Here is a 224,598-nt window from a genome sequence, read left to right on the forward strand (position 1 = left end):
GCGCCCCTGACAGGTGGTGTGCGAACAGCGTCTGCATGATGAGGCGCACCTGTAAGGTCTGCCGTTGGCCATCACTTGAGAGGTTATTACGCTGCGTCTGCTTGATTGACACATCCCCGCCTATCAACACATGAGGAATATTTATTATGTTGATTGATTCTGGAAAGAATATTTTATTTGTGGCCTCCGCCGCATGCCTCATGGCCCTGAGCACACCCGCGATGGCGCTGGGCATTGTCAGCCGCTCATGTCTGGCGGCAGGAGCACAAGAATCGATATCTGTGGATTGGGGATTCAAGCAGTACGTGCTGTGGACCGCATCCCAGCACTACAGGAATGGCACCCTGCTGCATACCATCAACACGGCTGGCACCGGGCCGGTCCAGGCCGGATGGCAAAATACATGGCGCTCATATGCCGGGCACCTGGGCAGCGAATTCTGGTATGGAACCGTGATTGGACACCACTGGCGCAATGACAGCGGCTTTATCTCGTTCTTGGGAAACTCGACAGCAACGGACTGCAATCTTGGTCAATGGGGTGGCTCCTGAAAACAACGCCAGCGAGCCCATTCAAAACCCTCAGCAATTGAGATGGAGAACCATTTTATGTACAGCGCCAAAAAACTGTCAGCGATTCTTTGCATGGGATTTGCCCTGCCAGTCTTTGCCCAGCATCAGGATGCCACGTCGCCTTTGGCGGGCTCAGCGGGCTCGGCAGGCCTCAGCATAGGCAAGGCGAAGGTCGTCAGCGTGGAACAGCTTGACCCGGCGGCGCGCGGCGTGGCCGAAAAGGACCTGGCCCTGCAGGCCAGATTCGCTGCCGGTGGCGGAGTTGAAACCGTACCGGACGACGCCGCCTATATCAAGACGCATTATGCGAGCCGAGCTGTCTACTGGGCTGAATCAAAGATCCGGAAAAATCTCAAGAGCGACTGGACGGATGTTTCAAGATCAGAGCTGCAAGGCTATAAGTACGAGGCCTTCGTCCCGGAAGGCCCGAGCAAGACCGGGCCATGGAGCAGCTATACGCGCGTGTTCAAGCGCCCGGATGGCGTGCTGGTGATGCTGCATGAATGGGACTATGCACTCGATGGCGGGGGCGTGATGATTGTCAAGGAGCTGATGAATGAACATGTTCACCAGTACCTTGCCCGCAGCATTGTTCGAAAGACAAAATCGGGGCAATATATTTCTGAATTGACCTGGGCCTCGGACAGGAAATACTACACGCTGACGGTCTGGGACAAGCTCAATCCCTCTGGCGGCGGTCAGTACGATAAGTCCTGGCTGGTCACGCTGGCCGAGAGAATCACCCAGGCTCACTGAGCCTGGAAACCGTCGTCAATGGAACTGGACCGAGGCCTCAATCCGGTGGACTGAGGCCGTTCCCGCCACGCTCGCACGGTCACAGGCCGGCCAGGCGCGCCTTGCGCTGCGCCGTGTAGTCCCACCAGGGCCGCGGTTCCTCGCCGTCCATGAAGCGGGTGACGGAGATGAAGACGTCGATCACGCAGGGGTCGTGCCGCTGGCCGGTGCGCTGGCACAGGGCCGTGTAGAGCTGGTAGGGATCGCGACCCTTGAGCTGCGCAGGCTGCAGGATGTCCAGCAGGCGCAGATCGGCGGCCATGGCCGGCCCGATATTGGGCAGGTCGGTGAGCTGGCGCAGGCGTTGGCGGTCGACTTTGGCGGGGTTCATGGGAGGGGTCAGACGAGGGTGTCGGGGTCGCCCCACAGGGCTTTCTGGTAGGCCTTGATGCGCGGCGCCAGCAGATCGGCGCGGGCCAGGCTGTCCGCGGGCCAGAAGCGGGTGCGGTCGTAGTACTCCGGCACGGCCACCGCGCCGGGTGGCAGGGTGAACCAGGGCTGCTTGCTGCTGGTGAAGATGTGGATGTCCGGCGGCAGCAGGTCGGGGTCGTCCAGGGTCCCCACGCGCAGGAACTTCACCAGGGGGCCGGACCCGGCGTAATGGCTCCAGACGGCCACGCGGCAGCGCGGGCAGCGGGCGATCTGCTGCCCGGCGCCGCTTTCCGAGGGCGTGGCCACGAGCTCGGGCTCCAGTCCCAGGCACTCGACGCGTTCGGTCTCGAACAGGGCATTGAGCGCAAAGGCGCTCCCGCTTTCGCGCTGGCACCAGCGGCAATGGCAGCAGTGCACGAACAGCGGGGCGCCGAGCACGCGGTAGCGCACCGCGCGGCAGTCGCAGCCGCCCTCGATGGGATAGGCAGGAGAGGAATTCACGGCGTTTGCTCGCTCCAGTGAAAGGGCCGCGGGCCTAGGGCTGGGTGGGCCAGTGCCGCTCGAAGACGGCGCGCACGGCGGGATGCTGCTCGATGCGCTGCAGCTGCGCCAGGAAGCCCGGCCGCTCCTTCGCCAGGCAGGGGCGGGTGCCCGACCAGCGGGACACCACGGTGGCCAGCAGCGCCAGGGCGTCCGGGCGCTGCAGCGGGCTGGCGTCCGGCGCCGGCAGCAGGGCGCCGAAGGTGTCGGCGAACAGGCACCAGTGCGCATGCAGGCGCTCGCGGGTGCCGGTGCGCAGGCGTTCGCAGCTGGCTTCATCCGGCTCATGCAGCCAGCGCTCGGGGTAGTCGCTGATGCTGATGGCGGCATAGCAGTTGGCCGCGATGTAGACCAGGCCGCGGATCGCCTGCGCGCGCGCCGCAGGCTCCGCCGGCAGCAGGCCGGAGGCCGGATGACTCAGGCCCAGGTGGATCAGGATGGCCGCGCTTTCGCTGAGCACGCCGCCGTCGGGCAGGACCAGGGTGGGGATCTGCTGCAGCGGGTTCACACGGGTCAGTGCCTCCAGCTCGGACTTCGGGTCCCAGGATGCGGCCTGGCGCTGCTCGAAGGGCAGCCCGGCCAGCGCGAGGGCGCATTCGATGGCCGCGGAACCGGAGCCGGGGTAGCCGAAAAGAACGTGCACGGCATGCATGGACTCTCCTTGAATGGGTCGCTCAGGCGCTCAGACGCCGCCGCCCTGCTCCCAGCCCTCGTCCGGGTGCCGGGAGCGGCTGGCGGGCGCCTCCTGGCCGTCGACGGGGGCCTCCCGTGGCAGCTCGATGACGAAGCGGGTGCCCTCGCCCATCACGCTCTGCACCCGGATGCTGCCGCCCAGCAGCGTGTGGACAATGTTGTAGCAGATGTGCAGCCCCAGCCCCGAACCGCCCTGGCCCAGCCGGGTGGTGAAGAAGGGCTCGAAGATGCGGCGCAGGTGCTCGGGCGGGATGCCGGCGCCGTTGTCCGAGAACTCGATCAGCACGCGGTCCGCGCCCTGGGCCTGGGTCAGCAGGCGCATGTGGCCGCCCTTGCGGCCCTCGAAGCCGTGCAGCATGGCATTGAGCACCAGGTTGCTGACGACCTGCCCCAGCGGCCCGGGGTAGCTGTCCATGTCCAGCCCGGGCAGCAGCTGCAGGCTGATCTCGTGCTCCTCGCGGCGGATGCGGCTGGACAGCGTCATCACCACCTCCTCGACGGTCTGGGCCAGGTCGAAGCGGCGGCGCTGGTCCGAGGTCTGGTCCACCGCCAGCTGCTTGAAGCTGGCGATCAGGTTGGCGGCCTGGTCCAGGCTGCGCATCAGCAGCAGGGTCGAGGCCTCGCTGCCCTCGCAGAAGGCCTGCAGCTCGCTGCGCCGCAGGCCGCCGCCCTCGACCCGCCGCAGGAAGTCCCTGCTGGCATCGCGCAGGGTGCTGGCCATCAGCAGGCTGTTGCCGATGGGGGTGTTGAGCTCGTGGGCCACGCCGGCCACCAGGGAGCCCAGGGCGGCCAGCTTCTCCTGCTCCACCAGGCGGTCCTGCGCCAGCTGCAGGCGGCGGTAGGCCTCGGCGTTGTCGTAGGCCACCGCCGCGTAGGCGCCCAGGGTGCGCAGGATGTCCAGGTCGGCCAGCCCGAAGGCCTTGGGCCTTTCGCTGAGCACCGCGATCACGCCCATCACCCGGCCCTTGAGCCGCATGGGCACGTAGAGGCCGGAGCGTGCCTGGCTCACCGGCCGCCCGTCGGCCAGGCGCGTGTCCTCCTGGCCGCTGATCTGGCGCACATGGCTGTCCAGGCGGCGGATGTCCTGGGGGAACTCGTCGATCATCAGCTCGCGGGCCTCCAGCACGCACTGGGTGGAGGGCTGGTCCAGTGCGGAGAGGCTGCGCTGGTAGGGCATGAAGGGCTGGCCGTCCTGCATGACGAAGTCGAAGTCGATCACGCCGGCGTCCCAGTTCACCCGGCCCACGCCGAACACGCTGGCGTTCATCAGCTCGCTGACGTGGGCATAGAGCGTCTGCTGGATGACGGGCAGCTCGCGGGTGGCGGTGATGTCGCGGCCGATCTCGCTGAGCAGGGTGATGCTGCGCCGCGCCTTCTCGGCCGCCTCGCGCTGGGCCTCGGCCTGCTGCTTCTCGACCTGCAGCTGGCGGCCCTGCTCCACCACCTCCTGAGTGCGCTGCGCCACCTTGGCCTCCAGGCTCAGCCGGGCGGCGTGCAGCTTGGCCGTGCGCCATCGGTAGGTCCAGGCCATCAGCGCCAGCAGGCCCAGCAGCAGGGAGAGGCGCCACCACCAGGTGCGCCAGAAGGGAGGCATCACCTCGATCTCGATCAGGGTCTGCGAGGGGCTCCAGACCCCGTCCGGATTGGCCGCGCGCGCCAGCAGCCGGTAGCGGCCGGGATCGAGATTGGTGTAGGTGGCGATGGCCTGCTCGCCCCGGCCCTGGATCCAGTCGCGGTCGAAGCCCTCCAGGAACCAGGCATAGCGGTTGCGCCGCGGATCAGCGAAATGCAGGGCCGCGAGCTCGAAGCTGACCATGGCCTCCTCATGGCCCAGGCGCATGTGGCGGGCCGCATGCAGCGGCCCGTCGATGCCCACGTCATGCAGGCTGAGGCTGGCGCTGGAGCCCACCTGCTGCGCGCTCACGGCCGCCCCGGTGCCGCCGGCGGCATGGGTGGTGGGCAGCAGGCTCTGGTTGTAGAGCCGCAGGTCCGACAGCACCACGCCGGGTGCCTGCGGGTTGTCGCGCAGCTGGGCGGGATGGAAGCGGATCACGCCCGTGCTGCCGAAGAAGAGGCTGCCATCGGGCCCGCGCGCCGCCGCGCCGAAGTTGACGCCGCCGCCGAAGCGCGAGCGGCCGGGGTAGCGGCGGGCGCGCTGCTGGTCCGGCAGCAGCTGCACCAGGCCGTCGTCCGCGCCCAGCCAGATCTCGCCGTCCAGGCTGTCCTGCATGGCGTCGTAGGAGCCCGGGCCCAGGCCCGGCGTGGCGGACCAGTCCCGCAGGCGCCAGCCGCCGGCATCCTGGCGCAGCTCGTGCACGCCCTGGTTGCTGGCCAGCCAGATGCGGCCCCGCACGTCCTGGCGCAGGGCGTGCACGGCCAGCTTCTGCGGCTGGCTCAGGGCCGCGTCGGGCGCGAGCGGGAATTCGAAGTCGTCGGTCTCGGGGCGGTACAGGTAGAGCCCGCCCTTGGTGCCGATCCACAGCCGCCCCTCGCGGTCCTCCAGCAGGCAGTCGATGGTGTCGTGCTGCAGGGCCTGGGCCACGCCGGGGCGGGCGGTGTAGCGGTGGGCGCGCAGCTCGCCGGGCTCGATGCGGTAGAGCCCCGCGGCGCTGCTGGCCCAGAGCCGGCCCTGGCGGTCCTGCACCAGGGCGCTGATGGACGCGGCGGCCGGCGAGCTGGCATCCAGCGCCACGACCTGGCTGCGCCGCGTGCGGGTGTCGTAGCGCATCAGGCCGCCATCGCCGCCGGCCCACAGCAGACCCTCGCGGTCGCGCAGCAGGGTCTTGATGTTGCGCAGGGGCAGCTGGGCCGGCGGGATGCGCTCCACGTCGCCGCTGGCCAGGTGCAGGCGGTTGAGGCCGCCGCCGTAGATGCCCACCCAGACATGCTCGGCGTCGTCCGGCGCGAAGGCCATGGGCGAATCGCCGCTGAGGCTGCGTTCGTCGCCCGGCACATGGTGGTAACGCAGGAAGCCGCCCGAGCGAAGGTCGGCCAGGCTCACGCCCTTGCCCCAGCTGCCCACCCACAGCACCCCGTCGCGGTCGATCATCAGCGAGGCCACGCTGTCCGAGGCCAGGCTGTCGGGCACGGCGGGCTGGTGGCGGTAGCGGCGCAGGCCCTGGCCGTCGTCCCGCCACTGGAAGAGGCCCTGGTGGTCGCCCATGCCGATCCAGACGCCGCCCTCGCGGTCCTGCGCAAGGGCGAAGACGGTGCTGCGCGGCAGGTCCAGCGCGGAGAGGCGGGCATCGGGCCGGGCGGTGCTGCCGTCCGGGTCCAGGGCCCAGACCTGGAGGCCGCCGCTGAGGCCCACCCAGAGGCGCCCGCCCTGGTCCACCAGCAGGCTGCGGGGCAGCAGCTCCGAGGCCGGCCGGCCCTGCGCCATGGGATGCGAGCCCAGCTGCAGGCGCTGGCGCAGCTGGCCCTGGGCATCCACATGCAGCAGCCAGTCTTCCTGGGCGAACCAGACGCCGCCCTGGCCATCCCCCAGGAATGCACGCACCCGGCCCGCGGGCAGGGTCAGCTCCGCGGGCGGCTCCCAGCGGCTGAACTGCTCGCTCTGCCGGTCCAGCAGGTAGAGACCGCCGGCCAGGGCCGTCCAGAGCTGCGTGCCGGTGCGCGGCGCGAAGCCCAGCACGCGGCGCTGCTGCAGGGCCAGGCCGGGCGGCAGCGCCAGGCGGTGGATCTTCTCGGTGGCCAGGGCCAGGCGGTCCACGCCGTCGCTGGTGCCGACCCACAGGCTGCCCTGGCCGTCGTCCAGCAGGGCATGGACGAAGGGATGGCTGAGGGTGTCCGGCTGCTCGGGGCGGGCCGCGAAGGCCTGGACGTGCCGGCCGTCGAAGCGGGCCAGGCCGTTGGTGGTGCCCAGCCAGACGAAGCCGCGACGGTCCTGGAAGCTGACCACGATCGCGTCGCTGGGCAGGCCGCTGCCGGAGTTGAGCGCGGTGAAGGGCAGCGCCTGCAGGGAGGCCGCACACACGAGGGCGGGCAGCAGGGCGGCTGCCAGCCCGATCAGGGCGATCCGGGCCCCGGTCCTCTGCACAAGCCCAAGCCAAGACACCACAAGCCGACCCCTGCTGCGAGCAGCCCCCAGGGTAACGAATGCCCGCCTCGCTGACCAGCCGGCACAACACCGCCCCCATCGAATCGGTGGGCAGGCCTGCGACGCGAACCGCGCGGTGTGCGGGCTCAGGGGCTGACCCAGTCTTGCGCCTGCCCGGCCGTCATGCCCTGGTGATGGCTCAGGTGGACCTGGCCCTGGAACCAGCGCTCCCAGCCGGCGGCGCGCAGGCGGTCCAGCACGGGGCCCTTGAGCTCGCTGAGATCCAGGCGCAGGCCCTGGCGCCGCAGGCTCTCGTGCAGTTCACGCAGGGCCTCCAGGCCGCTGTAGTCGATGCCGTTGACGGGCGACATCTGCAGCACCACGCGCCGCGTGCCCGGATGCTGCGCGAGCTGGGCCTGGACCACGTCGGCCAGGCTGCGGGCGTTGGTGAAGAGCAGGCTCTCGTCGATGCGCAGGCCCATCACCTCGGGCAGGATCTCGACCTCGTGGCGGTCGACATTGCGGTAGTGCTCGGTGCCGGGCACGCGGCCCACCAGCGCCACATGCGGGCGCGCCGTGCGCTGCAGCAGCAGGGCGATGGAACCGAGCACGCCCAGGCCCAGGGCCGCGGCCACACTGACGTTGAGCACCAGCAGGGTCACGGCCAGCATCAGCAGGCCTTCGGCGCGCGCATAGCGCCAGGCCTCGAGATAGGGCCGCCACTGCAGGCCGGACAGCACCGCCACGAGGATGGTGGCCGCCAGCACGCTGCGCGGCAGCCAGGCCAGCGCGGGCGCCAGGCTCAGGGCCGCGGCGCCCATCAGCAGGGCGGCCATCACGCTGCTCATGCGGCTGCGGCTGCCGGCGTCGTACAGCAGGGCGCTGCGCGAGAAGCTGCCCGCCACCGGCATGCCCGCGCTGAAGGCGGCGGCGAGGTTGGCGCCGGCCAGGCCCATCAGCTCCCGCCGCGGGTCCACACGCTCGCCGCGCCGGCGCGCCAGCGCCTCGGCCACGACCAGGCTGCTGACGTAGGCGATCAGCGCGATCAGCAGCGCGCCCGGCAGCAGGGCCAGCCACAGGGCGGGGTCCAGCGGCGGCCATTGCAGACGGGGGTGCAGGGCGGGCAACGCGCCCACCAGCGGCACGCCCAGGCCCTGCGCCTGCACCGCCCAGGCCATGCCCAGCGTCAGCAGCAGGACGACCAGCGGCGCCAGCCGGGCCCAGAGCCCGCCCAGCAGGCGCCGGCCCAGCAGCAGCAGGGCCACCGCCGCCAGGCCGAAGCCCAGCGTGGGCGCATGCCAGCGCCAGCCGCTGCCCGCCGCGCTGGCGAGCAGCGCCGGCAGCTCGGAACCCTGGGCGGGGCTGCCCAGCAGGGCCGGCAGCTGGCTCAGCGCGATGGCCAGGGTGGCGCCCGTCTCGAAGCCGTGCAGCACCGGCACGCTCATCAGCGCGGCCAGCGCGTCCAGTCGCAGGGCGGCGGCCGCGGCCATCAGCAGGGCCGATTCGGCGGCCAGCACCAGGGCCGCCTGGCTGGCGCTGTAGCCCGCCGGTGCGGCGGCCGTGGCCTGCGCCACCATCAGCGCGACGATGGCCACCGGGCCCACGCCCAGGTAGGGGCTGGAGCCCAGCAGGGCATAGGCCAGCAGGGGCAGCAGGCTGGCGTAGATGCCCACCTCGGCGGGCAGGCCGGCCAGCAGGGCGTAGGCCAGGCTCTGCGGGATCAGCAGCACGCTGACCACGGCGGCGGCGACCAGGTCCTCCTGCCAGGGGCCGCGGGCGTAGGCGCGCAGGGCTTGCAGCGGCTTCACAGCGCGTTGAAGGGGATCTTCAGGTAATGGACGCCGTTGGACTCGGCCGCGGGCAGCTGGCCGGCGCGCACATTGACCTGCACCGAAGGCAGCAGCAGCAGGGGCATGGCCAGCGTGCGGTCACGGGCCTGGCGCAGGGTGACGAAGTCGGCCTCGCTGACGCCCGCGTGCAGGTGCACATTGCGCGCGCGCTGCTCGTCCACGGTGCTGATCCAGCAGGGCGGGCGGCCGTTGGGCGGGTAGTCGTGACACAGGTGCAGGCGGGTATGGCCGGGCAGGCCCAGCAGGCGCTGCACGGAGCGGTACAGCGTGGCCGCATCGCCGCCGGGGAAGTCGCAGCGGGCGCTGCCGTAGTCGGGCATGAAGAGGGTGTCGCCGATGAAGACGTCGTCCCCCACGCGGTAGCTGATGCAGGCCGGCGTGTGGCCCGGCGTGTGCAGCACCTCGACCTCCAGGCCGCCGATGGCGAAGCGCTGGCCGTCCTCGAAGAGCTGGTCGAAGGGGCTGCCGTCCACGGGGATGCCGGGGTCGTTGAACAGGCGGCGGAAGACCTGCTGGACCTCGGTGATGCGCGCCCCGATGCCGATGCGCCCGCCCAGGCGCTGCTGCAGCCAGGGCGCGGCGCTGAGGTGGTCGGCGTGGCAGTGGGTCTCCAGCAGCCAGTCCACCGTCAGCTGCTGCTCGTGCACCCAGGCGGCGATGAGCTCGGCGCTGAGCGTGCCGCTGCGGCCGGACTTGGGGTCGTAGTCCAGTACCGGGTCGATGATGGCGCAGCGCCGGCTGTGCGGATCGGCCACGACATGGCTCACCGTGTGGGTGGCCGCGTCGAAGAATGCGTGGATCTGGGCCTGGATCGGTGGGTGAGGCATGACGACTCCTGCGGGGCCCGGGCAGTATAGGTGGGGGGCCCCCGTGGAGGCCGCCTCCACGGCTCAGGGCGTCGTGGGGCCCAGCACCTGCAGCAGCTGCACGCGGGAGGAGATGCAGGCGGCGTCGAAGTCGGCCTGGATCTGGGTCAGGGCCTCGGTGTCGTGGGCGTCGATGGTGGCAATGCCGATGGCACGGTTGCGGCCCTGGGCCTTGGCGGTGTAGAGCACCATGTCGGCCCAGTTGACCGCCTGCTCCCAGTGCAGGGACAGGCCCGTGGGCGGCAGCGGGAAGTGCGCGAAGCCGACCGAGACCGTCACGTGCAGCGGGCCGTCGGGCGTCTGCACGGCCTCACCACCCACGGCGAAGAGGATGCGCTCGGCCATCTGCTGCAGCTGGGCCGGCGGCACGCCGGGGATGAAGACCAGGAACTCCTCGCCGCCCCAGCGCACCACGAGATCCTCCTCGCGCACGGCCTGGCTGATGCGGCGCGAGACCTCGCAGATGACGGCGTCGCCCGCCGAGTGACCGTGCTCGTCGTTGACGTGCTTGAAGTGGTCGATGTCCACCATCAGCAGCGCGCCGTTGAAGGTGTTGGCGGCATGCTGCTCCATCACCGCCATGAAGTGGCGGCGGTTGGCGAGGTTGGTCAGGGGGTCGCGCTCGCTCTGGGCGCGCAGCAGGGCCTCGTTGGCCTTGAGCTGGCGATTGGCCAGGCGCACCTTCTTCAGCATCACCACCAGCAGCGGCAGCAGCAGCGCGGTCAGCAAGGCCAGGGCCATGCCCACGCGCTGGGCCAGCACGCTGTTGGAGACCTGGCGGGCCTTGAGCTCGCCATCGCGCTGCAGCAGGGTCAGCTCGGCGCTCTTGCGGTCGCTGTCGTAGCGCAGCCTGAGCTCGTCCAGCTGGGCCTTGCGCGACGCTTCCTGTACCTGAAGGCTCTGCTCGCGCTCGGCGATCAGGGCCTTGAGGGCCTCGGCCCACTGGCCGCTCTCGGCCCAGGCATCGGCGAGCTCTTCCAGCTCATGGCTGCGCTCGGCCGCGCCGACGAGCTCCGGGCGCATCGCGTCCAGGCGGCGCCGCTCCTGGCGTGCGGCATCGAACTGGTGCAGCTGGATCAGGGCCAGGCTCATGTTGTGGCGCACGATGCGCTCCATGCGGCGGTCCTGGAATTCCTCCAGGGCCGGCAGGGCCAGGCGGGCCGTGGCCAGGGCGCGCTCGGGCTGCTTGGCGCTCAGGTAGAAGTCAGCAAGATTGCTGCGCACCACGGCCTCGACCCGGCGGGCGCCTGCGCTGTGCGCCAGGCTCAAGGCCTCCTCCAGCGCGCGCAGCTGGCCGCTGCGGTCCTTGCGCGCGACGGCGATGCCGCCCTCGTAGACCTTGATGCGGGCCAGGGTCGGCTGGTCGCCCTGCGCAGCCTGCAAGGCCTGCGCCAGATGCTGGCGGCCGGCCTCGACCTGGTCCTGCTCGTGCTCGGCCACGGCCAGGCGGCCCAGGCTCAGGGCCAGCAGTCCCGGCAGCTTGAGCTGGCGGGCCAGTGCGACATGGCGCTCGAGCACCGTGATGGCGCTGGCGCCGGCCCCGGTGGCTTCCTGGCTCAGGGCCAGCAGACGCAGGCCCAGCCAGGTGGCGGTGGCATCGCAGCCGGCCTCCACGCTCTCCCTGAGCTCAGCCTCCTGCCGGTCCCACAGGCAGGGCGGATGCAGCAGCTCCAGCCCCTTGCGGGCCAGCTCGCTGGCGGCTTGCGGATGGTCCTGGCGCTCGGCCACCATGGCGCGGATCAGCTGGGCATGGCCGGGGAAGTCCTGGTCCAGCTGGCGTGCCAGGGTCTCGGCCTCGGCGGCGCCCTGGCCCGAGGTCAGGGCGGCCGCCAGTGCGAGGGTCAGCTCCGCCTGCAGGGGAGCATCCCCCGCGGACTGGGCCAGCTGCACCATGGGCCGCAGTGAGCGGGCGGCCTCCACCGGGCGGTCGTAGGCCAGCAGGGTGAGCACCAGGGCCTCGCGGCGCAGCTCGGCCCGGCTGGAGGCGGCGGCGCCTGCGGGCGCGGGGGCGGCCAAGGGGCCGGTCACGGGAGCGAGCGCGGGGCCGGGTGCCGGGCCGGGCGCCGCGCTGGCGGTGCCGGCGGCCAGGGCCAGCAGCAGGGGCAGCAGGCGCTTCATGTGCGGGGCTCCGTCCATTGGGCCGGGCCGGCCTGCGTCGAAAGCCGGACCTTGCCGTCGTGCCAGGCGGCTTCCATCTGCTCGGCCAGGTGCAGCAGGCCCTCGCCGTCGCTGGCATCGGCCCATTGCAGGCCGTAGGCCTTGTTGCGGCCGTGGGCCTTGGCCATGTACATGAGGGTGTCGACCATGTCGATGGCGCGCTCCCAGTGCAGGGACACGCCGTGCGGCTCGATGGGCAGGCTGGCGAAGCCGATGGAGGCCGTCACCGGCACCGTGTGGCGTTCGTGGGTCACGGGCTGGCCGCCGATGGCCTCCAGCAGGCGCTGGCCCAGGTGCTGGGCGAAGACGGGGTCGCAGGACTTGATCACGATGAGGAACTCCTCGCCGCCCCAGCGCACCACGAGGTCGTCCTCGCGCAGGGCCTGGCGCAGGCGGCGGGAGACCTCCACCAGCACGGTGTCGCCCGCGGCGTGGCCGTATTGGTCGTTGATGCGCTTGAAGTGGTCGATGTCGATCAGGAAGACGCTGCCGCGCAGCAGGTCCTGTTCCTCGCGCTGGCGGATGGCTGCCTGGAAGTGGCGGCGGTTGGCCAGGCCGGTGAGCGGGTCGCGCTCGCTCTGCACCTTGAGCCGCTCGTTGGTGCTCTGCAGGGCCAGATTGGTCCGGCGCACGCGGCGGTAGGCCATCAGCAGCAGCGCGCCGGCGGCCAGCACGCAGCCGCCCATCAGCAGCCACAGGCGGAACTCCAGCTGGCTGGCGCGCAGCTGCTCGTTCTTGAGGCTCATGTCGCGGTTGAGCAGCTCGAACTCGCGGCTGCGGCGGTCCGCCTCCAGGGCCTCCTGCGCTTCCAGGACGGTCTTGCGGAGGTCGTCGCGGTAGAGCTGGCGGCGGAACTGGCGCTCCTTCAGGTAGGCCTGGACGGCCTCCTGCGTCAGGCCCACGTCCTGCAGCGCGCGGCCGTACTCCTCGTAGAGCGCGTCCAGCCCGGTCGCGGAGCCGGCGTCGGTGACCAGCTTGAAGCCGGCCTCGACCTCCTGCCGGCCCTGCGCCACCTGCCCCGTGTGCATCAGCGCGATGCCCAGGTTGTGGCGGGCCAGCGATTCGGAGAACACGTCCTTGCGCTTCTGCGCCAGGCGGATGGCCTCGGTGGTCAGGGCGATGGCGCCGTTCCATTCGCGCTTGCGCAGGAAGTCGTCGGCCCGGTTGGCCAGGGCGTTGGAGATCAGGTCCTCGAGGCCGGTCTCGCGCGCGGCGTCCAGGGCCGCCTGCGAGCTGCGCTCGGTGATGGCGCGGTCGCGGTCCTGGAACATGGAGCCGCGGTTGACCTCGATGAAGTAGCGCAGCAGCGGGTTCTTGTCATTGAGGGCGAGCTGCTCGGCCTCCTCCTGCGCCTTCACGGCCTGCTCGAACTGCTGGGCGGCCGCATAGGTGCCGGCCAGCTGCAGCCGGGCAAAGACGCGGCGCGAGGGCGAGGCGGCGGGCCCGTCGGACAGCTCCAGGGCCCGGTGGGCGGCGCGCAGGGCGCGGTCGAATTCGCCCTGATCGGTGAACAGGCCTGCCTGCATGGCGTAGAGCGTCAGCAGCAGGCGGGGGGGCTGGCCGGTCTCGTCCAGCTTGTCCAGGACCGACAGGATCTTCTTGAGCTTCTGGCCCTGGCCCGACAGCGCCGCGCGGCGCGCCTCGATCACGGCCAGGGTCAGGCGCACCGTGGTGTCGATGCGTGCGTCCTCGCGGCCCGGCCACTGCTCCAGCTGCTGGCGCAGTTCCTCGTAGCGCTCGGCTTCGTCGACCCGCGCCACGACCACCGCGCGCAGGCCCAGCACTTCCAGGCGGGCGGGGCTGCCTGGCGGCAGCTTGGCGGCCATCTCGCGGAGCTCGTCGTCCGTCTGGCGCGGATGCATGCGGATGGTGAGCTCCATCTCGTCCAGCTTGGCCAGCAGTTCGGGCGAGGGCGCCTGCGCCAGGGGGGCGCTGCTGCCCTCGGGCTGGCAGGCGGCCAGGCCGAGCACGAGCAGGCCCATCGCCAGGCCAAGGCGCCAGCGCGGGGGGACGGGGCGTGAGCAGGTTCTCATCGACGGGGCGTTGAGCCGATTTGACGCTGAGAGCGGAGCTTCGACGAGGGCCGGCATCGCGTTTTAGTCAAAAAAATACGCAGATATCGACGATCAATGGCGCGGACCACGGGGCGCCAGCAGCAGGTTCAGCAGCAGTGCGCCGAAGGTGGCGGTCCCGATGCCGCCCAGCGCGAAGCCGCCCAGGCGCAGGGTGTAGTCCCCGGTGCCGATGATCAGGGTGATGGCCGCCAGCATCAGGTTGCGGTGCTGGCTGAAGTCCACCCGGTTGTCGACCCAGATCTTGGCGCCGGCCACGGCGATGAGCCCGAAGACCACGATGCTGACCCCGCCCATCACCGGCAGCGGAATGGTCTGGATCAGGGCGCCGAACTTGGGCGAGAAGCCCAGCATGACGGCCAGCAGCCCTGCCACCACGAAGACGGCGGTGGAGTAGATGCGGTTGGCGGCCATCACGCCGATGTTCTCGGCGTAGGTGGTGACGCCCGTGCCGCCGGCGGCGCCGCTGAGCATCGTGGCCAGGCCGTCGCCCATGAAGGCCCGGCCCATGTCGCGGTCGATGTCGCGCCCGGTCATCGCGGCCACGGCCTTGAGGTGGCCCAGGTTCTCGGCCACCAGGATCAGGGCCACCGGCGCGATCAGCAGCATCGCCCCGGTCTCGAAGCGCGGGCTGGCGAAGTGCGGCAGGCCGAACCACGCGGCCTGTGCCACGCCGCTGAAGTCCATGGGCTTGCCCAGCCCGAGGCCGTTGGTGAGCACGGCATACAGCACGCTGGCGATCAGCAGGCCCGCCAGGATCAGCAGGCGCTGCAGCAGGCCGCGGCTGCGCACGGCCACCAGGGCCACGCTGAGGAAGGTCAGGCCCTGGACCCAGGCGTCGAAGGGCGTGGGCGCCATGTTCTTGATGGGCACGCTGGCCAGGTTCAGGCCGATCACGGCGACGATCGCGCCGGTCACCACCGGCGGCATCAGGCGCTCGATCCAGCCCGTGCCCAGCCATTGCACCAGGGCGCCGATCAGGAAATAGAGCGCGCCGCAGGCCACGATGCCGCCCAGGGCCAGACCGATCTGCGCATTGGGACCGCTGCCGCCATAGCCGGTGGCGCTGATCACCACGCCGATGAAGGCGAAGCTGGAGCCCAGGAAGCTGGGCACGCGGCCGCCCACCATGAAGAAGAACAGCAGGGTGCCGATGCCGCTCATCAGGATGGCGACATTGGGGTCGAAGCCCATGAGCAGGGGCGCCAGCACGGTGGCGCCGAACATGGCCACCACATGCTGCAGGCCCAGGGCGACGGTCTGCGGCCAGGCCAGGCGTTCATCCGGGGCGACGGCCTGCCCGTCCAGGGCGGCGACCTGACGCCATTGGGGGATCCAGCTCACAGCGCGCTCCTCTCAGGCTGCTTTTGACTTCTGAAGCTCGGAATTTCCCGGCCCCTTGACTCAGGGGAGCGTGGCTTCCGGCACCTGTGCGCGCAGTGTAGTGAGCGGGGGAGCGGCCCCGGCTCGGGCTATATCCCTATATAGGGCGACCCCCGTCGCGGAAAGTTGCACATTTTGTAACGATTTGCCTGATTTGCGGACGTACCCATGCCGGGGATATATCGCCGGAGCCTCCATGAAGGGCCGCCGGGGTCAGGTCTTGTCGCCCCGGGGTCAGGTCTCCTGAGACGGCCGGCGTGGTGCCCGGGGCAGTGACCGACGCGGCTTCAGGCCGCCTCGGCCAGCCAGGCCGCCACCTGGCGCTGCACGGCCGCGTCGTCCAGCAGGCGGCGGTGGCCCAGGCCCTCGGTCAGCCGCAGCGTTGCATGGGGCAGGGCCGCGGCCAGGGCCTCGCTGTAGGCGGCCGGCACGGCGCGGTCCTGGCGGTCGTGCACCAGCAGCACGGGCAGCGCCAGATGCCGGCCCAGCCAGGCGGGCTCGAAGCCGGCCAGCCCCGGGCGGGCGCGCGCCTCCAGGGCCTGGCGCAGGCGCTCCCGCACGGCCGATCCCAGGCCGAAGCTGGCCACGAAGCCCTCCAGCAGGTGCCGCGGCGGGGCGGAGCAGGCCAGCAGGGCCAGGCGTTGCGTGGGCAGGCCGCGGGCCACGCCATGGGCGGCGGCCAGGGCGCCGATGGAATGGGCCGCGATGCCCACCCAGGGCCCCTGCTCGACCGTGAGCACCTGCAGGGCGCGCTGCCACTGGGCGATGTCGGTGCGCCAGCCGCTGCTGCGGCCGTGGGCGGGCCAGTCCAGCACATGCGGCGACAAGCCCGCGTCCCAGCAGGCCTGGGCCAGGCCGCGCAGCTGCGCCGCCTGGCCGCTCCAGCCGTGCAGCAGCAGCACGCGCGGGCGCTCGGCGCCGTCCGGCCGGTGCCACAGCTGCAGGCGGCGGGTCTCGAAGGGCAGGGTCAGGCCTTGCCAGGGGGCCATCGAGGGCCGGCGCTGCAGCAGGCGCGGCGGCAGGGGCGTGTCGAAGAGGCGCAGGGCCAGCCGCGCCGCCTGCGCGGGGGCGTGGCGCTGCAGCAGGTCCAGGCCGGCGCGCAGCCCCTGGAGCAGGCGGCCCTGGGCGTAGAAGCGGTCGACGGCGGGGCGGGTCGGCGCGGAGGGATGGGGCGGGTGGGGTTGCGGGATCTGACTCATGGGCTCACCCCAGAAAGAAGTCGCGGTTGTGGGAGGGGATGGCGCGCCACAGGCGCTGCAGACCTTGCCAGCCGCGCCACACAAGGCCGGCCAGCCCGCACAGGGCCAGGATCATGAGGGGGCTGAACATGGTGAGGGCCTTTCGATGCATTTCGCACGATCGTGCGAAGTTGGGTGAAATGAAGCGCTCCGTGAAGGAGCGAGGACGGGTCAGGGCGGGGTCGGACGCAGGCCCTGCATGAGGCGTTGGTAGGCGGTCCAGCCGCGCTCGGCGGCCAGCGGGTCGCGCAGGAAGCGGGTCTCCCGCACGACGGCGGTGAAGACGGCGTCGAGGTCGAAGACCAGCTGGTCGGGGTCCAGGTCCGCCTGCAGGTGGCCGCATTCGATGGCTTGCAGCACGCTGCGCCGGAGCACCTGACGCCAGCGTTTGACGCCGCTGAGCAGCATGTCGCGCAGCGGGCCCTCGCGGTCGTCGAATTCGAAGGCGCCTGCGGCGTAGAGGCAGCTGCCGCGGTGGCCGGCCTGGCAGGCGCGGGCCAGCCAGGCGCGCATGATGGCGTCCAGGCGCGGCAGGCCGCGGGGCTCGCGCAGGGCGGGCACGAGGATGTCCTGCTGGAAGCGGCGGTCGAATTCGTCCAGCACGGCTTTCTGCAGGGCCTCTCGCGAGCCGATGCGCGAGAACACGCCGCTCTTGGACAGGTTCAGGCGCTTGGCGATCTCGCCGATGGACAGGCTCTCCAGCCCCTCCAGCGCGGCCATCTCCAGCGCCATGTCCACGATGGCGGTCTGGGTCAGCTCGCTGCGTTCGGTCTTGGCTTCCATGATTGCGAATTTAGCACGACCGTGCGAACTTGCAAGCCACCCTGGCCGCAGCGAGGTTTTGCGACACTGGGCGCCTCTCCGTCCACCCCTGCCCTGCCATGCGTCTCCTGGCCGCCGCCGACTACCAGCCCGCCGTGCAAGCCCTGTTCGAGCGCTGCGCTGCCGCCCTGCAGGCCCTGCTGCCGGACGCGCAGGTGGAGCATGTGGGCGCCTCCTCCCTTCCCGGCGCCTGCTCCAAGGGGGACCTGGACATCTGCGTGCTCGTGGCCCCCGAGGCCCACCCGCAGGTCGTGGCGCGGCTGTGCGCCCAGGGTTTCGAGATCAAGGCCGACACCCTGCGCACGCCCGAGCTGTGCATGCTGCTGGCGCCGCCGGACTGGGCGCAGGGGCAAGACCTGGCCCTGCAGATCGTGGCGCGGGGCTCGCCCTTCGAGGACTTCCTGCGCTTTCGCGACGCCCTGCGCCGCGAACCGGCCCTCGTGGCCGCCTACGACGCCGTCAAGCGGGCGCACGCGGACCAGGGCGAGGACGCTTATCGCGCGGCGAAGGCCCGATTCATTGAATCCGTGCTGGCGCGGCCGGGCGACTGCCTATAGTGCGCCCCGCGCCGGTCGTTCGGCGGGATGGATGCCATGAGTGAAGTACAAGCGGTGGAGCCGCGCCAGGACTGGGCGGCCTTCGAGAAGCATGCCGGCGGCGTGGTGCTGGCCCTGCGCGAGCTGGGCCGTGCCGTGGCCGCCTCGGGCCTGGACCCGCGGCTTTGCGAGTTGCTCAAGGTGCGCGTCTCGCAGCTCAATGGCTGCGCCTTCTGCCTGCAGTACCACCTGAACGTGGGCCGCCAGCTGGGCCTGGGCGCCCTGCAGCTGGACCAGCTGGCCTGCTGGCGGGACTCCCCGGCCTTCGCCCCTCGCGAGCGGGCCGCCCTGGCCTGGGCCGAGGCGCTGACGCTGCAGGCTGCGCATCCGGATACCGAGGCGGTCTATGCCGCGCTGCAGTCGCAGTTCAGCCCGGCCGAGATCGCCAATGTGACCGCCGCCATCGGCCACATCAATGCCTGGAACCGCATCGCCGGGGGCTTGCGCTTCACGCCACCGGCGCCCTGAGCCACCCGCTGCGACTTCAGGCGGGTGGCGTCGGTGGTGCGCCCTCGATGTCCACGAACTCCCACCAGTGCAGCCAGAACAGCGGCCGGCGGTAGCCCTGCACCCAGGGCTGGGCGAGGTCGGTGACATAGCGGTGCCCGCGGTACTTGTAGGGCATGTAGGCCGTGGCCAGGCGCTTGCTCTCCTTGAACAGGGCCTGGCGCTGCGGGCCGTCGGGCAGGCCGCCGGCCTGGTCGAAGAGCCGGTCCATGGCCTCCAGGCGGAAGCGTGCGAAGTTGGAGGCGCCGATGTGCCCGCTGTGGAAGCTGGCCAGCGCGTCCTGTGCATCGGGCTTGGCGGCCGAGAGGGCCAGGCTCCAGATCATGTAGTGGCCGGCGCGCAGGGCCTTGAAGTTCTCGGGCCACTTGCCGGTGCGGAACTGCACGCGCAGGCCCACGGCGGCGAGGTTCTTCTGCCAGAGCTCGTCGATCTGGCGCTGGAAGCCGTCGGGCGTGGTGAGGCTTTCCAGCACCAGCTGGCGGCCGTCGGGGTCCTCGCGCCAGCCGTCGCCGTCGCGGTCGCGGTAGCCGTAGAGGTCCAGCAGGGCCTTGGCGCGGGCGGGGTCGAAGTCGCCCATCTCGCTCTTGTAGTTCGCGTCGTAGGCCGTGGTGTGCGGGATGTAGGGCGACTGCGCGGGGATGGCCTGGCCGCGGCGCGCCAGGCTGATCTCTCGCTGGCAGTCCGTGGCCAGGGCGATGGCGCGGCGCAGCGCCACGCGGGCCGGGGTGTAGCCGCCCACCACCGGGTCGTCCATGTTGAAGACGGTGAACAGTACGTCCGCCAGCAGGGCACGGTAGGCCTGGATGCCCTGGCGCGCGAGGTTGGGTGCGAGCTTGCCCTGGGGCAGGGCCTGCTGGATGAAGTCCTCCGGCGTGCGCTCCAGGAAGTCGAACTGGCGGTTGAGGAAGGACAGCCAGCGCGGCTGGTTCTCCTCGATGATGGCCACCTGCACCTGGTCGATCATGGGCAGGCGCCGGCCCTTGTAGCGGGCGAGCAAGGCCTGACCCTCCTTGTCGTCCGGCGCCGGCTGGGCGTCGTAGTAGCGCTCGCGGTAGTCCGGGTTGCGGTCCAGGGTGATCAGGGAGCTGCGCCGCCAGGCGCCCAGCACGAAGGGGCCGGTGCCCACCGGGTGCTCCATGGCCTGGCCGGGGTAGGCCTCGATGACCTCGCGGGCCACGGCGCCGTAGGTGTCGATCTGCGCGAAGACCTCCATCAGACGCGGCCGCGTCTCCTTCAGGCGGATCTGCAGGGTGTAGCGGTCCAGGGCGCGCAGGCCCTCGATGGGTTTGTCGTAGTCGAAGGGGGACTTGCTCTTGAGCAGGGCGGCGCGGTACTCGGCCAGGCCCAGGATGCCCAGCTCATCCACTTCGGACCACGACGGCGAGGCCACCTCCGGGTCGGCGAAGCGCTTCCAGCTGTAGACGAAGTCCTCGGCCACCAGCTCGCGGCGCTGGCCCTTGAAGGCGGGGTCGGCCGAGAAGTAGATGCCGGGGCGCACCCGCATGGTCCAGACCCGGAAGTCCTCGCTGACCTCGGGCATGCCCTCGGCCACCAGGGGCTTGAGCCGGGCGGGGCGGGCCAGGTGGTCGTAGGTGTAGAGGCCCTCGAAGATGTGGGCGGTGATGATGCGGGAATAGATGTCGCTGATGCGCGCCGGGTCGAAGCCGGTCTCGGCGATGCGGAAGGCGTAGCGCAGGACCTTGGCCGGCCCGCTGCCGGGCCGGGCCGCCTGGGCTGGCAGGCCCAGGCCGCTCAGGCCGGCCAGGGCCAGGAGTTCTCGGCGGGAGGGTCCGCCCGCTGGGGCGCGGAATGTCATGGGCTCAGTGTCGCGGAAGGCCTGGCTCCGAAGAGCACGTATTCACCCCTAGAGCCCCCCTGTGGGCGGGGCCGGGGTCTGCGGGTTGTCACGGGGGCGTGGGGCTGTTGCGGGGCGGCTCAGGGGCCGGCTCAGGGGCGGGCACGGCTCTGCTGCTCGACGTCGATGTCCACGAAGGCCCAGAAGTCGCGCATGTAGATGTTGCGGTCGTAGCCGATCACCCAGGGCTGGGCCATGTCGGTGTAGATGCGGTGCACCTCGGCCTTGAAGGGCATGTAGGCCACCAGCAGGCGCTGGGCCTCGGTCATCAGGGCCTGGCGCTCCGGGCCGTTGGGCAGGCGCTTCTGACGGGCATAGATCTTGTTGTACGCCGGCAGGTCGAAGCGCGACTTGTTCGCCTGACCCTTGTTGGGCCCGTAGCCCAGGCCCAGGAAGGCGTCGCCATCCGGTGCCGTGGCGCTCCAGCCCACGCCCCACATCTGCAGCCTGCCGGCATTGGCGGCCTTGAGGTTCTCCGGCCACTTGCCGAAGCGGAACTTGAGGCGCACCTGGATGGCGTCCAGCGCCTTCTGCCACAGCTCGGCCAGGGCGCGCTTCTCGCCGTCGGGCTCGGTGGTGTACTCGATGACCAGGGGCGAGCCGTCGGGCTGCTCGCGCCAGCCGTCGCCGTCCTTGTCCACGTAGCCGTAGAGGTCCAGCAGGGCGCGGGCGCGGCCGACGTTGTGCTGGCTCATCTCGGAGCGGAAGGCCGGGTCGTAGCCGAAGGTGCCGGGCGGGATGGGCCCCTGGGCGGGAATGGCCTGGCCGCGGCGGGGCAGGCGGATCACCTTGTCCAGGTCCACAGCCAGGGAGATGGCACGGCGCAGGGCCACCTTCTCGGGCGTGTAGCCGCCCACCACCGGGTCCTCCATGTTGAAGTAGGACAGGTACAGGTCCGCCCGCGCATAGCGCACCGCCTGCATGCCCCGCTTCGCCAGGTCGGGGGCGAGCTTGTTCTGGGGCATGTACAGCGGCAGGAACTCCTGCGGCACATCGTCCACCAGGTCGAACTCATTGCGCAGGAACGACAGCCAGCGCGGCTGGTTCTCCTCGATGACGGCAATCTCCACGCGGTCCACCATGGGCAGCTTGCGGCCCTTGAGGCGGGCGGCGGCCTCGACCATGCGGGTGTCCGCGGGGTCAGGTGTTTCCTCGTAGAACACGTCCCGGAAGTTGGGGTTCTTCTCGAGCACGATCAGGGAGCTGCGCCGCCACTCGGCCAGGCGCCAGGGGCCGGTGCCCACCGGGTGCTCCATGGTCTTGCCGGGATAGGCCTCGATCACCTCGCGGGCCACGGCGCCGAGCATGGCGTCGGCGAAGTTGTTGATGAAGCGCGGGTCCCCCAGCTCGGTGCGGACCTGGAAGGTGTAGCGGTCCAGCAGCTTGAGCGCGGGCACCTCGCGGTCGTAGTCGAAGGGCTTCTTGTTCTTGAGGGCGTCCTGGCGCAGCTCGGAGAGGCCCGGCAGCAGGGCGTTCTCCAGGATGTAGAGGTTGCTGCTCTTGTTGACCGGGTCGTAGTGGCGCTTGATCGAGTAGATGTAGTCGGCCGCGGTCAGCTCGCGCCTGCGGCCCTTGAAGGCGGGGTCGTCCGCGAAGTAGATGCCAGGCTTGATGCGGAAGGTGAGGGTCTTGAAGTCCTCGCTGATCTCCGGCAGCGCCTGGGCGGTGGAGGGCTTCAGGCGAACCGGGCGGGCCAGGTAGTCGAAGCGCAGCGGGGCGTCGAAGATGCCGGCGGTGATGGTGCGCGAGTAGAGATCGGAGACCTGGGCCGGGTCAAAGCCGGTCTCGGCCACGCGGATGGCGTAGCGCAGGACCTTCTTCGGGGCGGCCTCGGTGGCCGCGGCCTCGGCAGGCTTGGCGGGCGTGGCGGGCGACGCCGCCGGCTGGGCCATCACCGGCGCCAGCGGGCCCAGGGCGCCCATCAGGAGAGCAACAACAACTACAGCGCGCATTCTTGGCATCCCTCGAGAACCGGCGTGCGGGGCATGGCGAGCCCGGCACGGGCTGGCGATTGTGACCCGGAAACGCCGGGCAAAGCCCTGGAATTCCCCTAGGAGAAATCCGGCATCGCCTCCGCATAAACCGGCATGGGCAGGGGGCTGGGCCTGCACTAGACTGCGCCCGAAGTCCGAGCGGCCAGCGCCCGCCGCCGGGTCCCCTTCTGAGCCCTGGCCGCCGCCGGGGCTGGCAGTCCGATTTGGAGACCGACAGCCATGACGGCCTATCTCTTGCGGCGCCTGTGGCAAATGATCCCCACCCTGCTGGGGGTCGTGCTGCTGGTGTTCTTCCTGTTCCGCTGGTTCGGCGGCGACCCTGCCGAGATCCTGGGCGGCCAGAACGCGTCCGCCGAGCAGATCCAGGCCATCCGCGAACAGCTGGGCCTGAACCGGCCGGTATGGGAGCAGCTGCTGATCTTCCTGAAGCAGATCGTCACCTTCAACTGGGGCCACAGCTGGGCCACCAACGAGTCCGTGGCCACGCTCTTCGCCACCCGCATGCCGGCCACGCTGACGGTGATGCTGCCCATCCTGTGCCTGGAGGTGCTGCTGGCCATCCCCTTCGCGCTGGCCGTGTCCGCCGTGCGCGGCTCGCTGACCGACCGCGCGGTGATGGTGCTCAGCACGGTGGCGGTGTCCATCTCGCTGCTGGTCTACGTGATCGTGGGCCAGTACTTCTTCGCCTTCCGCCTGGGCCTGTTCCCGGTGCAGGGCTGGAGCAACAGCACCTGGACCAACCTCACCACCTACGCGCCCCTGCCCGTGATGGTGGCCGTGGCGGTGGCACTGGCGCCCTACACGCGGCTGTACCGCAGCTTCTTCCTGGACGAGATCGGCCATGACTACGTGCGCACCGCCCGCGCCAAGGGCCTGCCCGAGCGCCGCATCCTGCTCAAGCACGTGCTGCGCAATGCCATGATCCCCATCCTCACCAACATCTCCGTGGCCCTGCCCGGCGTGTTCGTGGGCTCCTTCCTGCTGGAAGTCTTCTTCTCCATCCCCGGCCTGGGCCGTGAGCTGCTGCTGGCCGTCAACCGCAGCGACTTCCCCGTCATCCAGGCCTTTGCCATCTACCTGGCCATGCTGACCATGGTGATCAACCTCCTCACCGACCTGCTCTACAAGTGGGTCGATCCGCGGGTGGTCCTCAAATGAGCGCCACCCTGACTTCCGCACCGGCCGCGACCGGCGCCGACTCGCGCGACTCGCAGGGCGTCTGGGCCGCGGCCTGGCAGCGCATGCGCGGTGACCGTCTGGGCATGGCCTGCCTGTGGGTGGTGGCTGTCTTCCTGGGCCTGGTACTGGCCACGGGCCTGGGCCTGATCGCCTCGGGCTGGCAGAAGGAGATCGGGGTGCCCAATGCGCCCCCCGGCTTCATGGGCCCGGCGCCGGCCGAGTCCAGCCAGGCCGCGCAGGGGCCCAAGGGCCCCAACGTGGACCTCTCCGACATCGACCCCCTGGCCCCGCGCTACGCCGAGTGGGACGCCAAGGCCAGCAGCTTCAAGACCGAGGACCTGGTCAAGCAGGAGACCCTGCCCTTCGGCGCCGACCGCCTGGGCCGCGACGTGCTCTCCAAGGTGATGAAGGGCGCCGAGGTGTCCATCATGGTGGGCGTGCTGGCGGCCCTCGTCGCCACGCTGATCGGCACCGTGCTGGGGGCCCTGTCCGGCTTTTTCGGCCGGCGCGTGGGCGACTTCCTCGAGTGGGTCTACAACGTCTTCACCGCGGTGCCGGACATCCTGCTGATCTTCGCCTTCGCGGCCATCTTCGGCCGCGGCGTGCTGCCGGTGGTGATGATCCTGGGCCTGGCGGGCTGGACCGGCGTCTACCGGCTGGTGCGGGCCGAGTTCATCAAGCATTCCAGCCGCGAGTACGTGCGCGCCGCCGAGGCCATCGGCGCCTCGCAGGGCTCGCGCATGTTCCGCCACATCCTGCCCAACGTGTCCCATGTGACGCTGGTGCAGCTGTCCCTGCTGGTGGTGCGCTTCATCAAGAGCGAGGTGATCCTGTCCTACCTGGGCCTGGGCGTCAGCGTGGACCAGGTCTCCTGGGGCACCATGCTGGCCGAGGCCCAGAGCGAGCTGATCCTGGGCTACTGGTGGCAGCTCACCGCGGTGGCCGTGTGCATGGCGGTGTTCGTGACGGCGTTTGCGCTGTTCACCGATGCGCTGCGCGACGCGCTGGACCCGAAACTCCGTGGTCTCGAGTGATGACCCACCCACCCCCTACGCGCTCCGCGCGCCCCCTCGAAGGGGGCCAGCCCGCAGGCCCGGCAAAGCCGGATCCTCGGGCTGCACTCGGTCAAGTCCGATGGTGTCAGGGCCGCAACGAATGCGAGATGACATGCTGTTGAGTATCCAAGACCTCCACGTCGCCTTCCGCATGGGCAAAGTGCGCGGCGAGGTGCAGCGCCAGCAGGCGGTGAAGGGCATCAGCTTCGACGTGCCGGAGAACAGCACCGTGGCCCTGGTGGGCGAGTCGGGCTCGGGCAAGAGCGTCACGGCCATGTCCATCCTGAACCTGCTGCCGGACAACGCCGAGCGCAGCGGCCGCATCCTCTTCCAGGGCCGCGACCTGCTGCAGAGCGCGCCGCGCGAGCTGCAGGCCCTGCGCGGCCGCGAGATCGCCTGCGTGTTCCAGGACCCCATGAGCTCGCTCAACCCGGTCTTCACCGTGGGCGACCAGATCATGGAGCCGCTGATGCTGCATCTGGGCATGAGCCGCAAGCAGGCCCTGGCCCGCGCCGAGGAGCTGCTCAACGAGGTGGGCATCCCCGACCCCAAGCGCCGCCTGGGCAGCTATCCGCACGAGATGTCCGGCGGGCAGCAGCAGCGGGTGATGATCGCCCTGGCCCTGTCCTGCGGCCCCAAGCTGCTGATCGCCGACGAGCCCACCACCGCGCTGGACGTCACCATCCAGCGCCAGGTGATGGAGCTGCTGGCGAAGCTGAAGGAGGCTCACCGCATGAGCCTGCTCTTCATCTCGCACGACCTGGGCGTGGTCGGCGAGATCGCGGACCACGTGGTGGTGATGCGCCACGGCCAGATCCGCGAGCAGGCGCCGGTGGCGCAGATCTTCCAGTCTCCGCAGGATGCCTACACCCGCGCCCTGCTGGCCTGCCGCCCCTCGCTGCAGGACAACCCGGCCCGGCTGACGGTGATCGACGACCACATCGCCGGCCGCGCGGCACGGCAGGCCGTGAGCACCAAGGACCCGGACGCCCCGGTGATCCTGGAGGCGCGCGGCCTGCGCAAGAGCTTCTTCTTCCGCGAGGGCCTGTTCGGCCGCAAGGAGTTCCAGGCCGTCAAGGACGTCAGCTTCCGCCTGCGCAAGGGCCACACCCTGGGCGTGGTGGGCGAGTCCGGCTCGGGCAAGACCACCATGGGCCTGACCCTGCTGCGCCTGCACGAACCCACCGGCGGCGAGGTGCTGTTCGAGGGCCGCGACCTGCTCAAGATGGGCGCATCCGACTGGCAGCAGATGCGCCGCCGCATCCAGGTCGTCTTCCAGAATCCCTATGCCTCGCTGAACCCGCGCTTCACCATCGCCCAGACCCTGGTGGAGCCCATGGAGATCCACGACATCGGCGCGGACCACGAGGAGCGCCTGGAGATTGCCGCCGGCCTGCTCAAGAAGGTGGGCCTGGACGAATCGGCCCTGCCCAAGTACCCGCACGAGTTCTCCGGCGGCCAGCGCCAGCGCATCGCCATCGCGCGCTGCCTGACGCTCAAGCCCGAGGTGCTGGTGCTGGACGAGGCCGTGTCGGCGCTGGACGTGTCCGTGCAGGCCCAGGTGCTGAACCTGCTGAAGGACCTGCAGGACGAGTTCGGCCTCAGCTACATCTTCATCAGCCACGACCTGGCCGTGGTGCGCTTCATCTCGGACGAGGTGCTGGTGATGCAGCACGGGGACGTCGTCGAGCAGGCCGAGACCTCCCAGCTGCTGGCCGCGCCGAAGCAGGACTACACGAGGCGGCTGCTGGGCGCGGTGCCCCGCGGCTACCAGGGCGCCGGGCAGAGCGCCTGAGCCGGCCCGCACAGCGGTCTGTCCTTCGCCTGTGGCAGTTCGTCGCTTGGGCGATGAGACCCGGGCTTGCCGGCCCTACAGTCGCGTCCATTCCAAACGAACTCCCCGGAGGATCCCCATGAAGCGCATCGCCACCCTGGCCGCCGTCACTGTCGCCGCCCTGCTCTGCACCGCCTGCGTCATCGCCCCCAACGGCGAGCGCGTCATCAGCGACCGCGATGCGCTGACCCAGATGAGCGAGCAGGCCATCAAGACCTGCGGTGCCGGCAACGTCAAGGACGTGACGCACAAGAGCTTCACCTGCAAGTGAAGGGCCGTCACGAGCCAGGCCTATGATCGGCGCATGCAAAGCCATGTGAACGCCAACGGCCTGCGCATCGCCGTCGACGACCAGGGGCCCCGCGGGGCCCCTGCGCTCTTGATGATCATGGGACTGGGGATGCAGCTGATCGCCTGGCCCCAGGGCCTGGTCGAGGCCCTCACCGCGCGCGACCTGCGCGTGGTCCGCTTCGACAACCGCGACATCGGCCTCAGCCAGCACCTGGACCACCTGGGCCTGCCGCATGTCGGCTGGGCGTCCTTCAAGCACCTGCTGCACCTGCCCGTGCGCAGCCCCTACAGCCTCGCCGACATGGCCCGCGACGCCCTGGGCGTGCTGGACGCCCTGGATCTGCCCCGCGCCCATGTCTGGGGCGCCTCCATGGGCGGCATGATCGCCCAGCACCTGGTGGACCAGGCGCCGCAGCGCGTGCAAAGCCTGACCCTCATGATGACCACGGCCGGTGCCCGCCACCTGCCCGGCCCCACCTGGCCGGTGCGCCAGGCCCTGCTGGCCCGCCCGCCCCGGCGCGACGAGGCCACGCTGCAGGCGCATTTCGCGGCCCTGTACCGCCTGATCGGCAGCCCGGCCTACCCGCCGGCCGCCGGCTGGCTGGAGGCGCGCGTGCTCGAGGCCCTGCGCCGCAGCGACCATCCCCAGGGCATGCTGCGCCAGCTGATGGCCGTGGTGGCCGACGAGGACCGCACGCCGCTCGTGACCCGCGTCCAGGCGCCGGCCCTGGTGATCCACGGCGAGGCGGACCCCCTGGTGCCCGTGGCCGCCGGCCGCCACCTGGCCCGCCACCTGCGCCACGTCGAGACCGACTTCATCCCCGGCATGGGCCACGATCTGCCCGAGCCCCTGTGGCCGCGCTTCGCGGACCGGGTCGCCGCGCTGGTCCACGGCGCCGGCGCAGCATGAGTGTCGAAGCCGCCGGGCTGCGGACCGCCTGGCTGGCCACCTGCGCGGAGCTGTCGATCAGGCAAGACCTGACCCTCTTCGAGGACCTGCTGGCAGCCTGGAACCAGCCCTGGCGTCACTACCACGCCGGCCAGCACCTGCACGAGTGTCTGGCCGCCCTGGCGCAATGGCGTCAGCTCGCCCGCGAGCCCGGGCTGCTGGCCCTGGCCCTGTGGTTCCACGACGTCGTCTACGAGCCGCGAGCGCCTGACAACGAGGCCCGCAGCGCCGACTGGGCCCGCGCCGCCCTGCCCGCCCTGGGCCTGCCGGTGCCGGCCTGCGAGCGCGTGGCGCGGCTGGTGCTGGCCACGCGGGACCATGTGGCCAGTGATGCCGACATGGGCCTGCTGCTGGACCTGGACCTCGCCATCCTGGCCGCGCCCGCCGCGCGCTTTGCGCAATACGAAAGCCAGATCCGCGCCGAGTACGCCTTCGTGCCCGAGCCGGACTTCCGGGCGGGCCGGCGCCGCATCCTGCAGGGCTTCCTGGCGCGCGAGCGGCTCTTCGTCACCGAGGCCCTGCACGCGGCCTGGGACGCGGCGGCCCGCGCCAATCTGCGCCAGGCCTGCGAGGCGTTGGCCCAGTCCTAGAGCTGGGCCGCCACCACCCGCCCGCCGCGCAGCTGCACCCGTGCCTCGCCGAAGCGCGCCAGGTCCTCGGGGTCGTGGGTGATCATCAGCAGGGGGATCTGCACGCGGCCCAGCAGGCGCTCCAGCTCCTCGCGCAGGCGTTCGCGCAGCTCGGGGTCGAGCGCCGCGAAGGGCTCGTCCAGCAGCAGGGCGCGGGGCTCGGTGATCAGGGCGCGGGCCAGGGCCGTGCGCTGGCGCTGACCGCCGGAGAGCTGGTGCGGCAGCTGCGAGGCCACGCCGTCCAGCTCCATCAGGGCCAGCCAGTGGGCCAGCTTCTCGTTCATCACGCTGCGCGGCGGGTTGCGCCAGCCGCGCTGCAGGCCGAAGGCCACGTTCTGGCGCACGTTCAGCTGCGGGAAGAGCGCGTAGTCCTGGAACAGATAGCCCAGGCGCCGCTCGCGGCTGGGGCGGTCCAGGCGGGTGGCGCTGTCGAACAGCGGCTCGCCGGCCACGCAGATCCGACCCTCGTCAGGCTTCAGCAGGCCGGCCACGGCCTGCAGGGTGAGGCTCTTGCCGGCGCCCGAGGGGCCGTGGATCACCAGGCAGCGCGCCGAAGTGCTCAGGTCGAGCTCCAGGGCAAAACCTGACCCCGCCGCGCCGGGCGCGGGCGGCAGCTGCTTGCGCAGGCGGATCTCGAAGCTCATGGGGACTCCCGTCGCACGGCGTGCAGTCCCGCCAGGCGGGAAGCAAGCCCTTCGGGCGAGCGTGCGGGCTTCATGCCCGCTCCCGGCTCGGCGGCGCCAGGCGGCTGGCGGCCACCAGCACGGCCACGCAGCTCAGCGAGGTGATCCAGACCAGCAGCTGCGCCGTGTCATCCTGGCCGGCCTGCACGGCCTCGTAGATGGCGATGGAGAGGGTCTGCGTCTGCCCCGGAATGCTGCCCGCCACCATCAGCGTGGCGCCGAACTCGCCCAGGGCGCGGGCAAAGGCCAGCAGCAGGCCGGCCAGGAGGCCGCGCCAGGCCAGGGGCAGGCTCACGCGGCAGAACACCGCCCACTCGCTGAGGCCCAGCACGCGCCCGGCCTGCTCCAGCTGCGGGTCGACCTGCTCGAAGGCGCTGCGCGCGGCCTTGAGCACCAGCGGAAAGGCCACCAGGGCCGCGGCAAGGGTGGCGCCCTGCCAGGTGAAGATCAGGCGGATGCCGAAGGTCTCGAACAGCCAGGCGCCCAACCAGCCCTTGCGGCCCACCAGCACCAGCAGGTAGTAGCCCAGCACCGTGGGCGGCAGGACCAGGGGCAGGGTCAGGATGGCATCCAGCAGCTCGCGGCCTGGGAAACGCCAGCGCGCCAGGGCATAGCCCAGGGCCGTGCCCAGCAGCAGATCCAGGCCGCTGGCCCACAGCGCCACCTTCAGCGACAGGCCCAGCGCGATCAGGGCGTCAGGCATGCGCAGGCGGCAGCGGGCCGTTCGGAAGGGCGGTCATGGGGCAGGGCGTTCCGGCAGGGCGGGAGGCGTGGGGACGGTACGCAATATACCTTCCTGCATAACGAACGCCAGCGGGCGGATCAGGCCAGCAGCTTCAGCAGGCGCTGGATGTCCGGCTTGCAGGCCGCCTGCGCCTGGGTCTCGATGCCGCGGTAGAGGTCCAGCAGCTGCCGGCCGCTGGGGCTCAGCTCGCTGCCACCGCCCTGCGACCCACCGGCCGCGCTGATCACCGCGGGCTCCTTCAGCGAGCGGTTCAGCTCGTCGATCAGGGCCCAGGCGCGCCGGTAGGACATGCCCAGGGCCTTGGCCGCGGCGGTGATGGAGCGGGTCTCGTCCAGGGCCTCCAGCAGGGCGATCTTGCCAGGGCCGATGGCGATGGTGTCGTCCACCGTCACCCGCATGCGCAGGCGCAGCTGGGGTTTGGCGCTCATTTCAGGGCTTGCCGGCGAGCTTGTGCAGCGTGAGCACGGCTTCGTAGTCCGCCGGACTGGGCGGCTTGCGGGTGTTGGGGCGGGGCTCCAGGCTCTTGAGCTGCAGGCTGTAGCCGCCGGCCTTGGCCGGCTCGGCGGCGGGCCAGCTCAGGGTCAGGACTTGCCCGGCGCCCTCGCTGGGCTGCACCCAGAACAGGGCCTGCGCCGTGCCGGCAGTGATGCACTGCACATTGACCGGGCAGCGCTGGTCGCGGTAGCCGATGAACTGGACCTGCAGGCTGCCCGCGGCATCGCCGCCAGCGGCCTGGAACTTGAGGCGCAGGGTCTCCTCGGCCGGCGCGGCCAGCGCGGAGGCGGCAGCCAGGGATAGGGCGGCCAGGGCGGCCAGACGTGAAGGCAGGGCAGTCATCCGGGCATCCTTTCAACGGAGATGGGCGCATTCTGGCACCGTGGCGCGCGGCCGCCTGCGGGCAGACCCGCCCCCAGGCTAAGCTGCAGGGTCCGCGACTCTTGAACTCCAGGACGCCCCATGGATCCCAGTGCCCAGTCCGCCCAGGTCTTTGACCAGCTGGCGGAGCTGTACCAGAGCAAGTACATGGACCTCGATCTGTACGACGAGAGCTATGCCCTGCTGGCCGCCCCGCTGCCGCCGCATGCGCGCGTGCTCGATGCCGCCTGCGGCCCCGGCACCGTGGCGCGCCGCCTGCTGACCTGGCGGCCGGACCTGCAGCTGCTGGGCGTGGACCTGGCGCCGCGCATGGTCGAGCTGGCCCGCGCCGCCGTGCCGGCCGCGCGCTTCGAGGTGGGCGACTGCCGCCAGCTGCCGGGCGAGGACGGCCGCTGGGATGCCATCGTCTGCGCCTTCGGCCTGCCCTATCTGGACCCGACGGAAGCCCAGGCCTTCATCGCCCGGGCCGCGCGCCTGCTGGCGCCGGGCGGCCTGCTCTACCTCAGCACCCAGGGCGGCCGCCCCGAGGATTCCGGCCCGCAGCGCAGCAGCCGCGGTGACGTGGTGCACGTGTGCTTCCATGCGATGGAGGGGCCGGGCAGCGTGGGCGCCTGGCTGACCGAGGCCGGCCTGCAGCGGCAGTCGCAGGCCCTGCTGCCCTGCCCGGCGAATGCGTCGGTGCAGACGGCGGACTGGTACTGCATCGCCCGCAAGCCATGAGCTTCCATGTCTACATCGCCCATGCCGGCTTCAAGGACAGCCCGGTAGACCGTGAGCAGTGGCTGGCCGCGGCCCGTGGCCGGCCGGAACTGGTGCCCCTGGGCACGCCGGAGGCGGCCTGCTTTGCGCTGGCCTCCGACAGCGCCCAGCGCCTCTCGCTCGACCCGCACGGGCTCGTTCACACGCAGAACCCCTCGCGAGAGCTGGTCGTGGTGATGTTCGAGTTGGCCGAGGTGCTCGGGGCGGGGGTGTACAGCGAGAAGCTCAAGCGCTACAGCTCCCCGCAGGATTGGGAAGCGCGGACGCGCAGCCATCGGGCGCAGCACCAGCGCCATCGGGCCCAGCTTCAGCGCGCGCGTCGCAGGACGCAGCTCCTGTGGGCCGCCGGGGCCCTGGGCGTGCTGCTGGTGTGCTGGCTTCTGCCGGGCTAGGGCCCCGGCGCGCCGCAGGCGGCGGCCGGGGCCGTGTCGCCGCCTCAGCAGGCGCGGCGACGCAGGGGCCTCAAGGCCAGTAGACGGTCACGTCCGCGATGGCCGCACCGCTGTTGTCAATGCCGCCGACGAGGAACACCGCGCCGGTGTTGGCCAGCGTGGCCACGGCCCAGGCGCGCTCCTTGCGCAGAGTGGCCACGGTCCGGAAGGTGCCGCGGACGGGGTCGTAGCGCTCGATGGAGGGGATGATGGTGTCCGCGCTGAGGCCGCCCAGCACCAGCGCGCCGCCGTCGTACAGGGCCGTGGCGGCCTCGTAGTCACGGGCCTTCAGAGGGCCGGGCAGCGCCTTGAAGGTCTTGGTGACGGGATCGAAGAGATCAGCGCCCTGGTTGCTGAGGACCAGCACGCGGCGGGAGCTCAGCTTGAGGGCCTGCGGCGTCTCGTTCTTGAAGTTCAGCGGGGACTCCAGCTGCGTGAAGGTGTTCGCCACCGGGTCGTACAGCTCGGCCGAGTTGGGGGCGCGGGCGGTCTGCCAATCGGTGCCGCCGACGATCAGGACCTGGCCGGAGTCCAGCAGCGTGGCGGCGTGATTCGTGCGCGGCGCGACCAGGCGCTGCGGTGTGAGGCTCTCGAACTTGCCGGTGGCGGGGTCGAAGACCTCGGCGGAGAAGGAGACCGTGCCCTGCCGCAGGCCCTGCCCGCCGGTGATCAGCACCTTGCCGTTCTTCAGCAGCGTGGCCGTGTGGCTGGAGCGCTCCAGCGTCATCGGCGTGGCTGCCAGCTGGAAGGTCTTGGTGCGGGGATCGAAGAGCTCGGCCGAGCTCAGCGCCAGCACGCGGCCGTCGCCCAGGTCGCCACCGGTCACGAGCACGCGGCCATCGGCCAGCAGCGTGGCCGTGTGGCCCTGCCGTGCCTGGACCATGCTGCTCAGCTGCTCGACCCGGCCGGTGACGGGGTCGATCAGCTCGGCGGCCACGGTCGCGAGGCTGCCGCTCTTGCCGCCCAGCACCAGCAGGCGGCCATCGTTCAGCTGGGTCACGGTATGACCCTGGCTGCGGGCGATGTTCAGCCGGATGGGGGCGGCGATGCCCACGGTGCTGCCATCGACCCCGGCCAGCGCCGCCGGCGTGGCGGCCACGGCCGCGCTCGATCCCATCAGGGCGCCGGCCAGCAGGCTCAGCACGAATCCCAGTCGCACAACTTTTGATTGATTCTTCATGACTTGATGGCGGTGAAGCCAGTTCCTTCGCGAGTGCAAGTAATCCCTTGTGGGGAGTGGATGGCATGCGCCCAGGGTGTAGGGGCGTGCCGGCGTGCACTCTAGGGACGCATCAATAACAAATTAGGAAAATGTCCACTGACGAAGTCGACAGGCGCACAGCGCAGCGGGTGGCGGGTGCCCTCGGTGCCGCTGCGCCGCCACTGGCAGTGCCGGACGTCACGCGCCTGCTGCTTGAGCCTGCGTCTTGCGGAAAGAAGCCTTCGTCGACAATCCCCGCCTTCAAAAAAACCGATAGATGAGAGAGGGATGATGAAGACAGTAGTGCGCAGCCTGAGCTCGAGCCTGAGCCTGAGCCTGGGCCTGGCCTTGGTACTTGCAGCTTGCGGCGGTGGTGGTGGAAGCAGCGGAACCGACGCCGGAACCACGCCCGTGACGCCCCGCTACCCGACCCGTGGCAGCTACGCGCCCGTGCTCAAGGTGCTGGGGTCCACGACGGAGCCCCGGCGAGGCCTGTCACTGGTGCACCCGGACGACCCCGGCGTCGAGTACATGATCGAGGACGGGAGCAAGTCCGTCAGCGACACCCTGACGCTCTATGCCGGTGTGGTGAATGCGGCTGCCGGGCGTGTGGACCAGATCACGCCGCATACGCTGCTGTACATCGCCGGCGGCATCGTAAGGGCGGTGCCGCTGCTGGCGAACGGGGAGGCGCCGAGCAGCGCCTTGCGCGGCCAGGCAACCCTGTCCATGAGCGCGTGCAGGTTCATGCAAGAGCCGAACGCCAACAACTATGCCGACCCGACCGCCACAAGGATCGGGGTGATCGCGCAGGGGCCGGACAATCGCTGCGGGACCGCCGACGACGTTCCCACGCCCTATTACTACGATCCGGCCTTGAATCTGGTCCAGCTTGTGGGCGGCGGCTCTACCGGCAATTTCGTCCGGGACCCGCAGACGCTGGCACCGAGCTACCAGGTCATGCCGTATAGCTTGGTGTCGCCAAGCGCTGCGTATGCGTTCATGCCCTATCCCGGCCCTTCGTTGCGTCGCATGGTGATCAGCTCGCCCGGCATGGCCGTCATGGAACTGGGCAGCAGCGAGCAGGACATCCAGCTTGTGGCGCTTGACGTGGTCCGCCGCAGCTATGTGGAGCTGGGCCCGGTCGCCACGGGAGCGAACTGGCAGGCGCTGGGCCATGACGCGTCGGCCTACTACCTCTATCGCAACGCCAGCGCGGCGTCCGGCACGAGCTGGACGGTCCTGCGGATCAGCAAGTCGCAGCCGCAGGCCGTGCGCATGGCCAGCGGCACCGGCCAGGTCCTGAATGCGGCGATGGGACAAGGCCAGCTGTACCTGACGGTTCAGCAGCCTGCGGGGAACCGGCTCTATGCAGTCGCCAAGGCAAGCCCGCATGCCTTGGTGCAGCTGGAGGCCACGCCGCCCGACCGCATGAGCGTCGTCCTGGCCTCTGCGGGGCAGGTCCATCTGTTCCTGCGGGTCAGCGGGGCCGGTGCGAGCGCGACCACCTCCATTGACATGGTGGACGAGGCCGGCGTCGTGCGAGCGACGGCTGCCAGCGCGCTGCCGCTGGCCCTGGTGGAGCCGGCCTCCATCGACTTCTCCCGCAGCGAGAACCGGACACGCTTCCTCTTTGCGGCCGGCATGGGCGCGCAGGGCTATGGCGATGCCAGCCTCCAGTCCTACGACGCCGGCGCGGGCGGCAGCGGGCTGGAGATCGGCCGTCTGCCCGGGACGTCGACCCTCGGCGGCAGCGCCGTGTTCGCCCACAGCTCGGCGGCGCTGGGCAATGCGGTGGCAGGGCAGGTCGTGTCCTCGGCCAACGGCAGCTTCCTGGCCAACGGCAGCCGCGTGTTCTCCTTCAAGGCGGACACGCCGAACAGCCTGGTCTTCACAAGCCGGGTTCGCTGAGAGGGCCTTCGCGCATCTGGGGCCCGCCGCGCGCGGGCCCCAGTGCCTTTTCACGCTTGCTTCTTCTGCCCAACTGTATTACTGTATTGATACACAACTCATTCACCCATGAACCCCCTGCACCTCTTCCACATCCAGACGGGCTCCACCGAACCCATCTACCGCCAGCTGCTGGAGCAGCTGCGGCGCCTGGTGGCGAGCGCCCAGCTCTCGGCGGGGCAGGAGCTGCCCTCGGTGCGCGAGCTGGCGGCGCATCTGGCGGTCAACCCGATGACCGTCTCCAAGGCCTACGGGCTGATGGAGGCGGAAGGTCTGGTGGAGCGCCAGCGCGGCCTGCCCATGCGGGTGGCGGCGCAGCACGGGCGGCGCCAGCCGCTGGGGGCGCGGGTCGAGCTGTTGCGTCCCACGCTGGAGAAGGCCGCCAGCGAAGCCCGCCAGCTGGAGCTCAAGCCCGCCCAGGCGCTGCAGCTGTTCCAGACCATTCTTGAAGAGGGAGACTCCGCATGAACACCCAGACCCTGAACGCCTCCGGCCTGCAGATGGCCACGCCGCTGTCCAGCCAGTCCGTTGCGCTGTCGCCCGCCCTGGAGCTGCGCGGCCTGAGCCTGCGCTACGGCACGCAGACCGTGCTGGACGGCATCGACTGGCAGCTGATGCCCGGCCAGGTGGTGGGCCTGCTGGGCCGCAACGGCGCGGGCAAGACCAGCCTGCTGGAATGCCTGCTGGGCCTGCGCGACCCGCAGCAGGGCGAGGCGCGGCTCTTCGGCTGCGATGTGCGTGCCCTGGACGACGCCACCCGCGCCCGCATCGGCTATGTGCCCCAGCAGTCCGACCTCTTCGAGCAGTTCACCCCCGCCCAGCTGCTGGCCTACTTCCGCAGCTTCTACCCGCGCTGGAACGAAGCGCTGGTGGACGGGCTGATGTCGCGCTGGGAGCTGCCGCGGGACAAGCCCATCGCCAAGCTCTCCGGCGGGCAGCAGCAGCGCCTGTCCATCGTGCGCGCCCTGGCCCATGGGCCGGACCTGCTGGTGCTGGACGAGCCCGTGGCTGCCCTCGACCCCCTGGGCCGCCGCGACTTCCTGCGCGAGCTGGTGGAGCAGGTGCTGGACCGCGGCACCACGGTGGTCTTCTCCACCCACATCCTGTCCGACCTGGAACGGGTGGCCTTCAATGTGGCCTTCATGGCCCGAGGCCGCCTGGCCCTGCAGGCGCCGCTGGACGGGCTGATGGACCAGTGCCGGATCGCCCAGGGCACGCCCCAGGCCCTGCAGGCCGCCGCGTGCGGCGCCGCGGTGCTGTCACGCCGCACGCTGGGCGAGGGTCAGGAGCGCTGGCTGCTGCAATGGCCCGAGGGTCAGGTCTTGCCTGACGCCGCGGCCGGCCTGCAGGGCGTGCAGCTGGAAGACCTGTTTGAGGAGCTCACCGCATGAACGCCCTTCTTGCCCCCACGAGCCTGCTGCTGTCCGCCCCCTGGCGCTGGCGCCTGAACCAGATGCCGCTGCGCCTGCTGTGGGGCGGCGTGCTGGGGCTGGCCGCCCTGCTGGGCCTGCTGGCCTGGACCAAGGGCGTCACCGCTGCCGTCTTCGCCGCCGGCCTGGCGGCTGCCGTGCTCTTCGTCATCGCCTGGATGCTGACGCTGTCCGGCCTGCGCCGCCAGAACCATCCGCACCTGGCCCGCCTGGTGCCGGCGCATGTGCCGCGCCTGCGCCTGGCCGTCCTGCTGCTGTGGGGCGTGCCCGTCGTGGTGGCCGGTGCCCTGGCCGCCTGGCTGCAGGCCGATGTCTGGAAGACCGTGCTGGTCACGGCCCTTTGCCTGAGCGTGCTGACCGCCCTGGTGCGCTGGCCCATGGGCTTCGTGCTGATCTGCTTCGCGCCGCCGGTCCTGGTGCCGCTGCTGCAGGGGAGCGCCCTCGGGCAGGGCCTGGTGCAGGCCTGGCTGGCCGTCTGGCAGTCCAACCCAGCCTGGCTGTGCCTGCCCCTGCTCGCCGGCCTCGCCCTGTTCCAGATGGACCTGATGGGCCAGGGCGACGCGGCCCACGCCCGGCGCTACGAGCAGATGCAGCGCCTGCTGGCCTCCATGCAGGACGGGGGCGCAGGCTACAACCCGCGCCACCAGGGCCGCTGGGGCCTGCGCGTGCTGTGGCTGTTCTCAACGCTGAACCGCTGGTACCTGGCGCGCCTGGTCCGCCGCCCCGAGCCCACGCTGCGCCACGTCCTGGCGCGCCTGGAGCTGCCGCTGTACGGCAGCGCGCACTGGACCATCGTCGTGGGCAGCATGATGGTCGTGCTGCCGGTGGTCGCGCTGGGCGGGGCGCTGATGTGGCTGCTGCTGCCTGACATGACACCGCCGGAGATGCACTGGCACGACATCGCCTGGACCTGGCCCCTGATGGCCCTCGGCCAGCTCTTCATGGGGATGATGATGGGCACGATGTTCAGCCTGGGCACCGCCCTGCAGCGCTCCCGGCGCGAGCAGGCGCTGCTGGTGCTGCTGCCGGGCCTGCCGCAGCAGGGCCAGTTGCGCGCCCGCCTGCTCGGCCGCCAGGTCCGGCTGATGCTGGGCCTGGCGGTGCCGGGGCTCCTGCTGCTCGGCCAGGCGGCCCTGCCGCCGCCCGGCGCCTTCCTGCAGGGTTTGGGCGTCGGTGCCCTGCTGGCCAGCCTGCTGCTGCTGCGCCGCTGGGACACCCGGACCTCGCCCGGCAGCACCGGCCTGCTGATCGTGGCCGTGCTCGGCGCCCTGGCCTGGCATGGCCTGCTGCCAGAGCACTGGGGCGTGGCACAGCGCTGCGGCCTGAGCGGCCTGGTGCTGGCGCTGGTCGCGGGGGCCTGGTTCCTGGGCCTGCGGCGCCTGCGCGACGAGGCCCTGCCGGCCTTGCCCTGGGGCCGCAACGCCTCCCGCCCCCTGGCCTGAGACCCGCGCCTGCCGTCCTGATGCCATCCTGACGCGGGGCCTGCTACCGTAGCGCCCCATGACCCTGCCACCCCTGCTCCAGCGCTGCCTGCCGCCCGCCCTCATCTGGGCGGCGTGCTGGGGCCTGATGCTGCGGGTGGACGCGCACGTGGAGCTGGCCAACCTGGTGCTGCTGCTGGTGCTGGCGTCCACGCTGAGCACGCTGTGGCTGCCCCTGCTGGCCTCCATGGTCCTGAGCCTGCTGGCGGTGCTGGCCTTCAACTGGCGCTTCGTCAGCCCCGAGCGCAGCATGGAGCTTCAGGGCTGGAGCCATCTGTGGTTGCTGGCGACCATGCTGGCGCTGTCCTGGCTGGTGGCCGTGCTGCTGAGCCGGCTGCGGCGCGAGGCGGACGCCGCGCGCCGCCATGCCGAGCAGGCTGACCAGCTGCGCGCCCTGGGCCAGGCGCTGCGGGACAGCCAGTCTCCCGTCGAGGCCGCTGCGCTGCTGCAGGGGCAGCTCGACGCCCTGCTGCCCACGCCCGCGCCCCTGCTGCTGGGCGCCGGCCCCTTGCCGCGTGAGAACCGCATGACCGAGGGCCAGCTGCTGATCGGCGATCCTGACGCGGACCAGCTCGCTGGCCTCTGGGCCTGCTGGCGCCAGGGCGTGCCCTTCGGCCCCGGTACCGGGCGCCACCAGGAGCTGCGGGCCTGGTACCTGCCCTTGCGCGGCCGCCTGGCCAGCCATGGCGCGGCCCTGCTGATCCTGCCGGACGCCCTGCATCCCGACCCCGAGCTGCGCGCCCATGCCCAGTCCCTGTGCGACCAGATGGGCCTGGCCCTGGAGCGCCAGTCGGCCGAGCAGGCCGCGCGCCGCGCCCATGACGAGGCCGAGGGCCAGGCCACCCGCAATGCCCTGCTGGCGGCCATCTCCCACGACTACCGCACGCCCCTGGCCACCATCATGGGCGCGGCCAGCTCGCTGCTGGATCAGGGTGAGCGTCAGACCCAGGCCCAGCGCCAGAAGCTGCTCGCCACCGTGCTGGACGAAACCCGCCAGCTCTCCCGCATGACCGACAACACCCTGCAGCTGGCCCGCCTGGAGCGCGCCGGCCTGCAGCTGCGCATGGACTGGGAGGCGCCGGAAGAGGTGGTGGGCGCGGCCCTGCGCCGCGTGCGCCAGCGCCAGGCCCAGGCTGCGCAGCGCGTGCGCCTGCGCGTGGCCAGCGCCCTGCCCCTGCTGCAGTGCGACGCCGTGCTGCTGGCCCAGCTGCTGGACAACCTGCTGGACAACGCCCTGCGCTATGCGCCGGAGGGGCCCATCGAGCTGCTGGTGCGCCACGAGGCCGGCGAGCTGCTGATGGCCGTGCGCGACCGCGGCCCCGGCGTGCCGCCGGCCGCGCGGGCGCGCATCTTCGAGCCCTTCCAGCGGGTGGAGGAGCTGGACCGCGAACGGCCGGACGCCGCCGGCAGCCGCCGCGGCGCCGGCGTGGGCCTGGCGGCCTGCCGGGCCATCGCCGCAGCCCATGGCGGCAGCCTGCGCCTGCGGGCCCGCAGCCATGGCGGCTCGAGCTTTGAATGCCGGCTGCCCGTGCAGGCGCCGCCGGCACTGGACACACCGATGGAGGACACGCCATGAGCCTGCGCGTGATGCTGGTCGAGGACGATCGCGAGTTGCGCCGCACCCTGCGCGACGCCCTGGCCCTGGAGGGCTACGAGGTGCAGACCGCCGCCAGCCTGGCCGAGGGCCATGCCTTGCTGAGCCATGCCGAGGCCCCGGACCTCGTGCTGCTGGACCTGGGCCTGCCCGACGGCGAAGGGGAGGAGCTGCTGCAGCGCCTGCGCCGCGAGCGCGGCACGCCGCTGCTGGTAATCTCTGCCCGCGAGCAGGACGGGGCCAAGGTCCGCCTGCTGGATGCCGGCGCGGACGACTACCTGGTCAAGCCCTTCTCCATCAGCGAGCTGCTGGCCCGCATGCGTGTGGCCCTGCGCCACCGCGGCGTGCACACGCGCGCGGCCGTCACCCGCTACGAGCAGGGCCGCCTGTGCGTGGACCTGGAGGCGCACCGCGTGAGCCTGGACGGCGAGGTCCTGCACCTCACGCCCACCGAGTTCAAGCTGCTGGCGCGCCTGGTGCGCAGCGCGGGACAGGTCGTCACGCACCGGGCGCTGCTGGCCGATGTGTGGGGCCCCGAGTTCACCGAGCACACCCACTACCTGCGCCTCTACATGGGCCAGCTGCGCGCCAAGCTGGAGGCCGAGCCGGCCGATCCCCGCCTGCTGCTGACCGAGCCCGGGGTGGGCTACCGCCTGGCCGATGCGCGCTGAGGCAGCGGACCGCCCGTCCCATATGCGTTCCTGATGACAGGGAGCCGATGCTGCGCTCCAGGGCCCGCACAGAGGCCTGGAGGACGACGGCATGGCTCAGGGAGGCGCGGCGGGCGCGCAGTGCAGCAGGGGGGGCGAAAGCCGGCGGCAGCCGGGCCGGGGCGCGGGCGCCCTCAGGTGTCTGCTGCCGGCCCTGCTGCTGCTCCTGCCCTGCGCGGGCCTGGGCCTGCTGGCCAGCGCGCTGCCGCTGCTGCCCCCGGCACCCTGCTGGGGGCTGTGCCTGCTGCTCCTGCTGCGCCGCTGAACGGCCCGGTCGCGGGACTGGCGGGGCGGCGGCTGGGGGTCAGGTCTTGCCACCCAGCAGGGCGGGCTTGAGGCTGGTGTCCACGGGCTTCTCGCCCAGCCAGATCTTCAGCACGGCGTTGTAGAAGCCGATGTCGGGCAGGGTCTCGCCCACGGTCTTGCCGTTGACGGCCATCACCATGCCGGTGCCGGGCACCCAGTCGGCCGTCAGCGTGTCGCCCTTCTTCATCGAGCCCACATTGACGAAGACCTCGCCAAAGGCGCCCAGCTGGTTGACGAACTTGGAGCGCTCCGCCTTGTCGGTGTTGGCGGTGATGCCGGCCATGAAGGCCTGGCCGAAGTCCTCGCCGGTGACCTCGCGCAGCATGGTGATGGAGAAGCGCCGCGGCCCCTGCGATTCAAAGACACCGGCCGGCGTGGTCTGCTTCTCCGTGAGGTAGAGGCCCATCACGTAGACCTTGACGATCACCCGCGTGCGGATGCCGGCGCCATTGAGCTTCAGCTCCTTGCCGGCGACCTTGGCCGTGGGCTCGACGTTGACGCCGGCGACCTCCACCGCCTGTGCCGTCCAGGGCAGGGCCGCGGCCAGCAGGCCGGCGGCGACGAGGGTGCGGCGGGAGAGACGAGAGGGACGAAGACTCATGGGCGCTCCTTGGTTCGAAGGGGGTGTCAGCGGCGCTCGTCCAGCTGGAACAGGCTGACGACCTGCTCCAGGGAATCGGCCTGGCTCTTCATGGAATCCGCGGCGGCGGCTGCCTGCTCGACGAGGGCCGCGTTCTGCTGGGTGCTCTGGTCCATCTCGTGGATGGTACGCGTGACGCGCTCGATGCCCTCGGTCTGCGATTCGCTGGCCATGGAGATCTCGCCGATCACGGTGGTCATGCGCTGCACGCTGGCCACCACGCCGTCCATGGTCGAGCCCGCCTGCTGCACCAGCTGGCTGCCCTGGGCGACCTTCTCGACCGAGTCGCTGATCAGGCTCTTGATCTCCTTGGCGGCGCCGGCGCTGCGCTGGGCGAGGCTGCGCACCTCGGCGGCCACCACCGCAAAGCCGCGGCCCTGCTCGCCGGCCCGCGCGGCTTCCACCGCGGCATTCAGGGCGAGGATGTTGGTCTGGAAGGCGATGCCGTCGATGACGCTGATGATGTCCACGATCTTCTTGGACGAGGCGTCGATCGAGCCCATGGTGCTCACCACGCGCGAGACCACCTCGCCGCCCTCGTGCGCCACCTGCGAGGCCTGCTGGGCCAGCTCGTTGGCCTGGTGGGCATTGCGGGCGTTGCGGCGCACGGTCTCGGTGAGTTCGTTCATCGAGTGCTTGGTCTGCTCCAGGGCCGCGGCCTGCGTCTCGGTGCGGGCCGACAGGTCCATGTTGCCGCTGGCGATCTCGGCGGAGGCCGAGGCGATGGACTCCGTGCCGTCTCGCACCTTGCCCACGATCTGCTTGAGCCCCTCGTTCATCTCGGCCAGGGCCTCCAGGAGCTGGCTGGTCTCGTCCTGCCCGCGGACCTCGATGCTGCTGCTCAGGTTGCCCGAGGCCACCTTGCGGGCCACGGCCACCGCGCCCCGCAGCGGGCCGACGATGCCGCGCGAGACCAGCACGCTGATCAGCACGCTGGCCGCGCTGGCGCACACGGCCAGCACGGCGATCACGGTGATGCTGCGGCTGGCCAGGGCCTGGGCATCGGCGCCGGCCTCGTCCATCTGCTTGTTCTGGGACTCGACGAACTTGTCCATCAGCGCGAGGTACTTGACCTGCAGCGCGCGCACGGAGAACAGGAACTTCAGCGTGGCCTGGTCCTTGTCGCCTTCGGCCACCAGCTTCACGAAGCCGGCCTGGGCCGGCATGAACTTGCCGCGCACCTCGGTCATGGCCTTCAGCGCGGCCTTGCCTTCCTCGTCATTGACCAGCTGCTCCAGCGCCGCGATGGACTTCTCGTGCGACTGCAGCAGGCTCTCGACGGAGGCCAGCTCCTTCTTGACCTGCTCCTCGTTGGTCATGATCAGGGTGCTCATCATGCCGCGCGAGGCATCGCCCAGCTCGGCCTTGGCCTTGTTGGCCAGGTAGGTCTTCTGGAAACCAGCGTTGATGGCCTCGTTCACATCGCGGCTGAGCGCGCGCGTGCTGGAGATCGCCAACCCTGCCATCACAAGCAGCAGGACGATCACCACCCCAAAACCCAGGGTCAGACGCTGACCGATTCGAAGGGAACTGAACTTCATCGCGGCACACTTTCTCTGACGGATGAGGCCGGCGCCGGGACGCGCGCACAGCCATCCCCCGGGAATGCGGGGGTCTTTCAGTCTTCCACAGGCGCGCTTTTCCGGTGGCACCAGGGACGTGACTTTTGGCGCTGTTTTGGTGCCTTCAGCGCCCGCCTGTGGCGCGTTCGGCACTGGATCGGCACTTATGCGTTCCTGATGACGCCAAGGCGACAGTCCGGCCATCCCCACTGCCGGCTGCTGTGCCCATGGCCTCCCAACTCCCTTCCCCGGCCCCCGACGGCCACGCTCCTCAGGGCCTGGCCGCCCTGACCCTCGGCGCCATCGGCGTCGTCTACGGCGACATCGGCACCAGCCCGCTCTATACCGTCAAGGAGATCTTCCTGCCGGCCACGGGCGTGGCGCTGGCCGCGCCCAACATCATCGGCGCGGTGTCCACCATCCTGTGGGCGCTGATGCTGGTGGTCTCGCTCAAGTACGTGCTGCTGATCCTGCGCGCGGACAACCGCGGCGAGGGCGGCGGCCTGGCATTGACCGCCCTGGCCGCGCAGGCCGTGAAGGACCGCCCGCAGCTGCGCGGCGTGCTGCTGCTGCTGGGCGTGTTCGGCGCCACCCTGTTCTATGGCGACAGCATCATCACGCCGGCCGTGTCGGTGATGGGCGCCATCGAGGGTCTGGAGGTGATCACGCCCACGCTGAAGCCCCTGGTCCTGCCGCTGTCGCTGCTGATCCTGGTGGGGCTGTTCGTGATCCAGCGTTTCGGCACGGCGGTGGTCGGGCGGCTCTTCGGCCCGGTGATCACCCTGTGGTTCGCGGTGCTGGCCGGCATGGGCGTCTGGCACATCGCGCAGGAGCCCGGCATCCTGGCCGCCCTGAACCCCGTGCACGCCTGGCACTTCCTCACGGAGCGCGGCTGGCACCTCTTCGCCACCGTGGGCGCCGTCGTGCTGGCCCTGACCGGCGCCGAGGCACTCTATGCCGACATGGGCCACTTCGGCGCCCGCCCCATCCGCCTGGCCTGGACCGGCCTGGTCCTGCCCTCCCTGGCCCTGAACTACATGGGCCAGGGCGCCCTGCTGCTCAAGGACCCCGGCGCCATCGAGAACCCCTTCTACCGGCTCTTTCCCGAAAGCGCGCTGCTGCCCGCCGTGGTGCTGGCGGCCCTGGCGGCGGTGATCGCCTCGCAGGCCGTGATCTCGGGCGCCTATTCCATGACCAAGCAGGCCATCCAGCTGGGCTTCCTGCCCCGCATGGAGGTGCGCAACACCTCGGCCCGCGAGGCCGGCCAGATCTACATGCCCGGCGTCAACTGGGCCCTGCTGGCGGGCGTGCTGGCGGCCGTGCTCTTCTTCGGCAGCTCCTCGGCCCTGGCCGGCGCCTACGGCATCGCCGTGACCCTGACCATGATGATCACCACGGTACTGACCTTCTTCGTGGTGCGCCACGGCTGGGGCCTGCCGGCGCCCGTGGCCTACGGTGCCACGCTGTTCTTCCTGGCCCTGGACGGCCTGCTGGTGGCCGGCTGTGCGATCAAGTTCCTGGACGGCGGCTGGTTCCCCCTGGCCATGGGCGGCCTGCTCTTCCTGGTGATGAGCACCTGGGCGCGCGGCCGCAAGCTGCTGATGCAGGGCATCCAGCGCGACGGCCTGGCCCTGCTGCCCTTCCTGCAGGGCATCGCCGCCAGCGACAGCGGCGTGTACCGCGCCAGCCGCACGGCGGTCTATGCCGTGGCCAACCCGGACACCGTGCCCCAGGCCCTGCTGCACAACCTCAAGCACAACCAGGTGCTGCACGAGCAGAACCTGATCCTGACCGTGGTCTACGCCGAGCGGCCCCACGTGCCTGAAGGCGAGCGCGTGGAGCTGGCGCCGCTGGTGCCGGGCTTCTGGCGCGTGACCCTGCACTTCGGATTCATGGATGCGCCCGACGTGCCGGCCGCCCTGGCCCTGTGCAAGCCCCTGGGCCTGGAGGTGCCGTCTTTCGAGACCAGCTATTTCCTCAGCCGCGAGACCGTGGTGCCCACGCCCGGTTCCGGCATGGCCCACTGGCGCGAGCGCCTCTTCGCCACGCTGAGCCGCAATGCCGGCAGCGCCGCGGAGTACTTCCGCCTGCCGGACAACGCCGTGGTGGAGCTGGGCACGCGGGTGCAGATCTGAGCGGATGACGCTCGAGCGGACCTCAGGGAGGAGGTCGCAGACGCCGGCCCGGTGTGTCCTTCGCAGGGGCCGGGCCGGCGTGACTGCGTGGCGACTGCCTACAATCGCGGCCCGCAGAACCTGTTGTACCCGTCCCCGCGCCCGTCATGAACATCATCGTCAAGGAAGAACTCAAGGCCTATATCGACCCGCTGACGCCCGAGGAGCATGAGGCCCTGGAGCGCAGCATCCTGGCCGAGGGCTGCCGCGACGCCCTGGTGCTGTGGGGCGACGTGCTGGTGGACGGGCACAACCGCTACGGCATCTGCCAGAAGCACGGCCTGCCCTTCCAGACCATTCAGCATCCGCACTTCAAGTCCATGGAGGACGTGCACCTGTGGATGATCGACCAGCACCTGGGCCGCCGCAGCGTCTCCGACTTCCAGCGCGGCGTGCTCGCCCTGCGCAAGAAGGAGATCCTGACGGAGCGCCGCAGCCGCAAGCTGGCCGAGAGCGCCGAGCAGATGGCCGCGCAGACGGCCTCGGGCGAGGCCGGCGTGGCCGATGCCGCCGAGGCGCCCTGGGACGGCCAGGCCGAGCTGCCGCCCGTTCCTGCCCTGAACACCCGCGAGGCGGTGGCCCGGGCCGCCCGCATCAGCGCGGCCCAGGTCCAGCAGATCGAGAAGATCCAGAAGAGCGCCGCCCCCGAGCTGGTGGCCGCCGTGCGCGCCGGCACCGTCTCGCTCAACACCGCGGCCACCGTGGCCGCCCTGCCGGTGGAAGAGCAGCAGGCCGTCGTGGCCGCCGGCAAGGACGAGATCAAGCAGGCGGCCAAGCGCGTGCGCCAGGCCAAGGCCAAGCCCAAGGAGGGCGCGGCCGAGGGTGACGAGAAGCTCAACAGCGCCGGCCTGCCGCCCGTGACCGCCGAATCCGCCACCGAAGCCCAGATCAAGGCCCTGCAGGCCCGCGTGGCCGAGCTGGAAGCCGAGAACGCCGCGCTGCGCGGCCAGCTGGCGGCGCTCCAGGGCTGAGCGGGATCCAGCGGCGGGGGCAAGACCTGGCCCCAGCTTGCCTTCGCTCAGATCGGCAGTTCGGTGTAGTAGCGCCCGCCGTGGAAGATCAGCGGCTGGGCCTGGGGCGTCACGCTGCAGCGCTCCACCTCGCCCACGAAGATGACGTGGTCGCCCTCTTCATACTGGCTGCGGTTGGCGCATTCGAAGACCGCCGCGCAGCCCTGCAGCACCGGCACGCCGCCGGCCCCCTCGCTCCAGGCCTGGCCGGCGAAGCGGTCGATGTCGCGGGTGGCGAAGCGCTGGGCCAGGGCCTTCTGGTCGGCCGCCAGGATGTGGATGGCGTAGTGCGAGCCCCGGCTGAACACCGGCATGGACCCGGCGCGGCGGGCCAGGCTCCACAGCACCAGGGGCGGGGACAGCGAGACACTGTTGAAGGAATTGGCCGTCAGCCCCACCAGCGCGCCGTCCCCGGAGCGGGCGGTCACGATGCACACGCCGGTGGCGAACAGGCCCAGGGCGGCACGGAACTGCTGGGCATCGGCCGGGTCGGCCGCGGTGCCGGGGGCTTCGGCCGGGCTTGTCGGAAGCGCAGGTGGAATTGACATGCATCTATTGTCGCCGGCCTGCCATGCCTTCGGGGGCGCCGGGAAATGGGCGTCGTCCGGGCCGGACTTCGTCAAAGATTGCGCTGGCTCAGAGCGTTTCCGGCGTGACCCGGGTCCACTGCAGGCGTGGATACGCAGCGCCCTTCCCCTTCCAGCAGCGCCGGCACCTGGCCGGTCCTGCCGCCCCTGCCCGTCGCCCTGACGCCGGCGGGGCCGACGGGCCTGTCCGGTCCTTGCGAGCTGTGGTTGCTGGACGGCAGCCAGCTGCAGGGCTGCCTGAGCGCCTTCCACGACGGCGACCTGGCCCTGGACCTGGTGCTGCCCGGCCAGCGCCGCCCCCTGTGCGTGCCGGTGGGCCGGCTGCAGTACCTTCACCTGGACACCCTGCCCGAGACCCAGGACGGCCTGGGCGAGCTTCACGGCCCGCGCGTGGCCCTGCACGGCCCGGCCTCGGAGCCCCTGCTGGCCGAGTGCCTGGGCGAGCGGACCGTCTCCGGCGGCCACTGGCTGCTGCTGCGCACCGCGCCGGGCCGCGTCGGCCAATGGTTCCTGCCGCGGCACCGGGCGGTGACGCTGCGCTGCCTGGAGTCGGGCCCGCCGCCCGGCACGCCGCTCAGCTGAGCCCGGTCGGGGCCCTGTCCGGGGCAGGGGCCCGTACCCCGCCCCTAGAATCCGCGCCATGCCCCTGTCTCCCGCCCCCGTGGCGCCTTCGGCAGCGCCCGGCCTGGCGGCGCGGCTGCAAAGCGTCTACCGCCTCGCCGTCGTCACCCTGCTGGGTTTTGCTTCGGGCCTGCCGCTGTCCCTGACCGGGCCCACGATGCAGGCCTGGCTGAGCGGGGAGGGCATCGACCTCGCCACCATCGGCGTGCTGAGCCTGGTGGGCCTGCCCTACACCTTCAAGTTCCTGTGGGCCCCCCTGATGGACCGCTTCGAGCTGCCGCTGCTGGGGCGGCGTCGCGGCTGGATGGTGCTGACCCAGCTGGCCCTGGCGGGCCTGATGATGGCCATGGCGGCGGTCTCGCCGTCCGCCAGCACCCACCTCTTCGCCTTGCTGGCGCTGGGCGTGGCCTTTGCCTCGGCGGCCCAGGACATCGTCATCGACGCCTACCGGACCGACGTGCTGCTGCCCGCCGAGCGCGGCCTGGGCGCCTCGCTCAATGTGGCGGGCTACCGCCTGGCCATGATCGTCTCCGGCGGCCTGACCTTCATCTGGGTGGACCCGCAGCAGGGCGGTGGCTGGACCTGGCCCCAGGTCTACCGGGCCATGGCCTGGCTCATGGTGGTGGCGGCCGTGGCCTCGGTGCTGCTGGTGCCGCGCCTGCGCCAGTCCCGGGCACCGCAGAGCGTGGCCCAGCACGATGTGCAGGGCTTCCTGCTGGTGCTGGCCACGGTGGCGGCCGGCGCCACGGCGGTCAATCTGCTGCTGGCGCCCGCGCTGCGCGAGGCCCTGGCCCCGCTGTGGGCCAGCACCCGTCTGCCTGCCCCGCTGGCCGGCAAGTGGACGGACTTCCTCACCCTGCTCGTGGGCATCGCCCTGATCGGCCCGGCGGCGCTGTGGGCCGCGCGCCGGGCACGCTTCGAGACCCTGCTGAACAGCCTGGGCAACTACTTCGCCCAGCCCGGCGCCATGGCCTTCCTGGCGCTGATCGTGCTCTACAAGCTGGGTGACGCCTTCGCCCAGGCCCTGTTGACGCCCTTCTTCCTCAAGGGCATGCACTTCAGCACGGCCGAGATCGGCGTGGCCTACAAGGTGATCGGCATGTGGCTGAGCATCCTGGGCGCTCTGCTGGGCGGGGCGCTGATGCTCAAGCTGCGGCTGTGGCGCTCCCTGCTGCTCTTCGGCAGCCTGCAGACCCTCAGCGCCCTGGGCCTGTGGTGGCTGGCGCAGGCCGGACCGGGGCAGCTCGGGCGCATCGTCATGCCGGCCTTCGACTGGGGCTTCGTCAAGCTGGCCCAGGCCACGCCGGTGGATGTGAGCCTCATGCTGGCCGTGGCCAACGAGAACCTCTGCGGCGGCATGGCCACCGCCGCCCTGCTGGCCCTGCTGATGAGCCTGTGCAACCAGCGCTTCACGGCCACGCAGTTCGCCCTGCTCTCGGCTTTTGCCATGGTGGGACGCGTCTGGGTGGGCCCGCTGGCGGGCGTGCTGGCGGAGTCCATCGGCTGGCCGGACTTCTTCATCGTCGCCTTTGTGCTGGGCCTGCCGGCCCTGCTGATGCTGCTGGGGCCGTTGCGCCGGGCCATCCTGGCCCTTGAAGTGGCGCCGGACGACGCCACCTCAGGCACGTGAGCCCCTGCTTCCCGGCTGGCCTGAAACTTGCCGATCGCCGCCAGACCACGGCGCGATGAGCGGTGGCCGCATGGACAAGGCGACGGGGCGGCAGATTCTCCACGCGGCCTGACCGTCGGCGGCGCGCTGTGTACAGTCGGTGCCTGGCGTCCAGGCATGGGTTTGACCGGCCCGGTCGCGCCAAGACTTGCATGACCATGAACGAATTCATCCTTCACCACCAACTCCCCCTGGACGGCGTGCCGGCCTACGGTTTCGGCCGCTGCGACTGCGCGGGCTGTGCGCCCAGGCAGCCTGCCCGCCGGCTCTTCACCGGCCTGCTGGGGCTGGGCGCCCTGGGCGTGGCCGCCCCGGCGCTGGCTCGCGAGGGTGTGGAGGTGGGGGAGAAGAGCTGGGCCACCAAGCTGGTCTCGGCGGAACAGGTGGAGACCGCGGCGGCCCAGCAGTACGCGCAGACCATGCGCCAGGCGGCCCAGCAGCGGGCCCTGGCGCCGGCCAACCATCCGCAGGTGATCCGCCTGCGCGCCATTGCCCAGCGCATCATTCCCTTCGCCCTGCCGTGGAACCCGCGGGCTCAGGGCTGGAAGTGGGAGATCAACCTGATCGGCAGCGCCCAGCTCAATGCCTACTGCATGCCCGGGGGCAAGATCGCCTTCTATTACGGCATCCTGGAGAAGCTGCAGCTCAGCGATGACGAGGTCGCGATGATCATGGGCCACGAGGTGGCCCACGCCCTGCGCGAACATGCCCGCGAGCGCATGGGCAAGGGAGCGGCCACGCGCCTGGGCGCAGGCCTCATCTCCGGACTGCTGGGCCTGGGCAATGTGGGCGATGCCGTGGTCAATATCGGCGCCCAGCTGGCCACGCTCAAGTTCGGCCGCGAGGACGAGACCGAGGCCGACCTGGTCGGCATGGAGCTGGCCGCCCGCGCCGGCTACAACCCGGCGGCTGGCGTGAGCCTCTGGCAGAAGATGGGCCAGGCGTCTTCGGGGGCGCCGCCACAGTGGCTGTCCACCCACCCGGCAGGGACCACCCGCATCAAGGACATCGAGGCCAATCTGCCCAAGGTGCAGGGCCTGTACGAGCGCGCGCCCAAGCCCGCCGAGCGCTTCGAGCCCGCTCCGCCGCTGAAGAGCCGCAGCGCCAACTGATCGGGCCTGGCTGGCACCGGCCCCACGGGCCTGAGGCCGGGCCGCCATCTCTCCGGGGGGCGGGTCACCTGCTGACGATCAGCGGACCATCAGCGAACCACCAGCGGGTCCCCCGCCTGCTCGAAGCCGGTCACCCAACGGGCACCAACCGGTTCCCAGCCTGTCACCCGGCTGCTATCCGCCTGCTGTCTGCCTGCTGTCCGCCCGTTACCAACGGGCCGGCAGGTTGCGCACCCGTTCGTAGCGGCCGCGCTCGGCCTTGACCAGGTAGCCGCCCAGCTCCAGGTCCTTGATGAGCTTGGAGATCATCTCGCGCGAGCAGCCCAGGCGCTGGGCCATGGCCTGGTGCGTGAGCCGCTGGTGGGCGAGTTCCGGGTCCTCCAGCAGGTGTTTGAGGCGGCCGTAGACGTCGTTCAGCGCCAGCTGCTTGGTGGACAGGGTAGCCGCGCGGGCGCGCTGGATGACCTTGGAGATCAGCTCCAGCGCGAACTCGGGCTCGGCCCGGATGTGCTCCAGCAGGCTGGCGCGCGTCAGCAGGACGCAGCGACAGGGTGACTCGGTGATGACGCTGGCACTGCGTGGCCCGCCGTCCAGGCTCATCTCGCCCACATACTCGCCAGCCCCGTAGACGCCGTAGGTGATCTCGCGACCGCGGTGGTCGCAGCTGAAGACGCGCAGCTGCCCGGTGAGGACCAGGTAGAGCGTGTCCCCCTGGCTGCCTTCCTCGATCAGCAGGGTGCCCTTGCGGTAGCTGCGCTCCACGCCACGGGCCGCCAGGCGCTGAAGCAGCGGCGGCAGGCCGGGCCAATCGGCCGCGGGCGGGGTTGGGGAGGGGGCGGCAGCTGGGCTCATGAAACGGTGCGAAGGCGGCACGGGGTGGGTCGCGCCCGACGCGGATCATGTTAGCGCGCTCGCTTCCTGGTGGCTGCTGTCATTGAATGCAAGGCCCCTGGGCTGGCAGGACCGCTGGGGAGCGCTCTGCCAGCCCCGGCAGGGGGTGGGGCAACAAGGACGGGCGGCGCGCTGCTCAGGCCAGCTCCATGCGCAGCGCCGACATCAGCGGCGGCAGCACCGCCAGCTGGCGCAGGAGTTCACCGATGCTCTGGGCCCCGGACTTGGCGCGGATGCTCTGGATCTGGGTGCGCACGGTGGAGATGGCCACGCCCTGCTCCTCTGCCACCTTGTTCGGGCGGGCGCCCTCGCTGAGCAGCTTGAGGACCTCGGTTTCAGTCGGCGTCAGGCCGTAGCGCAGGGCGAACCACTGGGCGGCCAGGTCCGCACAGAGCTGCAGGCGCTCCAGCACCAGCAGCACGGCGGCCTGCTCCACATTGCGGTTCAGGGGGACCACCACGACGTTCGTTCGCTCGCTGCCTTCGCCCAGTCGCAGCAGGCAGCGCCGGCCTTCGGTCTCGGCTTTGCCCAGGGCTTCGAACAGCGGCCCGTTGTCGGTGTCCAGGCGGGTGCGCAGCTGGCCGCCCTGCACCTGCAGCGGGAAGCGGGCGTCCAGCGTGCGGCGGGCGGCATGGTTGGTGTAGAGCAGCTGGCCCGAGCCGCTCACCAGGAGCACGCCGTAGTCCAGCTCCTCCAGGACCAGATTCAGCCAGTGGGTACTGAGGGACACGGCGCGTCGCCGCTCCTGGGGCACGCTGCGGGGCAGCGGTTGGCGCAGCTCATGCAGCACCTGGTCGGCGATGCGCAAGGCGCTCACGCGCGACAGGGCGGCCGACTCCATCGACGGATTGCTAGACCACATATTCATCTCCCGGATGTGGCGGAGTCGCGACCTGCGCCCCGCACGTTGGATGTCACCGGACGGGACGCAGCCAGCGCCAGGTCCCGTGTCGGTTGCGGACACGGCGCAGACCTCGCGCCAATCGCCACGGAGCGCTCCCAGAAGCGTCACTTCTTGCCGGCCTTGAGGGTCCAGGCAGCTGGGGCGGGCCGGTGCTTCCTTGAGAGATGACAGGCCCCGTAGCGAAGGCCATAGCCTAGGAGTGCACCTGAGACCTCGGCGGTGAATCTTCTGAAACGGAAATGTGAGGAATTCACCTTCGGCGGCGGTGTGGGCGCGGCGGTGGGGCGCGGCTGTCCGGGGCGGTGTCCGCGCTGCCGCGGTCTGTCCGGGCTGGCGTCCGCAGTGTCCGCGGACACACCGCCGCCCCGGCGAGTCCCATGCAAGTCGTTGATTCGACTCAATTTTCTCGGCAAGCCTGGCCTGGCACGGGGCTTGCAAGAAGAGGACATCGCAGCCGCTTCTATGTCCGCCATGATCCGAGATACTTCTGCCCAGGACCGCCCCATCACCCGCACCGGCGTGCCCCCGCGCCGCTGGCTGCAGGCGGGCCTGGTCTTGTTCGCTGTCGCAGGTTTGGGCCTGGGCGCGCCTCGCCTGCTGCAGGGCCTGGGAGGCGCCGCCTCGGTGAGCCTGGCCCGGCTGACGCTGTCCGAGGTGAAGATCGGCCCCCTGACCCGCGACGTGGCGGGCGAGGGCAAGGTGGTGGCAGCCGTCAGCCCCACGCTGTATGCCGGCAATGCGGGCACGGTCAGCGTCAAGGTGCAGGCGGGGGACCAGGTCCGCAAGGGTCAGGTCTTGCTGGAGCTGCAGAGCCCCGAGCTGATGGCCCGCCTGGGCCAGGAGCGTTCCAACGCCGACGCCCTGCGCAGCGAGCTGCTGCGCGCCGAGGCGGACGCCCGCCAGCAGCGCGCCCAGGCCCAGAGCAATCTGGAGACCGCGCAGCTGGCCCGCCGCACCGCGCAGAACGACCTCGCCCGCCAGGAGCAGGCCTTCAAGGCCGGCGCCACGGCCAGCATGCAGGTCGACCAGGCCCGGGACGCCCTGGCCAAGGCCGAGATCGCGCTGAAGCAGGCCCGCGAGCTGCTGGACCTCAAGGACGACGCCACGAAGTTCGAACTGCAGGCCAAGCGCCAGGCGCATGAGCGCCAGCAGCTGGTGGTGGCCGATCTCAGCCGCCAGGAAGAGGAGCTGAAGGTCCGCTCGCCCGTGGACGGCCAGGTCGGCCAGCTCTTCGTCACCGACCGCATGAGCGTGGCCCGGGACGCCAAGCTGCTGAGCGTGGTCGACCTCTCCGCGCTGGAGGTGCAGATGCAGGTGGCCGAGAGTTTCGCCCGCGAGCTGCAGCCTGGCATGCCCGGCGAGATCCGCGGTCCCAGCCAGAGCTGGAAGGGCGTGCTGAGCTCGGTCTCGCCCGAGGTGGTCAACAACGAGGTCGCCGCCCGCCTGCGCTTCGAGGGCGCCCAGCCCGAGCAGCTGCGCCAGAACCAGCGCCTCTCGGTGCGCGTGCTGCTGGACCGCCGTGAGCAGGTGCTGCAGGTGGCGCGCGGGGCCTTCGTCGACGAGGGCGGCGGCCGCTTCTGCTACGTGGTGCAGGGCACGGAGGCGGTGCGCCGCCCCATCCGTCTCGGCGCGCAGAGCCTCAGCCAGGTCGAGGTGCTGGACGGCCTCAAGCCCGGCGAGCGCGTGGTCACCAATGGCGCCGAGGCCTTCAAGGGCGCCGAGCGCGTCTCGCTCAGTCAATAAGCAAGCCGGATCCCAGGGACAAGAAAGGACATTCCCATGCTGAAGATGCAATCACTCTCCAAGGTCTACCGCACCGAGATGGTCGAGACCTTCGCCCTGCGCCAGTTCAACCTGGAGGTGAAGCAGGGCGAGTTCGTCGCCGTGACCGGCCCCTCGGGCTCGGGCAAGACCACCTTCCTGACCATCGCCGGCCTGCTGGAGTCCTTCACCAGCGGCAGCTATGTGCTGGACGGCCAGGACGTCAGCGGCATGGACGACGACCAGCGCTCGCGCCTGCGCAACCAGAAGATCGGCTTCATCTTCCAGGCCTTCAACCTGATCCCCGATCTCAACGTGCTGGACAACATCGAGGTCCCGCTGCGGTACCGCGGCATGGGCCGTGAGGAACGCCAGCGCCGCGCTCGCGAGGCCCTGGCCCGCGTGGGTCTGGCCGCGCGCGAGAAGCACTACCCGGCCGAGCTGTCCGGTGGCCAGCAGCAGCGCGTGGCCATCGCCCGCGCCCTGGCCGGCGAGCCCAAGCTGCTGCTGGCCGACGAGCCCACCGGCAACCTCGACAGCGCCATGGCCCGCAGCGTGATGGACCTGCTGGAGGAGCTGCATCGAGACGGCGCCACCATCGTCATGGTCACCCACGACATGCAGCTGGCCGCCCGCGCCCAGCGCAATGTGCACGTGATGGACGGCCAGGTGGTGGACATCGCCGCCGAGCTGCGCCTGGGCGAGTTGCTGCACCCGCAGGGTCAGGTCTTGCCTGCTGCAGTCTGAGGGCGGCCATGCAGCGTGCTTTCCCTTCCCTCTGGCGCCGACCAGCCCTGGGCCTGGCCTTGCTGGCCCTGCTCGGCTCGGCCCGCGCCGATGACCTGCTGAGCATCTACGCCCAGGCCCGCGCCGCCGACCCGGTGCTGGCGCAGGCCCGCGCCCAGCGCGGCGTGCAGGCCGAGCTGCTGGTGCAGAGCCGCGCGCCCCTGCTGCCGCAGTGGTCCCTCAGTGCCGACGAGGAGCGCAGCGAGGGCCAGCGCAGCCACAGCAGCGCCAGCCACCTCAGCCAGGTGCTGGTGGACCTGAGCCAGCTGCGCAGCCTGGACGCCGCCGAGGCCCGGCTGGACGCCGAGGACGCCCGCCTGCGCGCCGCCGAGCAGCAGCTCTGCGCCCGCGTGGCCCAGGCCTACTTCCAGGTGCTGTCCGCGCAGTCGGCCCTGGAGACGGCCGAGGCCAACGAGTCCGCCTTCGCCCAGCAGGTGTCCCAGGCGCAGACGCGCTACGAGGCGGGGCTCTCCGCCCTGGTCGATGTCGAGCAGGCGCGGGCCTACCACGGCCTCTCGCGCGGCCAGACCCAGCAGTCCCGCCAGCAGCTGGCCGATGCGCGCCAGGCCCTGGCCGAGATCACCGGCCAGCTGCCCGGCGCCCTGCAGGCCCTGAGCGCCGCGCTGCCCACGCCGCCCCTGCAGCCCGAGGACGCCGAGGCCTGGGTGGCTCGCGCGATGAGCCAGCAGCCCCTGCTGCAGGCCGCCCAGCGCGGCCTGACGGCCAGCGAGCGCCGCATCGACGCGGCCCGTGCCGCACACCTGCCCACGCTGAGCCTGGGCCTGGACAGCCAGCGCCGCAGCGGCTTCGGCATTCCTGCAGCGGATGCCGGCCGTCTGGTCAGCACCGTGGGCGTGCGACTGAGCATCCCGCTCTTCGCGGGCGGCGCCACCCAGTCACAGCAGCGCCAGGCCGTGCATGAGCGGGACCTGCAGCGCGAGCAGCTGGAGGCCACGCGCCGCGCCCTGGTGCGCGAGACCCAGGCCCAGGTGCTGGCCGTCAAGCTGGGCATCGAGCAGGTGGCCAGCAGCGCCGCCGCCGTGCAGGCCGCCGAACGCGCCCTCGCCGCCACCCGCGCCGGCCAGTCGCTGGGCACCCGCTCCATGACCGACCTGCTGCTGGCCATCCAGACCCATGCCCAGGCCCGCAACGCCCACGCCCAGGCCCGCCACGCCTACGTGCTGGCGACGCTGCAGCTGCAGGCCGCCGTCGGCCAGCTGGGCGAGCCCGAGCTCGCCCGCGTGAATCAACTTCTGCAAGGAGCAAGCTGATGTTTGCCTACTACATCGAACTGGCCCTGCGCAGCTTCCGGCGCAGCCGCGGCCTGACCGCGCTGATGCTGCTGACCATCGCCATCGGCGTGGCGGCCTGCATGACCACGCTGACCATCTTCCATGTGCTCTCGCGCGACCCCATCCCGCACAAGAGCGACCGGCTCTTCAACGTGCAGCTCGACGCAGGGCGCGTGCGTGACGGCTTCGTGCCCGGCGGCGAGCCCATCTACCAGCTGACCCGCTTCGACGCCGAAGCCCTGCTGCGCGAAGGCCGCGGCAAGCGCCAGGTGATGATGAGCGGCGGCGGCGTGGCGGTGACGCCGCCGGACGGCAAGGAGCGCCCCTTCCTGGCCACCGGCCGCTGGGCCAGCAGCGACTTCTTCGCGATGTTCGAGGCTCCGTTCCAGTACGGCGGCGGCTGGAGCCGCGAGGACGATGCCGGCGAGGCCCGCGTGGTGGTGCTCTCGCGCAAGCTCAACGACCGCCTCTTCGGCGGCGCCGACAGCCGCGGCAAGACGCTGCGCATGCGCGACAAGGAGCTGCGCATCATCGGCGTGCTGGACCACTGGCGCCCCGTGCCGCACTACTTCGACATCAGCCTCGGCGCATATGCCGAGACGGCCGAGCTCTACGCGCCGCTGTCCACCGCCATCGCGCTGAAGTTCAGCAGCTCGGGCAACGTGAACTGCTGGGGCAACGTCAACGGCGACATGCGCGCCCTGCAAGCACCCTGCGCCTGGCTGCAGTACTGGGTGGAGCTGGCCCAACCGGGCGATGCGACCGCCTACAAGGCCTACCTGGAGCAGTACTCCGACCAGCAGCGCCAGGCCGGCCGCTACGAGCGCCCGACCAATGTGCGCCTGCGCCCGGTGATGGACTGGCTGCAGTCCCAGCAGGTGGTGCCGCATGACGTGGGCCTGCAGCTGTGGCTGTCCTTCGGCTTCCTGGTGGTCTGCCTGGTCAACACCGTGGGTCTGCAGCTGGCCAAGGCGCTGCGGCGCTCCGGCGAGATCGGCGTGCGCCGCGCCCTGGGCGCGCCGCGGCGCCAGATCTTCCTGCAGTTCCTGATCGAGGCCGGCAGCCTGGGCCTGGCCGGCGGCGTGCTGGGCCTGCTGCTCACTGGGCTGGGCATCTGGGCCGTGCGCCACGGCAGCAGCGACTACGCCGCCACCGTGAACCTGGACCTGACCATGCTCATCACCACCCTGGGCGTGGCCCTCGCGGCCAGCCTGCTGGCGGGCCTGCTGCCGGCCTGGCGTGCCTGCCAGGTGCAGCCCGCCCTGCAACTCAAGACGCAATGAGGAGCCTCTCATGGAACTGATGCCCATCCTGGCGACCCTGAAGCGCCACAAGACCGCCGCCGGCCTCATCGTGCTGCAGGTCGCCCTGACCTGCACCATCGTCTGCAACGCCCTGTTCCTGATCAGCCAGCGCCTGGAGCGCATCCAGGAGCCCAGCGGCATGGCGGACGAGGAGCTCATCACGCTGCGCGTGTCCGGCGTGACGCCCAACGAGAACCCCCAGGCCCAGACCGAGGTGGACCTGGCCGCGCTGCGCCAGCTGCCCGGCGTCAAGGGCGTCACGCTGATGAACCAGGTGCCCTATGGCCCGCAGTTCTCGGTCAGCGGCCTGCGCCGCAGCGGTGACGAGAAGGCCCAGGGCACCGGCGTGCCCGAGTACCGCATGGGCGAGGGGGGCCTGGCCCTGCTGGGCCTGCGTCTGGCCGAGGGCCGTGACTTCACGCCGGAGGAGTTCCGCGACGGCAAGGCCTACGAAGAGGAGGACGGCGTCAACATCCCCGCCCTCATCGTCAGCCGGGTCACGGCCCGGCGCCTCTTCCCGGATGGGTCGGCCCTGGGCCAGAAGGTGTGGGGCGTGGGCTCCGGGCCCAGCACCATCGTGGGCGTGGTGGAGCGCATGATCTCGCCGCACCCCGGTGGTGCCGACGAGGACGCGCTCGCCATGATCCTGCCCATCAAGCAGAGCTTCCAGCGGGCAGAGTACGTGCTGCGGGTCGACGCGGCTCAGCGGGAAGCCGCCCTGAAAGCGGCCATCGCGGCCCTGGATCGCGTGGGGCCGGACCGCATCCTGCGCGGCAGCCACACCTGGGCCGAGGCACGTGCCCGCTACTACGCGCAGGACCGCAGCATGATCGGCCTGCTGATCGGCGTCTGCGTGGCCCTGATGGTGGTGACGGCCTTCGGCATCGTCGGCCTGGCCAGCTTCTGGGTGCAGCAGCGCACCCGCATGATCGGCACCCGGCGCGCCCTGGGCGCGACGCGTGGGCAGATCCTGCGCTACTTCCAGACCGAGAACTTCCTGCTGAGCACCCTGGGCATCGGGCTGGGCGTGCTGGGTGCGGCCGGGCTGAGCAGCGTGCTGGTGCACCAGTACGAGCTGCCGGGCCTGCCCTGGCACTACCTGCCGGCCGGCGCCGTGGCGCTGTGGATGCTGGGCCAGCTGGCCGTGCTGGGGCCGGCACGACGCGCCGCGGCCCTGCCGCCGGTGGCCGCGCTGCGCAGCTGAATGCCCTCTTGATGCCCGGCGCCACCCCGGGATGATCCGGCCCCGCGTGCCGCCGCCGCGGGGCCGTCTGCTTGCTATCCTCGCCCCCACATGCGAACCGTCCTGATCATCGATGACAACCCCGGCGTGCGCGAGGCCCTGGCCCTGCTGCTGTCCCTGCACGACATCCGCGCCCTCTGCGCCGCCGACCCCGACGAAGGCCTGGCCCTGCTGGAGCGCGAGGCTGCCGACCTGGTCATCCAGGACATGAACTTCAGCGCCGACACCACCTCCGGCGAGGAGGGCCGCGTGCTGTTCCAGCGCCTGCGCCAGCGCCACCCCGACCTGCCCGTCATCCTGCTGACGGCCTGGACCCAGCTGGAGCAGGCCGTGGCCCTGGTCAAGGCCGGCGCGGCCGACTACCTCGCCAAGCCCTGGGACGACCTCAAGCTGCTGGCCACGGTGGAGAACCTGCTGGAGCTGGCCGAGTCCAACGAGGCCTTGAGCCAGACCCGCCGCCAGCGGCGCCAGCGCGTGGAGGCACTGCGCCAGCGTTACGCGCTGGGCGACATCGTCTTCGCCTCCGACGCCATGATCAGCACGCTGGAGATGGCCTGCCAGGTGGCCCGTGCGCCGCTGCCGGTGCTGGTCACCGGCCCCAACGGCAGCGGCAAGGAGCGCATCGCCCGCCTGCTGCACGCCAACTCCGCCGTTGCCCAGGGCCCGCTGGTGGCCCTCAACTGCGGAGCCCTGCCGGCGGACCTGATCGAGGCCGAGCTCTTCGGTGCCGAGAGCGGGGCCTTCACCGGCGCCGGCAAGGCGCGCGAGGGCCGCTTCGAGGCGGCCGATGGCGGCACGCTGTTCCTGGACGAGATCGGCAATCTGCCCCTGGCCGGCCAGATGAAGCTGCTGCGCGTGCTGGAGACCGGCCAGTTCGAGCGCCTCGGGTCCACGCGCACCCGCACGACCCGCGTCCGCGTGGTCAGCGCCACCAATGCCGACCTGCCCGCCATGGTGGCGGCCGGCAGCTTCCGCGAGGATCTCTTCTACCGGCTCAACGTGATCGAGCTGCGCCTGGCCCCGCTGGCCGAGCGCCGTGATGACATCCTGCCCCTGGCCGAGCAGGCCCTCGCCGAGCACGAGCGGCAGGCCGGCCAGGCCGTGCGCCTCAGTGAGGCCGCTCGCAGCGCGCTGCTGGCTCATGCCTGGCCCGGCAATGTGCGCGAGCTGCGCAATGCCCTGGCCCGCGCGGCCCTGCTGTGCCGCGAGGGCCTGATCCAGCCGGCGGACCTGGGCCTCGCCGCCGCGGCCTCCCTCGCACCCGCGGCGCTGGCCCACCGCAACCTGGACGAGCCCAGCCGCGAGGCCGTGCTGGCCGCCCTGCAGTCCGCCCAGGGCGTGGTGGCCCGCGCGGCGCAGCAGCTGGGCCTCTCGCGCCAGGCCCTGTACCGGCGCATGGACCGCTACGGCCTGCCGCGCGAGGGTGGTCTCTGAATACCATGGGCGCCACCGGCCAGGACCTGCCGCCCGAGGGGGACCGCAAGGCGGCCCCATCGGCTCCGCCGCCGGGCCATGCCAGGCCGCTGCAATACCTCGGCCTGCGCCTGCTGCTGAGCCTGCTGCTGATCGCCCTGCTGGCCCTGGGCCTGCAGGCGGCCTTCAGCCTGGGGCCACTGCCGCCCCTGCTGCGCGAGCTGGGCTGGGGGGACCTGACCCTGCGCACCAGCGTCTGGCTGCCCCTGCTCATCCTCGGCCTGCTGCTGCCGGTGGCCGGCCTGCTGGTGGCCTGGTGCCTGGCCCCCTTGCGCCGTGTGCTGCGGGCCGTGGAGGGCGCCGTGCTGAGCTACCGTGACGGCGACTTCAGCACCACGCTGGCCGTTGACGGGCAGGGCGAGCTGCGCGCCCTGCTGAGTGCCCACCGCGAGCTGGCCACCACGCTGCGCGGTCAGCGCCAGCACCTCGCCCAGCGCGAGCTGCTGCTGGACACCGTGGTGCAGAACACGCCCGTGGCCCTGCTGCTGATCGACGCCCAGGGCCAGGTCGCCTATGCCAATATCGCCGCCCGTCAACTGCTGGCCCAGGGCCGGCGGCTCTCGGGGCAGGCCTGGGAGGCCGTGCTGTCGCCCCTGCCCGAGGCCCTGGCCGAGGCCCTGCGCCAGGGCGAGGACCAGCTGCTCACGCTGCCGGAGGCCCTGGATGGCGCCGCCGAGCCCGAGAGCTTCCACCTCTCCCAGCGCGCCCTGAACCTGCTGGGCCAGGCCCACCGTCTGGTGCTGCTGCGCCGCATCACGCGCGAGCTGTCACGCCAGGAGGTGGCCAGCTGGAAGCGCGTGATCCGCGTGATCAGCCACGAGCTGAACAACTCGCTCGCCCCCATCTCCTCCCTGGCCCACAGCGGGGCCGAGCTGGCCCGCCGCGGCCAGACCGAGCGCCTGCCCCAGGTCTTCCAGAGCATCGGCGAACGGGCCCGGCATCTGCACGAATTCCTGGCCAGCTATGCCAGCGTGGCCAAGCTGCCCCTGCCGCGCCTGGCGCCCGTGCCCTGGGCCGACTTCGTGGCTCAGCTGATGAGCCAGCAGCCCTTTGTGCTTGACGGCGCCCTGCCGGCCGGCACGGCCAGCTTCGATCGCGTGCAGGTGGAGCAGGCCCTGATCAACCTGCTGAAGAACGCCCATGAGGCCAGGCAGGGGGCGGGGCCCGCCCCCGAGACGGCGTCGCAAGCCGGCGCCGCCGGCGACGCCGCGCTCGAGGTGCGCCTCGCCGTGCAGCGCCAGGGCAGCGAATGGTGCGTGACGGTCAGCGACCGCGGCCCCGGCATGAGCGAGGCCGTGCTGGCCCAGGCCCTGTTGCCCTTCTACTCGACCAAGCGCAGCGGCACCGGCCTGGGCCTGGCCCTGGCCCGCGAGATCGCGGAAGCCCATGGAGGCCGCATCCTGCTGGCCAACCGCGAGGGCGGCGGCCTGCGGGTCAGCCTGCTGCTGCCGGTGCGCTGAGGATGCAGACGCTGGCATAGACGCTGACGCTGCGCCGGAGCCAGGTCTTGCCTGGGCCCCGCTGCAGCGGCTGGCGGGATCAGGTCTTGTCCGGCTTCCGAGGCGCCGCCCCGCTGGGGTCAGGTCTTGCCTGACCTCAGCCCCAGCGTGCGTGGCTCAGGAAGGGATTGCTGCGGCGTTCCTCGCCGAAGGTGGATTCGGGCCCATGGCCAGGGATGAAGACCGTGTCATCGCCCATGGGCCAGAGGCGCTCGGTGATGGAGCTGATCAGCTGCGCGTGATTGCCGCCGGGGAAATCCGTGCGGCCGATGGAGCCCGCGAAGAGCACGTCACCCACGAAGCAGCGCCTGGCCGAGGCGCTGTGGAAGACCACATGGCCCGGCGTGTGGCCCGGGCAGTGGCGCACCGTGAGCGTCTCCTGGCCGATCTGCACCGTGTCGCCGTCCGCCAGCCAGCGTGTGGGCGTGAAGGTCTCCACCGCGGGGAAGCCGAACATGGCGCTCTGCTGCGGCAGCCCGTCGATCCAGAACTGGTCGCCGGGATGCGGCCCGATGATGGGCAGGCCCTTCAGCCGTGCCAGCTCCGCCGTGCCACCCGCGTGGTCGATGTGCGCATGCGTCAGCCAGATCGCCTTGAGCATCAGCCCCAGCCGCTCCACCTCCTTCAGCAGCCGCGGCACCTCTCCACCCGGATCCACCACCGCCGCCTCCAGGGTCTGGTCGCACCAGACGAGGGAGCAGTTCTGCTGGAAGGGGGTGACGGGGAGGGTGAGGTAGTGGAGGGGCATGGCTGAAGGAGGCTGAGAACAAAGTTTCGAAGTGGCGGGCAAATTATCGAAGGCTTTGGGGGACGGCCGGCCAGGCGATGAGGCCAAAGCTTCGAAGCCTGGCGTCGCAGTTGGGAAAGCCGCGGCTTGGACGGGCCTGGCGGCGCGTGTCGTGGCGTTGAGTGGTGAGGGATAGCGAAGGCTGACTGCTAGAGGCTGGGTGCTGCCACTCACCAACGACTGCTTTGCGGCGCTTCAGCGGTGGGCAGTGAGTCCAATGGGCTTCGCACAGCGCCGCCTACCTTGGGAACATGGGTGTAGATCATGGTGGTGGCCACATCGGCGTGGCCCAGCAGTTCCTGCACGGTTCTGCTGCGAAAGCGACTGGCACAATCCGCGGCCTGGGAGGTGCCGGTTTGTGCGGGGATTTATGCTGTACGGAACGACAGTCAGTCAACCGATTGTGGATACGGATCAAGGACTTGCAAGCGCACAGTCGCGGTTGGTTAAGCGGCAAGCTACTGAGTTCTGCAGCACGCCGTGCTGGATAGACCAATAGATAGGCGTCATGACGAAGACTGAGGTTTTCGAGCAATTGTTCTCGGCCGCCTGGCCGAGGCCCGCTGAGCTTGTTCAGTACGCGAAAGCCCGACATGGATTTGGCGGTGACGATGGCTACTACGGCGTCACATATCCCTCAGACTTGGATGACTACCAGCGAGAAGTTGAGGGTGAGCACATCCCCGAAGGATCGGTTGAGGTGCACTACTGGGACGGCGCTTTTAGAGACTTGTTGGTGCCCGAATACGAATTCTTGGAAGTGCTATATCAACATCTCGTCGACATTGGGCAGGCGGCACTTGCCGCGGAGCTTCGTGATGCCTATCCCGTCATTGCAGCCGACCCTGGCCGGCTGTGCCGTCCGGTCGGCTGAATTTCAACGTTAAACGGCCACATGCCTAAGCGTGACCGCAGCCAGTTTTTGCGGGAGCTCAAAGCAGCTTTCGCCGAAATCACTTCGCAGCTCAACGCCGAGCACGGGCTGCTGCACTTTGAGGTCGACGTGTTTCGCCGCTTTACGCAACGCGCGATTTTCGATGGTGAGCGTGATACTGCAGTTCAGTGCTTCTTGCTTGCCGCCACCTATCTCACCGAAGGGAACTCCGCAATGCGCAACGCGATCGACGTCTCCTTCGTTGAGCCCATGGAGTTCGGCTCGCCGCCGAACGAACGTCGTTGGGCTTGGGAAGCTTTGCCGGAGGTCCTGAAGAATGCCTACGTCGCCTTCCATGGCAAGTCAGCCGTTTAGCCTGCCGTTGGAGCGGACCGCCTTCGGCGTCCGCTGACCTTCACGTTGAACGGCTGCTTTCGGGCCCTGAGTTCGAGGTAGCGAGAGACTGCAACCGCTGCGCAGCGGCCCCTTGCCGCTCCAGTCACCCTATCCGGCGGCCACGGAGTCCGGTCTTCGATTTCAAGATCAACGGCGGCGGGATTTCATATTCAAATGAGGCCTCGTATCTGACCCTGCTGCCCGATTCACTGGCCATCGAAGGCCAGGCCGAGCAACGCGCCGTATGGAAGCTTTGCTGCTTGCTGGAGAGACCGTTGCCTGCCCCACTCGCGAGCAACTACCAGGAGCTTCTGGCTGTTGCTCGCGATAGGCTTCGGGACCAATCATGAGCGCCGCATTCGGCTACTTCAGGGCGGCAAGCGTGAGGCCTGACCAGTCGCGCGGACCGACACAAGCCGGCGACCCGCCGCTCGCAGCTCAGCGTCAACGTCAGATGGCCCACGTCCAATGAACGCACCCGAACACTTCGCACCCGTCACGGATCTGGGCCACGGCGACGCCCTTGCACCGTGGCGCTTCCTCGTCGGCCCCAAGGCGCAGGTACGCCTGCTGACCGCCATGGGCGACTTCTTCCTCCTGAAGCCTCATGGCTTTCTCCGGCGTCCTCATGTGTTCCTGCTGGATGCGTTCGCAGGCCAATGCCACTTGGTCTCCGATACCTGGGAGGACTTCAAGCGCCGCATGGCAGCCCCGGACCTCGAAGCCACCTCATGGCTGAAGTTCGATCTTCTTTGTGAGCTTCACGGCGCGGGCCAGCTTCTGGCCGAGGGGCAGTGCTTTTCTGCAACCGTCCCCGGCTTCATCGGCGGCCGCTACGAGCTCGAGAACTTCGAGCCCACCCCATGGCGCCTGCATGTCAATGCCAGTGGTCAGCTTTTCGAGCAGGTGAAGGACCTTCCTCCCGGCACGCCCATTCACGGCATCGACATCAAATGGCACTAGGCGGGCTCCCCTACGAGCCCGCCTAGAGGCTCCAGCACGACAACGCCTGTCGAGGCATTGTCAGTCGCACGTCCATCTCGAAGCACTCAGTGGTGGGGCGAGTCCGCACTCTGAAGCGGGACACCCGGCTCTGCCTTTTGAAGGCCATGCTTCCGCAGGCAGATTTCGGGATGCGCGGACTGGCGTGTCAAGCTTTCCAGGCGGCCGGAAAACGTGCTGGTGGTGACTTCCTCGGGACTACGTGAATCTTCCTGCGCCCCGTGCAGCACCTCCAGGACGACCCAGGCGCCCTTCTCTCTGACCAGCAGGAAGTGCAATTGAAGGCGGCCTGTCATGTGGTCCGTCTTCGGCCCCCAGCTGCACAAGGCGTCCACGCTGGCGGTGAGCCCCAGGGTCCGGCTTCGAAGGGTGCGGCACGAGGTGGGGGTGTCCCAGCGATCGAACAGACTGCCGCCGTCGGCATACTCGCGCTTTGATACGCCATTCGCTTCGTCGTCTTCTGAGCTGGCCTGGGCAGCGTCGCACTCGGCCGCCGAGGCGAGCTTCTGAAGACGTGACGACAGCCATCGGAACTCTCCCCTGCGATTCAAGCCCAGTCGCTTCTCGAAGGGCTCATGGACGGCGAGCTGCAGCAGGGATTTCACGACGGCATCGGGCGTTGCGGGCGTCGCCTCCGAGCTTGTCGCCAGCGCCGCGAGCGCAGCCAGGGTGATCAGGGCTTTCCGTGTGTGCATGGTGAGGTCAAAAAGGTGTTGACGGTGTGTCGGACGTGGGGGCCGGCGAGCAGAAGGGCTTGGCCCAGCTTTCCCAGGCTTGCGGCAGCCCTCCTGCCGCCGCTGCAATGCTGGCCTGGCTAGCCCTCGTCTTCCACAAGCTCCAGCCGCGCCACCTGCCAATGCTCCCAGACCCGCTCGGGATCGAGGTCGGCGTAGCCTCGCTTCTCTTCCAGTTGCCACTTCATCTCGGCGGTCATCGCCATGCAGGCGGCATCGTCCCGGATGCGGACGACCTCCTCCTCGGTGAGCGGGGCGCCCTTGAGCTGCTCGGCACGAAGCAGCAGCGCCACGAGTGCGGGGATCGGGACCAGGAGCACGGATTCTTCGGCGTCGCGACGCGGCGGCTCGGCGGGCGCGGGCGCGGAACCGAACAGTTTCTTGAGTAGTTTCATGGGCGATCCCGGGAGTGCTGACGGCGTCTGCACGGGATTGGATCACGCATCGATGTCCTGCCGTCTGCACACGCGCCGCGTCGGCAATGCCCACCATCTGCCGAGGTTCAGCCGCTGCGGCGCAAGCCGCAGCCTTCGATCTCCGCTAGGCCTGGCCGGCTGCTTGCACGCCTGTGGCGGCCGTCTCGTCCTCGGCCTGGACCACGCGCTGCCGTTCGGCAGGGGCGCAACCCTTGAACTTGATGACTCGCTTGGTGACCCGCCGGCCTTCGCCGCTCAAGCCGAGGCTGGCCGCCTCGCCGTTGGTCTCAAGGCCCAGACCGCCTTTGCCGGAGGTGTCGTAGTACTCCTCGATCTCCACTTCCTCCGCGCTGTCGATGCGCCGTGAGATGGCCAGCTCCTGCTCGACCTTGGCCTGGGCCAGCAGCGCCTTCGCCTTGATCTCGGCGCGTCTGGACTCTTCGGCCAGCTGCGCAAGAGGCTGGCTGCTGTCGGATTCGGTGATGCCGTCAACGACCTTCTTCAGGCCCTTGCTGATCAGGTAGCCGACGGGGTTGATGGCGTACTCGAGATAGGACATGGGGTCTCCTGGCTCCATGGCTGAGCCTGTTGCCCGCCCAGGCGGGTGTGGCTGGATGCTAGGTCTCGCGGTGCCGGCCGGCGTGCAACTCCGTCACGCTTTGCCGGGGAACCTCGCCGCCTATCGGCTACAGTCCCCGCCGCCTGGTGACCTGGGCGACCGCACCTTCGTTTCGTACGCATCCCTCGCCCATGATCAATCGCCTGCTGCTGACCGCTGCCCTCCTCCTTTCCGGCATGGCCCGCGCCGCCTGCCCAGGCGCCAGCGAAGCGCCGCCCGCGCCCGAGGTGGCGCTGGCAGTGAAGCTGTCCACCCTCGAGGTGATCCAGGAGGACGAGCACCGCAACGTGCTGTCCCTGGGCACGATCAGGAACAGCGCGGGCAGCTGCTTCGAGGACGTGGTGCTCGAAGTCCGGTACTTCGACGCCTCCCACACCCTTTCTGACACCGTGGTGCAGCCCCTGTTCGGCCTGGTGGTGCCGGCGCATGGCGAGGCGGCGATCCGGGTCACGGGCAGCGCCGCCAGGCCCAGGGAGGCCTATGTCAGCCAGGAGGCGAGGATCCTGAATGCCGAGGCGCGACGGCCTGTGGAGAAGGCGCAGCCGACCCTCGGGTCCACGCTGCTGGAGGTCCTGATCGCCTGGGGCCCCATGATGATGCTGATCGGCATGTTCATCGCCCTCATGCGGCGCATGCGTGGCAAGGAGTCGCTTCAGGAGCGAAGCATCGCGCTGCTGCAGCAGCAGGTGGAGGGGTCCATCGCCCAGGTGCAGGCGCTCCAGCGGGTCGCCGACGCCCTGGAATGCAAGGTCTCGAAGCATGTGGACCCCTGAGCCCCACGGCCGGGCCACAGTCGGGGGGCAGGTCTTGACCGGTTGAAACGGCCAGACCTTGGGGCACGCCGCAGCGATGCGCTGCTTGGGATAAGCTGCGCGGCGCGAGAGACCGGGGGCTTGCCGTGAAGCGACAGGTCCTCCCGCGGTGCCGCCGCCACCGCCCTGCCAACAAGGACGCCTCATGCCCCACGACACCCTCGACGACCTGCTGCTCCGCGACGCGCACATCCAGACGGTGAAGCCCATGCTGTGGGCCTCGCTGGCCCTGGCGGTGGCCGGCCTGGTGGGGTTGCTCTTCAAGGCGATGCCGCTGACCATCGTCGGCTGGATCGGCAGCTGGCTCGCCGGGCCCACGGCCTTGAGCCGCCTGGCTCCGGCCCTGGGGACCTCGCCCCTGCTGAAGTACCCTCTGTTCCTCGGTTGCGCCATGCCGGGCCTCAGCCTGGCCGCGCCCGTCTACGGCCTCCTGGCCTCACGGAGCCTGCAGCAGACCGCGCAGCAGGCGCTGCGTCAGCACGAGGCGCGCGAGCGGCGCCGTGAGCGGGAGGCCCGCGTCCAGCCGCCGCCGGCCGCCGCCGCATCTGCGGCTGCGTCTGATGCCGCTTCGGCCGCCGCTGCGGCGCCCCGTAGCGCGGTGGAGGCCCTGCCGGTGCTGCGCCTCGTCGCTGCGGGCATCGGGGACGGCGCGGAGCTGCAGCTGCGGATCAAGAACCCGCCGCCCGGCATGACGGTGCCGGCCGATGCCGAGCTGCCGCCCGTGCGCGCCAGCCACGATGTCTTCGGCGTGGGCTACCACCTGGACGCCGGCTCGCACTGGGTCTCGGTCAGCCGCCAGGAAATGAAGGAGGCCGGGCTGAGCCTGGACCAGCTCCATCAGCGCTCGCTGGCCAACCTGACGAAGCTGGTCAAGGGCAAGCCGGGCCTGCGCGTGATCGGGGATCCCGAACAGGCGAGCTACCGCGGCCTGCTGCTGGATGGCGACCATGAGGCCTGCCTGGTGCTGCTGGATGCCTTGTGGGACCAGGTGCTCAAGCCCCACACACCCAATGGCGCGGTGGTGGCCATTCCCAGCCGCGACGTCCTGGCCTTCTGCGATGCCCACTCGAAGGAGGGCATCGCGCAGCTGCGTGAGGCCGCCGCGCGCATCAAGCCGGACGCCCGCGGCGCGCTGAGCCAGCAGCTGCTGCTGCGCCGCCAGGGGCGGTGGGAGCTGTTCAAGGGCTGATCCGCGCGCGGCGCTCGATCATCCGCGCCGCTTCGTCGTCCCCGCCTTGCGAAACGCCGCCGGCGGCCGCCCCAGCAGGCGCTGGAAAGCGCGGCGCATGCGTTCGGTGCTGCCGAAGCCGCAGTCTTCGGCGATGCGCTGCACTGAGGGCTGCCCGCCCTCCAGCGCGGCGCGGGCGGCCTCCACGCGCAGGCGTTCCACCACCTGGGCCGGCGTGGTGCCGGTCTCGGCGCGGAAGCAGCGGGCGAAGTGGCGGGGGCTCATGCAGGCGCGCGCGGCCAGCTCGTCCACGCGATGGTCCTGCCGCAGGTGCAGGCGGATGTGCTGCAGCAGCTCACCGAAGCGGCCCTCCGGCCGCTGGGCGTCCAGCAGAGGCGAGAACTGCGACTGCCCGCCCGGGCGCCTGCGCTCCACCACCAGCTGGCGCGCGGCCTCTCGGGCCACGTTCTCGCCGCAGTCGTGCGCGACCAGGGCCAGGCACAGGTCGATGCCGGCGGTCATGCCGGCGCTGGTCCAGAGCTCGGGGCGCGGGGCCGAGCGGCTGCGCTGGGCGGGCTCGCGCACGAAGATGCGGTCGGGCTGCAGCCGCACGGCCGGGTAGGTGCGCTCGAACTGCCGGCTGCGGGACCAGTGCGTGGTGGCCGCGCGGTGGTCCAGCAGCCCGGCTGCCGCGAGCAGCAGGCTGCCGCTGCAGATGCTGGCCACGCGCGCCCCGCTGCGGCTGGCGCGCTGCAGCCAGGCGACCAGGCGGGCATCGCGGCTGGCGGCATCGACGCCGTCTCCGCCAATCACCATGACGAGATCGTCGGCGCTGCAGGCGCGCGGCAGCGGCTGCACCGGCCAGGGCACACCGGCCGAGCTGCGCACGGTGCCGCCCGCGTTCGCGGCCAGCCGCCAGGTGTAGCTGCCCGGCTGCTGCAGCCGGGCGACCTCGAAGACCGCCATGGGGCCGGCCAGGTCCAGCTGCTGGAATCCGGGGAAGAGGACGAAGACGATGCGGCAGGCCATGCCTCATTGTGGCAGGCACAGGCGCGGGCGGCGATGGCAGAAAAGGTGGGAACAGCGTCATGGCTGTCAGCGCCGTCCTTGCGCACACTGGCGGCCTCTGGACTCAACGCACGCCTGGGAGGTGCATGCAGATGAATGTGGGCATCCTGATCTTCGACGAGGTGGAGCTGCTGGACATGGCCGGCCCCTACGAGGTCTTCACCACTGCGGCCCGGGTGCATGGCCGCAGCCAGCCGGCCGGCACGCCGCCGCTCTTCAATGTCTTCACGCTGGCCCGCAGCGCCGCGCCGGTACAGGCCCGTGCGGGGCTGCGCCTGCAGCCGGACTGCACGCTGGACGACCATCCGCCACTGGACTGCGCCATCGTGCCCGGTGGCGTGGTGGATGCCGAGCTGGGGCAGGCGGCGCTGATGGACTGGATCGCCGCGCAGGCGGGCTCGGCGCGGCTGCTGGCCTCGGTCTGCACCGGCGCCCTGCTGCTGGCGCAGGCCGGCGTGCTGGACGGCCTGGAGGCCACCACGCACTGGGAGGACGTGGAGGCCCTGCGTGCGCTGCGGCCCGGCCTGCGCGTGCTGGAGGGCCGGCGCTGGGTCGATGCTGGGCGCATCGTCAGCTCGGCGGGCATCTCGGCCGGCATCGACATGAGCCTGCACCTGGTCGAGCGCCTGCAGGGCCGCGAACTTGCGCTGCGCACCGCGCGCCAGATGGAATTCGACTGGACGGAGGCCGCATGAGCGAGCGCGGCCGCGATCTGATCACCATCACCGCCCGCCCGGACATCGTCTTCGCGGAGGGCCAGGGTTCCTGGCTGGTCGATGAAGCCGGCAAGCGCTACCTCGACCTCGTGCAGGGCTGGGCCGTCAACAGCCTGGGGCACAGCCCGGCGCTGCTCGCGCAGGCGCTGGCTGCCCAGGCGGGGCGGCTGGTGAACCCGAGCCCGGGCTTCTACAACCGGCCGATGCTGGACCTGGCCCGGCGCCTGGTGGAACTGAGCTGCTTCGACCGCGTCTTCCTGGCCAGCTCAGGGGCAGAGGCCAACGAGGGCGCGCTCAAGCTGGCCCGCCGCTGGGGCCGCAAGGAACGCGGCGGGGCGCACGAAATCATCAGCTTCGAGCAGGGCTTCCATGGCCGGACCCTGGCGATGATGAGCGCCTCCGGCAAGCCCGGCTGGGATCGCCTCTATGCGCCCATGCCGCAGGGCTTCGCCAAGGCCAGGCTCGATGACATCGGCTCGGTGGAGCGCGCCATCACGCCGGCCAGCGTGGCCGTGATGATCGAGTTCGTGCAGGGCGAGGCCGGCGTCCATGTGGCCGACCCGGGCTTCGTGCGCGAGCTGCGGGCCCTGTGCACCGAGCGCCAGCTGCTGCTGATCGCGGACGAGGTGCAGACGGGCATCGGCCGCTGCGGCCATGCCTTCGCCTACGAGCGCTATGACGTGGAGCCCGACCTGATGACCCTGGCCAAGGGCATCGCCGGCGGCGCGCCGCTGTCTGCCCTGCTGTGCAAGGAGCGCTTCAACTGCTTCGAGCCGGGCGACCAGGGCGGCACCTTCTGCGGCAATCCCTTGATGGCGGCGGCCGGTCTGGCGGTGGTGAACGAGGTGTGCCGGCCCGACTTCCTGGCCGCGGTCCGCCAGCGCAGCGAGCAGCTGTCGCGGGGTCTGCAGGCGATCGCCGAGGACTTCCGCCTGCCCGGCGAGCGCGGCCTGGGCCTGCTGAGGGCGCTGGTCCTGCCCGTGGCCCGCGCCGAGGAGGTGGTCGAGGCGGCGCGCGGCCTGGCACCCGTGGGCCTGCTGCTCAATGCGCCGCGGCCGCAGCTGCTGCGCTTCATGCCGGCGCTGAACATCGGCGCCGAGGAGCTTGACGAAGGCCTGGCGCTGCTGCGGCGGGCGCTGCGGCAGGTCCTGGGCTGACGCCGCGGTGCCGGGCGGGGCGGCCCCAAAGGACCTGCCCGCTCGCGCCGCAGCGACCCGCTTCAAGGGAAGGTGAAGTGGGTGCTGAGGGTGCCGCCGGCCGTCAGCGTGAAGGGCCCCGCGTTCTTGACGGCACCGGCCGCGTTGCTCGCCGCGAGGCTGTAGCGCGCCGCTGCCGCGGTGTCCGGTGCGAAGCTCAAGGCGGTGGGCGCGGCGACGTAGGGTGCGACCAGCGGGGCGCCGATGGGCACGAGGTAGGCATAGGCACCCGTGCTGGCATCGACACTGCCGCGGGCCACGGTGACCGAGCGGCCCATGCTGAGCGCCTGCGTGACGCGGACGCCGGCATCGACGGGCACGCTGCCCGTCAGCACCGTCCCTGCCAGCGTGCCGCCGGCCGAGGCGGGCGGGTTCAGCCCGCTGGCGCCGGTGGAGAGCGTGGTGACCACGCCGCTGGCCACGCTCACCCCGGTCACGACGGCCGTGGCACGGCCCGGGGCGCTGACCACCAGGTCATAGCTGCCGGGTGCCACGGGCTGCAGCAGGTACATGCCGCTGCTGTCCGGCGAGGTGCTCTTGACGATGGTGCCGCCCTGCTCCAGCGTGACCACGGTGGCGCCCGTCGCGAGGCTGGCGTCGACGGAGCCGCGCACGCCCGAGACCAGGCGCGGAATCACGGCCACGACCGGCTTGAGCAGGTACTGCCCCGAGTTGCCGGCGCTCACGATGGACTTGCAGGCGTCGAAGTCCAGCACGAAGTCGGCCAGCTCGTTGGCATTGACGGTGATGTCCACATTGAGCTTGACGCCGGCCTGCGTGGCGCTGGGCGTGGTCAGGGCGACCTCGGTGCCGCCGGTCGGGACCACCGAGTTGGCCAGGGGCGTGCTGCCCCCGTTGCTGCCCAGCACCAGGCGCATCTGCGTGTAGTGGCCGGCGGCCAGCGGCGTGGAGCCCAGGGTGGTCAGCACGCCGTTGCGCAGGGTGAGCAGGTCCACGCGCAGCGCGGGGTTGAGGGTGAGATCGGTCCAGCCGGCATCGGTGTCGGTGGCGCTGCTGCTCTGGTGGATGCGCACCTTCTGCAGCGTCACGTAGACCTTGTCGAAGCCGCAGGCCGGGGCGTCCGTCAGGGAGAGCTGCAGCGTGCCGGCATTGCTGGCGGGCGTGCCACCGTCACCGCCGCCGCAGGCGCTCAAGGTGGCCAGCGTCAGTGCGGCCACCCCGGCGGCCACCCGGGCAACGCCCTGTCTCAGGAAGGGCAGGAACTTCAGCATGATCACCTCCGGAGGAAGAGGGGCAGGGGCGCTGTCGAGGCAGGCCCGCCGCCCAGGACAGTCTGCAAAGTGCTCGTGAATGGTAGGTCGACGCCGCGCTCGCGTGGGAGGCGTGGGACCGTGGCTGTAAGCGAGTGCATCCCCTTGCGGGGAGGCCGGCCCGCCCCTGCAGCGTGCCTACACGCAAATTACTTCTCGCAACGGCGCCGCAAGGGCAGTCAGCGTAGTCTCGGCGCCGTGAACACGACACGCCACCCCCTGCGGCTGACGCTCACGCGCCGGCCCTTTCGCCCGTCGGCGGCGCCGACGGCCCTGTGCCTGACCTTGGCCGGCCTGGCCGTGCTGGGCGGATGCGCCGCGCCCACCGCGCCCGCGACGCCCGCGGCGCCACCGCCGGCGGCCACACCACCGTCCCCGGCCCCCTCGGCGGCCGACCAGCAGCGCCGCGGCGAATTCGACAAGGCCCTGGACAGCTGGCATGGCGCCACGGTCCAGGAGCTGCTGCGCAAGATGGGCAAGCCCGAGGCCATCACGCGGCGGGCCGACGGCAGTTTCGACTACCGCTATTCCAAGTCCACGCGGGCGGGCACCGACGGCCGGCCGGCCTTCAGCTGCACGGTGCGCTACCTGGTGGATGCGCCGGCCCGGCAGGTGATCGGCCACACCATCGAGGGCTGCTGAACGGGCGGCGGCGCGCCACAATCCGCCGCATGATTCTTGACCTCGGCCCCCTGCGCCACAACACCGCCTTTCGCCGCCTCTTCGCCAGCCAGTTCGTCTCCGGCCTCGGCACCATGGTCAGCTATGTGGCCGTGCCCTGGCAGCTCTATGAACTGACGCATTCCAACGCGCAGGTCGGCCTGCTGGGCCTGGTGCAGCTGCTGCCGGTGGTGCTGTGCGGCCTGCTGGGCGGCGCGGTGGCCGATCGCATGGACCGCAAGCGCCTGCTGATCGGCTCCGAGGCGCTGATGGCCCTGTGCCTGGCCGGCCTGCTGGCCAATGCCCTGAGCGCGGCGCCGAGCGTGGTCATGATCTACGCCCTCGTGGCGGTGCTGCAGGGCGCCAGCGGCTTTCACCGCCCGGCCCTGGAGGCGCTGACCCAGAAGCTCGCGCGGCCTGAGGAGTTCGCGGCCGTGGCGGCGCTCTCTTCGGTGCGGGGCACGGTGGGCATGGTGGCCGGCCCGGCGCTGGCGGGGCTGCTGCTGGCACGCTGGGGCGCGGTGGGCGCCTATGTCTTTGACTTCTGCACCTTCCTGGCCGCGCTGTTCTTCATCGCCCGCATCCCGAGGGCCGCCATCGGCACGCCCGCCTCGTCCGAGGACCGTCCGCATCTGCTGGCCGACCTCGCCGAGGGACTGCGCTTCGCCTGGCGGCGCCCGGAGCTGATGGGGACGTACATCGTCGACATCGTCGCCATGGCCTTCGCCTTCCCGGTGGCCCTGTTCCCGGCCATGGCCGCGGCGGATGGGCGCACCGAGTCCGTGGGCTGGCTGCTGTCGGCGATGTCGGTCGGCGCCCTGGTCATCGGCGTCTTCAGCGGCTGGACGGGGCGGGTGCGGCGGCATGGCCGGGCCGTGGTCCTCGCCGCGGCCGTATGGGCGCTGGGCATCGTGGCGCTGGGCTTCGCGCCCAGCCTGCTGCTGGGGCTGGCCTGCCTGGCCGTGGCCGGCGCGGCGGACATGGTCAGCGGCGTGTTCCGCGGCACCATCTGGAACGAGACCATCCCCAACGAGCTGCGCGGCCGCCTGGCCGGGATCGAGATGATCAGCTACCTCACCGGCCCCCTGATCGGCAACGCCCGCGCCGGCTTCATGGCCGATGCCTGGGGCGTGTCGACCGCCATCTGGATGGGCGGCGCGATCTGCCTGGCCGGCGTGGTCGCCACCGGCTTTGCGCTGCCGCGCTTCTGGGCCTACCGCAGCGCATCGGCGCAGGCCGCCGGCGCGCCGGCGGCCTGACCAGGCGCGAGACCCAGGCCGGTGCGCTCCGCCCCGAGGCGGCCCCCGGCTCGGCAGCCGCTGCTGCCGGAGCCGGGAGCCGCCCCAGGGCGGGCCGCTTGAGTGGGCCCTCAGCGGACCAGGTAGCTGAACTCCAGGTCGATGGTGCTACCGGCCGTCCAGGCCGCCGGATGACCCAGTCGCACGGACTGGCCGTTGAAGCCCAGCGTGAGGACATCCTCGTTCGCACCGATCGTGGCCCAGCAGGGGTAGGTCGTTCCATTGATGGTGACGACGGCGGGCAGCCCGCGCTGGTCAACCGACACATGCCCCTTGAACGGCAGGCTGAGCTGGTAGGCGCTCGTGCCATTGCCATAGGTGGTGGTGCTGCCCGTCACGACCCGGATCGACACCAGGCACGCATAGCCGCTGCGCTGGTAGGAGGCCGTGATCGAGCCGTTGCCGATGCTGGGCTGCGTGCCGCTGCCGGCAGGCTGAGTCCACAGCGGGGTGTAGGGCTTGCGCTGGTCGTAGACCTCGTTGTACTGGCAGGTGGCCGCTTCCTCCGTGAAGCCCGAACCGAGGGTGCAGGCGGTGATCTTCGCGCCCTGCATGTTCTTCAGGGCCACTGGCCCGGAGAAGGCCACGCCAGTGAGCGTGATGTCTGAGCCGCTCAGCGTGACAGGGTCGCTCAGGGAGGCAAAGCGCCCGTTGGCGATGTGCAGCAGGGCGGTGCTGGCCGAGGTCAGAAGGTTGCGTGCGTAGAAGTTGGTGACGGACACGCCATTGCCACCGGCCGAGAAGTCGAACAGCCCTCCGCTCAGCCAGATATTGCTGAAGAACTTGGGACTGGCCGTGTTGTCGGACAGCTTGACCGCCGCCACCGTGCCCGGGTTGGTCGTGGTGGCCTCCAGGTCCGCGATGGTCGAACCGCCGCCCTGGTTGAGAGCGAACTCCAGGGCGATGCCCTGCGACTGGCTGATGCGCACGCGCCGGATCAGCTGGCTGAAGCCATTGCTGACGACGATGCCGCGGCCCGAATAGCTGGCGCCCTGGCACTCCAGGTTGATGTCCTGGATCGAGCCCAGGTCACCCAGGGTCACGAGGTCGAAGTTGCCCATCTTCTTGAGAGTGGTGGCCCGCTGACCACCGGCGCCCTGCCAGGACTGGGAGGCCGGCTGCACGAGGCCGCCATACACCAGGTAGGTACCGGCAGGCCAGTAGAGGGTGCCCGCGCCGGTTGCGCTGATGGCCTTGTTGAGGCTCGCGGTGTCGTCTGCGCTGCCATTGCCGCGGGCGCCGAACTGCCTGACGGAGAAGCCGCCCGTGGCGCGCAGCTTCCAGCGCTTGCCGTCGTTGGCGACGATGATGGAACCGCCGTTGTCCAGCGAGCTCGAATCGGTGGCGTCGTAGTAGTAGGAACCGCCGCCGCCGTCGCCAGCGCCGTAGTAGCCGAGGACTTCGTAGACATCACCGGCGCTGGCACCGGTGATTGCGCGCAGCGTGCTGATGTTGGCAGTGGTCGAGATGATGGCCATGGTGCTTCCCTTCATTCCTTGTTGGTCGTTGCTGAATGCCTGCTGGATGGTCAGCAGATGCCAGTTCGAGTGAAGCCATCCAACGGGTTGGATGAGCGCATGGATTCCCCCTCGTTTTGCATCATGAATGCGAGGTCATGCCGGACGTGCTGTCCGTGCTTGGGAGGGGGCTGCCCGTCCCTCAGGGGGCGGGGCAGCGTGGAGGGAATCGCCTGGAAATGCGTTGACTGCTTCTTTTGTCTGGCATGAGAGATAGCTTACGGGGCTGGTAGCTCATGGCGTGAGCTACCAGGAAATCCGCCGGAATTTCCTGCGCTGTGTGCGCTCCTCGCCCCGCCGCCAGCGCGCCCTCAGGCGGTCACAGGGGCCGGACCCCGAAGACCTGGCGCAGGTAGGCCAGGAAGGTCTCGTCGTCGCACAGCGTCTTGCCGGGGCTGTCGCTGAGCTTGGCCACGGGCTGGCCGTTGGCATGGGTCAGCTTCATCACGATGTTCAGCGGCGTCAGGCCGAGGTCGTTGCTCAGGTGGGTGCCAATGCCGAATCCCAGCTGCACGCGGTCCGCGAAGTGGCGGTACAGCGCGATGGCCTTGTCCACGCTGAGGCCGTCGCTGAACACCAGGCGCTTGGTGTGGGCGTCGATGCGCAGGGCGGCGTAGTGGGCCAGGGCCTTCTCGCCCCAGGCGACGGGATCGCCGCTGTCATGGCGCAGGCCGTCGAAGAGCTTGGCGAAGTAGAGGTCGAAGTCGGCCAGGAAGGCGTCCATGCCCACCACGTCGGTCAGGGCGATGCCCAGGTCGCCGCGGTACTCCTGCACCCAGTCCTCCAGCGCGGCCTTCTGGTGGTCGCGCAGGCGCACGGTGCCCAGGGCCTGGAAGGTCTGCAGGTACTCGTGCGCCATGGTGCCGATGGGCACCAGGCCCAGCTCGCGCGCCAGCTTCACATTGGAGCTGCCCTTGAAGTGTTGCGGCAGGGCGTCGCGCAGCTGGCGCACGACCTCGCGCTGCCAGTCGCCCGAGAAGCGGCGGCGCAGGCCGAAGTCGAAGAGCTCGAAGGGATGGCGATGCCGCCCGGCCTCCTGCGCGAAGGCCTGCAGCGTGGCGATCTTGGCGTCCAGGCGGCGCTGGCCCTCGGCGCGCACGGCGGGGGTGTCCAGGCGGCGGAAATAGAGCTCGTTGACGATGGCCAGCACCGGGATCTCGAAGCCCATCACATGCACCTGCGGGCCGCGCGCGACGATGTGCAGGGTGTCGCCCTCGGTGCTGACCTCGATGAAGGCGCGCTGGAAACGGAACAGGCGCAGGAAGTCGATGAAGTCGCTCTTGATGAAGCGCAGCCCTCGCAGATAGGCCAGCTCCTCGTCCGTGAGGCTCAGGGCGCACAGGGCGTCGAGCTCGCGCTCGACCTCGGCCTTCAGCGTGCTGAGCGGATAGGCCGGCGTGTTGCGGCACACGAAGCGGTACTCCGCCTGCGTCTGCGGATGGCGGTGCAGCAGGGCCTGCCACATCGTGAACTTGTAGAGATCGGTGTCCAGCAGGCTGCGGATCACGGGGGCTTGGGCGGGGGCGCTCATGGGGCGGTCCTTCAGAAGTCGGTGCTGAGGGCCAGGCGCACGCCGCGCGCCTGCATGGCCGCGAAGAAGTCGGCCTGCGCGGCCTCGAAGCCGGCCACGGGGCTGATGCAGTCGCGCAGCAGCACCAGCTTGCCGCAGGAGGCCGCGGGCAAATGCTCGACCAGGTGCTCCACCGTGGCCCGCACGCAGTGGCTGCCGGCCTCACCCGCGATCAGGAGCTGGTCCGCGCTGTCCAGCGCGGCCAGCAGCGGGCGGTTGAGCTGGGTGCGGGCATCCTGTGCGTCGGGCACCTCGGCCTGCAGGGCGCTGTAGTGCTCGGTCCAGGGGTTCTCGCCCTTGCAGACGATCTGCACCGAGCGGCCCTGCGCATCGGCCCAGCGGTCCAGTGCCGACTGCAGGCCGGCATGCACGGCCTGGCCCCAGCTGCCCATCTGGCAGTGCACGGGCCAGACCATCAGCGTGTAGCGGCCGGTGGCCTCGAGCGCGTCAAGATAGTCCAGCACGCGAGGAAGGGCCGCGGCCTCGCGCGGGCGCCACGTGCCGGCGCGGACCTCGGCCGCGCTGATCGGGGTGAAGGGCGCCGGGGCGGCCTGGCCGCTCGCATCCCGCCAGAAGCCGGGGTGGGCGATGTCAATGCGCTGGTGCGAATCCAGCGTCACGGTGATGCCCTGCAGGCGCGCGCCCAGGCGCTCCACCAGGGCTGCGGCGCGCAGCAGGTCCGCATGGGCGCCCCCCACCGGCAGGGCCGGCCGGGCCGGAGCGCCCAGGGCCGGCGTGTGCGGCAGCCACTCCTCGGGCAGGTCACAGAAATCGTTCTGGGGATCAATCAGCAGCAGCTGGGTGTTCATGGCGGTCCTCCTGTTCAGGTCTTGCGCATGGATCCCATCATACGCCTACTTAAATACAACATGAAATTAACTAGAGCCAGCGGCTGGATGCGGCGTGCGCAGGCCGGTCCAGCAGGCATGAGCGCTGCGGCCGCCCAGCCCGGACCGGATTCGGCGCTATCCTCTGTTCGGTGAGCACTTCAACAAACTCCGCCCGCAAGCCGCCGCCCCTGATCTGCACCGTGGACCTGGTGCTGCTGACCCTCAGGGACGAGCAGCTGCAGGTGCTGCTGCTCAAGCGCGAGCGCGATCCCTTTGCCGGCGCCCTGGCCCTGCCGGGCGGCTATGTGCATGCGGACCAGGACCAAGGCTGCGAGGACGCTGCCCATCGCGTGCTGCGCGACAAGGCCGGCCTGGAGGGGCTCTACCTGGAACAGCTGGCCACCTTCAGCGGGCCGGGCCGGGATCCGCGGGGCTGGAGTGTGTCCGTGGCCTATGTGGCTCTGGTGGATGCCGGCCGGCTGGCCCGGCGTGCGCTCCCGGCGCCGGGCTGCAGCTGGCTGCCCGTGGACCGCCTGCCCGCCCTGGCCTTCGACCATGGGCACATCGTGGAGGCGGCGGTGGCGCGGGTGCGCAGCAAGAGCCTTTATTCCTCGCTGCCGGCCCACCTGTGCCCGGAGCCCTTCACCCTGCCCGAGCTGCATGCCGTCTACGAGGCGGTGCTGGGCGAGAGCGTCAATCCGGTGAGCTTCCGGCGCAAGATGGACGAGCTGGACATCCTCGACGCCGTCACCGGCGCCAAGCGGGCCGAGGGCGCCCACCGCCCGGCCCAGCTGTACCGGCTCAGGAAGGAATTCAGGCAGCGCCTGCGCCTGGTCGGGCGAGGGCTGAAAGCCTGATTGAGGGGGGTGCGCACGGTCCGGCCGTGCCGGACCCTGTCTAGAATTGTCTCCAGACTAAATGCAGATGACAGATTCAGGGAGTCATCCCACTCTTGCGGAGGCCGCCATGCTGACTGCGGCTGAACTCCTTCGAATCATCGACATCCACGGCCAGGTGGCCGAGATGGGCCTGGACCAGGCCGGCGTCATGAAGCTGGTGACCCAGACGACCCTGGAGCTGGTCGCCGCCGATGGCGCCGTCATCGAGATCGCCGAGGGCGACAGTCTCAGCTACCGGGCCGCCAGCGGCACCGCCGTCGCGCAGCTGGGGGTGAAGGTGGCGCTGAAGGCCAGCCTGTCCGGCGAATGCATGCGCCGCGCCGAGGCCCTGATCTGCACCGACTCCGAAGCGGACCCGCGCGTGGACCGCGCCGCCTGCCGCCGCGTGGGCCTGCGCTCCATGGTGGTCGTGCCCCTGATGCACCTGGGCCAGCCGGTGGGCGTGCTCAAGGCCATGTCCCGCGAGGTCGGCCACTTCGGGCCCAGGCAGGCGGAGCTATTGACCCTGCTGGCACGCGTGGTGGGCACGGCCATGTACTGGGCCACGCACTACGGGCAGGACGACCTGTTCCAGCGGGCCACCCATGACGACCTCACCGGCCTGGCCAACCGCGCCATGTTCCTGGAGCAGCTGCGCGGGGCCCTGCAGCGCGCGCGCCGCACCCAGCAGGGCCTGGCCGTGCTGATGCTGGACATGGATGGGCTCAAGTCCCTCAACGACGACCATGGCCACAGCGTCGGCGATGCCGCCCTGGTCGAATTCGCCCGGCGGCTGAAGGACACGGCCCGCAGCGAGGACGTGGTCGCCCGCCTGGGGGGCGACGAGTTTGCCGTCCTGATGCCCTCGATCAGCGAGGCGGGCGGTCCCGTGCAGTTCCATCGCCGGCTGCAGGAGGCCCTGGTGGCTCCCTTTGACTTTCGTGGCGCCTGTCATCTGGTGGAGGGGAGCTGCGGCTGGGCCTTGCACCCGGCCGATGGGAGCAGTGCCGAGGCCTTGATCGACTGCGCCGACCAGCGCATGTACGCGTCCAAGCGCGAGCGCAAGAAGGGCCTGGCGGACGTGCCGGCGGACCAGCCGGGCACCTGAGCCGCGGGGCCACGCGCCAGCGGGTCTCAGCGGAGCCCGCACACCGCGATCGCGCCGGGTGTCCGGGCGCGGGCCAGTGGCTCTCTTCGCTGGCTCAGCCGGGTGAGGCACCGGCCCGCGCCTTGCGGGCCCGACGGGCCTGCTCGGCGGGCGGGGCGCCACCGCCTTCGCGCTGCAGGTCCAGCGCCCCCGCTGCCGCGGCCTTGAGCAGGCGCTGGAAGGTGGGGCATTGCGCATGGCTGGGCGCCGGGCAGGCGGCGGCATGGCGCAGCCCGCGGCTCACGGCGCGCAGGCGCAGGACCTGGGCGTCGATCTCGTCCGCCTTGGACGCCAGCAGGCCGCGGTCCACGCTGGGCTCGCCGTTGGGCAGGACCATGGTGCGGATCTCATCCAGCGACAGCCCCGCGGCCTGCCCCAGCGCGATCAGGGCCAGCTGGTTCATCACGCCGGCCGGATAGCGCCGCCGGCCCGCACCCTCCCGCTCGAGGGGGGCGATGAGGCCGCGGCGCTCGTAGTAGCGCAGCGTGGATGCCGGCACACCCGAACGGCGGGCGACTTCCGCGATATCCATCACAGATCACCTCTTGACTTGAAGTTGACTTCAACTTCTATCCTGACTTCCATGGGCTCGAAGGTCAAGTGGCCGGAGGGCGCAGGACGCAATCCACAGGAGGTGTGTGATGAATGGATCGACGGACATGCTGTCCATCCTGGCGCAGGGCCTGGCCCTGGGCGCGGGTGCGACGGCGCTGATGGACCTCTGGCTCATGGGCCTGCGACGCGCTGGCGTGGCGACCCTGGACTTCGCCCTGCTGGGCCGCTGGGCGGGGCACCTGCCGCAGGGGCGCTGGCGGCACGAGGCCATTGCGAAGGCCCGCCCGGTGCGCGGCGAGCGGGTGCTGGGCTGGCTCGCGCACTACGCCGTGGGCCTGCTCTTCGCGGGCCTGCTGCTGGCCTGGCAGGGGCCCGCCTGGCTGGACGCCCCCCGCCTGGCGCCGGCCCTGCTGCTGGGCCTGGCCACCGTGGCGGCGCCCCTGCTCCTCATGCAGCCGGCCATGGGCGCCGGCCTGGCGGGGCGGCACAAGGGGCCGGTGGGCCCCAATGTGCTGCGCAGCGCGGCCAACCACCTCGTCTTCGGCCTCGGCCTCTACCTCAGCGCGCTGGCGATCCAGCTGCTGCGCGCCGCCGCCTGAGTGCCGGCTTCCTTTCCCATTCATTCCAACGCAAGGAGTACTCCCTCATGAAGAAGCTCGCAGTCATCTATCACAGCGCCCATGGGCACACGGCCCACATCGCCCGCCACATCGTCGAGGGGGCGCGGGGCGTGACCGGCGTGGAGGTCGACCTGCTGCAGGCCGAGACACTGGCCGACAGCCCCGATGCCGTCACCGCCTACGACGGCCTGCTGATGGGCTCGCCCACCTATCTGGGCGGCGTCTCCAGCGTGTTCAAGCGCTTCATGGACGCCACCGGTCGCCTGTGGCGCCAGCAAGGCCTGCGCGGCAAGCTGGCCGGCGGCTTCACGGTGTCCTCGCTGCCCTCGGGGGACAAGCAGTCCACGCTGATGTCGATGTTCGTCTTCGCCATGCAGCACGGCATGGTGTGGGTGGGCAATCCCATCCTGCCCGAGCAGCATGCGGGCGTTCCTGAGCATGAGGCGGCCAACCGGCTGGGGTCCTGGTCGGGCCTGATGGCGCAGTCCGGGCACGGCATGCCGGCCGATGCCTTCGAGCCGGGCGACGTCAAGACCGCCCGCATGTTCGGCCGCCACATGGCCGAGACGCTGCACCGCATGGGCGCGGCCTGAGGCGCGGGAGACGGCCATGATTCCTGCCCGCTTCGCCCCGGTCCTGTTCGCCCTGATCCTGTCAGGCCTGATGTCCGCGCTGGTCGCCGGCATCGCCAGCTGGAGCACATCCACGGCTGACATCCAGGATCCGTGGCCCTGGCTCCTGGCCTGGCGCAGCGCCTGGCTGCATGCCTGGCCCGTGGCCTTCCCCGCCGTGCTGCTGATGGCCCCGCTGACCCGCCGCCTCGTGGCCTGGCTGACGACACCGCGCTGAGTGGGCCCTCAGTCCAGCGGCCAGGGCATCCAGCGCGGCACGCGCGGCGCCTGGGCCGGCGCCTCCGCGGGCGCGGCGGGCTGGCCCGCCTGGCGCCACCAGGCGGCGGGGCTGGGCGTGGCCTGCGCAGGCTCCAGCGCCTCGCCCAGGCGGGGCATCAACAGGGGCACGCCGCGTGCGGGGGCGAGTTGCAGCAGGGTCTCGGCGGGCTCGTCCCAGTCGTGGGTGGCGAGGTTGAAGGTGCCCCAATGCACCGGCAGCAGGGCGCCGCCGCCGAGCCACTCCCAGGCCTGCAGGGCGTTCACCGGACCCAGGTGGATGTCGCCCCACGAGGGGTGGTAGGCGCCCACCTCCAGCATCACCAGGTCGAAGGGGCCGAAGCGCTCGCGGATGAGCTGGTACTCGCTGCTCAGGCCGGTGTCCCCGCTGAAGAAAACGCGGTGGCGGGGCGACTCGATCACGAAGGAGGACCACAGCGTGGCGTTCCTGTCCTTGAGCCCGCGGCCCGAGAAGTGCTGGGAGGGCGCGGCATGCACGCGCAAGTCGGTGCCGGGCAGGGTGTGCGACTCCCACCAGTCCAGTTCGATGATGCGCTCGGGCGGGATGCCCCAGGCTTCCAGGTGCGCGCCCACGCCCAGGGAGGTGATGAAGGGCTGCGGCCGCTTGGCCAGGGCGCGGAGGGTGGGGTAGTCGAGGTGGTCGTAGTGGTCGTGCGAGATCAGCACGGCGTCCAGCGCAGGCAGGGCGCGCAGCGGCACGGGGGGCGCTTGGTAGCGCCTGGGGCCGGCCAGGGTGGAGGGCGAGACTCGCGGGCCCCAGACCGGGTCGGTCAGCAGGCGCAGGCCGTCGATCTCGATCAGCACGCTGGAATGGCCCAGCCAGCTGGCGCGCAGGCCGCTGCCGGGCGCGCGGGTCCAGGTCTCGCGCGGGTTGGCCACGGGCAGCGGGCCGGGCGGGCGGCGGCGGCCGTCGGGACAGAGGATCTCCAGCATGGAGGCCCGCGGGCCGTCGACATCACGCAGCCCCGGGGCGATGGGATGGACGTTGCGGAAGCCCTGGCCGTCCCAGCGCGGCGAGGCCTGCATGCGTTCCAGACGTGCGCCGCTGGCGCGCTTGCCCATTGATTTCATGTGCCGGAGCTCCCGGGGTGTCGAGGCTTCACATCCTATGCGCTGAGGGACTCGGCGGTTCTCAGCGGGCGCCGCTGCCGGGCCGTCCGGCGGCCGGGGCCTCCAGGGGCTTCACGATGAGGCGGCTGGCCTGGACGGGCCCCAGATGGCGGTCCGCCAGGCGCTGCACGGTGCCGTCGTGCAGCAGGCTCAGCAGGGCCTCGCGCAGGCGGCGGCGCTCGGCCTCGGGCAGGGTCTTGCGCGACAGGGCCCAGGCGCCCACGCTCAGCGATTCCGGCCACCAGGCGCGCAGGGCCAGGTCCTCCGGCCACTGGGGTGACCCTTCGTAGAGCTCCATGGGATAGACCAGGACGGCCTCGATGCGCCGGGCCTTGAAGGCCTTCAGCAGGCTGGGCTTGTCGGCGCTTTCGCTGACCCGACCGGCCTGGCGCAGGGCCTCGATCCAGGGCTCGGTGGCGGGCGCATGGCGGGCGCCGCGCACCACGCCCAGGCGCAGACGGGCATCGGCCAGGAAGTCCGCCGGGCCGGCCAGCCGGCGTGCCAGCTCCAGCGAGACCAGCAGGTGCAGCTGGGCCTGCACCAGGGGAACGAACTCCGCCAGGCGCTCGCGGTCCGGGGTGACCAGGGCGGCGGTCACGATGTCCGCGTCGCCCGTCTCCAGCGCCTGCCACAGCCGCACATTGCTGACCGCCGTGCCCTGCAGCCGGCATTGGCTGCGCGCGGCCAGGGCTTCCAGGAGGTCCACGTCCAGGCCGTGAGCCCGGCCGTCACTGCTGACTTCATAGAGGCCGGGGTAGTGCTGGAAGGCCACGCGGAAAGGGCCGCAGGCCTGGGCGGCGGGCAGCAGCAGGGTGGCGAGCACGAGCGCGGCCCCGGCGGCCTGCAGCAGGAAGCAAGGGCGGGGGCCGGCAATCGGCATGCCTGTCTCCGACGTGAGTCTTGGCTCCCTGACCCGTGCGGGCGAGCGGACTCGGTCGAGGGCTGGCCCGCTTCATCGCAGGGTCCAGGATAGCGCGAGGTCGGTCGCGCTGCAGCACCTGCTCAGCGGACGCTGGCGCGTGGGGCTGAAGAAATGAAAAAGGACGCGCCGAAGCGCGTCCTTTTGCACAGGGTCTGGAGAAATCAGGCCTTGGTGTCCTCGGCGCCATGCGTCCAGTTCACCAGCTTGCCGGATATGGCCCACAAACCCGCGCCGAAGATGAGCAGGAAGACGGTCAGTCCGCCGAAGATGGCCAGGTCACCGGCATGCTTGGCATAGGCACCCACCACACCGGCCAGCTTGTTGGCGACGGCATTGATCAGGAACCACACGCCCATCATCAGGCTGGCCAGGCGCAGCGGTGCGAGCTTGGTGACCATGGACAGGCCCACAGGCGAAATGCACAGCTCGCCCATGGTGTGCAGCATGTATGCAAGCACCAGCCAGTGCATGCCAGCCTTGCCGTGGGCAGACTGCTCCAGCGAGGCGCCCACCATGAACATGAAGCCCAGGGCGGTGAACACCAGGCCCAGGATCATCTTGGTCGGCGTACTGGGGTTCCGGCCCGCGCGGCCCATGCGGCTCCAGATCATGGCGAAGACCGGGCCCAACAGCACGATGAAGAAGGAGTTGACGGCCTGGAACCAGCCAGCCGGCACCTCGAAGCTGCCGATGAAGCGGTCGGTCTTCTGCGAAGCATAGATGTTCAGCAGGCCGCCGGCCTGCTCGAAAGCCGTCCAGAAGACCACGATGAAGACGAAGAGCACAAAGACGACGCGCATGCGGTCCCACTCGACCTGAGTCAGCGGCTCCTTCTTGCCACCGCTGGCGGCCAGTGCACGCTTAGCCCCGGGCTCCTTACCGACATCGCTCAGCAGACGCTGAGCCAGCAAAAGCTGGGTCACCACGGAGATGAGCATGCCGATGCCGGCAGACATGTAGCCGTACTTCCAGCCCCAGTCGGCGCTCTCGCCGAGGGTGGAGCAGATCAGCGGAGCCATGAAGGCACCCACGTTGATGCCCATGTAGAAGATCGTGAAGGCGGCATCACGGCGGGCGTCGCCTGGCCGGTAGAGGTCGCCCACCATCGTCGAGATATTGGGCTTGAAGAAGCCGTTGCCCACGATCAGGAGTCCCAGCCCCACCTTGAACAGCTGTTCATTGCCGGGAACGGCTGCCGACAGGGTGAACTGGCCAGCGGCCATGATCAGACCACCCAGGATGATGGACTTGCGTTGGCCCAGGAAGTTGTCCGCGATCCAGCCACCGAAGAGGGGCGTCAGGTAGCAAAGGCCGGTGAAGGTGCCGTAAAGGCTCAGCGCCTCGACCTCGGTCCATCCGAAGCCCGGATTGGCGGAACTGGTGCTGGCGATCAGCGTCAACACCAGGAGGGCGCGCATGCCGTAGTAGCTGAAGCGCTCCCACATTTCCGTGGCAAACAGAAGGAACAGGCCCTTCGGATGGCCGAGCAGGGTACCGGCCGGGACGTTAGAACTCATACGAAACCTTTGGGTGACAGGTCAGGGTCTGGCCGCTCCACCGGTTGGCAAAGCGGGCACAAGGCAACAGGACATCGGCCGGACGCGCCACGGTGGTCCGCGCCCCTGGGCGGGACCGCCTGGCATCGGGCCGCGCGGGGTCGCGGGATTGTCGCCGCGCGTTTACAGCGTGTTTCTGCGGGTTCCTACCAAGGACAAGACCTGACCCCATGTCTTTCGGCATGGGTGGCCAGGTCTTTGCAGAAGCCGCCGGGGCGGCGTTCGCACCGAATTCAGGCCCGCGGCTGCCAGCGCAGCAGGCGCAGGCCCAGCAGCACGACCAGCAGCGCCGCGCCCGCATCGGCCAGCACGGCCAGCCACAGGCTGCCCCAGCCGGCGAGGGTCAGGGCCAGCACCACGGCCTTGAGTCCCAAAGCCAGGCCGATGTTCTGCCACAGCACCCGCTTGCAGTCCCGCGAGAGGGCGATCAGCTCCGGCAGGCGGCGCAGGTCGTCCTGCATCAGGGCAATGTCCGCGGTCTCCAGCGCAGTGGCGGTGCCGGCCGCGCCCATGGCGATACCGATGTCGGCGCGGGCCAGGGCCGGGGCGTCGTTGACGCCGTCACCCACCATGGCCACCAGGCCGCGCTCGCGCAGGTGGGCGATGGCGGCGAGCTTCTGCTCGGGCAGCAGCGGAGCCTGGACCTGGGCCTCGGGCAGTCCCAGCTCGCGGGCGGCGGCCAGGGCGGCGCCGCGCTGGTCCCCGCTGAGCATGTGCACCTGCACGCCGGCCGCCTGCAGCGCGGCCACGGTGCCCGCGCTGTGCGCACGCAGCCGGTCGCGCAGGGCCAGCAGGCCTTCGCAGCGCCAGCGCCCGGCCTCCTCGCGCAGCAGCCACAGCACGCTGCAGCCGGCCTCGCTCCAGGCGCGCGCGGCGGTCTCTGCGGCGGGGCTCAGGGCCGCCCGCTCGCGCGCCAGGGTCTCGTTGCCCAGCTGCCAGGCCTGCCCGTTGAGCCGGGCGCGCACGCCGCGGCCGGGCAGGGTCTCGAAGTCCAGCAGGGGGATGAGGGTCAGGTCTTGCGCCGCCGCGGCCTCCAGCAGGGCCAGGGCCAGCGGATGGCGCGAGCCGGCGTCCAGGCTGGCCGCGTGGCGCAGCAGTCCGGCTTCGTCCAGCGTGCCCAGCACGGTGTGCCCGACCAGGGCCGGCCTGCCTTCGGTGAGGGTGCCGGTCTTGTCCAGCGCGATGCTCTTCAGCAGGTGCGCCTGCTCCAGGTAGAGCCCGCCCTTGATCAGCAGGCCGCGGCGGGCGCCGGCCGTCAGCGCGCTGACCACCGTCACCGGCGTGGAGATCACCAGGGCGCAGGGGCAGGCCACCACCATCAGCACCAGGGCCTTGTAGATCCAGGGCGTGAAGGGGCCGCCCAACCACAGCGGCGGCAGCAGGGCCAGCAGCAGCGCGGCCGCAACGACCAGGGGCGTGTAGACCCGCGCAAAGCGGTCCACGAAGCGCTGCGTGGGCGCGCGCTGCGCCTGCGCCTCCTGCACGGCCTGCGCCATGCGGTCCAGCAGGGTGTGGCCCTTGGCGGCCGTCACCGTCATCAGCAGCAGGCCCAGTTCGTTGACCGAGCCGGCCAGCAGGGTGTCCCCCGGCTGCTTGGGCACGGGCAGGCTCTCGCCGGTCAGCGCGGCCTCGTTGACGCTGGACTGGCCCTCGATCACCTGGCCGTCCAGGGGCACGCGCTCGCCGGCGCGGATGCGCAGCACGGCGCCCAGGGGCAGCTGCTCGCTGGGGCGCTCGGCCCACTGGCCGTCGGGCAGGCGCAGCCAGGCGGTCTCGGGCACCAGGGCGCTGAGGGCGCGGATGGCGTCGCGCGCGCGGGCCAGGCTGAGGGCCTCCAGCATCTCGGACAGGCCGAAGAGCCAGACCACCATGGCCGCCTCCGGCCACTGGCCCAGGACCAAGGCGCCGATCACGGCCAGGCTCATCAGCAGGTGGATGTTGAGCGTGAGGCTTCGCAGGGCCACCCAGCCCTTGCGCAGGGTGGGCAGCCCGCCCAGGACGACGGCTGCCAGGGCGCAGGCAATCACCGCGGCCTCGGCGGCGCCCGTGTAGTGCAGGGCCTCGGAGGCCACCGCCGCCACGCCGGCCGCCGCCATGCGCCAGCGCAGGGGCACGGGCACCGCGGGTGCGAGCGGCGCGGCGCGCTGGGCGTCCAGCGGCACGGCGTCCAGGCCCGCGGCGCGGATGCGCTGCTGCAGGGCCTGGACCAGGCCGGGGGCGGCCGCCGCGTCGTGGTCCACGCTGAGCACGCGACCCAGCAGGTCGAAATGCAGGGCGCGGATCGCGGGCTCGCCGTCCAGGTGCTTGCGCAGCAGGGCCTCCTCGGTCGGGCAGTCCATGCCGGCGATGTGCAGACGCAGGCGCTGCTGGCCCGGCGCCAGGCCGGCCGGGGGCGCGACGCTCAGCGGCGCCGCGCAGCCGCTGTCGCAGTGGGCCTCGGCGGGGCCGTGCCCCTGGTCGTGATCGTGGTCGTGCGCGCGTGTCGGGGCATGCGCGTGTTCGTGCTCGTGTGCGTGCCCGCAGCAGGGCTCGTCCCGGACTGTCGTGCAGGCGGAAAGGGCCTGTGGCTGGGCGTTGGCGCAGGAGGGCTTGGTCATGGGGGGGTATTTCACAGCCTGTAGCCACTCCAGAGTCAAGCGACTATGCTGCGGCCTTTTCCAGCAGCGCTGCCCCGGGGGCAGAAGGTCAGTGCCCATGCGCATCGGCGAACTCAGCAAGGCCACGGGGGTCGACATCGAGACCATCCGCTTCTACGAGAAATCGGGGCTGCTGCCCCCGCCCGCCCGCAGCGACAACGGCTACCGGGACTACGCCCAGCTCCAGCTGGAGCGCCTGGCCTTCATCCGGCACTGCCGGGCGCTGGACATGTCCCTGGCCGATGTGGACCTGCTGCTGCAGAGCCTGCAGAGCCACGATCCGCAGCAGCTGGCCAGCGTGGACGCCCTGGTCGATGCGCAGCTGGCGCGGGTGCGGGCCCGGCTCAAGAGCATGCAGGCCCTGGAGGCGCAGCTGCAGGCGCTCAAGGGCCGCTGCGATGCGCGGCACGAGCAGCATGCCTGCGGCATCCTGGCCGAGCTGGTGGCGGCCGCGCACGGCGAGGCCTGCGCCTGCCATGGCGAGAAGCCGGCCGAGGAGCCGCGCCGATGATGAGCACCGCCTCCTTCGGCGCCCGCTGGCGCGCCCGGCTGAGCCCCTTCGTGCCCGCGCCCCTCACCGCCCCGTGGCGCGAGCTGCTGCTGGGGGCCCTGGGCGTGGGCCTGGGCCTGCTGTGCACGGAATGGATCAGCCGCCACGCGCTGGCGGGTCAGGCCCTGTGGTTCGTCGCGCCCATGGGCGCCTCGGCGGTGCTGGTGTTCAGCGTGCCGGCCAGCCCGCTGGCCCAGCCCTGGTCGGTGCTGGGCGGCAATGTGGTCTCGGCTTTGATCGGCGTGGCCTGCCATCACGTGCTGGGGGCCTCCGGGCCGGCGCTGGCCGCCGCGGGGCTGCTGGCGGTGCTGGCCATGATCGCCCTGCGCTGCCTGCATCCGCCCGGCGGCGCGGTGGCCGTCACCGCGGCGCTGGGCAGCCCGACGCTGGAGAGCCTGGGCTATGGCTACGCCTTCTGGCCGGTGGGGCTGAACTCGCTGCTGATGCTGCTGCTGGCCCTGGTCTTCAACCGCCTGGCCGGCCGCCACTATCCGCACCATGGCGCCGCGCCGGTGAACGTGCACCGCACGGCCGACCCCCTGCCCAGCCGCCGCGCGGGCTTCGTGAAGGAGGACGTGGACGCGGCCCTGGCCTCCTTCGGCGAGATCCTGGACATCGACCGCCAGGACCTGGAGGAGATCCTCGTGCGTGCCCAGCAGCACGCCCAGCAGCGGCACTGGGGCGCCATCCGCTGCGCCGACGTGATGGCCCGCGACGTGGTCTGCATCGGCCCCGAGGCCTCGCTGGACGACGCCTGGGGCCTGCTGGCCCGCCACAAGGTCAAGGCGCTGCCGGTGGTGGACACCAGCCAGCGCCTGGTGGGCATCGTCTCCCTGCATGACTTCTTCCTGGGCCGCGAGCCCTCGGCGCTGGAGCGCTTCCCCCGCATGACCGAGGCGCGCCGCGTGGCCGACATCATGACGCCCAAGGTGCGGAGCGCCCGGCCCGAGCAGGCCCTGGCCGAGCTGGTCGGCGCCTTCTCCGACGGTGGCCTGCACCACATGCCGGTGGTGGACGAGGCGCGGCGCGTGGTGGGCATGATCACGCAGTCGGACGTGGTGGCGGCGCTGTTCATGCGCCAGCCTGCGCAGGCGCTGCCGGCCTGAGTCCGGGCCGTGAAGCCTGCACGGCCGGCGCAGGCGCCCGCAGGTGCCGCAGCCTCATGCCGGGCCACATGCCCTATGCTCGGCTTGCTGTACTTCCTGTCACCCATGGCCCACAGCCACCCGCCCCCGCGTTACCGTACCCTGTCGCCCTGGAAGCTGTGGCGGCATGGCACCGCCGGCGAGCGGGCGCTGCTGCTGGGCGGCTGGGGCCTCCTGGTGCTGCTGAGCGTCGTCCTGGGCCTGGCCTCGGTGATCGGGCGCTGGTCCGGCCTGCCTCTGCAGCTGGGGGGCGTGCAGGTCTACATCACCCTGTATCCGCCCCTGCTGATCTGTCTGTGGCTGAGCCTGTGCTGGGGATGGCGCTGGGGCGCGGTCCCGGCCTACCTGGCCACCCTGAGCCTGGCGCTCTACGCGGGCATGCCCTGGTACTGGGCCCTGCTCTTCGCCTGCGCCAACCCGCTGGGCTTCGCCATCATGGTGATGGGCTACCAGGCCATTCCCATGCGCCGCGAGCTGCGGGATCTCAGCGCCCTGCTCTTCTACGTGCAGCTGAGCTTCGTGGCGAGCATCTTCAGCTCCAGCGGCGCGCTGATCTGGTGGTACACGAACGGCATCGACCGCACCGCCATGCTGGCCATCTGGCAGGGCTGGTGGCTGGGCTCCTTCGTACAGAGCCTGTTCATCGTCGGCCCCCTGATGGCCCTGGGCTGGCCCGCCATCGACGCCTGGCAGGCACGCCGCCCCTCGCTGATGAGCACACCGGCCCGCGACCCGCGCCGCGCCGTGCTGCGTCTGCTGGCGGCGGTCACCGCGGCGGTGATCGCCTACGGCTTCCTGACCCTGCACCTGTCGTCCGCCCAGCTGGAGCAGCTGCGCAGCCAGCCCGGCGCCGCGCTGGGCCCGGCGCTGGAGGTGATGCAGCAGAGCAGCTGGGTTTTCTTCGGTGTCTTTTCGCTGATCGTGCTGTTCATGGCCTTCTTCGGCTACCAGCTCTTCGTGCACTGGCAGCGCTCCGTGGACCAGCTGCTGGCAGAACTGCACCATGCCAACCGCGGTCTGGAGACCCTGGCCCACACCGATGCCCTGACAGGCCTGCTGAACCGGCGTGCGGCCGATGAGCGCCTGTTCGCAGAGTGGCATCGCACGGTGCGCACGGGGTCCGGCGCCACGCTGGTGATGCTGGACATCGACCATTTCAAGCAGATCAACGACCGCTACGGCCACCTCGCAGGCGACACCGTGATCCGCACCCTGGCCCAGGCCATCAAGGACGAAGTGCGCGAGATGGACGTCGCCAGCCGCTATGGCGGCGAGGAGTTCCTCGTCATCCTGCCGCAGACGGCGGCGTCAGGTGCCCGCGGCTTTGCCGAGCGCCTGCGGCAGCGGGTCGAGGCCTGCGAGGCCGTGCATGCGGGGGAGAGGATCCGCTTCACCATCAGCCTGGGGCTGGCCGAGCTGAAGGCGCTGGACCCGGCCCACCTGAGCGCGCTGGACCGTGCGGACCAGGCGCTCTACAGCGCCAAGAAGGCCGGCCGTAACCGCACCGAAAGCGCCCCCTCGGGCGACGATGCCCCGCAGGCCGACCGGCGCGCATGAGCTGCGGCTCATGGCCGCCTCATCGCCTCAGAGCTTGAAGTCGTAGTCGATCGTCAGCGGTGCATGGTCGCTGAACTTCTGGTCCTTGTAGATGGACTCGCGCCGGGCCAGGGCGGCCAGCTGGGGCGTGGCGAAGTGGTAGTCCAGGCGCCAGCCCACGTTCTTGGCATAGGCCTGGCCGCGGTTGCTCCACCAGGTGTAGCAGGCGTCCGTGGTGTCGGGCTGCAGCTGGCGGTAGACGTCCACCAGGCCGCCCTGGGCCGGATCGATCAGCTGGGTCACCCAGGCGCGTTCCTCGGGCAGGAAGCCGCTGTTCTTGAGGTTGCCCTTCCAGTTCTTGAGGTCGGCTTCCTTGTGGGCGATGTTGATGTCGCCGACGAGGATGAACTCGCGCTGCCCCTTCAGCGCCATCAGGTGCGGGTAGATGGCCGCGAGGAAGCGGAACTTGGCCTGCTGGCGGTCCTCGCCGCTGGAGCCGCTGGGGAAGTAGCAGCTGATCAGGCTCAGCTTGCGGCCGGGCTTGTCGAAGCGCTTCTCGATGTAGCGGCCTTCGTCGTCGAATTCCTGCACGCCGATGCCGGTGATGATGTCGCTGGGCTCGTCGCGCGTGTAGAGGCCCACGCCGGAGTAGCCCTTCTTCTGGGCGTAGTGGAAATGGCCCTTGAGGCCGCCCGGGCTGCAGAAGATCTGGTCGACATGCTCATGCTGGGCCTTCACCTCCTGGACGCCGACGGCATCGGCCTGCTGCTGGGGCAGCCAGTCGAAGAAGCCCTTGGTGGCGGCGGAGCGGATGCCATTGAGATTGGCGGTGATGAAGCGCACGGTCGATACCTCGGCTGAGACGGAGAGGCGCCAGTATCGCAGTGAGGCGGTGATGAACTGGTCTGATGTCGGTCCGCAACAGCCTCGCACTGTTCAGGTGCGCCGGCTCAGATAGGGATGACGCCGCGCCGCCGCTCTTGATAGATTCCTCCCCACGCAATGGCAAACGTTTGGCGCCCGATCACGACACGGCCCGAGGCCTGTCGCGCTGCCGAGCGAGGTCCTGCCTCGACAAGGGCGCCGTCGGCATTCCAGACAAATTCAAGGAGCTTCCCCATGACCCGATCCACGTTGAGCCGCCCCACGCCGCTGGCGCTGGCCCTTGCCCTGGCCCTGCCGGCCCTGCTGTCGAGCACGGCTCAGGCCCAGGAGGCCGCCAAGGCCGACGCCGCCCGGCCCCAGACCAACCAGCTGGAGGCCGTGGTGATCACCGCCGAGCGCCGGGTGGAAAACATCAAGGACGTGCCCAACGCGGTCTCGGCCATCAGCGGCGAGAAGCTGGACGTCATCAATTCCAGCGGCCAGGACATCCGCGCCCTGTCAGGCCGTGTGCCCAGCCTGAACATCGAGTCCTCCTTCGGCCGGGCCTTCCCGCGCTTCTACCTGCGCGGCTACGGCAACACCGATTTCCGCCTCAACGCCTCGCAGCCCGTCTCGCTGATCTATGACGAGGTGGTGCAGGAGAACCCCATCCTCAAGGGCTTCCCGGCCTTCGATGTGAAGAACGTGGAAGTGCTGGCCGGCCCCCAGGGCACCCTGTTCGGCCGCAACACACCGGCCGGCGTGGTGAAGTTCGAGTCGGTCAAGCCGTCCAAGCGCCAGGACGCCTATTTCAACGCCTCCTTCGGCAGCCAGGGCATGGTGAACCTGGAAGGCGCAGCCAACCTGCCGGTGGGCGGGGACTGGGCCGTGCGCATCTCGGCCCAGAACCAGCACCGTGGCAACTGGGTCAAGAACGAGCTGCCCAATGCCAAGACGCCCGCCACCGAGGGCTACGATGACCGTGCCGTGCGCATCCAGGCGCTCTACGAGGCCAACCAGGCCTTCAGCGCCCTGTTCAATGTGCACAACCGCGAGCTCAAGGGCAGCCCGCGCCTGTTCCGGGCCTCCATCATCAAGCCTGGCAGCAATGACCTGGTCGACGGCTTCGACCCGGCCAAGATGGTCATCGACGGGACCAACGAGCAGCGCCTGCACAGCACCGGCGCCAGCCTGCGCCTGAAGTGGGCCCTGGACGGCGTGACCCTGCACTCCATCAGTGCCATCGAGACCGTGCAGCCCTTCAGCCGCGGCGACGTCGACGGCGGCTACATCTATCACAACCCCTTCTCCGGCGACCCCAAGCCGGCACCCTACCCCACGCAGGGCGAGGCCACGTGGCAGATGGACACCTCGGACGGTCTGATGGGTCACCGCCAGCTGACGCAGGAATTCCGCCTGGAGTCGCAGGCCGCCGGCCCGATGCGCTGGCAGGGCGGTCTCTACCTCTTCGACGAGAAGTACACGATGCGCACCGTGGACTACACGGCGGCCAACCCGGCCGACAGCATCGTGGACACCCGCCAGACCAACAAGGCCTGGGCCCTGTTCGGCTCGGTCAACTATGAGCTGAGCCCCAATCTCAAGCTGCGCGGCGGCCTGCGCTACACCCAGGACAAGAAGGACCTGAACACCGTCGGCAAGGTCAACGACGGCGCCGGCACCAGCGCCAGCACCGACGACCACAAGGTCAGCTGGGATGCCTCCGGCACCTATGCCCTGGACAAGCAGACCAACCTCTACGCACGCGTGGCCACCGGCTTCCGTGCCGCCTCCATCTACCCGGCCAGCGGCTTCGGCACGCAGAGCAAGGCGCGCCCCGAAACCGTCACCTCCTACGAGGCCGGCGTGAAGAGCGAGTTCTGGAACCGCCGCGCCCGCTTGTCGGCCAATGTCTTCGCCTACACGGTGAAGGATCAACAGCTGACCGCCGTGGGCGGCTCGGGCAACTTCAACACGCTGCTCAACGCCAGCAAGGGCGAGGGCCAGGGCTTCGAGCTCAACCTGGACCTGATCCCGGTCGATCGCCTGATGCTCACGATGGGCCTCAGCTACAACGACACCAAGATCAAGGACCCCACGCTCTATGCCACCCGCCCGGGCAGCAATCCCGTGATGGTGGGCACGCCTGATGCCAGCGGCCGCTACAGCCTCTACAACAACCCGCTGCCCAACGCGCCGAAGTGGATCGCCAACCTGACGGCCCGCTACTCGATCCCGACGGCCGAGGGCAATGAATACTTCATCTACACCGACTGGGCCTATCGCTCCAAGGTCAATTTCTTCCTGTACGAGGCCAAGGAATTCACCGGCAAGGCCCTGATGGAAGGCGGCCTGCGCGCGGGCTATGTCTGGGGCGACGGCAAGTACGAGGTGGCCGGCTTCGTGCGCAACCTGACCAACAAGGTCGTCGTCAACGGTGCCATCGACTTCGACAACCTGACCGGCTTCATCAACGACCCGCGCACCTACGGCATCCAGTTCAAGGCCCTCTTCTGAGCCCTGGCTGATCCCCGCCCCGGCGGCCCGCAAGGCCCGTCACCCCCCTTGTTTCACGGGGCGGGGTGGCGGGCCTTCGCATGCCGGCTCAATACAATGCGGGCCACCCCGAGACCCGCATCACCTGCCCATGACCACCACCTCCACGCCCCTTGCCCAGGAATTCGTTGCCTTTGCCGTGGAGGCGGGCGTGCTGCGCTTCGGCGAGTTCAAGACCAAGGCCGGCCGCCTGAGCCCCTACTTCTTCAATGCCGGGCTCTTCAACGACGGCGCCAAGCTGGGCCGCCTGGCTGAGTTCTACGCCAAGACCCTGCTGGCCTCGGGCATCGAGTTCGACATGATCTTCGGCCCGGCCTACAAGGGCATCACCCTGGCCGCCGCCGTCTCGGTGGAGCTGGCCCGCCTGGGCCACAACAAGCCCTTTGCCTACAACCGCAAGGAAGCCAAGGACCATGGCGAGGGCGGCACCCTCGTCGGAGCGCCGGTCCAGGGCCGGGTGCTGATCATCGACGACGTGATCTCCGCCGGCACCTCGGTGCGGGAGTCCATCGCCATGATCCAGGCCGCGGGCGCGACGCCCTGCGGCGTCTCGATCGCCCTGGACCGCCAGGAGAAGGCGGCCGAGAACGGCGTCGAGCAGCCCTGGTCGGCAGTGCAGTATGTCAACCGCCAGCTGCAATTGCCCGTGAGTGCCATTGCCGGGCTGTCCGACTTGCTGCAGTATCTGCACCACAACAGCTCGGCGGACATCGCCGCCCATGCGGCGGCTGTCCAGGCCTATCGAGATCGCTACGGAGTCTGATGCCACTTCCGCGCCGCCCCATGTTCTCGCGCCAGTCCCTGGGCCCGTCCCTGCGTCCGTCGCTGCCGCTGCTGGCTGCCTTGCTGGGCCTGCTGGGGACAGGTCTTGCCCAGGCCCAGAGCAAGCCCATCTACAGCTGCGTGGCGCCGGACGGCCGCAAGCTGACCTCGGACCGCCCCATCCCCGAATGCGCCACCCGGGAGCAGAAGCTGCACAACCCGGACGGCTCGGTGAAGTCCGTGCTGCCGCCCGCCATGTCCATGGAGGAGAAGGCGGCGTATGAGCTGCGGGAGCGCAAGCTGGCTGCGGAGCGCGCGGCTCAGCAGGACGCGATCCGTCGCGACCGCAACCTCATGATCCGCTACCGCAACGAGTCCGCCCACCGCGAGGCCCGGGAGTCGGCGCTGGATGACATCAACAAGGCCATGCAGGTCTCGGAGCGCCGCATCAAGGAGCTGGCCGCGGAGCGCAAGCCCCTGCTGGAAGAGGCGGAGTTCTACAAGGGCAAGGCCATGCCCGGCAAGCTCCGGCAGCAGCTGGATGCCAACGAGGTCTCGGTGGAGGCGCAGCGCGTGCTGATCGAGAACCAGAAGGCCGAGCTGGTGCGGGTCAACAAAGTCTTCGACCTCGAGCTGCAGCGCCTGAAGAAGCTGTGGGGCGGCGCCCCGCCGGGCAGCCTCGACGGTCCGGCTGCGCCCGCCGCCTCCCAGCCGGGCAGTTCGCCGCAGCCCGCCCCGGGCAGCAGCCGCTGAGAGGCCGCGTCCAGGGCCTGCCTTCCGGCCCCTCAAAGACAAAGGCCGCTGTCTCCAGCGGCCTTTCTTCATGGCGCGGGACCGCGCCTCAGCCGCCCAGCTTCTTCTTCAGCAGCTCATTGACCAGGGCCGGATTGGCCTTGCCCTTGGTGGCCTTCATGGCCTGGCCCACGAGGGCGTTGAAGGCTTTGTCCTTGCCGGCGCGGAACTCGTCCACCGACTTCTGGTTGGCGGCCAGGACGTCGTCGAGGATGCGCTCGATCTCGCCGGTGTCGTTGGACTGCTTCAGGTCCTTGGCGGCGATGATGGCGTCCACGTCCGCACCTTCACCGGCCCAGAGGGCGTCGAAGACCTGCTTGGCGGAGTTGTTGGAGATGGTGCCATCGGCAATGCGGGCGATCAGCTTCGCCAGCAGTTCGGCCTTCACCGGCGCGGCGTCGATCTCGATGCCTTCGCTGTTCAGCCGCTTGCTGATCTCGCCCATCACCCAGTTCGCCACCAGCTTGGGCGCCGCGCCCGCGGCCTTGGCAGCCTCGTAGTAGCGGGCCGTCTTCAGGCTCTGGGTCATCATGCTGGCGTCGTACTCGGGCAGGCCGTCCGCCTCGATGAAGCGCTTGGCCATCACGCCAGGCAGCTCGGGCATCTCGCCGCGCACCTTCTCCACCCATTCCGGCGCGATCACCAGCGGCGGGAGGTCGGGGTCGGGGAAGTAGCGGTAGTCGGCCGAGTCTTCCTTGGAGCGCATGGCGCGGGTCTCGCCGGTGTCCGGGTTGTAGAGCACCGTGGCCTGCTGGATCTTGAGGCCGTCCTCGATCTGGTCGATCTGCCAGTTCACCTCGTAGTTCACTGCGTCCACGAGGAAGCGGAAGCTGTTGAGGTTCTTGATCTCGCGGCGCGTGCCATAGGGCTCGCCGGGCTTGCGGACCGAGACGTTGACGTCGCAGCGGAAGGAGCCTTCCTGCATGTTGCCGTCGCAGATGCCCAGCCACATCACCAGGGCGTGCAGGGTCTTGGCGTACTCGCAGGCCTCGGCGGCGGAGCGCATGTCGGGCTCGGAGACGATCTCCAGCAGCGGCGTGCCGGCGCGGTTCAGGTCGATGCCGGACTGGCCGTGGTAGTCCTCGTGCAGGCTCTTGCCGGCGTCTTCCTCCAGGTGCGCACGGGTGAGGTTCACGACCTTCTTCTCGTCGCCGACGAAGAACTCCACCGTGCCGCCCTGCACCACCGGGATCTCGAACTGCGAGATCTGGTAGCCCTTGGGCAGGTCAGGGTAGAAGTAGTTCTTGCGGGCGAAGATGGACAGCGGCGCCACCTTGGCGCCCACGGCCAGGCCGAAGCGGATGGCACGGTCCACCGCGGCGCGGTTGAGCACCGGCAGGGTGCCGGGCAGGGCCAGGTCCACGGGCGAGGCCTGGGTGTTGGGCTCGGCGCCGAAGGCGGTCGAGGACCCGCTGAAGATCTTGGACTGGGTGGACAGCTGGACGTGGTTCTCCAGGCCGATCACCACCTCGTAGCCGCGCACCAGCTTGCTGTTGGGCTTGTTCATGCTCAGATTCCGTTCGGGGCACGGGTGTGCCAGTCGGTGGCCTGCTGCAGGGCGTGCGCGGTGTGCAGCAGCTGCCCTTCCTTGAAGTAGTTGCCGATCAGCTGCAGGCCGACGGGCATGCCGGCCTCGCCAAAGCCCACCGGCACGCTCATGCCAGGCAGGCCGGCCAGCGAGCCGGGCAGCGTGAAGATGTCGGCCAGGTAGGCCTTGACCGGATCCTCCGCGCCTTCGCCAGCCTTCCAGGCCACGCTGGGGGCCACCGGGCCGGCGATGACGTCGCAGTGCTGGAAGGCCTGCTGGAAGTCGTCGGCGATCATGCGGCGCAGCTTCTGGGCCTGCAGGTAGTAGGCGTCGTAGTAGCCATGGCTCAGCACATAGGTGCCGATCATGATGCGGCGCTTGACCTCGGGGCCGAAGCCCTCGGCACGGGTCTTCTTGTACATGTCAAGAAGATCGGTGTAGTTGGCAGCGCGATGGCCGAACTTGACGCCATCAAAGCGGCTCAGGTTGGAGCTGGCCTCGGCCGGGGCGATGATGTAGTAGACGGGGATGGCCAGCTCCGTGCGGGGCAGGCTCACCTCCACCAGCGTGGCGCCCAGCTTCTCCAGCTCGGCCAGGCCCTGGCGCACGGCGCTGTTGACGTCGGCGGACAGCGCGGCGGGGAAGAACTCCCGGGGCAGGCCGATGCGCAGACCCTTCAGCGGCTGTGCGGGCGTGGCGCCTTCGCGGGGGGCCAGCATCTGCGCATGGAAGTCCTGCGGGGGCTGGTTGATGCTGGTGGCATCGCGCTCGTCAAAGCCGCTCATGGCGGACAGCAGCAGGGCGCAGTCCTCGGCCGAGCGGGCCATGGGGCCGGCCTGGTCCAGGCTGGAGGCGAAGGCGATCATCCCGTAGCGCGAGCACACGCCGTAGGTCGGCTTGATGCCGGTGATGCCGGTGAAGCTGGCCGGCTGGCGGATCGAGCCGCCGGTGTCGGTGCCGGTGGTGGCGGGCACCAGGCGGGCCGCCACGGCCACGGCCGAGCCGCCCGAGGAGCCGCCGGGCACGCGGCTGCGGTCCCAGGGGTTGTGGGCCGGGCCGAAGGCGCTGTTCTCGTTGGCCGAGCCCATGGCGAACTCGTCGCAGTTGAGCTTGCCCAGCGAGAAGGTGCCGGCCGCATTCAGGCGGGCCACGACGGTGGCGTCAAAGGGGCTGCGGTAGCCGGCCAGGATCTTGGAGCCGGCCGTGGTGGGCATGTCCGCGGTGACGTAGATGTCCTTGTGCGCCAGCGGGATGCCCAGCAGGGGGCTGGCCTCGCCGGCAGCCAGGCGGCGGTCGGCCTCGGCCGCATGGGCCAGGGCGCCGTCGGCGTCCACATGGAGGAAGGCGCCCAGTTGCGACGAGCCGGTAACCCGTGCAAGAAGGTGTTGGGTCAGTTCGGTGGCGGAGAAGGCCTTGGCGCGCAGGCCCTGGCCGAGCTCGGCCACGCCCATTTCGTGGAGAGACTTCATTCGATGACCTTGGGGACCAGGAAGAGGCCGTCCTCGACGGCGGGGGCGCTTCGCTGGTTGAGCTCGCGCTGGTTGCTCTCGGTGACCGCGTCCTCGCGCAGGCGCAATTGCACGTCCTGCACGGCGGAAAGCGGCGTGTAGAGCGGCTCGACACCGCTGGTGTCCACCGCGCTCATCTGCTCGACGATGGAGAAAAAGCCATTGAGCTGGCCGAGCAAGGCGCCTTGCTCCGCCTCGGAAAGTTCGAGGCGGGCGAGGTTGGCGATGCGGCTCACGTCATCCTGGGTCAGGGCCATGGGCGAGTCCGGGTCGGTTGGAGGTCCTGGGCATCGCGTCGATGCTCGATGAAAACTCGGCGTCGGACGCGATGCATTGCCGCTTACAGACTGCAAAAACAGGGGCTGTCAGGGGCTAGTCAGGGGTCTAAACAAAGGGGTGATCGGGTATTATCTCCGCTTATCTCCATGGTAACGGGGCTGCAGGCCGCCAAGGCACCGGCAGCCTCGTTGCACATGGTGCGAACACCCCTGTGCAGCCCTGGTGTCACCGCCTCGGCTGCATTCGTTTGACGCCCGCCGCCCCTCCCGAGGCCCATCCTGAGAATTGCCAGTGCCGAGCCCGCGTGATCCCTGCCGCCGCCCGGCCTGAAGCCCCAGCCCCACACCATGTTTTCGTCCCTGCGCCGCTACTTCTCCACCGACCTGGCCATCGACCTCGGCACCGCCAACACGCTGATCTATGTGCGTGGCAAGGGCATCGTGCTGGATGAACCCTCCGTCGTCGCCATCCGCCACGAAGGTGGCTCCAGCGGCAAGAAGACCATCCAGGCCGTCGGCCGCGAGGCCAAGGCCATGCTGGGCAAGGTGCCCGGCAACATCGAGGCCATCCGCCCGATGAAGGACGGCGTGATCGCCGACTTCGTGATCACCGAGCAGATGATCAAGCAGTTCATCAAGATGGTGCATGACACCAAGCTGCTGCGCCCCTCGCCCTGCATCATCATCTGCGTGCCCTGCGGCTCGACCCAGGTCGAGAAGCGCGCCATCCGTGACGCCGCCCTGGGTGCCGGCGCCTCGCGCGTCGAGCTCATCGAGGAACCCATGGCCGCAGCCATCGGCGCCGGCCTGCCGGTCTCCGAAGCCTCGGGCTCCATGGTCATCGACATCGGCGGCGGCACCACCGAGGTCGGCGTGATCTCGCTGGGCGGCATGGTCTACAAGGGCTCGGTGCGCGTCGGCGGCGACAAGTTCGACGAAGCCATCATCAACTACATCCGCCGCAACTACGGCATGCTGATCGGCGAGCCCACCGCCGAGGCCATCAAGAAGCAGATCGGCTCCGCCTTCCCCGGCTCCGAGGTGAAGGAGATGGAAGTGAAGGGCCGCAACCTCAGCGAGGGCGTGCCGCGCAGCTTCACCATCTCGTCCAACGAGATCCTGGAAGCCCTGACCGACCCGCTGAACCAGATCGTGTCCGCCGTGAAGAACGCGCTGGAGCAGACCCCGCCCGAGCTGGGTGCCGACATCGCCGAGCGCGGCATGATGCTGACCGGCGGCGGCGCCCTGCTGCGTGACCTGGACCGCCTGCTGGCCGAGGAAACCGGCCTGCCGGTGCTGGTGGCCGAGGACCCGCTGACCTGCGTGGTGCGCGGTTGCGGCATGGCGCTGGAGCACATGGAACGCCTCGGCTCCATCTTCGCTTCGGAGTGAGGCCTGCTGCGCGGCCGCCATGCGTCGCTGGGCGGTGCTCGGGATCCTCACGTACCTGCAGTACGTTCCGGTCCCTGCGCTCCGTCCGCCTAGCCTGGCGCCCGCTCGCGACGGCCCGATACACCGTGATGGCCTGACCCACTAGTTCGCACGCCATGCCCTTCGGCACCCTGGAGCGCAATGCGCCGCCGCTGTTCCGCCAAGGCCCCTCGGCCTTGACGCGGCTGCTGCTGTGCGCGGCCTTCGCCATTTTCCTGATGGTGCTGGACGCCCGCTTCAAGGTGGCGCAGCCGGCGCGCACGGCCGTGGCCCTGGTGCTCAACCCGGCGCAGCGCCTGCTGCTGTCGCCCGTCGATGCCTGGGAGAACCTGGGCGACTACCTCCGTGGCATGGAGAAGGCCATGGCGGCCGAGGACCTGGCGCGGCGCCAGCTCGTGGCACAGGCCGAGCGCCTGTCGCGCGCCCAGCAGCTGCAGGCCGAGAACCAGCGCCTGCGCGAGCTGCTCAAGATGCAGCAGGCCCAGTCCGTGAGCGCGGTCGCGGCCGAGGTGCTCTATGAGGCACCGGATCCCTACTCCCGCCGCGTCAGCATCGACCGCGGCAGCCAGCACGGCGTGCACCTCAGCTCGCCGGTGATCACCGAGGCCGGCGTGCTGGGCCAGGTGACGCGGGTCTACACCTTCTCGTCCGAGGTGACCCTCATCACCGACAAGGACGCCGCCATCCCCGTGCTCAACACCCGCACCCAGCAGCGCGGCGTGGCCTTCGGCGGCGAACGCGGCCTGGAGCTGCGCTTCACCGCTGCCAATGCCGACATCCAGGCGGGCGACGTGCTCTCCACCTCGGGCCTGGACGGCATCTACCCCCCGGGCCTGCCGGTGGCCAAGGTGGCCCAGGTGGAACGCCGCGGCGACACCAGCTTCGCCCGCGTGAGCCTGCAGGCCACCGTGCCCGTGGACAGCGTGCGCCATGTGCTGGTGCTGGCCCCGCTGGCCGTGCATGAGGCTGCCCGCGCCGAGGCCGCCGAGGCCGCCAGCAAGGAAGCGCAGGCCCTGGCCGAGCGCAAGGCCCAGGCCAAGGCCGATGCCAAGCTGCGGGCCGCCGAGCTGAAGGCGGCGAAGGAGGCTGCCAAGGAAGCGAGCAAGGACAGCAAGGGAGGGACTCCGCGATGATCATGCCGCGCGCCGCCAGCCAGCTGCTGCTGCCGGCCAACCCTCTCTTCATCGCCTTCAGCCTGCTGCTGGCCCTGATGCTGGACATGGTGCCCCTGGGCCGCCAGCCGGCCATGCCGGACTTCCTGTCCATCGTGCTGGTGTTCTGGAACGTGCACCAGCCACGCCGGGTCAACGTCGGCTGGGCCTTCCTCTTCGGCCTGCTGGTGGACGTGCATCACGGCGCCCTGCTGGGCCAGCACGCCCTGGCCTACAGCGGCCTGAGCTTCGGCGCCGTCGCGCTCCACCGCCGCCTGCCCTGGTTCACGCGCTGGGGTCAGGCCTTGCATGTGCTGCCGCTGTTCGCGCTGGCCCATGCGGTGTCCCTGGTGGTGCGCCTGGCCGTGGGCGGCATGTGGCCGGGCTGGCCGTTGCTGCTGGCGCCTTTCTTCGAGGCCCTGCTGTGGCCCCTGGCCAGCTGGATCCTGCTGGCGCCGCAGCGCCGTCCGCCCGACCGCGACGAGCACCGCCCGCTGTGAGGCGGGGCCCTCTGCCGCCATGACCCAGCTGCACAACGTCCACCAGGAGCAGTCGCGCTTTCGCGTGCGGGTGCTGGCGGCCGCCGGCTTCGTGCTGTTCTGCTTCGGCCTGCTGGCCGCGCGCCTGGTCTATCTGCAGGTGATGCAGCACGAGACCCTGCTGGAGCGCGCCGAGTCCAATCGCGTGACCGTGGTGCCCATCGTGCCCAACCGCGGCCTCATCGTGGACCGCAACGGCGTGGTGCTGGCCAGCAACTACTCGGCCTACACGCTGGAGATCACGCCCTCCAAGGTGGTCGACCTGGAAGCCACCATCAACGAGCTGGCCGAGGTGGTGGAGATCCAGGGCCGCGACCGCAAGCGCTTCAAGCGCCTGATGGAGGAGAGCAAGAACTTCGAGTCCCTGCCCATCCGCACCAAGCTGACGGACGCCGAGGTGGCGCGCTTCGCCGCCCAGCGTTTCCGCTTCCCCGGCGTGGACATCAAGGCGCGACTCTTCCGCAGCTACCCGCTGGGCGAGGTGGGCAGCCACCTGATCGGCTACATCGGCCGCATCAACCAGGCCGAGAAGAAGGCCATGGAGGAATGGGCGGACGAGGACGTCGCCAACTACCGCGGCACCGAGTACATCGGCAAGCTGGGCCTGGAGCAGTACTACGAGCGCGAGCTGCACGGCCAGACCGGCTTCGAGCAGATGGAGACCAGCGCCGCCGGCCGCGCCGTGCGCCGGCTGCGCCACCAGCCGCCCACGCCGGGCAATACGCTGAAGCTGTCCATCGACATCCGTCTGCAGGCGCTGGTGGAGGAGCTGTTCAAGGACCGCCGCGGCGCGCTGGTGGCCATCGACCCTCGCAACGGTGAGGTCCTGGCCTTTGTCTCCAAGCCGACCTTCGACCCCAACCTCTTCGTCGACGGCATCGACGCCGACAGCTGGACCGCGCTCAACGAGGACATCGACAAGCCCCTGCTCAACCGTGCCCTGCGCGGCACCTACCCGCCGGGCTCCACCTTCAAGCCCCTGATGGCCATGGCCGCGCTCAACAGCGGCAAGCGCGCCGCCAGCACGGTGATCATGGACAACCTGACCTACAGCTTCGGCGGCCGCACGTTCGGCAGCCCGGAGACCGATCGCCCCGGCCCCAAGGACATGCGCCTGGCCATCGTCAGCTCCTCCAACGTCTACTTCTACAGCCTCGCCAACGAGATGGGCGTGGACCTGATCCACGACCAGCTGGAGCCCTTCGGCCTGGGCCGCAAGACCGGCATCGACTTGGCTGGCGAGGTGACGGGCGACCTGCCTTCGCAGGATTGGAAGCGCAAGAAGTTCCGCAAGGCCGAGCAGCAGAAGTGGTACGCCGGCGAGACCATCTCGCTGGGCATCGGCCAGGGTTACAACAACTTCACCATGCTGCAGATGGCCACGGCCTACGCCACGCTCTCCACCGGCGGCCAGCGCTTCAAGCCCCGGCTGGTGCGCGAGATCGAGGATGTGGTCCAGCACCAGGGCCGGCTCATCGCCAGCGAGGCCCTGGACCCGATCCCCCTCAAGCCCGAACAGGTGGACGTGATCCGCAATGCCATGAACGGCGTGACGCTGGAGGGCACCTCGCGCCAGGTCTTCATGGGCGCGCCCTACCAGAGCGGCGGCAAGACCGGCACCGCGCAGGCCGTGGGCCTGAAGGCCGGCGAGAAGTACAGCAGCATCAAGGCCGACGAGCACAAGCGCGACCACTCGCTCTACGTCGCCTTCGCGCCGGTGGACAAGCCCACCATCGCCCTGGCCGTGATCGTGGAGAACGCGGGCTGGGGCTCGGGCGCCGCCGCGCCCATCGCTCGGCGCGTGTTCGACTACGCCCTGCTGGGCCAGTACCCCAGCGAGGAAGACATCGCCCAGACGCAGCAGGGCAAGACCATGGCCCCGATCGGCACGCCACGCAAAGCCAGCGAGGTGCCCCTGCCCGGCCAGCCGGTGCTGGTGCCGCTGGCGTCCAGCGCGGCTTTGCCGGCCTCTACGGCCTCGGCGGCCTCGCCTGTCTCGGTGGCCGCCGCGCCCGCCGCCGCAGCCAGCCGCGGGACGCCGTCCGCCACTGTGCCGGCCCGTCCGGCCGTCTCGGCCGTCTCGGCCGGTGCCACCGCCAGCGGAGTCCGTCCATGAACAACAGCTTCAGCCTGCACGCCCTGCGCAGCCGACTCCGGCCCTGGGTGGAGGGCCTGGACTGGCCCCTGCTCCTGGCCGTGCTCTGGCTGATGGGCCTGGGCCTCTTCTGCATGTACTCGGCAGGCTACGACCACGGCACGCGTTTCGTCGACCATGCCCGCAACACGCTGCTGTGCCTGGGTGTCATGCTGGTCATGGCCCAGGTGCCGCCACAGCGCCTGATCAAGATCGCCGTGCCGCTGTACAGCGTCGGCCTGCTGCTGCTGCTGGCCACAGCCCTGTTCGGCGTGACCAAGAAGGGCGCGACGCGCTGGCTCAACGTGGGCATCACCCAGATCCAGCCCTCCGAGATCCTCAAGATCGCGATGCCGCTGATGCTGGCCTGGTGGTTCCAGAAGCGCGAGGGCCAGCTGCGCCTGCCTGACTTTGCCGCTGCCTTCGTGCTGCTGGCCGTGCCCGTGGGCCTGATCGCCAAGCAGCCGGACCTGGGCACCGCCCTGCTGGTGCTGGCCGCCGGGCTCTACGTGATCTTCTTCGCCGGCCTGTCCTGGAAGCTGATCCTGCCGGTGATGGTGGCCGGCGGCATCGGCATCGCCGCCCTGGTGATGAGCGAGGAGCAGATCTGCCAGCCCGACGTCACCTGGCCCGTGCTGCGCGAGTACCAGAAGCACCGCGTCTGCACGCTGCTGGATCCCAGCAAGGACCCGCTGGGCAAGGGCTTCCACATCATCCAGGGCGAGATCGCCATCGGCTCCGGCGGCGTCACGGGCAAGGGCTTCATGAAGGGTACGCAGACCCACCTGGAGTTCATCCCCGAGCGGACCACCGATTTCATCTTCGCAGCCTATGGCGAGGAGTTCGGCCTGATCGGCGCGGCGGCCCTGCTGCTGGGCTTCACCGCGTTGATCCTGCGCGGCCTGGTCATCGCCTTCGAGGCGCCCACGCTGTTCGGCCGGCTCATGGCCGGCGCGGTGACGCTGTCCTTCTTCACCTATGTGTTCGTGAACATGGGCATGGTCAGCGGCATCCTGCCTGTGGTGGGGGTGCCCCTGCCCTTCATCTCCTATGGCGGCACGGCCATGGTGATGCTGGGCCTGAGCCTGGGCATCCTGCTGAGCATCGCCAAGTCCAAGCGCTACAAGCGGCACTGAGGTCGCGGCCGCCGCGGCACCCGCGGCGCTTCAGCCACGGGCGGCTTCGGTGTCGTCCGGCCCGGCCCCGGCCTCGGGCTCGGCCACCGGATGGGCATGGAAGCGGATGGTGAAGCGCGCGCCCGGGCCCATGCCGTCGGGCTCGACGAAGCCGGGGCGCCGCGGGCGGGCGTCGTCCAGCGTGAGCTCGGCCTCGTGCTGCTGCGCGATCTCCCGCACGATGGCCAGGCCCAGGCCCGAGCCGTCCACGTTCGTTCCCAGGGCCCGGTAGAAGGGCTGGAAGACCTGCTCGCGCTCCGCCTCGGCGATGCCGGGCCCGGAGTCCTCCACCTGCAGCACGCAGACCTGGCCGAAGGGATCCTCGACGATGCGCACGGTGATGGTGCCGCCGGCCGGCGTGTAGAGCAGGGCGTTGTCGACCAGGTTGCGGATCAGCTCGCGGATCAGGATGGGATGGCCCAGGATGCGCAGGCTGCTGTGCTCGTCATCGGGCCCCTCGTAGCCCAGGTCCAGGCGCTTGTCGAGGGCGCGGGGGACGAAGTCGCGCACCGTCTCCATCGCGATCTCGGGCAGGTTGATCTCGGAGCGGCGCGCCGCGTGCTCCTGGTCTTCGGCGCGGGCCATGGCCAGCAGCTGGTTGACCATGTGGGCCGCGCGCTGGCTGGACAGGGCGATCTGCTGCAGCGAGCGCTTGAGCTCCTGCGGCGAGCTGCGACCTTCGTCGATCTCGCGCTGGGCGAACTCTGCCTGCGTGCGCAGGCCCGCCAGCGGCGTCTTGAGCTGGTGGGCCGCGTCGGCCAGGAAGTGCTTCTGCGTGCTCAGCGACTGGTCCAGGCGCTGCAGCAGGTCGTTGATGGCGTGCACCAGGGGCGCCACCTCGTCGGGGATGCGGCGCTCGTCGATGGGGCTGAGGTCCGAGCTGTCACGCGAGCGGATGCGCCGCTGCAGCTCGTTGAGCGGCGCGATGCCTCGGGCCAGCGCCAGCCACACCAGCAGCACGGCCAGGGGCAGGATCACGAACTGCGGCAGGATCACACCCTTGATGATCTCGTTGGTGAGCCGGGAACGCTTGCCCAGGGTCTCGGCCACCTGCACCAGCATCTGCCCCTTGGCGTTGCCCTCCGGCGTCACCCACAGATAGGCCACGCGCACGCTTTCGTTGCTGACCTCGTCGTCGCGGAAGCGCAGCTCCCAGGGCACGACGGCTTCGTCGGGATTGGGCGCGGGGAGTTCCTTGTCGCCGCTGAGGAACTCGCCGCGCGTTCCCTGGACCAGGTAGTAGACGGTGTCGGACTCGTCGGCCCGCAGCAGGGCCGCGGCCTCGGGTGAGAGCGCGTAACGCGAGCGTGCGTTGGCCGCTGCCTGGTTGCGCGGTTCCGCGGCCACCTGCAGGCCCAGGGAGCGGGCCATCTCCCCCAGCTCGCGGTCGTAGGGCTTGCTGGCGATGCCCTGGGCGACCAGCCAGGTCAGGGCGACGCTGATGGGCCAGATGACCAGCAGGGGGGCGAGCATCCAGTCCAGGATCTCGCCGAACAGGGAGCGTTGACCGCTGTCAGCTGCCATCAGGCCGGGCTCGGCAGGACAAAGGCAAGACCTGACCCCGTGGGGCATTCAGGGTCTCGGCGAAGCTGCAGCGCATTCAGCCGGGGATCTTTTCCAGGCAGTAGCCCAGGCCGCGCACGGTGGCGATGCGGATGGGCCCCTGCTCGATCTTCTTGCGCAGGCGGTGGATGTAGACCTCGATGGCGTTGTTGCTGACTTCCTCGCCCCATTCGCACAGCCGCTCCACCAGCTGGTCCTTGCTGACCAGGCGGCCGGCGCGCTGCAGCAGCACCTCCAGCAGCGAGAGTTCGCGGGCCGAGAGCTCGACCATCTGCTCGTTGATGTAGGCCACGCGGCCGGTGGCATCGAAGGACAGCGGGCCGTGCTTGATGATGCTGGACGCCGTGCCCAGGCCCCGGCGGGTGAGGGCGCGCACGCGGGCCTCCAGTTCCTGCAGCGAGAAGGGCTTGGCCATGTAGTCATCGGCACCCAGGTCCAGGCCCTTGACGCGCTGCTCGACGCTGTCGGCCGCGGTGAGGATCAGCACCGGCATGGTCGCGCCCCGGGCGCGCAGCTTGCGCAGCACTTCCAGGCCATGCAGCCGGGGCAGGCCCAGGTCGAGGATCACCAGGTCGAACTCATGGGAGGCCAGGGCCGCATCAGCTTCGGTGCCGGTCGAGACCTGGTCCACCGCATAGCCGCTGGAGCGCAGGGCGCGCAGCAGGCCATCGGCCAGCACTTGGTCATCTTCCGCGATCAGGATGCGCATCGGTGTCTCCTTGGCCTTTGCCGCCCGGATGGCAAGGGCGACAGCTTTCCCCCATTCTAGGGACTGAAATCGGTTGCGCACTCCTGCCAGCGCGTGTCAGCAGCCTGCGGCACGACTACTGTACAAACATACAGATTCGGCCATAATGCGTGCACTCACAGGAGCAATCAATGGACGCCCCCGCCAAGACCGTCAACACCGAAAAAGCCAAGGCCCTGCAGGCCGCCCTCGCCCAGATCGAAAAGCAGTTTGGCAAGGGCTCCATCATGCGCCTCGGCGAGGGCGAGAAGATCGAGGACATCCAGGTTGTCTCCACCGGCTCCCTGGGCCTGGACATCGCCCTGGGCGTCGGCGGGCTGCCGCGCGGCCGGGTGATCGAGATCTACGGCCCGGAATCCTCCGGCAAGACCACCCTGACCCTGCAGGTCATCGCCGAGATGCAGAAGCTCAGCGGCGTCTGCGCCTTCATCGACGCCGAGCACGCCCTGGACGTGCAGTACGCCCAGAAGCTGGGCGTGAACCTGCAGGACCTGCTGATCAGCCAGCCTGACACTGGCGAGCAGGCCCTGGAGATCGTGGACGCCCTGGTGCGTTCGGGCTCCGTCGATCTGATCATCGTGGACTCGGTCGCCGCCCTGACCCCCAAGGCCGAACTCGAAGGCGAGATGGGCGACGCCCTGCCCGGCCTGCAGGCTCGCCTGATGAGCCAGGCCCTGCGCAAGCTCACCGCCACCATCAAGAAGACCAACTGCACGGTCATCTTCATCAACCAGATCCGCATGAAGATCGGCGTGATGTTCGGCTCGCCCGAGACCACCACCGGCGGCAATGCGCTGAAGTTCTACGCCTCGGTGCGCCTGGACATCCGCCGCATCGGCTCCATCAAGAAGGGCGAGGAAGTCATCGGCTCCGAGACCAAGGTCAAGGTCGTCAAGAACAAGGTCGCCCCGCCCTTCAAGACCGCCGAGTTCGACATCCTCTACGGCGAAGGCATCAGCCGCGAGGGCGAGATCATTGACATGGGCGTGGCCGCCAAAGTGGTGGACAAGTCCGGTGCCTGGTACGCCTACAGCGGCGAGAAGATCGGCCAGGGCAAGGACAACGCCCGCGAGTTCCTGCGCGAAAACGCCGATCTGGCCATCGAGATCGAGAACAAGATTCGCGAGTCCCTGGGCATTCCCCTGATCGGCGTCGAGGCGAGCGGCGAGTAAGGCTGGAGCACGCCCGCCTCAGCCCAGCCCGCGCTTCCGCGCCTGCCACGCGCATTGCCCCGTCTCCATCCCTCTGCCAGCCCATGCACTCCCTGCCTGATGCCCGTCCGCCCCGGCCCGCCGGCGAGGGCCCGGCCCTGGTGCAGCGCTTCTGGGCGCTGTATCAGGCGCGGCGCTGGGCCGAGGCCCAGGCACTGCTGGCACCGCCGGCCGAATGCCTCTGGTGGGCCACGCAGGAGCGTTTCCGGGGTGCCGATGCCATCGTGCACGTGAATGCTGTCTACCCCGAAGGCTGGACCATCCACCTGCTGGACCTCCAGGCCTTGGCGGACGGCCGTGTGCTGAGCCTGGTGCGGGTGGACCAGGACGGGCACAGCTTCTATGCCAACAGCTACTTCCACGTCCGGGACGGGCTGATCCAGCAGATCGACGAATACTGGTCCGATGTCCAGGCCGCACCGGCCTGGCGGCGGGATCCCCTGGCGCCGCTGATGGGGCGCTCTGCCCTGCCTGCGGACCGTCGCCATGGTCTGCCCCTGGATCCATCGGGCTTGCCGGACCCCGACTGAAGCGCTACGGCCCGCTCCGGGCCCGGACACGACCATGGCCAGCCGCTCCTCATCGCTCAGTCTCAAGGCGCGCGCCATCGCCTTGCTGGCCCAGCGCGAGCACAGTGTGGCCGAGCTGCGGCACAAGCTGCTGCGCCTGGCCCAGTTGCGCGACCTGCAGGCCTGGGAGGCCGAGCAGCGCGTGCCTGCCGGCGCTCGGCTGTCTGGCGAGCCTTCGGGGCTGCCGGGCACGCCCCGGGCGTCTCGCGCCATCGGCAGCTTCGACCTGGCCGAAGACTGGGGCGAGGGTGAGCTCGATGCCTTTCTGGAAGGCTGGGACGCGGCGCCAGCAGCCCTCGATGACGAGGGCGCTTCGCTCCTCGCTGACCTCACCGACCTCACGGGCGACACCGCTGCTGACCTGCACAGCGTCGTGCACGGAGAGCCGGCGGGCACGGCTGACTTCAGCCAAGGCCACGAAGGCCGTGCCGATCCTCACCGGCAGAGCCGGCTGGAAGGCCCAGCCGCTGCCGAGTGCACGCAGCGTCGCGCAAGGGAACGGCCCTCCCGGCGGGCAGTGCCGCCGAGTCCCGAGGCCCGCCAGGCCGTCATGGACGAGGAAAGGCAGCAGGCCCGCGCGGAAGAAGTCGAGCAGCTGTTGCAATGGCTGCAGCAGCGCGCCTACCTCAGCGAAGCCCGCCTGGTGGAATCGCGCATCAATGCGCGGGCCGCCCGCTACGGCAATCTGCGCATCCAGCAGGAGCTGCGACAGCTGGGCGTCGCGCCCGACGAAGCGCAGCAGGCCCGCCTCAAGGAAAGCGAGCTGGAGCGCGCACGCGACGTCTGGCAGCGCAAGTTCGGTGGCCAGGCCCCGGTGGATGCCGCCAGCAGGGCCCGGCAGATGCGTTTCCTGGCCGCGCGGGGCTTTTCCTCGGAGGTCGTTCGACGGGTGCTGCGCGGCGAGGATGAGTGAAGCCTGGCCTGAGCCCGGCCCGGTCGGCACACGGATTGCCAGGGGTCTGCACCAAAAAGAGGCACAGCGACAGCCTCATGACAGGCTTGGTGCAGCGCAACATGCTACATTGGCGGCCTGCGCGAGCGCGCCCGCCGGTCTGACGAGGCCTGCGGGCCGTTTTTTGCGCCTTTGCACCGCCGCTGTTCCATGTCCTCCTTGTCCTCCAGTCCAGAGCGTCAGCTGATGCATCGCCGCGCCATTGCCGTGCAGGTGTATTCGCGCGCCGACGGCCTGTTCGAGGTCGAGGCGGAGCTGCAGGACAGCAAGACCCGCGACATCCCCCTGGCGGGCGGCATCCGTCGTGCCGGCGAGCCCGTGCATGACATGGGCCTGTGGCTGGTCGTCGACCGTCACCTGGACATCCTGGCCGCCACCTCCAGCACCCGCTGGATGCCCTATCCCGGCCAGTGTGACCAGCATGGCGACGCCTACCGGCAACTGGTGGGCCTGAACCTGATGACCGGCTTCCGGGCTGCGGTCAAGCAGCGCCTGGCCGGCGTCAAGGGCTGCACCCACCTCACCGAGCTCTGCCAGCACCTGCCCACCGCGGTGATCCAGGCCTTCGCGGGCGTGGTGCTGGATGTGCGCGAAGGCGCGGAGGATGGCACGCCACCCTTCCAGATCGACCGCTGCCACGCACTTCGCAGCGACGGTGCCGTGGTGCAAACTCATTACCCTCGCTGGTATCGCGGCGCGGCGGTGACCCCGCCAGCCGCCGGTAACGGCAACCTTTCCTGACTATCCATCAAGCGAGACCTCCCCATGAAGATTCACGAGTACCAGGGCAAGGAAATCCTGCGCCAGTTCGGCGTGCCGGTGCCGCGCGGCATTCCCGCGTTCACGGTGCAAGAAGCCGTCGAAGCGGCCCAGAAGCTGGGCGGTCCGGTCTGGGTGGTCAAGGCCCAGATCCACGCCGGTGGCCGTGGCAAGGGTGGTGGCGTGAAGGTCGCCAAGACCCTGGACGATGTGAAGGCCCTGTCCGAAAAGATCCTGGGCATGCAGCTGGTCACGCACCAGACCGGCCCGGAAGGCCAGAAGGTCCGCCGCCTGTACATCGAGGACGGCGCTGACATCAAGAACGAGCTGTACGTCTCCCTGGTCACCGACCGCGGCACGCAGAAGGTGGCCTTCATCGCCTCCAGCGAAGGCGGCATGGACATCGAAGAGGTCGCGCACTCGACCCCCGAGAAGATCATCACCGAGATGATCGACCCGCTGACCGGCCTGACCGAAGCGCAGAGCCGCAAGATCGCCGCGGCCATCGGCCTGACCGGCGCCTCGATCGACCAGGCTGTCGACATCTTCGCCAAGCTGTACAAGTGCTACATGGACACCGACGCGTCGCTGGTGGAGATCAACCCGCTGAACTGCGACTCCAAGGGCAACCTGATCGCGCTGGACGCCAAGTTCAACTTCGACGCCAACGCCCTGTTCCGTCATCCCGAGATCGTGGCCTACCGCGACCTGGACGAAGAGGATCCCGCTGAAGTCGAGGCCTCCAAGTTCGACCTGGCCTACATCTCCCTGGACGGCAACATCGGCTGCCTGGTGAACGGCGCCGGTCTGGCCATGGCCACCATGGACACCATCAAGCTGTTCGGCGGCGAGCCGGCCAACTTCCTGGACGTCGGCGGTGGCGCCACGGCCGAGAAGGTGACCGAGGCCTTCAAGATCATGCTGAAGAACAAGTCCGTGAAGGGCATCCTGGTCAACATCTTCGGCGGCATCATGAAGTGCGACACCATCGCCGAAGGCGTGATCACCGCCTGCAAGGCCGTGAACCTGTCCGTGCCGCTGGTCGTCCGCATGAAGGGCACCAACGAAGAACTGGGCAAGAAGATGCTGGCCGAATCCGGCCTGCCCATCATCGCCGCCGACACGATGGCCGAAGCGGCCACCAAGATCGTCGCTGCCGTCAAGTAAGCCCAGCAAGGAATAGAACCATGAGCATCTACATCAACAAGGACACCAAGGTCATCACCCAGGGCATCACGGGCAAGACCGGTCAATTCCACACCCTGGGCTGCCAGGCCTACGCGAACGGCAAGAACGCCTTCGTCGCCGGCGTGAATCCCAAGAAGGCGGGCGAGAAGTTCTCCGACATCCCCATCTACGCCACCGTCAAGGAAGCGGCCAGCCAGACCGGCGCCACCGTCTCCGTGATCTACGTGCCGCCCGCTGGCGCTGCTGCCGCCATCTGGGAAGCCGTTGAAGCCGACCTGGACCTGGCCATCTGCATCACCGAAGGCATTCCCGTGCGCGACATGCTGGAAGTGCGCAACAAGATGAAGGCCAAGGAAGCCGCTGGCGGCAAGAAGACCCTGCTGCTGGGCCCCAACTGCCCCGGCCTGATCACCCCGGACGAAATCAAGATCGGCATCATGCCCGGTCACATCCACCGCAAGGGCCGCATCGGCGTGGTCTCGCGCTCCGGCACGCTGACCTATGAAGCCGTGGCACAGCTGACCGAGCTGGGCATCGGCCAGTCCTCCGCCGTGGGCATCGGTGGTGACCCGATCAACGGCCTGAAGCACATCGACGTGATGCAGGCCTTCAACGACGATCCGGACACCGACGCCGTGATCATGATCGGCGAGATCGGCGGCCCGGACGAAGCCGAAGCCGCCCGCTGGTGCAAGGCCAACATGAAGAAGCCCATCGTCGGCTTCATCGCCGGTGTCACCGCCCCTCCGGGCAAGCGCATGGGCCACGCCGGCGCGCTGATCTCCGGTGGTGCCGACACGGCTGACGCCAAGCTGGCCATCATGGAAGAGTGCGGTTTCAAGGTGACCCGCAACCCGTCCGAGATGGGCCGTCTCCTGAAGTCGCTGCTGTAAGCGACACCCTCGCCCGGCTGGGCGCTGCTGCGTGGTTTCACGCAGCGGTCGTCCCGGGATGGCGATGGACAATCCCGTCAGGCCATGCCGGTCTGACGCATCAATGTCAAAGGGGGCTTCGGCCCCTTTTGGCGCTTTTGATGCCGGCAAGGCCTGGGGCTGGGCTGCGAAACCCCGTAGACTGGTCCCGCTTGCGGCCTCATCTCTCATTACCTCGTGCACATGGACATGCTCACAAGCCCCGAGTTCTGGCTGGCCGTCGGTCAGATCATCATGATCGACATCCTGCTGGGCGGGGACAACGCCGTCGTGATCGCCCTGGCCTGTCGCAAGCTGCCGGATGCCCAGCGCACCAAGGGCATCATCTGGGGCACCATCGGCGCCATCGTGCTGCGCGTGGTGCTGATCTTCTTTGCGCTGACCCTGCTCAAGCTGCCCTACCTGAAGCTGGTGGGGGCGATCCTGCTGCTGTGGATCGGCATCAAGTTGCTGGTGCCGGAAGATGAAGACGAGCACGGCAACATCCAGGCCAGCGACAAGCTCTGGGCCGCGGTGAAGACGGTGATCCTGGCCGACCTCGTGATGAGCGTGGACAACGTCATTGCCATCGCCGGTGCGGCCGAAGGCGCGGGTGGTGGGCACCAGATGCCCCTGGTCATCTTCGGTCTGCTGGTGTCCATTCCCATCATCGTCTGGGGCAGCCAGCTTGTGATCAAGCTGATGGATCGATTCCCGCTGATCATCACGCTCGGCGGCATGCTGCTGGGCTGGATTGCAGGCACCATGGCCCTGAGCGACCCGGCCGTGCTGCCGCGCCTGGCCCCCGGTCAGTCGGCTGCGCCTGCTCTGTGGCACTACGGCGCCGGTGTCGTGGGTGCCCTGGCAGTGCTGGTGGTCGGCCGGCTGATGGCCATGCGCGCTGCCGCAGCGAGCCGCTGAGGACATCCCATGGGCACCGGTGGCTTTCTGCGCAAATGGTTCGGGAGGGACAAGACCCCGAACGCGGTGCAGCTGGCGCCCGGAGCCACGACCCTGCCGGAAACGGCCCCGCCCTCCGAGCAGCTCAGCAAGCGCTACGCCCTGGGTGACGAGATCGGGCGCGGGGCCATGGCCATCGTCTACAAGGCCACCGACCGGGCCACCGGCCAGCAGCTGGCCATCAAGCGCCTGGCGCTGCAGCGCGAGTTCTCCCAGGAAGACCTGGCCGACGTGCGTGCCCGCTTCATGCGCGAGGCGCGGGCGGCCGCTCATCTGGAACATCCCGACATCCTCCGTGTGCTGGACGCCGGCGAGGCCGACGGTGACACCTGGATCGCCATGGAGTACGTGCTGGGCCGGGACCTCAGCCACTTCACCCGTCCTGGCGAGCTCCTGCCCGTGGCCGAGGTGCTGCAGCTGGTGGCTCGCCTGGCGCGGGCGCTGCACTATGCCCACAGCCATGGCGTGGTCCACCGCGATATCAAGCCGGCCAACATCATGCTGGACCGGGTCAGCCACAGCGTGAAGCTGATGGACTTCGGCATCGCGCGCATCGCCGACGGCAGCCGCACCCGCACCGGCCTGGTGCTGGGCACGCCGTCCTTCATGTCGCCCGAACAGCTGGCCGGTCTGCACGTGGACGGCCGCAGCGATCTCTACTCGCTGGGCGTTCTGCTGTTCCAGCTGCTGACCGGGCAGCTGCCGCACCAGGCGGAGTCCATGGCCAAGCTGATGTACCGCATTGCCAACGAGGCCCCCCCCGACGTGCGCAACTTCCGGCCCGGGCTGCCCGAGGCCCTGGCCATGGTGCTGGCACTGGCGCTGGAGAAGCGCCCGGAGCTGCGCTATGCCAATGGCGAGCAGTTCGCCCAGGACCTCGAAGCGGTGCTCCAGCAGCTGCCGGCGGAGCTCGCTGCGCCGCTGTCCAGCCCGCAAAATCCGCCTGCCGCTGAGGCTTTCGCGCAAACACTGCGCCTCAGTGGCCAGGATCCGGTGCAGAATTCCGCCTCCCAGCCACCGAAAGATTCCCAAGCATGAGTCTGGAGTTCTTCAGCGCGACCGACGTCGGCCGAGCCCGTGACAACAACGAGGATTCGGTCGCCGTGGACGAAGCGGCCCACCTGGCCGTGCTGGCGGACGGCATGGGGGGCTACAACGCCGGCGAGGTCGCCAGCCAGATGCTCACCAGCTTCATCAAGACCGAGCTGGGCCGCTGGCTGCGTGAAGGTGGCGCCAGCGCCACGGTCCAGGACGTCAAGCGCGCCATGGACATCTGCGTGGACAACGCCAACCGCGCCATCTTCAACGCCGCCAACACCAATCCGCGCTATGCCGGCATGGGCACCACGCTCGTGCTCTCGGTGTTCCGCGAAGGCACCCTGCTGCTGGGCCATGTGGGCGATTCCCGCGCCTACCGCCTGCGCGGCGGTCAGCTGACGCAGCTGACCCGGGATCATTCCCTGCTCCAGGAGCAACTGGACGCTGGCCTGCTGACGCCCGAGGAGGCTGTCTTCTCGAGCAACAAGAACCTGGTGACCCGTGCCGTGGGCGTGGAAGACACGGTCCTCCTGGAGCTGCACGAGCATGAAGTGCAGCCCGGCGACCTGTTCCTGATGTGCTCCGACGGGCTCTCGGACATGCTGGATGAGGCAGCCCTGGCACAGTTGCTGCTTCGCAATGCCTCGTTGTCCGAAACGACCCTGTCCCTCATTGACGCGGCCAATGACATGGGCGGCAAGGATAATATTGCGATCGTCCTGGCTCGGGCTGAGGGGCGCTCCAAGTCCGGTACCCGGCCGTGGTGGCCTTTCGGACGCAAGTGAGCAGCTGCTTACCCGGCAACAGGCACATGAGACAGTGCAGCAGGCTTCGTCAGAGAAGCAAAAAGATTTGAGGTCAACAATGGGCAAGCTGGTGGTTTCGCTCGACGGCGTGGTGATCAAGGAAGTGCAGATCACCAAGGACAAGACCACGCTCGGTCGGCGCCCCTACAACGACATCGTCATCGACAACCTGGCGGTCAGCGGCGAGCATGCCGTGCTGCAGATGGTGGGTGCCGACGTCTTCATCGAGGACCTCAACTCCACCAACGGCACCTACATCAACGGCAAGGCCATCAAGAAGCAGCTGCTGGCCAACAACGATGTGGTGGAAGTCGGCAAGTACAAGATCCGCTACCTGGTCGAGGAAAACGCCGACTACGAGAAGACCATGATCCTGAAGCCGGGGGCCACCTCGCCGACGGGCTTCGGCCTGCCGTCCGGCTTTGGCAGCATGCCCACGGCAGCGAACACCAACCCGGCCTCCATCAAGGTGCTCAACGGTGCCGCGGCGGGTCGCGAGGTGAGCCTGACCAAGGTCGTCACGACGGTCGGCAAGCCGGGCGTTCAGGTGGCTTCCATCACCAAGCGCCCCAGCGGCTACGTGCTGGCCCATGTGGAAGGCCAGTCCCGGCCCACCATCAACGGCAGCCCCCTGGTGGGCGAGTCCATCGCGCTCAAGAGCGGCGATGTCATCGAGCTGGCCGGCACGCAGATGCAGTTCCTGCAGGCCTGATCGGCCGGGGCAGCGGGGCGCCGTGCAGAGTTCACGGCCCTGTCGACTGCAATCGTCACCCGTCCAATTAGCCGGCTGAATCGGGACTTCGGCGCTACCCAGGGCTGGAGGCCCGGCGTACATTGCCTGCACCCGAATCCACGGCGGATCTGGCTGCTCCCGCAGCGACAGGTGCGCCGTGCGCCCCCAGCCTTGAGTTTTCCATGAACATCCGCGTCCTGGGTTGTTCCGGCTCCATTGCCGCCGGCTACAAGACCACCGCCTTCCTGCTCGACGACGACGTCCTGATCGACGCGGGCACAGGTGTGGGCGATCTGGAGCTGGCCGCCCTGGCGCGCATCGACCACATCCTGGTGACCCATGCGCACCTGGACCATGTGCTGGGCATCCCCCTGCTGGCGGATTCCGTGATGCGTCTGCGCATGCAGGCAGGCCGCCCGCCCATCCAGGTCCATGCCCTGCCCGAGACGCTCGCTGCGCTGCGCCAGCACCTCTTCAACGGTGTGATCTGGCCTGACTTCACCCGGCTGCCCGAGCCTGAGCGTCCGGCCCTGCAGTTCCGGCCTCTGGCCGTGGGCGAGCGCAGGGCATTCGGCAGCCGCCAGATCGAGGTGCTCAGCGCCTCGCACACCGTGCCGGCCTGCGGCTTTGCGGTGGACGCCGGCGAGGCCGGGCACTGGGTCTTCACCGGAGACACCGGCCCGAACCCCGCCCTGTGGGCCCGGCTCGCCGAAATCAAGGTGGCCCAGCTGGTCATTGAGACCGCGTTCGGCGACGATGAGTGCGAGTTGGCGCGTATTTCACAGCATTTGTGCCCACGATCGCTGGCGCAGGAGCTGCGCCAGCTGGCCCAGCCGGCCGAGGTCTACATCACCCACATCAAGCCGGGTGAGATCGAGGCCGTGATGCAGGCCATCCATGCGCTGGACAAGCGCCACAGCGTCACCGCCCTCCAAGCGGGCCAGCTCCTGCGGCTGTGATTCCGGCTGCTGCGGGGCGCTCAGCCCGTGTCACCTGCTGACCTTCATTTACCTTCTGCAACGCTCCCGGCTGACCATTTTTGTCAGCCCCTTCTGAGGGCGACCAATCGCGCCAACTGGACTGACAAAAATGGTCAGTTTGAGGGCTAACCAGCGTGACTTTTGCCCGCAGATCCGCACAATCGCCAGCTGGCACGACCCCTGCATTCAGGGGGGCTGTCCTACCCCCTCAATTTGCTCATAGGAGTAATTCATGAAGTACCTGCAAAAGGGTTTCACCCTGATCGAGCTGATGATCGTCGTGGCCATCATCGGCATTCTGGCTGCCGTGGCTCTGCCGGCTTACCAAGACTACATGGTCCGTAGCCAGGTCTCCGAGCCCGTCGCTCTGCTGACCGGCCTGAAGGCTCCCCTGTCCGAGTACGGCGCTGACAAGAACGCCTGGCCCACCACCCTGGTGGCTCCGACGGTCACCCCCTCGGCTGGCGAGTTGAACGCCACCCTGATCGGCAAGTACAGCACCGTGACCAATAAGGTGGGTGGTACCTACCCGGCCGGTACCCTGACTGCCACGATGACCACCGGCAAGGCCAGCGGTCAAGTGCTGACGCTGACCACCGGCAACGGCGGCAGCACCTGGTCCTGCGGCAACACCACGGTGGATGGCGTGGTCGGTGCCGGCACCACCATCGAAGCCAAGTACCTGCCGAACGCCTGCAAGCCTTAATCGGTTTTGCACGTGATGATCAAAGGGGGCTTTGGCCCCCTTTGTCGTTTGCGTTGTGTCGCCCAGGCAGTCGGGCCTGGGACACAATGCCTTTCCTCATATGGGGCGGAGAGTGAGCAGTTTGTTTGACATGATGCATTCCATCTTCGATCGGCTGAAGGTGTCGGATCGGCTGCAAATGGCCGTGCTGGCGCTGGTCTGCATTGCGCTGTATGGGCAGACGGTGGGCTTTTCATACGTCTGGGATGACGGACTCATTTTCCTGAACAAGAACTCCCTGGTCGTGGAGCCCTTGAGCTGGAAGCTGCTGACGGAACCCATCCTGGAAGGTTCCAGCTACATGCGGCCCCTGGTCCTGCTCACCTGGTGGCTTGAGTTTCATTGCTTTGGTCAGCAACCGGCCGTCTCGCATGCCGTCAATGTGGCGTTGCTGGTCGTCAACGTTCTGCTGCTCCGCTCTGTTGCGCGCCGTCTGCTGGAGGAGAGGGGAGAGGCCGCGCCGGCCCTCTGGGCCTCAGTGGCAGCCTTGTGCTATGCAGTCCACCCCGCGTTGATCGAGTCCACGGCCTGGGTGTCCGGCCGCTTTGACATGCTGGCGACGACAGGCATCCTGGCGGCCTCGCACGTTTTCCTGAACTTTGGCTGGAGCACGCCCCTGCGCTTGGCAGGCTTGGTGTGCGCCTTGCTGGTGGCCGTGCTGAGCAAGGAACTGGGCGTCGTGACGCCCGTTGTGCTGCTTTGCGTATGGATGGCGGTGCGTGCCGATGAACGGCAAACGTTCCGGCAGAACCTGGGCCGGGCGCTACGCAGCGAGGCCGCCGTGTGGGTGACCTCGGCCCTGGTGCTGGTGGCCTACTTCGTGGCGCGACGCCTCAGTGCTGGAGGCATTTACCACTCCACCTGGGGCACTGGATATCTGCTGGCATTGGTGCAAACACAGCTGCCGCTGGAGGCGCTGAAGCACTATGTCAGCATGGCCGTCTGGCCCTTTGGGCGGGTCAGCATCTTCCATCCCTATTCCGCGCTGAAACTCGATGCGCTGGCGGTGGCGGGGAACTTGGTGGTGCTTGCCCTGACCCTCCTCACCTTCTGGTTCGCGTGCCGCCGCCAGCGGCCGTGGGCATGGCTGCTGATCGCTGCATTCACCGGCATTGTCCTGGTGCTGCATTTCATCCCGCTGAGCATTGCGGACAACATCGCGCAGGAGCGCTTCATGACGGCGCCACTGGCATTTGTGGCAATGGCCCTCGTGATCTTTCCGTGGCGTCAGACCGTGGGCCAGCACTTGCGCGCTCGCGCCTGCAAGATGGTCAGTGTGTTGGCGCTGGGAGGATGGCTGGCATTCTCGGCATTGGTCACCGTGAGCCTGGTGCCTTTGTGGGAACGCCCGGAAATCCTGTGGCGTTGGGCGAGCTTCCAGCATCCTGATGTCGACAACGTCCGCCACAACTATCTGGAAGCCGCGCTGACCAGCAATCACTTCGACTGGGCGCAGACCGAAATCGAGCGATTGCTGAAGAAGCACGGCGGGCTTGAGATCGGTGAGCAGATCATCTATGCCAGCTTGCTGATGCGCCAGGGCAATCCTGAAAGCAAGAAGTACCTTGAGGGCGTCCTCTACGCGCTGCCCAAGTTCCACGACATGCCGGATGGCCGGGCCAAAATGGCCGCTTTCCCGGTCGCCAGCGGAATTCTCGGTTCGGCCTATACGAACTATGCGCTTGCATCGCTTTTGTTTGAGGGCAATGCCGACGAAGCATTGAAGAACAACGCGATTTCTCGCTGGTATCTCCAGAGCTTTGATTCAGGCTACATCAGCTACACGGATGCGGCCATTTACTACGCCAGCGGCAATTTTGAGCAGGCCGACAAAATTATGGAAAAGAATCAGTCGATCTATTTCTATAACAAGGCGGGCATGATCAAGCAGGTCCATGACGTCGTTCGGATCTTCTGTGACCGAAGGCAGGACATCAGTGCTTCGGCGCGCGACACCTGTACCCGACTGCAGAAGCGGCAATTCTTCGAAGCTGGTAAATGATGCTGCTGATGACTCGCTGGAGGTTTGCCGGGCTCTGCCTGGTGGCGAGCTTGAGCTTGTGCACCCTGCCGGTCTGGCTGCTGTTCGACCTCTGGTACCCCGCGGTCTGGCGGCCCTTTGATGGCGGCTGGCCGATGATGGCGCTGGCCGGCGTCGCCGTGCTGATCACGCCTGCGCTGGGGGCCCTGGTGTACAAGGCCAATCGCCGCGCGCTGCTGCTGGACATGGTCGTGATCAGCCTGCTGCAGCTGGTGACCCTGGGCTTTGCCATGCATGCGCTGCACCAGGGGCGGCCGGCCTGGATCGCCTTCGTCAAGGACGACTTCCGCCTCCTGCGGCCGGTGCGCATGCGCACACTGCCCACGACGCCCTGGCACAGTGGGCCGCGCTGGGTGGGCGCGCCCTATGCCCAGGACCCCGCCGTGCGTGCGCAGCAGATCACGCGTGAGCTGGCCGACAACATCCCCGTGGAGAGCCTGGCCGAGTCCCATGTGCCGATCGAGCAGGTCCAGCCCGCCATCCGTGCGGCCGCGCGGCCCCTGTCGCGTTTGAACGAGTTCAATCCACCCGCCCAGGTGGCGGCCGTGCTGGCGGGCCATCCGCAGGCCGCCGGCTGGCTGCCCTTGAAGGGCGTGGAGCGTGATGGCGTCGTGCTGGTGGATGCACAAGGGCTGCCGCTGCTGGCCGTGCCCCTGGCTCCATGGCCTTGAAGCAGGCGATACCCATGGGCAGCTCCACAGGTCTTGGCGTGTCGCGCATGCGCCTGCCGGCGCTCTATGCCCTGCTGGCGGCCATCGCCACGGTGGCCAATATAGGTGCGCAGGACCTGCTGCTGCGCCTCTATCAGGGGCCCTGGCATGTGGCGGCCTCCGTGGTGCTGGGCACCGGGGTCGGCCTGGTGCTCAAGTACGTGCTCGACAAACGGTACATCTTCCGCTTCCGGGCCCGCAATGCGGCCCATGATGCGCAGACCTTCGTGCTTTACGTCGGTGCCGGCGTGCTGACCACGGCCCTCTTCTGGGGGACCGAATGGAGCTTCGACCGCTGCTTCGGCGGCGATCGCCTCATGCGCTATGCGGGGGCCGTGCTGGGCCTGGCTGCCGGCTACTGGCTCAAGTACCACCTGGACAAGCGCTATGTGTTCCGTGTCGCCGCCAGCGGGGCGCAGGCATGAGGCCGATGCAATCCTGGGGCCGGCTGGAGTCCGCCCTGCATCGCGTGGTGGAGCTCACGGACGAAGCCTCGCTGCCTGCGCAGCTGCAGGCCCAGCAGCCGGGCATTGCCTATGGCCAGGGGCGCAGCTATGGCGATGTCTGTCTGAATCCCGGCGGCACGCTGTGGCGGCTGGGGGCCCTGGACCACTTCCTCGGCTGGGACGCCCAGACCGGCCTCCTGTGCTGCGAGGGCGGTGCCCTGCTGCAGGACGTCCAGCGCACCCTGCTGCCGCAGGGCTGGCTGCTGCCGGTGACGCCGGGCACGCAGCTGGTGAGCGTGGGCGGCGCGATCGCCAACGATGTGCACGGCAAGAACCACCATGGCTTTGGCAGCTTTGGTGAACACGTCCGGCGCCTCTGGCTGGCCCGCAGCGACGGCACGGTGCTCGAATGCAGCCGGGACCTGGAGCCGCAGTGCTTTGCGGCCACGGTGGGCGGGCTGGGCCTGACCGGCGTCATCGTGCGCGCCGAGCTGCAGCTGCGCCGGGTGCCCGGCCCCTGGCTGGACACCCACACCCAGCCCTTCCGGGGCCTGGACGAGTTCTTTGCCCTGGCCGATGGCAGTGAGCCGGCCTGGGAGCACAGCGTGGCCTGGATCGACTGCCTGACGCAGTCCCGCGGCGGCGTGCGCGGCATCTTTCTGCGGGCGAATCCCTCGACCGCTCAGACCGGCCCCCTGCCCGCGAAGGGCCTGCGGCGCCTGCCGGTGACGCCGCCGGTGTCCCTGGTGAATGCACTCACCCTGCGGCCTTTCAATGCCGCCTACTACCGACTGCAACGCCACCGGGCCGGCAGCGCCCGGCAGCACTACGAGACCTTCTTCTACCCGCTGGACGGGCTGATGGACTGGAACCGCATGTACGGCCCGCGCGGCTTCTACCAGTACCAGAGCGTGGTGCCGCCCGGCGTGGCGCGCGAGGCCACCGAGGCCATGCTGCAAGCCATCGCGCGCAGCGGGGAGGGCTCCTTCCTCGCGGTGCTGAAGACCTTTGGGGCTCGCCCCTCACCCGGCCTCCTCAGCTTTGCGCGGCCGGGCACGACGCTCGCGCTTGATTTCCCCAACCGCGGCGAGCGGACCGCGCGGCTCTTCGAGCGGCTCGATGCCATCGTCCGCGAGGCGGGGGGCGCCCTCTATCCTGCCAAGGACGCACGCATGCCGCGCGCCCTGTTCGAGGCGGGCTTTCCACGATTGAATGAGTTCTTGCAGTGGCGCGACCCGGGCATGTCCTCGGCCCTGTCGCGTCGTCTGCTGGGGAGTTGAAGTTGACCGATCCCATGGGCATTGCCGGCGCAGCCTCCCGGCGGCGCATCGTCATCGTTGGCGCGACCTCGGCCATGGCCGAGCATTGCGCGCGGCTGTGGCTGCGCCAGACGCCGGACTGCGAACTGGTCCTGCTGGGCCGCCACGCCGAGCGTCTGGAACGGGTGGCGGGCGACCTCCGCGTGCGTGCGCCGCAGGCCCGCATCAGCTGCCGTGTGCTGGACTTCAGCGATGCTGACGCCATTGCCCGCGCCGCGGCCGACTGTAGCCAGCCCCGGGTGCCTGACCTGGTCCTGATCGCCCATGGCCTGCTGCCGGACCAGGCTCGCGCGCAGGAAGATCTCGCCCTGGCCCGCCTGACGCTCGAAGTCAACGGCCTCTCGCCGGTCCTGTTTGCCGAGGCCTTCGCGGCCCGCATGCAGGCGGTGGAGGGCGGCCGCCTGGCCCTCATCGGCTCTGTTGCGGGAGACAGGGGCCGCCAGTCCAACTACGTCTACGGCGCCGCCAAGGGCCTGCTGGAACGCTATGCCGAGGGCCTGCAGCACCGCCTGGCTTTGCAAGGTCACCCCCTGCGCGTGGTGCTGGTCAAGCCGGGGCCGACGGCCACGCCCATGACCGCCGCGATGGGCGGCGCCCCGGGTGGCCTGGCGCCGGTGGACGCGGTCGCCGCCGGCATCGTGAAGGGGGTGGCCCAGGGGCGGCCGGTGGTCTATGTGCCCGGCAAGTGGCGCTTGATCATGGCGGTCATCCGCAGCCTGCCCCGGGTGCTGATGCACCGTCTGAAGATCTGAATCGAGACCTGGCATGACGCAACTCCTTCGCAACCCCTGGCTCTTCGGCCTCGCCTGCCTGCTGTGCGGCCTGCCGGTGATGATCGCCAGCTATCCGCCGATGGCGGACATGCCCCAGCACGCGGCCCAGATCGCCGCGCTGAAGGCCATGCTGTTCTCCCATGACTGGCGCTACGAGTCCCTGTTCAGCCTGCAGGCCTTCACGCCCTACTGGCTGGGCTATGGCCTGGTGATGGCGCTGTCCGTGCCGCTGGGCATCCTGCTGGCGATCAAGGTGGTGGTCGTGGCGGCGCAGGCCTTCTTCGTCTGGGCGGCCGCTCGGTATGCCGTGCGGGCCGGCATGCCGCCCTCCTGGCGCTGGGCCTTCCTGATGCTGCCCTTTGGCTTCGCCTTCCAATGGGGCTTCCTGAACTTCCTCGTGGCGGCGCCGCTGGTGTTCCTGTTCCTCGGCTGGCTGCGGACGTGGCGCGAGTCACCGGGCGGGCTGAAGCCGGCGCTGCAGATGGTGGCGGTCCTGCATTTGCTGTTCTTCGCGCACCTGCTGGTCACGGCCTTCGTCTGCATCATCGCGGTGCTGCTGCTGGCGCATCCCTGGCAGGGCCTGCTGCGCTGGCTGCGGCGCTGCCTGCCCATCTTCTCCATCCTGCCCATCACGCTGGCCTGGATGGGCGTGGGCATGGCCTCGGCGCCGGCCGCGCGGGCGCCCATCGGCTGGGAGATCGGCCTTCACCGGCTGGTGGAGTTCCTTCCTGGCCTGGTGTCGGCGCCGGACCCCACCGTGGGGGTGCTGCTGGGGTTTCTGCTGCTGGCGCTGCCTTGGGCGGCGGGCTTTGGCGTCAAGAAGCACTGGACCGCGTGGGTGCCCTTCGGCGTCTACCTGTTCTTCATGATGTTCGTGCCGCATTTCCTGGGCGGCAACTACTACACCTACCAGCGCTTCGGCTTCCTGGGCCTGCCGCTCTACTGGGCCTGCTTCGAGGAGCCGGCTTCGCGCCTGGACGCCAAGGGGCAGCGCTGGGTCGCTGCCGGGCTGGCCGCGCTGGGCCTGCTGATGCTGGGCTGGCAGACCTTCCGGGCGGAGGTCTTCAATCGGGAGATCGCCGGCTACCAGGCGGTGATGACCCGGGCCGAGCCTGGCCGACGGATCCTGATGCTGGCGGCGGACCCCTACAGCCGGGTCAGCGCCGCGCCGGTGATGCTGCATTTCTCGAGCTGGTACCAGGCGGAGCAGGGCGGCCTGTCCGAGTTCAACTTCGCTCGGTTCTGGGGCATGCCGCTCCAGTACAAGAACAGCCAGGGGCCTGGCATCTACGTCGGTTTCGAGTGGGCGCCCGGCAGCTTTGACTGGGATGCCAACGCCGGCAGCAGCTTCGACTACCTGCTGGTCCGCTCCTCGGACGACGCCAGGGAATGGGTGCGCGCCAAGACGGATGGCCGCATGGTCCCGGTTGCGGGGCGTGGTGGATGGCAGTTGTTTGGAAAGGCAGCCCATGAGTGAACAAGCCCAGCAGCAAGCTGCACAACAGGCCCGGGGCCCGGAGGCACCCGCCCTCTCCATCGTCATTCCCTGCTACCGCTCGGCGGACAACCTGCCCGACCTGCACCGGCGGCTGGATGCCGTCTGTGCGGCCAACGGCCTGTCGGCGGAGTTCGTCCTGGTGGAGGACGGCGGCGGCGACGGCACCTGGGACGTCATCAGCCAGCTCGCGCGGGCCGATGGCCGCATCGTGGGCATCCAGCTGGCCAGAAACTATGGCCAGCACAATGCGCTGTTATGCGGCATTCGTGCAGCACGGGGTCAGGTCATCGTCACCATGGACGACGACCTGCAGAACCCACCGGAAGAAATTCCGCGCCTGCTCAGCAAGATCAATGAGGGCTTTGATGTGGTCTATGGCTCCCCGGTGCAGGAGAACCATGGCTTCCTGAGGAATATCGCATCCCTGGTCACCAAGCTGGCGCTGCAGCATTCCATGGGCGCAGAGACGGCCCGCAAGTCCAGTGCCTTCCGGGCGTTCAGGACCCGTCTGCGCAACGCTTTTGCGGACTACAACAGCCCCACCGTCAGCATCGAGGTCCTGCTGACCTGGGGCACCACCCGCTTCAGCTCGGTCGATGTCCGGCAGGACCGGCGGGAGCGAGGGCAGTCCGGCTACACGGTCCGCAAGCTGATGACCCACGCCCTCAACATGATGACGGGCTTCTCCACCCTGCCCTTGCAGATCGCCAGCGTGGCCGGCCTGCTGTTCGCAGCCGGCGGCTTCGTGGTGCTGATGTATGTGCTGGTGAGGTATTTCATCTCGGATGCCGTGGTGCCGGGCTTCAGTTTCCTGGCGTCCATCATCTCGATATTTTCGGGTGTGCAGCTTTTCTCGCTGGGAATCATTGGTGAATACATTGCGCGCATGCATTTCCGCGCCATGGAGCGCCCGCCATATTCCGTGCGGTCCAGCACCGAAGATACCTCCACGCAGCAGTGAGTCAGAAAATGTCGATCAGCTATCTATTCGTGGCCCTGACCATTGTGCTGACGGTATACGGGCAACTGGTCCTGAAATGGCAGATGGGGTTGCACGGGGCCTCCGTGAACTGGACGGACCTCTGGAGCATTGCCCGTCTGCTGTGCCGGCCCTGGATCGTTTCCGCCTTCGGGGCGGCCTTTCTCGCCTCGCTGTGCTGGATGGTGGCCATCAACCGCCTGCCGATCAGCCGTGCCTATCCCTATATGGCCATCAATTTCCTGCTGGTAGCGGTGCTGGCCACGCTGCTGTTCGGTGAGAAAATGGATATCTATCGCTGGGCCGGCACGGCGATCATCATGCTGGGCGTGGTGGTGCTGTCATTTTCAAAGTCGATCGGATGAAATATGGAAGAGAAGTTGCGCGAGGTGTTTTCTCAGGTGCTGGGCATGGACGCCTCGCAGGTCACGGATGAGCTGCAGTACGCCGTGGCCGAGGGCTGGGATTCCGTGGCGCACATGTCGCTGATCGCTGCCATCGAGGAGGCCTTCGACATCATGATCGACGCGGAAGACGTGATCGACATGAGCAGCTTCAGGAAGGCCCGGGACATCGTCGCCAAGTACCTCTGAGCGTCATGGACAAGCCTGTTGCCTTCATCACCGGTGCCTCGCGCGGCATCGGGGCCGCCTGTGCGAAGGCCCTGGCCGAGGACGGCTTCGGGCTGGTCCTGCACGCCCGAAGCCAGGAGGCCCTGGAGGCCTTGCTGCACGAGCTGCCGGCTGATCTGGATCCGGCCGGCGTGCTGCCCGTGGTCTATGAGCTGCAGGACAGCGAGGCCATCGGGCAGGCCTTCCAGACGATCTTCAAGCGCTTCCGCCGCCTCGACGTGCTGGTGAACAACGCCGGCGTGATGGAGTCCGCCAGCCTGGGCATGATCGCCCGGGACAGCCTGGCGCGCACGCTCGAGGTGAACCTCACGGCCGCCATCCTGCATCTGCAGGGCGCTGCGAAGCTGATGGGCCGGGCGGGGCGCGGCTCCATCATCAACATGTCCTCCGTGGTGGGCCGCTGGGGCGCCGAGGGGCAGGTGGCCTATGCGGCCTCCAAGGCAGGTCTGATCGGCGCCACGCTTGCGGCTGCCAAGGAGCTGGCCGCGCGCCAGGTGCGCGTCAATGCCGTCGCGCCGGGCATCATCGACACCGACCTGCACCGCCAGGACAGCCCTGAGCAGCGCCAGCGCAAGCTGGCCCTGGTGCGCATGGGGCGCATGGGCGAGGCCCGCGAGGTGGCTCAGCTGGTGAGCTTCCTGGCCTCGGACCGTGCCGCCTACATCACGGGCCAGGTGATCGGCATCGACGGAGGCATGAGCCTGTGAACTTCTGGGCGCTGGACGCGGCCCACGGCGAACGCGTCGTGGCCATCGACACCGGCGGCCGCGAGGTGTCCGGCCGCCAGCTCGCCGAAGCCGTCCGCGCCAGCGAGGAGGCCTTGGCCCGCCTGGGCACGCGCACGCTGGGCCTGATGTTCTGCAGCAACCGGCTCAGCGACGTAGCCCTGTACCTGGCCTGTCTTCGCCAGGGGCACGTGCCCTTGCTGCTGCCTGCAGACATGCCGGCCCGGCAGGTCGAGGCACTGCGGGCTCACTACCGGCCCCAGTGGGTGGCCGGGCTGGACCCCGCTGACGCCGTGCCCGTCGGTCAGCCCGACGCGCCGCCCGTGCTGCTGCACCCTTCGCTGGCCCTGCTGCTCAGCACCTCGGGCAGCACCGGGAGCCCGCGGCTGGTGCGCTTGTCGCGCGAGGCACTGCAGGCGAACGCAGCCTCCATCGTCGAGTACCTGCAGCTGGGCCCCAGGGAGCGCGCGATCCTGAGCCTGCCCATGCACTACTCCTACGGCCTGTCCGTGCTGAACAGCCACCTGCTGGCCGGCGGCAGCGTCGTGCTGGGCGGTCCGGGCATCATCAGCCCGGACTTCGTGCCGCTGATGCGCCGCCATGCCGTGACGTCCCTGGCCGGCGTGCCCTACATGTACCAGATGCTGCATCGCACCGGCTTCTTCCAGCAGGACCTGCCGGCCCTGCGCACCCTCACCCAGGCCGGTGGCAAGCTGGACGAGCGCCTGGCCCGGCGTGTCCACGAGCACGCGCTGGCGGCCGGGCGCCGTTTCTTTGTCATGTATGGCCAGACGGAAGCCTGCGCACGCATCAGCTATGTGCCGCCCGAGCAGCTCGCCCGCAAGATGGGCTCCATCGGCGTGCCCATCCCCGGCGGACGCCTGGACCTGGACCCGCACACCCAGGAGCTGGTCTACGAGGGGCCCAATGTGATGCTGGGCTATGCCGAGTCGCGCGAGGAGCTGGCGCTGGGCGACGTGATGAAGGGCCGCCTGCCCACGGGCGACCTGGCCCGCCGCGACGAAGACGGCTTCTTCTTCCTCGAGGGCCGGATCAAGCGTTTCATCAAGGTCTACGGCAACCGCATCGGGCTGGACGAGGTCGAGCGTGCGCTGGAGGACCTGCTGCAGCTGCCGGTCGCGGTGGCGGGGCGTGATGATCGGCTGGTCGTGTGGATGGAGACCGGCGATGCCGCGCTCGTCGCGCAGGCCAGTGCCCTGGTGCGGCAGCAGTTCGGCATCCATCCGAGTGCCACCCAGTGCCGCGCGGTGGACGCGCTGCCCCTGCTGGCCTCGGGCAAGAAGCACTACGCAGCACTGCTGGAAGGCTCATGAGCGCCACGCCCCCGATCCCGCAAGACTGGCCGTCCCTGCCGCTGGAAGGCCTGGGGCCCTTCGACGCTCCCGCCAGCGTCAAGGACCCTGCCTTCCTGCGCACCATGCAGGCGCTGACGCAGTGGCACCGGGCGCGCTGTGCGCCCTATGCCCAGGTCCTCGAGCGCCTGTTCCCGCCGGGCGAGGCCACGCACCTCCATGAGCTGCCCTACCTGCCCGTGCGGCTGTTCAAGACGCGGGAGCTGCGCAGCGTGGATCCGGCGCAGGTCATCAAGACGTTGACGTCCAGCGGCACGAGCGGGCAGGCGGTGTCGAAGATCTACCTCGACCGCGAGACCTCGCTGCGGCAGAGCCGTGCCCTGGCCGCCATCATGGCCTCCTTCCTCGGGCGCAAGCGCTGGCCCATGCTCATCGTGGACTCCAGCGAGCTGCTGAAGGACCGCCGGCAGTTCAGCGCCCGGGCGGCCGCCATCCTCGGCTTCTCGCTGTACGGCCGCGACCACAGCTATTGCCTGGACGGCAGCCTGGCGCTCGATGCGGCCGCGCTGCAGGACTTCCTGGACCGGCATGCGGACACGCCCGTCCTGCTGTTCGGCTTCACCTTCATCGTCTGGCAGGGGCTGTACCAGAGCGCCCTCCGCCAGGGGCTGCAGCTGCGCCTGCCGCCGGGCAGCCTGCTGATCCACGGAGGCGGTTGGAAACGGCTGACGGACCAGCAGGTCGACAACGCGAGCTTCAAGCGCTGCCTGCAGCAGCAGTTCGGCATCGAGCATGTCCACAACTACTACGGCATGGTGGAGCAGGTGGGCTCCATCTTCATGGAGTGCGAGCACGGCAGCCTGCATGTGCCCGGTTTCGCCGACGTGCTGGTGCGCCATCCCCACACCCTGCAGCCCCAGCCCCCGGGCGAGCGCGGCCTCATCCAGGTGCTGAGCGCCCTGCCGCTGAGCTATCCCGGCCATTCCCTGCTGACCGAGGACGTCGGCGTCATCCACGGACGCGACGACTGCCCCTGCGGACGCCAGGGCGCCCGGCTGTCGGTGCTCGGGCGCCTGGCGCAGGTGGAGCTGCGCGGCTGCAGTGACACGAGGGCCCTGGCATGACGAGGCCGCGCTATCTGCTGGGAGCCGCTCCCGACGCCCGCCTGGAGGAGGTGCTGCAGCGCCTGTCCGTGCAGCCGGCCTGGCAGCCCTTCGACGAGCGCGTGCTCGCCTTCGTGCGCCGTTTCTCGCAGCGCCTGCTGACCTCGCCGGAGATCCGCCGCTTTCCGGAGCTGGCCGCGCTGGGCCACTGGTTCCGCGGCGCCCAGTTGCGGGACCTCGCCCAGCGCCATGCCCCACAGGCCGGAGACCACCTGCTGCTGGGCCGCGGCCTGGCCTTCCACCTGGCGCCCAGCAATGTGGACTCGGTGTTCATGTACTCCTGGCTGCTGTCCCTGCTGGCCGGCAATGTGAACCTGGTGCGCGTGTCGCAGCAGCCCAGCGAGGGGCAGGACTTCCTGGTCGAGATGCTGCGCAGCACGCTGGACGAGGACGTGGGCGATGCCGTGCGCGAGCGCTTCGTGCTGCTGACCTACGCCCACGACGAGCAGCTCACCCGTCAGATCTCGCAGGCCTGCATGCTGCGGGTGGTCTGGGGTGGAGACGCCACCGTGCAGGCCATCCGTGCCATCGCACTGCGGCCCACGGCGGTGGAGGTGTGCTTCCCCGATCGCTTCTCGGCCTGCGCCATCCGGGCCCAGGCGGTCCTGGAGGCCTCGGACGCGGCCCTGGACCAGCTGGCGGCCGACTTCTTCAATGACGCCTTCTGGTTCGCCCAGCAGGCCTGCTCCTCGCCGCGCCTGGTGGCCTGGATCGGCACCGACGAAGCCGCCGAGGCCGCGGCAGCCCGCTTCTGGCCGGCCCTGCGCCAGGTCCTGGCGCGCCGGCAGCCGCAGGACAGCGAGGCCGCCTGCATGGCCCGTCTCGCGGCGAGCTTCGAGTTCGCGGCCGCCGGCCTGGCCCGGCCGGCCGAGCCGGGCATGCCGGCCGCCGCCCTGCCCACCCGCCTGCGCCTGGAGTCCCTCCTGGATGCCGAGGCCCGGGCGCTGCATTGCGGCCACGGCCTCTTCCTGGAGCTCCAGCTGCCGGAGCTCGCCGCGCTGGCGGCCCACCTGAGCGACAAAGAGCAGACCCTGGCCGTGCACGGTTTTTCCCGCGAGGCCCTGCTGGAGTTGGTCCAGGTCCTGCCCGCGCGGGCGCTGGACCGGCTGTGCCCGATCGGGCAGGCGCTGGCCTTTGCGCCGACCTGGGACGGCGTCGACCTGATCTCAGCCTTCAGCCGCAAACTGCTGCTGCCGCCGCCATGACACGACTGAGCTGCCGATCCGCATCGCTGGCCTGCCGCCTGACGCCCTGGGACGAGCGCGTGTTCGGCCATCGCTGCGCCGAGATCACGGCGCTGGAGGTGGGTGACGCCGCAGACCTCGGACCGCTGCTGGCCCTGTTCAACGACTGGGCCCGGCAGGAGCAGGTGGCCTTTGCCTACGGCCGTTTCCCGCCCACGGCGGCGATCAAGGCGGCCTTCCACGAGGCCGGCTTCTATTTCGCGGAGGCGAGCTACCGGCTGCGGCATGCGCGCATCCAGCAGACGGCATCCCTGGATGCCCTGGCCCGGCCCGGCCCGGTGCTCCAGCCCGCCCAGCCGGCCGACCTGGCCCGGGTGCAGGACATCCTCGCCGAGGACTTCCACCACGGTCGCATCCACGAGGACCCCTGGGTGGATCCCGCGGACGCCGCCCAGCGCAACCGCAACTGGCTGGCCGACCTGCAGGCCCAGCGGCACGACATCCTCACCTACCAGCTCAAGGGCGAGGTCATCGGCCTGCATGTACAGCGGGCCGCGGCGCCGGGGCCTGGCATCGAATGGGTGCTGACGGGGGTGAAGCGGAGCCATGCGCTGCTGGGGGTGTCCCTGTGGGCCGAGGTGATGAAATGGAACCGGGCGCAGGGCGTCCGGGAGGTCCACACGCTGATCTCGGCCGCCAACGTGCCGATCCTGAACCTCTACCGGCGGCTCGATTTCCAGTTCGAGTCCTTGCTGATCGGATTTCACAGGCGCTACAGACATGACAAGAATCCCCTTTAACAAGCCCTATCTGCATGGCCGGGAGCTGGTCTACATCGCGCAGGCCGTGGCCTCGGGCAAGATCTCGGGCGACGGCATGTTCACCCGCAAGTGCCATCAGTTCTTCGAGCAGCGCTGGGGTTTCCCGAAGACGCTCATGACCACCTCCTGCACGGACGCGCTGGAGATGTGCGCCCTGCTGCTGGACATCCGCGAGGGCGATGAGGTCATCGTGCCCTCCTTCACCTTCGTCTCGACCGCCAACGCCTTTGTGCTGCGCGGCGCCAGGCTGGTGTTCGCCGACAGCGAGCCGGACAACCCCAACCTCGACCCCCGTGGCCTGGAGGCGCTGATCACGCCGCGCACCCGTGCCATCGTGGTGGTGCACTACGCCGGGGTCGCCTGCGACATGGACCCCATCCTGGCGCTGGCCGCAAGCCGCGGCATCGTCGTGGTGGAAGATGCCGCCCAGGCCATCGACTCGTACTACAAGAGCCGTCCGCTGGGCAGCCTGGGTACGCTCGCCACCTTCTCCTTCCACGAGACCAAGAACGTCATCGCGGGCGAGGGCGGCCTGCTGGTCATCAACAATCCCCAGCTGACGGAGCGCGCGGAGATCATCCGCGAGAAGGGCACCAACCGCAGCGCCTTCTTCCGGGGCGAGGTGGACAAGTACGGCTGGGTGGACATCGGCTCCTCGTTCCTGCCGTCGGACATCGTGTCGGCCTATCTCTACGCCCAGCTGGAGGTGCTGGACGCCATCCAGCTGCGCCGCAAGGCCCTCTGGCGGCGCTACTGGGACAATCTGGCCCCGGCCCTGCCGGCCAAGGGCGTGAAGCTGCCCGTCGTGCCGGCATGGGCCAGCAACAACGGCCACATGTTCTACCTGGTGTGCGAGAGCCTGGCCCAGCGCAGCGTGCTGATCGAGGCCCTCAAGAAGGAGGGGATCGACGCCGTCTTCCACTACCAGTCCCTGCACCGCAGCCGTTACTACGCCGCCAGGCATGACGGGCGCGAGCTGCCGAACTGCGACCGCTTTGCGGACTGCCTGGTCCGCCTGCCCTTCTTCTACGAGCTGCAGGACGCCGACGTGGACCGCATCTGCGGCACCGTGCTGGCCGCGCTGTGACCGGCTCCGCGCAGCAAGAGACCAGGAAGGCATCGATGGAACTGCTGAAACTCATGCGCCCGCGCCAGTGGGTGAAGAACATCTTCGTGCTGGCACCGCTGGTGTTTGCCGGTGCCTTCAGAAGCCCGGCGGCGCAGGGGGCCGTGCTGCTGGCCTTCGTGCTCTTTTGCATCGCCTCGTCCGCGGCCTACATCGTCAACGACCTGCAGGACATCGACAAGGACCGCCGCCATCCTGTGAAGTCGAAGACGCGGCCGCTGGCTGCCGGGACGGTCTCGGTGCGGGCCGCCTTGCTGCTGCTGGGCCTCCTGTACCTGGTGCTGCTGTCGGCCTGGTGGTGGCAGCCGGGCGTCGTCAAGGTGCTGGCGGTCTACCTCGCGCTGAACCTCGCCTACAGCTTCGGGCTCAAGCATCAGCCGGTGCTGGACATCTTCCTGGTGGCCTTCGGTTTCGTCCTGCGCGTGTATGCAGGCGCGGAGGCCCTGGCGGTGCCGGTGTCCTCCTGGATGTTCGTGACCACGATGTGCCTGGCCCTGTACCTGGCCGCCGTCAAGCGCCGGCAGGAGCTCAGCCAGCGCGGCAGCGAGGCCCGCGAAGTGCTGCAGCACTACTCCGTCGCGCTGGTGGACCGGTACGCGGAGATGGCGGCGATGGGCGCCCTGGTCTTCTACAGCCTCTTCGTCATGTCCAGCCGGCCCGAGCTGGTGGTGACGGTGCCCGTGGTGCTCTTCGGCCTGTTCCGCTACTGGTATGTGGTGGAGACGCTGGAGGGCGGGGAGTCGCCGACGGACGTCCTGCTGTCCGACCTGCCCCTGCTGCTGACGGTGCTCGTGTGGATGGGCGCCTGCCTGTGGGTGCTCTGGCCTGCGGCCGGAGGGTGATGCCATGGACCTTTCCTATCTTGTGACACCCTTCCTTGCCTGGCTGGTGGCGGGCAGCCTGAAGTTCCTGATCAACAGCATCCGGGCCCGGCGCTGGGCCTTCGGCCTGATCGGCTATGGCGGCCTGCCCAGCAATCACAGCGCCATCGTCAGCAGCACGGCGGTCCTGATCGCCCTGCGCGAGGGGCTGGGCCATCCGGCCTTCGGCGTGGCGCTGACCCTGGCCTTCGTGGTGATGATGGACGCGCGCAGCCTGCGCCGCCAGGTGGGCCGCCAGGCCGAGGCCATCAACCGCCTGGCCGGGGAGGCCGCCGGACACGCGCCGCTGCGGACCCGCATGGGGCACAGCGGGCTTGAGATCGTCGCGGGCGTGGCGACGGGCGCGGGCGTTGCCCTCCTGGTGTTCCATGGCCTTCGCTGAGGCCGACTAGACTGCGCACCGTGAATCCCACCACCCTGATCCTTGCCGGCACCCTCCCCACGCTTCTCGCCTACAGTCTCTCGCCCTCCACGACGCTGCTGAACCAGCTGCTGGCCGTGGGACTGTGGGGCGGCGTGCTGCTGACCCAGCAGGTCCGGACACGCCAGGCCGGCTGGGCCCTCCTGCCGCGCAGTGCCCCGGGCCTGCTGGCGGTGGCGGCTGCCGTCCTTGTGGCCCTGCTGGGCGTTTCGCTGACCGCCCTGGCCCTGCTGCCGGCGCTGGCGCTGCTGATGGCCGGCATGCTGGTGCTGGCGGGAGCCCGCGCAGGCGCCTCGGGGCAAGGCCTGACCCTGGGGCGTGCCTTCGCCCTGGGCCTGCTGCTGGCGGGGCTGGGCGGCGCGCTGGTGTCGCTGGTGCAGGTCTTCCTGCCGGACTGGACCGATGCCGCCTGGATCGCCCGCTCGGGCATTGCCGGACGCGCGGTGGGCAATATCCGCCAGCCCAATCACCTGGCCAGCCTGCTGCTGTGGGGCTGCATCGCGGCGGTGTGGCTCAGCGAGAGCTGGGGGCGTGAGCGCCCGGCCATGCGCGCGCTGCTGCCGCTGATGCTGTGGCTGCTGCTCTTCTGCGTGGTGCTGAGCGCATCGCGCACGGGCATGTGGTTCGGCGTGGCGCTGCTGGTGCTGTGGGGGCTGCTGGACGACCAGCTGCGTCTGCATGCCCGCCTCAGTCTGCTGATCACGCCGCTGCTGACCTACGCCTCCTGGCAGTTCATGCACTGGTGGTCCGCCGCCAGTGGCCACGCCTTCGGCGCCGAGGCGCGCCTGGCCGAGGGGGCGGGCTCGCCGTCCCGGGTGGCCATCCTCAAGAACAGCTGGGCGCTGCTGCAGCAGCATCCCTGGCGCGGCGTGGGTTGGGGCGATTTCAACTTCGCCTGGACCCTGACGCCCTTTCCCGACCGCCCGGTGGCCTTCTTCGACCATTGCCACAACCTGGTGATGCAGATCCTGGTGGAGATGGGCTGGCCCCTGGGCCTGCTGATGCTGGGCGGCCTGGCCTGGCTGCTGTGGCTGGGCCTGCGTGCGGCGTATCGTGCGCGGGGCGCCGTGGCGCTGCAGCGCCGCTGCGCGCTGATGGTCGTGCTGATGATCGGCCTGCACAGCATGCTGGAGTACCCGCTGTGGTACCTCTACTTCCTGCTGCCCACGGCCTTCGCGCTGGGTCTGGCACTGGCGGCGTCAGGTGGGCAAGACCTGACCCCGGACCAGCAAGACCTGACCCCATCTGCCGCCGTGCTGCCTCAGCGCCTGCTGCAGGCCGCCGGCGCGCTGATGATCGCCGGGGCCGCCTTTGCGGGCTGGGACTATCTGCACATCGTCGACATCTACCGCTCCGGACCGCGCATGGCGCCGCTGGACGAGCGCATTGCGCGCGGCCAGCGCAGCCTGCTGTTCTCCGCGAGTGCCGACTATGCCGCCGCTACGGTGCCCGCGCCCTCCCGGGCTACGCTGGATGCGGCACGGCGCACCGGGCACAACCTGATCGATGTCCGCCTCATGATCGCCTGGGCCCAGTCCCTGCACGCGGTGGGAGAGACCGACAAGGCGCGCTACCTCGTGCAGCGCCTGCGCGAGTTCCACAGCACGGCGGCCGAGGAGTGGCTGGACGAATGCGAGAACTGGCCGGCCCATGCCCTGCGGCCCTTCCAGTGCGACCCACCGCAGCGGAGCTACCGCTACGAGGACTTCCGCTGAGCCGGGGCCGGGGGCTCAGTCCTCGGCCACCCAGTCCCCGCTCTTGCCGCCCTTCTTCTCCATCACGCGGATGCCGTCCATGACCATGCCGCGGTCGGCCGCCTTGCACATGTCGTAGATGGTCAGCAGGCCGACCTGCACGGCGGTGAGGGCTTCCATCTCGACGCCAGTCTGGCCCAGGGTCTCGACCTGGGCCTCGCAGTGCACGGTGGACGCCGCCTCGTCGATGCGGAACTCCACCGCCACGCGGGTGATGGGCAGGGGATGGCACAGGGGGATGAGGTCGCTGGTGCGCTTGGCGCCCTGGATCGCTGCGATGCGGGCCACGCCCAGGACATCACCCTTCTTGGCGTGGCCGCCCTGGATCAGCGCCAGCGTGGCGGGCAGCATGCGGATGCGGCCGGTCGCCCGCGCGATCCGGTGCGTGACCGCCTTGGCGGACACATCGACCATATGGGCCTGGCCCTGGGCGTCAAAATGGGTGAGCGGCGAATTCATGGTCAGCAACACAGGCTTAAGGATTGGCTGCCATGATAGCGAGCGACCCGGCCCGTCGGCCGGGGCCGCACAAAGCTTCCGACGGAGCCTGGGAGAGGGGATTTTGGTGAAGAGAATGCATGCCGAGGCGGCGAGCAAGCCGCTGGCGCAACGCCTGCTGGCGACCCTGTGCGCAGGCCTGATGCTGCTGCCGGCCGCCCCCCTGCAGGCGCAGGTGAACCTGCCGGCCCTGGGTGATTCGGTGTCGGATGACCTCAGCATCGGTGCCGAGAAGCGCCTGGGCGAGCAGATCATGCGCCAGATCCGCCCCGATCCCGACTACCTGGACGACCCCCTGCTCCTGGAGTACGTGCAGGGCGTGTGGGGCCCGCTGGTCGAGGCCGCCCGGCGCCAGGGCAATATCGGTGACGACACTCACGAGCGCTTCGCCTGGGAGGCCTTCCTGGTCCGCGACCGCAGTGTCAATGCCTTCGCGCTGCCGGGCGGCTACGTGGGCGTCCACCTGGGCCTGATCGCCATCACCAGCTCGCGCGATGAGCTGGCTTCGGTGCTCGGGCACGAGCTCTCGCACATCACCCAGCGCCACATCGCGCGCCGCATCGTCGGCGACTCGCGCAGCAGCATGGCCGCGATGGCGGGCATGGTGCTGGGGCTCATCGCCGCGTCCAAGGCGGGCAGCGTGGACCTGGCCAATGCCGCCATCATGGGCAGCCAGGCCGCGGCGGCCCAGGCCTCGCTCAACTTCTCGCGCGACATGGAGCGCGAGGCCGACCGCGTGGGCTTCAACGTCATGGTGGGCGCGGGCTTCAAGGGCCTGGGCATGGTGAGCATGTTCGAGCGCATGGACCAGGCCTACCACCTGATGGATTCAGGCGCCTACCCCTATCTGCGATCGCACCCGCTGACCACCGAACGCATTGGCGACGCCCGCCTGCGCCTGGGCACGGAGGCGCCCCTGGCGCTGGAAACCTCGCCGGAGCACGCCCTGATGGCCGCCCGTTCGCGCGTGCTGATGGACGCACGCGCCGAGTCCTGGCGCCAGCTCCAGGGCATGGATGCCGGTGTCCGTCAGACCCTGGCCCATGGCCATGAGCAGCTCGCGGCCCGCTATGCCAGCGCGCTGGCCTCGATCAAGCTGCGTGACTTCAGCCGGGCCGAGGCCGCCCTGCAGCAGGCCGAGCAGCTGCAGCGCCAGACCGTGCCTGACGACGTCCGCGTCCGGCGCGACCTGGCCTTCCTGCGTGCCGAGCTGGCCCAGGCCCGGGGCGATGCCGGTGCCGGCTATCTGGCGCTGTCGGCCCTGCCCGAAAAGAGCCGGGCCGTGCTGATGATGCGCGGCCAGCTGGCCCAGGTCGACAAGCAGCCCGAGCGCGTGCGGGCCGCCGCGGAGGCGCTCCAGACCCATGTGAGCCTGCAGCCCGCCGATGCCGGAGCCTGGGGCCTGCTGTCGCAGCTGTGGACACAGCTGGAGCAGCCCCTGCGCGCCGTGCGGGCCCTGGGCGAGTCCCGTGCCGCCATGGGCGACCTCAATGGCGCCATCGATCGCCTGCGCTCGGGCCTGCGCCTGTCCCGCACCAGGGACGCCGACCAGTTCGAGGCCTCGGTCATCGACGCGCGCCTTCGCAGCCTGCTGTACGAACGCCGGCAGATGCTGCTGGAGATGTACCCGCGCGGTGCGCCGCCAGGCGCCGAGCTGCCCTGAGCGCGGCGCGCCGGGCGCTTCAGTCCATGGGCGAGGGGAAGAGCCGCTCGACCACGGTGTCGATCAGCATGCCGCACAGGCTGTAGATCAGGGAGCCGATCAGGGCGGCGCCGAAGCCGGTGACGGCAAAGCCGTCCAGTACCCCGGCCGCGGCCCAGAACATCAGGGCATTGATCACGAAGAGGAAGAGTCCCAGGCTCACCACCGTGACCGGGAGGGTCAGCAGCACCAGGATGGGCCGCAGCAGCGTGTTGAGCAGGCCCAGGATCAGCGCAGCGATCATGGCCGACCCGAAGCTTTTCACTTCGACGCCAGGGTAGAGATGGGCGACCAGCAGCAGGGCACCGGCCAACAGCAGCCAACGGGTGAGCGTCTTCATGGCGGCGAGCATACCTGCGGACCGTGAATTTGGCGCAGGGTCCGGCGCGGAATGTCGCGCGGGACTTGCTCAGGATCATCCCCGGCCTGTACGAGGCCATGGGCGCTGGTGCACAATGCAGGCTTCCGAAAGGGGAGTAGCTCTCGGTCCTTGTGCCGAGGCGGACGCCCGTCAGTACGGTGCTCGCGAGGGCGCCCGGGCCCCGCAGCCAGTCCGTGCCAATCCACCGGTATGGTCCATGCCCCGCAAGACCTTTCGTGAGCCGTCGATGTCCGCGCGCCTGCCGGTGCCGGACGTCCTGTGTCTGACATCTTGCGGGAGTCTCCCATGAGCAGTGCGCCCCTGTGGCTGTGGTTCTTCTTCGTCGCGTCCGTGCTGGGCGCCTTGTTCGTCGACTTCGTCCTGCTGCGCAAGCAGGGGGCTCATGAGGTCAGCCTGCCGGAGGCCCTGCGCTGGTCCGGCATCTGGGTTGCCCTGAGCCTGGCCTTCAATGTCCTGCTGTGGTGGGCCGTGCGTGACAGCACCGGCGACACCGCCCTGGCCAATACCCGTGCGCTGGAGTTCCTGACCGGCTACCTGATCGAGAAGTCGCTGGCGGTCGACAACATCTTCGTCTTCCTGATGATCTTCACCTACTTCTCGGTGCCGCCGGCCTACCAGAAGCGGGTGCTGATGTGGGGCATCGTCGGTGCCATCGTGCTGCGCTCGGTGATGATCCTGGTGGGCAGCTGGCTGATCGCGCAGTTCCACTGGGTGCTCTATGTCTTCGGTGCCTTCCTGCTGCTCACCGGCATCAAGATGTGGTGGGCCGCCGGGCAGGAGCCGGACCTGGAATCCAACCCCGCGCTGAAGCTGCTGCGCCGCGTGCTGCCGGTGAGCCCCCAGTTCGATGGCGAGCGCTTCTTCACCCGCCTGGACGGCAAGCGCATCGCGACGCCGCTGTTCCTGGTCGTGGCACTGGTGGGCGTGACGGACGTGATCTTCGCCGTGGACTCCATCCCCGCCATCTTTGCGGTGACCACCGATCCCTTCATCGTGCTGAGCTCCAACATCTTCGCCATCCTGGGCCTGCGCGCCATGTACTTCCTGCTGGCGGCGATGGCGGCCAAGTTCCATCTGCTGAGCTATGGCCTGGCGGTGGTGCTGGCCTTCATCGGGACCAAGATGATGCTGATCGACGTCGTCAAGATCCCGGTGCTGGCCTCGCTGGCGGTGGTCGTGCTGATCCTGGCGGTGACCATGGTGCTGAGCGTTCGCACGGCGCCGCGCCTGCCGGCATCGCGACCCTGAACAGGGCCGGCCCGCCCGCAAAAAAGGCCCTCGTCGAGGGCCTGAACAAGAGAGAGACGGTGCGGGCGTTCAGGCTCAGGCCGCCGCGAGCTGCAGCGTGCTGCACGCGAAGGGCAGGGGAGCCGGGTGCGGATGACCGGCCTGGCTGGCCGGGGCCAGCGCCTCGAAAGTCTTGTCGCTGAACTCGATCATGGCGGCGACGAGCAGCTGGCCCTCGCTGCGCAGCGGCGCGCCCAGGCGCTGGATGTCCACGCCCCAGCGCATGGCCAGGCGTTCGATGGCGACGGTGGTGCAGAAGATCAGGCGCCGCGCGCCCGACTGGGCCGCCGTGCGGATGGCCTGCAGCAGCAGCTGCTTGCCCACCAGCAGGTCGGCGGCGCTGGCGCCCGGCAGGCCCTGCTGCACGATGTCCATCGCGGCATAGCGGGACAGCTCCCAGACCTGGGCATCCCGCGGGGGCTGGTGGCCGGACAGCAGCTGGGGGAAGAGCTCGCCCAGGAGGTAGCTGCCCTCGGTGGGCAGCAGGCGGGCGTAGCCGATGACCCGGCCTTCCTCGCTGCGGGCCACGAGGTGGACGGCGTCGGCCTTGTCGAACTGGTCCTGGTCGCAGCCGGGCCTGCAGGGCAGGTCCCAGCCCAGCCGCCCGACGAAGACGTCATACCGATAGGCAGCCAGCTCCGTGCGCGTGGCGGCGCTGAGGGCCGTGTCGGCATAGCGATGGATTCTCATGCGGGCTCCTCCGGTCCTGGTGGACTTGTGTGTACGGACCGCATTTCAGGCGGAGGCTCAATTTACGGCAACTAACAGAACTGTTAGGGACAGGCCCCCCTGCCTGTCTGTACAGTTCCCACCAGAGCGGTGGAATGACCGTTCCGAGGAAATGCTTCTTGCGATGCATGGCTGCCACACCTAGAGCTGGCCAGCGCCGCGTGACCGGGATCCTGTCGACACAAGAAAGGAAGCGGGCCACAGACCGATGGTTCGCAGGAGCGGACCATGTGGACCTGAATGAGCCCGTCCAACAGCTATGAGCATTGACTTCTATCTGCGGCTTGACGCCGCCCAACTGGCGCGCTTGCGCTTCGAGCATCTCGAGTCGCACGTCGACGCCGATCTCTCCGACCTCGCCGTCCAGGCCCGCTGCGAAGGCGCCTGGCTGACCGAGGGCATCGAGGGCTACACCGAATGGGTGGACAGCGCGCATGCCGGCTATTCCATCGGCTGGGACTGGGTGGTGCAACCGCCCACCGGCCTGCTGGCCCTGAAGGCGCACTCCATCCGCACCAACATCATGCTGACGCAGCCGGATGGCAGCGACGCCGGCCGCTCCCGCACAGAGCTGCACCTGGCCGAGCTGCTGCAGACCTGGTCCTGGCCGGATATCGTCCTGAATACGCTGAAGCAGTCCAGCCATCAGCTGTTGCGTTAGTCGCAGGGGTGGCGCAGCAGGGGGATTGCCCTAGTTGGCGCTGTTCGCACACTTTGGCACCCTGCCGGGTCGCCAAGGAGGCGTCCAGCAACCAGCCGACGAGGCCCCGATGAAATGTTGGCAGAGTGAACAGCTTCGCCTGATCAGCAGCGCGTCCAGCACCCAGGAAACCTTTGACACGGTGCTCGCCGAGGCCAACCGCATCGGCTTCAACTACTGCTCCTTCGGCATGAAGGGGCCGGTGCCGCTGGCGGCGCCGCGGGTGGTCTGGTGCAGCAACTACCCGGCGGACTGGCAGCGTCGCTATGAAGAAAAGGGCTATCTGCGGGTAGACCCCTCGGTGCAGCGCGCCATCGTCTCGGACGAGATCATGGTCTGGAACGACGCCTTGTACGCGCAGGCCCCCGAGCTGCGTGCCGATGCAGCGGCCCACGGCCTGCGCTATGGCGTGGGCGTGCCGCGCCGCGATGCGCGGGGCATGGTGAGCCTGCTGAGCTTCGTGCGCTCCGATGAAGACGTGTCGCCCGAGGAGCTCGCCGGCAAGCGCGAGCGCATGCACTGGCTCTCCGTGCTGTGCCACGACGGCATGCTCAAGGTCTGGGGTGACCTGCTGCGCGACGACTCCGCCATGGCCCTGTCCGACCGCGAGCGCGACGTGCTGCGCTGGGCCTGCGAGGGCAAGACCTCCACCGACATCGCCCAGATCATGCAGATCTCCGAGGCCACGGTGAATTTCCACACCCGCAACTCCTGCGCCAAGCTGGGCACCAGCAACCGGACGGCCGCCGCCGTGCGGGCGGCGCTGCTGGGCCTGCTCTGGTGAGCGGGCGCCGCCAGGCCTCGCCCCGAGTGCAGCGGGGCTGATCGGCCCCGGCCCTGGCGCGGCCTGCCGCTGCATGTTGGGCTCGAACGGCCTTGGCCGCCCCGGTCTCGGGGGCGCGCCGGGCCGCCTGTCGTCCCTTCTTTTGCAGAAGATGTCTGCCCAGTGTTTGAGTAAAAGCAAATGCGAATGGTTCGCATTGTGTATGATGAGCTCATCATCCTGATTCCAACGCGCGGCGGGATGTCCGGCGCCTGTGTCTGGGCCGGGCTGACAGGGCTGCGCGGCCTCGCGCCATGAGCCAAGCGATTGCCTCCTTCCCGCTGGACTTCAACTCGACCGCCTCGGCGCCGCGTGCGCCCGAGCCGGCCCGCTCCCCGCGCGATCCGGAGCCGCCCCTGGCGGCCCTGCCGCTGCTGGGACCCACGGAGTGGCAGCCCCGTCGCAGCAAGCGCCTGCTGCTGCCCGTGCTGGGCCTGCATGCGGTGATGGCCTGGGGCCTGGTGCAGATGGGCGTCGTGCCCATGCCCAGCCGCCCTGCGCCGGTAGAGGTCAAGCTGCTGACCGTGCCCCCGCCCAAGACGACGCCGCCACCCGCCGCCCGCCCGACGCTGGCGCCCCAGTTCCAGCAGCTGACCGTGCCGCCGGTGGAGGTGCCGGTGATCCAGGTGGCGCCGTCGCCGGTGCTCGCCGTGGTGGCCGAGACCCCGCCGCCGCGACCGGTGGTGGTGTCCACGCCGGCCCCGGCACCGGCCGGCCCGGGGCCGGCCCACTCCGGCCCGCGCGAGGTGTCTGCCAGCGCGGTGCAGTATCTGCAGGCGCCGCCCATTGCCGTGCCGGCGCTGTCCCGCCGCCTGGGTGAGAAGGGCACCGTGGTGCTGCGCGTGCTGGTGGACCGCGACGGCCTGCCGCGCCAGATCACCCTGCACCAGTCCTCCGGCTTCGCCCGCCTGGACGAGCAGGCCCAGCAGGCCATGCGCGCCGCCCGCTTCAAGCCGCACACCGAGAATGGCGAGCCGGTCGAGATGCTGGTGCTGACCCCCATCCAGTACGAGCTTGGCCGGTGAGCTGGCGCTCACCTCCGCTCACGTCCATCCCGCCGCACGTGGTGGCGGCCGCAGACTACATCCCGTTGGCCCGCGAGCGCCTGGACGATGCCGCCTGGGCCTATCTGGACGGCGCCGCGGCAGATGAGCGCACGGACGCCGCCAACCGCGCCGCCTTCGCCCGCCTGGACCTGCAGACCCGCGTCCTGCGCGATCTGCGGGGCGGACACACCCGCTGCCAGCTGCTGGGCATGGCCTTGCCCCACCCCCTGCTGCTGGCCCCGGTGGCGCACCAGGGCCTCTTCCATCCCGATGCCGAGGCCGCAACCGCCCTGGCGGCGGGCGTGATGCAGACGCCCCTGATCGTCAGCACGCTGTCCACCCTGGGCGTCGAGGCCATTGCCGCCCAGACGAGCGGGCCGCTGTGGTTCCAGCTCTATGCCCAGCCGCGCTGGGAGGACAGCCTGCGCCTGGTCCGGCGGGCCGAGGACGCCGGCTGCCGCGCCCTGGTGCTGACGGTGGATGCGCCCGTTGCAGGCGTGCGCAACCGGGAGCAGCGGGCGGGCTTTGCCTTGCCGCCCGCCCTGGCGCCGCGCGACCTCCAGGACTGTGCACCGCTGCCGCCCGGCCAGCCCGGCACGGACCCCGTCTTTGACCGGCTCATGGCCGTTGCTCCACGCTGGGAGCATGTGGAGGCCCTGCGCCAGGCCAGCGCGCTGCCCCTGCTGATCAAGGGCCTGACCCATCCGGACGACGCACGCCTGGCGCTGGAGGCCGGGGTCGACGGCGTGATCGTGTCCAACCACGGCGGTCGCACCCTGGACGGCCTGCCGGCCAGTCTGGACCTGCTGCCGGCCATCGTGCAGGCGGTGCAGGGCCGGGTGCCGGTCCTGATGGACGGCGGGATCCGCCGCGGCAGCGATGTGTTCAAGGCCCTGTCCCTGGGTGCGGAGGCCGTGCTGCTGGGCCGCTGCTGGGTCCATGCCCTGGCAGCCGCGGGGGCGCTGGGCGTGGCCCATGTGATCCGCCTGCTGCAGGAGGAACTGGCCCTGACCATGGCCTTGTGCGGCTGCCGGGACCTCTCGGAGGTGCGCGCCCGGGCCTGAATGCGAGTTCCCTGACATAAATCAATTGCAAATGCGAATGCTTCGCATCTAGAATATTGATCTGTCGCAGCAAGCCATCCGTTTCGTCGGGCGGGGTGCCTCGCGCACCGGCCCGGCAGGGCGAGGGGGTGCGAGGCCCGGCCTTCGGTAGCCAGCCGCCCCCTGAACGTTGAAACGGAGCCTCCATGTCGCACATCAAGAGCCGCAAGCACGCGGCCCCCGCCCGCCTGAGCACCACCGCCCTGGCCCTGCTGGCCGGCAGCCTGCCGGGCCTGGCCCTCGCCGCCGAGAATGCCCCGGCCCCGCGCAAGGCTGAAGAACAGGTGCTGCCCACCCTGAAGGCCACCGCCGCGCCCGAATCCGGCTTCAAGGCCGACACCAGCGCCAACAGCAAGCTGACCCAGCCTCTGCTGGACACGCCCAAGACCGTGCAGGTCATCAAGAAGGAGATGCTGCAGGAGCAGGGCGCGGCCTCGCTGATGGACGCGCTGCGCAACACCCCCGGCATCACCATGCAGCTGGGCGAGAACGGCAATACCGCGGCCGGAGACACCTTCCAGATGCGTGGCTTCTCGACCCAGTCCGCCACCTTCGTCGATGGCATGCGTGACCTGGGCGCCGTCACCCGTGACACCTTCAATCTGGAGTCGGTGGAGGTGGTCAAGGGCCCGTCCGGTGCGGACATCGGCCGTGGCGCCAGCGCCGGTTACATCAACCTGATCAGCAAGCAGGCCCAGGCCGACCAGTTCAACGAGCTCAATGTGAGCCTGGGCACCGCCAGCCGCAAGCGCGCCACGCTGGACAGCAATGTGCAGCTGGGCACGAACACCGCGGCCCGCGTCAATGTGATGGTGCAGGACGGCGGCGTCGAGGGCCGCGACCAGGTCAAGAACAAGGGCTGGGGCGTTGCGCCCTCCATCGCCTTCGGCCTCAACACGCCCACCCGCGTCTTCCTCTACTCCCAGCACCTGCGCCAGGACAATGTGCCGGACGGCGGCATCCCCACCACCGGCATGCAGGGCTTCTACAACGCCGATGCCAGGATCCAGGCCGCCAGCAAGGTGCGCCGCGAGAACTTCTACGGCAGCCCCGCCGACCACGAGAAGGTGGACGCCGACATGTTCTCGGCCCGCCTCGAGATGGACCTGGGCGGCGGCACCCAGCTCAAGAGCCTGACCCGCTACGGCCGCACCCACATGGAGCGTGTGCTGACCGGCATCAACGGCCTCAGCATCAACGCCGGCACCCAGGCCCTTGAGGTGGCACGCACCCGCCAGCGCGTGGACCAGCGCAACGAGATTCTGGGCAATCAGACCCATGTGGTGACCGGCTTCAAGCTCGGCGGCCTGCAGAACGACGTCAGCGCCGGCTTCGAGCTGCTGATGGAAACTCAGAACAACCGCGGCTTCACCAACGGCAGCACGAGCACCGTGGACGTCGTGCTGAACAAGACCAAGGTGCCGGGCATCGCCCTGCCCAATGCCAATGTTTACGCGCCCAACCTGGCGGACGTGCTGGGCACGCCCATCGCCACCGGCGCCGACACCGACGGCCGCAGCCTCACCCAGGCGCTCTACGCCTTCGACACCCTGCACATCAGCCAGCAGCTCAAGCTCAACGCCGGCCTGCGCGTGGAGCACTACAGCCTGCGCACCAACAGCAGCACCCTGGTGACCGGCGGCACGGGCGGCAACCTGGCCACCTACAAGCCCCTGGGCTACGACGTGGGCAGCTTCGCGTCGAGCAACCTCACGAGCAGCGACTGGCTCAAGAGCTGGAACCTGGGCCTGGTCTACAAGCCGGTGGCCGAGGGCACGGTCTACCTCTCGCTGGCCAACAGCCTGACCCCGCCGGGCGGCGAGAACTTCGCGCTGTCTTCGAGCGCCACCAGCCAGGCCAATGCCGCGCTGGATCCGCAGAAGACCAGCAATGTGGAGTTGGGCGCCAAGTGGGAGCTGCTGGACCGCCGCCTCAACGTCAGCGCGGCCCTGTACCACACCCGCAATGAGGGCCAGGTTTCCTACGATGACCTGAAGAACCCCGTCCCCGTGGGCATGACCCGCGTGACGGGCCTGGAGCTCTCCGCCGTGGGCCAGATCACCAACTTCTGGCAGGTCTCGGCCGGCATCGCCCGCATGAAGACCAGGCAGTCCAACCAGTGGAGCAGCGACCGCACGACCGAGACCATCGGCGTGCGCTGGTCGCCGGACTGGACGGCCACGGTGTGGACCTCCTACACCTTCGGCGACATCACCCTGGGCGGCGGCCTGCGCCATGTGTCCGAGCAGAAGCGCGCCATCACCACGGCCACGGCGGCGCAGAACATGCCCACCATCCCGGCCTACACGGTGGCCGACCTGATGGCGTCCTATGCCTGGAGCAAGACGCTGAAGTTCCAGCTCAACGTGGGCAATGTCTTCGACAAGACCTACATCGCCTCGCTCAACAACAGCGGTGCGCGCATGAAGCTCGGCGCCGAGCGCAATGTGAGCCTGAGCGCCAACCTGCTGTTCTGAGCGCGGCGCTGACACCCACCCCATCCCCAGGAGCCCCGCATGCTGCTGCACATTCCCGAAGTTCTCGGCAAGTCGGAGGTGCAGTCGCTGCGGCGCGCCCTGGATGAGGCAGGCTGGGTGTCAGGTCTTGCCACCGCCGGCCCGCAGGCCGCCCGCGCGAAGGACAACGAGCAGCTGAGCCCGGACTCCCCGGCCTTCCTGCCCCTGTCCGAGCGTGTGGCCGCGGCCCTGCAGCGCCATCCGCTGTTCCTCTCGGCCGTGCTGCCGCGCCACGTGCTGCCGCCCATGTTCAACCGCTACCAGGGCGGGGGCCAGTACGGCAACCACATCGACAACGCCCTGCAGACCGACCGCCGCAGCGGCCAGGTGGTGCGCACCGACGTGTCGACCACGGTCTTCCTCTCCGAGCCCGAGGAGTACGAGGGCGGCGAGCTGATCGTGGAAGACAGCTACGGCACGCACGAGGTCAAGCTGGCCGCGGGCGATGCCATCGTCTACCCCTCCACCTCCCTGCACCGCGTGGAGCCGGTGCGCTCGGGCGCGCGCATCGCCTCCTTCCTCTGGACACAGAGTCTGGTGCGCGACGCCTGGCGCCGCGCCATGCTCTTCGAGCTGGACATGACCATCGTCAAGCTGCGCGGACAGCTGGGTGACAACGCCGAGGTGACGGCGCTGACCGGCCACTATCACAAGCTGCTGCAGCAATGGGCGGAATGACCGACATCGCCAAGCCCGGTGCCAAACCCTCGAGGGCCGGCTGGATGCGCACGCTCTACCAGTGGCACTGGATCAGCTCGGCGCTGTCCCTGGTGGGCATGCTGCTGTTCGCGGTCACGGGCTTCACGCTCAACCATGCATCGGACATCGAAAGCAGGCCGCGTGTGGTCCAGCGCGAGCTGACCCTGCCCGCCGCGCTGCTGCCGGCCCTGGCGCCCAGCGCGCTGCAGGGTGATGCCGCGGTGCCTGCGCCGGTGCGCGACTGGCTGGTGCGCGAGCTGGACGCCGAGCTGGCCAGCGACGGCAGCATCGAGTGGTCGCCCGAGGAGCTCTACATGGCCCTGCCGCGCCCGGGCGGTGACGCCTGGCTGCGCCTGGACCGGCACAGCGGCGTGCTGGAGTACGAGAACAGCGACCGCGGCTGGCTGGCCTACTTCAACGACCTCCACAAGGGCCGGCATGCCGGCCGGGCCTGGAGCCTGTTCATCGACGTCTTCGCAGGCGCCTGCCTGCTGTTCTGCCTCACCGGCCTGCTGATCCTGCAGCAGCACGCAGGGCGGCGCCCGAGCACCTGGCCCCTGGTCGGCGCGGGCCTGGTCCTGCCGGTGCTGCTGGCCCTGCTGCTGGTGCACTGAATTCAAGGAATCTGGAAGGACACCCTCATGCAAACCTCTCTCCTCAGCGCCCGCTTCGCGGCCCTCGGCGCCCTGGGCCTGGCGGGCTCGCCGGTCTGGGCGGCCGAAGTCCAGCTCAAGCTCGACATCCCCCGCCTCAACGTGGCCGAGTACCACAAGCCCTATGTGGCCGTGTGGCTGGAGAAGCCCGGCGAAGCCGGCGCGGCGGCGCAGCTGGCCGTCTGGTATGACCTCAAGAAGCCCAACAACGGCGGCACGAAATGGCTGCGCGACATGCGCCAGTGGTGGCGCCAGGGCGGTCGGTCCCTGAGCCTGCCGGCGGACGGCGTCAGCGGCGCCACCCGCGCGCCCGGTGAGGCCGTGCTGCAGCTGGACAAGCACCCTGCCCTGGCCCAGCTGCCGGCCGGCAACTACGAACTGGTGGTGGAAGCCGCCCGCGAGGCCGGCGGCCGCGAGGTCCTGCGCCTGCCCCTGGCCTGGCCCGTCAAGGCGGCCCAGCAGGCCAAGGCCCAGGGCGAGCATGAGCTCGGCGCCGTGCAACTGAACACCAAACCGTGAGGAGGCTGACCATGTGGAGCAAGACCCGACCCCTGCTGACCGCCCTGGCCCTGTGCCTGGCCGGCAGCGCCCAGGCCCACATGACCTGGCTGCTGGCCAACAGCTACCAGGTCAATGGCAAGGAGCCCGTGGTGTCCGTGGATGCCGCGGTGTCCGAAGACCTCTTCGTCTTCGAGCGCGCCCTGAAGCTGGAGCAGATCCTGATCACGGCGCCCGACGGCAGCAAGCTGGAGGCCCAGCAGCGCACGGCCGCCCGCCATCGCGAGAGCTTCGAGCTGCGCCTCACGCAGGACGGCACCTACCGCGTCAGCCATGTGCAGCTGGCCCTGATGGGCAGCTATGTGCTGGACGGCCAGACCAGGCGCTTCCGCGCCACGCCCGCCACCCTGGACCAGGAGCTGCCCGCCGGCGCGCAGCTGCAGGGCCTGACCCAGGTGCACAACCGCCAGCAGATCTTCGTCAGCAAGGAAGAGCCGGGCAAGCTGGCCTTCGTGCCCGAGGGCCAGGGCCTGGAGCTGCTGCCCCTGGATCCGGTCACCGAGCTCAGCCATGGTGACCGCAGCCGCTTCCGCCTGCTGCTGGACGGCCAGCCCCTGGCCGAGGCGTCGGTGCGCCTGCTGCGCGAGGGCAACCGCTACCGCTACAAGCTGGGCGAGCAGCTGATCAAGACGGATGCCAAGGGCGAGTTCACTGTTGAATGGACCGAGGCCGGCCGCTACTGGCTGGGCGCCGCCCAGGGCGACAAGCCCGCGCAGGGCGTGACGGGCACGCGCGAGCAGCCGCTGCGCCGCGCCAACCTCAGCGCCAGCTTTGAAGTGCTGCCGCGTTGAACGATGTTCCCCTCCCCGGCCCCCATCCCGGCCCCGCACCGCGCCCCGCCGCAGATCGCCATCTCCAGGCAGCTGCGGCCTGAGGCGCCGCCCTGGGGTCAGGTCTTGCACAGCCTGCAGGGGCAGACCATGGGCACCAGCTGGTCCCTGCTCTGCTATGGGCCGGCCGCCCTGCGCCTGGCGCCGGTGCAGGCGGCCGTGCAGGCGCGGCTGGACGCGCTGGTGGCCGAGCTGAGCCACTGGGAGCCCCGCTCTTTGCTGTGCCGCTTCAATGGCCTGCGTGTCGGCAAGGGCCTGGACCTGCCGCCCGACTTTGCTGCGGTCATCGCCGCCGCGCTGCACGTGGCGGAGGCCAGCGCCGGGGCCTTCGACCCCTGCATGGGCGCCCTGGTGCAGCGCTGGGGCTTCGGTCCGCCGGGCCAGCCGCCTGCGCAGGCCCGTGCGCCGCTGCAGGCCTGGCGCGAGTTGCGCTGGGACGCACCGCGCCGCCATCTGATGCAGCCCGGCGGGCTGATGCTGGACTTCTCGGCCATCGCCAAGGGGCATGCGGTGGACTGCATCTCGGCCTTGCTGGTCGAGCTGGGCCTGCCGCACCACCTGGTCGAGATCGGCGGCGAGCTGCGCGGGCAGGGGCTCAAGCCCGAGGGCCAGCCCTGGTGGGTGGACGTGGAGCCGCCCGCCACGGATTGCGATCTGCCCACGCTGCGCATTGCCCTGCACCAGCTGGCCGTGGCCAGCTCGGGCGACTACCGGCGCTTTCGCATCGACGAGCAGGGGCGGCGCCTGTCTCACACCCTGGATCCGCGCACCGGCCAGCCGGTGGCGCATGAGCTCGCCCTGGTGAGCGTGCTGCATGAGAGCGCCATGTGGGCCGACGCATGGTCCACCGCGCTGATGGTCTTGGGCCCCGAGCAAGGCCTGACCCTGGCGGCGTCCCGCGGGCTGGCGGCACGCCTCGTGCTGCGCGAGGGCGGGGGCTGGCGCCAGCTGCTGTCGCCCGCGCTGCAGGCACTGCTGGAGGATGCGGCATGAGCCTGTTGCTGAGCGCCCCGCGCGTGAGCGCCGCGATGCTGCTGCTGGCGGTCTACGGGGTCGGCTGTGCCTGGCTGTGGTGGCGGCACCGGCAGGCGTTGAGCGCCGAGGCCGGCCGGCTCGCCGCCGAGGGCGCGCAGGCCGGCGCCCTGCTGCTCCTGCATGCGAGCCAGACCGGCCAGGCCCAGGCCCTGGCCGAGGAGACCGCGCGACGCCTGCGCGCCGCGGGCCGGGCCGTGCGCCTGATGCCGCTGGGCAAGGTGGAGGCCGGCACGCTGGCGCAGGCTCGCCAGGCCCTGATCATCGCCAGCACCACGGGCGAGGGCGATGCGCCCGACAGTGCGCTGCCCTTCGTCAGCGGGTGCATGCAGGCCCAGGAGCCGCCCTCGCTGGCCGGGCTGCAGACGGCCGTGCTGGCCTTGGGCGATCGCCGCTACCAGGCCTTCTGCGCCTTCGGCCTGTCGCTGGCGCAATGGCTGCGCTCGCGCGGCGCCCAGCCCCTGTTCGAGACGCTGCAGGTGGACTGCGGCGATGCGCGGGTGATCGATCAATGGTGGCGGCAGCTCGCCGAGGTCCTGCAGGACCCGCTGCATGAAGCCCCGGCCGCGAAGGCCCCGGCATCGACGACGCGCTGGGTCCTGCAGGAGCGCCGCTGCCTCAACCCGGGCAGCCAGGGCGCGCCGCTGCACCTGCTGCGCTTTGTGGCCGAGGCGGCACCGGGTCAGGCCCTGCCCCTCTGGCAGGCCGGTGATCTGGTCCAGGTCTTCCCGCCAGACGACGCGCAGCGGCCGCGCTCCTACAGCATCGCCTCGCTGCCCGCGGACGGCGCCCTGGAGCTGCTGGTGCGCGAGCGTCGTGATGAGCAGGGGGCGCTCGGTGCGGCCTCGGCCTGGCTGTGCCAGCGGCTCGAAGTGGGCCAGGCCCTGGACATGCGGCTGCAGGCCCATGAGGGTTTCCGGCAGTCGGGCAACGAGGAGCGGGCACTGATCCTGATCGGCAACGGCACGGGCCTGGCCGGCCTGCGCGCGCACCTCAAGCGCCGTGCCGAGCAATGGCGCGCGGGCCGCACGGCCGCGCCGGTGTGGCTGCTGCACGGTGAACGGCAGGCGCGCCACGACACCCACTTCGACGATGAGCTTCAGACCTGGCACCGCGAAGGGCTGCTCGCGCATGTCGACCGCGTGTACTCGCGCGACCTGCCGGGCCGCCACGTGCAGCAGCAGCTGCAGGACGAGTGGCAGCGACTGCGCGAATGGCTGGCACGGGGCGCCGCCATCTATGTCTGCGGCAGCCTGCAGGGCATGGGGCAGGCTGTCGATCGCCTGCTGCGCGAGCAGCTGGGCGAGGCCGGCCTGCAGGCGCTCATTGCATCAGGACGTTACCGTCGCGATGTCTATTGAAGGCCTTGCGCCGCGATGGCGCGAGGCGCGAGAGCCCCGTGTTGATGGGCCTGTCCGCGGCACCGCGGCGCTCAACTGATGCAGCGCCGCGACAAAAGCAATCCGCACGACATCAAATGAGGCCGTCTTAGGGGCAACCTCCCCCTGCAAAGCCTTCTCTTTGCCAGAGGCCCGCAGTACCATTGGCCGCGCAGGGTGCTAGAGAGACTTGAAGGAACGACCTTCGCCCGTGGCCCGGCACATCAACTAACTTTTGATGGAGAGAATCGAAATGGCAACTGCGAAGAAGGCCGCGCCCGCCAAGAAGGCGGCAGCTCCGGCCAAGAAGGCCGCTGCGCCGGCCAAGAAGGCCGCCCCTGCGAAGAAGGCCGCTCCTGCCAAGAAGGCAGCGCCGGCGAAGAAGGCTGCGGCCCCTGCAAAGAAGGCGGCAGCTCCTGCAAAGAAGCGCACGCCCAATGCTGCCTTCATGAAGGCCCTGACCCCCAGCAGCGCGCTGGCGGCCATCGTCGGTGCAGCGCCGCTGCCCCGCACCGATGTGACCAAGAAGGTCTGGGAGTACATCAAGAAGCACAAGCTGCAGGACGAAGTGCAGAAGCGCGTCATCAACGCCGATGCCAAGCTGAAGGAAATCTTCGGCAAGGCCAAGGCCGACATGTTCGAGATGACCAAGCTGATCAACAGCCACCTGAAGTGAGCTGTCGTGACGCGGGGCTGGCAGCAGCCCCGCTTCCGCATGAGAACCCGGCCCCGCCGGGTTTTTTTTCGCCTGGCGATGCGGGCCCTGCGAGTCCGGGCGCCGGCGCCGGTGTCATCGGCCGACCCTGAGGCCCCGTGCGAAAAGCGTGAATACCTCATGCGTCCAGGGCCCCGCGATCAGGGGGCGTCGCCCGGGGGCGGCGGGCGACGCCTCTACACTTGCCGCCAAAGAGTCCGTCCCCTCGCTGGCGGGCTCAAGCATCCCGGGCCTTTTCGCGGCACCGGGAGCCTCGTCGAACGGGACTCACCATGCCATTGATCGCTACGCTTGCGCTGGCGGCTTCGGGCCTCGCCCTGCCTCACTGCTCCTGGGACCGCCCGGGGGTCAATCCTTTCATGGGCGATGTGGTGGAGGCTGTCGACGACTACAAGGACATCCCCGAGGCCACGCGGCTGAAGCTCAAGAAGCGCATGAGCGAGCGCCAGTACGAGGACATGGTCACCATCCAGCGCGACAGCATCACCGGCAAGAGCGAGTACGGTGCCGAGATCCGCGACATGCACTACGGCGCCAGCGGCAATGTCTGCCGCACCGTCACGCGCAAGAAGTGGTCTTCCGAGCATGCCGAGCGCGGCCTGGTCTATTGCGAGGACAACCACTGCGTGGTCGTGCCCACCGTGTGCCGCAACGTGAGCCGCATCAGGCGCCTGCCCGTCAAGCCGGTGGCGGCCCTGCCGGCCTTCGCGGAGAACATCATCGGCGCCAAGTCCGAGGTCGATGATGCGCCGCTGCTGATCGATCCGCCGGCCGCCGGTGTGATCGACAACCTGCCCAGCGATCGCAACAGCTTCGCCCAGGTGGCCAACCTGCCCACCGACACCGGCAGCACCAACTTCACCCCGACGCCGGGCGGCACGCCGCAGATTCCTGCCGGCGCGGTCACGCCCGTGCCCGAACCGCAGGTCTGGCTGATGTTCGTCGCCGGGCTGGTGGCCATGGGCTTCAAGGCGCGCCGCCGCCGCCACTGAGGCGGCGCCGTCCCCTGACAAAGGGCCGCTTCGCAGCGGCCCTTCTGCCGAGTGCGCGGGCCTCAGCCGCGCGCCAGCAGCGGCGCCAGGTAGCGCCCGGTGTGGCTGTCTTCACAGGCGGCCAGCGCCTCAGGCGTGCCGGCCAGCAGCAGGCGGCCGCCGCCGGAGCCGCCTTCGGGGCCCATGTCGATCAGCCAGTCGGCGGTCTTGATGACATCGAGGTTGTGCTCGATCACCACGATGGTGTTGCCCGCATCGCGCAGCGCATGCAGCACCTTCAGCAGCAGCTGGATGTCACCGAAGTGCAGGCCGGTGGTGGGCTCGTCCAGGATGTAGAGCGTGCGGCCGGTGTCGCGCTTGGAGAGCTCCAGCGCCAGCTTCACCCGCTGCGCCTCGCCGCCGGACAGCGTGGTCGCGCTCTGCCCCAGCTTCACGTAGCCCAGACCCACGTCCATCAGCGTATGCAGCTTGCGCGCGATGCTGGGCACGGCGCCGAAGTACTCGCAGGCGTCCTCGACCGTCATGTCCAGGACCTGGGTGATGTTCTTGCCCTTGTAGAGCACCTCCAGGGTCTCGCGGTTGTAGCGCTTGCCGTGGCAGACGTCGCAGGGCACGTAGACATCGGGCAGGAAGTGCATCTCCACCTTCAGCACGCCGTCGCCCTGGCAGGACTCGCAGCGCCCGCCGGCCACGTTGAAGCTGAAGCGGCCCGGGCCGTAGCCGCGCTCGCGGGCCGTGGGCATCTCGGCGAAGAGCTCGCGGATGGGCGTGAACAGCCCCGTGTAGGTGGCGGGGTTGGAGCGCGGCGTGCGGCCGATGGGGGACTGGTCGACGTTGATGACCTTGTCGAAGGCCTCCAGGCCCTCGATCTCGTCGTGCGGGGCCGGCTCCTGGTGGCTCTGGTAGAGCTTGCGGGCCACGGCCGCGTAGAGGGTGTCGTTCACCAGCGTGCTCTTGCCTGAGCCGGACACGCCGGTCACGCAGGTCAGCAGGCCCACGGGGAACTCCACCGTCACGCCCTTGAGGTTGTTGCCGCGTGCATTGACGATCTTCAGCGTGCGCGGGTCGGTGCTTTCGGCCAGGCTGTGGCGCTTCTTCGGGACCTCGATGCGTTCGGCGCCGCTCAGGTAGCGGCCGGTCAGCGAGTCGGGGTTCGCGGCCACCTCCTCGGGCGTGCCCTGCGCGATGATGCGGCCGCCGTGCACGCCGGCGCCGGGTCCGAGGTCCAGCACGTGGTCGGCGGCACGGATGGCGTCCTCGTCATGCTCGACCACCAGCACCGAGTTGCCCAGGTCGCGCAGGCGGCGCAGGGTGGCGATGAGGCGGTCGTTGTCGCGCTGGTGCAGGCCGATGGAGGGCTCGTCCAGCACGTACATGACGCCGGTGAGGCCGGAGCCGATCTGCGAGGCCAGGCGGATGCGCTGCGCCTCACCGCCGGAGAGGGTGTCGGCGCTGCGGTCCAGGCTCAGGTAGTTGAGACCCACGTCGTTGAGGAAGCGCAGCCGCGCGGCGATCTCGCGCACGACCTTGTCGCCGATCTCGGCCTTGGCGCCCTTGAGCTTGAGCCCCTCGAAATAGTCCAGGCATTCGCGCAGCGTGGCGTGCTCGACCTCGTAGATGGGCCGGCCCTTCACCGCGGCGTCGGCCGGCTGCAGCAGCACGTGGCGCGCCTCGCGGCGCAGGCGCGAGCCTTCGCAGTCGGGGCAGGCCTTGGGGGCCATGTAGCGGGCGAGGTCCTCGCGCACGGCGCTGGAGTCGGTCTCGCGATAGCGGCGCTGCAGATTGGGCAGGATGCCCTCGAAGGGATGCGAGCGCTTGACGGAACGCTTCTTGCCGTTGGCCCCTTCGGCCTCGTAGGTGAAGGCGATGTCCTCGGTGCCCGAGCCGTGCAGCAGCACCTGGCGGGCCTGCTCCGGCAGCTCCTCGAAGGGCAGCTCCAGGTCGAAGCGGTAGTGGCGGGCCACCGACTCCAGCAGCGAGTAGGTGTAGCCATTGCGGCGGTCCCAGCCCTTGACCGCGCCGCTGGCCAGGCTCAGGGTGGGGAAGGCCACCACGCGCTCGGGGTCCATCACCGTCACCTGGCCCAGGCCCTCGCAGCTGGGGCAGGCGCCCACGGGCGAGTTGAAGGAGAAGAGCCGCGGCTCCAGCTCGGGCAGGGAGTAGCTGCAGATGGGGCAGGCGAACTTGCTGGAGAAGATCTGCTCGGTGCCCTGGTCCATGTCCAGCACCAGCGCGCGGCCCTCGGCCAGGCGCAGCGCGGCCTCGAAGCTCTCGGCCAGGCGCTGGCGCAGGGCCTCGGCGCTGTCGGCCTTGAGGCGCACGCGGTCGATGACCACGTCGATGTCGTGCTTCTCGGCCTTCTTGAGGGCCGGCAGGTCCGGCACCTCCACCGTCACGCCGTCCACGCGGAAGCGCACATAGCCCTGGGCCTGCAGGTCCTGGAAGAGCTCCAGGAACTCGCCCTTGCGGTCCCGCACCACGGGCGCCAGCAGCATCAGCTTGCTGCCCTCGGGCAGGGCCAGCACGGCGTCGACCATCTGACCCACGCTCTGCGCCTCCAGGGGCAGACCGTGGTCGGGGCAGAAGGGCGTGCCGGCGCGGGCATAGAGCAGGCGCAGGTAGTCGTGGATCTCGGTGACCGTGCCCACGGTGGAGCGCGGGTTGTGGCTGGTGGCCTTCTGCTCGATGGAGATGGCCGGCGAGAGGCCCTCGATCACATCGACCTCGGGCTTGTCCATCAGCTGCAGGAACTGGCGGGCGTAGGCCGAGAGGCTTTCCACGTAGCGGCGCTGGCCTTCGGCGTAGAGCGTGTCGAAGGCGAGGCTGGACTTGCCCGAGCCCGACAGGCCCGTGATCACCACCAGCTGGTTGCGCGGCAGGTCGACGTCGATGTTCTTGAGGTTGTGGGTGCGCGCGCCGCGGACCCGGATCATGGGGCTCTCCAGCGAGGTCAGGGCACGGGGGGTGGGCTCAGTGGACATGCGCGTCGCGGCAAGGGGAAACCCGCCATGATAGGCCGAGTGCGCCGTCCTGGCGCTGCATCAGCTGCCAGGGCTTGTCAGCAGCTTCAGACATCCGTGTTAATCCCCCGATTCGTGGCTCTCCAACTGTTGCAGCATCGCTGACAATTCGTTGCATTGCGCAGTTCGCCTGGAGACAAGCTTGAGTGAAGAAACCCGTCAGCGCAAATCGTGGCTGGATGGCTTCATGGCTTATCCGCTGCCGGCGGGGTTGGACGAGGAGGTGGCACGCCGCAACATCGTGCTGCTGGACCAGAAGCTCTACCAGCTCTGGAGCCTCGGTGAGAACCTGATCTACGCCTGGACCCCCAGCGAGCACGGCCTGGAGGTGCTGCTGGCACCACATGCCCTGCTCACCGAGTTCACCGAGCGCGCGCCCGGCGGTGCCGAGCGCATGCGCCGCGCCACCATGCTGGAGACCCTGCTGGCCCAGCAGGAGCATCTGAGCGCCGAGGCCTTCCAGGCCACGGCCCGCGAGCTGGAGCTCAAGCCCCTGCACGTGGCCCTGCCCTTCTCGCCCAGCGACGGCCTGGGCCTGCGCCTGGTGGCCGCCATCGTCGAGCGCTACGGCATCCGCCTGGTCGAGGACCGCGCCGTGATCCTGCTGGACGCCGTGGGCTTCTCGCTGCTGACGCCGCTGGAGCAGGTGGTGCAGTTGAGCAGCCTGTCCTGCTCGGTGAACGCGGCCTACGCCAAGCTGCTGGACCGCGAGATCAACATCAACTTCGCCCGCACCACCACGGGCGACGGCTTCTACATCTGGAACCGCATGCGCGGCATGGCGGCCAATGTGGAGCTCTACCAGCTGCTGCAGTTCATCCTGGCCGACAACGCCCTGGCCCGCGAGCGCGCCACGCGCAAGGGCACGGTGCCGCGGCTGCGCGCCTGCTTCCACGTGGGTTCGCACTACGAGTTCTATCAGAGCGAGGGCCTGAACCCGACCTCGTTCAGCTACCTGGTGGGCCAGGTGACCATCGAGCTGGCGCGCATGATCGAGCGCGCACTGCCGGGGCAGATCCTGGTCGGCAAGTTCTACACCGCGATGCGCGACGCCGACGACGAGATGCTGATGGTGGACAGCAAGGACTTCGTCGACTGCACGCGTGCGCCCCTGCAGGCCCTCAACGGCCTGGCCCTGGGCGGCTCGGAGATCGACGAGATCGCCTGCTACCTCACCGGTCAGCGCGACACGGCCTTCGGCGGCAGCTACGGCATCAATGAGTACGAGATCCAGGACAAGCACGGCCTGCTGCACCGGGTCTACAACGCCAAGATCAACATCCACCGCCGCCATGGCGAGCCCATCTATCTGGGCCTGCGCGAGGACGACCTGGCCGGCTTCCACGCCCGCATCGTCAATGGCTGAACCCCCGGTGCTTGTCCCCTGAATTTGCTCCACAATCGCGGCGGCCTCCAGCGACCCGGACGAGGACTGCGCCACCCTGCGGCCCTGCCGCAGGGCGGTGACAGCGGGCAGGAGGCGAGCCACGAACGGCGGTCGCCTTGAGCGAACCGCCCCTCTTTTGGAGCGAGGGAATCAAATGAATGAAGGCATGAAGCGCCTGGCCGCATCGCTGCGGCCCGGCTTGGCAATGGGCGCCGCGGCGGCCCTGCTGGCGGCTTGCGGCGGGGGCGGCGGAACGGGGACGGAAATCCAGCCCGGACCCACCCCCTGCGCCCCCGGCTCGGTGATGCTGCTGGCCTCCAACGCGCAGGCCGGCCGCAATGTGGAAGTGCAGGCCCAGGCCTGCGGCTTCACACTGGGCGACCCGCAATGGACGCAGACCCAGGGCGCGACCCTGCCCCTGATGTCCGCCCGTTCGGCGGCGATCAGCGTGGAGCCCGCGGCGGGCGACTACGGCTTCAGCCTGAGCTACCTGGATCCCCAGGGCCAGCGCAAGTCGCAGGCCGTGCAGCTGTCGGTGCCGGCGTCCACGGAGCCGGCACTGGTCGTGCGCGGCGATGCCTCGCTGTGGAGCGGCAATGGCGCGTCGCTGCGCGCCTGGCTGCCCTCGCTGAGCGCCGCCGAGGCCGCGGGTGCCACCTACACCTGGACCCAGACCGAGGGCCCGACCGCCCTGAGCCTGCAGGGCCAGGACACCGCCCGCCTCCTGTTCAAGGGGCCGGAGGTGAGCAAGGACGTGGCGATGAGGTTCCGCGTCGACGTCAAGCTCGCCACGGGCCAGACGCTGAGCCAGGCCTTCCAGGTCCTGCTGCAGCCGCAGCCGGGCCGCGCCTTGCAGCCGCTGTTCGATGCCAGCAACCCCAGCTCGCGCGTCTACCCCTGGCTGCGCAACGGTGCCCATGCCGAGGCCCTGGCCGCCTGCATCTACAGCCCCGCGCTCGACGGCGGCAATCTCTGCCCCATGAGCCGCCTGCCCATGCTGGGCACCGAGACCGGCGGCGCCACGCCCACCGTGGAGCAGGTCATGGCCCGCGTGCTGGTCAGCCATGACTGGATGGCCCAGGTCTTCGAGCGCTACCTGCGCGAGCAGGACGTCCATGGCGACTTCCGCAACCTGCTGAAGGCGACCACCGCCGTGGTGATCGGTGCCCGCGTGCGTCCGGCCTTCTACTGGAAGGCCACCGGCGCCATCTACCTGGACGCCAGCTACCTGTGGCTGACGCCGCAGCAGCGCGACACGGTCAGCGAGACCCCCGACCCGCGCGCCGACTTCGGCGGCGACCTGGGCTACACCATGCTGTGGCGCTACGTGAAGGACAAGGACTACGCCGGCGGCAGCTACCCCATCGCCGAGCGCAAGAGCCGCGAGCTGCCGGACCTGCATGCGCGCCTGGGCAGCCTGCTGTACCACGAGCTGACCCATGCGGGTGACTTCACCCCGCCGCGCCTGCACAGCGTGCTCAACCCGGCCCTGCGTGTCTATGACATCCAAGCGGGCGTGACCGCCTCTGAGGACCTGGCCGCCAAGCTGCCGCTGCAGTCCGCCGAGATGGTGGCCCTGGGCAAGGTGCAGTTCTTCGGCAAGGCCTCGACGGCCGTGCAGCGCGCCTACACGCCGCAGGACATCACCGGCTTCTTCGCACCCGATCGCGCGACGGACGAGTACAACTACTCCCTGCCCGACAGCACCACCGTGGGCCGCGAGGACGCCGCCATGCTGGCCGAGGAGGCCATGATGCAGCTGCGCTTCGGCATCCTGCGCGACGTGGCCATCACCCCGCCCCTGACGGCCACCAGCACCAGCTCGAACATCATCGTCAGCTGGGGCCAGCGAGGCCGTGTGGGCGAGGCGAGGATCAAGCCGCGCGTGGCCCTGGTGATGTCCCAGGTCATGCCCTGGGTCGCCGCCAGCGAGCTGGACAAGCTGGCCGCGCCCCAGACCCTGCCGGCCGGCAGGAGCTGGCTGGCCACGCTGGACCCCGCCGCCGCGGCCCACCCGTCCGAGGCCCTGCGCCGCCAGGCCGACGAGGCCCTGCAGGACATGGGCGGCCGCCGCCAGGAGCGTCGTCGCGCCGCGAACCTGCAGCGCGATTTCCGGCAATCTGCCCAGTGATGCGGGCCTGAGCGCCGGCGCCCGGCCGGGCTTCGGGGCATGAGTCGGGCATGATCCCGCCATGCCCCGAGCGAGCCTTTTTCACCTGAGCCTGTGCTGCGCCGCGCTCGCCGTCCCGACGGCTGCGCTGGCCGCGGTGCCGCTGGTGATGTTGGTGGATCACAGCGAGGAGATGCCCAGCGCCCGCATCGAGCGCAGCCAGGTGCAGGAGGGCATCAGCCATGACCTCGCCCAGCTGCTGGGCGAGCGCCTGGGCCGCGAGCCGCGCTTCCTGGTGTTGCCGCGCCGTCGCGTGGCACAGGCCCTGGCCTCGGGAGAGGCCGACCTGCTGTGCGACTACCTGCCGGCCTGGCTGCCGGGCCCCTTCGCCTGGAGCCGGCCCTTCCTGCCTGGCGCCTACTGGGTGGTCACGCGTCGCGAACGCGAGGCGCCGGCTTCGCTGGCGGCGCTGGCCGGCCAGCGCGTGGGGACGGTGCGGGGCTATGCCTACCCGGAGCTGCAGGCCCGGATGGGCGCCGCGAACTGGCGCGAGGACGCCCCCACGGCCGATGCCAGCCTGCGCATGCTGGCCCTGGGTCGCGTGGACCATGCCGCCGTGTCCCAGCGCTTCCTGCAGTACCAGCAGCGCATCGGCAGCTTCACCGTGCCCTTGCATGCACCGCTGCCCGTGAGCAGCTACCAGACCCAGTGCGCGCTGTCACCGCGCAGCAGCGTCCGGCTGAGCGCCCTCAACCAGGCCCTGGGCGAGATCGTCAGCGATGGCAGCCTGGAGCGCATGCTCCAGCGCTACCGCTGAGCGACCGCCTCACTTGAAGCGGCTCAGTTGAAACAGCTCACTTGAAACGATATTGCAGGCTGGCGTAGACGAAGCGGCCGCGCGGGTCGGTGTAGCTGGGGTCGTAGCCGGAGAGGAAGAACCAGGCCTGCTGCGAGTAGGGCGGCGCGGTGTTGAGCAGGTTCTTGATGCCGGCGCGCAGCGTCAGGTTCTGGGTGGCGTTCCACGCACCAGTCAGGTCCCACAGCGAGTAGGCCTTCACCGTGCGTTCGGGCTTGCTCAGGATCGAGTGGTCGGTGTAGCTGGAGAGGTAGCTGTTGGACAGCGTGGCGCTCCAGTCGCCCTGCTCCCAGTCGGCGCTGACCGTGTGCCGCCAGCGCTGCACCACGCCGTCATTGATGAAGTGGCCGAGGTTGCTGACGTAGGGATCGCCGTTGCCGGTCTGCTGCTTGGAGCTCAGCGTCAGCGTGCCGTTGAGGCGCAGGCCAAAGGTGCCCAGACTGCTCTTGAGGCCGCTCAGCGAGGCCGAGAAGTCCAGGCCGGCGATCTTCTGACCGCCGCGGTTCTCCTTGATCAGGTCGATGTGGTCGATGACGTTGTCTTCGTCACGATGGACCAGGCTGCCGTACTTGGCGAGGTCGGCAAGGATCACGTCCACGCCCAGGGTGCTGATCAGGTCGCGCTTCTTGATGTTCCAGTAGTCGACGCTCAGGTTCACGCCCTGGCGGGGTTCGAAGACGGCGCCGAAGCTGAACTGGCTGGACTTCTCGGGCTTCAGCTTCGGGTTGCTGAAGTTGCGCGTGACCCAGAGGTCTGCGCAGTCCGTGGCGGTGGCGTCGGGGTCGGCGGCCAGGCACACCGGATCCACCACCGTGGCGGAGTTGCCTTCGGTCACGGGGCGGTACAGGTCCGTCAGGCTGGGGGCACGGAAGCCCGAGCCCACCGAGGCACGCAGCAGCAGGGACTTGTCCGCCGTGTACTTCAGGCCCAGCTTGGGGCTCACGGCGCTGCCGGTGCGCTGGTAGTGCTCGTAGCGCACGGCGGCCTGCAGCTCCAGCGCCTTCGTGACCGGCGCGCTCAGTTCGGCGTAGAGGCCCGCCACGCGGCGCGACTGGCCGAAGTCGGCATCCGGGCCCTGTGAGGTCTCACCCAGGATCAGGTCCTGCGCCAGGGCCTCCGACTGGTGGTAGTTCTGACGCTCGCGGCGCAGCTCGCCGCCGACGGCCAGGGCCAGGTCGCCGCCTTCCAGCTTGGCGATGGCGCTGGAGGCCTTGAAGTCGAGGCTGCTCATCGTGCCGGTGGCGTTGCGGACTTCACCGCGAATCTGGGCCTTCTCGTAGAGCGCCAGGCCTTCGGCGCCGGAGGGCCCGAAGGGATTCAGCGTGCCGGCAGCAAATCCGTCCAGGATCATCTGCTCGTTCAGGTAGCCCTGGTAGTCGCGGTCGGACACCTTGTTGCGGCTGTGGTTGAGCGCGAACTCGTAGTCCCAGCCCCGCAGCGTGCCGTTCATGCCGGCGACGACACGCTGGCCGGTGGAGACCAGCTCGCTGGTGCGCAGGCCGGCCTCGATCAGGCGGGTGCGCACCGTGATGATGCGGTCCTCGTCGTCGGCGTCCAGCGTGGTCAGGCTGGTCTTGGACAGGGCGGCGACCTTGGAGACGTCCATGTCGGCGTTGACGCGATTGGGAGTGCCCGAGTACAGCGTGCGTGAGCGGCTCAGCGCCGCCTCGGCGAAGAACTGGTGGCCCTGGCCCAGGTCTGCCACGCCGCGCGTGAAGAGGTTGGTCTTGCTGGACTTCGGATAGAGCTCGATGTCCCGCATGTAGTCGTAGGTGCAGCCATCCACGCCGCCGATGCCGGCCGGCAGATACAGCGAGGCCGGCGCATTGCAGCCCGTGGCTGCCGCCGGGTTGATGGTCCGCGTGCTGATGACGGTCTTGCCGTTGGTGGAGAAGCCGTCGTCGATGAGGATGTCGCGCTGGCTGCGGCTCAGGATCAGGTTGCCCGGGAAGCTCGCGCTGGAGAGCAGGTCCGGCAGGTTCTTGGGGATCTCGAGTTCGTCGATGAACTTGCGCTGGCTGGCGTTGAGCGGAGAGGTCTTCTGCAGGTCCAGCACCGCGAAGACGTTGAAGCCGTCGCGCGTCAGGTCTCCGAAGCCGCCGGCGATGGAGGCCGTGCGCTTGCCACCGCCGCCCTCGCTGCTGTTGCCGGCGCTGGCGTTGAGCTCGATGCCCTGGTAGTCCTTGCGAGTGATGAAGTTGATCACGCCGCCGATGGCGTCGCTGCCGTAGAGCGCCGAGGCGCCGTCCAGCAGGATCTCCACGCGCTGGATGGCAGCGGCCGGGATGTTGTTGAGGTCCACGCCGGCGGCGTCACCCGGCGAGGCGAAGTTGGCCATGCGCCGGCCGTTGAGCAGCACCAGGGTCGAGGACACGCCGATGCCGCGCAGGTTGGCGCCATTCATGCCCATCTGGTCACGGAAGCCGCCGTAGGCCACGCTGCCGCCGTCGGTCAGGTTGTTGGTGCTGGCGCTGAGCCGCGCCACGATCTCGGCGGCGGTGGTGAGGCCCTGCTTGACGATGTCCTGGCGGGTCAGCACCTGCACGGGCAGGGCGGTCTCGGACTCCAGGCGCTTGATGGCCGAGCCGGTGATCTCCACCTTCTGCAGCTGGGCGTCGACGGGCGGCTGCTGGGCCCAGGCCGGTGCGCTGGCCAGGCACAGCAGCACGGCCTGCGCGGTGGCGCGGGACGCAAATCGGGGCGTGCGGATCATGCTCATGGAACTCCCTGGTGACGAAGGGCGCCTTCGCGGGGCGCGAGGGTCAGGTCTTGCCTGTGCGGCTGCTGACGGGCTGAGGCATGATGGCACCGTGATGACAGGCCCGTGAATCCTGTCCGGCGACATTTGTGCATCGCGCACAACGCCTGTCCCCACTCTGAGGTAAAGGCTGTGCGACTTGCGAACGGATCGCCCGCGGCCGGCCCGCATACTGACACCCTGCTGTTCCGACGTCTCGACACGCCTCTGCCATGACCGTCCTGAAGAAGACCTTTCTGCCTGCCCTGCCGGCGCTCCTGGCCCTGATGATGCTGGCCTGTGCGCCGTCTGCGCAGGCCGCCGGCAACGACAAGAAATCCAGCGCCACGCCGACCAGCAGCACGCCGCCGCCCGCCAGCGGCATCTGGACCATCATCCCGGGCCTGGGCCGCGCGAACCCGCCCAAGCCGCCCGCGCCGGCGCCCGCGGCCAGTGCCGCCCCGGCCGGGCCAGACCTGCCGATCAAGGGCTATGCCATTCCCATCGGCGGTGCGCTGAAGTCGGACAACGAGGAGGTCTGGGGCCGCATCGTGCAGCTGGCTGGCGGCAAGGGCGCGCGCTTCGTCGTCTTCGGCACGGCCTCGGAAGACCCCGAGGCCAGCGCCAAGCAGGCCGTGGAGCTGCTGCAGCGCCGCGGCGCCGTGGCCGAGGCCCTGCCGGTGGCACCCAAGTTCAGCTGGGTGGACCTGAACAAGGTGGTGCGGGACCCCGCGCTGATCGCCAAGGTCAAGGCGTCCAAGGGCGTGTTCTTCACCGGCGGCTCGCAGGAGCGCATCGTCGACGTGCTGATGCCCGGCGGCAACGTGACGCCCATGCTGGAAGCCATCTGGGAGGTCTACCGCAAGGGTGGCGTCGTGGCTGGCACTTCGGCGGGTGCGGCCATCATGAGCTCGGTGATGTTCCGCGACGCGCCCAGCGTCATCAACATCATGAAAGGCAAGTGGACCGAGGGCAAGCAGGTCGACCGCGGCCTGGGCTTCGTGGGCCCCGAGCTCTTCGTGGACCAGCACTTCCTCAAGCGTGGCCGCTTCGGCCGCATGATCCCGCTGATGATGGCCAAGGGCTACAAGCTGGGCCTGGGCGTGGAGGAGAACAGCGCGGCCGTGATCCGCGGTGACGAGATCGAGATCATCGGTGGCCGCGGTGCCATGATCGTCGACCTCAGCGAGGTCAAGACCGATCCCACCCTGGGCGCCTTCAACGTCACCAATGCCCGCCTCACCTACCTGGACCACGGCGACCGCTTCAACACCCGCACCCGCATCACCACGCCCACCGCCGTCAAGCTGCGCGGCCAGAAGCTGGACCCCTACGCCCCCGACTACAAGCCCTACTACACCGAAGACCTCTTCCACCTCGACATGCTGGGCGACCAGACCATCGCCAATGCCATGGCCTACCTGATCGACAGCAACAAGTCCGAGGTGCGCGGCCTGGCCTTCGACGTGATCCCCAAGGCCGGCGATCCGCTGGCCGAGCTGGGCTTCCTCTTCCGCCTCTACAAGGGCAAGGGCAGCCTGGGCTGGAGCACCGACGAGCTGGGGCCCGAGGACTACACGGTGCTGGGCCTGTACCTGGACATCACGCCGGTGCACATGCCCCATCCGCTGTACGGCACCTGGAATGGCGCCAACCGCAACAACGTCCAGCCCGAGCAGCCGCCCACCAGCCAGTGAGGCGCGGGGCCGGTCGGGCTTGAAGGCGCTCAAACCGTCGCTCGTCGCCTGAGCCTGGCGGGCGAGGGGGCTGGCGGCGCACACTCGGCAGCTTTGCTGCTGACCGAGACTGACCATGCGCAAGACCTGCCCCTCCACCCTCAGTGCCCCGCTTGCCGCCGCCCTCGGGCTGGCCGGCCTGTTCAGCCTGGCCGGTCCGGCCCGGGCCGACGAAGGCATGTGGACCTTCGACAACGCCCCGCTGCCGCTGATCCAGCAGCGCTATGGGATCACCCTGAGCCCGGCCTGGCTGGAGCATGTGCGCAAGTCCGCCGTGCGCTTCGGGGCCTCGGCCTCCTTCGTCTCCAAGGACGGCCTGCTGCTGACCAACCACCACGTGGCGCGGGGCTGCATCGCCCGCCTGTCCACGGCCGAGCGTGACCTGATCGCCAACGGCTTCGTGGCCGCCAGCCGCGAGCAGGAGCTGCAGTGCCCGGGCGCGGACGCCCGCGTGCTGATGTCCTGGGAGGACGTCACCGCCGTTGTCACCGGCGCCGCCAAGCCGGGCATGAGCGATGCCGAGGCCGCCGCCGCCCGCAAGGCCGCCATCGCCACGCTGGAGGGGGACTGCAAGGCCAGCACCGGCATGAAGTGCGATGTGGTCACGCTCTACAGCGGCGCTCTCTACCACCTCTACCGCTACAAGGAATGGCAGGACGTGCGCCTGGTCGTGGCGCCCGAAGGCCATGCATCCGACTTTGGCGGCGACCCGGACAACTTCAACTTCCCCCGCTTCGCCCTGGACTTCAGCCTGCTGCGCGTCTACGAGAACGGCAAGCCGGTGCAGCCCGAGCACTACCTCAAGCTGGCGAGCCAGGCGCCCAAGGAGGGCGATCCCGTCTTCGTGATCGGCCACCCGGGCAACACCGACCGCCTCAACACCGTGGCCCAGCTGCAGGCCAAGCGCGACGTGCTGCTGCCCCTGGCCCTGGACGGCGCCAAGGCCCAGCTGAAGATGCTGGCGGCCTATGGGGCCCAGTCGCCCGAGAGCGCCCGGCGCGCCCACGCCCTGGTGGCCGGCATCGAGAACACCCTCAAGGCCAATACCGGCCAGCTCAAGTCGCTGCAGGACGCCGCCAACTTCGAGCGCAAGCGCCAGGAGGAAGCGCAGTTCCGCGCCGGCTACGCCAAGCTGGGTCGCAAGGACGATCCCTGGGCGCAGGTCGAGGCCGCCACGCGCCGCCAGGTCGCGCTGGCACGTGAGGCCGCCTATGCCAATGCGGGCTTCAGCAGCCTGCTGGGCACGGCCCTGACGCTGGTCGAGATCACCAAGGAGCGCGCCCTGCCCGAGGGCGAGCGCATGCGCGGCTACTCGGCCAATGGCCTGGCCGCCGCCGAGCGCCGCGTGCGCGCCGACGTGCCCACCTACAAGGACCTGGAGCAGGCCCGCTACACGCTGCAGCTGGAGCGTGCCCTGCAGGCCCTGGGCAAGGACCATGCTTTCGTGAAGGCGGCCCTGGGCTCGCAGGCGCCGGCCGCGGCGGCCCAGGCCCTGATCCAGGGCAGCCGCCTGGACGAGCGCGCCGAGCGCGTGCGCCTGCTGGAAGGCGGCGCGGCGGCCATCGAGGCCTCGACCGACCCGGCCATCGTGCTGGCCCGCAGCCTGTACCCGCTGCAGCGCGAGCTGTCCCGCCGCATGGAGCGCGAGGTGGACGAGCCCCTCAAGCGCGCCGCCGAGCAGCTGGGCCGCGCCCGCTTCGAGCTGATGGGCAAGAGCGTGCCGCCGGACGCCACCGGCACCCTGCGCCTCAGCTACGGCCGCCTGGCCGGCTATGAGAGCGACGGCTACCGCCTGCCCTACAAGACGGTCTTCGGCGGCCTCTTCGCCCGCGCCGATGCCTTCGACAACGTGCCGCCCTTCAAGGTGGCGCCCAAGGTGGCCGCCGCCCGTGACAAGCTCGACATGAGCGTGCCCATGAACTTCGTCTCCACCAACGACATCATCGGCGGCAACTCCGGCTCGCCCATCGTCAACAAGGACGGCGAGCTGGTGGGCCTGATCTTCGACGGCAACCTCGACAGCCTGGGCGGCCGCTTCTTCTACGACGAGCGCCAGAACCGCGCCACCTCGGTTGACGTGCGCGCCATCCTGCAGGCCCTGGAGAAGGTCTACGGCGCGCCGCATGTCGCCCGGGAGCTGCGGGGGCATTAAGGCGCCGCGCGACGTCTCCTCCCCATGAAAAAGGCCCGCCAGATGGCGGGCCTTGTCTTGAGGGCAGCTGAAACGCGGTTCAGCGCAGCTTGTCGGCCGCTGCGGCGATGGCTGCCTTGAGCTTCACCAGCATGTTCTCGGTAGCACGGCGTGCCGCCAGGGAGAAGTCGCCCTTGAATTCGGCGAACTCCGCGCGGCCTTCGCCCTGTGCCGAGATCTGGGTGACCGGCTTGCCCGAGCTGTCCTCGACGGCCAGCGTGAGCTGGACAGTGAAGACCGTGGGCGGCCAGGTGACCAGGCTGTCGGAGTACGAGGTCGTCGTGATCGTGGGCTTGATGATGAGCTGCTGCTCGGCTGCCTTGGGGCTGCCCAGCGTCTCAATGCGGCTGACCTCCGAGAAGGACTGGCCCAGCACCACGTACAGGCCGGTCTCCAGGTCACGGTAGGGCAGATAGCTCACCTTGTCGCCACCACCGCCGGGGGTGATGACTTCACGGGTGCGGTCTTCCGGGCTGATGTAGTAGCCGATCTTCTTCGGGATCTTCTCGACCTTGACCTGCTCCAGGGCGGCCGACACATTGGGCGCGAGGCTGATGGGATGGGCGCAGCCGGTGGCCATCACCACGAGGAACAGCGAAACGAGATATAGGGCAAGGCGTTTCATGGGTAGATGCAGGGTTCGGGGTGGCAGGTCAGCGCAGGGCCTTGACGAATTCCGGGTCGGTCAGCAGCTCCTTCAGGACTTGCTGGACCAGCAGCGGGTACTGGTTGCGGGCCTTGGGGATGGCGACGGCACCAACAAAGGACGACTCCCACTGGGCCTGCGCGCGCTTCACGGCGCTGTAGCGCTCCTGGCCGTCGCGCTTGAGCACAAAGCGGGCCTCGATCTCGCCGGAATTGGTCGAGAAGCCGCCGGCGGCGATGTCGTTCTTCAGCAGGGAGCCGGTGATCTCGAAGGGCGACTTCGGATCCAGCTTGCCGGCCAGGGACAGCTCAGCGCGCAGGGCTTCAGCCAGGTAGGCCGCGTAGTTGCCGCCAACGGGCGACACCATGCTGTCGGCGCGCAGGCTGATCGAGGTGGCGCCGCTGCCGCTCATGGCCAGCTGGAACTCGCCGACGGACGTGGCCGCCAGCTTCTTCAGGTTTTCGGCGTTCTCGACCGACGCCGTGTACACGGGGGCCGGCGTGGTGCAGGCGCTCAGCAGGGCCAGGGCGGCCGTGGCGGCCAGGACGCCGACGCGGCGGTGGATGGTGATCATGAGATCCTCCTCTACAGTTTTTTGGGCTGAGGAGGATAACTGGCTTTGCCATCTGCATCCGTCGGGCTTTGCGCGCGGCACTCGCACGCCCTTGCGACAGCGCAAGGGCTGCAGGCCTCAGGCAGGGCGGGACGCCGTGACGGACGCGATCCACCCGCTGACCCGCCGCTCCAGCACATTCAACGGCACCGCCCCGCCCGCCAGCACGGCGTCGTGGAAGGCCCGCAGGTCGAAGCGATCGCCCAGGGCCTGCTCGGCGCGGCTGCGCAGGGCCAGCATGTGCAGCTGGCCGATCTTGTAGGACAGGGCCTGGGCGGGCCAGCCGATGTAGCGGTCGATCTCGTTGACGATGTCGACCTCGGTCTTGGCCGCATGGGCGCGGAAGTAGGCGATGGCCTCCTCGCGCGTCCAGCGCATCGCATGGATGCCGGTGTCCACCACCAGGCGCACGGCCCGCCACATGTCGTAAGTCAGCTGGCCAAAGTGCGAGAAGGGGTCGCGGTAGAGGCCCAGCTCGTAGCCCAGGCGCTCGGCATAGAGCGCCCAGCCCTCCAGATAGCCGTTGTAGGCCGCGAAGCGCCTGAACTTCGGCAGCGTGCCCTGCTCCTGGGCCAGCGCGATCTGCAGGTGGTGGCCGGGCACGGCCTCGTGCGCGGTCAGCACTTCCACCTCGTACAGCGGGCGCATCTCCGGGCGGTAGAGGTTGACGTAGTAGTAGCCGGCGCGGCGTCCGTCCTCCGAAGGCCCGGAGTAATAGGCCGCCGTGGTGTTGGGCGCGCTGGTGTCCGGGATGGGCCGCACGCCATAGGGGGTGCGCGGCAGCGTGCCGAAGAGCTTGGGCAGCTCGGGGTCGATGCGCTTGCAGGCCAGCACGTAGGCGGCGAAGAGGGAGTCGGCGTCCGGCGCGTAGAAGCGCGGGTCCGTGCGCAGCCACTCGAAGAAATCCTGCAGGCTGCCCTCGAAGTCCAGGGACTGCATCACGGCCTGCATCTCGCCCTGGATGCGTGCCACCTCGGCCAGGCCGATCTGGTGGATGTCCTCGGCGCTCAGCGCGGTGCTGGTGTGGTGGGCGATGCGGTTGGCGTAGTAGGCCTCGCCCTGGGGGGTGTCCCAGATGCCGTGGCTCTCGCGGCAGGCGCTCAGGTAGTGATCGACGAAGAAGGCACGGAAGCGCCGGTAGGCCGGCACGATCTGCTCGCGGATCAGGGCCAGGGCCTCTTCGCGCAGGGCTGGGGTGTCGGGCCAGGCGTCCGGCAGCGCGCGGAAGGCGCTGAAGAAGGGGCTGGCGGAGGGCTCGTCCACCAGCTGGGCGTCCAGCGGGGTCAGCACGCGTTCCATCAGGAAGCGGGGCTGCGTGTGGCCGCGGCTCACGGCCTCGGCCAGCAGCGCCTGGAACTGCGCCAGGTAGGCCGGCAGGCCCCGCAGGCGCTGCAGCCACACCCGCAGGTCGGCGGGGCTGTCCAGGGGCATCAGCTCGGCCAGCTCGTTGAGGCTTTGCGGACCCTCGCGCGCCGTGATGGCATAGGCCTCGTGGAAGAAGTCCTGCAGCTGGATGCGGCCCTGCAGTTCCCGCTCGAAGAGCTCATGGGTCAGTGCCTCCTGCTCGGGCAGGCCCTCGCGCGGGATGGCCTGCAGGGCGGCCAGGGCGTCGCGGTCGGCCGCCTGACGGGCGGCGCGGGCGGCGGGGCTGAGGTCGGGCCAGGCGGCGTTGTAGGCCGTCTCGCCCACATAGGTGGCCAGCAGCGGGTCGGCGGCCATGTCGCGGGCCCAGGTGGCGTCGAGCAGGGCTTGCAGGGGCGGGGCGGGGCGGGAGGTGGTGTCAGAGGTCATGGGGAGGTCCGGATGCAGGCCGCATCTTGCCAGCCGCCCAGTCCCCCTGCCGTTCGTTCATCGCGGCTGGATGCAGTTCAAGCGTGCCGGCTGCGTCTTCATCGCGCGGAGGTTTCGGGGTGGCCCCCTATTGACGAAACTTCAGTCACCGGATCAATCAACGCAAGGAGTTCCACCATGACCACCCGCTCTACCAGCTATATCGCTTTCGCCATCGGCATCGCCGCCACCGCCGCCCTGTTCACCGGGGTCCGCGTGCAGGTCGACCGCGCCGCCGAGTTCCGCAGCCAGATCGTCAAGCTCGAGCCCGTGGTCATCCAGGGCAAGCGCGCCGAGCAGGTCGCCCAGATCCAGCAACTGCCCCAGGTCGTGATCAACGGCCGCCGCGCTGACTCCAGCGTGTCATGAACGGCTCAGCCCTGCGCTGATTGCCATCCCTCGACAGCCCGGCTTCGGCCGGGCTTTTGCTTTTCTGGCCGGGACTCGCCGCGAGGTGTCAGGTCTTGCCAGGTCCGCTCCGCTCCAGGCGGACCCCATTCATCGCTCCATCCCGCCATTCGCCGCAGCCCCTGCGACGGCGCCGGCCCAGCCCGGCATGCTTCAGGCCATGGATGCCCGGCATCCGCCGACCGACCGAAGAAAGGAGCCTTTCATGTCCAGCAACACCGTCGTCCGCATCGTCCTGTGCGCCGTCATGGCCTACCAGGGCTACCTGTTCGGGGCCGACTGCGGCCGGGCGATCAAGGCCTGGGTGCAGGATCAGGAGACGTCCAGCACCCTGAGGATCTCGCGCCCGTAAGCCTCGAGCTTCTTGGCGCCCACGCCGCTGATCTGGCCGAGCTCGGTCAGCGACTGCGGCAGCTGGCGGGCCATCTCGGCCAGGGTCACGTTCTGGAAGATCACATAGGCGGGCAGGCCATGCTCGCGGGCCACCTCGGCGCGCCAGGCCTTGAGCTGCTCGAAGCGGGCCAGGGCGGCGGCGTCCAGGTCCACCGGGGCGCCCTTGCCGGCCTGGCCGGCCTTGGCACCGCTGCGGCTGAGCTTGCCCCGCCGACTTCCCCGTTCCTGGGCCTGGGTGGCCACCCGCAGGCGGATGCTCACTTCGCCGCGCAGCACGCTGCGCGCGCTCTCGGCCAGGGCCAGGGTGCTGTACTCGCCCTCGGCGAACACATGGCCCAGGGCGACGAGCTGGCGCAGCACGCCGCGCCACTGGGCCTCGCTCAGGTCCGCGCCGATGCCCCAGGTGCTCAGGTGCTGGTGGCCGTACTGGGCGACCTTGTCGCTCATCTTGCCGCGCAGGACGTCGATCAGGTGGCCGGCGCCGAAGCGCTGGCCGCCGTTCTGGTGGAAGCGGTAGATGCAGGACAGCAGCTTGCGCGCCGCCTCGGTGCCGTCCCAGGTGGCGGGCGGGTTGAGGCAGTTGTCGCAGTGGCCGCAGTGCTGCAGGGGGCGGCCGTCGGCGCCGCGGTAGGTCTCGTCGAAATAGGCCAGCAGGCGCACGCGGCGGCAGTCGGTGGCCTCGGCCAGAGCCAGCAGGGCGTCGAGCTTGCCGCGCTGGATCTTCTTGAACTCCTCGCCGGCCGGGCTTTCGTCGATCATGCGGCGCTGGTTGACCACATCGGCCAGGCCATAGGCCATCCAGGCTTCGGCGGGCTCGCCGTCACGGCCGGCACGGCCGGTCTCCTGGTAGTAGGCCTCGATGTTCTTGGGCAGGTCCAGGTGGGCCACGAAGCGGACGTCGGGCTTGTCGATGCCCATGCCAAAGGCGATGGTGGCCACCATCACCAGGCCTTCCTCGCGCAGGAAGCGGTCCTGGTGGCGCATGCGCAGCTCGGCGTCCAGCCCGGCGTGGTAGGGCAGGGCGCGGATGCCTTCGCTCTCCAGCCAGGTGGCGGTCTCCTCGACCTTCTTGCGGCTCTGGCAGTAGACGATGCCGGCTTCGTCCTCGTGCTCGTCCTGGATGAAGCGCAGCAGCTGCTCGCGCGGCTTCTCCTTCTCGACGATGGCGTAGCGGATGTTGGGCCGGTCGAAGCTGGAGACGAAGATCCGCGCGTCCTGCAGGGCCAGGCGCTCGATGATGTCGGCCCGGGTGACGTCGTCCGCGGTGGCGGTCAGCGCGATGCGCGGCACCTCGGGGAAGCGCTCGTGCAGGGTCGACAGCGCCAGGTACTCGCTGCGGAAGTCGTGGCCCCACTGGCTCACGCAATGCGCCTCGTCGATGGCGAAGAGGCTCAGCAGGCCCTTCTCGTGCAGATGGGTGAGCTGGGCCAGGAAGCGCGGCGTGGTGATGCGCTCGGGCGCGGCGTAGAGCAGGGTCAGGCGGCCGCTCATCAGCTCGCGCTCGACCTGCTGGGCCTCTTCGCTGCTGAGGCTGGAATTGAGGAAGGCGGCGTGCACGCCGGCTTCTTCGAGGGCGCCGACCTGGTCGTGCATCAGCGCGATCAGCGGGCTCACCACGATGGCCACGCCCTGCCCCCGCCGGTGCCGGGCGATGGCCGGGACCTGGTAGCACAGGCTCTTGCCGCCGCCCGTGGGCATGAGCACCAGGGCGTCTCCGCCCGCGCAGACATGGTCGACGATGGCGGCCTGCTCGCCACGGAAGGCGCTGTAGCCGAAGACCTCCTGCAGGAGGGTCAAGGGAAGGGAGGACGGGTCGGGAGCAGGCATGGCAAGCGCGCAATGGTACGCGCTTCCCCCTGCGGCCCCTTTCCGCAAGCCGGAGGAGCCGCCGAGATGCGCAGGAAATATCGGCCTTCCATGGCCTTGTCCCGGGCCTGGACGGACCGCCGGTCTGCGTAAGATGGGCCGGATGCCAGCCTGGAGTTGAGCCATGAGCGACACCGCCCCCGAAGCTTCCACCGACCGCGCCGCCGAGCTGCGCCGCAAGCTGATCCGCAACCACCAGGAGGTGCCGCGCGAGCTGTTCCAGCGCGCACCGCTCTATGAAAGCCGCGTGGCCGGCGTGTCCGATGGCACCCTGGCGCGCAAGCTGGGCTGCGGCATCGACACCGTCCCGCCCGGCAAGCAGAGCTGCCCCTATCACTTCCACCACACGCAGGAGGAGATGTTCATCATCCTCGCCGGCGAGGGCACCCTGCGCGTGGCGGGCGAGCAGCTGCCGGTGAAGGCGGGCGACGTGATCTTCATCCCCTGCGGGCCGGACTACCCCCACCACCTGATCAACACTTCGCAGGCGGACCTGAGCTATCTGTCCATCAGCACGCAGGAGCGGCCGGAGGTCTGCGAATATCCGGACTCCGACAAGATCGGCGTCTTCTCCAACAAGGGCCCCGCCTTCCTGCAGCGCCGCGACGCGGGCCTGGACTACTGGGACGGCGAGCCTTGATCCTCTCCCGCCCCGCCCGCCCCGCGCTCAGCGCGGCGGCTTCTCCCCCAGCGCATTGACGCGCGCCAGACCGCTGGTGCGGCGCTTCACCTCGGGCGCGCCCCAGTACTCGACCGTGCCGATGCCGGACACGCTCACGCGGAGCTCGTCCGTCACCCACAGATTGGCCTGACCGATGCCGCTGATGGCCACGGTGGCCTGGTCCGCGCGCAGCTGCTCGGCCAGCAGCTTGCCCTTGCCGGTGATCTGCAGGTTCAGGTCCTGCACCTGACCCTTGAGCAGGCCCTCGCCCGAGCCGGAGATGCCGAAGCTGAGCTGCTCGGCCACCAGGTCGTCGAAGCGCACCTGGCCGGCCCCGGAGATGTGGATGGCCAGGCGTTGCACGCGCACCGGCTCGGCCGCACGCAGGTCCGCGGCCCCCGAGATGACCAGCTGGCGCAGCTGGCGCATGCTCACGTCCACCTGCAGGCGCTGGCTGTTCCAGAACTTCCAGCTGCCCGAGGGGCGGATCAGCAGCTTGTCGTGCTGGAGCTCGACGCTGATGTCCTTCTGCAGTTCGGCATCGCCCGCGATGAAGACCTGGTCCCGCGGCCCCTGAACCAGGCGCAGCTGGGCGGAGCCGGCGATCTCCAGGCGATCAAAGGGGCCGGGGGCGTAGACCCGGCCTTCGGGCTCCTGGGCCCGGGCCGCGAAGGGCAGCAGGGCCAGGGCCGAGGTCAGGGCCACGGCCAGGCCGCGAGCCAGCCGCGAAGGCAGGGAGGGGGAGGGAGTGGAGGCGTTCATATCGACTGCTCACGCAAACGCTTGGAGACCTCGCGGCTGGCCGTGAAACGCGTGCCATCGCGCATCTGGACCACCAGCTGGGAGTTCTCGTCCGGACTCATGGACTCGACGAAGTCGAGGTTGACGATGCAGCTGCGCTGCAGCTTCAGGAAGCGCAGCGGGTCCAGGCGCTGCTCGAAGGCGGTGATGGGCAGGCGCACCAGGAACTGGCGGCCGCGGCTGGCCACGGCGGTGTACTTGGTGTCGGAGCGCAGGTACTCGATGGCCTCGACCTGCAGCGGGAAGATCTTGCCCTGGTCCCGCACCAGGATGCGGGTCAGTGGCTCCAGTTCGGCGCCAGGCAGGGCCGCGGTCTCCAGCGCGCCCTGCCATTGCTGCAGGTGGCCGACGGTCTGCAGCGCGTGCTGCACGGCCTCGTCGAAGCGCTCCTGCGAGAAGGGCTTGAGCAGGTAGTCCACGGCATGCAGCTCGAAGGCGGCCAGGGCGTGCTCGTCATAGGCGGTGGTGAAGATCACCGCGGGGCTCTGGCTCATGCCCGCCTCGCCCAGGGCGCGCAGCACCTGCAGGCCGGTCATGCCGGGCATCTGGATGTCCATGAAGACGAGGCCCGGCTGCAGGCGCTGGATGGCCTCCAGCGCCGCCGGTCCGTCGCTGCACTGGGCCACCAGCTCCAGCTGGGGCAGGGCCTGGACCCACTCGGCCAGGGCCTCGGCGGCCAGGGGCTCGTCCTCGGCGATGAGGGTGCGTATGCGGGGGGAGTTCATGCTTCTTGCGGAATCCAGAGGTCGACGCGAAAGCCCGCGCCGGGCTGGGTGTGGACGCGCAGGCGCGCGCGGCCGTCGTAGTCCAGGGCAAAGCGCCGCCGCAGGGCGCCCAGGCCGATGCCGCTGCGGCCGGGCCGCTCGGCCTCCAGCTGGGCGGGGTCGCAGCCTTCCCCATCGTCCTGCACACACAGGTTGAGGCCGCCGTTGAGGGCATCGCGCTGGGCGCTGATCTGGATGGTGCCGCCCTGCACCCGCGGCGCGATGCCGTGCACGATGCAGTTCTCCACCAGGGGCTGCAGGGTCAGGGGCGGCACTTCGTCCTGCAGCACGGCTTCGTCCAGGGTCCATGTCACCCGCAGCCGGGCGCCCAGGCGCAGGGCCTCCAGGGCGAGGTAGTCGCGCACGAAGTCCAGCTCCTGCTGCAGGCCGACCCGGTCGGTGGCACTGCGCTTGCTGTCCAGCACGTAGCGCAGCATGCCCGAGAAGCGCAGCAGGGCCTGCTCGGCCGCGCGGGCGTCCTTGCGGGTCAGGGCGATGAGGGAGTTGAGGGTGTTGAAGAGGAAGTGCGGGTTCAGCTTGCCGCTGATGACGGACAGCTCGGCGCTCGCCAGCGCGGATTCCGCCTGTGCCGCCGCAATGGCCAGCGAGCGGGCCCGCCGCGCGCTGAAGACCGCGCCGAAGCCGGTGGCCAGGGCCGCGTAGGCGATCAGGCCCCAGATGGCGCGCCAGAGGATGTACTGGGCCAGCATGGCGTCGGCATGCTCGGTGCCGAAGAGGGCCTGCGTGAGCTGGTAGTCCAGCACCAGCCAGACCCCGCTGAAGAGCAGGGCCGCGCCGGCATGCAGCAGGGCCAGCTGCCAGAAGGGGCGGCTGCGCCGGCTGATCCAGCCCATCCAGGGGTGGACCGCCGTGCCCAGCAGCATGGGTGCCCACAGCGTCATCGTCGACTGCAGCAGGGCTTCCCAGATCTTCCAGGGGCCGCTCTGGAACTCGGTGCCGGCCAGTACGAACAGGCCCCAGGTGAGCGTGCACACCCCGGCATAGCCCAGCCACAGCCGGCGCGAGGAGGGCCGGGTGGTCGTGGGGCGGGGACGGGGAGCAGACATGGCGCCATCCTAGCCAAGCCGCGCGGGCCGCCGGCCCCGGCTGGGACCAAGTGCCGGAAGCCGGGCATGGCGTGCGATTCCCGGACCGCTGGACCGGCCGCTCAGGCCTGGCCGCCCTGCCCGCCGGCTGCGGCATGGGCCGCGCCAGGGCGCGATACCGGACCCGGCCGCCGCCCTGCGAGCGGCCCCCCAGCTGGCGTGCACGCCGCTCGTTCCCGTCTTCGGGGGACGGTTCGGGGAAGCCCTGCCCGGGGTCCCGGCCGGGCCGCACGGCATAATCGGGGGTTTGAATTCCTGTCCGCGAGCGCTTCATGGCATCCGTCAACAAAGTCATCCTCATTGGCAACCTGGGCCGTGATCCCGAGGTTCGCTACACCCCCAGCGGCGCCGCGGTCTGCAACATCAGCCTGGCGACCACCCGCAACTGGAAGAGCCGCGAAGGCGGCGAGCGCCAGGAAGAAACCGAATGGCACCGCGTGGTCTTCTATGACCGCCTGGCCGAAATCGCCGGCGAGTACCTGAAGAAGGGCCGCCCCGTCTATGTGGAAGGCCGCCTGAAGACCCGCAAGTGGCAGGACAAGGAAGGCCGCGACCAGTACACCACCGAAATCATTGCCGAGCAGATGCAACTGCTGGGCGGCCGTGACAGCGGCGGCGGCGGTGACGACTTCGGCGGTGGCGGCGGTGGCTACAGCCGTGAGCGCAGCGCCCCGCAAGGTGGCCAGGGCGGCGGCGACGACTTCGGCGGCGGCGAGGCCCGCGCCCCGCGCGCTGCAGCCCCCCGCGCCCCGGCCCCGCGCCCGGCCCCCGCGCCGCGTCCGGCCACCGGCTTTGATGACATGGATGACGACATCCCGTTCTGACGAGTCCTCACGGACTGGCGCCCTGCGCCAGCAACCAAGCCCCGAAGGTCTCCACCTTGCGGGGCTTTTTTGATGGGTGCGAACTGCGCACTGCCGCAGCGGTGCCCACGGCCTCCGGTCAAGCACGCTGTCACAGTGCTGATGGATGCTTCGCGCCACCAATCCAAGCAAATCAAACAAAGAAGAGGGAAATCCATGTCAAGACAATCACCCGCCTGCTCGAACGTTCAAGGCCTCCACTTGCCTTCGAGCCGGGCCTTGGGCCTGGCAAGCGTCCTGCTGGCCGCCGCGCTGAGCACTGCTTGCGGCGGTGGCGGCGGTGGCAGCGCACCTGTGCCTGGCCCTACGCCCACGCCGACACCGACACCGACACCGACACCCACGCCGACGCCGACGCCGACGCCGACGCCGACGCCCACGCCCACGCCCACGCCCACGCCCACGCCCACGCCTACGCCTACGCCCACGCCCACGCCTACGCCCACGCCTACGCCTACGCCCGGCGGCGCCTGGCTGAGCTTTGCGCCTTCGCAGGTGGAGATCACGGCCTATGCGGGTGAGACACAGAAGTTCTCGATCGTCGCCCGGTCATCGAAGACGATCGCGGGCCTCGTGACCGCTGCGGTCATCGACAAGAAAGGGGTCACCACGGGTGACCTCAGCCTGTCCCCGAGGAGCGAGCTGAGCTATGTCGCGGAGATAAACCTGTCTCCCGAACTCGCCCCTGGCCTCTACCAGGGCAGCTTCGAGGTCCGCGTGTGCCGGGACGATCCCCGCGTCTGCGCCCAGCCGCTCGAAGGTTCGCCTTGGAACGTCCCGTACAAGATCACGGTACAGCAGCCCAGCAACCTGACGACGCTGAGGCCTCTGGCCGGGGTCCGGGGCTGGTCCGGCCAAGGCGGGCAGGCCTCGCGGAATGCCGATGTGACGACCGCCGACATCAAGGCAGCCAACTTCACCCGGCGCTGGGTCAACGCCCGTTCCTGGACCGCCCTGCTCAGCGAGGGCGGTCGGCTCTACAGGACCTGGGACAGCATGGCTGCCTTCTCGGAGCACGATGGAGCGCAGCTGTGGGAAAACGGCACGCACCGCTGGTTGAGTAGCTTCTCCGCAGCTAACGGCAAGCTGTGGGCGGTCTATGCCAACTACGACTCGTTCTCCGGCGGGTCCGCGACGACGCTGCTGTCCGTCGATGGCGCCAGCGGCACAGAGCTTAAGAAGGTCAAGCTCGATGCGGCGCCTCCGCTCACCTCCTCGCCGCTCCCGACGGTAACAGTGGGCCCTGTGGTGGATGCGGGTGCCGTGTACGCGGGCACGACCTTCGGCCTGGTCAGCCGCTTGACGGAGCCGGGCGGTGCCAGCGTCTGGAGCATCAGGCCTCTGGGCGAAGTGACCAAGGCCGATGGCGTGAACTTCCCCTTCTCCGTGGCCGGTGGGCGCGTGGTGGGCTTTGACGGCGTCACCCTGTGGAGTGTGGAGGCCAACAGCGGTGCCGCGCAGTTCAAGCTGCCGCTGACAACGACTCAAGTGAAGGCATACCAGGCGGTGGAGCCGGTGCTGGGGCCGTCCGGCACGGCCTACGTGTCGACCAGCTTCTCCTCGTCGCCCACGTCCACCAGCAGCGTGTTGCTGGCCGTGGATCTCGCGAAGGGCCAGCAGCGCTGGACGAAGTCCGGTGTCGCCTCCAGGGTCGTCGAACGGCAGGGCCTGGTCTATGCCCTCGACAAGAGCGGTGCCCTGCTGGCCCTGGACGTGGCCACGGGCCAGGAACAGCGGCGTTGGGAGTTGCCCGAGGAGTACTTCGCCGCCTATGGCGGCCTGTCCAGGTTCAACCTCATCCTGGTCGGCCCCTATGCCTTCCTTTCCGTGGGGAACTCGGTGGGCGGTGCCACCTACGCCGTCGACCTCGCCACCTACCAGACGGTCTGGCGCTATCCGGCCGCCGGCGCGCTGGGCGTCACCGAGAACGGCACCCTGCTGATCGACGGGACCATCGCCATCAATCTGCAGTGAGCCCAGGAGGCTGCGGCGAGCGCGATGCCTGGGCTCGCGCCCGCCGCGGCGGCTGGTCTCGCCGCGCGTGCAGCCGGTGCCTTTGTCGGTGCCGGCAGCGCTTGCCCAGGCCACCGATGTGTGTCCGTATGCGTCGGGCGCCCACGGCGCCTGGCCGCGGACTTGAGCTGTGAGGCGTGAGGCATAATCGGGCCCAAATTCAAGAGCCCTGCACCAGGGACCCCAAGGGAGTGATTTCTAGATGCAAGTGAAGCCTGAGATGCGCTCTGTGCGCCATGCGTGGCCTGTGGCCCCCACTCGAGGCCTGGTTGCTGCCCTTCTCGTCGCTGCACTGAGTACCGCCTGCGGTGGCGGAGGGGGAGCGAGCCAGACCCCCACGCCGACCCCCACGCCCACACCCACACCCACGCCAACACCGACTCCAACTCCAACACCCATCCCGGCACCCACGCCGGGTGGCGAATGGCTGGCGCTCGCGCCGACCTCGATGGAGATCACGGCCTATGTGGGAGAGGAGCAGAACGCCTACTTCGCCGCCCGGCTGTCCAAGACGCTGACCGGCACGGTGCGGTGCGGCTTCAAGGACCCGGGCGGCGTGCTCGCCTCGGCCAGGGTGGGCGGCACGGTGGGAGGGGACTGCCTGGCGCTGCGCGATGACGGCCGTCTGAGCGCCAGGACGCTGCTGTCGGCCCAGGCGGCCGAGGGCAGCGTGCAGGGCTATCTGGAGGTCCGGCTGTGCCGCGACGATCCCGCCGTGTGCACCCAGCCCATCGAGGGCTCGCCCTGGTACCTGCCCTACAAGGTCAAGGTGCTGAAGCCGTCCAATCTGAGCCCGCTCCAGCCGCTGCCGGGGGCCTTTGCCTGGTCGCAGTCCTGGGGGCGCGCCTCCAGGAATGCCGACGTGCCCGCCAGCGTCTCGGCCCTCAACTTCAATCGCCGCTGGTCCAACCGCAACGTCACCTGGGCGCGGATGTCGGACGGCGGCCGGATCTACACCAACTGGTCGTTGTACGGCGGCCAGCGCGAGCTGGGGGCCTTCTCGGAGCAGGACGGCGCCAGGTTGTGGGGCCCTCTGCAAGCGATGGACTGGCTCAGCACCCCCGCCGCCGGCAATGGCAGGATCTGGGCGGTCACGCGCGTGCCGGACCTGACCGTCAATCAGGACCGCGCCGTCCTGGCCGCCTTCGACGGCACCACCGGCCAGCAAGTCCGGCAGGTGCTGCTGGAGGACGCCGCCCCGTTCTCGCCCTCGCGCACCATCACCCAAAGCCCCGTGCTGGACGCCGGCTCGGTGTACGCCAGTACCACCCTGGGCCAGGTGAGCCGCCATCGGGAGTCCGATGCCAGCAAGGTCTGGAGCGTCAGGCCCACGCCCGGCTTCTTCGGCGCCACCTGGGGCAGCGACTACCCCTTCTCCGTGGCCGATGGCCGCGTGGCGGGCTTTGACGGCAGCACGCTGTGGGCCCTGGATGCCGGCAACGGGGCCACCCTCTTCACGCTGAAGCTGACGAAGGCAGCGGCCGCGGCCGCGGTCACGGGCACGCCGACCGCGCCGGCCCTGGGACCGTCCGGCACGGCCTATGTGTCGATGCACTATGCCGTGAATCCCCAGGATTTGGGCACGGGACTGTGGGCCGTGGACCTGGCCAAGGGCACGCAGCGCTGGTTCACCCCGGGCGTTGCCTCCAATGCCGTGGAGCGTGCGGGCACGGTCTACGTCGCCGGCATGGACAACAGCCTGCTCGCGCTGGACGCGGCCACCGGCAAGGAGCTGTGGCGCTGGAACGTCCCACTGGAGGATGCGGAGTTGTGGCCGCAGACCTCCGACTTGAAGGCCGTCCTGGTCCTGGTCGGCAAGCTGGCCTTCGTGTCCGTCGGGGGTTCCGCCACGGGCGCCACCTATGCCATCGACCTGGACAGCCACCAGCCGGTCTGGCGCTACCACCAGGGTGGTGATCTCACCGTCACGGAGAACGGCGTGCTGCTGATCAATGGCGCGGTGGCCATCAACCTGCGCTGAGGCGGGCTCGCGAGCCGGGTTCTCCGGGCCCTTCGGCCTCAGCTCCGGTCCCGCGCCTGCCGCGCACGCTCCCTCAGCATGAAGAGATAGAGGCTCTCCACCTTGGCCCGCGCCCAGGGCGTGCGGCGCAAGAACTTCAGGCTGGACTGGACGCTGGGCTCGAAGGCGAAGCAGCGCAGCGGGATGCGCTCATCCAGGCCGGTCCAGCCGTACTCCTCCTGCAGCGCAATGACGATGGCTTCCAGCGTCAGGCCGTGCAGGGGGTTGCGGGGCTGTTGCCGGGGCTCGGGCGGGGAGGTGCTCATGGCGCGATTGTCGCCGCCCTGGGCGGGCCCGGCTCCACGGCCAGGCGCAGCGGGTGAGCCACCCGCAAGGTCGGCGCGTCGGCCCGTTCGCGGCCGGAGGCTACTTCGCTTTTTTCTACGCGAGTGCCTGATTTTGTCTGCTTTTATAGAAAAGTCGGCGCCCGCACAGTCAGGGCTCCTGTCCCCGGAGATCCTGCGAATGTCCCGATCCCATCCCGCCCCTGGCCCTCGCATGGCGCTGTCCGCCTTGAAGGGTTTGCTGGCTGCCTGGCTGGCCCCCCTGCTGGCCTCGTTGACGGCCGTCTGGCCGGCGAGGCCGGCGCCGCAGCTGGTGCCCGTGCGTATCCGGCAGTGGCCCCGGGACCGGGAGCGGCCGTACCGGTGAAGGCAGGCCGGTGTCCTGACCCCTGACCCCTGACCGTGGAGGTTCCCATGCGCAACTATCCTTGCAACAGCCCTGAAGCCGCCGCGCGCCTCGTGGCGCTGGTGCTTATCGCCGATGGCCATGTCTCCCGCGTCGAGCTCGATGCGCTCGAGACGATGCAGGTCGAGCAGACCCTGGGTCTCGCGCCCGGGGGGTTTGCCGAAGTGGTGCGACACACCTGCGAGGACCTGATGCTGGGCGCTTCCGGCCAGGCTTCGCTGGTGTGCCAGGTGGACGAGCAGACGCTGGACCTGCTGCTCGACGAGGTCACCGACCCGGCGCTGCAGCAATGCACCCTGCTGCTGGCTGCCGCGGTCGCCGTGGCCGATCGCCACATGGCGGACGCGGAAAGTGTGGTGCTGGAGGCGGCCCACCGCCGCTGGCACCAGACGCATGTGCAGTCCCTGTGCACCGGGCCGCTCATGCAGGGCCTGCCGCCGGCCCCGGTGACGCTGCCCGCGCCCTGATCGGCAGGCCCGCCCTCAGACGGCCGGGAGCAGGGCGGCCGCCTGGATCACCTGCCTGACCAGCGGGTGATGCTGCCCGCGCCTCGAATGCAGCGCGTAGATCTCCTCTTTCACCTGGTCACAGGACCCCAGGCGCCGCAGGCCCCGCGGCATGCCGAGGTCGCCGCTGCCGAGCTGGCTCACGGGAAACACACCGAGGCCTCGGGCGGCAAAGACGGCCAGCAGCGCGCTGTCCTCGAATTCGCCGACGATGCGCGGGCGCAGCCCCTCGCTCTCCAGCCAGTGGTCCAGCTTGCCCCGCAGCGCCGAATGCGAGGTGGGCAGCAGCACGGGCAGATCGTTGAGGCAGGCGGGGAAGCGGGCCTGCTCGGCCCTGCCGACGAGGTGGGTCGGCCCGTACCACTCGATCGGCGTCTCGACCAGGCGCACGCAGGCCAGGCGCAGATTGGGATTGCGCGGCGGCGCCTGGCCGGCCAGCACGAGGTCCAGGTGGTGCAGGGCCAGCTCGCTCATGAGCTGCTCGAACTCGCCGTCATGGCAGACGAGGCGCAGGTGAGGCGCCTCGAGCACCGGCGCCAGCAGGGCATGCGCGGACAGCTTGGAGATGCCGTCGGACAGCCCCACGCCCAGGCGCTGCACCTTGCCGCTGGCGGCCTCGCGAACTTCGTCCGCCAGGCCCTGGCCGAGATGGAAGATCTCCTCGGCCCGGGCGAAGGCGGCCTGACCGGCCTCGGTCAGCGCGACGCCGCGCCCGGCGGGCTTGAGCAGCTGGTGCCCCAGGGCGCGTTCCAGCTCGCGCACCTGGGCGCTGACGGTCTGCACGGCCATGTCCAGGCGGGCGGCCGCGCGCGCAAAGCCCCCTTCCTTGGCGACGACCCAGAAGTAGTGCAGATGGCGGTAGTTCAGCATGCGTCCTCCGCTGCGGAAAAACCGAATGCTAGTTGCGATTAAGGATGGTTTATCCGGAGCCTCGTCATGGCCACACTCGCAGCACTTGCATTGACCTGGAGCACTTCTCATGGCCGCCATGGCGTACGCGCTGAGCTGGTTTCTCGTGGCCTGCCTCCTGGCGGCGTGGTCCCTGGCCCTCTGGGCCCTGCATGGGCTGGCGGTCTGGGTGCTGGCGCAGCTGGGCGGGCCGAAAGGGCCGGAAGCACCCGACGGCGCCGGGGCCGGTGGCCCTGCGCTGCCGGCCTTGCCGGACTGGCTCGAGCCCTGGATGCCTGCGGAGTGGGTGGAGGCCTTGCAGTCCGGCCTCGCCCTGCTCGCGCCGGCCGCCCAGCAGCTGCTGGAGGCGCTGCCCTTGATGGCCGGCGGCGTCACCGCGGTGGCCTGGCTGGTCTGGGGCGCGGGGAGCGTGCTGCTGGTGGTGCTGGGGGCCGTGCTGCACGGGCTGATCGCCTTGTGCCGGCGGTCCCTGCCGGCGCCGCGTCCGCCCCTGCCGGCCGTGCCTGCCCCATGACACACCGTGCCGCCTGCACCATGCAGTGAACGGCAGCGCGCGGACGCCCCTTCCCCTGAACCCTGACGACTTCAAACCATGGACACCCTCTCCTTCGACACCCCCACCCTGATCCTCGGTGTGCTGACCCTGGCCCTGCTGGGCGTCACGCTGCAGGCCTGGCGCATGGGCAACGAGCGGCGCGATGTGGCGCTGCTCGGGGTCTGCAGCGGCGCGCTGGGACTGGGCACGGCCCTGGCGGTGGTCCTCTAGGCCGTGCCCCACCGGCCTCAGTAGATGTCCACCTTGGCCTTGTCCACGGTGTAGCGCCCGCCGCCGTAGTAGCCGCGGGTGCTGGCATCGCGGGTGAAGCGCAGCTTGATCACCGGGCTGGCGCCGGGGTATTGCGGGCCGCTGCTGTAGACGGGCACCGGCGCGCTGCCGATATTGGTGCTGGGCGACTGGTCGACCAGCCGGGTGAGGGACCTGGAGGTCTCCAGCGCGGCGAAGATGTCGGCCGAGTCGTAGTAGCTGCTGTAGTAGGGCGAGCCGATGGCGCTCTTGCTGCTGATCACCGTCTTGCTGGAATAGGTGTAGCGGTCGCCCGGCGTCAGCAGGCTCACCCGCAGGCCGTTGACCTTGTAGTAGGTGCCGGCCTGCACGCTGGCATTGGCCGTGTCCACGATCAGCAGGCGGTTGGCGCCGTAGACGGTGGCCGTCTGCGCCGAGGTGTCGACCAGCACGCCGGTGTTCTCGTCCACGCCCAGGCCCTGCTGCACGCCCATGTGGCGCAGGGCCGCGGCCAGGCGGCCCAGGCGGCCGGAGCGGCTGTCGAAATGGGTGTCGCTGAGCAGGCCGGCGGGCAGGAAGCCCAGGCCCTTCATGGTGGCGCCGTTCTCCAGGTAGCGCAGCGCGGCGGTGCCGTCGCGCGTGTCGCCCAGGGTCTGCCAGTCGGTGACGGCCTTGTCCTGCAGGTCCGCGCCGAAGTAGAGGTAGCCATAGCTGACCCCGGCCGCATGCATGCGCACGTTCAGCGCATGGTTGCCGGCGGAGTCCCCGGCGATGACGATGTTGCCGCTGCCGTTGTTCCAGCGAGCGCGCAGCGCGGCGGCCAGGGCGTTGTCGGCGCCGCTGTCGGTGAGGAAGCTGCGGATGATCTTGGCCTGGTCGCCGCCGACGAACCACACCGCGTCCGCCTGCTGGATCAGCGCGATATTGGCCTGGCCCTCCGGCGTGCCGCTGCTGGCGTGCACCGTGTAGTTGTCCACATGGGCCGTGATGTGCTTCGGGGAGAAGCCGTGGGTCTGGAAGAGCTTGTAGTAACCGCGCTTGAGGGCGCTGGTGGAGGTGGCCGGGATGTCGTTCTGGAAGGCGTCCAGGCCGGTGGCGTAGCTGTCCTTCGCTGCGGTGATGACGGCAATGCGCGGGCACACGGTCGTGGCCCAGTTCGTGCCGCAGTTGGCCGTGCTGCTGATGTTGGGCGTGAAGCCCTCGTCGCGGCCGGTGGCCTTGCGCAGGCCGTTGACGAAGAGGTCGGTGTTGCCGTCCTCATAGGCGCCGCCGGACAGGAACAGCTTGCCGGCCAGCGCCGGCCCGCTCAGGCCCAGCAAGGCGGCGCACAGCGCCGCGCCCAGGCGTCTTTGGCTTTTCTTCATGGCATTCCCAACGGTCCAGGGTGGCCCCGGTCGGGGCCTCTAACCCAGGCCCTGACCTTAGGGACGCCGGTGACCGCCGTGAAGCCGTCGCCTTGCCTTCTTGCGACGCGGACTTGCGTCGTTGTGACGCCTGCGGGAATGTCCTGAGCGGGGCAACCCGCAGCGGCGCGGTGTCTCAGCCGCGCGGCAGCGGGCAGCTCAGCACCGGGCCGCCGTCGTCGATGCGCACCTGCAGCGGCGGCAGGAAGCCCAGGCGCTGCAGCGTGGGCAGGAGCGCGGCATGGGCGGCATCGGTCTGTGCGCAGGCCTGCTGTGCGGCCTCGCCCAGGAAGGAGAGGTACAGCGTCTGCCGGGGCAGCAGCGCGGCCAGGTGGCTGCACCAGGCGCTGCCCCAGCGCGCCTGCGCGGCGGCCGCGTCATGCGGGTAGAAGCGTGCGCCCAGGGCCTCCCAGAAGGGCGAGCTGCCATCGGGCCTGCGCCAGCCGGGCAGCTCCAGGACCAGCCAGTCGCCGCAGGCCTCGCGGTGCCGGGCGATCCACTGGCGGGCGCCCTGCACCAGGGCCTCCAGCGCGAGGCTGCGCTCCGCGTCATCGAGGCGCTCGTCGAGCCACAGGCCGGTGAGCTCGGTGTCGCCCGTGTGGTCGTTGCTCAGCAGCAGGGTCTGCTGGACGCGGAACAGGCCCAGCTCCTGCGCAGCATGCACGACGCGGCCCAGGCGAAAGTGGTACAGGGGCAAGACCTGACCCCGGCGTGGCACCAGGGTCAGGCCGCCGCGGCCCTCGGGCAGGCTCAGGGCCACGCCTTCGTCCAGGGTTTGAACGATCAGCTCGGTCATCACGATTCCTCAGGCCACAGGGGCGTGCTCAGCAGGGTCTCGCCGGCGCGCGGCTGCAGGGCCGGCACCTCGTCGGCATGCAGGTTCTCGCCGATCTCGGCCAGCACCGCCGCGAAGTGCTCGCGGCCCGGCCGGACCACCAGATGCCAGCGCCGCGGCCCGCTCCCGGCGCCCGGCCGCACGGTGTGCTGGCGGTGGTGGCGGACGCTGCGCAGCGAGGCCAGCGGCGCCTCCACGGTGGGGCCGCCGTCGAAGATGTCGACATAGGTGTCGGCGTCGAAGCCCTCGTCCATCAGCACCGAGAAGGGCACCTCGCCCACCGGATGCAGCTGCCCCAGCGCCAGCTGCGCTGCGGCGGGCAGCAGCACCACGGGGATCGGAGAGGGCGGCATCAGGTCCGCGATCAGCGCCTTGCTGCGCCCGCCGATCACGGCCTCGGCCTGCGGATAGTCCATGCCGAAGAACTGGCGGCCGACGGCGTCCCAGAAGGGGCTCTGGCCCAGAGCATCGGTGACACCGGGGTTCTCCGCTGCGATGCGGTCCGAGAAGCGCTGCGCATGGGCCTGGATGAAGAGCAGCCGCGCCCGCGACAGCAGCTGCGCAGCCGCCGTGGGCTCGTAGCCGGGCTCAAGGAAGAAGGAGGTCAGCAGCGTGGCGCCGGTGAGGTCGTGGCACAGGTGCAGGGTGTGCATGCGCTGCGAGACGCCCAGCGTGGCGCTGGCATGCACGACGAACTCGTTGCGGTAGCTGTAGAAGCGGTCGAAGAAGCCCGCGCTCGCCGCGATGCCTGCGCAGCCCACCAGGCGGCCCGACGGGTGGTTGACTGCGCGGTCCTCCAGCACGAAGAGGTAGGTCTCCTCGCCGCTGGCATCGTCCGGGCTGCTGAAGGCCTGCACCGAGGCCTCGATGCGGGCGCGCAGCTTCGCCTCGTCGTTGGGCAAGGAGCTGATGCCGTCGGCACTGGCGGCGGCCATGCGCAGCATGTCGGGCAGGTCGGTGAGGGCGACGGGGCGCAGCAGCAGGCCCTGAAGGTCCAGGCCATTCATGAAAGGTCTCCCTGGGGCGCGGGCGCCAGCCAGCCGGGACGGCGGCTGCGCTCCTCGCGCGGTGTGTGGCCGTGATGGGCCTTGTAGGCATTGGAGAAATGCGGGCCGGAGGCAAAGCCGCAGCTGAGCCCGACCTGCAGGATCGATTGGGTGCCCTGCTGGAGCAGGCGCTGGGCCCGGTCCAGGCGCAGCGCCAGGTAGTGGCGCGAGGGCAGGGAGTCCAGGTGCTGCTTGAACAGGCGCTCCAGCTGCCGGCGGGAAACGCCCACCAGCCGCGCCACCTCCTCGGTGGGCAGGGGCTCGGCGAGGTTGGCCTCCATCAGCGCCAGGGCCTCGGCCAGCTTGGGGTTGGCGACATCGCGCGCTTCCAGATGCTCGCGCCGCTGCCGGTCCTCGGCGGGACGGCTGTGGCGCAGGTCCATGGCCAGCAGCCATTCCTGCTGCACGGGCTCGCCATGCAGCTGGTGCGCCCAGGCGCCGATCAGGTCCGTGGCCGCACTGGAGGTGGCACTGAAGCGGCGCCGCGCCAGCGTCAGGTCCCACAGGCCCTGCGACCAGGCCACCTGGGGATGCCGGGCCGCGAGGCGGTCCAGCCAGGCCCAGTCGGCGCAGGCCCGGTGGCCGTCCAGCAGGCCGGCCGCGGCGAGGGCGGCGGCGCCGCTGCCCAGGCCGCCCAGCAGCACGCCGTCCCGGTCCCAGGCCTGCAGCAGGGCCTGCAGGCGGACATCAGGCGCGCCGGGTTCGCCGGCCAGGACCACCACCGTGTGCCAGCGATCGGCCGCAGCGGGCACGCGACCGTGCACGGCCACGCCGCTGCTGGCCACGACCGGCCCTTCGTCCAGGGCCAGGATGCTCAGCGCATACAAGACCTGACCCTGCTGGGCATTCAGCGCCGCCAGCCCGTCCGCCCAGGCGCCCAGGGCGCGCAGGGGGAAGCCCGGCAGCAGCAGGCATCCGATGGCGCGGGTGGTGGGGGGCATGGCCTGACTGTAATCAAGTCCAGCGCTGCAGCGCCGGCCAGCTCAGCAGCAGCAGGGCCATCAGCAGGTACAGGGCCTGCAGAGGCAGCATCCAGCGCACCCAGGTGCCCAGGGGCAGGCGCGCCAGGGCCAGCACGCCCACGGTGATGCCGGAGGTCGGGATGATGGGCGTGGTCAGCTCGCCCAGCTGGAAGGCCAGCACGGCGGTCTGGCGGGTCAGGCCCACCAGGTCGGCCAGCGGGGCCATGATGGGCATGGTCAGCGCCGCCTGTCCTGTGCCGGAGTGGATGAAGAAGTTGACCACCGACTGGATCAGGAACATCTTGTGCGCCGCGAACACCGGCTGCTCCGAGGCCACCAGCGGGGCCAGGGCGTTGAGCAGGGTGTCGATGATCTGGCCCTCGCGCAACAGGATCACCGTGCCCTTGGCCAGCGCAATCACCAGCGCCGTGCCGACGAGGTCCCGCGCGCCGTGCAGGAAGGCGGCCATGAACTCGTCGGCCGAGAGCCGCGCCACCAGGCCCACGCTCACGGCCATCACCAGGAACAGCGCGGCGATCTCCTCGATGTACCAGCCCAGGCGCACCACGCCGCCAATCATCACCAGCAGCGAGCCGGCGAACAGGGCCAGCACAGTCTTGTGGCGCCGCGTCATGCCGGCGAACTGCTCGAAGGCGGCCAGGTCCATCTCGGCGCGGCGGGCCTGGTCGGCTTCATACGTCGGGCTCAGTGTGGGGTCGCGCCGGATGCGCGCCGCCCACCACTGCAGGAAGGCGATGGTGAGGCCCGTCGCCAGCGCCCAGCACAGCGCGCGGTAGCCCAGGCCCGAGAACATGGGCACGCCCGCGATGCCCTGGGCCACGCCCACGTTGAAGGGATTGAGGAAGGCCGTGGCAAAGCCGATCTGCGAGCCCACGAAGGGGATGGCCACGCCGGTGAGCGTGTCCAGCTTCAGGGCCAGGGCCAGGGGGATGAAGATCAGCACGAAGGGGATCGCCTCCTCGGCCATGCCGAAGCTCGCGCCGCCCAGCGAGAACAGGGTGACGAAGACCGGGATCACCAGGGCCCGCACCAGGGCCGAGCGCTGGTGGGCCCGGGCGACGGACTTGATCAGCGCATCGATGGCCTCGGTCTTCTGCAGCACCGCGAAGGCACCGCCCACGACCAGCACGAAGCCGATGATCAGCGCCGCTTCCACGAAGCCCTTGATTGGCGCGGTGAGGAAGGCCGCGAAGCCCTGCGGCCGCGCCTCGACCAGGTGGAAGGTGCCGGGGACGATCAGCGTCTTGCCGTTGACCAGGGCCGTCTCGAAGCGGCCGCCGGGCACGATCCACGTCGCCAGCGCGATGAGGGCCAGCAGGCTGACAAGCAGCACATAGGTGTTGGGGAGTCTGAGCTTCATGGCGCGATTCACAGGGACAGCAGCTTGCCGCTGCGGTAGGCCTCGTGGCCGGCGATCTTGGCCAGGCGCATGCCGCGGCTGGCGTAGCGGCGTGCGGTGCGGGCGAAGCAGCGGCCGCTGGCGCGGGCGTGCAGGGGCGTGCGCTGGTCGGTGAGGGGGTCCACGATCTCGGCCACCAGCTCGCCCTTGAGCACCCAGTCCCCTGGCGCCTTGGCGAAGACCACGATGCCCGGGCAGGGCGCCGTCACCGGCTCGACGGCCTCCAGCGGCGTGGGCTCGCAGGCGGCGGGCGAGGGCGGCGGCTCGCCGGCGATGTGGCCCTGCTGCTGCAGGTAGGCGATCAGGCCTTGCGCGTCCTGCTCGGCCAGGGCCTGGCTCACGTCGGTCTCGCCGCGCAGCTCCACGGTCACGCCCACGCAGCCCAGCGGGTCGATGGGGTGGCGCCCCTCGAAGCGGGCGGCCAGCTCCCACCACAGGCGGGCCATCGTCTCGTCGAAGGGCTCCTCGCCCGCCAGCGGCGTGTGCAGCAGCGCCTGCGCGCCCAGGTAGGCGGCCAGCGGCCGCGCGGCCTCGACCTGCGCGCTGCCGACGTAGAGGTGCACCACCGCCTGGTTGTCGCAGTGCAGGTCCAGCACCAGGTCGGCGTCATGGGCCAGGCACTGCAGCTGGCGCTTGAGGGCCTCCGTCTCCGTCTGCGGCTGCCAGTGGCCCAGCTGCTGGCGCATCGCTTCGCGGATGTGGCGGGTGTTCGCCTGCAGGTCCGCCCCCAGCAGGGGCGCGACGGCGCGGGCGACGTCGTCCGCGAGGTGCCGGAACTGGCGGTTGAAGTTCAGCCCGGTGGCCAGATCGAAGCGGCCCAGGGCACTGCCCTGCAGGTCTTGCGACAGACCGATCGGGTTGGCCAGGGGCACCAGCACGATGCGGCCCTCGATGGCGCCGCCGGCCTCCAGGGCCTGCAAGCGCTGGATCAGTGCCTGAGCCACCAGCAGCGGCGGCACCTCGTCCGCGTGGAGCGAGGCCTGCAGATAGGCCTTGCGCCCGGAGCGGCCTGCGCCGAAGTGCAGGCTGCGCAGCTGGCGCTGGGTGCCGGCGTGCGCGGCGGGCAGGAGGTGGTGTTGAGTCAGCATGGCGTGGTCAGGCGGCAGCCCGCGGCGCGGGATGCCGGCGCTGGAGATGGCAGGGGGTCAGGGGTGGGGCGCGGACGCTGGCATGGCCGTGGGTCGCAGCGGCGTGTAGAGCGGATGGGCAAGCTGCACCGGGATCACATCGAGCCGGGCATTGAGCACGGTGTAGTCCTCGCCGCCCAGCGCGCCGCTGAACCAGCCTTGGAGGCCTGGTGACTTGTAGAGCCGGAACTCGAAGCCCAGGCGTGAAGCGCGGCCTCGCGCGCCGGGCACGGGTTCGTAGGCCAGCCCGCGCACCTCATCCGCCGGGCTGTCCAGCAGCTGGGCCATGGCGCTGACGATGGCACCGTCACCGAGGATGTCGCCGAAGAAGTGGCCGCGGGGCAGGTAGGGCTTGTAGTCGCTGGCGGCGGGGTCGATGCGGGGCTCGCGCAGCTTGTGGGGGGCAGGTGTTGCCTGATGGGTGGCGAGGTCGTAGCGGTCGCCGCTGTCCAGGTAGCTCAGGCGCGCGCCGCGCACATTGAAGGCGGGCAGCCGTGCGTCGCTGCGGGCCTCGCGCAGGTCCACCAGCAGCGCGCCGCGGGCGCCGATGACCTCGATCTGGCGGTCCTTGATCACCGCGGCAGAGTTCTCCTCCACGCCCAGTCCCAGCCGATAACCGAGACGTTGCATGGCCGGCAGGAGGCGCCCGATGCGACCGCGCTTGAGGAAGTGCTGGTCGATGAAGAGATCGGGGCCGACGAAGCCCAGGCCGCGGTCGTACTCGCGGCCCTCGCGCCACTGGCCGCGCAGGATGCTCAGGTTGTCCTGCGCATCGCGGAACATCATGCGGCTCATGATGGCCGCACCAGCGCTGGTGCCGGCCACCACGCCGCCGCGGTCGACGACCTCGTGGATGGCGCGCAGCATGGGGCTTGGCTGGCCGGCGGGCTGCAGGGTGTCCACGATCAGCTCCTGCGCGCCGCCCGAGAAGAAGACGCCCTGGCTGCTGCGCACCTGCTCGATCAGCGCGGGGTCGTTGAGCCGCGCCTGCAGGTCCTCGCCCGGCAGGCGCGGGGCGACGGGGATGAAGCGGGCGTCCGCGCCCTCGCGCTGCAGGGCCGTGATGATCTGCTGCGCGCTGCGCTCGGGGTTGGCCGCGGCAGTGGCGAAGACGGCGATGCGCGCGCCAGGGCCACCGGCCTCGCGGACCACGCGCTGCCAGACCGTGGGGTTGTCCTGGCGCAGTGCGCCGCCGATCACGATGGCGGTGCCGGCCTGGGCCAGGGTCGTGCACAGCAGGCTGCCGGTGCACAGGAGGAGTCGAAGGCGTTGCATGGCTTCATCTTGTCAGGACGACCGCCGCCGGGCCAGCGGGTTGCGCCCCGTTCAGGGCCTGCTTGCGCCTTCCACGCAAGTGCATGTCGCTTCATCGCAAGAGCCTGCGGCCCGCGTGGGGCGGGCCTGACGCCGGCTTGTCCGGAAGCGACAGGCATTTGCCTGCAAGCGACCGGCGCGCCAAAACCCCATAGGCAAGTCATGAGTGCCGTCCCTAGAGTGAATCCCAGCCCTCCTCCCTGGCTCATCCTCCTTCTCTCTCTTGAGGTTCTCATGACCCGTGCAAGCAAACCGTCCCTGACCCTGATGGCCCGCGCCGCCTGCCTCGCGCTGACCGCCCCTGCGCTGCTGGCGCAGGCCCAGGAAGCCGCGCCCAAGCTGGAGCGCGTGGAGATCACCGGCTCCAGCATCAAGCGACTGGAGGGCGAGCAGGCCCTGCCGGTGCAGACCATCAAGCGCGAGGAGATCGCCAAAGCCGGCGTGACCACCGCAGCCGAGCTGCTCAAGAACATCAGCGCCGCCGCGGCCAACCTGGGCGACGGCGCTTCCATCTCCGACAACACCGGCGGCCAGCGCGGCTTCAACGGCGCCAACCTGCGCGGCGTGGGCGTGTCCTCGACCCTGGTGCTGCTCAACGGCCGGCGTCTCGCCAACTTCGCCTCGCCGGGCGACGCGGCCGGCGTGGACCTCAACAGCATCCCTGCCGGCGCCATTCAGCGCGTGGAGGTGCTGAAGGACGGCGCCTCCGCCATCTACGGCACCGACGCCATCGGCGGCGTGATCAACTTCATCACCCGCCAGGACTACAGCGGCATCGACCTGGCCGCCTATGCCTCCGGCACGCAGGAAGGCGGCGCCGGCAAGCGCACCTTCACGATCAGCGGCGGCAGCGGTGACCTGCAGCGCGACGGCTACAACGTCTTCGCCACGCTGGATGTGCAGGCCCTGGACGCCCTGCGCTCCACCCAGCGCGAGTTCATCCAGGAGCGACCGCTGACGGAGACGGTGCCCTACTACCTCTCCAGCCGCCCCTACCCCGGCAACATCCGCCTGGCCAGCAATGCGGGCGCGCGCGCCGAGCAGCTGGCCGCCATCAACGCCGCCGGCTACACCTTCAACGGCAAGCCCTACACGCAGCGCACCCTGAACCTCTTCGCGCCGGCCTGCAATCCGCCGGCCTCCGTGTACGCGCCGACCCAGATCGGCGCCGAGGCCTGCGGCTATGACTACATGGCCGACACCGAGATCTATCCCAAGTCCGACAAGCTCTCCTTCCTCACCCGCGGCGTGATGAAGCTCGGCGAGGGCCGCCAGCTCTTCGGCGAAGTGCTGATGGCGCGTGCGGACACCGAGTACGTGCTCTCTCCCAATCCCACCACGCTCAGCGGCATGACGTGGTCGGCCGTCAACGCCTTCCTGCCCAAGCCGGTCAGCAATGGCCGGACCTTCGAGATCCGCTTCCGTGCCAAGGAGCTGGGCAACCGGACCAACGAGGTGCGCAGCGACGCCAACCGCGTGGTCGTGGGCACCACCGGCACCGTCTTCGGCGACTGGGACTACACCGCCGCGCTGAGCCATGCGCAGAACAAGGTGGCGGACCGCTACGTCGACGGCTACTTCAAGTTCAACGAGCTGCTGGACGCCGTGCGCGCCGGCAAGATCAACCCCTTCGGGCCCTCGCCGGAATCGAGCCGCGGCCTGATCGAGTCCCTGCGCGTGGACGATGTGGCCCGCCGCAGCGAGGGCACGACCTCGGGCCTGGACTTCAAGCTCACCGGCAGCCTTGCACAGCTGGAAGGCGGCGACCTGGGCCTGGCCGTGGGCGCCGAGCTGCGCCGCGAGACCCAGCGCTTCACGCCCTCGGCCCTGCTGATCAGCAACAACATCGGCGGCGACCGTGACAGCACCGGCACCAGCCCCGCGCCCGAGGCCACGAACTACGGCCGCAACATCACCTCCGCCTATGCCGAGCTGAGCGCCCCGGTGAGCAAGCAGCTGGAGCTGCAGGCGGCCGTGCGCGCCGACCACTACGAGAAGGTGGGCAGCTCGGTGAACCCCAAGCTGGGCCTGCGCTACCAGCCCAGCAAGACCGTGGTGATCCGCGGCTCGGCAGGCACCGGCTTCCGCGCCCCGACCTTCAGCGAGCTCTACCGCCCGGCCACCTACGGCACCAGCCCGGCCTTCCTGTATGACGCCGTCTTTGACGCCTTCGACCAGTACCCCACCGAGAAGGTGGCCAACCCCGACCTGAAGCCCGAGAAGAGCAAGCAGTTCTCCCTTGGCATCGCCTTCGAGCCCAGCAGCACCAGCCTGGTCAGCGTGGACTACTGGCAGATCCGCAAGACCGACGTGATCAGCGATCTCTCCGGCAAGATCATCCTGGAGAATGCCGAGCGCTACGCCTCCTACATCAAGCGCGACCCGGCCGATGACTACCCCACCCTGATCCTCAGGAAGGAGAACCAGGGCGGCCTCAAGACCTCCGGCATCGACCTGGAAGCCCGCTGGCGCTCCGCCGCGACCGACATGGGCCGCTTCGGCCTGAACTTCAGCGGCACCTACGTGATGCACTACCAGCGCCAGTTCGGCAGCGCCGAGCCCTACCTGGAGAACGCCGGCCGCTTCCTGCAGGACCAGGTCATCCAGCGCTGGCGCCACCGCATCTCGGCGGACTGGGACTTCGGCCCGCTTTCCCTGACCCTGGCCAACAGCTACTTCTCCGCCTACACCGATGACAGCTACCTGCCCGGCACCGAGCCCCGCCAGGTCAAGGCCTACTCGCTGTGGGACCTCAGCGGCAGCTACCGCTTCAATGAGCGCCTCAGCGTGCGCGCCGGCATCCAGAACCTGCTGAACACGGCGCCGCCCTTCTCCAACCAGTCCTACTACTTCCTCTCCACCTTCGACCCGACCTACACCGACCCGCGCGGCCGCAACTTCTTCGTCAGCCTGAACTACAAGCTGCGTTGATCCTGCGCTGATCGAGGTCTGCGGACCCTGACAGCCCCGGCGCCCTTCGCGGTGCCGGGGCTGTGTGCCTTGTGGGGCCTGCTCAGTACAGGCGGATGGCGGTGTCGAAGTGCCAGCTGCGCCGGATCTCGATCACGTCGTAGTCCTTGGCCAGGGCCGGCGGGAAGGGCGGGTAGACGGCCAGGTCACGGACGGTGCGCTCGATGGCGGCGTCCAGCGCCGGCGAGCCGCTGGAGCGCACGAAGCTGACCGACTCCACCGAGCCGTCCGCCCGCACGGCCACGGTCACCAGCGCATCGAAATGGGGCTGGCGCAGCAGCTCGCGCAGGCGCTCGAAGCCCATGGCGTCCAGCTGGATCTTGCGGGCCCAGGTCTCGCCGTAGGCCACCAGGTCCGGATTGGGATCGCTGCGGCCCATCAGGCGGCCGCGGCGCTGGCTGCTGGCATAGGGCAGGTCCTTGGACTGCCGGGCGGAGGCGGCCGCGGCGTCGCGCTGGGCACGCTCCTCATCCAGCTGCCGGCCGATCTCGCGCAGGCGGGCCTCGCGGCGTTCGGCGGCTTCCTGCTGGGCGGTCCTCGCGGCTGCCTGTGCCGCAGCCTGGGCCGCGGCTTGTGCTGCGGCCTGCGCAGCGGCTTGTCGAGCGGCCTCCTGGCGTGCCGCCGCCTGGCGCTCGCCTTCCAGCCGCTCCGCCTCGCGTGCTGCCTCGGCACGCTGCGCTTCCTGGCGTGCGGCTTCGGCGCGGGCTGCTTCCTGCCGTGCCGCCTCCTGCCGCGCTGTTTCGGCACGGGCGGCCTCGGCGCGTTGCGCTTCCTGACGCGCCGCCTCCACGCGTGCTGCCTCGGCCCGCGCTGTCTCGGCCCGCTCAGCCGCCTGCCGCGCCGCTTCAGCCCGGGCGGCTTCGGCGCGCGCCGCCTCGGCCTGCGCGGCCGCCACGCGCGCGGCGGCCTGGCGCTCGGCGTCCAGCTTGGCGGCCTCGCTGGCGGCGCGGGCAGCCTCGCGGCGCGCCAGTTCCTGGCGGGCGGCGTCTGCCATCTCGGCTGCCTTCGCACGCAGGGCCTCGGCCCGGGCCGTGTCCTGACGTTGCGACTCGGCCCGGGCGGCCAGGCGGCTGGCTTCCTGGCGCGCGGACTCGGCGGCAGCGCTGTCGGCCTGGCGCTGGGCTTGATCCGTGGCCTGGGCCTGCGCGGCCTGGCGTCCGGTCTCGCGCTGGGCGAGGGCCTGCTGCGCCAGCGAGCGCTGGAGCAGGCGCTGCAGCTCCAGCGCCTCCTCAGCCGGGGGCTGGGGCTCGCGCGGTGCTGCCGTCGCCGTGGGGGGAGCCTCTCTTGGCGTGCTCAGCGCCTGGCGGGCCAGCAAGGCCTGGGTCTCACGACTCGATTCGGCCGGGTCGATCGAGGGCGCCTCCTGCGGCAGTCGCGTGGGTTCCGGTGCCGAGGCGGCGGCGGCTTCCGGCACCACCCAGCGCTCTGGCTGCGAGGCGTCCATCGTCAGCACGCGGCGCTCCGCCGGGGCGGCTTCGGCGGGGCGGGCCGCAGCCGCCTGCGCGGACGGGCGAGGCGGGGCAGGGTGCTCGGGCCGGGTCGGCTGCGTGGGGGTGGCCGCTTCCGTCGGGCGCGCGGGCGGCGGCTCGGGGGTTGGCGCCGGCACGGCCGCGGGCACCGCCTCGCGGACCTCGGCCGGGTGAGCCGGCTTCTCCGGTGGCGCCTCGTCCGGCGCGGGCCGCGCTGGCAGGGCGGCAAGCGCCGCGGGTGAGCTCGCCGGCTGGGGCGCAGCGGCCGACGCCGCCTCCGCCGGCAGGCTCAGCCGCACCTGCAGCGGCGGTGGCTCCACGCGCTGCTCGCTCCAGGGCAGGCCCAGTCCAGGCAGACCCAGGCCCTGACCACCGAAGGTCAGGCTCAGCACGAAGGCATGCAGGGCGAGGGACAGCGCCAGCGAGAGCCCCGGCCGCCGCACCGCCCCGCGGTCCCGGGGCGCTGCGCCAGCATGGGCCGTCGCCGCCATGGCCGCCAGTTCCGCAGGCAGTTGCGTGCGGAAGGGGGCGGGCGTGGCGAAGCGGAGGGCGTGGGCTTTCAAGCGGGCGGCAGGCGGAGAGGGCGGCGCTGATTTTCACCGTTTCCGTGCCGCGGCAGGCATCAGGGCATTCGGCATTCCGGGCCTCGGGCGCATCTCACGCCGGCGGGTCGACAGTCCCCTGATTGAGGGGTACGCTCGCGCACCTTGCTGGATAACGCCGTTGTGCGCTGCGGCATGATGCGGCAAATTGCCGCCTTCAGCGTTTGGCGCAGCCCCAGGGCGGCCTGTCGAACGCTTGTCAAACGCTTGTCAAACGCTTGTCGAATGCATCTGTCATAAAGCGGCCGGGCTCCATGCCACGGCCGAGCCGGGGAGGCTCGCTCAGGCACTGAGCCAGGGCGGGGTCGAGATCACATGAGGGACTGTATGAATCGTTGCCGCCGCCCGCGCGCCGGACGTGGGTTCACCTTGCTTGAATTGCTGGTGGTGATGGTCATCATCGGCCTGCTGGCGGGCTATGTGGGGCCGCGCTTCTTCGGGCAGATCGGCAAGTCCGAGGTCAAGGTGGCGCGCGCGCAGCTGGACGCCCTGCAGAAGGCCCTGGACCAGTACCGCATCGACACCGGCCACTACCCCTCCGCCGAGCAAGGCCTGCAGGCCCTGCGCGAGAAGCCCATGGACGAAGCCCGCTGGGCCGGCCCCTATCTGGCCAAGGCCGTCCCCAAGGACCCGTGGGGCCAGGCCTACCAGTACAAGGCACCCGGCGAGCACGGCGAGTACGACCTGCTCTCCTTCGGTCATGACGGCCGGCCCGGCGGCGAAGGCGAGGACGCCGACATCACCAGCTGGTGATGAGCCCCCGGCCGACCGCGTTTGACCATGCCCGACTACATCGTCCGCTACCAGCCTGAGCAGGCCGGCCTGCAGCAGGCCCGCCTGCAGGCTCCGGACCGCCAGGCCCTGGCCGGGCTGCTGGGGGTGAGCCCGCAGCGCATCCTGTCCGTGGAGGAAGTCGCCGAGGTGTCCGCAACGGCGTCGGCTCCCGCTGGAAGGCGCTTCCCGCTGCAGCTGTTCAGCCAGGAGCTGGCGGTGCTGCTGGGCGCCGGGGTTTCCCTGGTCGAGGCTCTGGAGACCCTGAGCGAGAAGGAAGCCCAGCCCGGCGTGCGCGCGGCGCTGGCCGGCGTGGTGCAGGCGCTGAAGGCCGGCCAGCCGCTCAGTGCGGCCCTGCGCGCCCAGCCGCAAGCCTTCGACGAGCTGATCTGCGCCCTGGTCGCCGCCAACGAACGCAGCGGCCAGCTGGCCCCGGCCCTGGCCCAGCACGGGCGCTACCTGGCCTGGGTGCAGCAGCTGCGCGACCGCCTGGTGGCCGCCTGCGTCTACCCGGCCCTGCTGCTGGGCGTGGGCTCGGCGGTGATCCTCTTCCTGCTGCTCTTCGTGCTGCCTCGATTTGCCGGCATCCTGGACGGTCTGGGCTCGGACCTGCCCTGGGGCTCCCTGGCCCTGCTGCACTTCGGGCGCTTCGCGGGCGAGCACCCCCTGGCCGTGGCCCTGAGCCTGGGCGGCGCGCTGCTGGCTGCGGTCCTGGCCCTGCGCTCGGCGCCCGTGCGTGCGGCGCTGCAGGCCCGGCTGTGGACCCTGCCCGCCGTCGGCCCGCGCCTGCGCGTGCTGGCCCTGGCCCGCTTCTACCGCAGCCTGGCCATGCTGCTGGCCGCGGGCGTGCCGGCCCTGCAGGCCCTGAAGATCGTGCAGCCCCTGATGGCCCTGCCCTGGCAGGACGCCGTCGCCCGCCTGGCCACGGCCGTGGGCGAGGGCCAGCGCTTTTCCGAAGCCCTGGAGGCGCAAGGCCTGGCCACGCCCGTGGCGCGCCGCATGGTGCGCGTGGGCGAGCGCAGCGGCGAACTCGCCGCCATGCTGGAGCGCGCCGCCGCCTTCCACGACGAGGAAGCCGTGCGCCTCACCGACTTCCTCAGCCGCGCCCTCAACCCCGCCCTGATGCTGATCATGGGCGTCCTCATCGGCGGCATCATCGTGCTCATGTACCTGCCGATCTTCCAGCTGGTGGAGCAGGTGCAATGAGCTTCCACATCCCGGGATCTTGCGGGGACGCCCAAAGGGCCGAGCGCCGGGCCGCCCCAAGCCGGCCCGGGTCCCCTCGGGGGACCGGCTCGCGTACCCGCGAACCGAGGGGCACACATGAGTTTCGGGCCGAGCGCCGGGCCGTCCCAAGCCGGCCCGTGTCCCCTCGGGGGACCGGCTCGCGTACCCGCGAGACGAGGGGCACACATGAGTTTCGTGCCGAGCGCCGGGCCGTCCCAAGCCGGCCCGTGTCCCCTCGGGGGACCGGCTCGCGTACCCGCGAGACGAGGGGCACACATGAGTTTCGTGCCGAGCGCCGGGCCGCCCCAAGCCGGCCCGTGTCCCCTCGGGGGACCGGCTCGCGTACCCGCGAGACGAGGGGCGCCATCCTTCTGCCGATCTTCCAGCTGGTGGAGCAGGTGCAATGACGGCCATCCACCTTCACGACTGCCTCCCCATCGACCAGGGCCCCTGGCAGCTGGACTTCGAACGCTGGCCGCAGGCCCAGGCCCAGCGCTGGCGTGCGGTGCTGGCCCAGGGCGGAGCCGCGCAGCTGGTGCTGCTGGCCGATCGCGAGCCCGATGTGCTGCTGCTGCAGAGCGTCGAGGCCCGCCTGCAGGCCGCGGTGGACTGGCAGCGCTGCGAGCCCGCGGCCCTGGCGCATTGGCTGGGCAGCGGCGAGGCCGACTTCCGCGCACTCGCCGAGGTGGACGAGGGCCTCGCGCCGGGCGAGGCCGGCGCTGCGGCGGTGGAGGAGCTCTCGGCCCTGTCGCTGTCCGAGGCGGCCTCGCCGGCCGTGCGCCTGCTCAACGCCACGCTCTTCGACGCCCTGCAGGACGGCGCCAGCGATGTCCACATCGAGTGCACGGCCCGCGGCGCCCAGATCCGCTTCCGCATCGACGGCGTGATGGCGCCGGTGCGCCAGGTCGAGGGCGCGGCCCTGGCCGAGCAGCTGGTCTCGCGCCTCAAGGTGATGGCCGAACTGGACATCGGCGAGCGCCGCGTGCCGCAGGACGGCCGCTTCAAGCTGCGCCACGCGGGCCGCGAGATCGACTTCCGCCTCTCCATCATGCCCAGCGTCTTCGGCGAGGACGCGGTGGTGCGCCTGCTGGACCGCGCCCGCATCGAACAGGACCAGGGCGCCTTGAGCCTCGATGCCCTGGGCTTCGACGAGGCCGAGCGCGCCGCCTTGCGCCTGCAGGCCCGCCAGCCCCACGGCATGCTGCTGGTGACCGGGCCCACAGGCTCGGGCAAGACCACCACGCTCTACGCCACGCTGACCGAGATCCACACCGGCCAGGACAAGATCATCACCATCGAAGACCCCGTCGAGTACCAGCTGCCCGGCGTGGTGCAGATCCCCGTGAACGAGAAGAAGGGCCTGACCTTCTCGCGCGGCCTGCGCTCCATCCTGCGTCACGACCCGGACCGCGTGATGGTGGGCGAGATCCGCGATGCCGAGACCGCCCAGATCGCCGTGCAGGCTGCGCTCACGGGCCACCTGGTCTTCTCCACCGTCCATGCCAACAACGCCTTTGACGTCATCGGCCGCTTCATGCACATGGGCCTGGACCTCTACAACGTGGTGTCCGCCCTCAACGCCGTGCTGGCGCAGCGCCTCATGCGACTGAACTGCCGCCACTGCGCGGCGCCCGTCGCGGTGGACCCTGCGCAGCTCGCGCGCCATGGCCTGCAGGACGGCGCCCACCGCTTCATGAAGGGCGAGGGCTGCGGCCATTGCCGCGGCACCGGCTATCGCGGCCGCCGCGCCGTGGCCGAGCTGCTGCGCCTGGACGACGGGCTGCGCGACCTGATCGGCAGCCGCGCACCGATGTCGCAGATCAAGGAGGCCGCGCGCAGTCGCGGCATGAAGCCCCTGCGCCAGCAGGCCCTGGCGGCCGTGTGCCGCGGCGAGAGCACGTTCGAGGAGCTGGATCGTGTCACCCTCGATGAATGAGGCGCGCCGCGAAGCGGTGGCGAACGCGCTGGGCCGCTGGCCCTTGCGTGGCGCCGAGCCCCGGCCGCTGTGGCTGGATGCCCAGGGCCTGGCCGATGCGGACGGGCACCGGATCGCCGACGCCGAGCTGCCCGCATCCGGCCTGGACCTGCTGCTGTCCGAGCACCTGCTGACGCCCCTGGTGGCCGAGGCCGGGCTGGACCTGCCGGGCGCCGAAGACATCCGCCAGCATGCCGCGCACTTGCTGGGGCATTACCACGGACCTCAGGCGCAGGGCTGGCCGCTGGCACCCTGGAGCCAGGGCCACGGGGCGCTGCGACGCTGTGGCGCCTGGGCCCTGTCCTGCGCCGGGTCCGGCGAGCGCTGGACGGCCTTGCAGGCCCGCCTGCGCAGCGCACGGCCGGCCTCGCTGGCCTGCCTGGAGGCCTGCCGGCGCCAGGAGCCCGCCTGGGCGCGGGCGCCGCATTCCGCGCTGGCCTGGGTGGAATCGGGCCTGCTGTGCTGGCTGGAGCTGCAGGCCGGCGTGCTGCAGTCGGTGCGCCACCTGCGCCTGGCCGCACCGACGCCGGAGGCGCTGTGCCGGCGTCTGCTGCCGCTGCTGGCCCGACTGCCGGCGGGCAGCGAGACTCTGCTGGCGGGCTGCGGGCTGTCGGCGCCGCTGGGCCCGCCACCGGCGGGCGTGCGTGTCCTGGGCAGCCCGGAGGCCCTGGCGGCCGCAAGACCTGACCCCCTGCTGTGGGCATGGCCCGCCCCCGCGCCCCGCGAGGCCTCAGGTGACTTCCTGCCTCCGGTGCAGCCCCTCGCCCGCTGGCGCTGGCCCCTGCTGGGCGTGGCCATGCTGTGCCTGGGCCTGGCGTCGCAGGAGGCCTGGCAGGCCCACGCGCAGCGGCAGTTTGCCCAGGACAGCGTCAGCCGCCTGCAGGCGCGGCAGGCCTCCCCGGCACCGCGGGTCGACCGGGGAGCCAAGGCGTCCACGGCTGAGCCCAAGGCCCTGCTGGAGGCCCGCCAGTCCCTGCACCATCCGTGGCCCGTCCTGCTCGCCCAGGTCGAGGCCGCGGCGCTGGACGAGCAGCAACGCCCGCGCGTGGCCTGGCTGGGTCTGGACCTGCAGGCGGCTCGCGCCGAAGTCCGCCTCGAAGGCCAGGCCGAGGACCGCAGCCAGATCCTGGCGGTGGCCGATGCCCTGGCCCGCCTGCCAGGCTGGACCGAGGTGCTGCCCGCCGCCATCCAGGCGGAGGAGGGCGGCCGGCCCGGCCTGCGCTTCAGCCTCCAGGCACGGCTGGCGCCGGCGCTGGCGGCCGAGGCGGGAACGCCGGTGGGCGCGGCGGCATCGGCCGCCTCCATGCCGGGAGGCCCGCCATGACGCGCCGGATGCTGCCATGGCAAGACCTGACCCCCACGGGCCTGCGCCGCCGGACCCGCCCGCTGCGCCAGGCCCTGGGTGCGCTCGGCTGGCCTGGCGCCCTGGCCGGGCTGTGCCTGCTCGGCGCGGCCGTGCTCGCCCTGCATCTGACCCCGCGCTGGCAGTCCGAGGCCGAGGAGCTGTCCGTGCAGCAGGCCGCCCTGCGCCGCAGCCTGCGGGCCTCCGCGACCCTGCCCGCCACGGGCGCGCAGACGCCTGCCGCCCTTCTCGCCGCCTTGCCGCCTTCGGCTGAGCGCCAGCAGCGTCTGGCGGACCTGCTGGAGATCGGCCTGCGGCTGGGCCTGATGCAGCAGCGCAGCGAGCAGCGGCTCGGCGTGGATGCCGACACCGGCCTCGAGCGCCTGCGCATCAGCATGCCCGTGCAGGGCAGCTATGCCCAGCTGCGCCACTACCTGGGCGCGGCCCTGGCCCATGACCCGGCGCTGAGCCTGGACAGCCTGCATCTGCGCCGCACGCAACGTGAATCGCAGGATCTGCAGGCCGAGCTGGTCTGGACCCTGCACAGCCGTCGCGAGATTGGAGCCCGGCCATGAGCCCCGCGTCCCGCGCCGGCACGCCGCTGTCCCGACGCCACTGGATCCTGGCCCTCGCGCTGGGCGCGACGGTGGCCGCCTGCATGTGGGCCGCCCAGCTGCCGGACGCCGACTCCGCCGAGCTGGCCGAGGCCCGCCCTGCCCGCAGGCCGCTGCCCACGGCGGCGCCTGCCACCGCGCAGCCAGCGCACTGGACCCCGGCGCCTCGCCAGCCCTGGCCCGAGGCCGAGCCCGCTGCGCTGGGCGCCTGGCAGCCGGCCTTGCCGCCGCCGGTCCAGGCGCCGCCGCAGCAGCACCAGGCCCAGGCCGCCCCCCCGCCCCCGCAGGCGCCGCCCTTCCCCTATCAGCTGATCGGGCGTCTCGTGCAGGCCGGCCGGGTGCAGGCCCTGCTGGGCTCCGAGCAGCGCAGCCTGGCGGTGCAGGCGGGAGACACCATCGACGGTCAATGGCGCGTCCAGGCCATTGGCGATGATTCCCTGGAGCTGCTGTGGCTGCCCGGCCCGCTGCCTCAGACGCTCCGACTCAAACCTCTGTGAGTGCCATGTCCCCTGCTCGGTGCCGCGCGGCCGTCCGCGCCCTTCCCGGTGTCCTGTCCCTCTCCCTGCTGCTGAGCCTGGCCGGCCTGCAGGGCTGCGCCAACCCGGCCCTGCACGAGGCCGACGAGCTGCTGCGCGCCAACCAGCTGGGCCAGGCCGACGCCGTGCTCAGCGGCGCGCTGAAGGCCGCCCCGCAAGACCCGGCCCTGCGCAGCGCGCAGCTGCGGGTGCGGGAGCAGCGGGTGTCACGCTGGCTGGTGCAGATCGAGGGCCTTCGCGCCGCCCAGCGCTGGGACGAGGCCCAGGCCCTGCTCGAGCAGCTCCTGCAGCTGGAGCCGCAGAACCCGCGGGCCCAGGCCCTGGCCGTGGAGCTGCCGCGTGGCCGCCGCCATGAGCAGCGTCTGCAGGAGGCACGCCTGCAGTTCAAGGCGGGCCGCCCGGGCATGGCCGATGCGCTGCTGCGCGAGATCCTGGCCGAGAACCCCCTGCATGCCGGCGCTCGCCAGCTGCAGAACCAGATCGCACAGGCGAGGCCGCTGGAGTCCGGCGCCCAGGAGCTGGGCCCGGCCTTCCAGGTGCCGGTGACGCTGGAGTTCCGCGACGCGCCCCTGCGCCAGATCTTCGAGGCCCTGAGCCGCAGCAGCCAGGTCAACTTCGTCTTCGACCGCGATGTGCGCACCGACGCCCGCGCCAGCCTCTTCCTGCGCAACGTCACCCTGGACGAAGCCATGCGCGTGCTGCTGTCCACCCAGCAGCTGGACCGCAAGCTGCTCAACGAACACTCGGTGCTGATCTACCCCAACAGCCAGGCCAAGCAGCGCGAGCACCAGGAGCTGATCACCCGCACCCTCTACCTCAGCAATGCCGACGTGAAGCAGGTGCAGAACCTGGTGCGCACCATCGCCAAGGTGCGCGACCTCCACATCGACGAGCGTCTCAACCTCCTGGTGGTGCGCGACACGCCGGAGGTGGTCCGCCTCGTGGAGAAGCTGATCGCCTCGGTGGACCTGCCCGAGCCCGAGGTCATGCTGGACGTGGAGGTGATGGAGGTCGGCTCCGACCAGGTCGAGGCCCTGGGCCTGCAGTGGCCGGACCAGCTGCAATACGGTCTCGTGGGCGCCGACGGCAAGATGGGCGGCACCGTGCTGCTGGGCCAGCGCAGCGAGTTCCGCGGGGCCATCGCCAACCCGGCCCTGGTGGCCACGCTGCGGGGCACGGCGGGGCAGGTCCGGCTGCTGGCCAATCCCAAGATCCGGGTGCGCAACCGCGAGAAGGCCAAGGTCCAGATCGGCCAGAAGCTGCCGGTCTTCACCACCACCACCAACTTCACCGGCACGACCTCGGTGGCGGCCTCGGTCAGCTATCTCGACGTGGGCCTGAAGCTGGACGTGGAGCCCACCATCCAGCTCGATGGGGACGTCATCATCCGCATGGGCCTGGAGGTCAGCAATGTGATCAAGGAGATGGTGGGGCCGGGCGGCACCACGGCCTACGCCACGGGCACCCGCAATGCCGCCACCACGCTGCGCCTCAACGACGGCGAGACCCAGGTGCTGGCCGGCCTGATCAACGACGAGGACCGCAGCGCCGCGCAGGGCGTGCCGGGGCTCTCGCGCCTGCCGCTGCTGGGCCGGCTCTTCGGCGTCACCACGGACACGCGCAACAAGACCGAGGTGGTGCTGCTGATCACGCCGCGCATCATGCGCAACGTGCCCCTGCCCGACGTGCGGCTCACCCAGCTGCCGGCCGGTACCGATGCCTCGCCGGGCGCCTTCAGCAGCCTGCTGCGGCCGGCGGCGCCCGCTGCTGTGCCCGCGCCCATCCTTTCCGTGCCGGGTGCGTCCGCGGCGCCCGCCGGCACCACCGTCGCGCCCGGGTCCCCGGCACCCGCGGGCGAGCCCGTGCTGCTGCAGCTGGAGGTCACGCCCGAGGTGGTGCCGGAGGGCACGGTGTCGGTGGTCCTGCGCCAGGCCAGCGCGATGACCGTGCGCGGCACCCTGCGCTTCGACCCGGCCCTGCTGCAGCCCGTGTCAACCCCGGCCGGCGCGGCGCCGGGCCAGCTGGCCTTCGAGCTGGCGCCGGGCGCGGCCCAGGCCCTGCTGCTGCGCGCGCTGCCGGCGGCGCAGGGGCAGATCGTGTCCCTGCAGCTGGAAGGACTCGCGGCCAGCAATGCGCAGGGTCAGGTCTTGCCTGTGCAGGTCGAGGGCGGCACGCAGGTGCGTGTCGAGGCGGCGCGCTGAGGCCATGGCAGCGATGGGCCTGCATCGATCCGGTCCGGCCAGGCGGCGCCTGCGCGGCTTCACGCTGATCGAGATGCTGGTGGTGCTGGCCCTGGTCGGCGTGCTGGCCGCGGCGGCGCGGCCGGTGCTGGAGTTCAGCGTGCGGCGCAGCCAGGAGTTCGCCCTGCGCGAGGCCCTGCGCCAGATCCGCACGGCCCTGGATGCCTACAAGCGTGCCGCCGACGAAGGCCGCATCGCCCGCCAGGTCGATGACAGCGGCTATCCGCCCGATCTGCAGGCCCTGGTGCGCGGCGTTCCTGACATCAAGTCGCCCAATGGCCGCAAACTCTACTTCCTGCGCCGCCTGCCGCGTGATCCCTTTGCGCCGGGCGATGTCGCCGCGGAAGACGGCTGGGCCCTGCGCGCCGCCGACAGCGGCCCTCAGGAGCGCCGCGCCGGCCGCGACGTGTTCGACGTCCACTCCCGTTCCGAGCGCCGCGCGCTGGACGGCAGCCTCTACAAGGACTGGTGATGGAGCCCGTGATGCGCCGCCGCGGATTCACCCTGATCGAGCTGCTGGTGGTGATGAGCATCGTCGCCCTGCTGGCCTCCATCGTCGCTCCGCGTTACTTCAACAGCCTGCAGCGCGGCCGCGAGGTGGCTCTGCGCCAGACCCTGGCCACGGTGCGCGACGCCATCGACCAGTTCGCGGCGGACAAGGGCCGCTACCCCGACTCGCTGGACGAGCTGGTGAGCGCCCGCTACCTGCGCCAGTGGCCGGAGGACCCGGTCAGCGGTCAGCGCGAGGGCTGGCAGTTCCAGGCACCGCCGGCCGATGCGGGCGTCAGCGGCGCCCTCTACGACCTGCACAGCGGCGCGCCGGGCGCGGCGATGGACGGCACGGCCTATGCGGACTGGTGAGCCCTTGGGTGGGCGCGGGGGTGGAGGGTCGCAGCGGGGTTTCGGCTACCTGGGCCTGCTCTTCTTCATCGCCCTCACGGCTGCGGCGCTGGGGGCGCTGGGCCAGCGCTGGAGCACCGCGGCCCAGCGCGAGCGCGAGCGCGAGCTGCTGTTCCGGGGCCAGGCCATCGTGCGCGCCATCGAGAGCTATGCCGCCACCACACCGCAGCGGCCGGCCTATCCGCAGCGCCTGGAGGAACTCGTCGAGGACCGCCGCAGCCTGCGCCCCCGCCATCACCTGCGCCAGCTCTACGCCGACCCCTTCACCGGCGAGGCGGACTGGGAGCTGATCCCCGCACCCGGCCCCGCTCCCGGCATCCTGGGCGTGCGCAGCCGCTCCTCGCGGCCGCTGCTGATGAGCCGGGGGCCGGACGGGCAGCCGGTGGAGCGGGCAAGCGGGCTGCAGTTCATGGCGCAGCCCTTGCCCTATCGCCCGGGTCCGCACTGAACCCTTGAGCCCGGTCATGGCATGAGCGGCAGGCCTCGGGTATCGGCTTTTGGTATCAGTTGGATGGCAGCCGTGTATAGGCTGCGAAAAGGGGCAGATGCCGGGCGATGGCTGTTTTTCTTCGGCTATGATGCCGGCGCCAATAATTCTGAATGTGTCTGAATTGACGCTTCATGAACAGCTGGTAGCGGGTGCAACGCATCCGTGACGGATCTTCCGGGCACGTATCCGGTCGACCACCGAGGTTTCTTATCAAGCACGCAGCAGGTCTGCGCATGGCAGTTGGTGGATGAGATGCTGGGCCCCACAGGAGGCCAGGCAGCGCCACTGACGCCTTGAGGGAGGTTCATGAAGGGGCAGTACGCGAATTCGCCGCAGGCGCGGCATCTGCATGCCTGCCTGGCCTGGATTTGCCAGGGCAGATACCTGTCCCGTCATTCCCGGCAAGCCGAGGGATGTGCGGCTTCGCTGCCATGGCTCGCCGCCCTGGTCCTGCTGAGCCTGCTCCTGGGCGGTCGGGTGCATGCCCAGACCCCGGTCACCGGCACTCTCGAAGCTGATGCCCGCTGGTCCACCGCCTACTCGCCCTACCGGATCACCGGCGATCTGGTCATCCGCAACGGGGCCTCGCTGACCATCGATCCCGGCGTCGTCATCTACATGGCCGCCGGTGCCAACGTACGCGTGGAGTCAGGGGCCATCCAGGCCGCCGGGCGCGCTGACCAGCCTATCCAGGTGCTGTCCGACAAGGCACGCCTGGGCCAGACGCCTGGTGCAGGCGACTGGGGACAGTGGCAGTTCAATGCCGGTACGGTCCGCACGCGCCTGGAATGGGTGCAGTTCCAGCATGGATCGGGCCTTGCCGTGCGCGGCTCGGCGCCGGTGCTCAACCAGCTGAGCTTCAAGTCCCATCAAGGCGCTGCGATCAGTGTTGACCTGCAGGCCTCGCCCAGCGGCGTGGGCTTGTCCGCCGTTGATTGCGGCGTCAACGGCATTGCGGTCGAGGCGGGAGACGTGACAGGCACCCTCAGCTGGGGCCTGCGCGGCATTCCCTATGTCGTGATGGGCAGCTTGTCGGTGGGCCAGTCGCCTGCGGTCAGCGCGGTGAACCCCTCGACGGTCGACCAGGGCCAGTCGGGCTCCCTTGTGCTGACGGGCGCACGCCTGCAGGGGATGAGGGCGGTCGAGTCCTCGGTGCCTGGCGTCCAGCTGACGCCCGTCGCCGGTGGTTCCGCCAGCGCGCAGACGCTGAACTTCAAGATCGCCGCCGACGCGGCGCAAGGCCCCGTGGCCCTGCGGATGCTGGTGGATGCGGGCGAGCTCTTCGTGCCCAATGCCTTCCAGGTGTCTCTGCCCGTGCCGCGCATCAGCGAACTGCAGCCGAGCTTCCTGACGGCGCTGGGAGGTTCGACCCTGCTCAAGCTGAAGGGGCGCAATTTCAGCGCCGCCTCGCAGGTGCTGATCAATGGCACTGATGTTTCGACGAGCTACCTGGCGGACGTCGGCCAGCTGCAGGTCACGGTGCCCGAGCAGGGCGCGGCCGGCACGCTCAGTGTGCAGGTCCGCAACCCGGCAGTGGGTGGCGGCGCGCCGCTGCTGTCGGACGTCGCGTTCCTGCCGGTGAACGGCCCGGTGGCGCTCACGCTGGCCCTGGCACCCAATCCCATTGCCCTGCCGCCGGACCGGGTGGCCCGCGTCATCGAAGTCCGCCTGTCCCGCAAGGACTCGGCTGACCGTGCAGTGGCCCTGAGCCTGGCGGATCCAGGGCTGGCCAGCCTGTCGACCGCCACGGTCACCATTCCCGCCGGACAGACCAGCGCCAGCTTCTCGTTGACGCCGCAGGCCGTCGGCATCACGGCCTTGCGCCTCAGCTCCGCGGGCCTGCCTGCAATCAATGTGCCGGTGGTCGTCTCGACCGACCACGCCGGCGTGGGCATGGTGTTCTCGAGCCAGGTGGGCGTGCGGGTGGCACCTCTGCCCTCGGCGGGCGAGACCATGACCGTGACGGCGGGTGCCCAACTCGTCACCGTGAACGTGGGTCCCACCCTGGCCTCGCTGTCGCCGCGCGGCATGACGGTGGGCACGCAGCAGACCTTCACGCTGCAGGGCCAGGCGATTCCTGCCGATGCGCAGCTCAGCCTGCTGCCGTCCGCGGGTGTCACGGTGGATCAGGTCGTTGCGGCCCCGGACGGTCGCTCGCTCAGCTTCCGTCTGACGGCCGATTCGTCGGCCGCGCTGGGACTGCGGCGCGTCGTCGTGCGCCAGGCATCCGGTCAGCCCTATGTCTTCGCCCAGGCCTCGCAAGGCAGCATCCTGCTGACGGCTGGCCTGCCGCGACTGGATGCCGTGAGCCCGCAATCGCTGGTGGTGGGCGGCAAGACCCGTGTGCAGATCCGCGGTGCCAACCTGCAGGGCGTCAGCCTGGCACTGGACCGGACCGCCGGTGTGGCGCTGGATGCCCAGCCCGTGATCAGCGCGCAGGGCGACCTGATCGAGCTGGACGTGGTGGTCGATGCCGCGGCCGAGCTCGGGCGGCGTCGCATCCGGGCCTCCAACGCAGGCGGCAGTTCCACCGGCAATGCCGAACTGGGCAACAGCTTCTACGTGGTCGCCACCGGCAGCGTGCTGGTGACGCCGGTGGCATCGCCCACCGTGCGGGTGAAGGTGGCTTCGCCGGAGGTGCCCGTCCTGCAGCAGCTGGGTCCGACCACCGCGCCGGTGGTGGTGCTCAATGGCGCGGGTGTCCTCGGCATGACGCCCAGTTCGGGCGTGCCGGGCGAGCAGCCCATCCTGATCGTCCGCGGGCAGGGCTTGTCCGCTGTCACGCAGCTGCTGATGCAGCCGGCCGCCGGCCTGACGCTGGGCGCGATGACAGTCAGCGAGGACGGCACGGAGCTGCGCCTGCCGCTGACCATCGCCGCCGACGCGGCGCAAGGACCGCGCAAGCTGGTGCTGAAGCGGGCCGACGGCCAGCCCCTGGCGGCCATTCGTGCCGATGTGCTGCGCTTCCTGGTGAGCAAGCCCGGCCCCACGGCTGCAGCGGTGCCGGTGAGCCCGGCGCGCGCCAGCGCCTTCGCGAAGGCGCAAGGCCCGGCCCAGGCTGCCACGGGCAAGGACTGATGGACCTGTTCAATGCGGACTCAGGTCACTGCCATCGGCAGTCACCTGAGCCGCTCCATGCAAGCTTTTACTTGGAGCATCCCTATGCATAGCATCGCTCGCGGGCAGCGGCTCGCTTTGACCGCCCTGGCTGCCGGTGTGCTGCTGTCGGCCGCCCAGGCGAATGCCGCCGTCAACAGCGGCAGCACCGGGGCGGACGGCGTCCTGAGCCCGGGCGCCAGCGTCGAGCTGCCGTTGCCGGCCAATGGCATCCTGAACTACACCTCGGTCAACATCCCCAAGGGTGTGACCGTGACCTTCCGCAAGAACCCGCGCAACACGCCGGTCGTGATGCTGGTGAGCGGAAACGTCAAGATCGAGGGTGTCATCGACATCCGCGGCGCTGCCGGCAAGCCGACGGGCACTGCCGGCGATGGTTCGCCCGGCGACGACGGCGAGCCGGGCACGGGCGGGCCGGGCGGCTTCGATGGTGGCCGCGGCGGGCGGGAAGACGCCAGCCTTCGGCCGGAGATCATCAGTGGCGGCGGCGGCCAGGGGCCGGGCGGTGGTCCCGGCGGGGTGAAGCTGGCCGACTGCACGCCCGGCACGGCGTACAGCCGCGTGTACGTCATGGGCGGGGGCGGCGGGCACAGCGTGCCGGCCTATCGGCATGGCACCACGGCTTGCGGCCCGGTGAGCAATGTGGGCGCGACCTTCTATGGACGAGCCTACGGGTCCGATCGCCTGCAGCCCCTGCTGGGCGGCTCGGGCGGTGGCGGCGGCCTGGCCGGCACGGCCATCGCCGGCTCCGGTGGTGGTGGCGGCGGCGGCGCCCTCCTGATTGCCGCCGACGGCACCATTGAAATCATCGGCGAAATCAACGCGAACGGTGGCAACGCCGGCGCGGTTGGTGGTAGCAACGGGAATGCCGGCAGCCCCTTCTGGGGTGCCGGCGGGTCCGGCGGCGCCATCCGCCTGGTGGCCACGAAGATCACGGGCGCGGGCAAGTTGACCGCGACCGGCGGTTGCGGCGGCGATGGCAACGTCGGCTGCCAATGGGACGGCTCTGGCTACGATTCGCGCGGGCCTCTCGGCAATGGCGGCGCCCCGGGGCGCATACGCCTTGAAACCGAGGCGCTGGGCTTTACCGTCGCCACGACCCCGTCCTATGTGCTGGACAAGCCGGCGCCCCTCTTTGCGGGCAATCTGCCAAGCCTGCGCATCGCCTCCGTCGCGGGCGTCGAGGTGCCCCTGGACGCCAGCGCCGCTGCCGACGTGAGCCTGCCGACGCCGCCCGCAGGCGCGGTGACGGTGGTGCTCAAGGCCGTCAACGTGCCCGTCGGCAAGACGGTCCTGCTGCGCGTGGCGGCGGCCTACGGTGCCGTGAAGGAGGCCAGCGCGCCCCTCACCGGCAGCGAGGCGGATGGCACGGCCTCGGTGTCCGTGGACCTTCCCGCCGGCCCCAGCACGCTGACGGCGACGGCGACCTACACGGTGCCGGTGCCCGTGGCTGCGGCCGCTGCGTTGTCAAGCTATGCCAACGCGGAACACGTGGACCAGATCGAGCTGACGGTGGCCCTGCAAGGCGAGCCCCAGGTCCGCCTGATCACCGCCTCCGGCAAGCGGGTCGAGCTCAGCTATGCCCAGCTGCTGGCGGCCGGCTTCCATGGCTGACAACCGGCGCCGCGCCATGAACCCTCTTCTTTGGAACCACTCTATGGATTGCACTCTTCGCGGACCGAAGCTGGGCCTGAGCGCCCTGGCAACCCTGATGCTGCTGGCGGCGATGCCCGTGCAGGCGACCGTCAACAGCGGCAGCATGGGGACGGAGCCCCTGAATCCGGTCGCCAGCCAGACGATCGAGCTGCCTCCTGATGGTGTGCTGCATTACAGCTGGGTCAACATTCCTGCTGGGGTGACGATCACCTTCAAGAAGAACAAGCGGAATACGCCGGTTTATATGCTGGTGAAGGGTAATGTCCGGATTGAAGGCATGATCGACGTCAGGGGTGAGGACGCTCGTGATGTGGCTCTCTATGGTGGCGGGATCTTGGCTGACGACGGCATGCCCGGTGCGGGTGGTCCGGGCGGCTTTGACGGCGGCCGTGGAGGGAGCAAGGATGACCAGTATCGGGCGGAGGTGATCAAGGGTGCGGCCGGGCAGGGTCCTGGCGGTGGTCCGGGTGGTGTTCCGACCTCCCAGTTTGGGATCCCGGGCTCTGCCATCTGTACGCCGATGACTTCGGCGTACACCAGCTATCCGGTGCACGGTGGTGGTGGTGGCTATGCGAAGCCGGCGTACCGATACGGGGCGCAGTACTGTGGCCCTTTGACGAATGTGGGGCCGCTGTTCTATGGGAAGTCCTATGGCTCCGAGCTGCTGCAGCCGCTGATTGGGGGCTCCGGTGGTGGTGGCGGTATTGGCGGCACTCGATTCAGCGGCGTGGGTGGCGGCGGCGGCGGTGGGGCGATCCTCATCGCAGCCGATGGCACGATCACGATCGCCGGTACCGGCAGCATTGATGCCTCGGGCGGCGACGCTGGAGGGACCGCAGGCGAGAACGTTGGCTTCTATGGCGCCGGTGGATCAGGTGGAGCCATCCGCCTGGTCGCCACGAGCATCACGGGCACAGGCAAGCTCGTCGCCGACGGCGGATGTATGCATGCCAATTCGCAGCGGCGTCAGGGATGCGGCTCAGACGGGACGCATTCGTCCAACATTTGGGTTGTCGGCTTCAACGGCGGTGCGGTAGGCCGCATCCGCCTCGAGGCCGAGAGCTACTCCTTCAGCGGCCCCACCTCGTCCAGTTTCACCAAGGGCGACCCGGCCCCCATCTTCCTGACCAACATCCCCACCCTCCGCATCGCCTCGATCGCCGGCGTCGACGTGCCCGCCGAGCCGACGGGTGTGGCGGATGTGGATCTGCCGGCCCCGCCTTCGGGCCCTGTGACCGTGGTGTTCAAGACGGTCAACGTGCCGCCCGGCAACTCGGTCAAGCTGCGCCTGACGCCGGACTCCGGCAATGCGGTGGAGGTGGAGAGCTCGGTCGTCACCGGCAGCCTCGCGGAGGGCTCGGCCTCGGTGAACGTGGACCTGCGCGCAGGCGCCAGCGCCCTGACGGCCTGGACCTCCTACATGGTGGCGCCCCCGGTGGCCGTGGCCTCGGCCCTGTCCCAGTACGCCAATAACGAAAAGGTGGAACAGATCGAGCTGGCCGTGTCCCTGCAAGGCGAACCCGCCGCCTGGCTGCACACCGCCTCCGGCAAGCGCTTCGAAGTCAGCTACGCCCAGCTGCGCGCGGCGGGCTTCGAGGGCTGATCTCCACGGCTTCCGTGCAGGCGCCGCGCCGTCCCCGCCAGGGACCGCGGCCCTGCTGAGCCCTCTCGCGGGGCCTTTCCAGAACCGAACACGCCGCGGCTCCTGCTGACGGCATGGCCTGACGATGAACTCATTCCGGCAGAACTCTCTTGACGCTCGCCAGGCCGCCGCCCCGGCTCGGCCTCTGCAACCCTGGCAGGCGGGCTTCGCGCTGCGCAAGGGAGCGGTGGTGGTGGCGGCCGCACTGGCGCTGGGCACGCCCGGCCTGCAGCAGGCCCAGGCTGCCGAGCTGGTGCTGGCGGACGGCGTGGTCGTCAAGTTCGGGCCGGAAGGCCAGCTGCTGGTGCGCGACAAGCTCACCGTGACTTCCAGCGCCCTGCTGACCAGCCTGAAGGACGACACGCAGGCTGGCCAGACGCTGCCGACCCCGGGCACGGCGCAGGCCGGCGACTGGCTGGGCGTGCGCGTGGAGCGCTCGGGCACGGGCTCGGTGCTGTCCGGCCTCGCGATCCGCCATGCCGGCCGGTCCTCGGCCGCGGCCCTGCTGCTGCGCGGCGGCAATCCGACGATCAACTACCTCCAGCTCAGCGACAACGTCCTGGGCCTGATGCTGGTCGAAGGCGCGGCGCCGGTGCTGTCCGGCGCCAGCGTGATGCGCAACACCGTGGGCATCCGCGCCTCGGGTGCCGGGGCGGCCAGCGTGGCCAACTCGATGTTCGCCGGGCAGAGCCAGTGGGCGATCGAGAACCTCTCGCCCGAACAGGTCCTGCAGGCCAGGAACAACTGGTGGGGCCATGCGAGCGGCCCCAGGGAGGCCACGGGCAATCCCGCCGGGCAGGGTGATGCAGTCACCGCTGGCGTCAGCTACGGCGGCTTCCTGTCGAGCCTGCCGCTGATCAATCCGCGGGTGAGCCTGGTGCAGGCGGCGCCCTACTTCACGACCAACACCGTGCAGTTGCTGCTGTCCTGCCAGAACGCCAGCGAGTACCGCGTGGCTGAAGGCGGGGCCTTCTCCGGCGTGAACTTCAAGCCCCTGGAGGGCGGGCGTGCCGAGATCCCGATGACGCTGTCCGAGGCGGCCGGCCGCAAGAGCATCAGCGTGCAGTTCCGCGACGCGAACGGCAACATGGCGGATGCCTCGCTGGCGGGCGATGTCATCGTCGACCGCACGCCGCCGCAGATCACGCTGCTCAATCCCGCCAATGCGGCGGTGATCGACCAGCCCATCCTCGTGCAGGCCACGGCGAGCGACGACTTCCGCATCGACCGCGTCCAGGTCTTCATCGACAACAACCCGGTGGCGACGCTGGCGAGCCCGCCCTACAACTGGCGCTGGGACAACAGCTCGGCCCCCGAGGGCGCCCACACGATCAAGGTGGTGGCCACCGACGGTGCCGGCCGTACCGCCGAGCAGGCCGCGACCGTGACGCTGAGCCGCACGCCGCCGCCGGCCGACGTCGAGGGCCCCGTGCTCAGCAATCTGCTGCTGGGCGGCAAGCCGCTGGTGGACAACATGGTGGTCGACCGCAGCATGACGCTGACCCTCTCCGCCAGCGACCGCAGCGGCGTGGCGCAGACACTGCTGATCGTCGACGGCCAGATGGTGGGCTCGGCCAGCGGCGCCAATCCGGTCCTGCAGCTCAATATCGCGGACCTGAGCAACGGCCCGCACAACCTGCAGCTCCAGACCTCGGACTCTCTGGGCAACCGCAGCACCAAGAACGTCCTGATCAGCGTGGGGCATGCCGCGCCGGTAACGCCTGGCATCAGCAGCCCCGCAGCGGGCCTGGTGACCCGCAGCGCCGACCTGGCGGTCTCCGGCACAGCACCGGCCGGCAGCCGCGTGCAGCTGCTGCTGGACGGCCTGGCCGTCGGCGGTGCGCTGGTCGTGGGCAGCGATGGCCGCTTTGCCAGCACCGTGCGCCTGCAGCCCGGCAACAACCTGCTGCAGGCCCAGGCCAGCGACGCCTATGGCGACAGCCCGCTCAGCGCGGGCATCACCATCAAGCTGGACACCTCCGTGCCGTCCAGCCCCAGCAATCTGGTGGCCAATCCGCAGCCGGCCGGGCAGATCAAGCTCAGCTGGACCAAGTCCTTGGACGCCGGCCTCAAGGGCTACGAGGTCTACCGTTCGGCCTCGCCCTTCACCGACATCGGCCAGGCCACCAAGGTCCACAGCGGCGTGCTGGGCGCACCCGCGCTGGACGACCTGCCGCCGAGCGATGGCACCTGGCACTACCGCGTCGTGGCGGTCAACCAGGCGGGCACACCCTCGCTGCCGTCCAACCTCATTTCCGCCCTTTCGGACAACACCCCGCCGCGCCTCGTCAGCCTGAACTACCTGCCGCGCGGCAAGGTCGACGCCGCCACCGGCCGCGTGGGCCAGGGCCGGGTGGACGTCAAAGCGCAGTTCAGCGAAGCCCTGCAGAGCCTGCCCTACCTGGCCCTGGTGCCGGCGGGCGGTGCGCCGCTGGCCATCGAGCTGACGCGGGTCGACGAGCTCAACTACAGCGGCAGCGTGTTCGTTGACGCCAATACACCTTCGGGCACCGCCACCACGCTGCTGTCCGCGCGCGACGGCGTGGGCAACCGCGGCACCACGGTCGAGTCGGGCGGCAGCCTGAAGATCGACACCGCGGGCCCGCAGCTCAACTCCCTGCAGCTCAACCCCGCCCAGCCCGTCCGCAACGAGGGCGGCAGCCCGGTGCAGGTGCAGCTGGGCTTCAGCAAGGCGCCGGCTGCGGTGCCGCAGCTGCGCTATCTGCTGTCCGGGCCGCTGCGCCAGTCGGTGCCCGTCACCGGCCTGGTCAAGGTCGACGCGACCACCTACCAGGCCAGCTTCAACCTGCCCTCGGACGCCGGTGCCGGCGCACCGGAGACCCTGAGCTTCAGCTTCCAGGCCAGCGACGAGCTGGACAACGTGTCCACGCGCGTCAATGCGCCCAACCGCTTCCAGGTCTACCAGGGCAGCCTGCCCGCGCCCAATGTGCCGCTGGGCTTCAGCGCCAAGGCCGCGCCGGGCGGCAAGGTGCAGCTGGCCTGGCAGGCCGTGGACGAGGCCACCGTCTACCAGCTCTACCGCCAGTCCCCGGACCAGGGCGCGCTGCAGCCCCTGGACCGCACGTCGGGCCAGTCCTTCGTGGATCAGACCAGCAAGGACGGCCTGCACCGCTATGCCGTGGCTGCCGTGCGCCAGGCCAATGGCCAGGAGTCGGTCTCGGCGCAGTCCAATGTGCTGGACGTGCTGGCCAGCGCCAACGCGCCCGGCGCGCCGCAGAACCTCGGCCTCAAGCTGACCGGCCAGGGCATCTACGCCAGCTGGCAGGCACCGCTGGCCAGCACGGTGGACTACTACCAGCTCTACCGCTCGACAGGCACCACCATCACCAGTGTTGCCGGCCTCAAGCCGATCAAGACCCGGGTCAAGTCCACCCAGACCTACGACCCCAACCCTTCGCCCACCGAGGCCGCCTATGTGGTGACGGCGGTGGACGCGGCGGGCAACGAGTCCGTCGTCTCCAACTCCGCCTACCTCAATGCCAGCCTGCTGCCGGTGCGCAGCCTGCGCGTGGAGCAGCTGGGCAGCCAGCTGCCGCGCCTGAGCTGGTCTGCGCCCAATGGCAGCGTGGCCGGCTATCTGGTCTACCTGGGCAACGAGGACAAGAAGTTCAAGCTCACGCCCAGCCCCATCAACAGCCTGAGCCTGGTCGACACCGCCTTCACCGCGGGCGAGCGCCAGTACCAGGTCGCGACCGTGGACAGCAGTGCCGTGGAGCTGCCGCGCAGCGTGACCCTGCCTGACGTCAACCTGATGCTCACCGGCGGCCTGCCGCTCAAGCGCGGCGTGATGAACCGGGTGCAGGCCCAGGTGTTCAGCGCCTCGCCGCTGAACAATGCCCGCGTGGTGCTGCGCCTGCCCATCAACAAGGACGGCACGGAGTTCAAGGAGCACCGCTCCGAACCCTTCGACCTGCCGGCCGGGCAGACGCGCCTGGTGCCGGTGGTCGCGGGCGGCTACGCGGACATGCCGGGCACGGTGCCCGCGCAGCTGGGTGTGGAGGTCGCGGCCCAGGAGGACGAGCTGGTCAAGGTCAGCCGTGATCAGACCCTCAGCGTCATCGACGGTGCCCTGACCGTGGGCATGGCCACGGAAGAATTCGTGCGCGGCGGCGAGGGCAAGATCAAGCTGGAGTTCGAGAACACCTCGGACGTCGAGGTGGAGCTGCTGACCGCCACCGCGGGCGGCAATGCGCCGTCCAGCGAGCTGCGGTTCAAGATCATTGACGCCGACGGCAATGTGCTGGCCACCCAGCCCTACAAGCAGTCCCTGGGTGCCAATGTGATCACCCTGCCCAACGGGCAGACGGTGGCGCGCATTGCCGCGGGCAGCCGCTACACCTCGGACGTCTTCAAGCTCAATGTGCCGGCCTCAAGCCCCAACAGCATCCGCGTGGTGCTGGAGGTGGACAAGCTGCGCTATCACACGGGCCGTGAGGACGCCGTCGAGATCGCGTCCCAGGGTGCCGAGCGCCGCGTCTCGCTGATGGACACCGCCTACACCGGCGAGGTGAGCGCGGTCACGCCGCTGAGCTCCTTCGGTGAGCAGGACGTGCTGATCAGCGGCCGCGCGCTGGCCCGGGACGGCAGTTCGCCCATGGCCAACTCGCGCCTCAAGCTGATCCTCAACCAGCAGGGCTTCGAGCGCAGCTTCAGCGTGCTGACGGACGCCGCCGGCAACTTCAGCTACACCTTCAAGCCCACGGCCACGGATTCGGGGGTCTACAAGGTCAGCGCCGTCCACCCGGACATCACCGACCGGCCGGAGCAGAAGAGCTTCACCATCCAGCGCGTGAGCTTCGGCCCCACGCCCTTCCGGCTGGACGTGGCGAAGAACTACCCCTTCACCCTCCCCTTCACCGTGAAGGCCGGCCCCGGCACCTCCGCCAGCAATGTCAGGCTGGTGCTGAACCCGGCGGACCAGCCCACGGGCAGCATCCCCGCGGGCATCCAGGTGGAGCTGCCGCCGGCCATCAACGTCGGCGAGAAGCAGACGCTCAACCTGCCGGTGCGCTTCAAGGCCGCGCCCGAGGCGCAGCCCAGCGGCAGCCTGATCTTCCAGGCCTACAGCGACGAGCGCCCCGGCGCGCCCATCGGCGTGCTGACGGTGAACTACACCCTCAGCGAGGCCAGGCCCTACCTCAGCCCCTCGCCCGCCTATGTGGAGACGGGCCTGGGCCAGGGCGAGACGCAGATCGAGTCCCTGGTGCTCAAGAACGGCGGCCTGGAGACGGCGCAGCAGCTCAAGTTCAGCCTGAGCAAGGCCGATGGCGTGACCCCGGCCCCGAGCTGGATCAGCATCGTCAGCAGCGTTGACGGCGACCTGCCCGTGGGTGAGTCGCGCACGGTGGACCTGCGCGTCGCGCCGCCCGCCGGCACACCGGAGGACGTCTACGAGTTCAGGCTCAACTACCAGGGCGACAACCTGCCCAAGCAGTCCGTCAATGTGTACGTGAGCCTGACGCAGAGCGGCAAGGGTCAGGTCTTGTTCAAGGCCTCCGATCTCTTCACGGCCACCACGGGCAAGGACGGCAAGCTGATCGCCGGCCTGGCCGGCGCCACGGTGACGCTGCAGAACGAGGACGTGGTCACCGTCACACGCGACCTGAACACGGACGCGCTGGGCGAGGCCCTGTTCACCGACCTGCCCGCCGGCCGCTACAAGTTCCGCGCCCGCGCGCCCAACCACCAGGAGGTCGCCGGCCGCCTGGTGCTCAAGCCCGGCCTGACGCTCAACCAGCCCGTCTTCCTGAACTACAACCTGGTGACGGTGGAATGGAGCGTGCGCGAGATCACCATCCAGGACCGCTACGAGATCACGCTGAACACGACGTTTGAGACGGATGTGCAGGCGGCGGTGCTCGTGCTGCAGCCCGCGAGCATCAATCTGCCCAAGATGGGACCGGGGGAGGTGTTCTACGGCGAACTGACCCTCACCAACCACGGGCTCATTCGCGCGGACAAGCTGCGCCAGACGCTGCCCAGGACCGATGCGTTCTTCCGGTACGAGTTCCTGACGGAGCTGCCTTCATCGCTGGCTCCTAAGCAGCGAATCACCATCCCCTATCGCGTGGTGGCGCTGCAATCGCTGGAGTCAGCCACGGCCAGCGGTGCTGCCAATGGGGGCGGCTGCCACAGCTACAGCAATGGAACCGATCTGGAATTCGAATTCCTGTGCAAGAACGGCGTCCTCTCACTTGGAAAGGCAATGGCGGGCTGGTTCAGCAGCAGCAGCAGCACTTGCCCGGCCAACGTCGGCGGCGGTACCAGCGGCGGTAGCGGCAGTGTCAGTGGCACGGCAGGCTATGTCACCAGCGGCAGCACTGGCGCTGTTCCGCCGGGGACGAAGATGAAATTGAAGGGGATGAAGTGCGTGGGTATTGCGCGAGGGGGCGGTTGCGAAAAATGAGTCATCGATTTGTACTTCAAGCAATGTTGCTGCTCGCGGGTTTGGCTTCTTTGCCAGGCCTGGTCACAGCACAGTCGAATCTCGGGTTGAACGTCAGCACGCCGAATGGCTACGCCACTTTGCGCCGGGACGACTTGGTGGTCATGACCACCACTGGGCCTGTGCGGTGGTCGCGGACCTGGGATGGCCAGGAATGGAAGTTCAACCCCCATTGGGAGAGCCTGTCCCAAAGCTGGAAGAACCTCACGGGGTCGCAGACGTCAGACACCACGCCGCCTGTGGCGGGTGGCAGTGGTACTGCCGGCGGTGCTTCGGGCGGTGCTTCCGGCGGGAGCGCTGTTACGAGCAGTGGAGACCCCAGCAGCAAGTGCTGGGTGTGGGTGGACGAGGACTGGCAACCGACACCAGGCACCGTGCTGGTCGGCGGGGCCCCGGCCAATGCGCCCATGCTGCCCGAGCGCACCCAGCCCTTCAATCGCATCATTGGCCAGGCCACGGAGGAGGCCAAGGTCGATTACCCGCCACCGGTGCGGGTGAACATCGACTACGCCAACTACTGCATGGGAAGTCAGTGGTCGTCAGGCATGCCCCGTGCTGTCGATCTGGAAGGCGTGCGGCGGGTCAATGAGTTGTATCTTGGTGAAGGCGGCCGATACAGCTTCGACAACCGCACCGTCCTTGAGAAGCGCCCGGTGCGTCAACTGCCGTCGCGCAGCAGCGACGAGCTGGATACCGCGCTGGCCGGTGGTGTCTACCCGACGACTACCGAGGACAACGCAAAGGGCTATCACTGGCAGGACCGCGCCGGTGACTGGGTGGACTACAACACCCAGGGGCAGATCGTGGCCATTGGTGACCGTAACAACAACACCCTCTGGCTGCTGCGCGACCAGACCGGCCAATTGCGCGCGGTGGTGGACGCGAATGGCCATGTTGTCTTCACCATCCACTACGACAAGGGCTTGGTCAGTGAGGTGCGGGACTACCCCGTGCCAGGCCTGGCTCGGGATCTTCCACCCCGCAAAGTGCAGTACCGCTATGACAGTAGCAACCGGCTGACCGAGGTGGTCGACGCGCGCGGCAATGTGCTCGGCTATGGCTATGACTCGAACAACCGCCTTGCCAGCTTGAAGGACCAGGAAGGCCGCGTGGAGCGGGTCGAATACCTGGGAGAAACGGTGGCCAAGCACATCGCAGCCGACGGCGCCGAAACTGCCTACGAGTTCGATTACGACGATGTCCACAAGCTCTTTACCAGCAAGATCGTCGCACCTGAGACCAGCGCAGGGCGGACGGTGGAGTACTTGACGCACAACCGCGTAGGCAAGCTGGTGCGCATGGAAGTCAACGGCCGTCTGGAGCTGGAGGTGCGCTCCGACCTCGGCACGCGGACCGAGTTCACCCGCAACGCTCGCGGCTTTGTCACCGCGGTGAGCCGCAATGAGTTCGAGCAACCGGTCCGCATCGAGAAACCTGACGGGTCCGTGCAGCTTCACAAGTACTCGCCCGTCCACCTGCAGCGGCTGGAGTCCACCGATGAGCTGGGGGTGCGCACCGTGCTCGGCTACGACGCCAAGGGCAATCTGCTCAAGGTGACTGAGGCGGCCGGCCTGCCCGAGGAGCGGGTGACAGAGCTTGAACGGGACGCGCTGGGCCAGTTGCGACGGATCACACGCAAAGGGCGCACCGAGTTCAACGGTGTCGTCACGCCCGATGCCTCGACGTCGGTGGAGTACGACAGTCTCGGGCAAATCCGCAAGACCATCGACCCCGAAGGCGGTGAGCGCCTCTATGTCTACAACCGCGCCGGCCACCTGATCCAGTTCACCGATCCCCGCGGCCAAGTGACCCGTTACGAAGTGGATGCCCACGGCAACCTGCTGAAGGCCGTGAGCCCCACACCATGAGTGTTTCCATGCGAGTTGCAAGTCAATTGAAGCAGGCCCTGCTGAGCCTGTGCATGCTGGGCGCGTCCCTGCTGTGGGCCCCTGTGGCCCAGGCCCAGGCCCCCAAGATCAGTCTGAGCGTGGCCAAGACGACGGCCTATGTGGGCGAAGACCTGGTGTTCACGCTGCGTTTCGCGGCGCGTGAGCGCTACGAGCTGGACTACCACGTGAGCTTCATTCCCGGCGCCCGGTGCGTGTCGGGCGGCGCCACCCAATACGTGGCCGGCGAGGTCATCCACAGCCTGGCCTGCAGCTTCAGCAAGCCAGGGCCGCGGGCGGTGCAGGGCATCGGTGGCTTCCTGAATGTTGCGGCCGGTGGCAGTGTGGATGCCAACGGCAACATCCGCTTCGGCGACTGGGTGCCGGGCTCGCTGAGTGACCCGCTGGACATCGTCATCCTGCCGCAGATCAAGCCAGTGCTGACGCTGGAGCGCCTGGATGAAAAGGTGCAGGCCGGGCAGCCGGTGCGGCTGCGCGCGCGGCTGAGCGGCGTGGACCCGGCGGTGCCGGTGATGGGCAAGGTCAGCTTCGGGGCCTCGCAGGACTACGCGCTGGACGCAGCAGGCGAGGCGGTAGGCGAACTGCCTGGGCGCTACATGGGCGCGAGCGAGGTGGTGGCACGGCTGAACGTGGCCAGCCCGGCCTACGAGAAGGTGCAGTCTGCGCCGCTGAGCCTGGTGGTGGAGAAGTCTGGCAGCACGACCCTGCTCAACGCCAAGGCCACGACGTTGCATGGCAAGGACTTGTTGGTGCTCAGCGGCCAGGTCAAGGGCTTCTCGCCTGGCGGGCGGGTGACGCTCAGCGCGGGCGCCCGGGTGCTCGACAGCGTGCCGCTGGACAGCAACGGGCTCTTCTCCTACAGCACGC

Annotated in this window: 198 protein-coding genes and 1 other RNA gene (1 of these 199 running past the window's edge); 133 read left to right on the top strand and 66 right to left on the bottom strand. The window is 69.9% G+C overall.

The genetic code is table 11. The features are described 5' to 3' along the window. Positions 1–146: 146 nt before the first annotated feature. Together O9Y01_RS06425 and O9Y01_RS06430 are read left to right on the top strand one after the other, a co-directional pair. The gene (locus O9Y01_RS06425; RefSeq protein ID WP_269630707.1) at positions 147–551 is read left to right on the top strand and encodes a hypothetical protein; all 405 of its coding nucleotides are present in this window, start codon (positions 147–149) and stop codon (positions 549–551) included. Positions 552–608: 57 nt separating this feature from the next. After that, positions 609–1,328: a hypothetical protein gene (locus O9Y01_RS06430; RefSeq protein ID WP_269630708.1), complete on the top strand. Its 720-nt coding sequence runs from the start codon at positions 609–611 to the stop codon at positions 1,326–1,328. A gap of 79 nt (positions 1,329–1,407) precedes the next feature. Here O9Y01_RS06430 and O9Y01_RS06435 read toward each other — a convergent pair whose 3' ends face one another. From O9Y01_RS06435 to O9Y01_RS06490, 12 genes are all read right to left on the bottom strand, one after another. Further along, positions 1,408–1,698, bottom strand: coding sequence for a helix-hairpin-helix domain-containing protein (locus O9Y01_RS06435; protein WP_269630709.1), 291 nt, complete (start codon positions 1,696–1,698; stop codon positions 1,408–1,410). A gap of 8 nt (positions 1,699–1,706) precedes the next feature. After that, entirely contained in the window at positions 1,707–2,240 is a 534-nt protein-coding gene (locus O9Y01_RS06440; protein WP_269630710.1) for a GFA family protein, read from the bottom strand. 34 nt (positions 2,241–2,274) lie between these two features. After that, complete coding sequence (locus tag O9Y01_RS06445; protein WP_269630711.1) at positions 2,275–2,931, bottom strand: glutathione S-transferase family protein; 657 nt, start codon at positions 2,929–2,931, stop codon at positions 2,275–2,277. A 30-nt stretch (positions 2,932–2,961) separates the two neighbouring features. Then, complete coding sequence (locus O9Y01_RS06450; RefSeq protein ID WP_269630712.1) at positions 2,962–7,011, bottom strand: two-component regulator propeller domain-containing protein; 4,050 nt, start codon at positions 7,009–7,011, stop codon at positions 2,962–2,964. Positions 7,012–7,157: 146 nt separating this feature from the next. Beyond that, the gene (locus tag O9Y01_RS06455) at positions 7,158–8,819 is read right to left on the bottom strand and encodes a SulP family inorganic anion transporter (RefSeq protein WP_269630713.1); all 1,662 of its coding nucleotides are present in this window, start codon (positions 8,817–8,819) and stop codon (positions 7,158–7,160) included. Beyond that, positions 8,816–9,688, bottom strand: coding sequence for an MBL fold metallo-hydrolase (locus O9Y01_RS06460; protein WP_269630714.1), 873 nt, complete (start codon positions 9,686–9,688; stop codon positions 8,816–8,818). The genes O9Y01_RS06455 and O9Y01_RS06460 overlap by 4 nt, the downstream gene beginning before the upstream one ends. Before the next feature lie 63 nt (positions 9,689–9,751). Further along, positions 9,752–11,845, bottom strand: coding sequence for a diguanylate cyclase domain-containing protein (locus O9Y01_RS06465; RefSeq protein ID WP_269630715.1), 2,094 nt, complete (start codon positions 11,843–11,845; stop codon positions 9,752–9,754). Then, positions 11,842–13,866, bottom strand: a complete 2,025-nt coding sequence (locus O9Y01_RS06470; RefSeq protein ID WP_269630716.1) for a diguanylate cyclase — start codon at positions 13,864–13,866, stop codon at positions 11,842–11,844. The genes O9Y01_RS06465 and O9Y01_RS06470 overlap by 4 nt, the downstream gene beginning before the upstream one ends. Positions 13,867–14,010: 144 nt before the next feature. Beyond that, positions 14,011–15,300 carry a solute carrier family 23 protein gene (locus tag O9Y01_RS06475; RefSeq protein ID WP_269630717.1) on the bottom strand — a complete coding sequence of 430 codons (1,290 nt, stop codon included), beginning with the start codon at positions 15,298–15,300 and terminating at the stop codon, positions 14,011–14,013. A 326-nt stretch (positions 15,301–15,626) separates the two neighbouring features. Continuing rightward, a complete protein-coding gene (locus O9Y01_RS06480; RefSeq protein ID WP_269630718.1) occupies positions 15,627–16,538 on the bottom strand; it encodes an alpha/beta hydrolase in 912 nt (303 codons plus the stop codon). A 4-nt stretch (positions 16,539–16,542) separates the two neighbouring features. Continuing rightward, complete coding sequence (locus O9Y01_RS06485) at positions 16,543–16,668, bottom strand: hypothetical protein (RefSeq protein ID WP_269630719.1); 126 nt, start codon at positions 16,666–16,668, stop codon at positions 16,543–16,545. A gap of 80 nt (positions 16,669–16,748) precedes the next feature. After that, positions 16,749–17,360 carry a TetR/AcrR family transcriptional regulator gene (locus O9Y01_RS06490; protein ID WP_269630720.1) on the bottom strand — a complete coding sequence of 204 codons (612 nt, stop codon included), beginning with the start codon at positions 17,358–17,360 and terminating at the stop codon, positions 16,749–16,751. 98 nt (positions 17,361–17,458) lie between these two features. On the opposite strand from O9Y01_RS06490, the gene O9Y01_RS06495 reads away from it, so the two are divergent. Both O9Y01_RS06495 and O9Y01_RS06500 read left to right on the top strand, forming a co-directional pair. Beyond that, positions 17,459–17,956, top strand: coding sequence for a GrpB family protein (locus O9Y01_RS06495; protein WP_269630721.1), 498 nt, complete (start codon positions 17,459–17,461; stop codon positions 17,954–17,956). Between the two features lie 36 nt (positions 17,957–17,992). Beyond that, on the top strand, positions 17,993–18,463 hold the full coding sequence (locus O9Y01_RS06500; RefSeq protein ID WP_269630722.1) for a carboxymuconolactone decarboxylase family protein: 471 nt from the start codon (positions 17,993–17,995) through the stop codon (positions 18,461–18,463). A gap of 16 nt (positions 18,464–18,479) precedes the next feature. On the opposite strand, the gene O9Y01_RS06505 is transcribed toward O9Y01_RS06500, so the two are convergent. Further along, a complete protein-coding gene (locus O9Y01_RS06505; RefSeq protein WP_269630723.1) occupies positions 18,480–20,318 on the bottom strand; it encodes an ABC transporter substrate-binding protein in 1,839 nt (612 codons plus the stop codon). A 131-nt stretch (positions 20,319–20,449) separates the two neighbouring features. Then, positions 20,450–22,309: an ABC transporter substrate-binding protein gene (locus tag O9Y01_RS06510; protein WP_269630724.1), complete on the bottom strand. Its 1,860-nt coding sequence runs from the start codon at positions 22,307–22,309 to the stop codon at positions 20,450–20,452. A 261-nt stretch (positions 22,310–22,570) separates the two neighbouring features. Between O9Y01_RS06510 and O9Y01_RS06515 the strand changes: the two genes are divergently transcribed. The 6 genes from O9Y01_RS06515 to O9Y01_RS06540 all read left to right on the top strand — a co-directional run bounded on the left by O9Y01_RS06515 (position 22,571) and on the right by O9Y01_RS06540 (position 28,249). Further along, positions 22,571–23,509 carry an ABC transporter permease gene (locus tag O9Y01_RS06515; protein ID WP_269630725.1) on the top strand — a complete coding sequence of 313 codons (939 nt, stop codon included), beginning with the start codon at positions 22,571–22,573 and terminating at the stop codon, positions 23,507–23,509. Continuing rightward, positions 23,506–24,564, top strand: a complete 1,059-nt coding sequence (locus O9Y01_RS06520; protein ID WP_269630726.1) for an ABC transporter permease — start codon at positions 23,506–23,508, stop codon at positions 24,562–24,564. The genes O9Y01_RS06515 and O9Y01_RS06520 overlap by 4 nt, the downstream gene beginning before the upstream one ends. A 121-nt stretch (positions 24,565–24,685) precedes the next feature. Further along, entirely contained in the window at positions 24,686–26,380 is a 1,695-nt protein-coding gene (locus O9Y01_RS06525) for an ABC transporter ATP-binding protein (protein ID WP_269630727.1), read from the top strand. Positions 26,381–26,498: 118 nt separating this feature from the next. Next, entirely contained in the window at positions 26,499–26,690 is a 192-nt protein-coding gene (locus O9Y01_RS06530; RefSeq protein ID WP_269630728.1) for a hypothetical protein, read from the top strand. Between the two features lie 33 nt (positions 26,691–26,723). After that, on the top strand, positions 26,724–27,620 hold the full coding sequence (locus tag O9Y01_RS06535; protein WP_269630729.1) for an alpha/beta fold hydrolase: 897 nt from the start codon (positions 26,724–26,726) through the stop codon (positions 27,618–27,620). After that, complete coding sequence (locus tag O9Y01_RS06540) at positions 27,617–28,249, top strand: HD domain-containing protein (protein WP_269630730.1); 633 nt, start codon at positions 27,617–27,619, stop codon at positions 28,247–28,249. Before O9Y01_RS06535 ends, O9Y01_RS06540 begins: the two co-directional genes overlap by 4 nt. Here the strand turns inward: O9Y01_RS06540 and O9Y01_RS06545 are convergent. The 4 genes from O9Y01_RS06545 to O9Y01_RS06560 form a co-directional block, all read right to left on the bottom strand. Beyond that, positions 28,246–28,932: an ATP-binding cassette domain-containing protein gene (locus O9Y01_RS06545; RefSeq protein ID WP_269630731.1), complete on the bottom strand. Its 687-nt coding sequence runs from the start codon at positions 28,930–28,932 to the stop codon at positions 28,246–28,248. The two genes, O9Y01_RS06540 and O9Y01_RS06545, sit on opposite strands and share 4 nt — an antisense overlap. A 70-nt stretch (positions 28,933–29,002) precedes the next feature. Beyond that, positions 29,003–29,674 carry a molybdate ABC transporter permease subunit gene (gene modB, locus O9Y01_RS06550; protein WP_269630732.1) on the bottom strand — a complete coding sequence of 224 codons (672 nt, stop codon included), beginning with the start codon at positions 29,672–29,674 and terminating at the stop codon, positions 29,003–29,005. 119 nt (positions 29,675–29,793) lie between these two features. Beyond that, complete coding sequence (locus O9Y01_RS06555; protein WP_269630733.1) at positions 29,794–30,144, bottom strand: winged helix-turn-helix domain-containing protein; 351 nt, start codon at positions 30,142–30,144, stop codon at positions 29,794–29,796. A gap of 1 nt (position 30,145) precedes the next feature. Next, positions 30,146–30,553, bottom strand: coding sequence for a hypothetical protein (locus tag O9Y01_RS06560; RefSeq protein WP_269630734.1), 408 nt, complete (start codon positions 30,551–30,553; stop codon positions 30,146–30,148). A 120-nt stretch (positions 30,554–30,673) separates the two neighbouring features. Between O9Y01_RS06560 and O9Y01_RS06565 the strand changes: the two genes are divergently transcribed. Together O9Y01_RS06565 and O9Y01_RS06570 are read left to right on the top strand one after the other, a co-directional pair. Beyond that, positions 30,674–31,312, top strand: coding sequence for a class I SAM-dependent DNA methyltransferase (locus O9Y01_RS06565; protein WP_269630735.1), 639 nt, complete (start codon positions 30,674–30,676; stop codon positions 31,310–31,312). Further along, positions 31,309–31,743, top strand: coding sequence for a hypothetical protein (locus O9Y01_RS06570; protein ID WP_269630736.1), 435 nt, complete (start codon positions 31,309–31,311; stop codon positions 31,741–31,743). Before O9Y01_RS06565 ends, O9Y01_RS06570 begins: the two co-directional genes overlap by 4 nt. Positions 31,744–31,813: 70 nt before the next feature. Here O9Y01_RS06570 and O9Y01_RS06575 read toward each other — a convergent pair whose 3' ends face one another. After that, on the bottom strand, positions 31,814–32,962 hold the full coding sequence (locus O9Y01_RS06575) for a Kelch repeat-containing protein (RefSeq protein WP_269630737.1): 1,149 nt from the start codon (positions 32,960–32,962) through the stop codon (positions 31,814–31,816). A 309-nt stretch (positions 32,963–33,271) separates the two neighbouring features. Here O9Y01_RS06575 and O9Y01_RS06580 point away from each other — a divergent pair, with 309 nt between their 5' ends. The 7 genes from O9Y01_RS06580 to O9Y01_RS06610 all read left to right on the top strand — a co-directional run bounded on the left by O9Y01_RS06580 (position 33,272) and on the right by O9Y01_RS06610 (position 40,413). Next, entirely contained in the window at positions 33,272–34,894 is a 1,623-nt protein-coding gene (locus tag O9Y01_RS06580; RefSeq protein WP_269630738.1) for a hypothetical protein, read from the top strand. A gap of 108 nt (positions 34,895–35,002) precedes the next feature. Beyond that, entirely contained in the window at positions 35,003–35,401 is a 399-nt protein-coding gene (locus tag O9Y01_RS06585; protein WP_269630739.1) for a GntR family transcriptional regulator, read from the top strand. Then, complete coding sequence (locus O9Y01_RS06590; RefSeq protein WP_269630740.1) at positions 35,398–36,324, top strand: ABC transporter ATP-binding protein; 927 nt, start codon at positions 35,398–35,400, stop codon at positions 36,322–36,324. Before O9Y01_RS06585 ends, O9Y01_RS06590 begins: the two co-directional genes overlap by 4 nt. Beyond that, positions 36,321–37,805 carry a hypothetical protein gene (locus O9Y01_RS06595; protein WP_269630741.1) on the top strand — a complete coding sequence of 495 codons (1,485 nt, stop codon included), beginning with the start codon at positions 36,321–36,323 and terminating at the stop codon, positions 37,803–37,805. Before O9Y01_RS06590 ends, O9Y01_RS06595 begins: the two co-directional genes overlap by 4 nt. A 58-nt stretch (positions 37,806–37,863) precedes the next feature. Further along, positions 37,864–39,420 carry a sensor histidine kinase gene (locus O9Y01_RS06600; protein ID WP_269630742.1) on the top strand — a complete coding sequence of 519 codons (1,557 nt, stop codon included), beginning with the start codon at positions 37,864–37,866 and terminating at the stop codon, positions 39,418–39,420. Beyond that, entirely contained in the window at positions 39,417–40,109 is a 693-nt protein-coding gene (locus tag O9Y01_RS06605) for a response regulator (protein WP_269630743.1), read from the top strand. Before O9Y01_RS06600 ends, O9Y01_RS06605 begins: the two co-directional genes overlap by 4 nt. Positions 40,110–40,200: 91 nt before the next feature. Beyond that, a complete protein-coding gene (locus tag O9Y01_RS06610; RefSeq protein WP_269630744.1) occupies positions 40,201–40,413 on the top strand; it encodes a hypothetical protein in 213 nt (70 codons plus the stop codon). A 39-nt stretch (positions 40,414–40,452) separates the two neighbouring features. Here O9Y01_RS06610 and O9Y01_RS06615 read toward each other — a convergent pair whose 3' ends face one another. Beyond that, positions 40,453–41,055, bottom strand: coding sequence for a chalcone isomerase family protein (locus O9Y01_RS06615; RefSeq protein WP_269630745.1), 603 nt, complete (start codon positions 41,053–41,055; stop codon positions 40,453–40,455). A 26-nt stretch (positions 41,056–41,081) separates the two neighbouring features. Beyond that, positions 41,082–42,635: a methyl-accepting chemotaxis protein gene (locus O9Y01_RS06620; protein WP_269630746.1), complete on the bottom strand. Its 1,554-nt coding sequence runs from the start codon at positions 42,633–42,635 to the stop codon at positions 41,082–41,084. A 248-nt stretch (positions 42,636–42,883) separates the two neighbouring features. On the opposite strand from O9Y01_RS06620, the gene O9Y01_RS06625 reads away from it, so the two are divergent. Continuing rightward, a complete protein-coding gene (locus tag O9Y01_RS06625; RefSeq protein ID WP_269630747.1) occupies positions 42,884–44,791 on the top strand; it encodes a potassium transporter Kup in 1,908 nt (635 codons plus the stop codon). A 146-nt stretch (positions 44,792–44,937) separates the two neighbouring features. Beyond that, the gene (locus O9Y01_RS06630) at positions 44,938–45,801 is read left to right on the top strand and encodes a plasmid replication/partition related protein (protein WP_269630748.1); all 864 of its coding nucleotides are present in this window, start codon (positions 44,938–44,940) and stop codon (positions 45,799–45,801) included. Positions 45,802–45,848: 47 nt separating this feature from the next. On the opposite strand, the gene O9Y01_RS06635 is transcribed toward O9Y01_RS06630, so the two are convergent. Beyond that, positions 45,849–46,388 (bottom strand): flavin reductase family protein, encoded by a 540-nt coding sequence (locus O9Y01_RS06635; RefSeq protein ID WP_269630749.1) that lies wholly within the window; start codon positions 46,386–46,388, stop codon positions 45,849–45,851. 126 nt (positions 46,389–46,514) lie between these two features. Between O9Y01_RS06635 and O9Y01_RS06640 the strand changes: the two genes are divergently transcribed. The 3 genes from O9Y01_RS06640 to O9Y01_RS06650 all read left to right on the top strand — a co-directional run bounded on the left by O9Y01_RS06640 (position 46,515) and on the right by O9Y01_RS06650 (position 49,829). Further along, positions 46,515–47,009, top strand: a complete 495-nt coding sequence (locus O9Y01_RS06640; protein WP_269630750.1) for a hypothetical protein — start codon at positions 46,515–46,517, stop codon at positions 47,007–47,009. Between the two features lie 58 nt (positions 47,010–47,067). Further along, positions 47,068–48,678 (top strand): AmpG family muropeptide MFS transporter, encoded by a 1,611-nt coding sequence (locus tag O9Y01_RS06645; protein WP_269630751.1) that lies wholly within the window; start codon positions 47,068–47,070, stop codon positions 48,676–48,678. A 197-nt stretch (positions 48,679–48,875) separates the two neighbouring features. Further along, a complete protein-coding gene (locus tag O9Y01_RS06650; protein ID WP_442952734.1) occupies positions 48,876–49,829 on the top strand; it encodes a M48 family metallopeptidase in 954 nt (317 codons plus the stop codon). A 207-nt stretch (positions 49,830–50,036) separates the two neighbouring features. Here O9Y01_RS06650 and O9Y01_RS06655 read toward each other — a convergent pair whose 3' ends face one another. Together O9Y01_RS06655 and O9Y01_RS06660 are read right to left on the bottom strand one after the other, a co-directional pair. Continuing rightward, positions 50,037–50,681, bottom strand: a complete 645-nt coding sequence (locus O9Y01_RS06655; protein WP_269630753.1) for a Crp/Fnr family transcriptional regulator — start codon at positions 50,679–50,681, stop codon at positions 50,037–50,039. 175 nt (positions 50,682–50,856) lie between these two features. Next, the gene (locus O9Y01_RS06660) at positions 50,857–51,561 is read right to left on the bottom strand and encodes a helix-turn-helix transcriptional regulator (protein ID WP_269630754.1); all 705 of its coding nucleotides are present in this window, start codon (positions 51,559–51,561) and stop codon (positions 50,857–50,859) included. A 525-nt stretch (positions 51,562–52,086) separates the two neighbouring features. On the opposite strand from O9Y01_RS06660, the gene O9Y01_RS06665 reads away from it, so the two are divergent. From O9Y01_RS06665 to O9Y01_RS06695, 7 genes are all read left to right on the top strand, one after another. Beyond that, the gene (locus O9Y01_RS06665; protein WP_269630755.1) at positions 52,087–53,367 is read left to right on the top strand and encodes an efflux RND transporter periplasmic adaptor subunit; all 1,281 of its coding nucleotides are present in this window, start codon (positions 52,087–52,089) and stop codon (positions 53,365–53,367) included. Positions 53,368–53,403: 36 nt separating this feature from the next. Next, positions 53,404–54,132, top strand: a complete 729-nt coding sequence (locus tag O9Y01_RS06670; protein WP_269630756.1) for an ABC transporter ATP-binding protein — start codon at positions 53,404–53,406, stop codon at positions 54,130–54,132. An 8-nt stretch (positions 54,133–54,140) separates the two neighbouring features. Further along, on the top strand, positions 54,141–55,442 hold the full coding sequence (locus O9Y01_RS06675) for a TolC family outer membrane protein (protein ID WP_269630757.1): 1,302 nt from the start codon (positions 54,141–54,143) through the stop codon (positions 55,440–55,442). Then, positions 55,442–56,746, top strand: coding sequence for an ABC transporter permease (locus O9Y01_RS06680; protein ID WP_269630758.1), 1,305 nt, complete (start codon positions 55,442–55,444; stop codon positions 56,744–56,746). Before O9Y01_RS06675 ends, O9Y01_RS06680 begins: the two co-directional genes overlap by 1 nt. A 10-nt stretch (positions 56,747–56,756) precedes the next feature. Further along, complete coding sequence (locus O9Y01_RS06685; protein ID WP_269630759.1) at positions 56,757–57,971, top strand: ABC transporter permease; 1,215 nt, start codon at positions 56,757–56,759, stop codon at positions 57,969–57,971. Positions 57,972–58,061: 90 nt separating this feature from the next. Next, positions 58,062–59,444 carry a sigma-54-dependent transcriptional regulator gene (locus O9Y01_RS06690; protein WP_269630760.1) on the top strand — a complete coding sequence of 461 codons (1,383 nt, stop codon included), beginning with the start codon at positions 58,062–58,064 and terminating at the stop codon, positions 59,442–59,444. 5 nt (positions 59,445–59,449) lie between these two features. Continuing rightward, complete coding sequence (locus O9Y01_RS06695; RefSeq protein WP_269630761.1) at positions 59,450–60,943, top strand: sensor histidine kinase; 1,494 nt, start codon at positions 59,450–59,452, stop codon at positions 60,941–60,943. Between the two features lie 136 nt (positions 60,944–61,079). Here O9Y01_RS06695 and O9Y01_RS06700 read toward each other — a convergent pair whose 3' ends face one another. Next, positions 61,080–61,730 carry an MBL fold metallo-hydrolase gene (locus tag O9Y01_RS06700; RefSeq protein ID WP_269630762.1) on the bottom strand — a complete coding sequence of 217 codons (651 nt, stop codon included), beginning with the start codon at positions 61,728–61,730 and terminating at the stop codon, positions 61,080–61,082. A gap of 547 nt (positions 61,731–62,277) precedes the next feature. On the opposite strand from O9Y01_RS06700, the gene O9Y01_RS06710 reads away from it, so the two are divergent. The 3 genes from O9Y01_RS06710 (at position 62,278) to O9Y01_RS06720 (ending at position 64,002) form a co-directional block, all read left to right on the top strand. Further along, a complete protein-coding gene (locus tag O9Y01_RS06710; protein WP_269630763.1) occupies positions 62,278–62,643 on the top strand; it encodes a hypothetical protein in 366 nt (121 codons plus the stop codon). Positions 62,644–62,664: 21 nt separating this feature from the next. Continuing rightward, positions 62,665–63,018 carry a DUF7674 family protein gene (locus O9Y01_RS06715; protein ID WP_269630764.1) on the top strand — a complete coding sequence of 118 codons (354 nt, stop codon included), beginning with the start codon at positions 62,665–62,667 and terminating at the stop codon, positions 63,016–63,018. Between the two features lie 489 nt (positions 63,019–63,507). Continuing rightward, entirely contained in the window at positions 63,508–64,002 is a 495-nt protein-coding gene (locus O9Y01_RS06720; RefSeq protein ID WP_269630765.1) for a T6SS immunity protein Tdi1 domain-containing protein, read from the top strand. 86 nt (positions 64,003–64,088) lie between these two features. On the opposite strand, the gene O9Y01_RS06725 is transcribed toward O9Y01_RS06720, so the two are convergent. The 3 genes from O9Y01_RS06725 to O9Y01_RS06735 all read right to left on the bottom strand — a co-directional run bounded on the left by O9Y01_RS06725 (position 64,089) and on the right by O9Y01_RS06735 (position 65,750). Beyond that, the gene (locus O9Y01_RS06725; RefSeq protein ID WP_269630766.1) at positions 64,089–64,736 is read right to left on the bottom strand and encodes a hypothetical protein; all 648 of its coding nucleotides are present in this window, start codon (positions 64,734–64,736) and stop codon (positions 64,089–64,091) included. Between the two features lie 119 nt (positions 64,737–64,855). After that, positions 64,856–65,170: a hypothetical protein gene (locus O9Y01_RS06730; RefSeq protein WP_269630767.1), complete on the bottom strand. Its 315-nt coding sequence runs from the start codon at positions 65,168–65,170 to the stop codon at positions 64,856–64,858. A 145-nt stretch (positions 65,171–65,315) separates the two neighbouring features. Continuing rightward, positions 65,316–65,750 carry a hypothetical protein gene (locus O9Y01_RS06735; RefSeq protein WP_269630768.1) on the bottom strand — a complete coding sequence of 145 codons (435 nt, stop codon included), beginning with the start codon at positions 65,748–65,750 and terminating at the stop codon, positions 65,316–65,318. A gap of 191 nt (positions 65,751–65,941) precedes the next feature. Here O9Y01_RS06735 and O9Y01_RS06740 point away from each other — a divergent pair, with 191 nt between their 5' ends. Together O9Y01_RS06740 and O9Y01_RS06745 are read left to right on the top strand one after the other, a co-directional pair. After that, the gene (locus O9Y01_RS06740) at positions 65,942–66,583 is read left to right on the top strand and encodes a hypothetical protein (RefSeq protein WP_269630769.1); all 642 of its coding nucleotides are present in this window, start codon (positions 65,942–65,944) and stop codon (positions 66,581–66,583) included. 184 nt (positions 66,584–66,767) lie between these two features. Next, positions 66,768–67,811 carry a hypothetical protein gene (locus O9Y01_RS06745; RefSeq protein ID WP_269630770.1) on the top strand — a complete coding sequence of 348 codons (1,044 nt, stop codon included), beginning with the start codon at positions 66,768–66,770 and terminating at the stop codon, positions 67,809–67,811. An 18-nt stretch (positions 67,812–67,829) separates the two neighbouring features. Here the strand turns inward: O9Y01_RS06745 and O9Y01_RS06750 are convergent, their stop codons facing one another. Beyond that, positions 67,830–68,819, bottom strand: coding sequence for a GlxA family transcriptional regulator (locus O9Y01_RS06750; RefSeq protein WP_269630771.1), 990 nt, complete (start codon positions 68,817–68,819; stop codon positions 67,830–67,832). Between the two features lie 131 nt (positions 68,820–68,950). On the opposite strand from O9Y01_RS06750, the gene O9Y01_RS06755 reads away from it, so the two are divergent. Both O9Y01_RS06755 and O9Y01_RS06760 read left to right on the top strand, forming a co-directional pair. Beyond that, entirely contained in the window at positions 68,951–69,553 is a 603-nt protein-coding gene (locus tag O9Y01_RS06755; protein WP_332108745.1) for a DJ-1/PfpI family protein, read from the top strand. Then, complete coding sequence (locus O9Y01_RS06760) at positions 69,550–70,731, top strand: acetylornithine transaminase (protein ID WP_269630773.1); 1,182 nt, start codon at positions 69,550–69,552, stop codon at positions 70,729–70,731. Before O9Y01_RS06755 ends, O9Y01_RS06760 begins: the two co-directional genes overlap by 4 nt. A gap of 62 nt (positions 70,732–70,793) precedes the next feature. On the opposite strand, the gene O9Y01_RS06765 is transcribed toward O9Y01_RS06760, so the two are convergent. Continuing rightward, complete coding sequence (locus O9Y01_RS06765; RefSeq protein WP_269630774.1) at positions 70,794–72,002, bottom strand: DUF4382 domain-containing protein; 1,209 nt, start codon at positions 72,000–72,002, stop codon at positions 70,794–70,796. A gap of 237 nt (positions 72,003–72,239) precedes the next feature. Here O9Y01_RS06765 and O9Y01_RS06770 point away from each other — a divergent pair, with 237 nt between their 5' ends. Then, positions 72,240–72,683 (top strand): hypothetical protein, encoded by a 444-nt coding sequence (locus tag O9Y01_RS06770; protein ID WP_269630775.1) that lies wholly within the window; start codon positions 72,240–72,242, stop codon positions 72,681–72,683. A gap of 29 nt (positions 72,684–72,712) precedes the next feature. Continuing rightward, positions 72,713–73,960 carry an MFS transporter gene (locus tag O9Y01_RS06775; protein ID WP_269630776.1) on the top strand — a complete coding sequence of 416 codons (1,248 nt, stop codon included), beginning with the start codon at positions 72,713–72,715 and terminating at the stop codon, positions 73,958–73,960. 110 nt (positions 73,961–74,070) lie between these two features. On the opposite strand, the gene O9Y01_RS06780 is transcribed toward O9Y01_RS06775, so the two are convergent. From O9Y01_RS06780 to O9Y01_RS06790, 3 genes are all read right to left on the bottom strand, one after another. Next, positions 74,071–75,492, bottom strand: coding sequence for a glycosyl hydrolase family 28-related protein (locus O9Y01_RS06780; RefSeq protein ID WP_269630777.1), 1,422 nt, complete (start codon positions 75,490–75,492; stop codon positions 74,071–74,073). 343 nt (positions 75,493–75,835) lie between these two features. Then, positions 75,836–77,047, bottom strand: a complete 1,212-nt coding sequence (gene pncB, locus O9Y01_RS06785) for a nicotinate phosphoribosyltransferase (protein WP_269630778.1) — start codon at positions 77,045–77,047, stop codon at positions 75,836–75,838. A gap of 11 nt (positions 77,048–77,058) precedes the next feature. Then, positions 77,059–77,895, bottom strand: coding sequence for a cysteine hydrolase (locus O9Y01_RS06790; RefSeq protein WP_269630779.1), 837 nt, complete (start codon positions 77,893–77,895; stop codon positions 77,059–77,061). 170 nt (positions 77,896–78,065) lie between these two features. On the opposite strand from O9Y01_RS06790, the gene O9Y01_RS06795 reads away from it, so the two are divergent. Together O9Y01_RS06795 and O9Y01_RS06800 are read left to right on the top strand one after the other, a co-directional pair. Then, positions 78,066–78,773: an NUDIX hydrolase gene (locus O9Y01_RS06795; RefSeq protein WP_269630780.1), complete on the top strand. Its 708-nt coding sequence runs from the start codon at positions 78,066–78,068 to the stop codon at positions 78,771–78,773. Between the two features lie 109 nt (positions 78,774–78,882). After that, a complete protein-coding gene (locus O9Y01_RS06800) occupies positions 78,883–79,902 on the top strand; it encodes a sensor domain-containing diguanylate cyclase (protein WP_269630781.1) in 1,020 nt (339 codons plus the stop codon). Positions 79,903–79,996: 94 nt separating this feature from the next. Here O9Y01_RS06800 and O9Y01_RS06805 read toward each other — a convergent pair whose 3' ends face one another. Continuing rightward, positions 79,997–80,473 carry a helix-turn-helix domain-containing protein gene (locus O9Y01_RS06805; RefSeq protein WP_269630782.1) on the bottom strand — a complete coding sequence of 159 codons (477 nt, stop codon included), beginning with the start codon at positions 80,471–80,473 and terminating at the stop codon, positions 79,997–79,999. Positions 80,474–80,582: 109 nt separating this feature from the next. Here O9Y01_RS06805 and O9Y01_RS06810 point away from each other — a divergent pair, with 109 nt between their 5' ends. Genes O9Y01_RS06810 through O9Y01_RS06820 form a run of 3 tightly spaced genes read left to right on the top strand, consistent with a single transcriptional unit; the run spans position 80,583 to position 81,965 of the window. Continuing rightward, a complete protein-coding gene (locus O9Y01_RS06810; RefSeq protein ID WP_269630783.1) occupies positions 80,583–81,095 on the top strand; it encodes a DUF2938 family protein in 513 nt (170 codons plus the stop codon). 47 nt (positions 81,096–81,142) lie between these two features. Continuing rightward, on the top strand, positions 81,143–81,709 hold the full coding sequence (locus O9Y01_RS06815) for a flavodoxin family protein (protein WP_269630784.1): 567 nt from the start codon (positions 81,143–81,145) through the stop codon (positions 81,707–81,709). A gap of 16 nt (positions 81,710–81,725) precedes the next feature. Beyond that, positions 81,726–81,965, top strand: a complete 240-nt coding sequence (locus O9Y01_RS06820) for a DUF2798 domain-containing protein (protein ID WP_269630785.1) — start codon at positions 81,726–81,728, stop codon at positions 81,963–81,965. 8 nt (positions 81,966–81,973) lie between these two features. On the opposite strand, the gene O9Y01_RS06825 is transcribed toward O9Y01_RS06820, so the two are convergent. The 4 genes from O9Y01_RS06825 to O9Y01_RS06840 all read right to left on the bottom strand — a co-directional run bounded on the left by O9Y01_RS06825 (position 81,974) and on the right by O9Y01_RS06840 (position 88,209). After that, positions 81,974–83,095 (bottom strand): MBL fold metallo-hydrolase, encoded by a 1,122-nt coding sequence (locus O9Y01_RS06825; RefSeq protein ID WP_269630786.1) that lies wholly within the window; start codon positions 83,093–83,095, stop codon positions 81,974–81,976. 61 nt (positions 83,096–83,156) lie between these two features. Beyond that, complete coding sequence (locus O9Y01_RS06830; protein WP_269630787.1) at positions 83,157–84,014, bottom strand: substrate-binding periplasmic protein; 858 nt, start codon at positions 84,012–84,014, stop codon at positions 83,157–83,159. A 203-nt stretch (positions 84,015–84,217) separates the two neighbouring features. Next, positions 84,218–85,573, bottom strand: coding sequence for a peptide MFS transporter (locus tag O9Y01_RS06835; RefSeq protein ID WP_269630788.1), 1,356 nt, complete (start codon positions 85,571–85,573; stop codon positions 84,218–84,220). Between the two features lie 272 nt (positions 85,574–85,845). Beyond that, positions 85,846–88,209 (bottom strand): heavy metal translocating P-type ATPase, encoded by a 2,364-nt coding sequence (locus tag O9Y01_RS06840; protein WP_269630789.1) that lies wholly within the window; start codon positions 88,207–88,209, stop codon positions 85,846–85,848. Positions 88,210–88,306: 97 nt separating this feature from the next. Between O9Y01_RS06840 and O9Y01_RS06845 the strand changes: the two genes are divergently transcribed. The 3 genes from O9Y01_RS06845 to O9Y01_RS06855 all read left to right on the top strand — a co-directional run bounded on the left by O9Y01_RS06845 (position 88,307) and on the right by O9Y01_RS06855 (position 91,500). Next, entirely contained in the window at positions 88,307–88,759 is a 453-nt protein-coding gene (locus O9Y01_RS06845; RefSeq protein ID WP_269630790.1) for a Cd(II)/Pb(II)-responsive transcriptional regulator, read from the top strand. Continuing rightward, positions 88,759–89,904, top strand: a complete 1,146-nt coding sequence (locus O9Y01_RS06850) for an HPP family protein (RefSeq protein WP_269630791.1) — start codon at positions 88,759–88,761, stop codon at positions 89,902–89,904. Before O9Y01_RS06845 ends, O9Y01_RS06850 begins: the two co-directional genes overlap by 1 nt. Positions 89,905–89,979: 75 nt before the next feature. Next, positions 89,980–91,500: a sensor domain-containing diguanylate cyclase gene (locus tag O9Y01_RS06855; RefSeq protein ID WP_269630792.1), complete on the top strand. Its 1,521-nt coding sequence runs from the start codon at positions 89,980–89,982 to the stop codon at positions 91,498–91,500. A gap of 27 nt (positions 91,501–91,527) precedes the next feature. On the opposite strand, the gene O9Y01_RS06860 is transcribed toward O9Y01_RS06855, so the two are convergent. After that, entirely contained in the window at positions 91,528–92,322 is a 795-nt protein-coding gene (locus O9Y01_RS06860) for an exodeoxyribonuclease III (RefSeq protein ID WP_269630793.1), read from the bottom strand. Between the two features lie 276 nt (positions 92,323–92,598). Here O9Y01_RS06860 and O9Y01_RS06865 point away from each other — a divergent pair, with 276 nt between their 5' ends. From O9Y01_RS06865 to O9Y01_RS06875, 3 genes are all read left to right on the top strand, one after another. Next, a complete protein-coding gene (locus O9Y01_RS06865) occupies positions 92,599–94,860 on the top strand; it encodes a TonB-dependent receptor (RefSeq protein ID WP_269630794.1) in 2,262 nt (753 codons plus the stop codon). 130 nt (positions 94,861–94,990) lie between these two features. Then, positions 94,991–95,662 (top strand): orotate phosphoribosyltransferase, encoded by a 672-nt coding sequence (pyrE, locus tag O9Y01_RS06870; protein WP_269630795.1) that lies wholly within the window; start codon positions 94,991–94,993, stop codon positions 95,660–95,662. Next, positions 95,662–96,414 (top strand): hypothetical protein, encoded by a 753-nt coding sequence (locus O9Y01_RS06875; protein WP_269630796.1) that lies wholly within the window; start codon positions 95,662–95,664, stop codon positions 96,412–96,414. Before pyrE ends, O9Y01_RS06875 begins: the two co-directional genes overlap by 1 nt. A gap of 88 nt (positions 96,415–96,502) precedes the next feature. Here O9Y01_RS06875 and gatB read toward each other — a convergent pair whose 3' ends face one another. From gatB to gatC, 3 genes are read right to left on the bottom strand one after another with little or no spacing between them, the layout of a single operon-like run. Then, positions 96,503–97,960, bottom strand: a complete 1,458-nt coding sequence (gene gatB / locus O9Y01_RS06880; RefSeq protein WP_269630797.1) for an Asp-tRNA(Asn)/Glu-tRNA(Gln) amidotransferase subunit GatB — start codon at positions 97,958–97,960, stop codon at positions 96,503–96,505. 2 nt (positions 97,961–97,962) lie between these two features. Further along, positions 97,963–99,450, bottom strand: coding sequence for an Asp-tRNA(Asn)/Glu-tRNA(Gln) amidotransferase subunit GatA (gene gatA, locus O9Y01_RS06885; RefSeq protein ID WP_269630798.1), 1,488 nt, complete (start codon positions 99,448–99,450; stop codon positions 97,963–97,965). Further along, on the bottom strand, positions 99,447–99,746 hold the full coding sequence (gatC, locus tag O9Y01_RS06890) for an Asp-tRNA(Asn)/Glu-tRNA(Gln) amidotransferase subunit GatC (RefSeq protein ID WP_183102364.1): 300 nt from the start codon (positions 99,744–99,746) through the stop codon (positions 99,447–99,449). Before gatC ends, gatA begins: the two co-directional genes overlap by 4 nt. A 369-nt stretch (positions 99,747–100,115) precedes the next feature. Between gatC and O9Y01_RS06895 the strand changes: the two genes are divergently transcribed. From O9Y01_RS06895 to rodA, 6 genes are all read left to right on the top strand, one after another. Beyond that, a complete protein-coding gene (locus tag O9Y01_RS06895; protein WP_183102363.1) occupies positions 100,116–101,159 on the top strand; it encodes a rod shape-determining protein in 1,044 nt (347 codons plus the stop codon). A 49-nt stretch (positions 101,160–101,208) separates the two neighbouring features. Next, positions 101,209–101,293, top strand: a non-coding RNA gene (locus O9Y01_RS06900) — sX9 sRNA. Between the two features lie 21 nt (positions 101,294–101,314). After that, entirely contained in the window at positions 101,315–102,331 is a 1,017-nt protein-coding gene (mreC, locus tag O9Y01_RS06905) for a rod shape-determining protein MreC (protein WP_269630799.1), read from the top strand. After that, entirely contained in the window at positions 102,328–102,849 is a 522-nt protein-coding gene (gene mreD / locus O9Y01_RS06910; RefSeq protein WP_269630800.1) for a rod shape-determining protein MreD, read from the top strand. The genes mreC and mreD overlap by 4 nt, the downstream gene beginning before the upstream one ends. Positions 102,850–102,868: 19 nt before the next feature. After that, the gene (mrdA, locus tag O9Y01_RS06915; protein WP_269630801.1) at positions 102,869–105,004 is read left to right on the top strand and encodes a penicillin-binding protein 2; all 2,136 of its coding nucleotides are present in this window, start codon (positions 102,869–102,871) and stop codon (positions 105,002–105,004) included. Beyond that, positions 105,001–106,158: a rod shape-determining protein RodA gene (gene rodA, locus O9Y01_RS06920; protein WP_269630802.1), complete on the top strand. Its 1,158-nt coding sequence runs from the start codon at positions 105,001–105,003 to the stop codon at positions 106,156–106,158. The genes mrdA and rodA overlap by 4 nt, the downstream gene beginning before the upstream one ends. 30 nt (positions 106,159–106,188) lie before the next feature. Here rodA and O9Y01_RS06925 read toward each other — a convergent pair whose 3' ends face one another. After that, complete coding sequence (locus O9Y01_RS06925) at positions 106,189–107,721, bottom strand: sensor histidine kinase (protein ID WP_269630803.1); 1,533 nt, start codon at positions 107,719–107,721, stop codon at positions 106,189–106,191. Between the two features lie 76 nt (positions 107,722–107,797). Next, the gene (locus O9Y01_RS06930; RefSeq protein ID WP_183105499.1) at positions 107,798–108,469 is read right to left on the bottom strand and encodes a response regulator; all 672 of its coding nucleotides are present in this window, start codon (positions 108,467–108,469) and stop codon (positions 107,798–107,800) included. A gap of 170 nt (positions 108,470–108,639) precedes the next feature. Between O9Y01_RS06930 and recA the strand changes: the two genes are divergently transcribed. From recA to O9Y01_RS07085, 30 genes are all read left to right on the top strand, one after another. Then, positions 108,640–109,680, top strand: a complete 1,041-nt coding sequence (gene recA, locus O9Y01_RS06935) for a recombinase RecA (RefSeq protein ID WP_269630804.1) — start codon at positions 108,640–108,642, stop codon at positions 109,678–109,680. Between the two features lie 83 nt (positions 109,681–109,763). Beyond that, the gene (locus O9Y01_RS06940) at positions 109,764–110,249 is read left to right on the top strand and encodes a nuclear transport factor 2 family protein (protein ID WP_269630805.1); all 486 of its coding nucleotides are present in this window, start codon (positions 109,764–109,766) and stop codon (positions 110,247–110,249) included. Between the two features lie 34 nt (positions 110,250–110,283). Then, complete coding sequence (locus tag O9Y01_RS06945; RefSeq protein ID WP_269630806.1) at positions 110,284–111,201, top strand: regulatory protein RecX; 918 nt, start codon at positions 110,284–110,286, stop codon at positions 111,199–111,201. Positions 111,202–111,390: 189 nt separating this feature from the next. Continuing rightward, a complete protein-coding gene (locus O9Y01_RS06950) occupies positions 111,391–111,981 on the top strand; it encodes a DUF2889 domain-containing protein (RefSeq protein ID WP_269630807.1) in 591 nt (196 codons plus the stop codon). A gap of 24 nt (positions 111,982–112,005) precedes the next feature. After that, a complete protein-coding gene (gene sucC / locus O9Y01_RS06955) occupies positions 112,006–113,166 on the top strand; it encodes an ADP-forming succinate--CoA ligase subunit beta (protein WP_269630808.1) in 1,161 nt (386 codons plus the stop codon). Positions 113,167–113,186: 20 nt separating this feature from the next. Beyond that, positions 113,187–114,080: a succinate--CoA ligase subunit alpha gene (gene sucD, locus O9Y01_RS06960; protein WP_269630809.1), complete on the top strand. Its 894-nt coding sequence runs from the start codon at positions 113,187–113,189 to the stop codon at positions 114,078–114,080. A 222-nt stretch (positions 114,081–114,302) separates the two neighbouring features. Beyond that, entirely contained in the window at positions 114,303–115,019 is a 717-nt protein-coding gene (locus O9Y01_RS06965) for a TerC family protein (protein ID WP_269630810.1), read from the top strand. A gap of 9 nt (positions 115,020–115,028) precedes the next feature. Beyond that, positions 115,029–116,096: a serine/threonine-protein kinase gene (locus O9Y01_RS06970; RefSeq protein WP_269630811.1), complete on the top strand. Its 1,068-nt coding sequence runs from the start codon at positions 115,029–115,031 to the stop codon at positions 116,094–116,096. After that, positions 116,093–116,881 carry a Stp1/IreP family PP2C-type Ser/Thr phosphatase gene (locus O9Y01_RS06975; RefSeq protein ID WP_269630812.1) on the top strand — a complete coding sequence of 263 codons (789 nt, stop codon included), beginning with the start codon at positions 116,093–116,095 and terminating at the stop codon, positions 116,879–116,881. The genes O9Y01_RS06970 and O9Y01_RS06975 overlap by 4 nt, the downstream gene beginning before the upstream one ends. Before the next feature lie 79 nt (positions 116,882–116,960). Continuing rightward, the gene (locus O9Y01_RS06980; protein WP_269630813.1) at positions 116,961–117,614 is read left to right on the top strand and encodes an FHA domain-containing protein; all 654 of its coding nucleotides are present in this window, start codon (positions 116,961–116,963) and stop codon (positions 117,612–117,614) included. Between the two features lie 203 nt (positions 117,615–117,817). Beyond that, positions 117,818–118,594, top strand: coding sequence for an MBL fold metallo-hydrolase (locus O9Y01_RS06985; RefSeq protein ID WP_269630814.1), 777 nt, complete (start codon positions 117,818–117,820; stop codon positions 118,592–118,594). Positions 118,595–118,847: 253 nt separating this feature from the next. Next, positions 118,848–119,321 carry a pilin gene (locus O9Y01_RS06995; protein WP_332108746.1) on the top strand — a complete coding sequence of 158 codons (474 nt, stop codon included), beginning with the start codon at positions 118,848–118,850 and terminating at the stop codon, positions 119,319–119,321. Between the two features lie 130 nt (positions 119,322–119,451). Then, positions 119,452–121,362, top strand: a complete 1,911-nt coding sequence (locus O9Y01_RS07000) for a hypothetical protein (RefSeq protein WP_269630815.1) — start codon at positions 119,452–119,454, stop codon at positions 121,360–121,362. A gap of 8 nt (positions 121,363–121,370) precedes the next feature. After that, positions 121,371–122,072, top strand: a complete 702-nt coding sequence (locus O9Y01_RS07005; protein ID WP_269630816.1) for a hypothetical protein — start codon at positions 121,371–121,373, stop codon at positions 122,070–122,072. Positions 122,073–122,086: 14 nt separating this feature from the next. Then, positions 122,087–122,536 carry a GtrA family protein gene (locus O9Y01_RS07010; protein ID WP_269630817.1) on the top strand — a complete coding sequence of 150 codons (450 nt, stop codon included), beginning with the start codon at positions 122,087–122,089 and terminating at the stop codon, positions 122,534–122,536. Between the two features lie 5 nt (positions 122,537–122,541). Next, positions 122,542–123,837, top strand: coding sequence for an FAD-binding oxidoreductase (locus O9Y01_RS07015; RefSeq protein WP_269630818.1), 1,296 nt, complete (start codon positions 122,542–122,544; stop codon positions 123,835–123,837). Positions 123,838–123,839: 2 nt separating this feature from the next. Continuing rightward, on the top strand, positions 123,840–124,628 hold the full coding sequence (locus O9Y01_RS07020) for an SDR family NAD(P)-dependent oxidoreductase (RefSeq protein ID WP_269630819.1): 789 nt from the start codon (positions 123,840–123,842) through the stop codon (positions 124,626–124,628). Positions 124,629–124,641: 13 nt separating this feature from the next. Continuing rightward, the gene (locus O9Y01_RS07025) at positions 124,642–126,126 is read left to right on the top strand and encodes a hypothetical protein (RefSeq protein ID WP_269630820.1); all 1,485 of its coding nucleotides are present in this window, start codon (positions 124,642–124,644) and stop codon (positions 126,124–126,126) included. Further along, positions 126,119–127,108: a glycosyltransferase family 2 protein gene (locus tag O9Y01_RS07030; RefSeq protein ID WP_269630821.1), complete on the top strand. Its 990-nt coding sequence runs from the start codon at positions 126,119–126,121 to the stop codon at positions 127,106–127,108. Before O9Y01_RS07025 ends, O9Y01_RS07030 begins: the two co-directional genes overlap by 8 nt. Positions 127,109–127,116: 8 nt before the next feature. Next, positions 127,117–127,491, top strand: coding sequence for an EamA family transporter (locus tag O9Y01_RS07035; RefSeq protein WP_269630822.1), 375 nt, complete (start codon positions 127,117–127,119; stop codon positions 127,489–127,491). A 3-nt stretch (positions 127,492–127,494) separates the two neighbouring features. Beyond that, positions 127,495–127,719: an acyl carrier protein gene (locus O9Y01_RS07040; protein ID WP_269630823.1), complete on the top strand. Its 225-nt coding sequence runs from the start codon at positions 127,495–127,497 to the stop codon at positions 127,717–127,719. A gap of 5 nt (positions 127,720–127,724) precedes the next feature. After that, positions 127,725–128,465 (top strand): SDR family oxidoreductase, encoded by a 741-nt coding sequence (locus tag O9Y01_RS07045; protein ID WP_269630824.1) that lies wholly within the window; start codon positions 127,725–127,727, stop codon positions 128,463–128,465. Beyond that, positions 128,462–129,817 carry an AMP-binding protein gene (locus O9Y01_RS07050; RefSeq protein WP_269630825.1) on the top strand — a complete coding sequence of 452 codons (1,356 nt, stop codon included), beginning with the start codon at positions 128,462–128,464 and terminating at the stop codon, positions 129,815–129,817. The genes O9Y01_RS07045 and O9Y01_RS07050 overlap by 4 nt, the downstream gene beginning before the upstream one ends. Continuing rightward, positions 129,814–130,920: a LuxE/PaaK family acyltransferase gene (locus tag O9Y01_RS07055; RefSeq protein WP_269630826.1), complete on the top strand. Its 1,107-nt coding sequence runs from the start codon at positions 129,814–129,816 to the stop codon at positions 130,918–130,920. Before O9Y01_RS07050 ends, O9Y01_RS07055 begins: the two co-directional genes overlap by 4 nt. After that, positions 130,917–132,164: an acyl-CoA reductase gene (locus O9Y01_RS07060; protein WP_269630827.1), complete on the top strand. Its 1,248-nt coding sequence runs from the start codon at positions 130,917–130,919 to the stop codon at positions 132,162–132,164. Before O9Y01_RS07055 ends, O9Y01_RS07060 begins: the two co-directional genes overlap by 4 nt. Beyond that, positions 132,161–132,943 carry a GNAT family N-acetyltransferase gene (locus O9Y01_RS07065; RefSeq protein ID WP_269630828.1) on the top strand — a complete coding sequence of 261 codons (783 nt, stop codon included), beginning with the start codon at positions 132,161–132,163 and terminating at the stop codon, positions 132,941–132,943. The genes O9Y01_RS07060 and O9Y01_RS07065 overlap by 4 nt, the downstream gene beginning before the upstream one ends. Beyond that, positions 132,924–134,051, top strand: coding sequence for a dTDP-4-amino-4,6-dideoxygalactose transaminase (gene rffA, locus O9Y01_RS07070; protein ID WP_269630829.1), 1,128 nt, complete (start codon positions 132,924–132,926; stop codon positions 134,049–134,051). Before O9Y01_RS07065 ends, rffA begins: the two co-directional genes overlap by 20 nt. Further along, positions 134,048–134,932, top strand: coding sequence for a decaprenyl-phosphate phosphoribosyltransferase (locus O9Y01_RS07075; RefSeq protein ID WP_269630830.1), 885 nt, complete (start codon positions 134,048–134,050; stop codon positions 134,930–134,932). Before rffA ends, O9Y01_RS07075 begins: the two co-directional genes overlap by 4 nt. Positions 134,933–134,936: 4 nt before the next feature. Continuing rightward, entirely contained in the window at positions 134,937–135,353 is a 417-nt protein-coding gene (locus tag O9Y01_RS07080; RefSeq protein WP_269630831.1) for a divergent PAP2 family protein, read from the top strand. Between the two features lie 20 nt (positions 135,354–135,373). Then, entirely contained in the window at positions 135,374–137,107 is a 1,734-nt protein-coding gene (locus O9Y01_RS07085; RefSeq protein ID WP_269630832.1) for a PglL family O-oligosaccharyltransferase, read from the top strand. Between the two features lie 15 nt (positions 137,108–137,122). Here O9Y01_RS07085 and moaC read toward each other — a convergent pair whose 3' ends face one another. Beyond that, positions 137,123–137,605 (bottom strand): cyclic pyranopterin monophosphate synthase MoaC, encoded by a 483-nt coding sequence (gene moaC, locus O9Y01_RS07090; RefSeq protein ID WP_269630833.1) that lies wholly within the window; start codon positions 137,603–137,605, stop codon positions 137,123–137,125. Positions 137,606–137,720: 115 nt separating this feature from the next. Between moaC and O9Y01_RS07095 the strand changes: the two genes are divergently transcribed. Further along, a complete protein-coding gene (locus tag O9Y01_RS07095) occupies positions 137,721–139,307 on the top strand; it encodes a M48 family metalloprotease (RefSeq protein WP_269631379.1) in 1,587 nt (528 codons plus the stop codon). A gap of 19 nt (positions 139,308–139,326) precedes the next feature. Here O9Y01_RS07095 and O9Y01_RS07100 read toward each other — a convergent pair whose 3' ends face one another. After that, entirely contained in the window at positions 139,327–139,686 is a 360-nt protein-coding gene (locus O9Y01_RS07100; protein ID WP_269630834.1) for a phage holin family protein, read from the bottom strand. Between the two features lie 327 nt (positions 139,687–140,013). Here O9Y01_RS07100 and O9Y01_RS07105 point away from each other — a divergent pair, with 327 nt between their 5' ends. Beyond that, entirely contained in the window at positions 140,014–140,976 is a 963-nt protein-coding gene (locus tag O9Y01_RS07105) for a TerC family protein (RefSeq protein ID WP_269630835.1), read from the top strand. 75 nt (positions 140,977–141,051) lie between these two features. Here O9Y01_RS07105 and O9Y01_RS07110 read toward each other — a convergent pair whose 3' ends face one another. Beyond that, a complete protein-coding gene (locus tag O9Y01_RS07110; protein WP_269630836.1) occupies positions 141,052–141,705 on the bottom strand; it encodes an acyl-homoserine-lactone synthase in 654 nt (217 codons plus the stop codon). Between the two features lie 298 nt (positions 141,706–142,003). Between O9Y01_RS07110 and O9Y01_RS07115 the strand changes: the two genes are divergently transcribed. From O9Y01_RS07115 to O9Y01_RS07175, 13 genes are all read left to right on the top strand, one after another. Then, positions 142,004–142,405, top strand: coding sequence for a DUF4902 domain-containing protein (locus O9Y01_RS07115; protein ID WP_269630837.1), 402 nt, complete (start codon positions 142,004–142,006; stop codon positions 142,403–142,405). A 109-nt stretch (positions 142,406–142,514) separates the two neighbouring features. Then, entirely contained in the window at positions 142,515–143,228 is a 714-nt protein-coding gene (locus O9Y01_RS07120) for an autoinducer binding domain-containing protein (protein WP_269630838.1), read from the top strand. A gap of 293 nt (positions 143,229–143,521) precedes the next feature. Next, positions 143,522–144,292 (top strand): energy transducer TonB, encoded by a 771-nt coding sequence (locus O9Y01_RS07125; protein ID WP_269630839.1) that lies wholly within the window; start codon positions 143,522–143,524, stop codon positions 144,290–144,292. Then, entirely contained in the window at positions 144,289–145,377 is a 1,089-nt protein-coding gene (locus O9Y01_RS07130; protein ID WP_269630840.1) for an alpha-hydroxy acid oxidase, read from the top strand. Before O9Y01_RS07125 ends, O9Y01_RS07130 begins: the two co-directional genes overlap by 4 nt. 185 nt (positions 145,378–145,562) lie before the next feature. Beyond that, on the top strand, positions 145,563–147,893 hold the full coding sequence (locus tag O9Y01_RS07135) for a TonB-dependent receptor domain-containing protein (protein ID WP_269630841.1): 2,331 nt from the start codon (positions 145,563–145,565) through the stop codon (positions 147,891–147,893). Between the two features lie 39 nt (positions 147,894–147,932). Beyond that, entirely contained in the window at positions 147,933–148,610 is a 678-nt protein-coding gene (locus O9Y01_RS07140; protein ID WP_269630842.1) for a Fe2+-dependent dioxygenase, read from the top strand. Beyond that, positions 148,607–149,245: a PepSY-associated TM helix domain-containing protein gene (locus tag O9Y01_RS07145; RefSeq protein WP_269630843.1), complete on the top strand. Its 639-nt coding sequence runs from the start codon at positions 148,607–148,609 to the stop codon at positions 149,243–149,245. The genes O9Y01_RS07140 and O9Y01_RS07145 overlap by 4 nt, the downstream gene beginning before the upstream one ends. Before the next feature lie 27 nt (positions 149,246–149,272). Beyond that, a complete protein-coding gene (locus tag O9Y01_RS07150; protein ID WP_269630844.1) occupies positions 149,273–149,803 on the top strand; it encodes a DUF2271 domain-containing protein in 531 nt (176 codons plus the stop codon). A gap of 11 nt (positions 149,804–149,814) precedes the next feature. Further along, a complete protein-coding gene (locus O9Y01_RS07155; RefSeq protein WP_269630845.1) occupies positions 149,815–150,633 on the top strand; it encodes a DUF4198 domain-containing protein in 819 nt (272 codons plus the stop codon). A gap of 3 nt (positions 150,634–150,636) precedes the next feature. Then, the gene (locus tag O9Y01_RS07160; protein ID WP_269630846.1) at positions 150,637–151,665 is read left to right on the top strand and encodes an FAD:protein FMN transferase; all 1,029 of its coding nucleotides are present in this window, start codon (positions 150,637–150,639) and stop codon (positions 151,663–151,665) included. Beyond that, positions 151,662–153,065 carry a flavodoxin domain-containing protein gene (locus O9Y01_RS07165; protein WP_269630847.1) on the top strand — a complete coding sequence of 468 codons (1,404 nt, stop codon included), beginning with the start codon at positions 151,662–151,664 and terminating at the stop codon, positions 153,063–153,065. Before O9Y01_RS07160 ends, O9Y01_RS07165 begins: the two co-directional genes overlap by 4 nt. A 271-nt stretch (positions 153,066–153,336) precedes the next feature. Then, positions 153,337–153,759 carry an SWIB/MDM2 domain-containing protein gene (locus O9Y01_RS07170; protein ID WP_269630848.1) on the top strand — a complete coding sequence of 141 codons (423 nt, stop codon included), beginning with the start codon at positions 153,337–153,339 and terminating at the stop codon, positions 153,757–153,759. Positions 153,760–154,070: 311 nt separating this feature from the next. Then, complete coding sequence (locus O9Y01_RS07175) at positions 154,071–154,790, top strand: MHFG family PEP-CTERM protein (protein ID WP_269630849.1); 720 nt, start codon at positions 154,071–154,073, stop codon at positions 154,788–154,790. Between the two features lie 62 nt (positions 154,791–154,852). On the opposite strand, the gene uvrA is transcribed toward O9Y01_RS07175, so the two are convergent. Continuing rightward, positions 154,853–157,771 (bottom strand): excinuclease ABC subunit UvrA, encoded by a 2,919-nt coding sequence (gene uvrA / locus O9Y01_RS07180; RefSeq protein WP_269630850.1) that lies wholly within the window; start codon positions 157,769–157,771, stop codon positions 154,853–154,855. 226 nt (positions 157,772–157,997) lie between these two features. Here uvrA and O9Y01_RS07185 point away from each other — a divergent pair, with 226 nt between their 5' ends. The 3 genes from O9Y01_RS07185 (at position 157,998) to O9Y01_RS07195 (ending at position 162,124) form a co-directional block, all read left to right on the top strand. Continuing rightward, a complete protein-coding gene (locus O9Y01_RS07185; RefSeq protein ID WP_269630851.1) occupies positions 157,998–159,176 on the top strand; it encodes a hypothetical protein in 1,179 nt (392 codons plus the stop codon). A gap of 175 nt (positions 159,177–159,351) precedes the next feature. Next, positions 159,352–161,328: a hypothetical protein gene (locus O9Y01_RS07190; RefSeq protein WP_269630852.1), complete on the top strand. Its 1,977-nt coding sequence runs from the start codon at positions 159,352–159,354 to the stop codon at positions 161,326–161,328. Between the two features lie 61 nt (positions 161,329–161,389). Continuing rightward, complete coding sequence (locus O9Y01_RS07195) at positions 161,390–162,124, top strand: substrate-binding periplasmic protein (protein ID WP_269630853.1); 735 nt, start codon at positions 161,390–161,392, stop codon at positions 162,122–162,124. 37 nt (positions 162,125–162,161) lie between these two features. Here O9Y01_RS07195 and O9Y01_RS07200 read toward each other — a convergent pair whose 3' ends face one another. After that, on the bottom strand, positions 162,162–164,882 hold the full coding sequence (locus O9Y01_RS07200; RefSeq protein ID WP_269630854.1) for a TonB-dependent receptor: 2,721 nt from the start codon (positions 164,880–164,882) through the stop codon (positions 162,162–162,164). A gap of 251 nt (positions 164,883–165,133) precedes the next feature. Here O9Y01_RS07200 and O9Y01_RS07205 point away from each other — a divergent pair, with 251 nt between their 5' ends. Both O9Y01_RS07205 and O9Y01_RS07210 read left to right on the top strand, forming a co-directional pair. Then, positions 165,134–166,597 carry a cyanophycinase gene (locus O9Y01_RS07205; RefSeq protein ID WP_269630855.1) on the top strand — a complete coding sequence of 488 codons (1,464 nt, stop codon included), beginning with the start codon at positions 165,134–165,136 and terminating at the stop codon, positions 166,595–166,597. A gap of 115 nt (positions 166,598–166,712) precedes the next feature. Beyond that, positions 166,713–168,788 (top strand): S46 family peptidase, encoded by a 2,076-nt coding sequence (locus O9Y01_RS07210; RefSeq protein WP_269630856.1) that lies wholly within the window; start codon positions 166,713–166,715, stop codon positions 168,786–168,788. Between the two features lie 79 nt (positions 168,789–168,867). Here O9Y01_RS07210 and O9Y01_RS07215 read toward each other — a convergent pair whose 3' ends face one another. The 3 genes from O9Y01_RS07215 to O9Y01_RS07225 form a co-directional block, all read right to left on the bottom strand. Continuing rightward, positions 168,868–169,452, bottom strand: a complete 585-nt coding sequence (locus O9Y01_RS07215) for a hypothetical protein (RefSeq protein ID WP_269630857.1) — start codon at positions 169,450–169,452, stop codon at positions 168,868–168,870. 28 nt (positions 169,453–169,480) lie between these two features. Next, positions 169,481–170,047: a hypothetical protein gene (locus O9Y01_RS07220; RefSeq protein ID WP_269630858.1), complete on the bottom strand. Its 567-nt coding sequence runs from the start codon at positions 170,045–170,047 to the stop codon at positions 169,481–169,483. A gap of 117 nt (positions 170,048–170,164) precedes the next feature. Beyond that, positions 170,165–171,877, bottom strand: a complete 1,713-nt coding sequence (locus tag O9Y01_RS07225) for a DUF885 domain-containing protein (protein WP_269630859.1) — start codon at positions 171,875–171,877, stop codon at positions 170,165–170,167. A gap of 177 nt (positions 171,878–172,054) precedes the next feature. Here O9Y01_RS07225 and O9Y01_RS07230 point away from each other — a divergent pair, with 177 nt between their 5' ends. After that, positions 172,055–172,285 (top strand): hypothetical protein, encoded by a 231-nt coding sequence (locus O9Y01_RS07230; RefSeq protein ID WP_269630860.1) that lies wholly within the window; start codon positions 172,055–172,057, stop codon positions 172,283–172,285. Positions 172,286–172,529: 244 nt separating this feature from the next. After that, complete coding sequence (locus O9Y01_RS07235) at positions 172,530–172,676, top strand: hypothetical protein (protein WP_269630861.1); 147 nt, start codon at positions 172,530–172,532, stop codon at positions 172,674–172,676. Here O9Y01_RS07235 and recQ read toward each other — a convergent pair. Then, positions 172,637–174,544: a DNA helicase RecQ gene (recQ, locus tag O9Y01_RS07240; protein ID WP_269630862.1), complete on the bottom strand. Its 1,908-nt coding sequence runs from the start codon at positions 174,542–174,544 to the stop codon at positions 172,637–172,639. The genes O9Y01_RS07235 and recQ overlap by 40 nt on opposite strands. Positions 174,545–174,707: 163 nt before the next feature. Between recQ and O9Y01_RS07245 the strand changes: the two genes are divergently transcribed. Beyond that, positions 174,708–175,223: a cupin domain-containing protein gene (locus O9Y01_RS07245; RefSeq protein WP_269630863.1), complete on the top strand. Its 516-nt coding sequence runs from the start codon at positions 174,708–174,710 to the stop codon at positions 175,221–175,223. 27 nt (positions 175,224–175,250) lie between these two features. On the opposite strand, the gene O9Y01_RS07250 is transcribed toward O9Y01_RS07245, so the two are convergent. Genes O9Y01_RS07250 through O9Y01_RS07260 form a run of 3 tightly spaced genes read right to left on the bottom strand, consistent with a single transcriptional unit; the run spans position 175,251 to position 177,876 of the window. Further along, positions 175,251–176,006 (bottom strand): head GIN domain-containing protein, encoded by a 756-nt coding sequence (locus tag O9Y01_RS07250; RefSeq protein WP_183105550.1) that lies wholly within the window; start codon positions 176,004–176,006, stop codon positions 175,251–175,253. Then, the gene (locus O9Y01_RS07255; RefSeq protein WP_183105551.1) at positions 176,003–176,770 is read right to left on the bottom strand and encodes a LytR/AlgR family response regulator transcription factor; all 768 of its coding nucleotides are present in this window, start codon (positions 176,768–176,770) and stop codon (positions 176,003–176,005) included. Before O9Y01_RS07255 ends, O9Y01_RS07250 begins: the two co-directional genes overlap by 4 nt. Beyond that, complete coding sequence (locus tag O9Y01_RS07260; protein ID WP_269630864.1) at positions 176,767–177,876, bottom strand: sensor histidine kinase; 1,110 nt, start codon at positions 177,874–177,876, stop codon at positions 176,767–176,769. Before O9Y01_RS07260 ends, O9Y01_RS07255 begins: the two co-directional genes overlap by 4 nt. 311 nt (positions 177,877–178,187) lie before the next feature. Between O9Y01_RS07260 and ssb the strand changes: the two genes are divergently transcribed. The 3 genes from ssb to O9Y01_RS07275 all read left to right on the top strand — a co-directional run bounded on the left by ssb (position 178,188) and on the right by O9Y01_RS07275 (position 182,772). Beyond that, positions 178,188–178,739: a single-stranded DNA-binding protein gene (gene ssb, locus O9Y01_RS07265; RefSeq protein ID WP_269630865.1), complete on the top strand. Its 552-nt coding sequence runs from the start codon at positions 178,188–178,190 to the stop codon at positions 178,737–178,739. Between the two features lie 258 nt (positions 178,740–178,997). After that, positions 178,998–180,752, top strand: coding sequence for an outer membrane protein assembly factor BamB family protein (locus tag O9Y01_RS07270; RefSeq protein WP_269630866.1), 1,755 nt, complete (start codon positions 178,998–179,000; stop codon positions 180,750–180,752). A gap of 487 nt (positions 180,753–181,239) precedes the next feature. Next, a complete protein-coding gene (locus O9Y01_RS07275; RefSeq protein WP_269630867.1) occupies positions 181,240–182,772 on the top strand; it encodes an outer membrane protein assembly factor BamB family protein in 1,533 nt (510 codons plus the stop codon). 38 nt (positions 182,773–182,810) lie between these two features. Here the strand turns inward: O9Y01_RS07275 and O9Y01_RS07280 are convergent, their stop codons facing one another. After that, positions 182,811–183,077, bottom strand: a complete 267-nt coding sequence (locus O9Y01_RS07280) for a VF530 family protein (RefSeq protein ID WP_269630868.1) — start codon at positions 183,075–183,077, stop codon at positions 182,811–182,813. 432 nt (positions 183,078–183,509) lie between these two features. Between O9Y01_RS07280 and O9Y01_RS07285 the strand changes: the two genes are divergently transcribed. After that, positions 183,510–183,968 carry a TerB family tellurite resistance protein gene (locus O9Y01_RS07285; protein ID WP_269630869.1) on the top strand — a complete coding sequence of 153 codons (459 nt, stop codon included), beginning with the start codon at positions 183,510–183,512 and terminating at the stop codon, positions 183,966–183,968. Positions 183,969–183,983: 15 nt separating this feature from the next. Here the strand turns inward: O9Y01_RS07285 and O9Y01_RS07290 are convergent, their stop codons facing one another. Then, the gene (locus O9Y01_RS07290) at positions 183,984–184,877 is read right to left on the bottom strand and encodes a LysR family transcriptional regulator (protein ID WP_269630870.1); all 894 of its coding nucleotides are present in this window, start codon (positions 184,875–184,877) and stop codon (positions 183,984–183,986) included. A gap of 109 nt (positions 184,878–184,986) precedes the next feature. On the opposite strand from O9Y01_RS07290, the gene O9Y01_RS07295 reads away from it, so the two are divergent. Together O9Y01_RS07295 and O9Y01_RS07300 are read left to right on the top strand one after the other, a co-directional pair. Continuing rightward, the gene (locus O9Y01_RS07295) at positions 184,987–185,430 is read left to right on the top strand and encodes a hypothetical protein (RefSeq protein WP_269630871.1); all 444 of its coding nucleotides are present in this window, start codon (positions 184,987–184,989) and stop codon (positions 185,428–185,430) included. Between the two features lie 78 nt (positions 185,431–185,508). Then, positions 185,509–185,682: a hypothetical protein gene (locus O9Y01_RS07300; RefSeq protein WP_269630872.1), complete on the top strand. Its 174-nt coding sequence runs from the start codon at positions 185,509–185,511 to the stop codon at positions 185,680–185,682. A gap of 17 nt (positions 185,683–185,699) precedes the next feature. On the opposite strand, the gene O9Y01_RS07305 is transcribed toward O9Y01_RS07300, so the two are convergent. The 7 genes from O9Y01_RS07305 to O9Y01_RS07335 form a co-directional block, all read right to left on the bottom strand. Further along, positions 185,700–187,064, bottom strand: coding sequence for a cyanophycinase (locus tag O9Y01_RS07305; protein WP_269630873.1), 1,365 nt, complete (start codon positions 187,062–187,064; stop codon positions 185,700–185,702). A gap of 175 nt (positions 187,065–187,239) precedes the next feature. After that, complete coding sequence (locus O9Y01_RS07310) at positions 187,240–187,899, bottom strand: arginine N-succinyltransferase (protein ID WP_269630874.1); 660 nt, start codon at positions 187,897–187,899, stop codon at positions 187,240–187,242. Continuing rightward, entirely contained in the window at positions 187,899–188,945 is a 1,047-nt protein-coding gene (locus O9Y01_RS07315; protein WP_269630875.1) for an arginine N-succinyltransferase, read from the bottom strand. Before O9Y01_RS07315 ends, O9Y01_RS07310 begins: the two co-directional genes overlap by 1 nt. Continuing rightward, positions 188,942–189,925, bottom strand: a complete 984-nt coding sequence (locus O9Y01_RS07320) for a GlxA family transcriptional regulator (protein ID WP_269630876.1) — start codon at positions 189,923–189,925, stop codon at positions 188,942–188,944. The genes O9Y01_RS07315 and O9Y01_RS07320 overlap by 4 nt, the downstream gene beginning before the upstream one ends. A 13-nt stretch (positions 189,926–189,938) precedes the next feature. Continuing rightward, positions 189,939–191,327, bottom strand: coding sequence for a YfcC family protein (locus tag O9Y01_RS07325; RefSeq protein ID WP_269630877.1), 1,389 nt, complete (start codon positions 191,325–191,327; stop codon positions 189,939–189,941). 8 nt (positions 191,328–191,335) lie between these two features. Further along, entirely contained in the window at positions 191,336–192,454 is a 1,119-nt protein-coding gene (locus O9Y01_RS07330) for a succinylglutamate desuccinylase/aspartoacylase family protein (RefSeq protein WP_269630878.1), read from the bottom strand. Between the two features lie 57 nt (positions 192,455–192,511). Then, positions 192,512–193,768 (bottom strand): cyanophycinase, encoded by a 1,257-nt coding sequence (locus O9Y01_RS07335; RefSeq protein ID WP_269630879.1) that lies wholly within the window; start codon positions 193,766–193,768, stop codon positions 192,512–192,514. Between the two features lie 273 nt (positions 193,769–194,041). On the opposite strand from O9Y01_RS07335, the gene O9Y01_RS07340 reads away from it, so the two are divergent. Continuing rightward, positions 194,042–196,738 carry a TonB-dependent receptor gene (locus O9Y01_RS07340; protein WP_269630880.1) on the top strand — a complete coding sequence of 899 codons (2,697 nt, stop codon included), beginning with the start codon at positions 194,042–194,044 and terminating at the stop codon, positions 196,736–196,738. Positions 196,739–196,820: 82 nt separating this feature from the next. On the opposite strand, the gene O9Y01_RS07345 is transcribed toward O9Y01_RS07340, so the two are convergent. Beyond that, entirely contained in the window at positions 196,821–198,809 is a 1,989-nt protein-coding gene (locus O9Y01_RS07345; RefSeq protein ID WP_269630881.1) for a TonB family protein, read from the bottom strand. Positions 198,810–199,175: 366 nt separating this feature from the next. Here O9Y01_RS07345 and gspG point away from each other — a divergent pair, with 366 nt between their 5' ends. From gspG to O9Y01_RS07425, 16 genes are all read left to right on the top strand, one after another. Next, positions 199,176–199,601: a type II secretion system major pseudopilin GspG gene (gene gspG, locus O9Y01_RS07350; protein WP_269630882.1), complete on the top strand. Its 426-nt coding sequence runs from the start codon at positions 199,176–199,178 to the stop codon at positions 199,599–199,601. 27 nt (positions 199,602–199,628) lie between these two features. Continuing rightward, positions 199,629–200,825 (top strand): type II secretion system F family protein, encoded by a 1,197-nt coding sequence (locus tag O9Y01_RS07355; protein ID WP_269630883.1) that lies wholly within the window; start codon positions 199,629–199,631, stop codon positions 200,823–200,825. 424 nt (positions 200,826–201,249) lie between these two features. Next, positions 201,250–202,782, top strand: coding sequence for a GspE/PulE family protein (locus O9Y01_RS07360; RefSeq protein ID WP_269630884.1), 1,533 nt, complete (start codon positions 201,250–201,252; stop codon positions 202,780–202,782). Beyond that, positions 202,763–204,145 carry a hypothetical protein gene (locus O9Y01_RS07365; RefSeq protein ID WP_269630885.1) on the top strand — a complete coding sequence of 461 codons (1,383 nt, stop codon included), beginning with the start codon at positions 202,763–202,765 and terminating at the stop codon, positions 204,143–204,145. The genes O9Y01_RS07360 and O9Y01_RS07365 overlap by 20 nt, the downstream gene beginning before the upstream one ends. Continuing rightward, positions 204,142–204,738: a GspMb/PilO family protein gene (locus tag O9Y01_RS07370; RefSeq protein ID WP_269630886.1), complete on the top strand. Its 597-nt coding sequence runs from the start codon at positions 204,142–204,144 to the stop codon at positions 204,736–204,738. The genes O9Y01_RS07365 and O9Y01_RS07370 overlap by 4 nt, the downstream gene beginning before the upstream one ends. Further along, entirely contained in the window at positions 204,735–205,274 is a 540-nt protein-coding gene (locus tag O9Y01_RS07375; RefSeq protein WP_269630887.1) for a hypothetical protein, read from the top strand. Before O9Y01_RS07370 ends, O9Y01_RS07375 begins: the two co-directional genes overlap by 4 nt. A 5-nt stretch (positions 205,275–205,279) precedes the next feature. After that, complete coding sequence (locus O9Y01_RS07380) at positions 205,280–207,514, top strand: secretin N-terminal domain-containing protein (RefSeq protein ID WP_269630888.1); 2,235 nt, start codon at positions 205,280–205,282, stop codon at positions 207,512–207,514. Between the two features lie 4 nt (positions 207,515–207,518). Continuing rightward, positions 207,519–208,025: a type II secretion system protein gene (locus tag O9Y01_RS07385; protein WP_269630889.1), complete on the top strand. Its 507-nt coding sequence runs from the start codon at positions 207,519–207,521 to the stop codon at positions 208,023–208,025. Positions 208,026–208,036: 11 nt separating this feature from the next. Then, positions 208,037–208,414 carry a type II secretion system protein gene (locus O9Y01_RS07390; protein ID WP_269630890.1) on the top strand — a complete coding sequence of 126 codons (378 nt, stop codon included), beginning with the start codon at positions 208,037–208,039 and terminating at the stop codon, positions 208,412–208,414. 4 nt (positions 208,415–208,418) lie between these two features. Then, positions 208,419–208,901 (top strand): type II secretion system protein, encoded by a 483-nt coding sequence (locus O9Y01_RS07395; RefSeq protein ID WP_269630891.1) that lies wholly within the window; start codon positions 208,419–208,421, stop codon positions 208,899–208,901. Positions 208,902–209,249: 348 nt separating this feature from the next. Then, the gene (locus tag O9Y01_RS07400) at positions 209,250–212,021 is read left to right on the top strand and encodes an IPT/TIG domain-containing protein (protein WP_269630892.1); all 2,772 of its coding nucleotides are present in this window, start codon (positions 209,250–209,252) and stop codon (positions 212,019–212,021) included. 84 nt (positions 212,022–212,105) lie between these two features. Next, a complete protein-coding gene (locus O9Y01_RS07405) occupies positions 212,106–213,674 on the top strand; it encodes a hypothetical protein (protein WP_269630893.1) in 1,569 nt (522 codons plus the stop codon). Between the two features lie 16 nt (positions 213,675–213,690). After that, positions 213,691–215,319, top strand: coding sequence for a hypothetical protein (locus tag O9Y01_RS07410; RefSeq protein ID WP_269630894.1), 1,629 nt, complete (start codon positions 213,691–213,693; stop codon positions 215,317–215,319). Positions 215,320–215,443: 124 nt separating this feature from the next. Next, positions 215,444–221,785, top strand: coding sequence for an Ig-like domain-containing protein (locus O9Y01_RS07415; RefSeq protein WP_269630895.1), 6,342 nt, complete (start codon positions 215,444–215,446; stop codon positions 221,783–221,785). 23 nt (positions 221,786–221,808) lie between these two features. Then, positions 221,809–223,692, top strand: coding sequence for an RHS repeat domain-containing protein (locus tag O9Y01_RS07420; RefSeq protein WP_269630896.1), 1,884 nt, complete (start codon positions 221,809–221,811; stop codon positions 223,690–223,692). 8 nt (positions 223,693–223,700) lie between these two features. Then, positions 223,701–224,598, top strand: partial view of an Ig-like domain repeat protein gene (locus tag O9Y01_RS07425; RefSeq protein ID WP_269630897.1) — the 5' end (the start) only. The gene runs 3,674 nt beyond the window's last position; 898 of the gene's 4,572 nt are visible here — the first part of the coding sequence; the start codon lies at positions 223,701–223,703; the stop codon falls past the right edge of the window.

Origin of the sequence: Pelomonas sp. BJYL3 (assembly GCF_027257975.1) — a bacterium.
Lineage (GTDB): Bacteria > Pseudomonadota > Gammaproteobacteria > Burkholderiales > Burkholderiaceae_C > Roseateles_B > Roseateles_B flavus.

Bases quoted from the DNA above. Each gene is read 5' to 3' on its own strand.
- O9Y01_RS06765 (WP_269630774.1), bottom strand. From the start codon at position 72,002: ATGCTGAAGTTCCTGCCCTTCCTGAGACAGGGCGTTGCCCGGGTGGCC.
- O9Y01_RS06570 (WP_269630736.1), top strand. From the start codon at position 31,309: ATGAGCTTCCATGTCTACATCGCCCATGCCGGCTTCAAGGACAGCCCG.
- O9Y01_RS07400 (WP_269630892.1), top strand. From the start codon at position 209,250: ATGAAGGGGCAGTACGCGAATTCGCCGCAGGCGCGGCATCTGCATGCC.
- O9Y01_RS06480 (WP_269630718.1), bottom strand. From the start codon at position 16,538: ATGAGTCAGATCCCGCAACCCCACCCGCCCCATCCCTCCGCGCCGACC.
- O9Y01_RS06685 (WP_269630759.1), top strand. From the start codon at position 56,757: ATGGAACTGATGCCCATCCTGGCGACCCTGAAGCGCCACAAGACCGCC.
- O9Y01_RS06540 (WP_269630730.1), top strand. From the start codon at position 27,617: ATGAGTGTCGAAGCCGCCGGGCTGCGGACCGCCTGGCTGGCCACCTGC.
- O9Y01_RS07000 (WP_269630815.1), top strand. From the start codon at position 119,452: ATGATGCATTCCATCTTCGATCGGCTGAAGGTGTCGGATCGGCTGCAA.
- O9Y01_RS06940 (WP_269630805.1), top strand. From the start codon at position 109,764: ATGCACTCCCTGCCTGATGCCCGTCCGCCCCGGCCCGCCGGCGAGGGC.
- O9Y01_RS07420 (WP_269630896.1), top strand. From the start codon at position 221,809: ATGTTGCTGCTCGCGGGTTTGGCTTCTTTGCCAGGCCTGGTCACAGCA.
- O9Y01_RS06875 (WP_269630796.1), top strand. From the start codon at position 95,662: ATGCCACTTCCGCGCCGCCCCATGTTCTCGCGCCAGTCCCTGGGCCCG.
- O9Y01_RS07045 (WP_269630824.1), top strand. From the start codon at position 127,725: ATGGACAAGCCTGTTGCCTTCATCACCGGTGCCTCGCGCGGCATCGGG.
- O9Y01_RS06555 (WP_269630733.1), bottom strand. From the start codon at position 30,144: ATGAGCGCCAAACCCCAGCTGCGCCTGCGCATGCGGGTGACGGTGGAC.
- O9Y01_RS07310 (WP_269630874.1), bottom strand. From the start codon at position 187,899: ATGACCGAGCTGATCGTTCAAACCCTGGACGAAGGCGTGGCCCTGAGC.
- O9Y01_RS06605 (WP_269630743.1), top strand. From the start codon at position 39,417: ATGAGCCTGCGCGTGATGCTGGTCGAGGACGATCGCGAGTTGCGCCGC.
- O9Y01_RS06470 (WP_269630716.1), bottom strand. From the start codon at position 13,866: ATGGGCCTGCTCGTGCTCGGCCTGGCCGCCTGCCAGCCCGAGGGCAGC.
- O9Y01_RS07065 (WP_269630828.1), top strand. From the start codon at position 132,161: ATGACACGACTGAGCTGCCGATCCGCATCGCTGGCCTGCCGCCTGACG.
- O9Y01_RS07165 (WP_269630847.1), top strand. From the start codon at position 151,662: ATGAGCCTGTTGCTGAGCGCCCCGCGCGTGAGCGCCGCGATGCTGCTG.
- gatC (WP_183102364.1), bottom strand. From the start codon at position 99,746: ATGGCCCTGACCCAGGATGACGTGAGCCGCATCGCCAACCTCGCCCGC.
- O9Y01_RS06760 (WP_269630773.1), top strand. From the start codon at position 69,550: ATGAGCGAGCGCGGCCGCGATCTGATCACCATCACCGCCCGCCCGGAC.
- O9Y01_RS07140 (WP_269630842.1), top strand. From the start codon at position 147,933: ATGCTGCTGCACATTCCCGAAGTTCTCGGCAAGTCGGAGGTGCAGTCG.
- O9Y01_RS06650 (WP_442952734.1), top strand. From the start codon at position 48,876: ATGAACGAATTCATCCTTCACCACCAACTCCCCCTGGACGGCGTGCCG.
- O9Y01_RS06500 (WP_269630722.1), top strand. From the start codon at position 17,993: ATGAGTGAAGTACAAGCGGTGGAGCCGCGCCAGGACTGGGCGGCCTTC.
- O9Y01_RS06975 (WP_269630812.1), top strand. From the start codon at position 116,093: ATGAGTCTGGAGTTCTTCAGCGCGACCGACGTCGGCCGAGCCCGTGAC.
- O9Y01_RS06745 (WP_269630770.1), top strand. From the start codon at position 66,768: ATGCCCCACGACACCCTCGACGACCTGCTGCTCCGCGACGCGCACATC.
- O9Y01_RS07305 (WP_269630873.1), bottom strand. From the start codon at position 187,064: ATGAAGAAAAGCCAAAGACGCCTGGGCGCGGCGCTGTGCGCCGCCTTG.
- O9Y01_RS06515 (WP_269630725.1), top strand. From the start codon at position 22,571: ATGACGGCCTATCTCTTGCGGCGCCTGTGGCAAATGATCCCCACCCTG.
- O9Y01_RS07160 (WP_269630846.1), top strand. From the start codon at position 150,637: ATGTTCCCCTCCCCGGCCCCCATCCCGGCCCCGCACCGCGCCCCGCCG.
- O9Y01_RS06825 (WP_269630786.1), bottom strand. From the start codon at position 83,095: ATGAAATCAATGGGCAAGCGCGCCAGCGGCGCACGTCTGGAACGCATG.
- O9Y01_RS07330 (WP_269630878.1), bottom strand. From the start codon at position 192,454: ATGCTGACTCAACACCACCTCCTGCCCGCCGCGCACGCCGGCACCCAG.
- O9Y01_RS06815 (WP_269630784.1), top strand. From the start codon at position 81,143: ATGAAGAAGCTCGCAGTCATCTATCACAGCGCCCATGGGCACACGGCC.
- O9Y01_RS07315 (WP_269630875.1), bottom strand. From the start codon at position 188,945: ATGAATGGCCTGGACCTTCAGGGCCTGCTGCTGCGCCCCGTCGCCCTC.
- O9Y01_RS06655 (WP_269630753.1), bottom strand. From the start codon at position 50,681: ATGAGCCCAGCTGCCGCCCCCTCCCCAACCCCGCCCGCGGCCGATTGG.
- pncB (WP_269630778.1), bottom strand. From the start codon at position 77,047: ATGAGCGCCCCCGCCCAAGCCCCCGTGATCCGCAGCCTGCTGGACACC.
- O9Y01_RS06535 (WP_269630729.1), top strand. From the start codon at position 26,724: ATGCAAAGCCATGTGAACGCCAACGGCCTGCGCATCGCCGTCGACGAC.
- O9Y01_RS07175 (WP_269630849.1), top strand. From the start codon at position 154,071: ATGCCATTGATCGCTACGCTTGCGCTGGCGGCTTCGGGCCTCGCCCTG.
- O9Y01_RS06810 (WP_269630783.1), top strand. From the start codon at position 80,583: ATGAATGGATCGACGGACATGCTGTCCATCCTGGCGCAGGGCCTGGCC.
- O9Y01_RS07410 (WP_269630894.1), top strand. From the start codon at position 213,691: ATGAACCCTCTTCTTTGGAACCACTCTATGGATTGCACTCTTCGCGGA.
- O9Y01_RS07245 (WP_269630863.1), top strand. From the start codon at position 174,708: ATGAGCGACACCGCCCCCGAAGCTTCCACCGACCGCGCCGCCGAGCTG.
- O9Y01_RS07340 (WP_269630880.1), top strand. From the start codon at position 194,042: ATGACCCGTGCAAGCAAACCGTCCCTGACCCTGATGGCCCGCGCCGCC.
- O9Y01_RS06600 (WP_269630742.1), top strand. From the start codon at position 37,864: ATGACCCTGCCACCCCTGCTCCAGCGCTGCCTGCCGCCCGCCCTCATC.
- O9Y01_RS06995 (WP_332108746.1), top strand. From the start codon at position 118,848: ATGAAGTACCTGCAAAAGGGTTTCACCCTGATCGAGCTGATGATCGTC.
- mreD (WP_269630800.1), top strand. From the start codon at position 102,328: ATGATCATGCCGCGCGCCGCCAGCCAGCTGCTGCTGCCGGCCAACCCT.
- O9Y01_RS07035 (WP_269630822.1), top strand. From the start codon at position 127,117: ATGTCGATCAGCTATCTATTCGTGGCCCTGACCATTGTGCTGACGGTA.
- O9Y01_RS07355 (WP_269630883.1), top strand. From the start codon at position 199,629: ATGCCCGACTACATCGTCCGCTACCAGCCTGAGCAGGCCGGCCTGCAG.
- O9Y01_RS06730 (WP_269630767.1), bottom strand. From the start codon at position 65,170: ATGAAACTACTCAAGAAACTGTTCGGTTCCGCGCCCGCGCCCGCCGAG.
- O9Y01_RS06790 (WP_269630779.1), bottom strand. From the start codon at position 77,895: ATGAACACCCAGCTGCTGCTGATTGATCCCCAGAACGATTTCTGTGAC.
- O9Y01_RS06695 (WP_269630761.1), top strand. From the start codon at position 59,450: ATGGGCGCCACCGGCCAGGACCTGCCGCCCGAGGGGGACCGCAAGGCG.
- O9Y01_RS06565 (WP_269630735.1), top strand. From the start codon at position 30,674: ATGGATCCCAGTGCCCAGTCCGCCCAGGTCTTTGACCAGCTGGCGGAG.
- O9Y01_RS06965 (WP_269630810.1), top strand. From the start codon at position 114,303: ATGGACATGCTCACAAGCCCCGAGTTCTGGCTGGCCGTCGGTCAGATC.
- O9Y01_RS07155 (WP_269630845.1), top strand. From the start codon at position 149,815: ATGTGGAGCAAGACCCGACCCCTGCTGACCGCCCTGGCCCTGTGCCTG.
- O9Y01_RS06595 (WP_269630741.1), top strand. From the start codon at position 36,321: ATGAACGCCCTTCTTGCCCCCACGAGCCTGCTGCTGTCCGCCCCCTGG.
- mrdA (WP_269630801.1), top strand. From the start codon at position 102,869: ATGACCCAGCTGCACAACGTCCACCAGGAGCAGTCGCGCTTTCGCGTG.
- O9Y01_RS07235 (WP_269630861.1), top strand. From the start codon at position 172,530: ATGTCCAGCAACACCGTCGTCCGCATCGTCCTGTGCGCCGTCATGGCC.
- O9Y01_RS07170 (WP_269630848.1), top strand. From the start codon at position 153,337: ATGGCAACTGCGAAGAAGGCCGCGCCCGCCAAGAAGGCGGCAGCTCCG.
- O9Y01_RS07320 (WP_269630876.1), bottom strand. From the start codon at position 189,925: ATGCCCCCCACCACCCGCGCCATCGGATGCCTGCTGCTGCCGGGCTTC.
- O9Y01_RS06755 (WP_332108745.1), top strand. From the start codon at position 68,951: ATGAATGTGGGCATCCTGATCTTCGACGAGGTGGAGCTGCTGGACATG.
- gspG (WP_269630882.1), top strand. From the start codon at position 199,176: ATGAATCGTTGCCGCCGCCCGCGCGCCGGACGTGGGTTCACCTTGCTT.
- O9Y01_RS06865 (WP_269630794.1), top strand. From the start codon at position 92,599: ATGACCCGATCCACGTTGAGCCGCCCCACGCCGCTGGCGCTGGCCCTT.
- O9Y01_RS07370 (WP_269630886.1), top strand. From the start codon at position 204,142: ATGACGCGCCGGATGCTGCCATGGCAAGACCTGACCCCCACGGGCCTG.
- O9Y01_RS06800 (WP_269630781.1), top strand. From the start codon at position 78,883: ATGCTGACTGCGGCTGAACTCCTTCGAATCATCGACATCCACGGCCAG.
- O9Y01_RS07060 (WP_269630827.1), top strand. From the start codon at position 130,917: ATGACGAGGCCGCGCTATCTGCTGGGAGCCGCTCCCGACGCCCGCCTG.
- gatA (WP_269630798.1), bottom strand. From the start codon at position 99,450: ATGAAGTCTCTCCACGAAATGGGCGTGGCCGAGCTCGGCCAGGGCCTG.
- O9Y01_RS06780 (WP_269630777.1), bottom strand. From the start codon at position 75,492: ATGAAGGGAAGCACCATGGCCATCATCTCGACCACTGCCAACATCAGC.
- O9Y01_RS06700 (WP_269630762.1), bottom strand. From the start codon at position 61,730: ATGCCCCTCCACTACCTCACCCTCCCCGTCACCCCCTTCCAGCAGAAC.
- O9Y01_RS06980 (WP_269630813.1), top strand. From the start codon at position 116,961: ATGGGCAAGCTGGTGGTTTCGCTCGACGGCGTGGTGATCAAGGAAGTG.
- O9Y01_RS07390 (WP_269630890.1), top strand. From the start codon at position 208,037: ATGCGCCGCCGCGGATTCACCCTGATCGAGCTGCTGGTGGTGATGAGC.
- O9Y01_RS06460 (WP_269630714.1), bottom strand. From the start codon at position 9,688: ATGCCTCACCCACCGATCCAGGCCCAGATCCACGCATTCTTCGACGCG.
- O9Y01_RS07040 (WP_269630823.1), top strand. From the start codon at position 127,495: ATGGAAGAGAAGTTGCGCGAGGTGTTTTCTCAGGTGCTGGGCATGGAC.
- O9Y01_RS06495 (WP_269630721.1), top strand. From the start codon at position 17,459: ATGCGTCTCCTGGCCGCCGCCGACTACCAGCCCGCCGTGCAAGCCCTG.
- O9Y01_RS06620 (WP_269630746.1), bottom strand. From the start codon at position 42,635: ATGAAGTTCAGTTCCCTTCGAATCGGTCAGCGTCTGACCCTGGGTTTT.
- uvrA (WP_269630850.1), bottom strand. From the start codon at position 157,771: ATGTCCACTGAGCCCACCCCCCGTGCCCTGACCTCGCTGGAGAGCCCC.
- O9Y01_RS07290 (WP_269630870.1), bottom strand. From the start codon at position 184,877: ATGCTGAACTACCGCCATCTGCACTACTTCTGGGTCGTCGCCAAGGAA.
- O9Y01_RS06505 (WP_269630723.1), bottom strand. From the start codon at position 20,318: ATGACATTCCGCGCCCCAGCGGGCGGACCCTCCCGCCGAGAACTCCTG.
- O9Y01_RS06665 (WP_269630755.1), top strand. From the start codon at position 52,087: ATGTCCGCCATGATCCGAGATACTTCTGCCCAGGACCGCCCCATCACC.
- O9Y01_RS06580 (WP_269630738.1), top strand. From the start codon at position 33,272: ATGATGAAGACAGTAGTGCGCAGCCTGAGCTCGAGCCTGAGCCTGAGC.
- O9Y01_RS06510 (WP_269630724.1), bottom strand. From the start codon at position 22,309: ATGCGCGCTGTAGTTGTTGTTGCTCTCCTGATGGGCGCCCTGGGCCCG.
- O9Y01_RS07360 (WP_269630884.1), top strand. From the start codon at position 201,250: ATGACGGCCATCCACCTTCACGACTGCCTCCCCATCGACCAGGGCCCC.
- O9Y01_RS07115 (WP_269630837.1), top strand. From the start codon at position 142,004: ATGAGCATTGACTTCTATCTGCGGCTTGACGCCGCCCAACTGGCGCGC.
- gatB (WP_269630797.1), bottom strand. From the start codon at position 97,960: ATGAACAAGCCCAACAGCAAGCTGGTGCGCGGCTACGAGGTGGTGATC.
- O9Y01_RS06820 (WP_269630785.1), top strand. From the start codon at position 81,726: ATGATTCCTGCCCGCTTCGCCCCGGTCCTGTTCGCCCTGATCCTGTCA.
- O9Y01_RS06835 (WP_269630788.1), bottom strand. From the start codon at position 85,573: ATGAGTTCTAACGTCCCGGCCGGTACCCTGCTCGGCCATCCGAAGGGC.
- O9Y01_RS07190 (WP_269630852.1), top strand. From the start codon at position 159,352: ATGAATGAAGGCATGAAGCGCCTGGCCGCATCGCTGCGGCCCGGCTTG.
- O9Y01_RS07295 (WP_269630871.1), top strand. From the start codon at position 184,987: ATGGCCGCCATGGCGTACGCGCTGAGCTGGTTTCTCGTGGCCTGCCTC.
- O9Y01_RS06465 (WP_269630715.1), bottom strand. From the start codon at position 11,845: ATGAAGCGCCTGCTGCCCCTGCTGCTGGCCCTGGCCGCCGGCACCGCC.
- O9Y01_RS07255 (WP_183105551.1), bottom strand. From the start codon at position 176,770: ATGAACTCCCCCCGCATACGCACCCTCATCGCCGAGGACGAGCCCCTG.
- O9Y01_RS06530 (WP_269630728.1), top strand. From the start codon at position 26,499: ATGAAGCGCATCGCCACCCTGGCCGCCGTCACTGTCGCCGCCCTGCTC.
- O9Y01_RS06520 (WP_269630726.1), top strand. From the start codon at position 23,506: ATGAGCGCCACCCTGACTTCCGCACCGGCCGCGACCGGCGCCGACTCG.
- pyrE (WP_269630795.1), top strand. From the start codon at position 94,991: ATGACCACCACCTCCACGCCCCTTGCCCAGGAATTCGTTGCCTTTGCC.
- O9Y01_RS06675 (WP_269630757.1), top strand. From the start codon at position 54,141: ATGCAGCGTGCTTTCCCTTCCCTCTGGCGCCGACCAGCCCTGGGCCTG.
- ssb (WP_269630865.1), top strand. From the start codon at position 178,188: ATGGCATCCGTCAACAAAGTCATCCTCATTGGCAACCTGGGCCGTGAT.
- O9Y01_RS06830 (WP_269630787.1), bottom strand. From the start codon at position 84,014: ATGCCGATTGCCGGCCCCCGCCCTTGCTTCCTGCTGCAGGCCGCCGGG.
- O9Y01_RS07285 (WP_269630869.1), top strand. From the start codon at position 183,510: ATGCGCAACTATCCTTGCAACAGCCCTGAAGCCGCCGCGCGCCTCGTG.
- O9Y01_RS07250 (WP_183105550.1), bottom strand. From the start codon at position 176,006: ATGAACGCCTCCACTCCCTCCCCCTCCCTGCCTTCGCGGCTGGCTCGC.
- O9Y01_RS07005 (WP_269630816.1), top strand. From the start codon at position 121,371: ATGACTCGCTGGAGGTTTGCCGGGCTCTGCCTGGTGGCGAGCTTGAGC.
- O9Y01_RS06925 (WP_269630803.1), bottom strand. From the start codon at position 107,721: ATGGCAGCTGACAGCGGTCAACGCTCCCTGTTCGGCGAGATCCTGGAC.
- O9Y01_RS06430 (WP_269630708.1), top strand. From the start codon at position 609: ATGTACAGCGCCAAAAAACTGTCAGCGATTCTTTGCATGGGATTTGCC.
- O9Y01_RS06775 (WP_269630776.1), top strand. From the start codon at position 72,713: ATGATTCTTGACCTCGGCCCCCTGCGCCACAACACCGCCTTTCGCCGC.
- sucD (WP_269630809.1), top strand. From the start codon at position 113,187: ATGAGCATCTACATCAACAAGGACACCAAGGTCATCACCCAGGGCATC.
- O9Y01_RS06985 (WP_269630814.1), top strand. From the start codon at position 117,818: ATGAACATCCGCGTCCTGGGTTGTTCCGGCTCCATTGCCGCCGGCTAC.
- O9Y01_RS06445 (WP_269630711.1), bottom strand. From the start codon at position 2,931: ATGCATGCCGTGCACGTTCTTTTCGGCTACCCCGGCTCCGGTTCCGCG.
- O9Y01_RS07120 (WP_269630838.1), top strand. From the start codon at position 142,515: ATGAAATGTTGGCAGAGTGAACAGCTTCGCCTGATCAGCAGCGCGTCC.
- O9Y01_RS06425 (WP_269630707.1), top strand. From the start codon at position 147: ATGTTGATTGATTCTGGAAAGAATATTTTATTTGTGGCCTCCGCCGCA.
- recQ (WP_269630862.1), bottom strand. From the start codon at position 174,544: ATGCCTGCTCCCGACCCGTCCTCCCTTCCCTTGACCCTCCTGCAGGAG.
- O9Y01_RS07185 (WP_269630851.1), top strand. From the start codon at position 157,998: ATGGCTTATCCGCTGCCGGCGGGGTTGGACGAGGAGGTGGCACGCCGC.
- O9Y01_RS06725 (WP_269630766.1), bottom strand. From the start codon at position 64,736: ATGCACACACGGAAAGCCCTGATCACCCTGGCTGCGCTCGCGGCGCTG.
- O9Y01_RS07100 (WP_269630834.1), bottom strand. From the start codon at position 139,686: ATGAAGACGCTCACCCGTTGGCTGCTGTTGGCCGGTGCCCTGCTGCTG.
- modB (WP_269630732.1), bottom strand. From the start codon at position 29,674: ATGCCTGACGCCCTGATCGCGCTGGGCCTGTCGCTGAAGGTGGCGCTG.
- O9Y01_RS07275 (WP_269630867.1), top strand. From the start codon at position 181,240: ATGGAGATCACGGCCTATGTGGGAGAGGAGCAGAACGCCTACTTCGCC.
- O9Y01_RS06950 (WP_269630807.1), top strand. From the start codon at position 111,391: ATGTCCTCCTTGTCCTCCAGTCCAGAGCGTCAGCTGATGCATCGCCGC.
- O9Y01_RS07025 (WP_269630820.1), top strand. From the start codon at position 124,642: ATGACGCAACTCCTTCGCAACCCCTGGCTCTTCGGCCTCGCCTGCCTG.
- O9Y01_RS07230 (WP_269630860.1), top strand. From the start codon at position 172,055: ATGACCACCCGCTCTACCAGCTATATCGCTTTCGCCATCGGCATCGCC.
- O9Y01_RS06715 (WP_269630764.1), top strand. From the start codon at position 62,665: ATGCCTAAGCGTGACCGCAGCCAGTTTTTGCGGGAGCTCAAAGCAGCT.
- O9Y01_RS07150 (WP_269630844.1), top strand. From the start codon at position 149,273: ATGCAAACCTCTCTCCTCAGCGCCCGCTTCGCGGCCCTCGGCGCCCTG.
- O9Y01_RS06660 (WP_269630754.1), bottom strand. From the start codon at position 51,561: ATGGAGTCGGCCGCCCTGTCGCGCGTGAGCGCCTTGCGCATCGCCGAC.
- sucC (WP_269630808.1), top strand. From the start codon at position 112,006: ATGAAGATTCACGAGTACCAGGGCAAGGAAATCCTGCGCCAGTTCGGC.
- O9Y01_RS07110 (WP_269630836.1), bottom strand. From the start codon at position 141,705: ATGAGAATCCATCGCTATGCCGACACGGCCCTCAGCGCCGCCACGCGC.
- O9Y01_RS07405 (WP_269630893.1), top strand. From the start codon at position 212,106: ATGCATAGCATCGCTCGCGGGCAGCGGCTCGCTTTGACCGCCCTGGCT.
- O9Y01_RS07220 (WP_269630858.1), bottom strand. From the start codon at position 170,047: ATGATCACCATCCACCGCCGCGTCGGCGTCCTGGCCGCCACGGCCGCC.
- O9Y01_RS07260 (WP_269630864.1), bottom strand. From the start codon at position 177,876: ATGTCTGCTCCCCGTCCCCGCCCCACGACCACCCGGCCCTCCTCGCGC.
- O9Y01_RS07010 (WP_269630817.1), top strand. From the start codon at position 122,087: ATGGGCAGCTCCACAGGTCTTGGCGTGTCGCGCATGCGCCTGCCGGCG.
- O9Y01_RS06805 (WP_269630782.1), bottom strand. From the start codon at position 80,473: ATGGATATCGCGGAAGTCGCCCGCCGTTCGGGTGTGCCGGCATCCACG.
- O9Y01_RS07210 (WP_269630856.1), top strand. From the start codon at position 166,713: ATGCGCAAGACCTGCCCCTCCACCCTCAGTGCCCCGCTTGCCGCCGCC.
- O9Y01_RS06545 (WP_269630731.1), bottom strand. From the start codon at position 28,932: ATGAGCTTCGAGATCCGCCTGCGCAAGCAGCTGCCGCCCGCGCCCGGC.
- O9Y01_RS07200 (WP_269630854.1), bottom strand. From the start codon at position 164,882: ATGAGCATGATCCGCACGCCCCGATTTGCGTCCCGCGCCACCGCGCAG.
- O9Y01_RS07300 (WP_269630872.1), top strand. From the start codon at position 185,509: ATGGACACCCTCTCCTTCGACACCCCCACCCTGATCCTCGGTGTGCTG.
- O9Y01_RS06625 (WP_269630747.1), top strand. From the start codon at position 42,884: ATGGCCTCCCAACTCCCTTCCCCGGCCCCCGACGGCCACGCTCCTCAG.
- O9Y01_RS07385 (WP_269630889.1), top strand. From the start codon at position 207,519: ATGGCAGCGATGGGCCTGCATCGATCCGGTCCGGCCAGGCGGCGCCTG.
- O9Y01_RS06895 (WP_183102363.1), top strand. From the start codon at position 100,116: ATGTTTTCGTCCCTGCGCCGCTACTTCTCCACCGACCTGGCCATCGAC.
- O9Y01_RS07015 (WP_269630818.1), top strand. From the start codon at position 122,542: ATGCAATCCTGGGGCCGGCTGGAGTCCGCCCTGCATCGCGTGGTGGAG.
- O9Y01_RS07095 (WP_269631379.1), top strand. From the start codon at position 137,721: ATGCATGCCGAGGCGGCGAGCAAGCCGCTGGCGCAACGCCTGCTGGCG.
- O9Y01_RS07030 (WP_269630821.1), top strand. From the start codon at position 126,119: ATGAGTGAACAAGCCCAGCAGCAAGCTGCACAACAGGCCCGGGGCCCG.
- O9Y01_RS06585 (WP_269630739.1), top strand. From the start codon at position 35,003: ATGAACCCCCTGCACCTCTTCCACATCCAGACGGGCTCCACCGAACCC.
- O9Y01_RS06525 (WP_269630727.1), top strand. From the start codon at position 24,686: ATGCGAGATGACATGCTGTTGAGTATCCAAGACCTCCACGTCGCCTTC.
- O9Y01_RS06735 (WP_269630768.1), bottom strand. From the start codon at position 65,750: ATGTCCTATCTCGAGTACGCCATCAACCCCGTCGGCTACCTGATCAGC.
- O9Y01_RS07080 (WP_269630831.1), top strand. From the start codon at position 134,937: ATGGACCTTTCCTATCTTGTGACACCCTTCCTTGCCTGGCTGGTGGCG.
- rodA (WP_269630802.1), top strand. From the start codon at position 105,001: ATGAACAACAGCTTCAGCCTGCACGCCCTGCGCAGCCGACTCCGGCCC.
- O9Y01_RS07225 (WP_269630859.1), bottom strand. From the start codon at position 171,877: ATGACCTCTGACACCACCTCCCGCCCCGCCCCGCCCCTGCAAGCCCTG.
- O9Y01_RS06740 (WP_269630769.1), top strand. From the start codon at position 65,942: ATGATCAATCGCCTGCTGCTGACCGCTGCCCTCCTCCTTTCCGGCATG.
- O9Y01_RS06485 (WP_269630719.1), bottom strand. From the start codon at position 16,668: ATGTTCAGCCCCCTCATGATCCTGGCCCTGTGCGGGCTGGCCGGCCTT.
- O9Y01_RS06560 (WP_269630734.1), bottom strand. From the start codon at position 30,553: ATGACTGCCCTGCCTTCACGTCTGGCCGCCCTGGCCGCCCTATCCCTG.
- O9Y01_RS06610 (WP_269630744.1), top strand. From the start codon at position 40,201: ATGGCTCAGGGAGGCGCGGCGGGCGCGCAGTGCAGCAGGGGGGGCGAA.
- O9Y01_RS06690 (WP_269630760.1), top strand. From the start codon at position 58,062: ATGCGAACCGTCCTGATCATCGATGACAACCCCGGCGTGCGCGAGGCC.
- O9Y01_RS06575 (WP_269630737.1), bottom strand. From the start codon at position 32,962: ATGAAGAATCAATCAAAAGTTGTGCGACTGGGATTCGTGCTGAGCCTG.
- O9Y01_RS06720 (WP_269630765.1), top strand. From the start codon at position 63,508: ATGAACGCACCCGAACACTTCGCACCCGTCACGGATCTGGGCCACGGC.
- O9Y01_RS06840 (WP_269630789.1), bottom strand. From the start codon at position 88,209: ATGACCAAGCCCTCCTGCGCCAACGCCCAGCCACAGGCCCTTTCCGCC.
- O9Y01_RS07375 (WP_269630887.1), top strand. From the start codon at position 204,735: ATGAGCCCCGCGTCCCGCGCCGGCACGCCGCTGTCCCGACGCCACTGG.
- O9Y01_RS07325 (WP_269630877.1), bottom strand. From the start codon at position 191,327: ATGAAGCTCAGACTCCCCAACACCTATGTGCTGCTTGTCAGCCTGCTG.
- O9Y01_RS06945 (WP_269630806.1), top strand. From the start codon at position 110,284: ATGGCCAGCCGCTCCTCATCGCTCAGTCTCAAGGCGCGCGCCATCGCC.
- O9Y01_RS07195 (WP_269630853.1), top strand. From the start codon at position 161,390: ATGCCCCGAGCGAGCCTTTTTCACCTGAGCCTGTGCTGCGCCGCGCTC.
- moaC (WP_269630833.1), bottom strand. From the start codon at position 137,605: ATGAATTCGCCGCTCACCCATTTTGACGCCCAGGGCCAGGCCCATATG.
- rffA (WP_269630829.1), top strand. From the start codon at position 132,924: ATGACAAGAATCCCCTTTAACAAGCCCTATCTGCATGGCCGGGAGCTG.
- O9Y01_RS06630 (WP_269630748.1), top strand. From the start codon at position 44,938: ATGAACATCATCGTCAAGGAAGAACTCAAGGCCTATATCGACCCGCTG.
- O9Y01_RS06855 (WP_269630792.1), top strand. From the start codon at position 89,980: ATGCTCGGCTTGCTGTACTTCCTGTCACCCATGGCCCACAGCCACCCG.
- O9Y01_RS06850 (WP_269630791.1), top strand. From the start codon at position 88,759: ATGAGCACCGCCTCCTTCGGCGCCCGCTGGCGCGCCCGGCTGAGCCCC.
- O9Y01_RS06615 (WP_269630745.1), bottom strand. From the start codon at position 41,055: ATGAGTCTTCGTCCCTCTCGTCTCTCCCGCCGCACCCTCGTCGCCGCC.
- O9Y01_RS07145 (WP_269630843.1), top strand. From the start codon at position 148,607: ATGACCGACATCGCCAAGCCCGGTGCCAAACCCTCGAGGGCCGGCTGG.
- O9Y01_RS07380 (WP_269630888.1), top strand. From the start codon at position 205,280: ATGTCCCCTGCTCGGTGCCGCGCGGCCGTCCGCGCCCTTCCCGGTGTC.
- O9Y01_RS06645 (WP_269630751.1), top strand. From the start codon at position 47,068: ATGCCCCTGTCTCCCGCCCCCGTGGCGCCTTCGGCAGCGCCCGGCCTG.
- O9Y01_RS06750 (WP_269630771.1), bottom strand. From the start codon at position 68,819: ATGGCCTGCCGCATCGTCTTCGTCCTCTTCCCCGGATTCCAGCAGCTG.
- recA (WP_269630804.1), top strand. From the start codon at position 108,640: ATGGACGCCCCCGCCAAGACCGTCAACACCGAAAAAGCCAAGGCCCTG.
- O9Y01_RS07280 (WP_269630868.1), bottom strand. From the start codon at position 183,077: ATGAGCACCTCCCCGCCCGAGCCCCGGCAACAGCCCCGCAACCCCCTG.
- O9Y01_RS06435 (WP_269630709.1), bottom strand. From the start codon at position 1,698: ATGAACCCCGCCAAAGTCGACCGCCAACGCCTGCGCCAGCTCACCGAC.
- O9Y01_RS06930 (WP_183105499.1), bottom strand. From the start codon at position 108,469: ATGCGCATCCTGATCGCGGAAGATGACCAAGTGCTGGCCGATGGCCTG.
- O9Y01_RS07055 (WP_269630826.1), top strand. From the start codon at position 129,814: ATGAGCGCCACGCCCCCGATCCCGCAAGACTGGCCGTCCCTGCCGCTG.
- O9Y01_RS07125 (WP_269630839.1), top strand. From the start codon at position 143,522: ATGAGCCAAGCGATTGCCTCCTTCCCGCTGGACTTCAACTCGACCGCC.
- O9Y01_RS07135 (WP_269630841.1), top strand. From the start codon at position 145,563: ATGTCGCACATCAAGAGCCGCAAGCACGCGGCCCCCGCCCGCCTGAGC.
- O9Y01_RS06590 (WP_269630740.1), top strand. From the start codon at position 35,398: ATGAACACCCAGACCCTGAACGCCTCCGGCCTGCAGATGGCCACGCCG.
- O9Y01_RS06635 (WP_269630749.1), bottom strand. From the start codon at position 46,388: ATGTCAATTCCACCTGCGCTTCCGACAAGCCCGGCCGAAGCCCCCGGC.
- O9Y01_RS06680 (WP_269630758.1), top strand. From the start codon at position 55,442: ATGTTTGCCTACTACATCGAACTGGCCCTGCGCAGCTTCCGGCGCAGC.
- O9Y01_RS07415 (WP_269630895.1), top strand. From the start codon at position 215,444: ATGAACTCATTCCGGCAGAACTCTCTTGACGCTCGCCAGGCCGCCGCC.
- O9Y01_RS06710 (WP_269630763.1), top strand. From the start codon at position 62,278: ATGACGAAGACTGAGGTTTTCGAGCAATTGTTCTCGGCCGCCTGGCCG.
- O9Y01_RS07105 (WP_269630835.1), top strand. From the start codon at position 140,014: ATGAGCAGTGCGCCCCTGTGGCTGTGGTTCTTCTTCGTCGCGTCCGTG.
- O9Y01_RS06845 (WP_269630790.1), top strand. From the start codon at position 88,307: ATGCGCATCGGCGAACTCAGCAAGGCCACGGGGGTCGACATCGAGACC.
- O9Y01_RS07205 (WP_269630855.1), top strand. From the start codon at position 165,134: ATGACCGTCCTGAAGAAGACCTTTCTGCCTGCCCTGCCGGCGCTCCTG.
- O9Y01_RS06670 (WP_269630756.1), top strand. From the start codon at position 53,404: ATGCTGAAGATGCAATCACTCTCCAAGGTCTACCGCACCGAGATGGTC.
- O9Y01_RS07335 (WP_269630879.1), bottom strand. From the start codon at position 193,768: ATGCAACGCCTTCGACTCCTCCTGTGCACCGGCAGCCTGCTGTGCACG.
- mreC (WP_269630799.1), top strand. From the start codon at position 101,315: ATGCCCTTCGGCACCCTGGAGCGCAATGCGCCGCCGCTGTTCCGCCAA.
- O9Y01_RS07215 (WP_269630857.1), bottom strand. From the start codon at position 169,452: ATGAAACGCCTTGCCCTATATCTCGTTTCGCTGTTCCTCGTGGTGATG.
- O9Y01_RS06970 (WP_269630811.1), top strand. From the start codon at position 115,029: ATGGGCACCGGTGGCTTTCTGCGCAAATGGTTCGGGAGGGACAAGACC.
- O9Y01_RS06490 (WP_269630720.1), bottom strand. From the start codon at position 17,360: ATGGAAGCCAAGACCGAACGCAGCGAGCTGACCCAGACCGCCATCGTG.